The organism is Nonomuraea sp. NPDC049646 (assembly GCF_044465525.1).
GTDB lineage: Bacteria > Actinomycetota > Actinomycetes > Streptosporangiales > Streptosporangiaceae > Nonomuraea.
Genome location: NZ_JBITLU010000009.1, coordinates 55,839 through 222,050 on the forward strand (window position 1 = coordinate 55,839; position 166,212 = coordinate 222,050).

General features: G+C 71.4%; 158 protein-coding genes, 4 tRNA genes, 1 other RNA gene and 2 pseudogenes (1 of these 165 cut by a window edge). 89 read left to right on the top strand and 76 right to left on the bottom strand.

All coding sequences use genetic code 11. The features are described 5' to 3' along the window. The 6 genes from ACIBQ8_RS26615 to ACIBQ8_RS26640 all read right to left on the bottom strand — a co-directional run. Positions 1–333 carry the 5' portion of an anti-sigma factor family protein gene (locus ACIBQ8_RS26615; RefSeq protein ID WP_397178768.1) on the bottom strand. 540 nt of this gene lie to the left of the window's left edge, so 333 of the gene's 873 nt are visible here — the first part of the coding sequence; it begins with the start codon at positions 331–333; its stop codon lies off the left edge, out of view. Then, positions 323–958, bottom strand: a complete 636-nt coding sequence (gene sigM, locus ACIBQ8_RS26620) for an RNA polymerase sigma factor SigM (RefSeq protein WP_397178767.1) — start codon at positions 956–958, stop codon at positions 323–325. The genes ACIBQ8_RS26615 and sigM overlap by 11 nt, the downstream gene beginning before the upstream one ends. A gap of 16 nt (positions 959–974) precedes the next feature. Further along, complete coding sequence (locus ACIBQ8_RS26625) at positions 975–2,492, bottom strand: protein kinase family protein (RefSeq protein WP_397193250.1); 1,518 nt, start codon at positions 2,490–2,492, stop codon at positions 975–977. A 230-nt stretch (positions 2,493–2,722) separates the two neighbouring features. Further along, the gene (gene murJ / locus ACIBQ8_RS26630) at positions 2,723–4,327 is read right to left on the bottom strand and encodes a murein biosynthesis integral membrane protein MurJ (RefSeq protein WP_397178765.1); all 1,605 of its coding nucleotides are present in this window, start codon (positions 4,325–4,327) and stop codon (positions 2,723–2,725) included. Then, on the bottom strand, positions 4,324–6,426 hold the full coding sequence (locus ACIBQ8_RS26635) for a DUF6049 family protein (RefSeq protein WP_397178764.1): 2,103 nt from the start codon (positions 6,424–6,426) through the stop codon (positions 4,324–4,326). The genes murJ and ACIBQ8_RS26635 overlap by 4 nt, the downstream gene beginning before the upstream one ends. A gap of 44 nt (positions 6,427–6,470) precedes the next feature. Next, positions 6,471–7,025 (bottom strand): YbaK/EbsC family protein, encoded by a 555-nt coding sequence (locus ACIBQ8_RS26640; protein ID WP_397178763.1) that lies wholly within the window; start codon positions 7,023–7,025, stop codon positions 6,471–6,473. 100 nt (positions 7,026–7,125) lie between these two features. Between ACIBQ8_RS26640 and ACIBQ8_RS26645 the strand changes: the two genes are divergently transcribed. Continuing rightward, the gene (locus ACIBQ8_RS26645; protein WP_397178762.1) at positions 7,126–8,550 is read left to right on the top strand and encodes a CCA tRNA nucleotidyltransferase; all 1,425 of its coding nucleotides are present in this window, start codon (positions 7,126–7,128) and stop codon (positions 8,548–8,550) included. On the opposite strand, the gene ACIBQ8_RS26650 is transcribed toward ACIBQ8_RS26645, so the two are convergent. Beyond that, a complete protein-coding gene (locus ACIBQ8_RS26650; RefSeq protein ID WP_397178761.1) occupies positions 8,530–9,819 on the bottom strand; it encodes an MFS transporter in 1,290 nt (429 codons plus the stop codon). The two genes, ACIBQ8_RS26645 and ACIBQ8_RS26650, sit on opposite strands and share 21 nt — an antisense overlap. Before the next feature lie 95 nt (positions 9,820–9,914). On the opposite strand from ACIBQ8_RS26650, the gene idi reads away from it, so the two are divergent. After that, a complete protein-coding gene (gene idi / locus ACIBQ8_RS26655; RefSeq protein ID WP_397178760.1) occupies positions 9,915–10,499 on the top strand; it encodes an isopentenyl-diphosphate Delta-isomerase in 585 nt (194 codons plus the stop codon). Positions 10,500–10,525: 26 nt separating this feature from the next. On the opposite strand, the gene ACIBQ8_RS26660 is transcribed toward idi, so the two are convergent. Both ACIBQ8_RS26660 and ACIBQ8_RS26665 read right to left on the bottom strand, forming a co-directional pair. After that, positions 10,526–11,605 carry an inositol-3-phosphate synthase gene (locus ACIBQ8_RS26660; protein ID WP_397178759.1) on the bottom strand — a complete coding sequence of 360 codons (1,080 nt, stop codon included), beginning with the start codon at positions 11,603–11,605 and terminating at the stop codon, positions 10,526–10,528. A gap of 13 nt (positions 11,606–11,618) precedes the next feature. Continuing rightward, positions 11,619–12,203 (bottom strand): PadR family transcriptional regulator, encoded by a 585-nt coding sequence (locus tag ACIBQ8_RS26665; protein WP_352322949.1) that lies wholly within the window; start codon positions 12,201–12,203, stop codon positions 11,619–11,621. 133 nt (positions 12,204–12,336) lie between these two features. Between ACIBQ8_RS26665 and ACIBQ8_RS26670 the strand changes: the two genes are divergently transcribed. The 4 genes from ACIBQ8_RS26670 (at position 12,337) to ACIBQ8_RS26685 (ending at position 17,803) form a co-directional block, all read left to right on the top strand. Beyond that, on the top strand, positions 12,337–12,723 hold the full coding sequence (locus tag ACIBQ8_RS26670) for a DUF5318 family protein (RefSeq protein WP_352322948.1): 387 nt from the start codon (positions 12,337–12,339) through the stop codon (positions 12,721–12,723). A gap of 351 nt (positions 12,724–13,074) precedes the next feature. Beyond that, on the top strand, positions 13,075–15,429 hold the full coding sequence (locus ACIBQ8_RS26675) for a transglycosylase domain-containing protein (protein WP_397193251.1): 2,355 nt from the start codon (positions 13,075–13,077) through the stop codon (positions 15,427–15,429). After that, positions 15,426–16,742 (top strand): glycosyltransferase family 87 protein, encoded by a 1,317-nt coding sequence (locus tag ACIBQ8_RS26680; RefSeq protein ID WP_397178757.1) that lies wholly within the window; start codon positions 15,426–15,428, stop codon positions 16,740–16,742. Before ACIBQ8_RS26675 ends, ACIBQ8_RS26680 begins: the two co-directional genes overlap by 4 nt. Further along, positions 16,739–17,803, top strand: a complete 1,065-nt coding sequence (locus tag ACIBQ8_RS26685) for a mannosyltransferase family protein (protein ID WP_397193252.1) — start codon at positions 16,739–16,741, stop codon at positions 17,801–17,803. Before ACIBQ8_RS26680 ends, ACIBQ8_RS26685 begins: the two co-directional genes overlap by 4 nt. A gap of 111 nt (positions 17,804–17,914) precedes the next feature. Here ACIBQ8_RS26685 and ACIBQ8_RS26690 read toward each other — a convergent pair whose 3' ends face one another. After that, the gene (locus ACIBQ8_RS26690; protein WP_352362260.1) at positions 17,915–18,658 is read right to left on the bottom strand and encodes a deoxyribonuclease IV; all 744 of its coding nucleotides are present in this window, start codon (positions 18,656–18,658) and stop codon (positions 17,915–17,917) included. Between the two features lie 76 nt (positions 18,659–18,734). On the opposite strand from ACIBQ8_RS26690, the gene ACIBQ8_RS26695 reads away from it, so the two are divergent. Then, on the top strand, positions 18,735–18,914 hold the full coding sequence (locus tag ACIBQ8_RS26695) for a hypothetical protein (RefSeq protein ID WP_357973985.1): 180 nt from the start codon (positions 18,735–18,737) through the stop codon (positions 18,912–18,914). Between the two features lie 58 nt (positions 18,915–18,972). On the opposite strand, the gene ACIBQ8_RS26700 is transcribed toward ACIBQ8_RS26695, so the two are convergent. Continuing rightward, entirely contained in the window at positions 18,973–19,290 is a 318-nt protein-coding gene (locus ACIBQ8_RS26700; protein WP_397178755.1) for a hypothetical protein, read from the bottom strand. 191 nt (positions 19,291–19,481) lie between these two features. Between ACIBQ8_RS26700 and rpsF the strand changes: the two genes are divergently transcribed. From rpsF to ACIBQ8_RS26735, 7 genes are all read left to right on the top strand, one after another. Next, entirely contained in the window at positions 19,482–19,772 is a 291-nt protein-coding gene (rpsF, locus tag ACIBQ8_RS26705) for a 30S ribosomal protein S6 (protein WP_026214314.1), read from the top strand. 149 nt (positions 19,773–19,921) lie between these two features. After that, the gene (locus ACIBQ8_RS26710; protein ID WP_352322941.1) at positions 19,922–20,479 is read left to right on the top strand and encodes a single-stranded DNA-binding protein; all 558 of its coding nucleotides are present in this window, start codon (positions 19,922–19,924) and stop codon (positions 20,477–20,479) included. A gap of 63 nt (positions 20,480–20,542) precedes the next feature. Further along, a complete protein-coding gene (rpsR, locus tag ACIBQ8_RS26715; protein WP_020543048.1) occupies positions 20,543–20,779 on the top strand; it encodes a 30S ribosomal protein S18 in 237 nt (78 codons plus the stop codon). 14 nt (positions 20,780–20,793) lie between these two features. Beyond that, a complete protein-coding gene (gene rplI / locus ACIBQ8_RS26720; RefSeq protein WP_352322940.1) occupies positions 20,794–21,240 on the top strand; it encodes a 50S ribosomal protein L9 in 447 nt (148 codons plus the stop codon). A gap of 295 nt (positions 21,241–21,535) precedes the next feature. Beyond that, entirely contained in the window at positions 21,536–22,414 is an 879-nt protein-coding gene (locus ACIBQ8_RS26725; RefSeq protein WP_397178754.1) for an ABC transporter substrate-binding protein, read from the top strand. A gap of 17 nt (positions 22,415–22,431) precedes the next feature. Then, a complete protein-coding gene (locus ACIBQ8_RS26730; RefSeq protein WP_397193253.1) occupies positions 22,432–23,271 on the top strand; it encodes an amino acid ABC transporter permease in 840 nt (279 codons plus the stop codon). Next, positions 23,268–24,011, top strand: coding sequence for an amino acid ABC transporter ATP-binding protein (locus ACIBQ8_RS26735; protein ID WP_397178752.1), 744 nt, complete (start codon positions 23,268–23,270; stop codon positions 24,009–24,011). Before ACIBQ8_RS26730 ends, ACIBQ8_RS26735 begins: the two co-directional genes overlap by 4 nt. Here the strand turns inward: ACIBQ8_RS26735 and ACIBQ8_RS26740 are convergent. Both ACIBQ8_RS26740 and ACIBQ8_RS26745 read right to left on the bottom strand, forming a co-directional pair. Beyond that, positions 24,008–25,477: an APC family permease gene (locus ACIBQ8_RS26740; RefSeq protein WP_397178751.1), complete on the bottom strand. Its 1,470-nt coding sequence runs from the start codon at positions 25,475–25,477 to the stop codon at positions 24,008–24,010. The genes ACIBQ8_RS26735 and ACIBQ8_RS26740 overlap by 4 nt on opposite strands. Positions 25,478–25,599: 122 nt before the next feature. Further along, on the bottom strand, positions 25,600–26,901 hold the full coding sequence (locus tag ACIBQ8_RS26745; protein WP_397178750.1) for an MATE family efflux transporter: 1,302 nt from the start codon (positions 26,899–26,901) through the stop codon (positions 25,600–25,602). 284 nt (positions 26,902–27,185) lie between these two features. Between ACIBQ8_RS26745 and dnaB the strand changes: the two genes are divergently transcribed. Both dnaB and ACIBQ8_RS26755 read left to right on the top strand, forming a co-directional pair. Then, entirely contained in the window at positions 27,186–30,038 is a 2,853-nt protein-coding gene (gene dnaB / locus ACIBQ8_RS26750; RefSeq protein WP_397178749.1) for a replicative DNA helicase, read from the top strand. A gap of 106 nt (positions 30,039–30,144) precedes the next feature. Further along, on the top strand, positions 30,145–30,600 hold the full coding sequence (locus tag ACIBQ8_RS26755; protein WP_397178748.1) for a universal stress protein: 456 nt from the start codon (positions 30,145–30,147) through the stop codon (positions 30,598–30,600). Here ACIBQ8_RS26755 and soxR read toward each other — a convergent pair. Together soxR and ACIBQ8_RS26765 are read right to left on the bottom strand one after the other, a co-directional pair. Beyond that, on the bottom strand, positions 30,566–31,072 hold the full coding sequence (gene soxR, locus ACIBQ8_RS26760; RefSeq protein ID WP_397178747.1) for a redox-sensitive transcriptional activator SoxR: 507 nt from the start codon (positions 31,070–31,072) through the stop codon (positions 30,566–30,568). The genes ACIBQ8_RS26755 and soxR overlap by 35 nt on opposite strands. A 9-nt stretch (positions 31,073–31,081) precedes the next feature. Next, entirely contained in the window at positions 31,082–31,513 is a 432-nt protein-coding gene (locus tag ACIBQ8_RS26765) for an Lrp/AsnC family transcriptional regulator (RefSeq protein WP_397178746.1), read from the bottom strand. Between the two features lie 56 nt (positions 31,514–31,569). Here ACIBQ8_RS26765 and ACIBQ8_RS26770 point away from each other — a divergent pair, with 56 nt between their 5' ends. Then, complete coding sequence (locus tag ACIBQ8_RS26770; RefSeq protein WP_397193254.1) at positions 31,570–32,481, top strand: SMP-30/gluconolactonase/LRE family protein; 912 nt, start codon at positions 31,570–31,572, stop codon at positions 32,479–32,481. 49 nt (positions 32,482–32,530) lie between these two features. On the opposite strand, the gene ACIBQ8_RS26775 is transcribed toward ACIBQ8_RS26770, so the two are convergent. After that, positions 32,531–33,262, bottom strand: coding sequence for an ABC transporter permease (locus ACIBQ8_RS26775; RefSeq protein ID WP_352318465.1), 732 nt, complete (start codon positions 33,260–33,262; stop codon positions 32,531–32,533). After that, the gene (locus tag ACIBQ8_RS26780) at positions 33,259–34,164 is read right to left on the bottom strand and encodes an ABC transporter ATP-binding protein (RefSeq protein ID WP_397193255.1); all 906 of its coding nucleotides are present in this window, start codon (positions 34,162–34,164) and stop codon (positions 33,259–33,261) included. Before ACIBQ8_RS26780 ends, ACIBQ8_RS26775 begins: the two co-directional genes overlap by 4 nt. 109 nt (positions 34,165–34,273) lie before the next feature. Between ACIBQ8_RS26780 and ACIBQ8_RS26785 the strand changes: the two genes are divergently transcribed. The 3 genes from ACIBQ8_RS26785 (at position 34,274) to dnaN (ending at position 37,580) form a co-directional block, all read left to right on the top strand. Continuing rightward, entirely contained in the window at positions 34,274–35,692 is a 1,419-nt protein-coding gene (locus ACIBQ8_RS26785) for a sensor histidine kinase (RefSeq protein ID WP_397178742.1), read from the top strand. Further along, positions 35,692–36,345, top strand: coding sequence for a LuxR C-terminal-related transcriptional regulator (locus ACIBQ8_RS26790; RefSeq protein ID WP_397193256.1), 654 nt, complete (start codon positions 35,692–35,694; stop codon positions 36,343–36,345). The genes ACIBQ8_RS26785 and ACIBQ8_RS26790 overlap by 1 nt, the downstream gene beginning before the upstream one ends. Before the next feature lie 137 nt (positions 36,346–36,482). Then, complete coding sequence (dnaN, locus tag ACIBQ8_RS26795; RefSeq protein WP_397178740.1) at positions 36,483–37,580, top strand: DNA polymerase III subunit beta; 1,098 nt, start codon at positions 36,483–36,485, stop codon at positions 37,578–37,580. A 96-nt stretch (positions 37,581–37,676) separates the two neighbouring features. Here the strand turns inward: dnaN and ACIBQ8_RS26800 are convergent, their stop codons facing one another. Further along, positions 37,677–38,132 (bottom strand): MarR family winged helix-turn-helix transcriptional regulator, encoded by a 456-nt coding sequence (locus ACIBQ8_RS26800; protein WP_397178739.1) that lies wholly within the window; start codon positions 38,130–38,132, stop codon positions 37,677–37,679. 62 nt (positions 38,133–38,194) lie between these two features. On the opposite strand from ACIBQ8_RS26800, the gene ACIBQ8_RS26805 reads away from it, so the two are divergent. Further along, positions 38,195–38,482 carry an antibiotic biosynthesis monooxygenase gene (locus ACIBQ8_RS26805; protein ID WP_397193257.1) on the top strand — a complete coding sequence of 96 codons (288 nt, stop codon included), beginning with the start codon at positions 38,195–38,197 and terminating at the stop codon, positions 38,480–38,482. Next, positions 38,479–39,321, top strand: coding sequence for an SDR family oxidoreductase (locus tag ACIBQ8_RS26810; protein WP_397193258.1), 843 nt, complete (start codon positions 38,479–38,481; stop codon positions 39,319–39,321). The genes ACIBQ8_RS26805 and ACIBQ8_RS26810 overlap by 4 nt, the downstream gene beginning before the upstream one ends. Before the next feature lie 7 nt (positions 39,322–39,328). Here ACIBQ8_RS26810 and ACIBQ8_RS26815 read toward each other — a convergent pair whose 3' ends face one another. The 6 genes from ACIBQ8_RS26815 to upp form a co-directional block, all read right to left on the bottom strand. Further along, on the bottom strand, positions 39,329–40,003 hold the full coding sequence (locus ACIBQ8_RS26815) for a FadR/GntR family transcriptional regulator (RefSeq protein ID WP_352318450.1): 675 nt from the start codon (positions 40,001–40,003) through the stop codon (positions 39,329–39,331). A gap of 100 nt (positions 40,004–40,103) precedes the next feature. After that, positions 40,104–41,447 carry a helix-turn-helix domain-containing protein gene (locus ACIBQ8_RS26820; protein ID WP_397193259.1) on the bottom strand — a complete coding sequence of 448 codons (1,344 nt, stop codon included), beginning with the start codon at positions 41,445–41,447 and terminating at the stop codon, positions 40,104–40,106. A 96-nt stretch (positions 41,448–41,543) separates the two neighbouring features. Continuing rightward, positions 41,544–42,077 carry a PH domain-containing protein gene (locus ACIBQ8_RS26825; RefSeq protein WP_189647299.1) on the bottom strand — a complete coding sequence of 178 codons (534 nt, stop codon included), beginning with the start codon at positions 42,075–42,077 and terminating at the stop codon, positions 41,544–41,546. After that, positions 42,074–42,232, bottom strand: a complete 159-nt coding sequence (locus ACIBQ8_RS26830; protein ID WP_352318444.1) for a hypothetical protein — start codon at positions 42,230–42,232, stop codon at positions 42,074–42,076. The genes ACIBQ8_RS26825 and ACIBQ8_RS26830 overlap by 4 nt, the downstream gene beginning before the upstream one ends. Positions 42,233–42,338: 106 nt before the next feature. Then, positions 42,339–42,563, bottom strand: coding sequence for a hypothetical protein (locus tag ACIBQ8_RS26835; RefSeq protein ID WP_352318442.1), 225 nt, complete (start codon positions 42,561–42,563; stop codon positions 42,339–42,341). 210 nt (positions 42,564–42,773) lie between these two features. Then, entirely contained in the window at positions 42,774–43,412 is a 639-nt protein-coding gene (gene upp / locus ACIBQ8_RS26840) for a uracil phosphoribosyltransferase (protein ID WP_357973920.1), read from the bottom strand. A 149-nt stretch (positions 43,413–43,561) separates the two neighbouring features. Between upp and ACIBQ8_RS26845 the strand changes: the two genes are divergently transcribed. The 4 genes from ACIBQ8_RS26845 (at position 43,562) to ACIBQ8_RS26860 (ending at position 45,124) form a co-directional block, all read left to right on the top strand. Next, positions 43,562–44,077: a tRNA adenosine deaminase-associated protein gene (locus ACIBQ8_RS26845; RefSeq protein WP_397178735.1), complete on the top strand. Its 516-nt coding sequence runs from the start codon at positions 43,562–43,564 to the stop codon at positions 44,075–44,077. A gap of 18 nt (positions 44,078–44,095) precedes the next feature. Beyond that, a complete protein-coding gene (locus tag ACIBQ8_RS26850) occupies positions 44,096–44,572 on the top strand; it encodes a tRNA adenosine deaminase-associated protein (RefSeq protein ID WP_397178734.1) in 477 nt (158 codons plus the stop codon). Between the two features lie 14 nt (positions 44,573–44,586). Then, entirely contained in the window at positions 44,587–45,024 is a 438-nt protein-coding gene (gene tadA, locus ACIBQ8_RS26855) for a tRNA adenosine(34) deaminase TadA (protein WP_397178811.1), read from the top strand. A gap of 10 nt (positions 45,025–45,034) precedes the next feature. After that, positions 45,035–45,124, top strand: a tRNA-Ser gene (locus ACIBQ8_RS26860). A 38-nt stretch (positions 45,125–45,162) separates the two neighbouring features. Here ACIBQ8_RS26860 and ACIBQ8_RS26865 read toward each other — a convergent pair. The 4 genes from ACIBQ8_RS26865 to ACIBQ8_RS26880 form a co-directional block, all read right to left on the bottom strand. Beyond that, positions 45,163–45,498, bottom strand: coding sequence for a hypothetical protein (locus tag ACIBQ8_RS26865; protein WP_397193260.1), 336 nt, complete (start codon positions 45,496–45,498; stop codon positions 45,163–45,165). Positions 45,499–45,607: 109 nt separating this feature from the next. After that, positions 45,608–45,904 carry a type II toxin-antitoxin system VapB family antitoxin gene (locus ACIBQ8_RS26870; protein WP_352318431.1) on the bottom strand — a complete coding sequence of 99 codons (297 nt, stop codon included), beginning with the start codon at positions 45,902–45,904 and terminating at the stop codon, positions 45,608–45,610. A gap of 45 nt (positions 45,905–45,949) precedes the next feature. Further along, the gene (locus tag ACIBQ8_RS26875; RefSeq protein ID WP_397178732.1) at positions 45,950–46,807 is read right to left on the bottom strand and encodes a neutral zinc metallopeptidase; all 858 of its coding nucleotides are present in this window, start codon (positions 46,805–46,807) and stop codon (positions 45,950–45,952) included. A gap of 53 nt (positions 46,808–46,860) precedes the next feature. Next, positions 46,861–47,832 carry a neutral zinc metallopeptidase gene (locus ACIBQ8_RS26880; protein WP_397193261.1) on the bottom strand — a complete coding sequence of 324 codons (972 nt, stop codon included), beginning with the start codon at positions 47,830–47,832 and terminating at the stop codon, positions 46,861–46,863. A 76-nt stretch (positions 47,833–47,908) separates the two neighbouring features. Here ACIBQ8_RS26880 and ACIBQ8_RS26885 point away from each other — a divergent pair, with 76 nt between their 5' ends. Further along, positions 47,909–48,550, top strand: coding sequence for a LysE family translocator (locus tag ACIBQ8_RS26885; protein WP_397193262.1), 642 nt, complete (start codon positions 47,909–47,911; stop codon positions 48,548–48,550). A gap of 7 nt (positions 48,551–48,557) precedes the next feature. Here the strand turns inward: ACIBQ8_RS26885 and ACIBQ8_RS26890 are convergent, their stop codons facing one another. Together ACIBQ8_RS26890 and ACIBQ8_RS26895 are read right to left on the bottom strand one after the other, a co-directional pair. Then, positions 48,558–49,034: a hypothetical protein gene (locus ACIBQ8_RS26890; protein ID WP_397178729.1), complete on the bottom strand. Its 477-nt coding sequence runs from the start codon at positions 49,032–49,034 to the stop codon at positions 48,558–48,560. Between the two features lie 287 nt (positions 49,035–49,321). Beyond that, positions 49,322–49,409, bottom strand: a tRNA-Ser gene (locus ACIBQ8_RS26895). A gap of 107 nt (positions 49,410–49,516) precedes the next feature. Between ACIBQ8_RS26895 and ffs the strand changes: the two genes are divergently transcribed. Both ffs and ACIBQ8_RS26905 read left to right on the top strand, forming a co-directional pair. Then, positions 49,517–49,612: signal recognition particle sRNA small type (gene ffs, locus ACIBQ8_RS26900), an RNA gene on the top strand. 31 nt (positions 49,613–49,643) lie between these two features. Continuing rightward, complete coding sequence (locus ACIBQ8_RS26905) at positions 49,644–51,977, top strand: DNA polymerase III subunit gamma and tau (RefSeq protein ID WP_397193263.1); 2,334 nt, start codon at positions 49,644–49,646, stop codon at positions 51,975–51,977. Positions 51,978–52,086: 109 nt separating this feature from the next. Here ACIBQ8_RS26905 and ACIBQ8_RS26910 read toward each other — a convergent pair whose 3' ends face one another. After that, positions 52,087–53,343, bottom strand: a complete 1,257-nt coding sequence (locus tag ACIBQ8_RS26910) for a GAF domain-containing protein (protein ID WP_397178727.1) — start codon at positions 53,341–53,343, stop codon at positions 52,087–52,089. A gap of 494 nt (positions 53,344–53,837) precedes the next feature. On the opposite strand from ACIBQ8_RS26910, the gene ACIBQ8_RS26915 reads away from it, so the two are divergent. From ACIBQ8_RS26915 to ACIBQ8_RS26935, 5 genes are all read left to right on the top strand, one after another. Beyond that, the gene (locus tag ACIBQ8_RS26915; RefSeq protein WP_125640519.1) at positions 53,838–54,188 is read left to right on the top strand and encodes a YbaB/EbfC family nucleoid-associated protein; all 351 of its coding nucleotides are present in this window, start codon (positions 53,838–53,840) and stop codon (positions 54,186–54,188) included. A 2-nt stretch (positions 54,189–54,190) separates the two neighbouring features. After that, the gene (gene recR, locus ACIBQ8_RS26920) at positions 54,191–54,790 is read left to right on the top strand and encodes a recombination mediator RecR (RefSeq protein WP_352318415.1); all 600 of its coding nucleotides are present in this window, start codon (positions 54,191–54,193) and stop codon (positions 54,788–54,790) included. Further along, complete coding sequence (locus tag ACIBQ8_RS26925) at positions 54,783–55,313, top strand: DUF5063 domain-containing protein (RefSeq protein WP_352362187.1); 531 nt, start codon at positions 54,783–54,785, stop codon at positions 55,311–55,313. Before recR ends, ACIBQ8_RS26925 begins: the two co-directional genes overlap by 8 nt. Positions 55,314–55,400: 87 nt before the next feature. Beyond that, the gene (locus ACIBQ8_RS26930; protein ID WP_352318411.1) at positions 55,401–56,675 is read left to right on the top strand and encodes an aspartate kinase; all 1,275 of its coding nucleotides are present in this window, start codon (positions 55,401–55,403) and stop codon (positions 56,673–56,675) included. Then, positions 56,672–57,730: an aspartate-semialdehyde dehydrogenase gene (locus ACIBQ8_RS26935; protein ID WP_397178726.1), complete on the top strand. Its 1,059-nt coding sequence runs from the start codon at positions 56,672–56,674 to the stop codon at positions 57,728–57,730. Before ACIBQ8_RS26930 ends, ACIBQ8_RS26935 begins: the two co-directional genes overlap by 4 nt. 145 nt (positions 57,731–57,875) lie before the next feature. On the opposite strand, the gene ACIBQ8_RS26940 is transcribed toward ACIBQ8_RS26935, so the two are convergent. Next, positions 57,876–58,625: a hypothetical protein gene (locus ACIBQ8_RS26940; protein ID WP_397178725.1), complete on the bottom strand. Its 750-nt coding sequence runs from the start codon at positions 58,623–58,625 to the stop codon at positions 57,876–57,878. A 319-nt stretch (positions 58,626–58,944) separates the two neighbouring features. On the opposite strand from ACIBQ8_RS26940, the gene ACIBQ8_RS26945 reads away from it, so the two are divergent. The 4 genes from ACIBQ8_RS26945 (at position 58,945) to ACIBQ8_RS26960 (ending at position 62,478) form a co-directional block, all read left to right on the top strand. Then, positions 58,945–59,613: a TetR family transcriptional regulator gene (locus ACIBQ8_RS26945; RefSeq protein WP_352318405.1), complete on the top strand. Its 669-nt coding sequence runs from the start codon at positions 58,945–58,947 to the stop codon at positions 59,611–59,613. A gap of 66 nt (positions 59,614–59,679) precedes the next feature. Next, on the top strand, positions 59,680–60,645 hold the full coding sequence (locus ACIBQ8_RS26950) for an LLM class F420-dependent oxidoreductase (RefSeq protein ID WP_397193264.1): 966 nt from the start codon (positions 59,680–59,682) through the stop codon (positions 60,643–60,645). Then, a complete protein-coding gene (locus tag ACIBQ8_RS26955) occupies positions 60,645–62,063 on the top strand; it encodes an amidase (protein ID WP_397193265.1) in 1,419 nt (472 codons plus the stop codon). The genes ACIBQ8_RS26950 and ACIBQ8_RS26955 overlap by 1 nt, the downstream gene beginning before the upstream one ends. 64 nt (positions 62,064–62,127) lie before the next feature. After that, positions 62,128–62,478 (top strand): YkvA family protein, encoded by a 351-nt coding sequence (locus ACIBQ8_RS26960; RefSeq protein ID WP_397178722.1) that lies wholly within the window; start codon positions 62,128–62,130, stop codon positions 62,476–62,478. Here the strand turns inward: ACIBQ8_RS26960 and ACIBQ8_RS26965 are convergent. From ACIBQ8_RS26965 to ACIBQ8_RS26980, 4 genes are all read right to left on the bottom strand, one after another. Next, complete coding sequence (locus ACIBQ8_RS26965) at positions 62,475–63,671, bottom strand: amidohydrolase family protein (protein ID WP_352362172.1); 1,197 nt, start codon at positions 63,669–63,671, stop codon at positions 62,475–62,477. The two genes, ACIBQ8_RS26960 and ACIBQ8_RS26965, sit on opposite strands and share 4 nt — an antisense overlap. Positions 63,672–63,829: 158 nt before the next feature. Continuing rightward, complete coding sequence (locus ACIBQ8_RS26970; protein WP_352318395.1) at positions 63,830–64,573, bottom strand: tyrosine-protein phosphatase; 744 nt, start codon at positions 64,571–64,573, stop codon at positions 63,830–63,832. 10 nt (positions 64,574–64,583) lie between these two features. Then, complete coding sequence (locus tag ACIBQ8_RS26975; protein WP_397193266.1) at positions 64,584–65,405, bottom strand: SURF1 family protein; 822 nt, start codon at positions 65,403–65,405, stop codon at positions 64,584–64,586. A 32-nt stretch (positions 65,406–65,437) separates the two neighbouring features. Then, positions 65,438–65,917, bottom strand: a complete 480-nt coding sequence (locus ACIBQ8_RS26980) for a winged helix-turn-helix transcriptional regulator (protein ID WP_397178720.1) — start codon at positions 65,915–65,917, stop codon at positions 65,438–65,440. Positions 65,918–65,975: 58 nt separating this feature from the next. On the opposite strand from ACIBQ8_RS26980, the gene ACIBQ8_RS26985 reads away from it, so the two are divergent. The 3 genes from ACIBQ8_RS26985 to ACIBQ8_RS26995 are packed head-to-tail and all read left to right on the top strand — an operon-like array spanning position 65,976 to position 68,095. Next, on the top strand, positions 65,976–66,488 hold the full coding sequence (locus ACIBQ8_RS26985; protein WP_397193267.1) for a GNAT family N-acetyltransferase: 513 nt from the start codon (positions 65,976–65,978) through the stop codon (positions 66,486–66,488). Continuing rightward, on the top strand, positions 66,485–67,084 hold the full coding sequence (locus tag ACIBQ8_RS26990) for a TetR/AcrR family transcriptional regulator (RefSeq protein WP_397178718.1): 600 nt from the start codon (positions 66,485–66,487) through the stop codon (positions 67,082–67,084). The genes ACIBQ8_RS26985 and ACIBQ8_RS26990 overlap by 4 nt, the downstream gene beginning before the upstream one ends. A gap of 33 nt (positions 67,085–67,117) precedes the next feature. After that, positions 67,118–68,095, top strand: coding sequence for an NAD(P)-dependent oxidoreductase (locus ACIBQ8_RS26995; RefSeq protein WP_397178717.1), 978 nt, complete (start codon positions 67,118–67,120; stop codon positions 68,093–68,095). Here ACIBQ8_RS26995 and ACIBQ8_RS27000 read toward each other — a convergent pair. Next, a complete protein-coding gene (locus ACIBQ8_RS27000; RefSeq protein ID WP_352318383.1) occupies positions 68,067–68,369 on the bottom strand; it encodes a hypothetical protein in 303 nt (100 codons plus the stop codon). The genes ACIBQ8_RS26995 and ACIBQ8_RS27000 overlap by 29 nt on opposite strands. A gap of 124 nt (positions 68,370–68,493) precedes the next feature. Here ACIBQ8_RS27000 and ACIBQ8_RS27005 point away from each other — a divergent pair, with 124 nt between their 5' ends. Further along, positions 68,494–69,906, top strand: a complete 1,413-nt coding sequence (locus ACIBQ8_RS27005; RefSeq protein ID WP_397193268.1) for a methyltransferase — start codon at positions 68,494–68,496, stop codon at positions 69,904–69,906. 255 nt (positions 69,907–70,161) lie between these two features. Here the strand turns inward: ACIBQ8_RS27005 and ACIBQ8_RS27010 are convergent, their stop codons facing one another. From ACIBQ8_RS27010 to ACIBQ8_RS27020, 3 genes are all read right to left on the bottom strand, one after another. After that, entirely contained in the window at positions 70,162–73,167 is a 3,006-nt protein-coding gene (locus ACIBQ8_RS27010; protein WP_397193269.1) for an AfsR/SARP family transcriptional regulator, read from the bottom strand. Between the two features lie 255 nt (positions 73,168–73,422). Continuing rightward, positions 73,423–74,067 (bottom strand): GNAT family protein, encoded by a 645-nt coding sequence (locus ACIBQ8_RS27015; RefSeq protein WP_352318377.1) that lies wholly within the window; start codon positions 74,065–74,067, stop codon positions 73,423–73,425. A gap of 141 nt (positions 74,068–74,208) precedes the next feature. Then, positions 74,209–75,495: a pyridoxal phosphate-dependent aminotransferase gene (locus tag ACIBQ8_RS27020; protein ID WP_397178714.1), complete on the bottom strand. Its 1,287-nt coding sequence runs from the start codon at positions 75,493–75,495 to the stop codon at positions 74,209–74,211. Positions 75,496–75,574: 79 nt separating this feature from the next. Between ACIBQ8_RS27020 and ACIBQ8_RS27025 the strand changes: the two genes are divergently transcribed. From ACIBQ8_RS27025 to ACIBQ8_RS27035, 3 genes are read left to right on the top strand one after another with little or no spacing between them, the layout of a single operon-like run. After that, complete coding sequence (locus ACIBQ8_RS27025) at positions 75,575–76,510, top strand: LysR family transcriptional regulator (RefSeq protein ID WP_397178713.1); 936 nt, start codon at positions 75,575–75,577, stop codon at positions 76,508–76,510. Positions 76,511–76,519: 9 nt separating this feature from the next. Beyond that, complete coding sequence (locus ACIBQ8_RS27030) at positions 76,520–77,191, top strand: ribonuclease HII (protein WP_397178712.1); 672 nt, start codon at positions 76,520–76,522, stop codon at positions 77,189–77,191. 17 nt (positions 77,192–77,208) lie between these two features. Further along, positions 77,209–78,189 carry an LLM class flavin-dependent oxidoreductase gene (locus tag ACIBQ8_RS27035; RefSeq protein WP_397178711.1) on the top strand — a complete coding sequence of 327 codons (981 nt, stop codon included), beginning with the start codon at positions 77,209–77,211 and terminating at the stop codon, positions 78,187–78,189. Between the two features lie 35 nt (positions 78,190–78,224). On the opposite strand, the gene ACIBQ8_RS27040 is transcribed toward ACIBQ8_RS27035, so the two are convergent. The 3 genes from ACIBQ8_RS27040 to ACIBQ8_RS27050 form a co-directional block, all read right to left on the bottom strand. Then, the gene (locus ACIBQ8_RS27040) at positions 78,225–78,611 is read right to left on the bottom strand and encodes an SCO5389 family protein (RefSeq protein WP_397178710.1); all 387 of its coding nucleotides are present in this window, start codon (positions 78,609–78,611) and stop codon (positions 78,225–78,227) included. A 77-nt stretch (positions 78,612–78,688) separates the two neighbouring features. Continuing rightward, positions 78,689–79,618, bottom strand: coding sequence for an ATP-binding protein (locus ACIBQ8_RS27045; RefSeq protein WP_397178709.1), 930 nt, complete (start codon positions 79,616–79,618; stop codon positions 78,689–78,691). 98 nt (positions 79,619–79,716) lie between these two features. Further along, positions 79,717–81,096, bottom strand: a complete 1,380-nt coding sequence (locus ACIBQ8_RS27050; protein ID WP_397178708.1) for an LCP family protein — start codon at positions 81,094–81,096, stop codon at positions 79,717–79,719. Positions 81,097–81,223: 127 nt separating this feature from the next. On the opposite strand from ACIBQ8_RS27050, the gene ACIBQ8_RS27055 reads away from it, so the two are divergent. After that, positions 81,224–81,952, top strand: a complete 729-nt coding sequence (locus tag ACIBQ8_RS27055; RefSeq protein WP_397193270.1) for a class I SAM-dependent methyltransferase — start codon at positions 81,224–81,226, stop codon at positions 81,950–81,952. 41 nt (positions 81,953–81,993) lie between these two features. Then, positions 81,994–83,424, top strand: coding sequence for an MFS transporter (locus ACIBQ8_RS27060; RefSeq protein ID WP_397193271.1), 1,431 nt, complete (start codon positions 81,994–81,996; stop codon positions 83,422–83,424). On the opposite strand, the gene ACIBQ8_RS27065 is transcribed toward ACIBQ8_RS27060, so the two are convergent. The 3 genes from ACIBQ8_RS27065 to ACIBQ8_RS27075 form a co-directional block, all read right to left on the bottom strand. Then, a complete protein-coding gene (locus tag ACIBQ8_RS27065) occupies positions 83,402–83,962 on the bottom strand; it encodes a hypothetical protein (protein WP_397193272.1) in 561 nt (186 codons plus the stop codon). The two genes, ACIBQ8_RS27060 and ACIBQ8_RS27065, sit on opposite strands and share 23 nt — an antisense overlap. Before the next feature lie 48 nt (positions 83,963–84,010). Then, entirely contained in the window at positions 84,011–84,685 is a 675-nt protein-coding gene (locus ACIBQ8_RS27070) for a hypothetical protein (RefSeq protein ID WP_397178704.1), read from the bottom strand. 84 nt (positions 84,686–84,769) lie between these two features. Next, positions 84,770–85,753 carry a polyprenyl synthetase family protein gene (locus ACIBQ8_RS27075; RefSeq protein ID WP_397193273.1) on the bottom strand — a complete coding sequence of 328 codons (984 nt, stop codon included), beginning with the start codon at positions 85,751–85,753 and terminating at the stop codon, positions 84,770–84,772. A 124-nt stretch (positions 85,754–85,877) separates the two neighbouring features. Between ACIBQ8_RS27075 and ACIBQ8_RS27080 the strand changes: the two genes are divergently transcribed. Further along, positions 85,878–86,828: a serine hydrolase domain-containing protein gene (locus ACIBQ8_RS27080; RefSeq protein WP_397193274.1), complete on the top strand. Its 951-nt coding sequence runs from the start codon at positions 85,878–85,880 to the stop codon at positions 86,826–86,828. A gap of 36 nt (positions 86,829–86,864) precedes the next feature. On the opposite strand, the gene ACIBQ8_RS27085 is transcribed toward ACIBQ8_RS27080, so the two are convergent. Next, complete coding sequence (locus ACIBQ8_RS27085) at positions 86,865–87,818, bottom strand: zinc-binding alcohol dehydrogenase family protein (protein ID WP_397193275.1); 954 nt, start codon at positions 87,816–87,818, stop codon at positions 86,865–86,867. An 84-nt stretch (positions 87,819–87,902) separates the two neighbouring features. Between ACIBQ8_RS27085 and ACIBQ8_RS27090 the strand changes: the two genes are divergently transcribed. After that, positions 87,903–88,490 carry a TetR/AcrR family transcriptional regulator gene (locus ACIBQ8_RS27090; RefSeq protein ID WP_397178700.1) on the top strand — a complete coding sequence of 196 codons (588 nt, stop codon included), beginning with the start codon at positions 87,903–87,905 and terminating at the stop codon, positions 88,488–88,490. A gap of 31 nt (positions 88,491–88,521) precedes the next feature. Here ACIBQ8_RS27090 and ACIBQ8_RS27095 read toward each other — a convergent pair whose 3' ends face one another. Further along, positions 88,522–89,391 carry a LysR family transcriptional regulator gene (locus ACIBQ8_RS27095; protein ID WP_397178699.1) on the bottom strand — a complete coding sequence of 290 codons (870 nt, stop codon included), beginning with the start codon at positions 89,389–89,391 and terminating at the stop codon, positions 88,522–88,524. Between the two features lie 71 nt (positions 89,392–89,462). Here ACIBQ8_RS27095 and ACIBQ8_RS27100 point away from each other — a divergent pair, with 71 nt between their 5' ends. From ACIBQ8_RS27100 to ACIBQ8_RS27110, 3 genes are all read left to right on the top strand, one after another. Then, the gene (locus tag ACIBQ8_RS27100) at positions 89,463–90,341 is read left to right on the top strand and encodes a 4-hydroxy-tetrahydrodipicolinate synthase family protein (protein ID WP_397193276.1); all 879 of its coding nucleotides are present in this window, start codon (positions 89,463–89,465) and stop codon (positions 90,339–90,341) included. A 396-nt stretch (positions 90,342–90,737) separates the two neighbouring features. Next, positions 90,738–91,178 carry a MarR family winged helix-turn-helix transcriptional regulator gene (locus ACIBQ8_RS27105; RefSeq protein WP_397193277.1) on the top strand — a complete coding sequence of 147 codons (441 nt, stop codon included), beginning with the start codon at positions 90,738–90,740 and terminating at the stop codon, positions 91,176–91,178. 158 nt (positions 91,179–91,336) lie between these two features. Next, positions 91,337–93,004, top strand: coding sequence for an ABC-F family ATP-binding cassette domain-containing protein (locus ACIBQ8_RS27110; protein WP_397193278.1), 1,668 nt, complete (start codon positions 91,337–91,339; stop codon positions 93,002–93,004). 46 nt (positions 93,005–93,050) lie between these two features. Here ACIBQ8_RS27110 and ACIBQ8_RS27115 read toward each other — a convergent pair whose 3' ends face one another. The 3 genes from ACIBQ8_RS27115 to ACIBQ8_RS27125 are packed head-to-tail and all read right to left on the bottom strand — an operon-like array spanning position 93,051 to position 100,502. Further along, positions 93,051–97,853: a DNA repair ATPase gene (locus ACIBQ8_RS27115; protein ID WP_397193279.1), complete on the bottom strand. Its 4,803-nt coding sequence runs from the start codon at positions 97,851–97,853 to the stop codon at positions 93,051–93,053. Between the two features lies 1 nt (position 97,854). After that, complete coding sequence (locus tag ACIBQ8_RS27120; RefSeq protein ID WP_397193280.1) at positions 97,855–99,951, bottom strand: flotillin family protein; 2,097 nt, start codon at positions 99,949–99,951, stop codon at positions 97,855–97,857. After that, positions 99,951–100,502 carry a hypothetical protein gene (locus ACIBQ8_RS27125; protein ID WP_397193281.1) on the bottom strand — a complete coding sequence of 184 codons (552 nt, stop codon included), beginning with the start codon at positions 100,500–100,502 and terminating at the stop codon, positions 99,951–99,953. The genes ACIBQ8_RS27120 and ACIBQ8_RS27125 overlap by 1 nt, the downstream gene beginning before the upstream one ends. 155 nt (positions 100,503–100,657) lie before the next feature. On the opposite strand from ACIBQ8_RS27125, the gene ACIBQ8_RS27130 reads away from it, so the two are divergent. Beyond that, positions 100,658–101,572: an NADP-dependent oxidoreductase gene (locus ACIBQ8_RS27130; protein ID WP_397193394.1), complete on the top strand. Its 915-nt coding sequence runs from the start codon at positions 100,658–100,660 to the stop codon at positions 101,570–101,572. Positions 101,573–101,606: 34 nt separating this feature from the next. On the opposite strand, the gene ACIBQ8_RS27135 is transcribed toward ACIBQ8_RS27130, so the two are convergent. Then, positions 101,607–102,128 carry a CGNR zinc finger domain-containing protein gene (locus ACIBQ8_RS27135; RefSeq protein WP_397193282.1) on the bottom strand — a complete coding sequence of 174 codons (522 nt, stop codon included), beginning with the start codon at positions 102,126–102,128 and terminating at the stop codon, positions 101,607–101,609. A gap of 95 nt (positions 102,129–102,223) precedes the next feature. Between ACIBQ8_RS27135 and ACIBQ8_RS27140 the strand changes: the two genes are divergently transcribed. Next, on the top strand, positions 102,224–103,084 hold the full coding sequence (locus ACIBQ8_RS27140) for an alpha/beta fold hydrolase (protein WP_397193283.1): 861 nt from the start codon (positions 102,224–102,226) through the stop codon (positions 103,082–103,084). 104 nt (positions 103,085–103,188) lie between these two features. Beyond that, entirely contained in the window at positions 103,189–103,839 is a 651-nt protein-coding gene (locus tag ACIBQ8_RS27145; protein WP_397178690.1) for an HPP family protein, read from the top strand. 3 nt (positions 103,840–103,842) lie between these two features. Here the strand turns inward: ACIBQ8_RS27145 and ACIBQ8_RS27150 are convergent, their stop codons facing one another. From ACIBQ8_RS27150 to ACIBQ8_RS27160, 3 genes are read right to left on the bottom strand one after another with little or no spacing between them, the layout of a single operon-like run. Beyond that, a complete protein-coding gene (locus tag ACIBQ8_RS27150; RefSeq protein ID WP_397193284.1) occupies positions 103,843–104,760 on the bottom strand; it encodes an aminoglycoside phosphotransferase family protein in 918 nt (305 codons plus the stop codon). Positions 104,761–104,794: 34 nt separating this feature from the next. Further along, positions 104,795–105,673, bottom strand: coding sequence for a 1,4-dihydroxy-2-naphthoyl-CoA synthase (locus ACIBQ8_RS27155; protein WP_352318330.1), 879 nt, complete (start codon positions 105,671–105,673; stop codon positions 104,795–104,797). A gap of 10 nt (positions 105,674–105,683) precedes the next feature. Beyond that, entirely contained in the window at positions 105,684–106,196 is a 513-nt protein-coding gene (locus tag ACIBQ8_RS27160) for a PadR family transcriptional regulator (RefSeq protein ID WP_397178688.1), read from the bottom strand. Positions 106,197–106,272: 76 nt separating this feature from the next. On the opposite strand from ACIBQ8_RS27160, the gene ACIBQ8_RS27165 reads away from it, so the two are divergent. Then, the gene (locus ACIBQ8_RS27165) at positions 106,273–106,836 is read left to right on the top strand and encodes a hypothetical protein (protein ID WP_397178687.1); all 564 of its coding nucleotides are present in this window, start codon (positions 106,273–106,275) and stop codon (positions 106,834–106,836) included. Here ACIBQ8_RS27165 and ACIBQ8_RS27170 read toward each other — a convergent pair. Then, positions 106,829–107,161 carry a helix-turn-helix transcriptional regulator gene (locus ACIBQ8_RS27170; RefSeq protein ID WP_090938046.1) on the bottom strand — a complete coding sequence of 111 codons (333 nt, stop codon included), beginning with the start codon at positions 107,159–107,161 and terminating at the stop codon, positions 106,829–106,831. The genes ACIBQ8_RS27165 and ACIBQ8_RS27170 overlap by 8 nt on opposite strands. Positions 107,162–107,247: 86 nt before the next feature. Between ACIBQ8_RS27170 and ACIBQ8_RS27175 the strand changes: the two genes are divergently transcribed. After that, complete coding sequence (locus ACIBQ8_RS27175; protein ID WP_358291422.1) at positions 107,248–107,418, top strand: DUF3073 domain-containing protein; 171 nt, start codon at positions 107,248–107,250, stop codon at positions 107,416–107,418. A 180-nt stretch (positions 107,419–107,598) separates the two neighbouring features. Here the strand turns inward: ACIBQ8_RS27175 and ACIBQ8_RS27180 are convergent, their stop codons facing one another. Next, positions 107,599–108,426, bottom strand: a complete 828-nt coding sequence (locus tag ACIBQ8_RS27180) for an alpha/beta hydrolase (RefSeq protein WP_397193285.1) — start codon at positions 108,424–108,426, stop codon at positions 107,599–107,601. 115 nt (positions 108,427–108,541) lie between these two features. Between ACIBQ8_RS27180 and ACIBQ8_RS27185 the strand changes: the two genes are divergently transcribed. Continuing rightward, positions 108,542–109,108, top strand: a complete 567-nt coding sequence (locus ACIBQ8_RS27185; protein ID WP_397193286.1) for an NADPH-dependent F420 reductase — start codon at positions 108,542–108,544, stop codon at positions 109,106–109,108. Between the two features lie 60 nt (positions 109,109–109,168). Here the strand turns inward: ACIBQ8_RS27185 and ACIBQ8_RS27190 are convergent, their stop codons facing one another. From ACIBQ8_RS27190 to ACIBQ8_RS27200, 3 genes are all read right to left on the bottom strand, one after another. Then, a complete protein-coding gene (locus ACIBQ8_RS27190) occupies positions 109,169–110,578 on the bottom strand; it encodes an LCP family protein (RefSeq protein ID WP_397193287.1) in 1,410 nt (469 codons plus the stop codon). A gap of 143 nt (positions 110,579–110,721) precedes the next feature. Next, positions 110,722–111,381 carry a response regulator gene (locus ACIBQ8_RS27195; RefSeq protein WP_397193288.1) on the bottom strand — a complete coding sequence of 220 codons (660 nt, stop codon included), beginning with the start codon at positions 111,379–111,381 and terminating at the stop codon, positions 110,722–110,724. Then, a complete protein-coding gene (locus tag ACIBQ8_RS27200) occupies positions 111,378–112,508 on the bottom strand; it encodes a sensor histidine kinase (RefSeq protein ID WP_397178682.1) in 1,131 nt (376 codons plus the stop codon). Before ACIBQ8_RS27200 ends, ACIBQ8_RS27195 begins: the two co-directional genes overlap by 4 nt. A gap of 166 nt (positions 112,509–112,674) precedes the next feature. On the opposite strand from ACIBQ8_RS27200, the gene ACIBQ8_RS27205 reads away from it, so the two are divergent. Next, entirely contained in the window at positions 112,675–113,709 is a 1,035-nt protein-coding gene (locus ACIBQ8_RS27205; RefSeq protein ID WP_397193289.1) for a carboxymuconolactone decarboxylase family protein, read from the top strand. A gap of 24 nt (positions 113,710–113,733) precedes the next feature. On the opposite strand, the gene ACIBQ8_RS27210 is transcribed toward ACIBQ8_RS27205, so the two are convergent. Continuing rightward, positions 113,734–114,216, bottom strand: coding sequence for an MSMEG_6728 family protein (locus ACIBQ8_RS27210; RefSeq protein ID WP_397178680.1), 483 nt, complete (start codon positions 114,214–114,216; stop codon positions 113,734–113,736). An 88-nt stretch (positions 114,217–114,304) separates the two neighbouring features. Here ACIBQ8_RS27210 and ACIBQ8_RS27215 point away from each other — a divergent pair, with 88 nt between their 5' ends. Then, positions 114,305–116,584, top strand: coding sequence for a xanthine dehydrogenase family protein molybdopterin-binding subunit (locus ACIBQ8_RS27215; protein WP_397193290.1), 2,280 nt, complete (start codon positions 114,305–114,307; stop codon positions 116,582–116,584). Positions 116,585–116,645: 61 nt separating this feature from the next. Next, entirely contained in the window at positions 116,646–117,329 is a 684-nt protein-coding gene (locus ACIBQ8_RS27220) for a DUF2267 domain-containing protein (RefSeq protein ID WP_397178678.1), read from the top strand. A 42-nt stretch (positions 117,330–117,371) separates the two neighbouring features. Here ACIBQ8_RS27220 and ACIBQ8_RS27225 read toward each other — a convergent pair whose 3' ends face one another. Further along, a complete protein-coding gene (locus ACIBQ8_RS27225) occupies positions 117,372–117,593 on the bottom strand; it encodes a hypothetical protein (RefSeq protein WP_397193291.1) in 222 nt (73 codons plus the stop codon). Between the two features lie 196 nt (positions 117,594–117,789). Between ACIBQ8_RS27225 and ACIBQ8_RS27230 the strand changes: the two genes are divergently transcribed. From ACIBQ8_RS27230 to ACIBQ8_RS27250, 5 genes and pseudogenes are all read left to right on the top strand, one after another. After that, positions 117,790–118,257: an ATP-binding protein gene (locus ACIBQ8_RS27230; RefSeq protein WP_352318303.1), complete on the top strand. Its 468-nt coding sequence runs from the start codon at positions 117,790–117,792 to the stop codon at positions 118,255–118,257. 190 nt (positions 118,258–118,447) lie between these two features. Then, positions 118,448–118,762: pseudogene (locus ACIBQ8_RS27235) on the top strand (BTAD domain-containing putative transcriptional regulator); the annotation flags it as partial. Between the two features lie 178 nt (positions 118,763–118,940). Next, positions 118,941–119,615 (top strand): annotated as a pseudogene (locus ACIBQ8_RS27240) (thiamine pyrophosphate-dependent enzyme); the annotation flags it as partial. A 90-nt stretch (positions 119,616–119,705) separates the two neighbouring features. After that, entirely contained in the window at positions 119,706–122,492 is a 2,787-nt protein-coding gene (locus ACIBQ8_RS27245) for a BTAD domain-containing putative transcriptional regulator (protein ID WP_397193292.1), read from the top strand. A gap of 45 nt (positions 122,493–122,537) precedes the next feature. Beyond that, positions 122,538–123,728, top strand: a complete 1,191-nt coding sequence (locus ACIBQ8_RS27250; protein WP_397193293.1) for an alpha/beta hydrolase — start codon at positions 122,538–122,540, stop codon at positions 123,726–123,728. Between the two features lie 72 nt (positions 123,729–123,800). On the opposite strand, the gene ACIBQ8_RS27255 is transcribed toward ACIBQ8_RS27250, so the two are convergent. After that, the gene (locus tag ACIBQ8_RS27255; RefSeq protein ID WP_397193294.1) at positions 123,801–125,180 is read right to left on the bottom strand and encodes an MFS transporter; all 1,380 of its coding nucleotides are present in this window, start codon (positions 125,178–125,180) and stop codon (positions 123,801–123,803) included. An 85-nt stretch (positions 125,181–125,265) separates the two neighbouring features. On the opposite strand from ACIBQ8_RS27255, the gene ACIBQ8_RS27260 reads away from it, so the two are divergent. The 3 genes from ACIBQ8_RS27260 to ACIBQ8_RS27270 are packed head-to-tail and all read left to right on the top strand — an operon-like array spanning position 125,266 to position 129,546. Next, positions 125,266–126,246, top strand: coding sequence for an Lrp/AsnC family transcriptional regulator (locus ACIBQ8_RS27260; RefSeq protein ID WP_397178673.1), 981 nt, complete (start codon positions 125,266–125,268; stop codon positions 126,244–126,246). Between the two features lie 60 nt (positions 126,247–126,306). Further along, on the top strand, positions 126,307–127,281 hold the full coding sequence (locus ACIBQ8_RS27265) for a zinc-binding dehydrogenase (protein ID WP_397178672.1): 975 nt from the start codon (positions 126,307–126,309) through the stop codon (positions 127,279–127,281). Positions 127,282–127,314: 33 nt separating this feature from the next. Next, on the top strand, positions 127,315–129,546 hold the full coding sequence (locus ACIBQ8_RS27270; RefSeq protein WP_397193295.1) for a polysaccharide lyase 8 family protein: 2,232 nt from the start codon (positions 127,315–127,317) through the stop codon (positions 129,544–129,546). A gap of 4 nt (positions 129,547–129,550) precedes the next feature. Here ACIBQ8_RS27270 and ACIBQ8_RS27275 read toward each other — a convergent pair whose 3' ends face one another. From ACIBQ8_RS27275 to ACIBQ8_RS27300, 6 genes are all read right to left on the bottom strand, one after another. Continuing rightward, positions 129,551–131,677, bottom strand: coding sequence for a peptidase domain-containing ABC transporter (locus ACIBQ8_RS27275; RefSeq protein WP_397193296.1), 2,127 nt, complete (start codon positions 131,675–131,677; stop codon positions 129,551–129,553). A gap of 11 nt (positions 131,678–131,688) precedes the next feature. Then, a complete protein-coding gene (locus tag ACIBQ8_RS27280; RefSeq protein ID WP_397178669.1) occupies positions 131,689–131,931 on the bottom strand; it encodes a hypothetical protein in 243 nt (80 codons plus the stop codon). A 143-nt stretch (positions 131,932–132,074) separates the two neighbouring features. Further along, positions 132,075–132,761 (bottom strand): hypothetical protein, encoded by a 687-nt coding sequence (locus ACIBQ8_RS27285; protein ID WP_397193297.1) that lies wholly within the window; start codon positions 132,759–132,761, stop codon positions 132,075–132,077. Between the two features lie 151 nt (positions 132,762–132,912). Next, entirely contained in the window at positions 132,913–134,115 is a 1,203-nt protein-coding gene (locus ACIBQ8_RS27290) for a cytochrome P450 (protein WP_397193298.1), read from the bottom strand. Between the two features lie 9 nt (positions 134,116–134,124). Then, positions 134,125–134,784, bottom strand: a complete 660-nt coding sequence (locus ACIBQ8_RS27295; RefSeq protein WP_397193299.1) for a TetR/AcrR family transcriptional regulator — start codon at positions 134,782–134,784, stop codon at positions 134,125–134,127. A 79-nt stretch (positions 134,785–134,863) separates the two neighbouring features. Further along, positions 134,864–135,742 carry an NAD(P)H-binding protein gene (locus ACIBQ8_RS27300; protein WP_397193300.1) on the bottom strand — a complete coding sequence of 293 codons (879 nt, stop codon included), beginning with the start codon at positions 135,740–135,742 and terminating at the stop codon, positions 134,864–134,866. A 110-nt stretch (positions 135,743–135,852) separates the two neighbouring features. Between ACIBQ8_RS27300 and ACIBQ8_RS27305 the strand changes: the two genes are divergently transcribed. The 3 genes from ACIBQ8_RS27305 (at position 135,853) to ACIBQ8_RS27315 (ending at position 138,887) form a co-directional block, all read left to right on the top strand. Beyond that, complete coding sequence (locus ACIBQ8_RS27305; protein WP_397193301.1) at positions 135,853–136,740, top strand: LysR family transcriptional regulator; 888 nt, start codon at positions 135,853–135,855, stop codon at positions 136,738–136,740. Between the two features lie 177 nt (positions 136,741–136,917). Beyond that, positions 136,918–138,249 (top strand): sensor histidine kinase, encoded by a 1,332-nt coding sequence (locus tag ACIBQ8_RS27310; RefSeq protein ID WP_397193302.1) that lies wholly within the window; start codon positions 136,918–136,920, stop codon positions 138,247–138,249. After that, positions 138,234–138,887 (top strand): LuxR C-terminal-related transcriptional regulator, encoded by a 654-nt coding sequence (locus tag ACIBQ8_RS27315; RefSeq protein ID WP_397178662.1) that lies wholly within the window; start codon positions 138,234–138,236, stop codon positions 138,885–138,887. The genes ACIBQ8_RS27310 and ACIBQ8_RS27315 overlap by 16 nt, the downstream gene beginning before the upstream one ends. Here the strand turns inward: ACIBQ8_RS27315 and ACIBQ8_RS27320 are convergent. Continuing rightward, complete coding sequence (locus ACIBQ8_RS27320) at positions 138,884–140,326, bottom strand: MDR family MFS transporter (RefSeq protein WP_397193303.1); 1,443 nt, start codon at positions 140,324–140,326, stop codon at positions 138,884–138,886. The genes ACIBQ8_RS27315 and ACIBQ8_RS27320 overlap by 4 nt on opposite strands. 340 nt (positions 140,327–140,666) lie before the next feature. After that, positions 140,667–140,752 (bottom strand) — tRNA-Leu (locus ACIBQ8_RS27325). 320 nt (positions 140,753–141,072) lie between these two features. Here ACIBQ8_RS27325 and ACIBQ8_RS27330 point away from each other — a divergent pair. After that, positions 141,073–141,654 (top strand): hypothetical protein, encoded by a 582-nt coding sequence (locus ACIBQ8_RS27330; protein WP_397178660.1) that lies wholly within the window; start codon positions 141,073–141,075, stop codon positions 141,652–141,654. 251 nt (positions 141,655–141,905) lie between these two features. Further along, positions 141,906–144,020, top strand: coding sequence for a chaplin family protein (locus tag ACIBQ8_RS27335; RefSeq protein ID WP_397193304.1), 2,115 nt, complete (start codon positions 141,906–141,908; stop codon positions 144,018–144,020). A 122-nt stretch (positions 144,021–144,142) separates the two neighbouring features. On the opposite strand, the gene ACIBQ8_RS27340 is transcribed toward ACIBQ8_RS27335, so the two are convergent. After that, positions 144,143–144,310: a DUF5703 family protein gene (locus tag ACIBQ8_RS27340; protein ID WP_379478577.1), complete on the bottom strand. Its 168-nt coding sequence runs from the start codon at positions 144,308–144,310 to the stop codon at positions 144,143–144,145. A gap of 207 nt (positions 144,311–144,517) precedes the next feature. Between ACIBQ8_RS27340 and topA the strand changes: the two genes are divergently transcribed. From topA to ACIBQ8_RS27385, 9 genes are all read left to right on the top strand, one after another. Then, positions 144,518–147,202: a type I DNA topoisomerase gene (gene topA, locus ACIBQ8_RS27345; RefSeq protein WP_397193305.1), complete on the top strand. Its 2,685-nt coding sequence runs from the start codon at positions 144,518–144,520 to the stop codon at positions 147,200–147,202. Positions 147,203–147,215: 13 nt separating this feature from the next. Beyond that, on the top strand, positions 147,216–148,457 hold the full coding sequence (locus tag ACIBQ8_RS27350; protein WP_397178657.1) for a metallophosphoesterase: 1,242 nt from the start codon (positions 147,216–147,218) through the stop codon (positions 148,455–148,457). Between the two features lie 72 nt (positions 148,458–148,529). Further along, on the top strand, positions 148,530–149,102 hold the full coding sequence (locus ACIBQ8_RS27355; RefSeq protein ID WP_397178656.1) for a helix-turn-helix transcriptional regulator: 573 nt from the start codon (positions 148,530–148,532) through the stop codon (positions 149,100–149,102). A gap of 141 nt (positions 149,103–149,243) precedes the next feature. Next, positions 149,244–151,280 carry a dTMP kinase gene (gene tmk / locus ACIBQ8_RS27360; RefSeq protein WP_397193306.1) on the top strand — a complete coding sequence of 679 codons (2,037 nt, stop codon included), beginning with the start codon at positions 149,244–149,246 and terminating at the stop codon, positions 151,278–151,280. 9 nt (positions 151,281–151,289) lie between these two features. Beyond that, complete coding sequence (locus ACIBQ8_RS27365) at positions 151,290–152,468, top strand: DNA polymerase III subunit delta' (protein WP_397178654.1); 1,179 nt, start codon at positions 151,290–151,292, stop codon at positions 152,466–152,468. Between the two features lie 233 nt (positions 152,469–152,701). Beyond that, a complete protein-coding gene (locus tag ACIBQ8_RS27370) occupies positions 152,702–153,175 on the top strand; it encodes a SigE family RNA polymerase sigma factor (protein ID WP_397193307.1) in 474 nt (157 codons plus the stop codon). Next, a complete protein-coding gene (locus tag ACIBQ8_RS27375) occupies positions 153,172–154,218 on the top strand; it encodes a permease-like cell division protein FtsX (RefSeq protein WP_397193308.1) in 1,047 nt (348 codons plus the stop codon). Before ACIBQ8_RS27370 ends, ACIBQ8_RS27375 begins: the two co-directional genes overlap by 4 nt. Positions 154,219–154,338: 120 nt before the next feature. Continuing rightward, positions 154,339–155,196 (top strand): stage 0 sporulation family protein, encoded by an 858-nt coding sequence (locus tag ACIBQ8_RS27380; RefSeq protein ID WP_397178651.1) that lies wholly within the window; start codon positions 154,339–154,341, stop codon positions 155,194–155,196. 592 nt (positions 155,197–155,788) lie between these two features. Further along, complete coding sequence (locus tag ACIBQ8_RS27385; RefSeq protein ID WP_397178474.1) at positions 155,789–156,961, top strand: AI-2E family transporter; 1,173 nt, start codon at positions 155,789–155,791, stop codon at positions 156,959–156,961. A gap of 105 nt (positions 156,962–157,066) precedes the next feature. Here the strand turns inward: ACIBQ8_RS27385 and ACIBQ8_RS27390 are convergent, their stop codons facing one another. Beyond that, positions 157,067–157,360, bottom strand: a complete 294-nt coding sequence (locus ACIBQ8_RS27390) for a hypothetical protein (protein WP_397178475.1) — start codon at positions 157,358–157,360, stop codon at positions 157,067–157,069. Between the two features lie 393 nt (positions 157,361–157,753). Here ACIBQ8_RS27390 and ACIBQ8_RS27395 point away from each other — a divergent pair, with 393 nt between their 5' ends. The 3 genes from ACIBQ8_RS27395 to ACIBQ8_RS27405 all read left to right on the top strand — a co-directional run bounded on the left by ACIBQ8_RS27395 (position 157,754) and on the right by ACIBQ8_RS27405 (position 160,311). Continuing rightward, positions 157,754–157,912: a hypothetical protein gene (locus tag ACIBQ8_RS27395; protein WP_397193309.1), complete on the top strand. Its 159-nt coding sequence runs from the start codon at positions 157,754–157,756 to the stop codon at positions 157,910–157,912. Positions 157,913–158,126: 214 nt separating this feature from the next. After that, the gene (locus ACIBQ8_RS27400) at positions 158,127–158,645 is read left to right on the top strand and encodes a hypothetical protein (protein ID WP_397178477.1); all 519 of its coding nucleotides are present in this window, start codon (positions 158,127–158,129) and stop codon (positions 158,643–158,645) included. A 280-nt stretch (positions 158,646–158,925) separates the two neighbouring features. Then, positions 158,926–160,311: an MFS transporter gene (locus ACIBQ8_RS27405; protein ID WP_397193310.1), complete on the top strand. Its 1,386-nt coding sequence runs from the start codon at positions 158,926–158,928 to the stop codon at positions 160,309–160,311. 23 nt (positions 160,312–160,334) lie between these two features. Here the strand turns inward: ACIBQ8_RS27405 and ACIBQ8_RS27410 are convergent, their stop codons facing one another. Continuing rightward, positions 160,335–162,167, bottom strand: coding sequence for a glycoside hydrolase family 15 protein (locus ACIBQ8_RS27410; RefSeq protein WP_397178479.1), 1,833 nt, complete (start codon positions 162,165–162,167; stop codon positions 160,335–160,337). A 434-nt stretch (positions 162,168–162,601) separates the two neighbouring features. Here ACIBQ8_RS27410 and ACIBQ8_RS27415 point away from each other — a divergent pair, with 434 nt between their 5' ends. Both ACIBQ8_RS27415 and ACIBQ8_RS27420 read left to right on the top strand, forming a co-directional pair. Continuing rightward, positions 162,602–164,020, top strand: coding sequence for an alpha/beta hydrolase (locus ACIBQ8_RS27415; RefSeq protein ID WP_397193311.1), 1,419 nt, complete (start codon positions 162,602–162,604; stop codon positions 164,018–164,020). A 57-nt stretch (positions 164,021–164,077) separates the two neighbouring features. Further along, positions 164,078–164,151: transfer RNA gene (locus ACIBQ8_RS27420), tRNA-Thr, on the top strand. A gap of 73 nt (positions 164,152–164,224) precedes the next feature. Here ACIBQ8_RS27420 and ACIBQ8_RS27425 read toward each other — a convergent pair. Further along, positions 164,225–164,689 carry a hypothetical protein gene (locus tag ACIBQ8_RS27425; RefSeq protein WP_397193312.1) on the bottom strand — a complete coding sequence of 155 codons (465 nt, stop codon included), beginning with the start codon at positions 164,687–164,689 and terminating at the stop codon, positions 164,225–164,227. Positions 164,690–164,892: 203 nt separating this feature from the next. Beyond that, positions 164,893–165,669, bottom strand: coding sequence for a class I SAM-dependent methyltransferase (locus ACIBQ8_RS27430; protein WP_397193313.1), 777 nt, complete (start codon positions 165,667–165,669; stop codon positions 164,893–164,895). A 165-nt stretch (positions 165,670–165,834) separates the two neighbouring features. Here ACIBQ8_RS27430 and ACIBQ8_RS27435 point away from each other — a divergent pair. Then, on the top strand, positions 165,835–166,212 hold a 378-nt coding region (locus tag ACIBQ8_RS27435; RefSeq protein ID WP_397193314.1), incomplete at its 3' end, for a ricin-type beta-trefoil lectin domain protein.

The window sequence follows — 166,212 nt, forward strand, 5'->3', positions numbered from 1 at the left end:
TACCGGCTCGGGCGTCTCCGCCGCCGGCTGCTCCCACGGGGAGTCCCGCATGAGCCTGTCCCAGTCCGGTGCCTCCACGAGGCCGACACCCCCGCGGCGGGACTCCGCCTCGGCGGCCAGCGCCTTGTCGATGCGCATTGCGACGCCCATCGGCATGGCCGGTGTTGGGGTCGCCGCGAGCACCTCGCGAACCGCCGCCAGGTCTGCCAGCAGCTCCCCACAGGGGTCGCAGACCGCGAGATGCTCGCGGACCCGGCGTGCCGTCGCGGCGTCCAAGAGATCCTCTGCCAGCTCGGCGAGGACCTCAAGATCGTAGTGCGTATCACCCGTCACGAAGTTCTGCTCCCTTCGCGGATGAGACGCGGTTGAGGTCCGAACGGTTCCGCAGATGCGAAAGAATTGGGGCAAGTTTCGCGCGCCCCCGTGCGCATCTGCTCTTCACGGTGCCGCTCGGCACCTGTAGCACCTGAGCTGCGTCTTCGACCGAATAGCCCATCATGTCCACGAGCACGAGAGCCGCCCGCTGGTCGGCGGGCAGCAGTTTCAGAGCGGCCGAAACCTCCATCGAGACCTCGCGCTCGACGGTCTGGTCGGGGAGCGGGCTGTCCCGCTCGGCGGCCTCGATCAGTTCGTCGTCGGCCACCGGACGGACGGACTTGCGCCGCATCCGGTCGAGGCAGGCGTTGACGACGATGCGGTGGAGCCAGGTGGTGACGGCCGCCTCGCCTCGGAACGAGGAGGCCTTGCGATATGCGGAGACGAACGCGTCCTGAACGGCGTCCGCCGCCTCGTCAGGGTCACCGAGAGTACGCAGCGCCACCGCCCACATGCGGTCACGGTGCCTTTTGACGATCTCGCTGAACGCGTGTGGATCCCCGTTGATGTGCGCGGTGAGCAGCTCGGCGTCTGTGATCGCCGGCCGCTCCGCTGGTGAGGGTGTCTCGGGTGGGGAGTTCACAAGAGAGATTCCTGATTTATGCCGATCCGGGAGAATGCACCACTACTTCATAGATGGTGCCACGAAACTGGCCTGCATCCGCCGGAACGCGCGTAAACCAGATCAAAACGTACCGACCGCTTGCCGGGTCCCCGGGAGTCAGGGTGGTCTTGCCCGAGGCGCTCTTCTGGGTCGCCACGGTCTTGAGCGAGCCGAGGTCGGGGGAGTCGCCGACCTTCAGCTCGACGCTCGCGCCGTCGGCCTTGGCCAGCGTGGCCACCACGTCGCTGATCTGCATGGACTTGCCCATGTCGAGCAGCAGGCCGACGCCCTTCTTGAGGTTGCCCAGCTCGGCGCTGCCGTAGCTCTGGGTCGTCCAGGCCGTGCCGGGCTTGCCGTCGATGGCCAGCTCGGCGATGTCGGACTTCTCGTCGCCGTCGTCGCCGAGCGGGTCGAAGCCCTTGGCCTTGTCGGGCTTGACGGCCGAGGCCGAGGCCGAGGCCGAGGACTTGCCGGTGGTCGGGCTGACCGACGCCTCCGGGGTGGCGGGGCTGCCGAGGCTGCGGCCGATCGTCCAGGCGCCGACGCCCACGGCGGCGATGACCAGCAGCACCACCAGCGTCATCAGCACCCGGTTGAGCACGCTGCCGCCGCCCTGATTGGGCGGCCGGCGCGGCACGGGAGGCGGCGGCGGCATGGTGCGCTGCTGCCGGTGGGCGATGTCGAGGCCCTCGGTATGCGAGGCGGAGGCGACCGCCGGCGTCGAGGGGTAGGAGATGGCGATCGGCATGGGCCGGGCCACGTCGGCCAGCGCCTCGGCGACCTCGGACGGGCTCGCCAGCGCGCCCTGGCCCTTGCGCGACTCGGGAAGGCAGGCGCGCACGGTGACGGTGTCCAGGTAGTTCGGGACGCCGGCGGTGACCTGCCGCGGCGAGCAGAAGTGCCCGTCGATCATGGGAGCGGCGGGCAGGCCGCCCTCCTCCTCGTCGCCGGGCCAGTGGCCGGTCAGGCCGGCGTACAGCAGCCTGCCCAGGCCCTCGGCGTCGTCGAGGGCGGGCTGGTCGGTGGTCAGCCCGGACAGCGCGGCGTCGACGGCCACGCCGAGCACCTTGACCGTGTTGCCCGTCGTCCAGATCAGGTGGGACGGGCGCAGGCACAGGTGGTAGAGCTTGGCCTCGTGGGCGTGCGCCAGCGCCTCGGCGGCCTCGGCCACCAGACCGGCCGCGCGCTCGGGCTCCAGCGGGCCGGCGGCGAGCAGGTCGGTCAGCGACTCGCCGGTGACCCACTCGCTGACCACGTAGGAGTGCTTGTCGTCCTCGGCGGCGTCGAACACCTGCGTCAGGCGCGGGTCGGTGAGCCGGCTCGCGGCACGGGCGGCGGTGACGACCTCGTGCACGCGCGGGAAGTCGGGGCCGAACGTGTGCACCGCCACCGGGCGGGCGAGGATCTCGTCGATCGCCTTCCACAGGGTCGCGCCGTCGGACTCGCTGACGCGGTCCTCCAGCCGGAAGCGCTCGGCCAGTCGGGTGCCGGGTTCCACGGCCGACGTGCTCACAGGCTCTCTCCGCTAGGCCGATCGGGCGTGCTCATGACTCGACTCACCTGCGTGGTGGTGTCCCACGTAGGCACGCTATGCCGGGTGGATCCGCCCACGCCCCTCCTGCTTCCATTCGCGCGTGTCGGGCACCATGGTAGTGCCGAGTCGATTCCGCCCGCGTTCTTTGCCAACGGGAAACTCGTCAGCCGTCGTGGTCAAGTCCGTCCATATGCCGGATTTCCCAATTACTACCGACCTACGCGTCTGGCGACCATACCAACGAGTGAGTTGACCTCCGCTATGCGCATCCTGTGGGCGACGGCGAGATAGAGCAACAGTCCCAGCCCACCACCCACGGCCAGGACTATCAGCGAGTTGACGAAACCCAGACCACCGAACAGCTGAGTGACCACCCAGACCGTGAGCAGCCCCAGCACGGCGGTGGGCAGCGACGCCAGGTACATCCTGGTCAGCGCCGTGCCGATGGTCCAGCCGCCCAGGCCCTGGACCCGGCGGCTGGCCAGCGTCCAGGCCAGGACCGCGCCCAGCCCGTACGCGACGGCGTAGGCCAGCGCCAGGCCCATCACCGCGTAGCGGGCCGGCAGCAGCACGAAGAAGATCACCATGAGCAGCGCGTTGACCGCGGTCGTGCCGGCCCCCACGAACACCGGCGTACGGGTGTCGCCGAAGCTGTAGAACACCCGCAGCAGGAGCTGGAACACCGCGAACGGCACCAGCGCCAGGCCGTAGACCTGCAACACGTTCCCGATGTAGACGGCGTCGGCGACGCTGTTGGCGCCGTGGCCGTAGATCGGCACGGTGACCGCCGGGCCGAGCACCATCAGCAGCAGCGAGACCGGCACCATGAGCGAGCAGATGAGCCGCACGCTCGACCCGAACTCGCTGCGCACGTCGTCGAGCCGGCCCTCGCCCACCGCCCGGCTCATCCGGGGCAGCATCGCCGTGATCACCGACACGCCGATGATCCCGTACGGAAGCTGGAAGAGCTGGAACGCCAGCGTGTACGGGCTGATGCCGTGACCGGCCACCTCGTTGCCCGCCGAGCTGGCCAGGTTGGTCGTCAGCATGAACCCGAGCTGGGTGACCACCACGTAGCCGATGGTCCAGACCCCGGCCCGGCCCATCTCGCCCAGCCGGGCGTTGCGCACGTCGAAGCGCGGCACGAACGAGAACCCCACCCGCTTGAGCGCGACGATCAGCACCACCGCCTGGGCGACGATGCCCGCCGTGGTGCCGAGGCCGAGCAGCGCGAGGTCGCCGGTGGTGACCGCCTCGATGTCGGACCCGCTGCCGACCACGGCGTAGGCCACGAACACGCAGATGACGACCAGGTTGTTGAGCACGGGGGCCCACATGGGGGCGCCGTAGCGGTCGCGGGTGTTCAGGATGGCGCCCGCGACCGCGCCGATGCCGAAGAAGGCGAGCTGCGGCAGGATGAACCGGGCCAGCATGACCCCGGTCTCGAACTTGATGCTGCCGCGGTCCCAGTCGGTGTAGAGGTCGATGAGCAGCGGCGCGCCCAGCACGGCGAGCACGGCCACCACGACCAGCACGGCGGTGGCCAGCGTCAGCAGGCGCTGCTCGTAGGCCCGGCCGCCGTCGGCGTCGTGCTGCTGCGCCCGGACGATCATCGGCACCACCACGCTGCTCAGCACGCCCAGCAGCAGCAGGTCGAGGATGCTGTACGGGATCGCGTAGGCCGCGTTGTAGGAGTCGCCCAGCGCCGCGGTGCCGATGGCGTAGGCCAGCACCATCGTGCGGGCGAACCCGGTGACCCTGGACACCATCGTGCCCGCCGCCATGATGGCGCTGGCCCGCAGCATGCGGCTCATACGGTCTCACTCTCCCGGGATTTGCCCGCTCGCGCGAGCCGTCGCTCGGACCGGCGGCGCAGGATCCGCGTCACGACGGCGGCGAGCATCACCGTCAGCGCGGCGCCCACGATGACCAGGGCGATGCCGGTGTAGCCGGTGGTGCGGATGGTCAGTCGCTCCGGCTTGCCGTAGGGCAGGCCGTCGATGGTGCGCAGCTGCACGGTGACGGTGGCGTCGCCGCTGGTGCTGGCGTTCATCGTCACCTGCAGCGTGCCGCTCTGGTTGCCGCCGATCAGCAGCGGCTCGATCGGCGGTGGCGGAGAGATGATCTGCAGCCGCTTCAGGTCGTTGGACTTGACGTCGATGTACAGGGTGACGGGCTTGTCCAGCGAGTTCTTCACGCTGATGGGGACCACGCCGTTGCTGCCGGCCAGCGTGCGCGGCGCGTCGGTGATCTGGATCTTGTCGATGCGCTCGTCCACGGCCGCGCCGACGAGCTTGGTCACCACCCGGCCGGCGCGGGTGTTGTTGCGCCAGGCCGACGAGGTCAGCCTGAGCACCGCGGCGTCGAAGGCCGAGGGCGCCTTTGTCCCGGTGACCGAGGCGGTGAGCTGCGCCTGCGTGGCGACCTCCTTGACGGGGGCCAGGTACTTGGCGCTCAGCTCCTCCTTGCGGTCCTGATCGGTGTAGGTGAGCCCGGCCCGCGGCGTGGCCGCCTTGCTCGGCTTGATCGATTCGAGCTTGGTCATCGACAGCCATGGCAGCTTGTTCGCGGTCTGCAGCAGGCTGGTGACCAGCGCGGGGTTGGGATCCCAGCGGCGCGACGGCGCGACGACCAGCGACCGCGGCTCGACCTGCCCGGCCTCGGCGGCGATCATCGCGGTCTCGGCGATGAAGCGCTGCGTGCTGAGCAGGACCGTCGTGGGCGCGGTCGGCTCGAACAGCCGGCTCAGCTCGGCGTCGGCGACCAGCGCCTTGACCGGGCCGGCGACGCTGTCGAGGGTGGCGACGGCGTCGGGCGTGTGGGCGACGGGCGGCTGCGGCGGCAGGTTGGTGGAGTTGAGCAGGACGGTGGTGACCTTGCCGGGGCTGACCGAGAGCAGGTCGAGCGCGTCGGCGTCGAGCACGCCCGCGGGCGGCCAGTTGATCGAGGTCTGCGCGTTGCGGTTGAGCAGCGCCCTGGCGGTCTGGCCGCCGAGCTCGATCGCCCGGCCCGGCTGCGCGTCGAGCCCCTGATGGGCCAGGGCCGTCACGTCGGGGTCGCCGTAGGGGGTGGCGACGACGGGGGAGGAGGCCAGCGCCGTGCTCATGGTGGACAGCCAGGTGCCGGCGGTGTCGTTGGCCGGTTTGCCTTCCGTGCCGTTCTTGGTCTTGACGTGGTAGCCCTTGGTCATCGCCTTCAGGTCGTCGAGCAGCGACGGCTCGACGAACCAGGTGACGCTCTTCGGCGCCGTCTGCGCGATGCGGGCCAGGTCGGCCAGGCGGCCCTTGCCGCTGAGCGACTGGCTCAGCTTGTCGTCGACGAACAGCGTCTCGTCGGAGCCCCGGTGGGGCTGGTCGATGACGGGCAGGGCGACGGCCAGCTTGTTGCGCGGCAGCTTCGGCGTGGTGGGCGGGGCATAGGTGAGGAACGTGCGCTGCGCCGTGATCGGCACTTCGTTCTGGGAGACGTCGACGGCGATCCGGTAGACGCCGAACGCCTGGTAGCCGAGCTGGATCGGGGTCGCCGTGAACGTCCAGGTGGCCTGGCCGCCGACGGCCAGGGCCGGGATGTCCATGGCCGAGGTGCGCGAGACGTTTCCGGGCAGCGTGGCGTTGTTCTGGTCGCTCTGGTACGCCGCCATGGAGGCGCGGTCGTAGAAGCGCTCGCTCGTGTAGCGCAGGCGTACGCGGAGCGGGCCGAGCGCGGTCCCGGTGTCGTTGCGGACCGTGCCGGTGAACTTGATCTCGTCGGTCGGGCTGCTCGTCACCTGTGGCGTGATCGACGTGATGGAGACCGCGAGCGTCTCCCGCGCCGCCTCCACCGTGGCAGCAGAGTTCGGCGCCGCCGCCACCATGGGGGCGAGCGACGCGACGGACATCACGGCGAGCAGCGCGACCTTACGGATCACACGCATGCCAGAGCTGGGGTACGACGGCGCACGCCCGCAATGGTACGGGTTCAGTGCCGCGGCGCGACCGCCTCGCGTGTTCCCCGTGGTCGGGGCGTACGCAGGTCGACCGTCTTGCCGGTGAGGAGATTCAGCAGGTCGAGCGCACGAAGACAGAGCGCGGTGTGCCGTTCGCCGGTGGCGGTGAAGACCGCCAGGTCGTCGGCGACGAGCCGGTCGTCGATGAGCACCGGCAGCGTCTCCGGCAGCAGCAGCGGGCAGACGAGCCCGTCGGTGTAGTCGGTGGCCGAGTTGACCAGGAAGGCCGGCGCCGGCCGCACCTGGCGGGCGCCCAGCAGGCCCCCGACGACGCCGGGCTGGGGCGGGTTCGCCGCGGTGGCGACGACGGCGACGACGACCTCGCTGCCGATCCGGGTGGCGACGTCGAACACGGTGACCACGACGCACCGCCCGGGCTCCGCGGAGACCGTCTCCGGCAGTTCCTCCGCGCAAGTCATGGGGCGCGGAAGGCGTACGATCTCATGATGGACCTGGTGTGCGAGGAGCCAGCGGTGGATCGCGAGGGCGTCCTTCATGAAGTCCTCCTCCGTCTCGCCCTGTTCCATGGCCCCCGACGGTCCCCAGACCGAAGGTAACCCGGACCTGATGTGGCTCGGGGGATATGTTCCGGAATCGAAGGACCGACAGGGTTTGTCCGACTCAACAATGACCGAAAGCCAGCAGCGGGCGATGCACGACCTGTTCCGCAAGATCGCACCGGTGGCCGACGAGCTCGGCCGCCTGTTCGCCGACCACGGCCACGAACTGGCCCTCGTCGGCGGCCCCGTGCGCGACATCCTGCTGGGCCGCGTCGGCAACGACCTCGACCTGACCACCGACGCCAACCCGCACAGGGTGCTCGACGTCGTCAGGGACTGGGCCGACTCCGTGTGGACGATCGGCATCGACTTCGGCACCGTCGGCCTGCGCAAGGGCAACTGGCTGATCGAGATCACCACGTACCGGAGCGAGTCCTACGACCCCAAGTCGCGCAAGCCCGAGGTCGCCTACGGCGAGACGCTGGAGGCCGACCTGGAGCGGCGCGACTTCGCGGTCAACGCGATGGCGGTGCGCCTGCCCGGCCACGAGTTCGTCGACCCCTACGGCGGCCTCGACGACCTGCGCGCCAAGCGGCTGCGCACGCCCGGCACCCCCGAGCGCTCGTTCGCCGACGACCCGCTGCGCATGCTCAGGGCCGCCCGCTTCGCCTCCCAGCTCGGCTTCGGCGTCGACCGGGCCGCCCTGGCGGCGATGACCGCGATGGCCGAGCGCATCGAGATCGTCTCGGCCGAGCGCATCCGCGACGAGCTCGACAAGCTGATCTGCGGCGCCAACCCGCGCGAGGGCCTGCGCCTGCTGGTGGAGACGGGCCTGGCCGCGCACGTGCTGCCCGAGCTGCCCAAGCTGCGCCTGGAGATCGACGAGCACCACCGGCACAAAGACGTCTACGAGCACACGCTGACCGTCCTCGACCAGGCCATCGCCCAGGAGGAGGACGGCAAGCCCGACCGGATCCTGCGCTGGGCCTCGATCATGCACGACATCGGCAAGCCCAAGACCCGGCGCCACGAGGCCGGCGGGCGGGTGTCGTTCCACCACCACGAGGTCGTCGGCGCGCAGATGACCAAGAAGCGCATGGCCGAGCTGAGGTTCCCCAAGGACGTCGTGGCCGACGTCTCCCACCTGGTCGAGCTCCACCTGCGCTTCCACGGCTACGGCACGGGGGAGTGGACCGACAGCGCCGTGCGCCGCTACGTGCGCGACGCCGGCCACCTGCTCAGCCGCCTGCACAAGCTGACCAGGGCCGACTGCACCACCCGCAACAAGCGCAAGGCGGCGGCGCTGTCGCGCACCTACGACCAGCTCGAAGAGCGCATCGCCCGGCTCGCCGAGGAGGAGGAGCTGGCCAAGATCCGGCCCGAGCTCGACGGCAACGAGATCCAGGCCGTGCTCGGCGTGGGCCCCGGGCCCGTGGTGGGGCGGGCGTACAAGTTCCTGCTCGACCTCAGGCTGGACAAGGGCGTGCTCGGCAAGGAGGCGGCCACCCAGGCGCTGCTCGACTGGGCGAGGTCAAACGGCCTGGGAGCGTGACGACGACGTCGTGACCATCCGGTAGGCCAGCGCCGCGAGGGGGTAGCCGACCGTGATGATCACGACGGCCGGGTACGACTTGCCGTTGGGCGGCAGGATCGCGGCCGACAGCGCGGCGGCCAGCACGTACATGCCGTTGAAGAGCATGTCGTAGAGGGAGAAGGCGCGGCCGAGATAGGCGTCCTCGACGTCGCGCTGGACGGTCGTGTCGGCGCAGATCTTGACGCTCTGCCCGGCCACGCCCAGCACGAAGCCGGCCACCGGCAGCCCCCACGTCTGGAACGGCAGGACGAGCGCGCCCGCCAGCACGCCGGCGCAGGACAGCGCGATGACCACCCAGGGGCCGACGCCGAACCGCTCGGTCGCGTACGGGGTGATGATCACCGCGAGGAAGTAGCCGAAGCCGGAGGCGGCCACCACCAGGCCGATCCCGCGCAGGGCGGCGTCGGGGTCGCCGTCGGTGAAGTAGTAGCGGTAGAGGATGATGCCGAGGGCGGTGGCCATGCCGTACAGGAAGCGGTGGGCGGCCATCGCGCCCATGGTCGCCGCCGCCTCGCGGTGGCGCGCCAGGTGCCGGGCGCCGTCGACCAGGCCCACGACCACGTTGCGCAGGGCCTCGCGGGCCTGGGGCTGGTCGGGGTCGAAGGACGGGCCGAGCAGCGCGCGGTCCATCGTGCGGGCGACCAGGGCGCTCAGCCCGAACATCACGCCGGACACGACCAGCAGCAGCCCGATTCCCCGGTCGCTGTCGCCGAACACCTCACGCAGCAGGAACCCGACGCCCGCGCCGACGAACGTGACCACGGTGCCGCAGGTCGGCGTCACCGCGTTGGCCGCCATCAGCCGGTCGGACGGCACCACGTGCGGCAGCGAGGCGCCGAGCGCGGCCAGGAAGAACCGGTTGACCCCGAGCACGCCGAGCGCGGCCGCGTAGAAGACGGGGTCGGGCGCGTCGGAGGCGACCAGCGCCGCCGCGACCAGCAGCAGCCCACCGCGCACGAACGGCGCTATGACCAGGATCTGCCGCCGCGACCACCGGTCGATGAACACCCCGACGAACGGCCCGAGCACGCTGTACGGCAGGAACAGCACGGCCAGGCCGGCGGCCACCGCCAGGGCCGTGGTCTGCTTCTCGGGGCTGAAGAAGGCGAAGTTCGTGACGCCGAACTGGAAGATCCCGTCGGAGAACTGGGAGACCAGCCGCGTGCCGAACAGCCGTCGGAAGTCACGGCCTTGGAGGACGACGCGGAGATCGGCGACGAATGACACCCCGTCAGCCTAGCCCGGCGCACCGCGGCATAGGATGCGCCGGAGGCGGCCGGGCGGGTTACGAACGCGCATGACGATCTCGTACGCTTCAAAGCGTGACCACTGAGGAACACGTTGTGCTGGTCGACCGCGAGGGGCACGCGCTCGGCACCGCGCCCAAGACGTCGGTGCACGGCCGGGAGACCCCGCTCCATCTAGCCTTCTCCAGCTACGTCTTCGACCCCGAAGGCCGCGTGCTGCTCACCAGGCGGGCCGGCCACAAGCTCACCTGGCCCGGCGTCTGGACCAACAGCTGCTGCGGCCACCCGCTGCCGGGCGAGGCGCTCGGCCGGGCGGTCATCCGCAGGCTCTCCTACGAGCTGGGCCTGCACGCCGGCGGCGCCGATCTCATGCTGCCCGGCTTCTCCTACCGCGCCGTCATGGGCAACGGCATCGTCGAGCACGAGCTGTGCCCGGTCTACCGCGTCACGGTCGACGCCCCCGTGGCGCCCAACCCCGACGAGGTGGGCGAGGTGCGCTGGATGCCGTGGAAGGAGTTCGCCGAAGGCGTGCGCAGCGGCCTGCTGGCGATCTCACCGTGGTGCAGGGAACAGGTGCCGCTGCTCAGCGAGCTGGGCGCCGACCCGCTGACCTGGTCTCCCGCCTCCGACGACGAACTGCCCCCCGCCGCGCGCGGCTGAAGCCGCGGCCGCGAGGGGCCCACAGGTCAGCGCTCGACCTCGCCCCTGATGAACTTCTCGACGTACTCGCGGGCCTCGTCGTCGGAGTACTGCTCCGGCGGCGACTTCATGAAGTACGACGACGCCGACAGGATCGGGCCGCCGATGCCCCGGTCAAGAGCGATCTTGGCCGCGCGCACGGCGTCGATGATGATGCCGGCCGAGTTGGGGGAGTCCCAGACCTCCAGCTTGTACTCCAGGTTCAGCGGGGTGTCGCCGAACGAGCGGCCCTCCAGGCGCACGTACGCCCACTTGCGGTCGTCGAGCCACGGCACGTGGTCCGACGGGCCGATGTGCACGTCGGCCTTGCCCATCTCGTGCGGGATCTGCGAGGTGACCGACTGCGTCTTGGAGATCTTCTTCGACTGGAGGCGGCTGCGCTCCAGCATGTTCATGAAGTCCATGTTGCCGCCGAAGTTGAGCTGGTACGTGCGCAGCAGCTCGACGCCGCGGTCCTCGAACAGCTTGGCCAGCACGCGGTGCGTGATGGTGGCGCCGACCTGCGACTTGATGTCGTCGCCGACGATCGGCACGCCGGCCTCGGTGAACTTCTCGGCCCACTCGGGGTCGGAGGCGATGAAGACCGGCAGCGCGTTGACGAACGCCACCTTGGCGTCGATGGCGCACTGCGCGTAGAAGCGGTCGGCCTCCTCCGAGCCCACCGGCAGGTACGACACCAGCACGTCGACCTGGTTCTCGCGCAGCACCTTGACCACGTCGACGGGGGCCTCGTCGGACTCCTCGATGATCTCGCTGTAGAACTCGCCCAGACCGTCGAAGGTGTGACCGCGCATCACGGTCACGCCCGTCGGGGGCACATCGGTGATCTTGATGGTGTTGTTCTCGCTGGCGACGATCGCCTCGGACAGGTCGCGGCCGACCTTCTTGGCGTCCACGTCGAAGGCGGCCACGAACTCGACGTCGCCTACGTGGTAATCACCGAACTTCACGTGCATCAGGCCCGGCACTCGTGCGGCCGGGTCCGCGTCCTTGTAGAAGTGGACACCCTGGACCAGCGAAGACGCGCAGTTGCCGACACCGACAATGGCCACGCGAACCGAACCCATCGCACTCGCTCCCTTACTCATCAGTTGACGTGGTATCTCTCTCGGGCCCTTCCGAGGCCCGCCGCTCCGTGGCGATCAGCTCGTTCAGCCAACGCACCTCGCGTTCGACCGACTCGAGCCCATGGCGCTGCAGCTCCAGCGTGTAGCTGTCGAGCCGCTCCCTGGTACGGGCCAGCGCCGTGCGCACGCTGTCGAGGCGCTCCTCCAGGCGGCTGCGGCGGCCTTCGAGGATGCGCAGGCGCACCTCGGCCTCCGTGTGCCTGAAGAAGGCGAAGTGCACACCGAAGCTCTCGTCCTCCCAGGCTGACGGGCCGGCCTGGGTCAGCAGCTCCTGGAGGCGTTCCTTGCCCTCCGCGGTGAGCTTGTAGACGATCTTCGACCGGCCGCCGACGATCGTGGCGGGAGCGGGCTGCTCCTCCACGATGAGGCCCTGGGCCAGTAGTGATCGCAGACAGGGGTACAGCGATCCATAGGAGAACGCACGGAACATGCCCAACAGGGCGTTGAGCCGTTTGCGCAGCTCATAGCCGTGTAGCGGCTGTTCGTGCAGCGACCCGAGCACGGCTAGCTCCAGAACTCTGCCTTGTCCGCTGGCCACTGGAACCGCCCCCTCTCGCGCCGATGTATCGAGTCGATACATCCAGAGGATACGTCGATTCGCTATAAGGCCGCAATCAAAGGATTTGCCAAGCCGTTGGGATGATTCGGTAAAACGCCGTAGTCTGGCGCTCATGTGGTCACAGCGGAGGGTGGTGGACTACGGCCTCGCCAAGCGGGCAGCGGTCCGTTCCCTGGAGGTGGGCCGTGCCTCGCGCGGAGACCTCTGTGACGCACAGCCGTACCTCCTTCGCGCGGCCCGCGTGTTCGGCGAGCCGACCGAACGTCTCTGCCCGGTGTGCGAGAGGGAGAACGTCACCAACGTGACCTATGTCTTCGGCGATTCGCTGGGACGGCATGCCGGTCAGGCAAAGGCCACGTCAGAGCTTGTCGAAATGGCCCATGATTACGATGAGTTCCGGGTGTACGTCGTCGAGGTCTGCCAAGGTTGTTCCTGGAACCACCTGACGGTCTCGTTCGTCCTCGGCAACGGACCGCCAGACCTCGTCGGCCAACCGTGAACACCGAGGGCGGCGAGTCACCTCACGCCCATACGCCGTTTTTATCCGACGACGATGCGAGGACGTGTGAGTAACAGCATGAATGAGGGGACGGCCCGCCCGGGAAGGCGCCGTCGCTCCAACTCATCCCGTTCTGTGCCCCCAGGTTCTCCTCCCCAAACCGGCGAATCCGATTGGGGTGCGGCGCAGTCGCCGCGTCGTCCTGAAGCCGCTTATGAGCAGACCGGCGCGATGTCCGCGCAGCCGTACAGCGACCCAGCCTCCGGGCCGCAGCCCCAGCGCGGGGCGCCCCAGGGGCGTGAGGAACTGCCGCCGCGCGCCCGCTCCCGGGCGCGGCAGGACACGCGTTCGATGAGCAACCAGGAGACGATGGTCAGCGACGCGCCGCCCAGGCGCTCGCGCCGGGCGAGCGGGCAGGGTGAGCCGCCCGAGCCGCCCGGCCCGCCCGGCCCGCAGGACAGGAAGCGCGGCGGCTGGCGCCGGTTCGTGCCCAGTTGGAAGATCGTCGTGGCCAGCGTGGTCGTGCTGGCGGCCGGCATCTTCGGCATGATCATGGTCGCGTACAACCTCACGCCGGTGCCCGAGGCCACCCAGGCGTCGGCGGTCGCGCAGCAGAGCACGCTCTACTACCGCAACGGCAAGGTCCTCGCCAAGCTCGGCGTGCCCCGGCAGACCGTCACCATCGACAAGATGGCCGACACCGTCAAGGACGCCACGGTCGCCATCGAGAACAAGACGTTCTACGAGGACTCCGGCGTCTCCATCTCGGGCATGGCCCGTTCGGTGTGGATGACCGCGACCGGCCAGCAGCTCCAGGGCGCCTCGACCATCACCCAGCAGATGGCCCGCGGCTACTACGACGGCCTCAGCCAGGAGGTCTCCGTCAAGCGCAAGCTCAAGGAGATCTTCGTCGCGGTCAAGCTCAACCAGACGCTGAGCAAGGAAGACATCCTCGCCCGCTACCTCAACACCGTGAACTTCGGCCTGGCCTACGGCGTCGAGGCCGCCTCGCAGGCGTACTTCGGCAAGAACGTGCACGCCAAGGACCTGACCCCCGAGCAGGGCGCCTACCTGGCCGCGCGCATCCAGCGCCCGAGCTGGGGCCCCGACGACCCCGGGCTGCGCGACCGGTGGAACACGACCATCAAGTACATGGCCGAGCAGTGGCCCCAGAAGTACGGCGACCTGCCGGCGAAGGCGAAGTTCCCCAAGGTCTACAAGGGTGAGATCAAGGAGGTGTACGCGGGCCTGCGCGGCTACATGATCACGCAGGTGCTGGAGGAGCTGAAGCAGCGCAAGCTCACCCCCGACATGGTCAGGAGCGGCGGCTACCAGATCACCTCCACCTTCGACGAGAACCTCATGAAGGCCGCCAAGACGGCCGTCGAGGCCACGACGGCGAACATGTCGAAGGAGTTCCACGCCGGTCTGGCCGCCGTCGACCCGAGGAACGGCCGGGTCCTGGCCTTCTACGGCGGCTCGAACTTCATCACCGACCCGTTCAACGAGCCCTTCGACGCCGAGAAGCAGGCCGCGTCGGCGTTCAAGCCGTACGTGCTGGCCGCCTGGCTGCAGGCCGGTTACTCGCTCAAGAGCTACGTGCCGGGCAACCAGACCGTGCCGAAGGTCATCCCCGGCCAGCAGGACGGCGGCTTCCGCAACAGCCACAACGTCGGCCAGGCCGTCGACGTGGTCAAGGCCACAGCTCAGTCCGTCAACACCGCGTACGTGTCGATGGCGTACAAGCTGCCCAGGAAGCTCGACGACGTCAAGGAGCTCGTGGAGAACGCCGGGTTCGACAAGGGGCGCATGGACCAGGACGTCAAGGACCACCAGTTCCAGTTCGCCATCGGCAGCGCCCTGGTGACGCCGGTCGAGCAGGCCGCCGGGTACTCGATCTTCGCCAACGGCGGCAAGTACACCAAGTACCACGTGGTCCAGGACGTCAAGCTGAACGGCCAGGTCGTCTACCCCGAGCAGCGGACCTCGACCAGGGTCATCGACGCGGAGGTGGCCGCCGACGCGACGACGGCCATGCAGGAGGTGCTGAGGAGCGGCACCGCCGCCGGCCAGGGCCTCGGCAACCGGCCCGCGGCCGGCAAGACCGGCACCAACAACAACGAGAAGGAAGCCTGGTTCGTCGGTTACACGCCGCAGATCTCCGCTGCTGTGGGGTTCTACCGCGAGCAGTGCGTGACCAAGACGGGCAAGACCGTTCAGCCCCGGCACTCGAACTGTCCCGTCGTCCCCAACGAGAAGAAGCCGAGCAAGAAGTACGGCCCGAACAACCCGTACACCAGGGCCGTGGAGTCCCCGCTCGGCTTCGAGGGCGCCGGCCCGCCCACCGCGACCTGGCGGCGGTTCATGCTCGCCGCCCACGAGGGCAAGCCGATCGAGCAGTTCCCGCAGAAGGCCGACATCGGCCTGCCGGAGAACATCGTGGAGCGCCCGGTGCCGACGCCGACGCCCACCGCCACGAACCCGTTCGACGACGGCGGTGACAACCCCTTCGACGACGGCAGCGACCAGAACTGCCTGGTCGCGCCGTGCAACGACGACAGCGGCGACGTCACCGACGACTCGCAGGACACCGGCATCCCCGAGGCCGACGACCACGGCATCCTGAGCGGCGGCGGAGGCGGCAAGGCGCCCGACTCCCGGCCGACGGGAACCTCGCAGATGAGCGCCCGGCACGAGGAGTGGTGACGACGACCGAGGCACGCGTCCCTCTGGCGGCGCGTGCCGTGCCGTACCTGCCCCTGGGGCTGATCGCCGCCCTGGGGGCCGTCCTCGGCTACGTCGTGCGGCTGCCGTGCCGGACCGGCGGATGGAACGACCAGGTCCAGACGTACACGAACTTCTGTTACACCGACATCTACCCGCTGTACTTCGACCGGCAGCTCGCGACCCAGAACCCGTACTTCGCCGACGTGCCGTTCGAAAAGCAGGTCGAGTACCCCGTGGTGCTGGGCGAGGTGATGCAGGCCATCGCCTGGATCTCGCGGAAGCTGGAGCTCGACCAGGTCGCGCAGGCCGTCAGGTTCTACGACCTCACGGTCCTGCTGCTGGGCATCTGCCTGGTGGCCGGCGTCCTGCTGATGGCGGCGGTGGCCGGGCCCACCCGCCGGTGGGACGCGCTGTGGTACGCGATCTCGCCCGCCGTGATCCTGGCCGCGTACATCAACTGGGACCTGGTCGCCGGCGCGTTGTCGATGGGCATGCTGCTGGCCTGGGCGCGCAGGCGGCAGGTGCTCGCGGGCGTGCTGCTCGGGCTGGCCATCGCGACCAAGTTCTACCCGCTGATGTTCCTCGGCGCGCTGTTCCTGCTCACGCTGCGGACCGCGCGCTGGCGGCCGTTCCTGGTGACGCTGGGGTCGGCCGCGGGGGCCTGGCTCGTGGTCAACGTGCCCTTCATGGTCTTCGCCTGGGACGGCTGGCGCCGGTTCTACGTCTTCTCCCAGGAACGCGGGATCGACTGGGGCTCGCCGTGGCTGTTCTTCCAGCGCAAGGGCTGGGGGATCCTGGGCGAGGCCGACGTCAGCACGCTCGGCATGGTGACGCTGGCCGCGCTCTGCCTGGGCATTGCCGTGCTCGCGCTCACCGCGCCGCGCCGGCCCCGGCTGGCGCAGCTCTGCTTCCTCGCCCTGGCCGCGTTCATGATGACGAACAAGGTGTGGTCGCCGCAGTTCGTGCTGTGGCTGGTGCCGTTCGCGGTGCTGGCCAGGCCCCGGTGGAAGCCGCTGGCGTTGTGGCAGTTCGCCGAGGTCTGGTACTTCGCGGCGATCTGGCTCTACCTGCTCGCCCAGGCCCCGCTCAGCAGGGACGACCTGGGCATCGGGGACAACACGTACTTCACCGCCGTCTGGGGACGGGTCATCACCATCGGGATCATGATGGCGTTCGTCGTCCGTGACATCCTGCGTCCGGAACGGGACGTGGTGCGCCAGGACGGCATCGACGACCAGGCGGGCGGGGTGTTCGACGACGCCCCCGACCGGTTCGTGCTGAAGACGAGATGATCACCCGCTCGGCCGCTCGGGACGCGCTGCTGCTGTGGCTCGGATCGCGGGCCGGGCTCCTGCTGTCGACGCTGCTCGGCCTGACCCTGGCCGAGTACGCCGGCAAGTGGCGCCAATGGGATGCCGGCCTGTTCGTCACCATCGCCCAGTACGGGTACGACGGCGAGCCGGGCAAACCGCGCGACGACGGCCTGCCGGCGTTCTTCCCCGGCCTGCCGGTCATGTTGCGGGCGCTGCATCTCGTGGTGCCCAACTGGGCGATCTGCGGGCTGCTGATCTCGCTGGTCGCCGGGGCGGTGGCCATGGTCGCGCTGGCCCGGCTGGCCGAGGTCGAGGGCGCGACCGGCTGGATGGCGGTCCTGGCGCTGCTGCTGTTCCCGATGGCCGTGTTCCTGGCGGCGGGCTACAGCGAGTCGCTGTTCCTGGCCTTCGCGATCCCCGCGTGGCTGGCCGCCCGGCTCGGACGCTGGCCGCAGGCCGTGCTGCTGGCGGCGGGGGCGTCGTGCGTGCGGATCACCGGCCTGTTCCTGGCGGTCGCGCTGGCGGCGGAGTTCGTCAGGAGCAGGGAGTCGTGGCGGCGGGCCGGCTGGCTGGCGGTGCCGTTCCTTCCGCTGGCGGCGTACTCCTTCTACCACTACCGGCGGTCTGGCGACTGGCTGGCGTGGAAGCACGCGCAGGAGGCCGGCTGGGGACGCGACTTCGTCTGGCCCTGGGAGGCGTGGCGCACCACGTGGAACTCGGCCATGGGCGCCGACGACTTCGCGGTGGCCTTCCGCATGGAGATCGCCGGGGCGGTGCTGGCGGTGGGCGTGCTGGTGTGGCTGCTGGCGCTGCGCAGGTGGAGCGAGGCCGTCTACTGCGGGTTGCAGGCGGCGGCGCTGATGACCTCGGCGTACTACCTGTCGATCCCGCGCTCGCTGCTGCTGTGGTTCCCGCTGTGGGTCCTGGTCGCCAAGGTCGCGACCAGGAGGCCGTGGGTGATCGTGCTGTACGCGATGATCTGCGGGCCGCTCATGTACCTGAACGCGGCCCGCTTCCTCACGGGCGCCTGGGCCGGCTGAGGTCTCTATCCCGTTACGGGCGATTGGACGGGCTCAGATCTCTACCCGTTTCTTTGCCTCGGTAATCCAGGGAAGTTATCCACAGGCTGTGTGTTTTCGGTCGGGAGACGTTCAGAGGTTCTTGCGCAGGAACGCGATGTCGTCGGCCTGGCCCTCGCCCGGCGTCTCCACCACGACCGGGGCGCCCGCCGCGCGGCAGACCGCCAGGATCAGCTCCGGGTCGATCTTCCCCTGGCCCAGGTTGGCGTGCCGGTCGGCGCCGGAGTCGAAGTCGTCGCGCGAGTCGTTGCAGTGGACGAGGTCGATGCGGCCGGTGATCGCCTTGACCCGCTCGACCAGGTCGACCAGTTCCTCGCCGCCCGCGTGCGCGTGACAGGTGTCGAGGCAGAAGCCCACGTCGAAGCCGTCGAGCGCGTCCCACAGACGGGCGATGCGCTCCAGCTTGCGGGCCATGGCGTTGCCGCCGCCCGCGGTGTTCTCGATGAGCACGGGGATCGGGCACTCCATGCGCTCGAACACCTTGCGCCAGTTGTCGAAGCCCACCTGCGGGTCGTCGCTCTTGTTGACGTGGCCGCCGTGCACGACCAGGCCCTTGGCGCCGAGCCCCGCGGCCGCCTTGAGGTGCTGTTCGAGCAGCTTGCGGCTGGGGATCCTGATGCGGTTGTTCGTCGTGGCGACGTTGATCAGGTAGGGGGCGTGGATGTAGACGTCGACGCCCTCGACCGGCTTGTCCGGCAGCACCGGCTTGGCGTAGCCCTGCGGGTCGCCGAGGAAGAACTGCACGACCTCCGCCCCGATCCGTTCGGCGTGAGCGGCGGGATCGTCCTGGTCGACGTGAGCTCCGATACGCACCATGTCAAGGAGCTTATCCGTTTGGCGGAACCGCCTCCGGGAAGACGCCCGGCACCCCCTACCCCCGAGGAGAGCGCACATGACACGCTGGCGGCTGCGGGCGCTGATCTTATTGGTCTACGTGATCGTCGGGATCTACGTCGCCTGGATCTACGACTACATCACCCCGGGTCTCCTCCGGGACGTCGCCGAGGCGCTGCTCGCGGTGTTCCTCTGGTTCCTGGTGCTGCTCGGCATCGACCTGCACATCGGCAGGTGAGTCACATATCCCCGACGGCCCCGGCGTCACCGGGGCCGTCGGCCGGGCGCAAGGCCCGTCAAGGATGCGGCAGGAAGCCGCCGTGGGCGATGCCGAGCACGGCCCCCACGAACGAGGCCACCAGGCCGACGATGTTGACCGAACGCTGCGGCGTGGTCACCGAGATGTACTGCGAGTAGAGCCCGGTCCCGAAACCGAGCGTGCCGATCCAGGACGAGATCACGTGGGCGGCGGGGAAGAACGCGGCGACGAACGCCACGAGCCCGCACACCAGTGTCCCGATCGCCAGGCCGTTCTCCACCGGGTGAGAGCGTCCGTCGGTGTTGAGCGTGAGCCTGAACCGCTCCCTCTCCGAGGGATGAAGCACATGTGGCACAGCCGCCACCCCCTTGGTTTCCTACAGGCCTTCCCACCTACTCGTGGCTGGTAACCTGGGCAGCGCTGCGTTGTGATGGGTGACCCATCGCCCCGGGGCGCCGAAATGGGGCGCCGCGGCCTGACGTCAGCGTCCTCCTGTCACGGCAGAGTGTCGTGACCGCAAAAGTCCAGAGGAGGTTGGAGTCCCGCATGCGTCGTTACGAAGTAATGGTCATTCTGGACCCTTCGCTCGATGAGCGCACTGTCGCGCCGTCCCTCGACCAGTTCCTCACCGTGGTCCGCAACGACGGCGGCACCGTGGAGAAGGTCGACGTCTGGGGCCGTCGCCGTCTCGCCTACGACATCGACAAGAAGTCGGAAGGCATCTACGCCGTCATCGACCTGTCCGCGGAGCCCGCGACGGTCAAGGAGCTCGACCGCCAGATGAACCTCAACGAGGGCATCCTGCGCACCAAGGTCCTGCGCCCGGACGTGCACTAGCCATCAGGAAAGCCGCGAAGCGGGCCGTCCCTCCGGGAGGCGGCTCAACGAGCGGGTTTCTTGTTGACGACCACCGGCTTTTTGTCGGAGAGCACCCGTACTCTGAGCCGTAACCCAAGCGAAGGCGTGCAGGAAGGCGAGCGCTAGCCATGGCAGCAGGCGACACCGTAATCACCATCGTCGGCAACCTTGTCGACGACCCGGAGCTGCGCTTCACCCCGACGGGTCAAGCGGTGGCTCGATTCCGCATCGCGTCCACTCCGCGGTTCATGGATCGCCAGACCAACGAGTGGAAGGATGGCGAAAGCCTCTTCCTGACCTGCAACGTGTGGCGGCAGGCGGCGGAGAACGCCGCCGAGAGCCTCCAGCGCGGCATGCGGGTCATCGTGCAGGGGCGGCTCAAGCAACGGTCTTACGAGACCAAGGAAGGCGAGAAGCGCACGGTCTATGAGGTCGAGGTCGACGAGGTCGGCCCGTCCCTGCGCAACGCCACGGCCAAGGTCAACCGCACCACCCGCCAGGGTGGCGGCGGTGGCGGCGGCTTCGGCGGCGGTCCCGCCGACGATCCGTGGGCCTCTGCCTCGCCCGCCCCGCCCCAGGGCGGCGGCTACCAGGGCGGTGGCGGCGGCTTCGGCGGCGGCGGTGGCGGCAACCAGGGCGGCGGCTTCGGCGGCGGCAACGACTTCAGCGACGAACCGCCTTTCTAACATCTGTCCACAAGCCCGAGTCCATTCCCGCCCGAAAAGCGGGGCTCTGAGAGGAGCACCACGATGGCTAAGCCGGCACTGCGCAAGCCCAAGAAGAAGGTTTGCCTGTTCTGCCACGACAAGATCTCATACGTCGACTACAAGGACACGGCGCTGCTGCGGAAGTTCATCTCCGACCGCGGCAAGATCCGTGCGCGCCGGGTGACGGGCAACTGCACCCAGCACCAGCGCGACGTGGCGACCGCGATCAAGAACGCCCGTGAGGTGGCTCTGCTGCCTTACACGAGCACCGCGCGCTAAGGAGGTCTGTCGACATGAAGCTCATCCTCACCAACGAGGTCTCCGGCCTCGGCGCCCCTGGCGACGTCGTCGAGGTCAAGGACGGCTACGGCCGTAACTACCTCATCCCGCGCGGCTACGCCATGCGCTGGACGCGTGGCGCCGAGCGCCAGATCGAGACCATCAAGAAGGCTCGCGACGCTCGCGAGATCCGCGACCTCGGCACCGCCAAGGAGGTCGCCGGCCAGCTCGGCGCCCTGCGCGTGCGGCTGTCCACCCGCGCGGGCGAGTCGGGCCGGCTGTTCGGCTCGATCACCACGGGCGACATCGCCGACGCCGTCAAGGCGGCCGGCGGCCCGATCCTCGACCGCCGTCGCATCGAGATCCGCAACCCGATCAAGAGCGTCGGGTCGCACAAGATCACCGTCAAGCTCCACCCCGAGGTGTCGGCGTCCGTCGACGTCGACGTCGTGGCCGGCTGACGAACGCTGATCAAGCCCCTCTCCGCCAGGAGGGGGGCTTTTTCACGTTCCGGGGCCAGGGTGAACGGCCAGGGTGAACGGGCGGTGTGAACGGGCGGGGTTAGCGGGCGGGGTGAACGGCTGGTGGGCCTGCACCGGTCGTGCCGCCGCGACGTGCGCCGGTCCGGGACCGGCCGCCACGGTGGCGCGTTCCCCCGTGGGACCGGCCGGCCTGGTGACCTGCGCACTTATTTCCTATTGAGGACGCGTAGAATGCCTGCGTTCTTTGTGTGTGTTTCCCCCTGGAGGCTCTGCCATGGCCCGTTCCACGATGCTGCTCGCGATCGGTGTGCTCGCGGTAGGGGCCGTCGCATGTGCCCCGGCAGACCAACCGGCCGCCACGACGACCGGTTCCGCGGCGACCGGCTCAGCGGCGGCCGACGCCTGCGCCAAGGACCAGCTCAAGCTCGTCAACGGCGGCAAGCTGACCGTCGGCACCGACAAGCCGGCCTACGAACCGTGGTTCAAGGACGACGACCCGAGCAACGGCCAGGGGTTCGAGAGCGCGGTGGCGTTCGCGGTGGCCGGTGAGCTCGGCTTCGACCGGACCGAGGTGGAGTGGAGCACGGTCAAGTTCGACTCGGCGTTCGCGCCCGGGGCCAAGCAGTTCGACTTCGACGTCAACCAGGTCTCGATCAACCCCGACCGCGCCAAGGCGGTCGACTTCAGCAAGGGCTACTACACGGTCAAGCAGGCCGTCGTGGCGATCAAGGGCAGCAAGTACGCCGAGGCCAAGACCGTGGCCGAGCTCAAGGACGCCAAGTTCGGCGTCCAGGTGGGCACGACGTCGCTGGCCGGCGTCAACGACGTCGTCAAGCCGTCCGCCGAGCCCAACGTCTACAACGACCAGGTCGACGCCGTGAACGCGCTGAAGAACAAGCAGGTGGACGCGATCGTCGTCGACCTGCCCACCGCGTTCTACGTGACGGCCGCCCAGGTGGAGAACTCCAAGATCGTCGGCCAGTTCAGCTCGACCGGCGGCACGCCGGAGGAGTTCGGCCTGGTCATGGAGAAGGGCAGCGCGCTCAAGCCCTGCGTCGACAAGGCCGTCGACTCGCTGAAGTCGAAGGGTGAGCTGGCCAAGATCGAGCAGGAGTGGCTGGGCTCGGCGGCGGGCGCGCCCGAACTGTCGTGAGCCCGACCGGTAAGCCCGTGAGCGAGCACGTCCCCTCGCAACGGCAGCTTGAGCGCGAGCGCGTCCGCAGGTCGCGGGCGCGCCGCTCGGCCTCGATCGCGACGGCCTCGACGATCGTGTTCATCGTCCTGGTCGCCGTCCTGGCCACGAACTCGCCCGGCTGGCCCCGGGTTCGGGAGTCGTTCTTCTCGCCCGAGTGGTTCGTCGCCGCGTTGCCCAAGGTGCTCGAAGGGTTCCTGCTCAACATCAAGATATTTCTGATCGCCGAGCCGCTGATCCTGATCGTCGGGCTGCTGGTGGCGCTGGCCAGGGGCATCACCGCGCCCGCGTTCTTCCCGATCAGGGCCCTGGCCACGCTCTACACCGACGTCTTCCGCGGCGTGCCGACGCTCCTGGTCATCTTCCTCGTCGGGTTCGGGCTGCCCGCGCTGCGGTTGCAGGGCATCCCGACCGACCTGGCGACGCTGGGCGTGATCGCGCTGACGCTGTCGTACGGCGCGTACGTGGCCGAGGTGTTCCGCTCCGGCATCGAGTCGGTGCATCCGAGCCAGATCGCCGCGGCCCGCTCGCTGGGGCTGAGCCACGTCAAGGCCATGCGGTTCGTGGTTCTTCCGCAGGCCACCCGCCGGGTCGTGCCGCCGCTGCTCAACGACTTCGTCTCGCTGCAGAAGGACACCGCGCTGGTGGCCACCATCGGGCCGCTGGAGGCGCTCAGGCAGGCCCAGATCATCGCCCTCAGCAAGTTCAACTACACCCCCTACCTGGTCGCCTCGCTGGTGTTCATCCTGCTCACGATCCCGATGGCCAGGTTCACCGACCATCTGGCCGCCCGTACGCGCAGGAGGCGTGGCGCATGAGCCTGCTGACCATCGAAGGGGTGTGGAAGAACTTCCACGGCCACAGCGTGCTGCGCGGGATCGACCTTGAGGTGCAGCCGCACGAGGTCGTCAGCCTGATCGGCGCGTCCGGGTCGGGCAAGTCCACGCTCCTGCGCTGCGTGAACCTGCTGGAGACCGTCGACGACGGCGCCATCCACCTCGACGGCCAGGAGATCACCGACCCCCGCGTGGACGTCGACGACGTGCGCAAGCGGCTCGGCATCGTCTTCCAGGCGTTCAACCTGTTCCCGCACATGAGCGTGCTGGACAACATCACGCTCGCGCCCAGGCGGGTGCTCAGGACGTCCAGGGAACAGGCCGAGGAGCAGGCGCACGAGCTGCTGACCAGGTTCGGGCTGGCGGCCAAGGCCGGCGCGTACCCCGACCAGCTCTCGGGCGGGCAGCAGCAGCGGGTGGCGGTCATCAGGGCGCTGGCCATGCAGCCCAGGCTGATGCTGCTGGACGAGGTTACCTCGGCGCTCGACCCGCAACTGGTGGTGGAGGTGCTGGGGATCGTCAGGGAGCTCAAGGAGTCGGGGATGACGATGATCCTCACGACCCACGAGATGGGCTTCTGCCGCGACATCTCCGACACCGTGTGCTTCCTCGACGGCGGGGTGCTGGTGGAGAAGGGCCCGCCGGAGAAGATCTTCGCCTCGCCGGAGCAGCCGCGGACCAGGGAGTTCCTGCGCAGCGTGCTCGAATCCGGACGCCTCTAGCGGCGGTGGCGGCCCCGGGCGGCTTCGGCCGGGGCCTCCCGCGGGCCGGCGAGCAGGCTGTTGCGGCGGCCGTACAGCAGGTAGACCAGCAGCCCGAAGGCCATCCACAGGACGAACCACGCCCAGGTGAGCAGGCGCAGGTTGAGCATCAGCCACAGCGTGGCGACCAGCGACAGCGCGGGCAGCAGCGGCGAGAGCGGCACGCGGAAGCCGCGTTCCAGGTGCGGCATGCGCCGCCGCATCACGATCACGCCCGCCGCCACGAACAGGAACGCGAACAGCGTCCCGATGACGACCAGTTCCTGCATGGTGAGCACCGGGACGAACTCGGCCAGCACGATCGCGACGAACCCGATCACCAGCGTCACCCGCGACGGGGTGTGGTACTTGCGGCTGACCGTGGCCAGGCCGCGCGGGATCAGCCCGTCGCGGGCCATCGAGAACAGCACCCGCGTCTGACCCACGATCAGCACCAGGATCACGGTGGTCAGCCCGAGCACCGCCCCCGCGTCGATGACGTGCACCATCCAGTCCACGCCCGCGGCACGGAACGCGCTGGACAGCGGCGCGTCCCCGCTGATCTTCGTGTACGACACCATGCCCACCATGACCAGTGCGACCGCCAGATAGATGACCGTGGCGATCACCAGGCTCCGGATCATGCCCTTGGGCACGGACTTCGGCGCGTTGACGCTCTCCTCGGCCGAGGTCGCGACGATGTCGAAGCCGATGTAGGCGAACGCGATCGCCGAGGCCGCGGCGAAGACGCCGAACCAGCCGAAGGCCATGCCGTGCCCGGCGAAGAGCTCGATGACGGTCTGCGGGCGGACCGGCAGGGCCTTGGGCTCGACGTAGAAGTCGCCGTAGTTGGCCACGTCGATGTGGGTCACGCCCACGACGATGACCGCCCCGATGGCCAGCAGCTTGGCCGACACCATGACCCACAGCGCCCGGAGCCCCACCCGCGCGCCGAGCGCCACGATGCCCGTGAGCAGCACCAGGATGACCAGGACGAGCACGTCGTCCACGCCCTGCGGCACCCGCACGCCGAAGTCGTCGACCGCCTTGACCGCGATGGACGCCCACGCCCTGGCCACCACCGCGGCGGCGAACTGCAGCTCCAGGATCAGCGCCCAGCCGATGATCCAGGCCCAGACCTCGCCGAAGATGACGTACGTGAAGGTGTAGGCGCTGCCCGACGTCGGCATCGTGGACGACAGCTCGGCGTAGCACAGGCAGGCCAGCAGGCACGCGATACCGGCGATCATGAACGAGAGGATCACGCCGGGACCGGCCATGGTGTGGGCCTGCTCGCCGGCGATGCTGAAGATGCCGGCGCCGATGATCACACCGAGACCGAGAACGACGAGGTCGGCCGGGCGGTAGACCTCGGACAGGCTGTGCCGGGCGCCGGTGCGTAACCCGGTCGCCTCTGACGGTGGCAGTCGTCGAAGAATCGTGGACACGGAACACCCCGCTCAGGGAACTCGCCCACTCTGTCTCACCACTTGGACAACGGCAAGCACAGGACGATTACGGTGAACCGGCGTCCGGGCGGCCGGCGCGGTAACGCGACTGGTCGGATCGGCTACGCGCCGGTCACCAGCCACGCCGTGCCGGCCGCGCGCCGCCCGAGGGTGATCAACCGGGCGATCATCCACACCCCGAGCGCGCACCAGAGCGCGACCACGCCGAACCCGGCGGCCAGGAACGCCGCCGGCAGGTACGCCAGCGTCGTCCACACCCCGGCCCAGGCCAGGTAGCGCTGGTCGCCCGCGCCGATCAGCACGCCGTCGAGCACGAACACCACCCCGCAGATCGGCTGGAACAGCGCGACCGGCCACAACACGGCCAGCAGCTGGGCGGTCACGGCCGGGTCGGCGCCGAACAGGCCGGGCAGCAGCGGCCTGGCCGCCACGACCACCACGCCGAGCGCCAGGCCCGACCACAGGCCCCACTGCATCATCCGCCTGGTCGCGGCCCTGGTGGCGACCGTGTCCCCGGCGCCCAGCGAGCGTCCGGTGATGGCCTGGCCGGCGATCGCGATCGCGTCCAGGGCGAAGGCCATCAGGTTCCACACCTGGCCGGCGATGGCGTACGCGGCCAGTTCGGCCTGGCCCATCCTGGTGGCGACCACCGTGCCCACGATGAGCACGATCCGCAGGCACACCGTACGGATGAGCAGGGCCAGACCGGCCGTGCCGGCCTGCCGGACGCCCGCCAGGTCGGGCATGAGCGGCGTGCCGAGCCGTCGCGCGCCCCGGACCACCACGACCAGGTAGACGGCCGCACCGAGCGTCTGGGCCAGCGTGGTGCCCCAGGCGGACCCGGCGATGCCCCAATGCAGCCCGAGCACGAACCAGGCGTTCAGCGCCGCGTTCAGCGCGAACGAGCCCACGGCCACCACCAGCGGCGTGACGGTGTCCTGAAGGCCGCGCAGCACCCCGGTGCCCGCCAGCACGACCAGCATGCCGGGCGCGCCGAGCAGGCTGATCCGCAGGTACGTCACGGCCAGCGCCGCCTGGTCGGGACCGGCTCCGAACAGGTCCACCATGGCCGGCGCGAGCGGCCAGCCCAGGGCGATGAGCACGGCGCCGATCGCCAGGGCGAGCCAGATGCCGTCCACGCCGTTGCGCATGGCCCGCGCGTGGTTGCCGGCGCCGCTCTGCCGCGCCACGGACGCCGTCGTGCCGTACGCCAGGAAGACGCAGAGGTTCACCAGCGTCGCCAGGACGGCCCCCGCCACGCCCAGCGCGCCCACGGCCGTGGTGCCGAGGCCGTGGCCGACGATGGCGTAGTCGGCGAGCAGGAAGAGCGGCTCGGCGACCAGCGCGCCGAACGCCGGCAGCGCGAGCCGCAGAATCTCCCGGTCCCGGGGTGTAATGGGCATTTGTCCATTATGGCCATTACACGGCGTGTCGGGCCAACTTTCTTTCCTCCACAGTCGGTGGACACTGTTTGCCCAGGTCAGACGTTGATCGGTGCATATCCGAAAGAGTTATCCCCAGGCTCGTCCACAGAGCTTTCACACCCTGAGCGCGATAGTGCACAGCTCACCCACAGCGTTGTCCACAGGCCGCGTTGCCCTCACGCGCCGAACGAGCGAAACTGTCACACCGGTCGGCTACAAGTGGGGGTGGTGCGACCGCCTGCGAGGTTGTTCGAGGGGGCGCGGTGAGCATTGACGAAGAGGGCGGCGGAGGCCCCGGTTTCGAGCGCACCCCGCCGCACAACATCGAGGCCGAGCAGTCGGTGCTCGGCGGCATGCTGCTGTCCAAGGACGCCATCGCCGACGTCGTCGAGATCCTGCGATCCGACGACTTCTACCGTCCCGCCCACCAGATGGTCTACGACGTCATCACCGACCTCTACGGCCGCGGCGAGCCCGCCGACGCCGTCACGGTCTTCGACGAGCTGCAGAAACGCGGCGAGATGGCCCGGGTGGGCGGTGCCGCCTACCTGCACACGCTCACGGCGGTCGTCCCCACGGCCGCCAACGCCGGCTACTACGCCAAGATCGTGCGCGAGCAGGCGATCCTGCGCCGTCTCATCGAGGCCGGCACCCGCATCGTCTCCTTCGGCTACGGCGGCCAGAACGAGGAGGTCGACGACCTCGTCGACCGCGCCCAGGCGGAGATCTACAAGGTCACCGAGCGCCGCACGTCGGAGGACTACGCGCCGCTGGCCGACATCATGCCGGGCGCCCTCGACGAGCTGGAGGCCATCGGCAGCCGCGGCGGCCAGATGGTCGGCGTCCCGACCGGCTTCCAGGACCTCGACCAGCTCACCAACGGCCTCCACCCGGGCCAGATGATCGTCGTGGCCGCCCGCCCGGCCATCGGCAAGGCGCTGGCCCTGGACACCCCGCTGCCCACGCCGACCGGCTGGACGACGATGGGCGAGGTCGAGGTCGGCGACGAGCTGATCGGAGCCGACGGCAGGCCGACCAGGGTGGTCGCGGCGACCGACGTGATGCACGGCAGGCCGTGTTACGAGGTGGAGTTCAGCGACGGCACGGTGATCGTCGCGGACGCCCAGCACCAGTGGCGTACGTCCACGCGCGCCGCCAGGAAGGCGGCCGGCACGCTGCCGTCCCTCCACTGGACGGCGGAGGCGGTCCGGCGGGTCGAAGAGGCCCGCGACGCGGCGTCCGGGCATCCGGACAGGCTGGTGACGCATCGCGAGGCCCTTGAGACCGTGGGGGAGGAGTTCCGCAATGTCCTCCACACCGTCCAGCGTCAGGTGGGCCCCATGGAGAAGGTTCTCACCGCTGTGGGCGGCCCGATCAGGAGCTACTCCTGGCACGCCCCCGCCTATCGGGCGGGCGAGCTCTACAGCGCTCTGCACACGCGGATCACCACGCCGAAGAACGCCGCCACCACCGCGGAGCACCAGCAGGTCGTGACGACGGAGGAGATCGCCGCCACCCTCCGCTGCGCAACCGCCGACCGGCGGCCCAACCACGCAGTGGCGGTGGCCGCGCCGTTCGCGCTGGAGGAGCGGGAGCTTCCGCTGTCCCCGTACGTGCTCGGCGTGTGGCTGGGCGACGGCCACAGCGCGGCCGCGCGGTTCTCGACCATGGACCCGGAGATCATCGAGAACATCGAAGCCGAGGGCGTCCGGGTCACCCGCGTGGGCTCCTCGATCTCCTACCAGCTGACCCTTCCGGAGCCGCCGCCGTCCTGGCGGACATGCGTGGTGTGCGGGGCCGGGTTCGTGCCCAAGACCTCGCAGGTCCGCACCTGTGGTAGGAGCTGCGGAGCGAGGGCCCGTTCGCTCTCCGAGCCGGTGGCCGAGCCCACGTGTCCCGACTGCGGCGGCCGTTCAAGCGGGCTGCGGCGGTGTCAGGCCTGCCATTTCGAACACGGCACCGTCCAGGGCATCCTTCGTACTCTGGGCGTTCTCGGGGACAAGCACATCCCCGCGAGCTACCTGCGGGCCTCCGAGGGGCAGCGACGAGCCCTGCTGGCCGGACTGCTCGACTCTGACGGTTACGTCAGCGCCGCGGGGCAGATCCAGTTCGCCGTCACCAGTAAGAGTCTCGCCGCCGACGTGCACGAGCTGGTGCTGAGCCTCGGCTACAAGGCGACCATGCGTACCAAGCCGGTCAGAGGCAGGTCCGAGGAGAGCTCGACCTGCTACATGATCAATTTCACGACCTCCGACAAGCTCTTCCGGCTGCCGAGGAAGGCGGCCAGGCAGGTGGACGCCACCCATCCCAAGACTCTGGTCCGCTACATCGTCGATGTGCGGAAGATCGACAGCCGTCCGGTGCGCTGCGTCGAGGTCGACAACGCGGATCACATGTACCTGGCCGGCCGGGCCTGCATTCCCACCCACAACAGCACGTTGGGCCTCGACTTCGCCCGTTCTGCGGCGATCAAGCATGGAATGACCACTGTCATCTTCTCGCTGGAGATGTCCCGCAACGAGATCACCATGCGTCTGCTGTCCGCGGAGGCCAGGGTGGCCCTGCACGCCATGCGCTCGGGCATGATGGGCGACGACGACTGGACCCGCCTGGCGCGCCGGATGAGCGAGGTGGCCGAGGCGCCGCTGTTCATCGACGACTCGCCCAACATGTCGATGATGGAGATCCGGGCCAAGTGCCGGCGCCTCAAACAGCGCAACGACCTGCGGTTCGTGGTCATCGACTACCTCCAGCTCATGAGCTCGCCGAAGAAGACCGAGAGCCGCCAGAACGAGGTCTCGGAGATCTCCCGTGCGATCAAGCTGCTGGCCAAGGAGCTGGAGGTGCCGGTCATCGCCATCTCCCAGCTCAACCGAGGTCCGGAGCAGCGCACGGACAAGCGCCCGGCGGTCAGCGACCTTCGCGAATCGGGATCCATCGAACAGGACGCCGACATGGTCATCCTGTTGCATCGTGAGGACGCCTACGAGCGGGAGTCGCCCCGGGCCGGCGAGGCCGACCTGATCGTGGCCAAGCACCGTAACGGCCCCACCGCCACGGTGACCGTGGCCTTCCAGGGTCACTACAGCCGGTTCGTGGACATGGCCCAGCACTGAACCAGCAAAACCCCGATCAAGGTGTGACAAACCAGACAGCACGGAAGGGATGGCGATCGATCATCGGGGCGCTTTACCCGATGACTGAAGCAAAGGGGAGAACGCCATGACCATCCTGATCGCCTACGACGGCTCGGCCGACTCGCGCAGCGCCATCGAGTTCGCCGCCAAGCACCTGGCCGCCCAGCCGGCCGTCGTCGTCACCGTGTGGGAGCCGCTGCTCGTGCAGCTCAGGAAGCACCCGCTGGCGGCGGGGGCGATCTCCCCCGAGACCGAGACCGAGGGGCAGGCCCAGGCCGAGTACTACGCCAAGGAAGGCGCCGAGCTGGCCACCGCCGCCGGTCTGCCCGAGGTGACCTGTCGCGCGGTCGCCGACAACGAGTCGATCTGGAAGACGATCGTCGACGTGGCCGACGAGCTGGACGCCTCGCTCATCGTGACCGGTTCGCGGGGCCTGGCGGGGGTCAGGTCGGTGCTGCTCGGCAGCGTGTCCAACCATGTGCTGCACCATGCCCGCCGGCCGACGCTCATCGTTCCGCCGGTTGCGCAGCCGAAGGGCTGACGCAGCAGACCTTGGGCGGGGACAGCCGGGTGTCCATGCGACGGGCGCCCGGCCCTTCCTCGCCGAGCCGGTCGTGGGGGTTGGCCACCGGGCACCGGTCGAGTGACAGGCAGCCGCAGCCGATGCAGTCGGTCAGGTCGTCGCGCAGCCGCTGAAGCTGTTCGATGCGGTCGTCGAGCTCGCCGCGCCAGGCGGCCGACAGCCTGGCCCAGTCCTCCCGGTTGGGGGTGCGGCCGTCGGGCAGCTCGGACAGCGCGTCCTTGATGGTCGCGAGGGGGATGCCGAGGCGTTGCGAGAGCCGGATGAAGGCGACCCTGCGCAGCGTGTCGCGGTGGTAGCGGCGCTGGTTGCCGGCCGTGCGGCGGCTGGCGATGAGCCCCTTGGTCTCGTAGAAGTGCAGCGCGGAGACGGCCACGCCGCTGCGCTCGGCGAGCTGCCCGACCGTCAGTTCTTTGCTGTTCCAGGCGACCATACCTGAAGTTTACTTGAGGGTCCGTTCGAAGAACGTCTCCAGCACGACGACCGTCTGGGTGCCGGTCACGCCGTCCACCTCGAAGATCTGGCGCAGGACGTCCTGGAGCTCCTTGGTGCTGGACGTGCGCACCTTCAGCAGCAGCGACGCGGGCCCGGCGATGACGTGGGCCTCCTCGACGGCGGGGATCTCCGCCAGCAGGCCGGCGCTGTCGCCCATCCAGCTCGCGCCGTCCACCAGCACGTAGGCGGTCACCGTGCGGCCGAGGGCGTCCTGGTCCACCTCGATCGTGGTGCGCCTGATCACGCCGCGCTCGCGCAGCTTGCGTACGCGTTCGTGCGCGGCCCCGCTGGACAGCCCCACCGCCTTGCCGAGCGCGGCGTACGACTGCGTCGCGTCCTCCAGTAGAAGGCCGATCAATGTCCTGTCGATCTCATCCACAACCGAATGCTATCCGGTGAAATGCGTAGTTGGTCGAATGCCGTATGGTGGCCGCCATGGACACGATCCCCACCGAGTTCGAGGTTCTGGACGAGCGCTTCGCCACGATCGGCGGCGACGACCGGATCGAACGTCTCCACACGGGCACCCGCTGGGCCGAGGGCCCGGTCTACTTCCCGGCCGGCCGCTTCCTGGTCTGGAGCGACATCCCCAACGAGCGCATGCTGCGCTGGGACGAGATGACCGGCGCCGTCGGCCCGTTCCGGCAGCCGTCCGGCTACACCAACGGCAACACCCTCGACCGCGAGGGCCGGTTGATCTCGTGCGAGCAGGGCAACCGCCGCGTCACCCGCACCGAGCCCGACGGCTCGATCACCGTCATCGCCGACTGCTGGCAGGGCAAGCGCCTCAACAGCCCCAACGACGCGGTCGTGCGCTCCGACGGCTCCGTCTGGTTCACCGACCCCCCGTACGGCATCACCAGCAACTACGAGGGCGTCGTGGCCGAGCAGGAGATCGACGGCTGCCACGTCTACCGCGCCGACCCGGTGACCGGCGAGGTGCGCGTGGTGGCCGACGACTTCGTCCGTCCCAACGGCCTGGCCTTCTCCCTCGACGAGAAGCTCCTGTACGTCGCCGACACCAGGGCCAGGCACCTGCGCGTCTTCGAGGTGCGCGAGGACGGCACGCTGTCGGGCGGCCGGGTCTTCGCCGAGGGCACCGAGGCCGACAACTTCGACGGCATGCGCCTCGACGACCGGGGCCGGGTCTGGGCCGCGGCGGGCAAGGCGCTGCTCTGCCACGACCCCGACGGCACCCTGATCGGCCGGCTCAGGCTGCCGGAGTTCACCGCGAACCTGGTGTTCGGCGGGCTGAAGAGGAACCGGCTGTTCATCGCCTCCTCCTCTTCGCTCTACTCGCTGATGACCAACGTCACCGGCGCCCGCCCGGTCTGGGCCCGCCGCTGACGCCGCTGCTCCCACCTGCCTACTCCCAACCGGCCTACTCCCGACCGGCCTACTCCCACCGGAACAGCCGCACGGCCAGGCCCCCGAACACCGCCAGCCCCGCGGCCATCACCACCAGGTGCAGGAGCTGGGGGCTCTGCCCCGCCCAGGTGTCCTTGAGCGCCTGGGCGAACGGCCCGGCCACGGAGAAGTCGCTGACCTTGCGCAGGGCGTCCGGCATCATCTCGCGCGGCAGCCACATGCCGCCGACGAACATGAGCGGGAACATCACCGCCGACCCGATCCCCGAGGCCGCCTTCCCATTGGGCGCCAGCGCCGCGATCACCAGGCCGATGGCCATCAGCGCGGCGGTGCCGAGCAGGAAGACCAGCACGAACCCGAGCCACTGCCTGGGCGCCGACGTCCCGAACGCCGCCATCCCGGCCACGATCAGCACGACCGTGGACACGGCACCGACGGTCAGGTTGATCAGCAGCTGGACGGTCAGCAGCCGTCCGGGATGCACCGGCGTGGTGGACATGCGCCTGAGCACGCCCTGCTCCCGGTAACCGGCCAGCACGGTAGGCAGCACGCTGCAGGCCAGCGTCAGCAGCGCGAGCAGGGTCATCATGGCCGGCATGTGCGCGTCCACCGACCGCAGCCCGGAGGCGTCGGGCTTGGTCATGTCCGGCACGCTGAGCCCCAGCACCAGCAGCAGACCGACCGGCAGCCCGATGGTGAAGATCATGAACGGCCAGTCGCGCAGGTGCAGCTTGGCCTCCACGAGCAGGATCTTCGTCATGACAACTTCCTTCCGGTGAGCGCGAGGAACGCGTCGTCCAGGGTCGCCTGCTCGATGCGCAGGTCGGCGGGGATGATCTGGTGCTGCGCCAGGGCCAGCGTGACCACGTGGGCCAGGTTGCCGGTGCCGGACACCGAGACCTGCCCGCCGTGCCGGACCACCTCGCGCACCTCCGGCAGCGCCAGCAGCACGGCGTCGTCCAGCGGGCCGGAGGGGCGGAACCGTACGTGCTGCTCGGCCCCCACCTGGGCGATCAGCCCCATGGGCGTGTCGGTGGCCACCACCTTGCCCGCGTCGATGAGCGCGAGCCGGTCGCACAGCCGCTCGGCCTCCTCCATGAAGTGGGTGACCAGCACGATCGTCACGCCCGAGTCGCGCACCTGCTCGATCAGCTCCCAGGTGTCCCGGCGGGCCTGCGGGTCGAGGCCGGTGGTCAGCTCGTCGAGCACCGCCACCCGCGGCCGGCCCACCAGCGCCAGCGCGACCGACAGCCGCTGCCGCTGGCCGCCGGAGAGGCTCTTGAAGGCGGCGTCCCGCTTGTGCGCCAGGCCGACGTGTTCGAGCAGTTCCCGCCAGTCGGCCGGGTCGGGGTAGAAGGAGGCGTACAGGTCCATGGCCTCCCACACCTTGATCTTCTCCGGCAGCGCGGCGCTCTGCAGCTGCATGCCGAGCACCTGGCGCAGCTCGTCGCGGTCGCGCCGCGGGTCCAGGCCCGCCACGCGCACGGTGCCGCCGTCCGCCGGGCGCATGCCCGCCACGCACTCCACGGTCGTGGTCTTGCCGGCGCCGTTGGGGCCGAGGATGCCGAAGATCTCGCCCTCGGCGACCTCGAAAGACACGTCGTCCACCGCGAGGTGGTTCGGATACTGCTTGCGCAGGTTCCTCACTTCGATCACCTTCATGGCATCGACGCTAGGAGCTGCGGGTTTTCCCGGGAATCTCGGTAGATGCCGAGCAAGGGTGTATCTAGGTGCAATGTCCCCAGCGGGGATGTTGGCGCAGACTGGGAGCATGCTTCAACGGTTCGGGCAGGTCGCGGTCTTGTTCGCGCTGCTGCTGGTCGAGGTGGCGTTGATCCCCTTGGCCGGCGCCATGATCATGCTGTCGTTCGCGCTGGGGATGGTCTTCTTCTTCCCGTGGCAGGCCAGGCTGGTCAGGCGGGCGGCCGAGCAGCACCGGCGCCTGCTGCGCGCCTGGACCGGCGTCGAGATCGAGGCGCCCTACCTGCCCGAGCCGCCGCCGCCCGTCCCCATGGCCGACGGCCTCTACCGCGTCGACCGCACGCTGTACAAGTCGCCGCGCATGCCGGCCTGGAACGACCGGTTCAAGTGGCTGCTCACCGACCCGGCGACCTGGCGCGACACGCTCTGGCTGACGCTCGACCCGATCGTCAAGATCGGCCTGCTGCCGCTGTTCGTCCTGCTCCCCGCGCGCGGCCTGCGTCTGTACGCCCTCACCGTCCGCCTCCTGCTCGGCGCCACCTCCGCCAGCCGCCTGGCCGTCCAGATCACCCATCTCAAGCAGGTGCGCAACCTCGCCGTCGACTCCCAGGCCGCCGAGATGCGCAGGATCGAACGCGACCTGCACGACGGCACCCAGGCCCGCCTGGTGGCCATCGGCATGACGCTGGGCGCGGTCGAGCAGCTCATCGACGACAACCCGGCCGCCGCCAAGGCCCTGCTGGCCAAGACCAGGGACGCCTCCGCCGAGACCCTGACCGAGCTGCGCACCGTCATCCGCGGCATCCACCCGCCGGTGCTGGCCGAACGCGGCCTGGCCGACGCCGTACGCGCTCTGGCCATGGACAGCCCGCTGCGCGTCAAGGTGGACGTCGAGCTGCCCCACCGCCTGGAACCCCCGGTGGAGGCGGCGGCCTACTTCGCGATCAGCGAACTGCTCGCCAACGCCGCCCGGCACAGCGGCGCCGAGTCGGCGGCCATCGACATCAGCGTCAACGGCGCGGCCCTGCGCGTCACCGTCAGCGACGACGGCATGGGCGGCGCCGACCCGGCCAAGGGCAGCGGCCTGACCGGCATCGAACGCCGCCTGGCCGCCTTCGACGGCGTGCTGGCCCTGCACAGCCCCCCGGGCGGCCCCACCACCGTCACCCTGGACATCCCGCACGTCCTGCCCGACCAGGCCGGCCAGGCGAAGCTGCCGCCCAAGAAGGCCGCCGCGATCGCCGTCCTGTACGGCACGGGCTGGTGCCCGCTGTTCCCCCAGGGTCTCGTCACGGCCGTCTTCAAGGCGTTCCACATCGACGAGCGGAGCTGGTTCCTGGCCCTCTACCTGCCCGAACCGCTGCAGTGGCCGCTGATCGTGACCAACATCGCCCTCGGCACGCTCATGTACATTGCGGCCATGCGCATCCGGCTCCTCCACAACAGAAGCCTCGTACTCGGCAGCGTCGGCGGTCTGGGGCCCTGCTGATGAAGAGGGTGCTCGTCGCCGAAGACCTCTACCTGCTCAGAGACGGCCTGGTCCACCTGCTCCAGGCGCACGGCTTCACGGTCGTGGCCGCCGTCGAGAGCGGGCCGGAGCTGCTGAAGGGCCTGCTGGAGCTGCGTCCCGACGTCTCGGTCGTCGACGTACGGCTGCCGCCCACGCACACCGACGAGGGCCTGCAGGCCGCGCTGGCCGCCCGCGCGCGGATCCCGGGGCTGCCCGTCCTCGTGCTGTCGCAGCACGTCGAGCAGCTCTACGCCCGCGAGCTGCTGGCCGACGGCTCGGGCGGCATCGGCTACCTGCTGAAGGACCGGGTGTTCAACGCTGAGCAGTTCGTCGACGCCGTGCGCAGGGTGGCGGACGGCGGCACCGCGATGGACCCCGAGGTGATCGCCAAGCTGCTGGCCAGCAACGCCAGGAACGAGCCGCTGGCCGCGCTCACGCCCCGCGAGCGCGAGGTGCTGGAGGCCATGGCGGAGGGCCGCTCCAACGCCGCGATCTCCCAGCGGCTCTTCCTCAGCGAGAGCGCCGTCGCCAAGCACACCGCCGGCATCTTCGCCAAGCTCGGCCTGGCCCCCTCCGACGACGACAACCGCCGCGTCCTGGCCGTGCTCGCCTACCTCAACAGCCGCGCCTGACGGCCCCTTCCCGGCCCCACCAGGCCCCACCAGACCCATCGTGCACAGGACGCCCAGCCGTGCCCGGACACAGCCGGAGTTGTCGGTGGGAGCGGCTATTTTCATAGAGGCACGGCGCGACGAAAGGGTGGATCCTCGTGAAGATCCGGGTTAACCGCGATGTACTGGCAGATGCGGTGGCATGGGCCGCCAGAGTCCTGCCCAGCCGCCCGGTGGTGCCCGTGCTCTCCGGGCTGCTGCTGGAGGCGGGCGACGAGCTGAGCCTGTCCGCCTTCGACTACGACGTCTCCGCGCGCGCCCTGGTCGACGCCGACGTGGTCGAGCCCGGGAGCGTGCTCATCCCGGGCCGCCTGCTCGCCGAGATCAGCCGCAGTCTGCCGGCCGAAGACGTCGAGATCGTCACCGAAGGCGCCGAGGCCGTGCTGACCTGCGGAAGCGCCGAGTTCGGGCTGATCACGATGCCGGTCGAGGACTTCCCGGCCCTGCCGGCGATGCCCCCGAGCATCGGCGCGATCGGCGGCGGCGTGTTCGCCTCGGCGGTGAGCCAGGTCGCGCCCGCCGCCAGCCGCGACGACACGCTGCCTATGCTCACCGGCATCCGGGTCGACATCGAGGGCGAGTCCGTGGCGATGGCCTCCACCGACCGCTACCGCATCGCCGCCCGCGACTTCACCTGGCGTCCGGCCGCGCCCGACGTCGCCGTCTCGGCCATGGTGCCGGCGAAGGTGCTGGTCGAGGTGGCCAAGTCGCTGCGCGGCGGCGAGGTGTCGGTCGCGATGGGCGACGGCGTGGCCGGGTTCGAGAGCGTCGGCCGCAGCACCACCGTGCGCCTGCTCGACGAGCAGTTCATCGACTACCGGGCCAGGCTCACCTCCGACTGGTCGATCAGGGCCGACGTCGCGGTGACCCCGTTCGTCAACGCGATCAAGCGGGTGGCCCTGGTGGCAGAGCGCAACACCGCGATCCGGCTGTCGTTCTCCCAGGGCCAGGTGCTGATCCAGGCGGGCGGCGGCGACATCGGGCGCGGCACCGAGGTCGTCCCCTGTGAGCTGCGCGGCGACGACATCCAGATCGCCTTCCAGTCGCAGTTCCTGCTCGACGGCCTGACCGGCATCGAGACCGAGCTGGCCAGGCTCAACATGGAGTCGCCGACCAGGCCCGCCCTCGTCCAGGACGTGCCGGGCGACGCCCAGCCCGCCTTCCGCTACCTGGTCATGTCACTGCGCCTGACCTGAGCGAGCCTGACCTGAGGCGAGCTTGAGCTGAGCGAGCCTGAGCTGAGGCGAGCTTGAGCTGAGCGAGCCTGAGCTGAGGTCGCCCGGCCCGAGCCGTCATCCCGCCGTGCCCGTCTGCCGCTCGGCGACCAGCTTGAAGACCCTCTTGAACTCCGCGTACGCCTGCTCGCCCACGGCCCGCGCGTGCGCGGCCTCCATCTCGGCGATGATCGCGTCCGACTTCGTCATGTGGTCCAGCGCCTTGTCCGTCGGCACGATCAGCTTGGCCCGCCGGTCGGCCGGGTCGGGCTGCCGCTCCACGTAGCCGAGCGCGACCAGCTCGTCCACCAGCGTGCCGATCACCTGCTTGTGCTGCCCCGACTGCGCGGCCAGGTCGGTCGCCCTGCTGCCCTCCTCGTCCAGGTAGGCCAGCACGGCGCCGTGCCGCGGCCGCAGCCCCGGGTGCCCCTGCTCGGCCAGCTTGGCGAACAGGTCGCGCTGCAGGGCGAAGAGCGTGCGCCCCGCCAGCACGCCGAGGTCCGGTTCGTCCTGCTTGCGATGACTCCTGCGCACGGGTGGCCCTCCAATTAGTCACTGATTTTGACTGTCACTGATTCTTACTATATTGTCGTGCCATGACCACGACGGTGGAACTCACCAGATTCAGAGTGTCCCCGGAACGCGCCGGCCAGTTGCTGGCGGCCCGCCCGGGCATGCTCGCCGACTTCGCGGCCGACCGCGCCGGCTTCCTCGGCGCCCGGCTGGTCCGCCTGTCCGACGACGAGTGGCTGGACATCGTCGACTGGCGCTCGGGCGACGACTTCGCCGCCTCCCGTGCCAAGGGCGCGAACCTGCCCGGCATCCAGAAGTTCTTCGACCTGATCGACGAGTTGATCTCCGCAGAAAAGGGGACATTGCGATGACCATCCTGATCACCGGTGCCACCGGCACCGTCTCCGGGGCCGTGCTGAAGTCGCTGGGCGACCTGAGCGACGTGCGCGTCCTGGTGCGCGACGCGGCCAAGGCCCCCGAGGGCGTCGAAGTGGCCGTCGGCGACCTCGACCAGCCCGCCACGCTCGACGCCGCCTTCGAGGGGGTCGACATCCTGTGGCTGCTGACCGCCATGGGCCCCCAGGCGCCCCATGCGAGCATGAACGCCCTCTGGGCGGCCCGGAAGGCGGGGGTGCGGCACGTCGTGCGCATGTCGGCCATCGGAGCCGCCCACGACGCCCCCACGCGCAACGGCCGCCTGCACGCCCTCTCCGACGTCGAGCTGGCCGCCTCGGGCCTCGACTGGACGGTCATCCGCCCGGCCTTCTTCATGCAGAACCTGCTCGGCTCGGTCGCCGGCGACACCCTCTACGGCGGCACGGGCGAGGGCCGGATCGGGCTGATCGACGTCCGCGACATCGGCGACTTCGCCGCCGCGGTGCTGCGCGACCCGGCGCCGCACAAGGGCCGCACCTACACGCTCACGGGCCCGGCCAGCATCTCGCTGGGGGAGGCGGCCACCGCCCTGACCGAGGTCTACGGCACGCCGATCGCCTACCACCCCGTCGCCCCCGACGACGCCTACCGCTCGATGCTCGACGCCGGCATGCGCGAATGGGACGCGGCCGTCACCAGGGAGTACCTCACGGCGTACTCGGCGGGCTGGGGCGACCGTACGACGACCGCCTTCACCGACGTGACCGGGCGTCCGGGCCGCAGCTTCACCGAGTTCGCCAAGGACCATGCGGCCGAGCTGCGCCCCGCCGCCTGAGGTCCGGTCAGGAGTCGGTGAGGGCGATGAGGATGTGCTCCATGCACGCGTGCCCGGCCCGCTCGGCCGCGGTGGCGTCGCCGGCGGCGATGGCGCGGGCGATGGCGTCGTGCGGGATGTAGCTCTTGTTGAACGACGTGCCCGCGGCCGTGATGCTGGCCCGCAGAGCCGCCGAGAAGTCCTCGTAGAGGTCGATGAGCACGAGATTGTGGGTGGCGTGCGCGACCGCCATGTGGAAGGCGAGGTCGGCCTCGACGAAGAAGTCGGGGTCGTCCAGCTCCCAGGCGCGGTCGCGTTCGGCCAGCGCGGCCTCGATGCGGCGGATGTCCTCGTCGGTACGGCGGGTCGCGGCCAGCCGGGCGGACTCGACCTCCAGCGCGCGCCGCACCTCAAGGATCTCCAGCTGCTCGGCCTGGCGCAGCCGGCGCAGCATCGCCCCGGACAGCTCACTGGTCGCCCGGACGTAAGTGCCGTCCCCCTGACGGCACTCCAGCAGCCCGGCGTGCGTCAACGCGCGCACGGCCTCGCGAACGGTGTTGCGTCCCACTCCGAGCTGCTCGGCGAGCACGGTCTCGGTGGGGATCTTGCCGTTCATCTGCCACGACCCTGAGGTGATCTGCTCCTTGAGCTGATCGATCACCTGGTCGACGAGCGAAGCCCGCTGCGCCGTACGCAGACTCACAGTCCGCCTCCTCCGGGGAAACCAATCATCCTATGAGTCAATGACTGGTCGACCCTAATTATTCCAGACTCAAAAGTCCAAATCTGGAGCTCCCGGAGGTTCAGTGCGCGACCGTGGCTTCGACCGTCACCCCTGCCAATGCGGAGCGAACTCCGGCAGCTTCAAGGGCTTTACGATATGCGGCCGTCTGTTGTGCTCTTGCCCCGGCCCTGCCATAGAGGTCACCCAGCTCGCGCCAGCAGCGGGCGGCCTGCCTGTCGGACCCGAACACCGGACGGTCGAGCGAGTCGAGCAGCTCGTGCGCCGTACGGAGCTGCGTCGTGGCACTGCCGTCGAGGTCGAGCGCGACGGTGGCGAGCACCAGGTTCGCCTCGGCCGGCGTGGTGCCAGAACCGTCGTGGGCCAGCCCCAGCGCCGTGGTGGCCAGCTCGGCGGCCCCCGCCTGGTCGCCCGCCCGCAGCCGCACCCGAGCGTGCGCGACCAGGCTCTCGCCGTGCTCGCGGACACTGCCGGGGGAGGACGCGAAGGCCCGCGACGCGGCCGCGGCCAGCCGCTCGGCCTCGTCGAGCGGCGCGGTGACCAGCCTGGACCAGTGCATGGCCGCCCGCGCGAGCTGCAGCGCGAGCCGGGCCTGACGACCGGCCATGATGGCGTCGTCGGCCAGGCGCACGGCCAGCGCGGAGTCCTCGCCGGCGGCGGCGGCGGAGCTCGCCTGCCACAGGGCGTGGATCTCCTCGGAACGGTCCATAACTTCAGGAACGCCGCTGTTGTCCAGCACCCGCTTGACGTACTCGAGCTCGGGGGAGTCGCCCTGACGCTCGCTGCGCGCCTCGACCAGAGCGGTGGCCAGGTCGACCGCGATCTCGCCCTGCGAGATGGACAGCCGCTCGGCCTGCTCCAAGGCGGCCGCGGCCAGGTCACGGGCCCTCAGCCGGTCGCCGGCCCGCTGGTAGCAGCGGCTCAGCGCGATCGTGAGCGGCAGGTCGGCCAGGCGCTCGGGATGCGCGGCGGCCTCCCTGCGCAGCCGTTCGAACGCCTCGACGGCCTGGCCGAGACGCCCCTGGACCTCCAGCGCACGGGCCCGGCCGAAGCGGGCGTGCGCGGTGAGCATGGCGTTCTCCTCGTCGGCCGCCTTCACGATCTCCGTGAAGCGGTCGGCCGCCACCGCGGGGTCGCCGTGCTGAAGCTCCAGCTCGGCATGGCGAAGACCCAGCTCGGTGTCGATGCGCTGCCGCGGTTCGATGCCGTGCAGGAGGAACTCGGTGGTGCATCCCAGCCGCTCGGCGAGGAGGCGGGCCACGACAGGAGTCGGCGTGCGCTTGCCCGACTCGATGAGCGAGACATAACTGTCAGACAGGTCGGGTCCGGCCAACTGGGCCTGGGACATCCGCCTGTTCAGCCGCAGTCCACGGACGCGGTCACCGATGGTTCCCTGACTCGGCATCTCATCTCTCAAGGCGGGGAAGGGTCAACAACACGCAATGATTGCATGAAGTAGCCGAATCTGGTATCCCCGCGTGAAGAATTTGCCACGCTGAGATTAATCGTCGCTCTCGTCCTTGCTGGGGAAAAGCATCTGGCAGACCTCCAGGTAGAGGGTCTCCGGATACGGAATGTACTCGACCGTTGACAGAGCCTGGTCCTGACCAGCGGACTCGAGGATGAACTCGCCGTAACCGAGCATGCGGCCCAGGAGAGATCGCTGGAAGCTCATGTCGGTGACCTTGCCGAGCGGCATCATCGCGACCTTGCGCGTGATCAACCCGGTGGTGAGCAGCATCCGCTTGGACGTCACCACAAAGTAATCGACCGACCACTCCGCGACTTTCCACACGAAGCGCACGAGGAGCAGCAGCCACAGCCACCACACCACGACGAGCGCCGTGCCGCCGGACTCCCCTCCACCGAAGAACTTGCTGAGGAGCCCGGCGATGACCAGGCCGCCGAAGACCTCGGCGACCGGGCGCAGCAGCACGGCGGGATGACGCCGCACCATGATGACCTGTTGTTCGTTGGGGAGGAGGTAGCGGTTGACCGACGACGGAGCAGAGTCCCCGTGGGTCACCAGTCTCATGCGAGGTTGTTCACAAATTGGGCCAGAGAGTCGGCCGCGTTGAACACCGTGTCGAACGCCCCCTTCACCGCGTCTGCGGCATCAGCTGGTCGTGCGAACAGGTAGTACGCCACAAATGCGATACCACCGTATGTGAGGACTTTTTTGACCTGCACTGTCGCCTCCGTGCCACTAACCCACTCCACCCGCCGTATACATTACCCACCCGGTAGCCGGGGTAAAGGTAACTTGGCGGGTTAGTTTTGATCTTGCTTAGCTTGCTCAGCCACGTTCGCTGGCGACCAGCGCCAGGACGTGAAGGTGCTTCCGGGCGATGCGCTCCACAAGGCTCGGATGCGCATAGCCGGTGACCTCCAGCGCGCCGTAGTGCGCTGCTTCCACACAGCGCGTTACGGTGGTGGAGGAATGCACGCCGGCGAACTCGTCGCGCAGCGCGGCCTCGACCTCCGCGTACGGGGTCGGGTCGGCCTCGGTGTGCTCGCTCATGCGCCCTCCTGTGCTGGTCGCATGAGACGGGGCGCCGCTGTTGCCGGTCGCTCGCTCGTTCACGAGGACTCCTCGGCTCCGGGCATGTCGCTCATCGTGCTTCCCCCACGCGCATGCGGAAGTTCCCTTCCTGTCTCTTCGTACCCACCCAACCACAGTATGTAACGAAGTGACGACCCAGCGTAAGGAGAAGGGGAGCCGATGGAAGGGTCAGACCACGCCGTAGAGGCGGTCGCCGGCGTCGCCGAGGCCGGGGACGATGTAGCCGCTCTCGTTGAGCCGCTCGTCGAGGGCGGCGGTGACGACGCGGATGGGCTTGCCGGAGTTGGCGAACACCTTGTCCATGTACGCCAGGCCCTCGGGGGCGGCCAGCAGGCAGATGGCCGTGACGTCGACCGCGCCCCGGTCGAACAGGAACTGCACGGCGGCGGCGAGCGTGCCGCCGGTGGCGAGCATCGGGTCGACGACGAAGCACTGACGCCCGGACAGGTCGTCGGGCAGGCGGGTGGCGTACGTCTCGGCCTGGAGGGTGGACTCGTTGCGGATCATGCCGAGGAAGCCGACCTCGGCGGTGGGCAGCAGCCGGGTCATGCCGTCGAGCATGCCGAGCCCGGCCCGCAGGATGGGCACGACCAGCGGCTGGGGCTTGGCCAGGCGCACGCCGTGGGCGGGGGAGACCGGGGTCTGGACGGTGACGTCGGTGACCCGGACGTCGCGCGTCGCCTCGTACGCCAGCAGCGTCACCAACTCGTCCGCGAGCCTGCGGAAGGTCGGGGAGTCGGTGCGGACATCGCGCAGCGTGGTGAGCTTGTGGGCCACGAGCGGATGGTCGACGACGAGGGTTTCCATAGGGCCCAACGGTATCCGGTGGACGGAGTGGTGGCATCCCGGGCCTTTGGTTTTGATCACAATTTGGTCGGAGAAGCACACGCCGCGTGGCCTGTTCTGGAACGATTGGGGTCTGGTGCGAACCTGTCGTGTCAGAGGCTCGGGTGGGGATGGCGATGACAGACGAAGATGCGCTCGACTTCGCCATAGTGATTTACCGCGAGGACGAGCGGTGGCACGCTGAGCTGCTGCCCGTCACGCTCACGTCCGACCTCCAGGGCCTGATCCAGGCCCTCAGGCAGCAGCCGAGCGAGAGCGGCACCATCGGCCTGGTCGCGGTCGGCGACGAGTTCTTCGTGGCGCTGCGGGTGCTCGGCGACCGCGTCGACGTCTTCCTGTCCGACATCGCCGCCTCCTGGGACTTCCCGCTCGCCCGTGAGGTGCTGCACTATCTCGACGTGCCGGTCCCCGACGAGGAGGAGCTCGACGAGATCCTCCAGGACGAGGAGACCGTGCTGCCGGCGGGAGATCTGTCGATCTTCGCCGATCTCGGATTGGACGAGATGGAGCTGGGCATCCTCTCCGGCGACATCGATCTCCTCCCCGAAGATGTGCTGTCCAGCATCGCCGCGCGGCTCGGCTTCTCCGAGCCGTTCGAGCGTGCCATCGAATCGGTCTTCGGCTGAACCCCCTGGAGTGCGGGCATGGCGTCCAACACCTTCTCTGCGGCTTTTGTCAGGACTTCCGACGGCTGGACCGGCGCAGAGGTCGATCTGCGCGACGCGGAGATCGTCGACGACTTCGGTGACGCCGTCATCGAGACGCTGGGCCTGACGGGCGACGAGCTGGCCCTGCTCTGCGTCGAGGTCGAGGACGAATGGTTCGCCATCGCCCGCTACCGGGGCGAGGACGAGCCCCGGGTGTTCCTGTCGGACGTGCACGCGATCACCTCCAACAGCATGGGCGAGCTGTTCGCCGAGTTCGCCGGAGTGGCCCCCGACAAGGAGGGCAACGGGCTCGGCGTGCGTCCCGCCGGTGACTTCGAGCTGCTCAGCGACCTCGGCGTGAGCTCGGAGGAGCTGCTGGAGCTGAGCATGGAGGAGGGCCTGCTGCCCGCCGACATCCTCTCGGTGATCGCCGAACGGCTGTCGTTCGCCGACGAGCTCGACCGGTTGCGTTGACCCACGAGGAAGCGATGCGCCTGGCCCTGGCCGAGGCCGTCGCGGCCGGCGGCAGGGGCGAGATCCCCGTCGGCGCCGTCGTGCTCGGCCCGCTGGGCGAGGTGCTGGCCGCGGCCGGCAACGACCGCGAGTCCGCCGCCGATCCCACCGCGCACGCCGAGGTGCTGGCGCTCAGGCGGGCCGCCGCGCTGCGCGGGCAGTGGCGGCTGAGCGGCTGCACGCTGGTGGTCACGCTGGAGCCGTGCACGATGTGCGCGGGCGCGTCCGTGCTCGCCCGGGTCGACCGGATCGTGTACGGCGCCGTCGACGCGAAGGCCGGCGCCGTGGGCTCGCTCTGGGACGTCGTACGCGACCGCAGGCTCAACCATCGGCCCGAGGTCGTCATGGGCGTTCTGGCCGAAGAATGCTCCGCCGTCCTCAAGACGTTCTTCGCTACTCGGAGAATCCGGTAAGCTCGTCCGCGGTGGTGTCGCCTAGTGGCCGAGGGCGCACGCCTCGAAAGCGTGTGATGGGGCAACTCATCCGTGGGTTCAAATCCCACCACCACCGCCAGCGGGCCTCCGATGACCTCGGAGGCCCTTTTCTTTGCCTCAGGGCTGCTGGGTGGGCCCGTCGGCCGGCGGGTTCAGGTTGAGCTGGACGTCCGGCGGGCTGTCCTCGACGACCTGCGTCTGGACCGTCTCCCCGCCGCGGGTCTCCGGACGGCCGTCGTCGGTCAGGACGAAGAACAGCGCCCCGCAGGCGCTCAGGAGCAGCAGCGGCAGCCCGATGGCCAGCAGCACGATCAGGTTGCGATTGTCGAGCGGCCCCGGCTCCTCGAAGTACTCCTGCGCCGGCGGCTGCGCGTAGTGGGGCGGCTGCGAGTAGTAGGACGGCGGGCCGTATCCGGGTGGCGGCCACGACCCGTGTGGCGGTGGATACGACACGGCATTCTCCGAATGATGTTGAAAGACGCGGACGTGACACACGGCACGTCGATCAGGTTGGCACATGAAAAAGGGAGCCGCGAATGGCGGCTCCCTTTTCCGGCGCGTTTCAGTTGGGCAGATCCAGGACCCTGGCGTGCAGGATCGACCGTTGGTGCAGGGCCGCGCGCAGGGCCCGGTGGAGGCCGTCCTCCAGATAGAGCTCGCCCTGCCACTGAACCACGTGCGGGAACAGGTCGCCGTAGAAAGTGGAGTCCGCGGCGAGCAGCGAGTGCAGGTCCAGCATGGCCTTCGTGGTGATCAACGAGTCGAGCCGGACCTGCCTGGGAGGGATCTGCGCCCACTCTCGGTTCGTCAGACCGTGTTCGGGATAAGGGCGTCCGTCGCCGACGAGCTTGAAGATCACCCACCCCATTTTAGGAGAGAATTCGACCTGCTGCGTTGTCGAGAGCTATCGGCCCAGCTCAGACTGTTCACAGTCGCCCGGCCGGCCGTTTTGGTAGCCGCGCTGGAAGGCGTTGACGCGTTGCTCGGACGATCCGTGCGTAAACGATTCGGGATCGATTCTGCCGCTCGTGCGTTGCTGGATTCTGTCGTCGCCCACGGCGGCCGCGGCGTCGAGGGCCTCGGCGATTTCCGTCTGGGTGAAGGGCTTTTCGTAGAAGCCGGTGCGGACGGCGTTGTGCGCCCAGACGCCCGCGTAGCAGTCGGCCTGGAGCTCGACGGGGACCGAGCTGCCGGTGTCCGACTGGAGTGCCCCACGCAGGTCCTGGACGTGATGGCCGTACTCGTGGGCGATCACGTACGCCTGGGCGAAGGGGCCGCCCTTGGCGCCGAACTGGCTGTGGAGCTGGTCGAAGAAGCTCAGGTCGAGGTAGACGCGCTGGTCGCTCGGGCAGTAGAACGGCCCGACGGCGGAGCTGGCCGCGCCGCAGCCGGTACGGAGGCTGCCGGAGTACAGGATCGTCTTCGACGTCCGGTAGTCGGGGATCTCCTGCTTCCAGTAGTCCTGGATGCTGTTGACCACGCCGACGACGCGGCACTTCTCCGACTGGTCGGCGTCCTTGCCCGTCTTGCACTCCTCGGCGAGTTTGGCCGGGGGCTGCTTCTGGGCCGGCTCGGCGTCGCCGCCTCCGCCGCCCAGGTTGTTGAACACGAACACCAGCACTAAGGCGATCAGGCCGACGATGCCGCCGCCCCCGAGGACCATGCCGCCGGGGAATCCGCCGCCCGAGAACCCGCCGCCACCGCGACCGCCGACGTCCTCGACCTGCGACGAGTCGAGGTTGACGTCGTCCTTGAAATCCATATCTGACGTCCCTTCTGGGTGCTGCCCGCTAGAGAGCTTCCCCAGGAGGGCGCCTAGATGCCACCCGAGAAGGTGTCACATCTGTCCGGGAGGCCGCTGTCGTACCCGACGCTGAACCACTTCTCGCGTTGCTGCGAGGTGCCGTGGGTGAACGCGTCGGGCGTGACGCGGCCCTGCGAGCGGCGCTGGATGCTGTCGTCGCCGACCGCCGCGGCGGCGTCGAGTGCCTGGTTGATGTCGGCCTGCGAGAACGGCTCGCGGTAGAAGCCCGTCTTGACCGCGTTGTGCGCCCAGACGCCGGCATAGCAGTCGGCCTGCAGCTCCAGGCGCACGGACGCGCTGCCGGCGCCCGGCCTGCTGTTGTTGCCGACCTTGTCCATGGTGCCGAGCAGGTTCTGGACGTGGTGGCCGTACTCGTGGGCGACCACGTACGCCTGGGCGAACGGGCCGCCCTCGGCGCCGAAGTCGCGCTGGAGTGTGTCGAAGAAGGCCAGGTCCAGGTAGACCTTGCGGTCGCGCGGGCAGTAGAACGGGCCCACGGCCGAGTCGGCGGGGCCGCAGCCGGTGTTCACGGCCCGGGAGAACAGCACGGTCTTGGCCGGGGTGTACTGCTGGTCGCGTTCCTTGAACTCCTGCCGCCAGTAGGACTGGATGCTGTTCACCGTGCCGACGATCCGGCAGTCCTCCGACTGGTCGGCGTCGGCGCCCGTACGGCAGCGCTCGGCCAGGTTGCCGCTGGGGGAGAGCTGGCCGGGGGCGCTCGGGTAGCGTCCGCCGCCCTGCTCGCCGCCCTCGTCGCCGCTGAACGGCGTGGGGGCGAGCTTGAACAGGAACAGCCCGGCCACCGCGAGGACCAGCAGCAGGCAGCCGCCGCCCCGGCCGCCGATGGGCAACATGCAGCCGCCGCCCGGCATCCCGCCCCAGCCGCCGCCGCCCCGGCCGGGCTGGGAGCCGGAAGCCCGGACGTCCTCGACCTGTGAGGGGTCGAGTGGCGCGTCGTCGTCGAACTGCATGTCCTGTGTCATCCCCTGTAGTCGGGTGATTACGCAAGGCAATATACGGACCTGTGATTTTCTGCGATTTGTCAGCTAATCTGCCGCTATGACGGGTGGCTTGGTGGGGATCGCGCTGGTGTCCCTGGGCATGGTTCTGACGCCGGGACCGAACATGGTCTATCTGGTCTCCCGCTCGATCAGCCAGGGGCGTCGTGCCGGGCTGATCTCGCTGGTCGGCGTCGCGCTGGGGTTCATGGCGTACCTGACGGCGACGTGCCTCGGGCTGACGGCCGTCTTCGCGTACGTGCCGGTGGCCTACACGGCGCTCAAGCTGGCCGGGGCCGCGTACCTGCTCTGGATGGCCTGGAACGCGGTCAGGCCGGGCGGCGCCTCGGTCTTCCAGCCGCGCGAGCTGGCGGTCGAGAGACCGCGGAAACTGTTCGCCATGGGGCTGCTCACCTGCCTGCTGAACCCCAAGATCGCGATCCTGTACCTGTCGCTGCTGCCGCAGTTCATCGACCCCGCCATGGGACACGTGCTGCTCCAGAGCCTCGCGCTCGGCTCGGTGCAGATCGCGATCGGCACGCTGGTCAACGCGCTGATCGCGATCTCGGCCGGCGGCCTGGCCGCCTTCCTCGCCCGCCGTCCGGTGTGGCTGCGGGTGCAGCGGTACGCGATGGGCACCGTGCTCGGCATCTTCGCCGTACGGATGGTCGCCGACCGTTCCAAGGCGCTCGTACCGGCCTGAACGGGCTCTACTGGCTCACCTGGGCCCTGAAGCGCTCGTGGGCCGCCTGCTTGGAGATCCCCATGGCCTCGCCGATCTCCGCCCAGGAGGCGCCGTTGTCCCGCGCCCCGGCGACGGCCTGGTCGAGCAGCGTCCGCTGCCAGCTCTCCACCTGGGACAGCAGGGTGAGCGCGGCCAGCGGCCGATCGGCCGCGAGCTTGACGACCTGCTCGCACAGCAGGTTCGACCTGGTCACCAGCCAGCCGGGCGGGGCGGCGGCGAGCAGCGGCGGCGTGTGCCTGCTCCACCACCGGTACTCCGCCTCCTTGGCCCCCTCCGGCGTCGCCGGATACCGCCGCCGATCGGTCCATCCGCACGAACAGGCGGCCAGATACCCCACGAACGTCCTGGTGAAGGCGCTGGACGACGAGGCCGGCTCCCCGTCGGGCAGAACGGGAGCGACGAAACCCTCGTGCCCCGGAAGATCGGCAGTGCTCAAGGTCATAACCGTCAAGATATCCTGACGATTCCAGTCCCCGCCACCCTTTCGGGATCTCCTGGCATCTGGAAGGGCGCCTGACGCAGCGCTTCGACGAAGGCGGGCAGACGGTCGCCGAGCCTGGCGGGGGAAAGGCAAGGCGGCGAGCACGTCGCGGTGGGGCTCGCCGGTGCCGTGGAACGAACGGGCGGCGGTCCTTTACGACCCGGACCGTAGACCTGCCGGTCGAGGCGCCAAAAGGCGACACAAAGCCAGAAGGGCCATGCCGTTGACCTGGCATGACCCTTCAGAACTGGCGGAGGATAGGGGATTTGAACCCCTGATAGGTTGCCCTATACACGCTTTCCAAGCGTGCGCCCTCGGCCACTAGGCGAATCCTCCGCCGACGAGCTTACCGGACTTCCGGCACTGCGGTGACCGCGATTTTTCCAGGACATGCTCAACCTCGAACCGTGGAGCGAGCACTGCTGAGGCCGGTTAGACTGTCCAGGGACCCCTCGCGCGGCGTCATCCTGTGAACCTCCCCAGGGCCGGAAGGCAGCAAGGATAAGCGGGCTCTGGCGGGTGTGCGGGGGGTCTCTTCGTTGAGAGCCCCCTCGCAGGCGGGATGGTCGCATGAGCCTTGCGCTTTACCGCAAGTACCGACCCGGGACCTTCGCCGAGGTCAAGGGTCAGGAACACGTCACAGATCCGCTGCGACAGGCGTTGCGTACGGGCCGCATCAACCACGCGTACCTGTTCAGCGGCCCCCGCGGATGTGGCAAGACCTCCAGCGCGCGCATTCTCGCCCGCTCCCTCAACTGCGAGCAGGGCCCGACGCCCGACCCCTGCGGCACCTGCGAGTCGTGTGTGGCGCTCGCCCCGACCGGCCCCGGCCACCTCGACGTCATCGAGATCGACGCGGCTTCCCACGGTGGCGTCGACGACGCCCGTGACCTGCGCGAACGTGCCTTCTTCGCGCCCGTGTCGGCGCGCTACAAGATCTACATCATCGACGAGGCGCACATGGTGACCCGCGAGGGTTTCAACGCGCTGCTCAAGCTCGTCGAGGAGCCTCCGCCGCACCTGAAGTTCATCTTCGCGACGACCGAGCCGGAAAAGGTCATCGGCACCATCAAGTCGCGTACGCACCACTACCCGTTCAGGCTGATGCCGCCGGCGACGCTCAAGGCGCTGATGGAGGAGATCCTCACCTCCGAGAGCGTGCCCTTCGAGCCGCCTGCCCTGCCGCTGGTCGTCCGCGCGGGCGCCGGGTCGGCCCGTGACTCGCTCTCCATCCTCGACCAGCTCCTCGCCGGGGCCGAGGACGACGGCATCACCTACGCCAAGGCCGTCTCCCTGCTCGGCTACACCGACGGCGACCTGCTCGACGAGGTCGTCAACGCGTTCGCCGCGCGCGACGGCGGCCAGGTGTTCCAGGCGGTCAACCGGGTGATCGAGGGCGGCCACGACCCGCGCCGCTTCGCCTCCGACCTGCTGGAGCGCTTCCGCGACCTGGTGATCCTGGCCAACGTGCCCGAGGCGGCGTCCAGCGGGCTGCTCGACCGTCCCGCCGACGAGCTGGAGCGGCTGGTGGGGCAGGCGTCCTCGATGGGGCCGGCCGAGCTCACCCGTGCGGCCGAGATCTTCAACGCGGGGCTCACCGAGATGCGCGGCGCCACCTCGCCGCGGCTGCTGCTCGAACTCATGTGCGCGCGCGTGCTGCTGCCGGGCGCCTCGCAGGGCGAGGCGTCCCTGCTCGCCCGGCTCGAACGTCTGGAGCGCGGCGGCACGGTCGCGCAGATGGCCTCCAGGGCGGGCGCGGTGACGATCCCGCGTCCGGCTGCCCCGGGCGGCGGTCACGACGTGCACGTTCCCGTCGCATCCCCGGCCGTCTCCGTCGGTACGGCGGCGCCGGTCGGCGGCGACGCGGCGGTTCCTGAGCCTGCGACGCCCGCCGGGAGCAACGGTTCCGCCGCCGCTCAGGGGCCCGCGGGCGGAGGGGCCGACGACTGGCCCGAGCCCGTACGTCCCGGCTCGGCCGCGGCTACGGCCTCCGACGCGCCCGCACCCGTCGCCCAGGCGCCCGCCGCTCAGGCGCCCGCGGCAACAGGCCCGGTCGCGGGCGGGGCGGGCGGCATGCAGCAGCAGTGGCCCGCCGTGCTGGCCGCGCTCAAGCAGCGCAGCATCGTGGTCTGGGCCAACGTCAGTACGAACGCCCAGGTCGTGGGCGTCGAAGGCAACCTGGTCACGCTCGGGTTCAGCCAGGTCGGCGCGATGAAGAACTTCACGGGCGGCGGAAAGGACGCCGTCGTGGCGACCGCGCTCGGCGACGTGCTCGGCGGCACCTGGCGGGTCGAGGCGGTGGTCGGCGGCTCTCCGGCGCCCCAGGCCACCCGCGGCCCCGTGCGCCAGCAGCCGCCGTCGGGCGGCCACGGCGCCCCCGTCCCTCAGGCGGCCCCGGTCGCGAGCCAGGCGACGACCAGCCCGCAGGGCGGGGCGGGCGTCCAGGCGACCTCCCAGGGGCGGTCCGGCTCGCACGGCGGCTCCCAGGACGACCAGGGCTCCCAGGACCCGGGCCAACCTCCGGCCGCCGCGTCCGCGCGCCCGACCACCGACGAGTCGTGGCCAGACGCGCCCGACGACCTCAGCCCCGGTTCCCCGCCGAGCCCCGACCCCACCCAGACCGTGACCGCCCGGCAGCCCGCCGCCGCGCCGGTCGGAGCGGGGCTGGCCGCCGCGCGGTCGGCCGCCAAGGCGGCAGCCCAGGCGGGTCCGCGCACCCCGGCGTCGCGCGCGGGGGGCACGGCGGCGTGGCCGAGCGCGATCCCGGGCCGCGACAAGGCCGCCGACGCCGACGACGTCGACCCGCTGAACGACGCGGACGCCGACGTCGACGCCGTCTCCGGCATGGCCCTGCTGCAACGCGAGCTCGGCGCCCAGGTCATCGGCGAGATCGACCACACCTGACCGAAGCCCCCCCTCCGGCCGAAGCCGGGCTGAGGTCAGGGGAAGAGCCGGGCGCCGGCTGGACGGCTGTTGGAGGAAGAGCCGGACACGGGCCGAGGCCGGACGGTTGTCAGGGGAAGAGTCGGGCGCGGGCGGCGGCCGAGCGGGGGTCCGTCGGCGGCAGGGCCGACAGGCGTTCCAGGATCTGGTAGTCGTCGCGGCCGTTGGGCGTCTGGGCGTAGGTCCACAGGTCGTCGGGCGAGCCGTGGCGCAAAAGGCACGCGCGTACCTGGGCTTCGAGCTCCTCGCGTTCGCGCCGGATGTCCGGCGACTCCGAGCGCGGCAGGAGCGGCCCGGGATAGGCGCGGGCCAGCGCGGCGGTGTCGCCCGAGTCGAGAAGCCGGCGAACGCCGAGGAAGTCCGCCTCGACCGGGCAGACCAGCCGGTACGGCTTCGCCGCCAGCACCTCCCCGAGCTGACCGCGCAGCCGGTGGATCTCGGCCCGGATGGTCACGGGGTTTCCGTCGTCGCCGTAGAGGTGGAACGAGAGCTGGTCGGCCGACAGGCCCTGGGGATGCAGCGCGAGCAGGGCCAGGATCTCGGCGTGGCGCAGCGAGAGCGGACGCGGGCGCTCGCCCAGGTCGGCCGTCGGGGTGCCCTCGCCGAGACAGGTCAGCCGCAGGGTGGGCGGCGTCGCGGACGGCGTGTCGCGCAGGAGGTAGCCGTCGCAGAAGGGTTCGAGGAAGGCGACGCTCCCGTCACGAAGGATCATGCGCTGGCCGGACAGGGGGAGGCGGGCGCCGAGCCGGCCCATGGGATCGCCCGAGATGACCCGGCCCGTGGGCGAGAGCAGGATGCCGCCCCGGTTGCGCAGCGACTCGTAGCGGCGGCGCAGGCGTTCGTCGCGCTCGTGCATCCGTACGGCGAGCTGCGACTCGGCGAGCTTGGCGGTCGCGCTGACCAGGGCGACGGTCGCCGGATGCAGGGACCGCGCGATGCCGCTGACGTCGACGCAGCCGATGACGTTGCCCGACTCCGGATCGCTGATCGGCGCCGCGCTGCACGACCAGACGTGCAGCACCCGCATCAGGTGTTCCTCGGAGTAGACGTGCACCGGCCGGCCGGTGGCCAGCGCGGTGCCGATGCCGTTGGTGCCGGCCATGCGCTCGCCCCAGTGATGGCCGTCAGCCAGGCCCACCTGGTCCGCATCGCGCAGGATGCCGCCTTTGCCCTCACGCCAGAGCACTCGTCCGTCACGGTCCGTGACGATCATGACATGCTCGGCCTCGTCTGCCAGGCCGGAGAGCGTCTGGGCGAGCAGGGGCAGCAGCGGCCGCAGCGGATGAGCCTCGCGGATCTCGACGACGTCGGCGGACTCGCAGACCAAAGGGGCGCTGCGGCCATCCGGGTCGATCCCCGCCGCGAGCGAGCGCCGCCACGAGGCCGTGATCAGGGTGCGGGGCGAATCGGGCGAGCTCTGCCCGGTAGCCGCCGCTTCGTGTGCTCCGCGTAGAAGACGGGAGTACGCATCGAGATGGCCGTAACTCATCGGTCACTCCAAGTAGTCAACAACGAGCATCCGTCCTGGCGGCGATATGCGCAAGCCGTTCAGGGGGATTGCGTAGGGTGATTGAATGAACGCAACGTGTGTGCAACGTTGGGCGCACTAGCGTTCCGAAACACGCGTCGGCGTGGTGCGGCCGCTCCGTCCGACGTGATGGCCGGGTCTCGGACACTGGAGGGGGGCCGAGATCCGGCCATGACAAAGGTCCGTGACGAATGCCTGGAGGGAAACATGGGGAGCCCTCCCAGTACATGACGCCGCCCAAACACCGTAGGCTCGTGGCAGTCAAGAACCGGAGCCACGAGGAGCGCACGACGGTGAACCCAGGGGATGTCAACCTGCAGCAGCTGCTGGAGCAGGCTCAGCTCATGCAGCAGCAGCTTGTGAGCGCCCAGCAGGAGCTCAACGACGCGCAGATCGAGGGCTCGTCGGGCGGCGGCATGGTCACTGCCGTCGTCAACGGCTCAGGTGAGCTGCTCGAACTCAAGATCGACCCGAGCGTGATCGACGCGGCCGACCCGCAGGACACCGCCGACACGATCGCCGACCTGGTGATCGCGGCCGTCCGCGACGCGGTGCGCGCCGCCGCCGACCTGCAGCAGGAGAAGCTCGGCCCGCTCGCCCAAGGTCTGGGCGGCGGCGGACTCGGACAGCTGCCAGGGTTCTAGGCATGTACGAAGGGGTCGTCCAGAACCTGATCGACGAGCTCGGCATGCTGCCCGGCGTCGGTCCGAAGAGCGCGCAGCGCATCGCGTTCCACCTGCTGGCGGCCGATCCGGCCGACGTCAGGCGGCTGGCGCACGCGCTGCTCGAAGTCAAGGACAAGGTGCGCTTCTGCCGGGTGTGCGGCAACGTGGCCTCCGAGGAGGAGTGCCGCATCTGCCGTGACCCGCGGCGCGACACGCACGTCATCTGCGTGGTCGAGGAGTCGAAGGACGTCGTGGCGATCGAGAAGACGCGCGAGTACCGCGGCACGTACCACGTGCTCGGCGGCGCGATCAGCCCGATCGACGGCATCGGCCCCGACGACCTGCGCATCCGCGAGCTCATGACGCGCCTGGCCGACGGGCGGGTCACCGAGCTCATCCTCGCCACCGACCCCAACCTCGAAGGCGAGGCGACCGCTACCTACCTCGCCCGGCTGGTCAAGCCGATGGGCATCAAAGTGACACGACTCGCCAGCGGCCTGCCGGTGGGCGGTGACCTCGAGTACGCCGACGAGGTGACCCTGGGCCGTGCTTTCGAAGGACGGAGGCTCCTGGATGTCTGATATGTGGGATGTGCTCGCCGAAGAGATCGCCGCGCACGCGCAGAACTACGTCGACGGCCTGACCAGGGTCGCCGGCGGTGAGGGCGGCGACGCGATCTGGTCGCTGCTCCTGGTGGAGGTCGCGCAGGTGAGCCTGGCCGGCGCCAAGCTCGGCGCCAACCGCGACGTGATCCTGTCGGGCAACTACGAACCGCCGATGAGCGAGGACCCCGACATCGACGGGGTGCGCACGGCGCTGGCCGAGCGGCTGGAGGCGGTCGACGACTACGCCGAGGTGTTCGACCCGTACAAGGACACGTCGGTCACGCCGTACCGGCTGTCGGACGACCTGACCGCGGTGGCCGCCGACCTCATCCACGGGCTGCGTCACTTCCACGCGGGCCGTCCGCACGAGGCGCTGTGGTGGTGGCAGTACTCCTACTTCAACACCTGGGGCAACCACGCGGGCGCGGCGATGCGCGCGCTGCAGGCCCTCGCCGCGCACTCGCGGCTCGACGTGGCGGAGGAAGCCACCACCGTGTGATGATCATCCACATAGTGGTATGAGCCATCAGGCCCATGAGAGGCCCCCAGTAGACTGGCAGTTCACAGTCCAGACCGGGAGACTCTCGTGGCGCTCGTTGTGCAAAAGTACGGTGGTTCGTCCGTCGCCGACGCGTCCTGCATCAAGCGGGTCGCGCAGCGGATCGTCGCGACGAAAAAAACCGGCAACGACGTGGTCGTGATCGTCTCCGCGATGGGCGACACGACGGATGAGCTGCTCGACCTGGCCGAGCAGGTGTCGCCGCTGCCTCCGGGCCGCGAGCTCGACATGTTGCTGACCTCCGGAGAGCGCATCTCGATGGCCCTGCTGGCCATGGCGATCGCCAACCTCGGCCACGAGGCGCGCTCGTTCACCGGCTCGCAGGCCGGCGTGATCACCGACTCCACCCACGGCAAGGCGCGCATCATCGACGTGACGCCGGGCCGCATCCGTGAGGCGCTCGACCAGGGTCACATCGCGATCGTGGCCGGTTTCCAGGGCGTCTCGCAGGACACCAAGGACATCACCACGCTGGGCCGCGGCGGCTCCGACACCACCGCGGTCGCGCTGGCGGCGGCCCTGGAGGCCGACGTCTGCGAGATCTACACCGACGTCGACGGCATCTTCACGGCCGACCCCCGCATCGTGCCCGTCGCCCGCAAGATCCCCAAGATCTCGTACGACGAGATGATGGAGATGGCGGCCTGCGGCGCGAAGATCCTGCATCTGCGCTGCGTCGAGTACGCTCGGCGGTTCGACCTGCCGATCCACGTACGCAGCTCGTTCAGCACCACGGAAGGCACGTGGGTCGTCTCCGACCCTTACACCGAAGGAACCGAGATGGAGCAGCCGATCATCTCCGGCGTCGCGCACGACCGGAGCGAGGCCAAGATCACTGTTGTCGGGGTCCCCGACAAGGTCGGCGAGGCTGCCTCGATCTTCAAAACGCTGGCCGACGCCGAGATCAACATCGACATGATCGTCCAGAACGTGTCGGCCGCGGCCACGGGCCGCACGGACATCTCCTTCACGCTGCCCACGGCCGACAGCCAGGTGGCGCTGACCGCGCTGAAGAAGATCCAGGGCCGCATCGGCTACGAGTCGCTGCTCTTCGACGACCAGATCGGGAAGGTGTCGCTGATCGGCGCGGGCATGCGCTCGCACCCCGGCGTCACGGCGACGTTCTTCGCGGCCCTCGCCGACGCGGGGGTCAACATCGAGATGATCTCCACCTCGGAGATCCGCATCTCGGTGATCGTCGAGCAGGACGGTGTCGACGCGGCCGTGGCGGCCGCCCACCGTGCCTTCGATCTCGACGCCGACCAGGTCGAAGCAGTGGTGTACGGAGGTAGCGGACGATGAGCAGGCCCAATCTCGCCCTGATCGGCGCCACCGGCGCCGTGGGCACCGTCATGCGGGACATCGTGTCCACCCGGGAGGACATCTGGGGCGAGATCCGCCTCGTGGCCTCCCCGCGCTCGGCGGGCAAGGTGCTGAGCGTGCGCGGCGAGGACGTCGTGGTCCAGGCGCTCGCGCCCGAGGTCTTCGACGGCATCGACATCGCCATCTTCGACGTGCCCGACGAGGTGTCGGCCGTGTGGGTGCCGATCGCGGCCGAGCGCGGCGCGATCGCGATCGACAAGTCCGGCACGTTCCGCATGGAGCCCGACGTGCCGCTGGTGGTGCCCGAGGTCAACCCGCTCGACGCGCGCGAGCGGCCCAGGAACATCATCTCGACCCCCAACTGCACCACGCTGTCGATGATGGCGGCCATGGGCGCGCTGCACGCCGAGTACGTGCTCAAGGAGCTCGTCGTCGCCTCCTACCAGGCGGTGTCGGGCGCGGGCGTGGCCGGCTCGGCCCGGCTCTACGACGAGGTCGAGGCCCTGGCCGGCGACCGTTCGATCGGCCAGACGGCCGGCGACGTGCGCAACGTCCTGGCCGACAAGCTGGCCGGGGAGTCGCCGTTCCCGGCGCCGATCGCGTTCAACGTGGTGCCGTGGGCGGGCTCGTACAAGGACGGCGGCTGGGCGTCCGAGGAGCTCAAGCTGCGCAACGAGTCGCGCAAGATCCTCGGCATCCCCGACCTTAAGGTCTCGGCGACCTGCGTCCGCGTGCCGGTGATCACCACCCACTCGCTGGCCGTGCACGCCCGCTTCGAGCGTGAGATCACGGTCGAGGACGCCCACCGCGTGCTCTCGGCGGCGCCGACGGTGGTGCTGATGGACGACCCGGCCAACGGCGTCTTCCCGACGCCGCTCGACGTGGTCGGCAACGACCCGACCTACGTGGGCCGCGTCCGCCAGGCGATCGACTTCCCGAACACGCTCGACCTGTTCGTCTGCGGCGACAACCTGCGCAAGGGCGCCGCGCTCAACGCGGCTGAGATCGCCGAGCTGGTGGCCTCCGAGCTGTAGCCCGGCCGACTCCGTGGGGACGCCGTGCCAGTGTGCGGCGTCCTTCGCGTTTTCCTGGCGAGATCTGTCGCCTTCTCCGAAGAGTCGCGTTTCCCGGCGGTTCGTGGTTGCCCGGCGAGTCACGTTCTCGCGCGGGCGGGGCCTGTCACCGGAAGAGGATGTCCCAGTGGCTGCTCTCGTTGGCGAAGACGGTTCCGGTGGCGGAGCGGTAGAGCGCGGCGCCGTCGCCGCGGACGCCCGTCTTGCGGTGGTGCTTGGTGATGTAGCGGTCGATGCACGCGTTGTGCGTGATGTCGAGCTTGTAGCCGTTTCCGTGGCTGTACTGGCCGGGCGCGTGGCCCGCCTCGGTGCCGCCGGTCACCATGACCGGGCAGCCGCTGTCATGCTTGAGGTCGATGATCCGGGCGATCGTGCCGGCCCTGACGGAGTCGAGCGAGGTGCAGTGGTGCATGTGGCGGCTCGTACAGTGGCCCGACGACTTCGTGCGCAGGCCCGAGCTCTTGAGCCAGCGGGCGGCCAGCGCGTGGGTCATGTGCATGGCGGCCTGCCTGGGCAGCACCCGCGCCAGATCAAGCTGAGATCGCTGCTGCGACCTCTGCGGCCGGCTCCGGGGCGTCATCGCCTCCTCGACGCTCGCGGGCCTCGTGACGGCTTCTGAGCGCTCGGCGCGATCCTGCGCGTCCGGCTGCGCGACGAACGCGTCCTCGGCCTCGGCCCAGGCGTCCTCCGTCTCCTCGGAGTCCTCCTTCGACAGCTGGGACTTGGCGGCCGCGGGGTCCGCCTGGTGCTGCTCGACCTGGTATGTCTCCGCCAGGGCCGCCTCTAGGGCGGCCTGCCGGATGTTCGTCCACGGCCCGTCGATCCCCTCCGGGAACCACAGGGACAGGTCGAGCATCCCCCCGGTCTCGTCAGGACGGTTGAACGGTGTTGGCGCCTGAACCCGCTCTCCACCTGATGGGTGGGAGGCGGCGGAAGCGGCCGACGCCAGCGCGATTATGGTGATCTGAATGCCGAGGAGCGCCACCGCGAAGGTGCGCGCTGTTCCACGTATCCACATGTCGATGCCTTTTCGCGGAAAAGAGCCCTTCCGCCTGAAACGACAATCCCACCATTCCCAGGAGATAACTCATGTCTCATAGTCATCTTTGCCCTGTGGCGGCGATCACCGTGCCACTCCATGACCCACCGCGCTTTCAAGACGTAAAGTGACGAACGTGTCCGAAGCCCGAAACAGAGGATCGGAGAGCACCCGAGAGGTCATCGTCGAGACGGCCTTGCGACTGTTCCGTGAGCGTGGCTTCGACGCGACGACCATGCGCGCCATCGCCGCCGAGGCAGGGGTGTCAGTGGGCAACGCCTACTACTACTTCGAGAGCAAGGAGGCGCTGATCCAGGCCTACTACGACCGTGCGCAGGCCGAGCACGAGCAGGCCTGCCGGGAGTTCCTGGCCACGGAGAGGTCGTTCGCCGCGCGGCTGAGCGGGGTGCTGCGCGAGTGGGTGCGCGTGTCGGAGCCGTACCACGAGTTCGCGGTGAAGTTCTTCAAGCACGCGGCCGAGCCGACGAACCCGCTGAGCCCGTTCAGCGCGCAGTCGTCGCCGGCGCGGGAGGCGTCCATCGGGATCTACCGCGAGGTGGTCGAGGGGTCGAAGGACCGGATGAACGCCGAGTTGCGGGCCGAGCTGCCCGAGCTGCTGTGGCTGCTGTCGATGGGCATGGTGCTGTTCTGGGTGCACGACACCTCGCCGGGGTGCGTGCGGACGTACCGGCTGATCGAGGTCACGGTGCCGCTGGTGGACCGGCTGGTCGGGTTGTCGCATCTGCCCGGATTGCAGGGGATAACGAAGGACTTCATCGCCGCGGTGCACGAATTGCGGGCATAGGGGGCTCCTTCTGGCGACATACCGCTTGGTATGGTCGGCTCACCGTCGCCGAACCGGAGGCCATGAATGACGCCGAACTGGGGCATGACCATCCCCTTCTACGACCGTTCCCTGGCCAGGTCGCAGGAGCTGATCGCGGAGCTGCCGGGCCTCGGCTACACCGACGCCTGGTCGGCCGAGGTCAACGGGAACGACGGGTTCGTCCCCCTGGCGATGGCCACCCAGTGGGCTCCGGGTCTGCGGCTCGGGAGCGCGATCGTCCCGGTCTCCACGCGGGGGCCGGGGCTGCTGGCCATGTCCGCGGCCACCCTGGCCGACCTGGCCCCCGGCCGGTTCGTGCTCGGCATCGGCTCCTCCTCGCCGGCGATCGTCGAGCGGTGGAACGCCGTGGAGTTCGCCAAGCCGTACGCCCGTACCCGCGACACGCTGCGCTTCCTGCGGAGGGCGCTGGCGGGGGAGAAGGTCTCCGAGCGGTACGAGACGTTCGAGATCAAGGGCTTCAAGCTGGAACGGGCGCCGAAGACCGCACCCAAGATCGTGCTGGCCGCCCTGCGGCCCCGGATGCTGCGCCTGGCCGCCGAGGAGGCCGACGGCGCGATCACCAACTGGCTCGCCCCCGAGGACGTGCCCAAGGTGCGCGCCGAGATCGGCCCGGACACCGAGCTGATCGCCCGCCTGTTCGTCTGCGTGAGCGAGGACGCCGGCAAGGTGCGCGAGATGGCCAGGTGGATGCTGGCGAGCTACCTGACCGTGCCCGCCTACGCCGCCTTCCACGACTGGCTCGGCCGGGGCGAGGTGCTGCGTCCCATGCACGAGGCGTGGGCCGCGGGCGACCGCCAGGCCGCGCTCAAGGCCATCCCCGACGAGGTGGTCGACGCCCTCGTCGTGCACGGGGACGCCGCCACCTGCCGGGCCAGGATCCGCCAGTACGTCGACAACGGGCTCGACACGCCGGTGCTCGCGCCCATCCCCGGCGGCGAGGTGCCGATCGAGCAGGCCGTGCGCGACCTGGCCCCGGTCCAGGAGGGCTGATGGACGACGTGCTGCGGCTCGACGCCGTCGGCCAGGCCCAGGCGGTCAGGGACGGGCAGGTGTCGGCCCGCGAGCTGGCCGAGGCCGCCATCGCCGCCGTCGAGGCCCACGACGGCGAGCTCAACGCCGTCGTCCACCGGCGGTTCGAGCGGGCGCTGGCCGAGATCGACGGCCTCCCGGCGGACGCGCCCTTCCGCGGCGTGCCGATCCTGCTGAAGGACCTGGGCTGGCGGCAGGCCGGCGAGCCGTACGCCGCGGGCTCGCGGGTGCTCGACGACCAGGACGCCGCCCAGGACGGCCACGGCGTGGTCCGCCTGCGCCGGGCCGGTTTCGTGCTGCTGGGCCGGACGAACACCCCTGAGTTCGGCAGCACGGTCACGACCGAGCCGCTGGCGTACGGCCCCACCCGCAACCCCTACGACCCGGCGTACTCGGCGGGCGGGTCGAGCGGCGGCTCGGCGGCGGCGGTGGCCGCGGGCATGGTCGCGCTGGCCACGGCGAGCGACGGCGGCGGCTCGATCCGCGTCCCGGCCTCGCTGTGCGGCCTGGTGGGGCTCAAGCCGACGCGCGGCCGGCTGAGCATGGGCCCGTCCGCGGGCGAGGGCTGGAGCGGCTTCTCCTGCCCCGGCTTCGTGAGCAGGACCGTACGCGACACGGCCGCCGCGCTCGACGCGGTCTCCGGCTACGAGCCGGGCGACCCCTACGACGCCCCCGCGCTGCCCGGCCCCCTGACCGCCGAGCTGCACGCCGACCCGGGACGGCTGCGCATCGGCTTCCTGACCGCCCACCCGAGGCCGGACGTGTCCGCCGATCCCGACCTGGCCGAGGCCGTCACCCGGGCGGCGGCGCTGCTGGAGAGCCTCGGTCACGACGTGACGCCCGGCGGCCCGCCGGCGCTCGCCGAGCCGGAGTTCGCCCGGCACTTCGCCGCGATCGTCGCCGACAACCTCGCCGCGCACGTCGTGAGCCTGGGCGCGGCCCGCGGCAGGCCGGTGGAGCTGCACGAGCTCGAACCGCGCAACGCGGCCATGGTCACCGCCGCCCGCGCCAACAGCGCGGCCGACCACATCCTGGCCACCCAGTGGGTGGACGGCTTCCGCCGCCGCATGGCCTCCTGGTGGGCCGAGGGCAACGACCTGCTGCTGATGCCGTCGTCGGGGGCGGCGCCGTTCCGTCTCGGCTGGATCCCGCCCACCGACCTCAGCACCGCGTTCGGCAGGACCGCGCAGGTGGTGGCCTACACCTCGCCGATCAACGCGACCGGACAGCCCGCCGTCTCGCTGCCGCTGCACAGGGACGCGGCGGGCATGCCGGTCGGCGTGCAGCTCGTCGCGGCGGCCGGACGGGAGGATCTGCTGATCCGGGTGGCCGCGCAGATCGAGCAGGTCAGGCCGTTCGAGCACGCCGCCATGCGGTGACGTCAGGAACCCCTCACCCGGCTGACGCGTTATGTCGTGAGAAGCCGGGGGTAGGAGGATCCTCATGATGGCGAAGGCAGCACGGGCAGCGGCGGCGTGGCGGACGTACCGCGAGGTGACCAAGCCTGGCACGCCGGGGATGTTGACCAGGGTGCGGGCGATCCCGCGCATGATCGGCGCGGTCACCCGCGGCCGCTACGACGGCATGGGCAAGGGCAAGCTCGCCCTGATGGCGCTCGGCGTGGTCTACATCCTGTCGCCGGTCGACGTGATCCCCGACTTCCTGGTGCTCATCGGCGTGGCCGACGACTTCGGCGTGTTCCTGTGGCTGATCGCCTCGCTGCTCGGCGAGAGCGGTCGCTACGTCGAGCACGAGCGCAGGATCATCCAGGGCAGGCTGGCGGAGGAGGGTTAGATCTCCTCCATCCGCAGCCAGGCACGCGAGGGCAGCGGGTGCCCGAACAGGCGGGCGGCGTTGCCGTAGGCGACCCTGGCGATGTCGGCGGGCGGCAGCGCGCCGAGGTTGGCGGCCACGGCCTTCTGGGTGTCGGGCCAGGTCGAGTCGGAGTGCGGGTAACCGCTCTCCTGGAGCACATGGTCGAGGCCGACCGCCAGCCGCACGCCGGACAGCGCGTGGTCGTCGAGCGTGCCGAAGAAGAAGTTGCGGCGCAGCACCTCGCTGGGCTTGAGGCCGCCGTCCCAGGCGGCCTCGCCCGCGACCGGGTGGTCGAGCGCGTAGTCGGCGCGCTCGGCCAGCATCGGCAGCCAGCCGACCCCGCCCTCGACGATGAGGATGCGCAGCCCGGGGAAGCGCAGCGGCAGGCCCGACCAGAGCCAGTCGGCGCAGGCGAACATGGCGCTGGTGGGCATCAGCGTGGTGATCGCCTCGATGGGCGTGTCGGGCGAGGGCACGGGCGACCAGGAGGAGTCGCCGGTGTGCAGGGCCACGACCGTGCCGGTCTCCTCGCAGGCGGCGAAGAACGGGTCCCAGTGGCCGGTGTGGATCGACGGCAGCCTGAGCCTGGTCGGGAACTCGGGGAAGACCACGGCCTTGAAGCCGCGGGCGGCGTTGGCCCTGATCTCCTTGGCGGCGATGTCGGGATCGGGCAGCCACGGCAGTTGCAGGCCGATGATCCGCTCGGGGTAGGTGCCCGCCCAGACGTCGATGTGCCAGTCGTTCCACGCCTTGACCAGGGCGAGGCCGAGCTCCTGGTCGCGGGTGCGGGCGAACGGCATGCCCGCCTGGCCGGCCAGCATGCCGGGGAAGCACAGCGCGGCCCAGATGCCGGCGACGTCCATGTCCTGGACGCGGGCCTCGATGTCGTGGCAGCCGGGACGCATCTGCTCGAACCTGACCGGATCCAGGGTCCACTGCTCGCGCGGCAGCCCGGCGCCCACGTCGATGCCCGCGCACGGGTACGTGGCCCCGCCGTAGCGCCAGACCTGGTGGCCGGCGTCCGTCTCCACGACCTTGGGCGCGACGTCGGCGTATTTCTCCGGGAGCCTGTCCTCGAAGAGGTCAGGAGGCTCGATCAGGTGATCGTCGGCGGAGATGATCACATAGTCGCGCCGCCGGGGGTCAGGGTCGGGGAGCAGCGGCGTAGTCACGCAGGTAACCGTACGACGGCGGCATAACGTCGAACAAGCTGCGACGTATCCGTTGGGTATCCATGCATTCGAACCCGGGACCGCCTGGAGGGGGATGGGGGCGATCCCGGGCTTGTGGGGTCCTTGAGGATGCTGCCCCTTGCGGACCCCGGCGGCTTCTACCCGCGGGAGATCGAATCAGTCAGGAGATTTTCGCGAAGTTCGGCGATGGTGGCCCGGTCGACCTGGAGTACGCCGGTGACGTAGCCCTCGACGGAGCCGTGCCGGTCGATCAGGTCGTCCAGGAACAGGCGCATGGCCCGGGCGGGGGCGCGGCCGAACCCCGGCCACAGCGGGGTGTCCGGGTGCCTCGTGCGCTGGTCGGCGATGAAGCGCTCGGTCGCCAGGCCGGTCAGGGCGTAGTCGGCGACGATGTCGTCCTCGGCGACGCCGACGAGCGAGAGGATCAGCGCGGTGAGCAGGCCGGTGCGGTCCTTGCCCACCGCGCAGTGGATGACGACCGGCGCGTTTTCCGCGACGGCGACCGTCTCCACGGCGGCGCGCAGGTTCTCCACGCCGTCCTCGGTCACCTCCAGGTACCGGTCGGCGAGGTAGCGCTCGACGCCGATCTCCTCGGTGAACCGGGCGATGTCCCAGGGGCGGCCCTCGATCGGCAGGTTGCGGTAGCGCAGCCCCTCGGTCTCCGGCACCCGGCCGGCCCGCTCGACCTCGGCGGGATGCCGCAGGTCGATCACGGTGCGCACGCGCAGCGCGTGGAAGGCCCGCAGGTCGTCGCCGGCCAGCCAGCCCAGGGAGTCGGCCCGGTAGAGCCGCTGCCACCGGACGGTGCGCCCGTCCTCGGTGGCATATCCACCTACGTCACGAAAATTGCGGAGATTGGCGAACTCAATGTGGCGGATCACCCTTCACACCTTAATTGGCGGCGGTTTCCGCCTCCTGGGCCGCCACGGACTCACCGGCGGGCTTCCCCGACTTCCGCTCGGCCACCTCGCGCCGGATCAGCAGGACCCAGCCGCCGATCGCGATGCCGATGAACAGCCACCACTGGACCCCGTAGGCCAGGTTGAGGCCGCCGCCGGAGCCGACGTCGGGGGCGGGCACCAGAGCGGGCGCGGCGGCGGCCTGCGGCTGCTGCCCGGTGAGCTCGACATAGCCGCCCACCAGCCGGTACGGCATCCGCTGCCCGATCTTGGCCGCGTCGATCAGCAGCACCTGGCCGTCCGGCAGCCCGGACCGCTCGCGGATGCCGGTGGAGTCTTCGGTCTCGCTCTGACGTAGCCGCCCGGTGACAGTTACCTGTCCGGTGGGCGGGGCGGGGACCTGGGGAGCCGCGTCGGCGCTGGCCGCGGCCGGGATCCAGCCACGGTTGACGATCACGGCGGCGCCCTGGCCGGTGACGAGCGGGGTCAGGACGTAGAAGCCGTTGCGGCCCTCCTGCGGACGGCGGCGTACGAGCAGGCCGTGGGCGGCGTCGTACGTGCCGGACGCGACGACCGTGCGGTAACGGTCGCCCTCGCCGACCTGCCGGCCGGGAGCCGCGAGCCGGTCGAGCGGGACGGCGGCGGCCTCGATGTTGGCCGTCACCCTGTCCTTGTTGTCGGACCGCTCCTCGAAACGCCCGAACTGCCACCTGCCCAGGAACACGAAGGCGGGGATGACCAGCAGCACCACGACGTGGAGCGCCAGCCACCGGGGCGTCAGCAGGAACCGGTACACGCCTTCAAGGTTAGGCACCGGGGCGGGTGCTCCCTCACGCGGCTCGCCCGCTAGACGTCGCGCGCCCCCGGGCCCGGGCCGGGCACCGGCGTGACCTCGCGCGGCCCGGCCACCTCGTGGCCCTCGGCGCAGCGGAAGCGCAGCTCGATGGGGGCGCCGCAGTCGCGGTGGGTGAGCAGCACCGGCGGGCCCTCCTCGTCGGCCAGGTATTTGTCACCCCAATGCATGAGCGCGACGAGCAGCGGATAGAGGTCGCGGCCCTTGTCGGTCAGCCGGTATTCGTCGCGCTGGCGCTGGCCGGGCTCGCGGTAGGGCTCCTTGCGCAGCAGGCCCTCGTCGACCAGCCGGGCCAGGCGCGCGCTGAGCACCTGGCGGGGGGCGCCGGTGACCGCCTGCATGTCGGCGAACCTGCGCACGCCGCTGAACGCCTCGCGCAGCACCAGGAAGGTCCACTTCTCCCCGACGATGTCCAGGGTGCGCTCGATCGAGCAGTTGTCCACCCGGAAGCCCAATCGGAACGGCACGTTCATCTCGGCATTATATCTGAGTTCAATTGACAGACTCAGCTCTGCGGGGCAGGCTGGGTCTATGCACGGAACCCAGATCCGCCCGGTCCGCCCGGACGACGAGGACCGGATCCGACGCTTCCTGGCGGGGTTGTCGCTGCACACCCAGACCCTGCGGTTCTTCACCGGCGTGACCGTCCCGGCCGCCCACCTCGTACGCACCCTGCTGACCCTGGACGAGCGCCGCGACGCGCTCGTCGTCACCGCCGGGGACGAGATCGTCGGGCACGCCATGAGCTACCGGGGCGGCTGCGCCGACGTCGAGGTGGCCGTCGTCGTGGCCGACCACTGGCAGGGGAACGGGCTCGGCCCGCGGCTCGTCGACACCCTGCTGCTCAGGGCCGCCGTGCGGGGGGCGCGCACGGTCGGGATGGACGTGCTGGGCGAGAACCGGCGGGTGCTCAGGCTCGTCCGCAGGCTGTGGCCGGACGCCCGGATGAAGGTCGCGTCGGGGACGGTCGAAGTGACCGCTATGATCGATCTGGCCGGAGTATTTGCGGAACAAGGTTCTGGTAGCACACCATTGACAGTGTGAAGAGTGTCAAGAACGGACGCGACGGCCGCACCCGCATCATCGAGGGCGCCCTCCGCCGCTTCAGCCAGGACGGTGTCTCGGCCACCACGCTGGCCAGTCTGCGCGAGGAGAGCGGTGTAAGCGTCGGCAGCTTCTACCACCACTTCGCCAGCAAAGAGCACGTCTACGGCGTCCTGTACGCCGAGATCCTCGACGCCTACCAGCAGGAGTTCCTCGCCGAGCTGGTCCGGCACGACGACGCCCGCGCCGGCATCGAGGCCGTGGTCGCCTTCCACATGCGCTGGGCCGGCGAGCACCCCGAGCGGGCCAGGATCCTGGTCAGCGAGCGACCGCCGCGCAAGAACGAGCCGGGCGGCGCCGAGGTGGCCGAGGCCAGGCGCGCGTTCTTCCGCCAGGTCTCCGACTGGTGGAAGCCGCACATGAAGAACGGGCAGCTCCAGCCCGTCCACGCCACCATGTGCTACGTCCTGTGGCTCGGGCCGGCGCAGGAGATGTGCCGCCTGTGGTTCGCCGGGGCGCACACCCCGACCGAGGAAGAGATCAAGGGCCTGGGCGAGGCGGCCTGGCAGAGTCTCCGCCAGCGCGGGGAGCAATGATCTGAGTACCGTCTGTGGTGTTATTGTCCAAATGTGAGAAGACCTCGGGCGCTCGTGCTGCCCGACCTGCCGGAGAGCGCGCTCGCCCGTCTGGGCGAGGTCGCCGACGTGGCCGAGGCTCCTCCCCGGCCGAGCGTCGGCTTCACCGACGAGCAGCTCGCCGACCTGGTCATCGAGACCGGCGCGAACGTGCTCATCACCGACGGCGACCAGGTTCGCACCTCGGTGCTCGGACTCCACATCGACATCGTGGCCAGCCTGGGCGCCCCCACGGGGGTCGACCTGCGCCTGGCCGCCGAGCGCGGGGTCACCGTCCTGCACGCCCCGGACCGCGACCCCGAGGCGGTCGCCGAGCTGACGCTCGCGCTGCTGTTCGCGGTCAGCAGGAACATCGTCACCGCCGACCGCGAGGTGCGCAGAGGCCGCGCCCACCGCGGCAGGGTGCCCCCCGCCCAGCGCCACCGCGGCAGGCGGCTCACCGGACGCACGTTCGGCATCGTCGGCCTGGGCCGGGTGGGCCGGGCCATGCGCTGGCGCTGCCAGGGGCTGGGCATGCGGGTGGTCACCTGCGACCCGTTCGTCCCCGAGGCCACGCACAGCCTGCCCGCGCTGCTGGCCGAGGCCGACGTGGTGTCGCTGCACGTGCCGCTGACCCCGGACACGAGGGGCCTGTTCGGCTACAGCGAGTTCGGCGCGATGCGCCAGGGCGCGATCTACCTCAACACCTCGCGCGGCGCCCTGCACGACCTGACCGCCCTGGTGGACGCGCTGCGCCAGGGCCGGGTGGGCGGCGCCGGGCTCGACCACTTCGAGGGCGAATGGCTCGATCCGGCCCACCCGCTGACCAGGCTGCCGAACGTGGTGCTCACGCCCAGGCTCGGCGAGGCCACCGGGGAGAGCCTGGAGGAGCTGGCGGAGGCGCTGGTGGAGGACATCGCGCGGCTGCTGCGGGGCGAGCCGCCCGCGTACGCGTGCGCGCCGGTCAGGCCGGTTGCCGGATCCGCGTCCTGACCTGCCAGCGGGAGCGGTCGAGGGAGATGTCCAGCCGCAGGTCGCCGCGCTGCCTGCGCAGGCCGGGCACGCGCAGCCGGTCGTGCACGTCGAACCTGCCGCGCGAGGGGTAGCCGAACCCCAGCTCGCCGGGCAGCACGCGCAGGTCGTCGCGGTTGCCGCAGCGCGGGCAGGTCCACGAGACCAGGTCCAGGCCCCGGTTGTAGTCGGAGCAGGCGTTGAAGTACTCGTCGGGCCCGAATCGCGACTCGCAGGCCAAGCAGGGGATCAGCATGGGGGCGCGCTCCTCGGTACGGCGTCTTGCACCCCTAGAGATACCGCCACCCACTTGTCCATGGCTTGCAGAACGCTTGGGTGTGTAAGTAACAGTATGAGCACTGTCGGTGGCTGGTGAAAGGATGGTGTCCGTGGAACGACTGCGCCATCACCTCCTCGAAACCGGCTACACGATCGACGGCGTCCGCGACCGGCTCGGCGCCATGGCGGCCTCGGCCCTGGCGCGGGAGGAGCTCGTACCGGCCCTGCGGGCGACCGCCGACGGCGACCCGCTGGGCACCCTGATCAGGCTCTGGTGGCTCGGCGTGCCGGTGCCGGCCAGGTCCGTGCCGGCCGCCGTCCTGGAGTCGGGGCTGGTGTCGGCCGACGGCGACCTGATCAGGGCGACCGTGCACCTCCAGCCGTGGGAGACCGGCGGCTACGTGGTCTCCGACCGCAAGGTCCGGCCCGGCGACCCGGCGCTGCGGGCCGACCACGTCGTGGGGGCCGGGGGCGCCTCGGCCAACCTGGCCCAGCTCGCCAGCCGCCGGCCCGTCACGCGCGCGCTCGACCTCGGCACGGGCTGCGGCGTCCAGGTGCTCCACCTCGACGGGCGGGCCGAGCAGGTGGTGGCCACCGACCTCAACCCGCGCGCCGTGGAGCTGGCCCGGCTGAGCTGGGAGCTGTCCGGCGTGACGGGCGTCGACGCGCGGGTGGGGTCGATGTTCGAGCCGGTCGAGGGCGAGCTGTTCGACCTGGTCGTCAGCAACCCGCCGTTCGTCATCGCCCCCGGGGCCGAGCGCACGCTGACCTACCGCGAGTCCGGCGGCGAGGCCGACGACTTCTGCCGCGACCTGGTCCGGCGCACCCCGCGCCACCTCGCGCCCGGCGGCCAGGCCCACTTCCTGGCCAACTGGCTGCACGTCGAGGGCGAGGACTGGCACGACCGGGTCGGCGGCTGGCTGCGCGAGACCGGCTGCGACGCCTGGGTCGTCCAGCGTGACGTGCAGGACCCGGCCGAATACGTCGAGCTGTGGCTCAAGGACGCGGCCGAGCAGGGCACCAAGGGCTACACCGACCACTACGACCGGTGGCTGGCCTGGTTCGACGAGCGCAAGGTCGAGGGCATCGGCTTCGGCTGGATCACCATGCGCAACTCGGGCACCCTCGACCCGGTCGTGCGCGTGGAGCACCTGCCCCACCAGGTGGCCCTGCCGGTCGGCGACTACGTCGACGACGTGCTCGACTCCATCGCCGCCGCCCACCGCGCCGCCGACCTCGACGCGGCGCTGCTGCGCACGGCAGAAGGGGTGCTGGACGAACGCGTCGGCCTGCCCGGCGCCGAGGACCCGATCCGCATCGTGCTGCGCCAGACGCAGGGGCTGCGGCGCAGCAGGGAGGTCGGCACCGTCGAGGCCGCCCTGGCCGGCGTGTGCGACGGCGAGCTGGCGCTCGGGCCGCTGCTCAACGTGATCGCCGAGCTGGTCGGCGACGGCGAGATCCCCAACGCCGACGCGGTCCGGCCGCTCATCGCCGAGGGTTATTTCCTGCTTTGATTCACCGTTGATCCGACGTTGACCGCGCCGGTGGAGGCTTCTGACCGAGACGCGGGCCTGGGGGGTTCGAAGGCCCGCGTCGAGTCCGGCCGGTCGTCTGTGTGAGGCGGCTAGCCGTCACGCGAAGCATCCGGATGACCGGGCCCCCTGGCGACGCGTGGCGGTCAGGATGACCGGCCGGGCTGCCATCGGCATTGACTAAGGACAGCCTTGATCAACCATGTGTGGATGACACGTCTGGACGACGAGCTGTACTCAGGACTCGACGACGGACCGTTCGACGGCGAAGCCGTCCAGCAGGAGCTTCAGGTCGCCGGCCTCGGGGGCGCCGAGCCTGGTGAAGACGTCGTGGGCCTGCCTGAGGCAGTCGAGGCTCCGCGCGGCGCTGCCCAGTCCGCGTAGCGCCCGGCCGAGGACGGTGAGCGAGAGCGCCTCGCCGTAGGGGTGGCCGATCTCGCGCGAGACCACAAGCGCCTGCTCGGCGTGGCGTACGGCGTCGGGGTAGCGCCCGGCGGCGATGAACGTCTCGGCCAGCCGGGAGCACACGCGCTGCTCCCAGACCCGCTGCTTGCTGGAGCGGAAGAAGGCCAGGCACTCGGCGTGGTGGTGCACCGCCTCGGTGAGCCGGCCGACCCGGCTGAGCACGATGCCCAGGTGGTAGCGGGCGCGGGCGGTGCCGGCGCCGCTGCCGATCTCGGTGAAGATGGCCAGGCCCTTCTCCGCCGCGGCGATGGCGTCGTCGGGGTGGCCGAGGCCCAGGTGGTCGCGGGCCGAGTAGCTGAGCACCAGGGCCTCGCCGGCGGGGACGCCGTTCTCGCGGTAGTAGCGGGAGGCGGCGTCGAACAGGGTGAGGGCCTCGGTGTGGCGGCGCTGCCGGCCGACGACGACGGCCAGCGCGTTGAGCACCTCGCCGGTGACGATCTTCTCGCCGCGGGCGTCGGAGAGCTCGTGCACGCGGCGGAAGTGGGTCTCGGACTCGGAGAGCTGGTTGCCGGCGAACAGCACCCGGCCCAGCACGTACCGGGAGCGCAGCTCGCTCGCCTCGTCGCCGAGGCTCAGGGCGGCGGCGAGCACGGCACGGGTGCCCTGGTCGAACTCGCGGGTGTGGGTGCCGGCCTCCAGCAGCGGCTCCATGGCCACCAGCATGTCGGCGGCGGGCAGCAGCTGCTCGCCGGCGGTGGAGGTGGTCGCGGCCTGGTTGATGGCCGCGAACAGCGAGTCGCCCTCGGAGATCAGCCAGGCCACGGCCTCGTCGACGGTGGTGAAGGTGAGCCCGCTGCCGACCACCGCCAGGTTGTCGGGGATCATGCTGCCCTCGTAGGCCAGCTGGTGGGCGGACCGGGACGAGGTCAGGTAGAAGCCGAGCAGCCGGCGCAGCGCCAGCGTCTTGTCCTCGGGACGCTCGGTCTTGTCCAGGACGCGCCTGGCGAACAGCCGCAGCAGGTCGTGGAAGCGGTAGCGGCCGGGCGCGGTGGCCTCCAGGAGGCTCATGTCGACCAGCGACTCCAGCAGCTCCTCGGCCTCGTACATGTTCATCGCCAGGACGGCCGCGGCGGCCCCGATCGAGATGTCGGGGCCCTTCGGCAGGGACAGCAGGCGGAAGGCGCGGGCCTGGGCGGGTTCGAGCTGGCCGTAGCCGAGCGCGAAGGTGGCCTCGACGCCCAGGCTGCCCACGCGCAGCTCGTCGAGGCGGCGCTGCTCGTCGGCCAGCCTGGGCACCAGCGAGGCGACCGTCCAGGAGGGGCGGGCGGCCAGGCGGGCGGCCACGATCCGGACGGCCAGCGGCAGGAAACCGCAGGCGGCGACCACGTCCATGGCGGCGCCGTGCTCGGCGGCCACCCGCTCGGGCCCGGCGACGGAGGAGAACAGCGAAAGCGCCTCGTCCGGCTCCATGACGTCGAGGTCGATCAGCCGGGCCGCGGGCAGGTCGGCCAGCTTGGCCCGGCTGGTGACGATCGTGGCGCAGCCCGGCGAGCCCGGCAGCAGCGGGCTGACCTGGTCGGCGTCGCGGGCGTTGTCCAGCAGCACGAGGATGCGCCGGTCGGACAGCAGCGAGCGGTAGAGCGCCGATCGTTCGGCCAGGCCGTCGGGGATGACGTCCGGCGGGATGCCGAGCGCGCGCAGGAAGCCGCCGAGCGCCGACTCCGGAGCGGTCACCTCGTCGCTGTGGCCGCGCAGGTCGGCGTAGAGCTGGCCGTCGGGGAACAGGTCGTCGGCCGCGTGCGCCACGTGGACGGCCAGCGTGGTCTTGCCGACGCCGCCGATGCCGCACAACGCCACCACCGGCACGCCCTCGGCCGACGACTGCGCGGACAGCAGGGTGTGGACGCGGACGGCCACCTCCTTGCGCCCGGTGAAGTCGTTGACCGCGGCCGGGAGCTGCGCCGGGCGGGGCAGTTCGAGCGCGGGCGCCTCCTCCTCGGCCGCGGGCTCGCCGGCGGCCTGCTCGGCCGGGTCGGCGGGCGGCGGCACGAGGGTGAGCGCCGGGTCGGCGGCCAGGATGCGCTGGTGGAGCGCGGTCAGCTCGCTGCCGGGCTCGATGCCCAGCTCGTCGATGAGCGCCTCGCGGGTCTCGGTGAACACGTTGAGGGCGTCGCCCTGCCGTCCGCACCGGTAGTAGGCCAGCATGAGCTGGGCGCGCAGCCGTTCGCGCAGGGGGTGCTCGGCGGTGAGCGCGATCAGCTCGGACACGACGGCGGCGTGCCCGCCCAGCTCCAGGTCGAGGTCCATGAGCGTCTCGATGACGCTGACGCGGCGTTCGGCCAGGCGGTCGCGCTGGTGCTCGGCGTACGGGCCGACGGCGCCGGCCAGCGGCTCGCCCTCGAACAGGGTCAGCGCGGACCGCATGCCCTCGGCGGCGGCGGAGAGCCGGCCGGCCTTGCGGGCGGTCTCGGCCTCGGCGATGCCGCGTTCGAAGCGGGTCAGGTCGAGCGCGTCGTCGGGCAGGCGGAGGGCGTAGCCCCGGCCGATGGAGGTCAGCAGCTCGGGACGGGAGCGGGCGGGCCTGTCGGGTTCGAGCACCGTGCGCAGGCGGGAGACGTACGTGCGCAGCGCGCCCAGGGCGCGGGGCGGCGCGTCCTCGCCCCACACGGCGTCGATCATCTCGGCGGGGGTGACCGCGCGGCCCTCCCTCAGGAGCAGCATGCCGAGGATCGAGCGTTGCAGCGGGGTGCCCAGGTCGAGTTCCTGCCCCTCGCGCCACGCGCGGACGGGACCGAGCACGGCGAACCGCAGCCCGCTCTCAACGCTCTGACCAGCCATGCCGTCTGTCTCCCGGGCAATGGAACGATTTGTGTCCAAATGATAGATCCAGTACCGCTTACCACCTAGAACTGGGCTGATCGCCGGAACGAACCGTTGATCCGCCTTTGATCCGGTGTTGACCGTGCCTCCGCATGCTGATGGCAGGCCGTACATGGCGCACCGACACGGGGGCGTGTCATGTAGAGCCGATGGGGACGCAGAAAAATACAGGCCCCGCCCGGAAAAGTATGGGCGGGGCCGTTGCCGATGTTCCTACGCTGCCTCTACCAGTCCGAGCCGCATGGCCAGCCGTTCTCGGACGAGCGGCCATTCGGAGTTCAGGATCGAGTAGAAGGCCGTATCTCGGACCGTGTTGTCGGCGCCTCGGCTATCCGCTCGCCGCACCCCGTCGAAGTGTGCGCCGAGGGCCTCGATGGCGGCCCGGGATCGGACGTTCCTGACATCTGCCTTGAGTGTGATGCGGTGGACGTTCCAGGTCTCGAAGGCGAGTGAGAGCATGAGGAACTTGCTCTCCCGGTTGACGCCGGTGCCCTGGGCGCAGGCGCCCAGCCAGGTGTAACCGATGTCCGCCACGGACGGGATGTCGCCCACCGCACCCCGTGTACCCGGAGGCCAGGGCATGGGGCCCTGCCAATACTCCAGGTGCATGAGACGGGTGGCACCGACCACGCGGTCGGTGTTCAGCCACCGGATGGCGAAGGGCAGCGTGCGGCCCTCCGCCTGCTCAGCCATGGCGGCCTCCACATAGGAGACCATCTCGTCCCGGCCGTCCGGGACGCGAGTGAAGGCGTAAGTGGAGCGGTCTTCACTCGCCGCGGCGACGAGATCGTCGATCACCGCGTGGCTGAGAGGTTCCAGGCGCACGGAGCGCCCGGACAAGGTGACAAGAGCGGGCATGAGCACATGATGAGGCTCGCGCGGCGCGCGCGTAACCAGGCTCTCGAACCCATCTTTCCCGGGTTTCTGAATGTGCGGTGTTTCCGCAGGTCAGAGGGCTGATTTGGTGGATGGTAAACCAGCTCTTGGGGAAAGATTCGCCTAACCGTGACATGGCGCCGGCACCAGCGCCGGGTGACGTTCACCCACGACGCCGTGACGGACCAGAGCGAGCTCCTTCAGGCCCATGGACAGATGGTTCAGATTCGCTGCGATCCACGGCAATTGCAGGGGATCTGTGCTGTTCAGCGCGGTCAGTCGTTCTTCGGGCGAGTCGCCGTAGAGCAGGCTCACCGCCACGCGTACCCGGGCGGCCGACGGGTCGTCGCCGAAGGCGTGTCCGGGAAGGACGCCGATGCCGTGCTCGTCCAGCAGGATGCGGGTGATCTCGGCGGAGCCGCCGAGCCTGAGGTGGCTCAGGTCGGGATAGAGGTAGAAGCCTCCCTGAGGACGCGGCACCGAGGCGCCGATCTCCGTGAACCGCTCGTGGACGGCCCGCGCCACGATGCCGTGCAACCTCCGGCTGCCGGCGACCCGGTCGGTCAGCTCGCGCGGCTCGTCGAAGGCGTAGGACGCGGCCTCCTGGACGGGCGCGGCCGGCGCCGACCAGATCTCGCTGGCCACCGCCAGCAGCCGGGTACGCAGCCCGTGCGCGCCCTCGGGCAGCCGGGCCACGCCGATCCGCCACCCGCCGAGCGCCAGGCTCTTGCTCAGCCCGGTGGTGATGATCGTGCGCTCGGGCGCGAGGTCGGCCGGCGAGGTGTAGCGGGCCGACTCGTCGTGGACCAGGTCGCGGTAGATCTCGTCGGAGATCACGATCAGGTCCAGCTCGCGCGCCACGGCCGCCAGCCGGGCGACGGTCTCCGGCCTGGCCAGCCGGCCGGTCGGGTTGTCGGGCAGCGTGACCAGCAGGGAGCTGACCGTCCTGCCCTCCGACCGGGCCCGGCGGACCGCCGCGACGACCAGGTCGGGGTCCGGCACCCCGCCCTCTCCTGGCGGTGCGGGCACCAGGATGGGACGGGAGCCCACCAGATCGGCCTGCGCGGCGTAGCTGACCCAGCTGGGCATGGGCAGGACGATGTCGCCGCCGATCGCCAGGAGCAGGCCGTACAGCAGCGACTTGCTGCCAGGTCCGCAGACGACCAGCTCGGGGTCGGTCAGGAGCCCCCGTCGTGTCCAGTAGCCCGCTGCCGCGGCCCGGAGCCCGGACGCGCCCGCGACCGGCCCGTAGCCGTTGCGCTCGGAAGCGGCGGCCAGCTTGTCGCGCAGCGCCGGGTGGACGGGCAGACCGGCCTCGCCGAAGGCCAGGTGCAGCACGCGCTCCCCGGCGCGCCGTCTTCGTTCGATGTCTTCGTTCGCCGCCAAGGTGGCGGACAAGGTCACGGTCATGTTTGTCACGTTCCCAGGGTGGTTGTATGAAGGCATCAGTACAAGCGAGGCTTTTTGTGGGTAGGTGTAAGGAAGTCTGATGCTCGAATTCCGGCGTTTGGCGCTGATCTGTGAGTTCGCTCGCCGGGGCAGCATCGCGGCCGCCGCCGAGTCGCTGGGCTACAGCCCGTCGGCCGTCTCCCAGCAGCTCGCGGCGCTCGAACGGGAGACCGGCACGGCGCTGATCGACAGAACCGCGCGCAGCGCGGAGCTGACCGACGCCGGACGCCGGCTCGTCCGGCACGCCGAACGCATCCTGTCAATGGTCGAGGAGGCCGAGTCCGACCTCTCCGCCCATGCGGGCACCCCCTCGGGGCGCGTCGTCGTCACCGCCTTCCCCACAGCGGCCGTGGCATTCGCGCCGGCGCTCGCGCGTTCGCTGCGCCGCCACACCGAGCTGACGCTCCGCCTGGGCCAGAGCAGGTCGGGACGGGGCATGCGGGAGGTCCAGTCGGGCGAGGTGGACATCGCCCTCGTCGACGACTGGTACGGGTCGGTCCGCGAGAGCGAGAGCCTGCGGGTCTTCCCCCTGCTGCGCGACCCCATCGTGCTGGTCGTGCCGCGCAGGCACCGGCTGGCCGACCCCGGAGTGCCGCTCGACCTGCGCGAGCTGCGCGACGAGCCGTGGATGGCCACCCCCGACGGCGAGCCCTCGCGCCTGGCCGTGGACCGGCTGTTCGTGGACGTCGGCGGCACCCGGCCGACGCCCTGGGAGTTCGAGGGGCTAGGGACGATCCTCTCCCTCGTCGCCAAGGGCATCGGCATCGCCGCGGTGCCCGCGCTCGCGCTGGCCGCCGGGGTGCGCGGGCTGGCGGTCAGGGAGTTCCCCGGCAACCCGGTCGGCCGCGACGTGCACGCGGTGGCCCGCAGGTCCAGCGTGCACCGGCCGTCGGTGTCGGTGACGTTGCGGGCGATCCACGTGGCCGCCCGGTACATCGCCGGCGATCTGGAGCCGGTGACCCCGGCCGAGCGGTAGCGTCTGCGCATGGCGCCGACGTACGAGATCGAGCAGCTCCTGCTGTCCATGCCGAGCACCCGCACGGTCGCGGGCGTCGACGAGGTGGGCAGGGGCGCGTGGGCGGGGCCGGTGACGGTCTGCGCCGTCGTGACCGATCTGTCTGAGCCGCCGCCCGGTCTGACCGACTCCAAGCAGGTCTCGGCCGCCAAGCGCGGCCCGCTCGCCGACGAGCTGACCGCGTGGGCGGCCGGCATCGGGTTCGGCGAGGCGAGCCACGCCGAGATCGACGCGCTCGGCATGACCGAGGCGCTGCGCAGGGCCGCCCGCCGGGCGCTCGAAGCCCTGCCGGTGCGCCCCGACGCCGTGATCCTCGACGGCAAGCACGACTACATCGGCGCCCCCTGGCCGGTCCGCCTGGAGATCAGGGGCGACGCGGCCAGCGTCTCGGTCGCGGCGGCCTCGGTCCTGGCCAAGGTACGCCGCGACGCCTACATGGGGACGATCGGGCACGACGAGTACGGCTTCGCGGACAACGCCGGATACCCCTCGCCCGCGCACCAGGACGCCCTGGCCCGCCTCGGCCCCACACCGCACCACCGGCTCTCCTGGTCCTACCTGGACGACCTGCCGCAATGGCGGCATCTGAAGCAGGCCAGGGATCCGCTCGTGGGCGAAGGGCAGGCGGCGCTGTTCGGCTGAGCCGTAGGATCGGGGGAGTGCGGATCGGGATCTTCGTCATCGCGGCCTGCTTTCCCGGCCAGGATCCAGGGCAGGTCCTGCGGAACTCGGTTGAGCTCATCGAGGCCGCCGAGGCGGCCGGGTTCCACGACGCCTGGATCGCCGAGCACCACTTCATGTCCTACGGCGTGTGCCCGTCGGCGGTCACGCTGGCCGCCGTGGCGGCGGGTCGTACCAGCCGGATCGGGCTCGGCACGGCGGTGAGCGTGCTGTCCTCGCACCATCCCGTGGCGCTGGCCGAGCAGGCGGCCATGCTCCACCACCTGTCGGGCGGGCGGTTCACGCCGGGCGTCGGCAGGGGCGGCCCGTGGGTCGACTTGGAGGTGTTCGGCACCGGGCTCGACCGGTTCGAGCGGGGCTTCGCCGAGTCGCTCGACCTGCTGGTCGAGGCCCTGTCGGCGGGGTCGGTGGCGGCCGAGGGGGAGTTCTTCCGGTTCAGGGAGGTCGCCTTGGTGCCGCGGGCCCGGCTGCGGCCCGTGGTGGCGTGCACGTCGGGCTCGACGGTGGCGCTGGCGGCCGAGCGCGGGCTGCCGATGCTGCTCGGCATGCACATCGGCGACCACGACAAGGCCCTGCTGGTCGCCGAGCACGTCGCTCGCGGCGGGAGCCCGGCGGGGCACCTGGCGGCCGGGGTGGCGCACGTGGCCGACTCGACCGAGGCGGCCGTCCGTGAGCTGAGGGAGTCGATGCCCGCGTGGCTGGGCCCCGGGCTGGCCGGTTACGTTCCGGTGGACGGCCGGCCGCGCCCCTCGCGGGACGTCGCCGCCTACGTCGACCTGCTGACGCGCATCCATCCGGTCGGCTCGCCCGCCCACTGCGCCGAGGTGCTGCTGCGCACGGCCGAGAGCACCGGGATCGAGCACGTGATCCTGACCGTGGAGGGCATCGGCGACCACCGGCGGGCCCTGGAGGACGTGCGCCGCCTCGGCGCCGAGGTCCTGCCCCTGTTGGACGACTGACGGGCGAGCCGGGAGGCCCCGGCTCGCCCGTGGGTTCAGCAGTCGACCAGCTCCGGTTTCTGGTTGAGGATCTGGGCCCGCGGGGTGACGAACTCGTCGAGGGCCTTGGTGGCCGCCGGGTCGAAGACGGCGACCCGGTGGCAGTTCTGGAAGGCCAGCCGTACGCCGAAGTGGCGTTCGAGCGCGCCGCGCATCGCGTCGCTCGCCAGACACCGCAGGAGCTGGCCGCGTGCCTCCTCGGACGGCGGTGGCACCTGGTTGTCGGTGAACTCGGCTCCGCTCTGCGCGCGCTCGGCGACCAGCTCGCTGATCAGCGACCACGCGTAGGGGAGTGAGTCGCGGACGCAGGCGACGAACGCGGCGTCGTCCACGTCTCCGGCTCGGGCCTGGTCCAGCAGATCGTTCGGGACGGTCAGCGACATGCTGTCTCCTCTCGAAGGGGATCGAATCTGACGTTATGTGGGAGAAGGGGGCAGCTCCAGAGCCCTGGAGGTGCGTTTTAGGGGCCGTAGACGAAGTCAGGATCGATCTGCTCGGCCAGGTCGGCTCCCGTGCGGGCGTTGGCCCACGCGCGGGCGTTGCGCAGGTGGAACTCCGCGGTCTGGCGGCCGAAGCGCGGCCAGTCCTTCTCCTGCGCGTCGAGGGTCTTGCGCAGGACGGCCAGCGCGTCGGTGTTGGCCGGCTCCAGGTCGTCGAGCGTGAAGTGGCGGCCCTGCTCCATGGCGCGCACCGCCGAGGAGTGCTCCATCCAGGTCAGCAGGTCGTCGCCCACGTGCGCGCGCAGGAACTCCACGTCGGACGGGCCGTGGACCTTGTTGCCGACCACGGCGAGCGCGACGTCGTACTTGGCGGCGTGGTCGCGGTACTGCTGGTAGACGCTCACGCCCTGCCTGGTGGGCTCGGCGACGAGGAAGGTCAGGTCGAACCGGGTGAACAGCCCGGAGGCGAAGGAGTCGGAGCCGGCGGTCATGTCGACCACGACGTATTCGCCCTGGCCGTCGACCAGGTGGTTGAGCAGCAGCTCCACCGCGCCGACCTTCGAGTGGTAGCAGGCCACGCCGAGGTCGTCGTCGTTGAACGGGCCGGTGGCCAGCAGGCGCAGGCCGTGGGGGGTGGTCACGGCGTAGTCGAGCGCGGCCAGGTCGTCGAAGCTCAGCAGGCGCGAGCCGCGGCCCGGCGGGGTGGTCTTGACCATGGTCTCGGCCGAGGCGATGCGCGGGTTGTCGCCGCGCAGCAGGTCTTTGATCTCGGTGAGGTGGGCCCCGAGCGGCTCGGGCTGGGCGTCGAGGCCGAGCACCAGGGCCAGGTGCTGGTTGATGTCGGCGTCCATGACGACCACCGGGTCGCCCTGGGCCGCCACGTGCCGCGCGAACAGCGCCGAGATCGTCGTCTTCCCGCTGCCGCCCTTGCCGACGAATGCCACTCTCACGTGCGCTCCTGAAATGACGATGAAAATCGTTTCCGTTGGGCCCGCGCACCATCATGCCACACTCCGTACTGGAGTGATGGCTGTCGGAAAGGTGAGGGTCAGCCGCAGGCGGCGTCCAGGCTGACCGGGTTCTCCGGGTTCTGGGTCGGGGCGGCGGAGTGGTGCGCGCTGGCCGACCGGTTGGCCGGGCGCTCGTCCAGGGCCTCGGAGACCTTGCGCCTGATCAGGTACCAGTCGGGCGTGACCGTGCTGATCAGCGGCGGGACGAAGCTGAGGCTCCGGATCCTGGTGTCCTTCACCTTGTCCGACAGCTCGATCAGGGCGGGCAGCAGGTCCTGGGGCACGTCGCTGGAGATGGCCCGCTTGGTGGCCGCGGCCAGCTTCTCGAAGCTCTTGAGCACGGTCATCGGATCGGCCTGCTTGGCGACCGCGTTGAGCAGGCACTTCTGGCGGCCCATGCGGACGTAGTCGTCGCTGTCGGTGCGGGAGCGGCCGTACCAGAGGGCTTCCTCGCCGGACAGTTTGCGGGTGCCCGCGGGCAGCAGGCCCTCGCGGTACCTGCCGTACACGATGGGGTCCTTGACGGTGACCCGGACGCCGCCCATCGCGTCGATGATCTCGGCGAAGCCCTTCATGTCGACCATGGCGTAGTAGCTGACCGGGATGCCGAGGATGTCGCTGACGGTGCGCTTGAGCAGCGACGGGCCGCGCTTGCCCCTGCCCACGCCGGGGACCATCTCCGGGTGGTCCTCGGCGTACTGGAAGATCTCGTTGAGCAGGCCGGGGGTGCTGGGGCCGTCGCCGGTGAAGCCGAAGGGGAAGCGGCTCCTGGCCGGGCCGTGCGGGAGCTGGACCCGCTGCAGGTTGCGCGGCAGGCCGAACAGGGTGGTGGCGCCGGTCTCGGTGTCCACGCTGGCCACGGTCATGCTGTCGGTGCGGACGCCGGGCCGGCCGGGGGCGGCGTCCGCGCCGATCAGCAGGAAGTTGACGCGCTCCGCGCCGTTCCACGGGTCCTGGGCGACGACGGGGGCGCTGCTGGTGGTGGTGGCGAAGACGTGGCTGACGACGTCGCGGGACAGGTAGGCCATGCGGGTGGCGTACGCGGTGGGGGCCAGGACGAGGGCGCAGAGGGCGGCCGCGAGCGTGGTGGTCAGGAAACGCCCGGCGGTGTCGGAGGACTCCGGACGGACCAGCAGGAACGACCGGATGATCACGGCGGTCCAGGCGAGCGCGATCCCGACCAGCGCCACGGTGAGCACCGTGAGCCAGCCGGGCTGGACCGCCAGCGACAGCAGGCGGGTGCTGAACGCAGTGAACACCGTCAGGACGCCGGCCAGCATCAGCACGTAGGCCGCCATGAGGGCGATGCCCGTCCGGTGACGGTGGGTGGCCAGGTGCGCCACCCCCCAGAGCGCGGCCGACGCCACCGTCAGCGCGATGCTCGCTCCTAGGCCGAATTCGCGTTTTTTCCCTGTCATGCCTGGTCAAACCCCCAATGCCAGCCCATCCAAGTCACCATAGTTATTGCGTTGCGGGCCAATTGAGGGTGAAGGGGAAGTGTTTGCTCAATTCCCGGTCAAGACCATCTTGAGATATAACGTGAGTGTGAGCACTCGACACGGTAGCTACGGATTCGACGCGCCGTGGGCCCTCGGCGGACTGCTCTTCGGGGCGGTCGTCCTGCTGGCTCTCGCGGCGCTCTCCTTCGTGCTGGACATCCCCGCCGCCGGGATCGCCTTCGCCTTCGGCGGGCTCTACACGCTGGCCAGCGCGGCCAGCTACCTCTACACCACGCGCCGGGGCAAGTTCGCCGTCTGGGCCGAGCTGCTGGCGCCGCTCGAAGGCGGTGAGCGGGTGCTCGACCTCGGCTGCGGACGCGGCGCGGTGCTGCTGGCCGCCGCCGCCCGGCTCACCTCCGGCCGGGCCGCCGGCGTCGACCTGTGGAGCTCGAAGGACCAGTCGGGCAACGCCGCGGCCGTCACCCTGGCCAACGCCGCGGCCGAAGGCGTCGCCGACCGGATCGCCCTGGTCACGGGCGACATGCGTGCCCTGCCGTTCGAGGACGGCGCGTTCGACGTCATCGTGTCGAGCCTGGCGATCCACAACATCCCCTCCGCGCAAGGCCGCGAGCAGGCGGTCAGGGAGGCCCATCGGGTGCTGCGGCCCGGCGGGCTCATGCTGATCGCCGACTTCCGGCACGCGCCCGACTACGAGGACGCCCTGCGCGACCTGGGCGTGATCGACATTCGCCGGCGCGACCTGGGCGCCCGCCTGTGGTACGGCGGCCCCTGGTTCGGCACCACCCTGGTCGAGGCCAGAAAACCTGCCTTGTAGGGAACGTTTGCCGTCCGTTTACCGGGTACCCAGATGCCCTTATGAGCGACGTGGATACCGGCACCGTAACCACCAAGGTGCCCGCACGGCTGGACCGGCTGCCGTGGTCCCGCTGGCACTGGATGATCGTCATCGGCCTCGGCACCGTATGGGTGCTCGACGGGTTGGAGGTCACCATCGTCGGCAACCTGTCCGGGCAGCTCGCCAAGCCCGGCAGCGGCCTGGACATCACCCAGGCGCAGGTCGCCGGCCTCGCCGCGGCCCTCTACGTGGCCGGGGCCTGCGCGGGGGCGCTGTTCTTCGGCTGGCTGACCGACAAGTTCGGCAGGAAGAAGCTGTTCCTGCTGACACTCGTGGTCTACCTCGCGGCGACGCTGATGACCGCCCTGTCCTTCGACGCCTGGTGGTTCTTCCTGTTCCGCTTCATGACCGGCTTCGGCATCGGCGGCGAGTACGCGGCCATCAACTCGGCCATCGACGAGCTGATCCCGAGCCACCACCGGGGACGCATCGACATCATCATCAACGGCAGCTACTGGCTCGGCGCGGCGGGCGGCGCCCTGCTGACCGTGCCGCTGCTGAACGACCTGCCGGTCAACATCGGCTGGCGGGTGGCGTTCGGGCTGGGCGTGGTGCTCGGCCTGGCCATCCTGCTGGTGCGCAGGAACGTCCCGGAGAGCCCGCGCTGGCTGTTCATCCACGGCCGCGACCGCGAGGCCGAGCAGATCGTGGACGACATCGAGCGCCGGATCGGCGGCGACCTGCCCGAGCCGCAGGAGTCGATGACCATCCACCAGCGCAGGTCGATCGGCTTCCTGAAGATCGCGCACACGATGGTCGCGCTCTACCCCAAGCGCACGGTACTCGGGTTGTCGCTCTTCATCGGCCAGGCGTTCCTCTACAACGCGATCACCTTCGGGTACGCCCAGATACTGACCACGTTCTTCAAGATCGACTCGCACACGGGCTACTACTTCGCGATCATCGCGGTCGGCAACTTCCTCGGCCCGCTGCTGCTCGGCAGGCTGTTCGACACCGTCGGCCGGGTCCCCATGATCTCGGCGACCTACATCGGCTCCGGGGTGCTGCTGCTCGGCACCGCCTGGCTGTTCAACCAGGGCGCGCTGACCGCGATGACGCTGACCCTCTGCTGGTCGGTGGTGCTCTTCGTGGCCTCGGCGGGGGCCAGCGCGGCGTACCTGACGGTGAGCGAGATCTTCCCCATGGAGACCAGGGCGATGGCCATCGCGTTCTTCTTCGCCATCGGCACGGCCGCCGGCGGCATCGCCGGCCCGCTCGTGTTCGCCTCGCTGGTCGAGAGCGGCGCGCCGGGCGACACGGCGCTGGCGTTCTCGATCGGCGCGATCGTGATGATCGTCGCGGGGCTGGTCGAGCTGGCCTTCGGGGTCAAGGCCGAGCGCAAGGGCCTGGAGGAGATCGCCGCGCCGCTCACCGCCGCGCGGGCCGCATGACCCGCAGCACCTGGGTGCTGTCGGCCAGGTACAGGTGCGGCACGTCCACGAACACCCGCATCGGCCCGCGGTCCAGCTCCAGGTCGCGGGCCATGGTCGCGTGCACGTCGGCGAGCGGCAGGTAGTTGAGGTAGCTGGTGAAGGCGTTCTGGGAGCGGAAGGTCGCGGTCATGGCGAGCGCGCCGTCCCGGATCCGGAACGCCACGCCGATCAGGCAGGGCACCGCGTCGTACGGCTCGCCGGGGATGGTCAGCGAGATCCACGCGCTCTTGCTGTACGGCTTGACCCGCAGCAGGTCGGCCGCCCAGGCGAGCTGCCCCCTGATCCGGGCGCCGTAGCTGTACTTGAACGGCGGCACGACCACGTCCTCGCTGAACTTCCTGCTGTAGAGGGCCAGCCGGTCCGCGTCGCCGTACCGTGCGATGATCGGGTCGTCGCCCCTCACCTCGGCGATCTCGAACAGCACGGACGGGGCCTCGATCACGAGGCCGCGGTCGTCGTCGGCGAGTGTGCCCGCCGTCCAGACATGTCGCATCATCCACATCCACGCCTCCCCACATGACGCCCATAACGCAGGGCCGGGCATTCAGGTCTCCTGATCCGGGAACTCGTAGGGGTCGCGCGGGGGCCGGCGCCGCCTGGACACGTTGCAGCGCACGTAGTAGACGGCGTAGTGGACCAGCGTGACGAGGAGGATGCCGAAGGTGAGCAGGAGCAGGTTGGGCGCCTGCCCGCACAGGCCGGTGAGGCCCACCGTCAGGTAGGTGGAGTTCGCCAGCGCCAGCGTCGTCACGTTGATCCCGGGCCAGGCCAGCGGCGCGTACGTCTCCGGGAAGCGGGGGTCGATCGGCAGGTTCGGGCTCCAGCCGAGCCGGTCCTTGAGCCTGGAGGCGTACAGCAGGCGGAAGTTGTTGATCGCGCGGGCCGTCCTGGCGTGCGCGCGGACCGCCTCGATCAGCCGCAGGAACGGCAGCACGCTGAGCAGCCCGAACGCCGTGACCAGGGCGAACAGGTACCACGGCACGCGCTGCCACTCCGTGAGGCTCTGCGGGTCCACCACCTTGGCGCTGGTCAGGGCGATGGCCGCCAGGAACGGCCCCGACAACAGGCTCATGGCGAGCCTGGTCATCTTCAGCCGTTCTTCCTTCGCGGCCAGGTGGACCGCGTAGATGCCGGTGAAGTCCACGGCGGCGAGCTGGAGGAAGTGACTGGACTCAAGCCCGTCGTCCCGGATCATCATGCGATGGGGGATCTTTCGCATGTGCGCTCCTGTAGTGCGTGACTCCAGTATTAGCGCGGTTCGCCGGGTTGTGGAGGCGATTTCTACCAATTGTTCCAACAAATCTCAACTGACGCCCGTCAACTGCGACGACACCCCCGCGACGTGGTCGATGTAGGCCGTCGGGAGGCCGTACAGCAGGGCCGCGATCTCCCTGTCGTGGATCACCGGGAGGGCGGCCAGCGCGTCCGCGGCCAGGCCCCGGCAGAACTCCAGCGTGTTGGCCACCAGGTCGCCCGCCCGCAGCCGGCGCAGCGCCTCCTCCACCTGCGCGTCGCTCATGTCGCGACCGAGCAGGTCGCCGAGATCGGTGCCCGACAGCAGCAGCGGCAGGCTGTAGACGCCCTGCCGCAGGTCGTTGCCGGCCGGCTTGCCGAGCTGGGCGCTGGAGGCGGTCAGGTCGAGCAGGTCGTCCAGCACCTGGAAGATCAGCCCGAACTTCTCGCCGTACGCCGCCACGCGTGCCCGGTCCTCGGCCGGGGCCCGCGCGCAGACGGCCGCCACCAGGCAGCCGGCCCGGAACAGCGCGGCGGTCTTGCCGGTGATCGAACGCAGCGCGCTCTCCCTGGTCCTGGCGGGGTTGAACAGGTCGCTCGTCTCCAGGTACTGGCCCTCGGCCAGCTCCACCACGGTGGCCGCGAGCACCTCGGCGACCGGCCTGGACACCGCGGTGATGGCCGCCAGACCCGCCCTGGCCAGCATGAAGTCGCCGATCACCAGGGCCTTGCCCTCGCCCAGCTCGGCGTTGAGCGTACGGGTGCCGCGCCGCTCGGTCGCCCGGTCCATGAGGTCGTCGTGCACGAGCGAGCCGGCGTGGATCAGCTCGACGCACGCGGCGGCCGTGATCACCCGGCGGTCGGGGGCCTTGCCGAGGGCGAGCGAGGTCGCCAGCGTCAGGGCCGGACGTAACCGCTTGCCTCCGGCGCTGACGATCCGCCCGGCGCCCGCGTTGATCCCCGGCAGCGCGGACGAGCCGCTGAGCCGTCTGATCCTGGCCTCGACCCTGCGCAGACCCTGGCTGACGGCGGGGCTGTTCACGAGTTGCTCCATGGGACCAAGCCTGCTCCCGCGCCGCTGTGCCCCTCCTGAGAGACGCTGAGGACGCTCTCAGCCCTTGACCCTGACATCGTGGGAGCGGGTACGACAGGATGTCCCCCGGGCTTAGGAGGACATCATGGGAATGGCGGAGCGGGTCGAGGCGGTCCTGAAGGCCGGCACGGCGCCCAATCTGCACGGGGTCGTGGTCATGCGGGGCGGCGAGGTCGTCGTCGAGCACTACGGCGCGGGCGTCGACGAGCGGATCGGCGAGGACCCCCGGCACGCCGTCTTCGACCGCGACACGCTGCACGACGTGCGGTCGGTCACCAAGAGCGTGGTCGCGCTGCTGTACGGCGTGGCCCTGCGCGACGGGCTGGTGCCGCCGCCGGACGCCAGGCTGGTGGAGCAGTTCCCCGAATATCCGGACCTGGTGGCCGATCCGAGCCGGGCCCACCTCACCGTCGCGCACGCGCTCACCATGACGCTCGGGATCGACTGGAACGAGGACCTGCCGTACACGAGCTCGGCCAACAGCGAGATCGCGATGGAGCTCGCTCCTGACCGGTACCGGTTCGTCCTGGAACGTCCGGTGGTCGAGGAGGCCGGGAAGCGGTGGCTGTACTGCGGTGGCACCGCGGCCCTGCTCGGCGGGCTCATCGCGCGGGGGGCGGGCGAGCCGCTTGAGGAGTACGCCGCCAAGGCGCTGTTCGAGCCGCTCGGGATCACCAGGACCGAGTGGGTCAAGGGGATGGACGGCGTGGCGATGGCCGCGGCCGGGCTGCGGCTGCGGCCCCTCGACCTGGCCGCGCTCGGCCGGCTGGTGCTCGGCGGCGGGCTGGGCATCGTCCCCGAGCAGTGGGTGCGCGAGATGACGCGGCCCCGCGTCGTCATCGACGGCGACTTCCGCTACGGCTATCAGTGGTACGTCAGCACCGGCGACCGGCCGTGGACCGAGGCCATCGGGAACGGCGGTCAGCGGCTGCTCGTAGTGCCCGGTGAGGAGCTGGTCGTCGCGGTGACGGCCGGCGACTACAACGCCGAGCAGGTCAGCGCCACGGCCGTGCTGAACGCCGTCCTCGACCGCTGAGCCGCCCACAAGCTCGGCAGGACGGCCGCTGAGCGCTCACGGGACCAGCAGGACGCGGCCCGTGACCGCGCGCGACTCCAGGAGGCGGTGGGCCTCGGCCGCCTCGGTCAGCGGCAGGGTCTCGTGGGCGACGGCCCGGCTGCGTCCTGAGCCGAGCCGGGCCAGCATCTCGGGATAGTGCGTGCCGAACACCTGGCCGGCCCAGCCGGGGCCGCTGCAACCGACGACGGTCACGCCGCGTTCCATCAGGTCGGCGGCCGTGACGGCGGCGGGCTCGCCGCTCAGCATGCCGTAGAGCAGCATCCGCCCGGCGCCGGGCACGAGCCGGTCGAGCACCCGCCGGGCCGACGCGCCGCCGATCGACTCGAAGGCCACGTCGATGTCCGGCAGCGCGTCCGGCCAGGCGGGGTCGCCGTGGTCCAGGGCCTGGTCGGCGCCCAGGTCGAGGGCCTGCTGCCGCCTGGCCGGCGAGCCCGCGGTGGCGATCACCCGGGCCGCCCCGAACTCCTTGGCGTGCGCGACCACGTAGCCGCCGACCGCGCCGGCGCCCGCCTCGACCAGCACGGTCTCCCCGCCGCCGAGCCGCGCCCGGTGCAGCAGGGCGAGGGCGATCGCGCCGGGCGCGGCCCCGGCCAGCGCCTCCAGGGGCGTCACGTCCTCGGGGACGGGGCAGGTCAGGGCGGCGGGCATGGCCACGTACTCGGCGTAGGCGCCGAGGCCGCCGGTCACCCCCACGCGTACGGTGCCGAGCAGGGCGGCGTCCACGCCCTCGCCGGTCTCGACGACCTCGCCGACCGCCTCCGCGCCGGGCACGACGGGCAGCGGCAGCGGGAACGGCAGCGCGCCCGAGCGGATCTGCGTCTCGGCGTAGCCGACGCCGATCGCCTGCGCGCGGATGAGGACCTGGCCCGCCTCGGGGCGCGGGCGGGGCACGTCCACCGGCCGCAGGGTCCCGGGGCCGCCGGTGGCGTCGAGCTGGATGGCGCGCATGGTTGTTCCCGTCTGTATCTGAACCATTGGTCCAGTTAATATATGGACCGCTGGTCAAGTTTGTCCATGGGCAACAATGACCGGATGGAACGTCAAGAGCGGGCCGACGCCGCGCGCAACAGGCGGGCGATCCTGCGGGCGGCGGAGGAGCTGCTCCGCCGCCACCCGCCCGAGCAGGTCTCCGTCGAGCGGGTGGCGGTGGCCGCCGGCGTGGGCAAGGGGACGGTGTTCCACCGGTTCGGCAGCCGTACGGGGCTGATGCGGGAGCTGATGAGCGAACGGGCCCGCGAGCTGGACAAGGCGGTGGCCGAGGGCCCGCCGCCGCTCGGCCCCGGAGCGCCGCCCGTCGAGCGGCTGGTCGCCTTCCTGGGCGCGGTGGCCGAGCTGGCGGCGCGCAACGGCAACCTGGTGGCGGCGCACGAGCACGCGGTCGCGACCAGCAGGTCCGAGCCCCGCGAGACCAACCCGATCTACACCGGCTGGCACCGGCACGTCACCGCGCTGATCAGCGAGGGCCGCCCCGACGTGGACGCGGACGAGATCGCGCACCTGCTGCTCGGCTGCCTGCACATGGAGCCGATCGCGAGCCGGTTGCGGGCGGGGGACAGCGCCCGGCTCGCCCGCAGCTTCGCCGCCCTCGCCGAGGGCCTGCTCGGCCGGTCCGCCCCTTAGACCTCAGGACCGGCGGGCGCCGGAGGGGCCGTCAGAGGGGAAGGGTGGTGGCGGCGGTGTGGAAGGCGGCGACGGCCGCGCGGACCGCCGGGTGGTCGCCGTAGCCGCGGCGGAAGGCGGCCCGCGTGCGGCGGCTCAGGGGCAGGCGGGTCAGCGGGACGCCGTCCGGCGGGGTGAGCGCCGCCAGCCTGGGCACGAGCGCGACGCCCTGACCCGCGGCGGCGAAGGCGAGCACGGTGTCGAAGTCGTCGATGTGGTGCCGGACGCGGGGCTCGAACCCGGCCGCCTGGCAGGCCCTGATCGCCATGGTGTGGCAGAGCGTGCCCGGCTTGGCCATGATCCACGGGTCGTCGCGGGCGTCGAGGACGCGGGCGCGGTCGGTCAGGTACATCGGCTCGGTGAACAGCGGCTCGGTCTCGATGGAGGCGTCGGTGACCGGGGGCACGAAGTCGTACTCGTGCACGAGGGCGACGTCGAGCTCGCCCGCCCGCAGCGCCGCCGAGACGTCGGCGGGGTCGATCTCGGCCACCATCGGCTCCAGCCCGGGACAGTCCGCGGCCAGCCGGGCGAGCGCGGGCGGCAGGAGCACGCGGGTGGCCGTCGGGTACGCGCCGATCCGCAGGGGCCCCGACGGCCCGCCCCGGGCGGCGGCCAGCGCGGCCGAGGCGCGTTCGAGCTGTTCCAGGACGGCCTGCGCGTGCTCGACCAGCAGCAGCCCGGCCGGGGTGAGCGTGACCGTGCGCCCGGTGCGTTCCAGCAGCGGCACGCCCGCCTCCCGTTCGAGCGCGCTGAGCTGCTGCGAGACCGCCGAGGGGGTGAACGTGACCGCCTCTGCCACGGCGGTGATCGTGCCGCGCCTGGCCAGCTCGCGGAGCAGGTGGAGCTTGCGTGGGTCGAGCATAAGCCCATCTTAAGCTCGAACGAAGAAATCCGAACTGGACCTAACAGGTCTGCGGGCGGCAGGCTCGGAGCATGCTGAGAGGAATCCACGTACCGCTGGTCACGCCGTTCACGTCGTCGGGGGAGGTGGCCGCCGACGCGGTCGACAAGCTCGCCCGGCAGATGCTCGACGAGGGCGCGGCCGGTCTGGTGGCGCTGGGGACGACGGCCGAGGTGGCCGCCCTCGACCCGGGCGAGCGGGCCCTGGTGGTCGAGACCTGCGTACGCGTGTGCGCGGAACGCCGGGCGCTGCTGACCGTCGGCGTGACCGGGAACGACACCCGCACGACCGCCGCGGCGCTGCGCGAGCTGCCCGCCGGGGTGGACGCCGCCCTGGTGACCGTGCCGTACTTCCTGCGGCCCGGCGAGCGCGGCGTGATCGCGCACTTCGAGGCGCTGGCCGAGGCGTCACCCGTGCCGCTGGTGATCTACCACATCCCCTACCGGACCGGGCAGGCCATGGGCGCCGCGGCGCTGAGGGCCATCGGGGAGCACCCGAACATCGCGGGCGTCAAGTACGCCGTCGGCGGCATCGACCAGGACACGGTGGACCTGATGGCGGACCTGCCCGACGGCTTCGAGGTGCTGGGCGGCGACGACGCGTTCGTCTCGCCGCTGCTCGCGCTCGGCGCCACCGGCGGCATCCTGGCCTCGGCGCACGTGCTGACCAGGAGCTTCGTCGAGCTGGCCGACGCCTGGCTGGCCGGCGACGCGGCCACCGCGCGCCCGCTCGGGCACCGGCTGGCCCAGGTCTCCCGCGCGCTCTTCGCCGAGCCCAACCCGACCGTGATCAAGGGCGTCCTGCACGCCAGGGGCCTGATCCCGACGCCGGACGTGCGGCTGCCGCTGCTGCCCGCCTCCGCCGCCGCGGTGTCACAGGCCGACCTGGTGGCGGTACATCCAGGCCAGTGACTCCTGGCTCGCGCTCCGCTTCAGGAACACCGGCAGCATCAGGTCGCGGAAGACCCGGGCGAGCGGGCCCGCGGCGGACGAGGTGGGCCGAGGGGTTCGCGTCGTCCTCGAAGGCCGCCGCCAGGACGGGCCGCCAGTCGGCGGGCACGTCGCCGAGCCGCCTGGGCAGGTTCGCGAACACCACGTGTCGCCCGAGTCGGTCACCGCAGCCGAAGAAGGCCCGCTTGCCGAAGACCATGTCGTAGACGCCCGGCTCACCGCCGAACCCGCCGGTGCCCGGCCATCCCGCAGCCGGTGATCATCGCCTTCATGCTGGTATCGTTTCGTTCGGCCGAACGAAATATATGAGCACGGGTGAATGGGATGTCCAGGAATATTTCGGAGCATCGAAAGAAATTGTCGGACGAACTGGTCGAGGCAGGCCGGGAGAGCAGCAACGCCGCGGTCATGTACCACAGCGCCATGGGCGAGCGGCTGGGCCTGGGGATGACCGAGGAGAAGACGCTCGACCTGCTCCAGCGCCTCGGGCCGCTGACCGCCGGAGAGCTGTCCCGGCACACGGGCCTCGCCCCCGCCTCCGTCAGCGGGCTGATCGACCGGCTGGAGGCCAAATGGCTGGTCCGCAGGGTGCGCGACACCAAAGACCGGCGCCGGGTCATCGTCGAGATCAACTGGGAGCGGCTGGCCGGCTTCGGCGAGCTGTTCGAGCCGTTCGTGGCCGCCATGTCCGGCCTGTACGACCGGTACACCGACGACGAGCTGGCGGTGATCGCCGACTTCCTCCGGCGGTCCACCGCCCTGCAGCGGGAGGCCACCACGTCGCTGCGCACCGAATAAGGGGCTGTACACAATCCCGCTTATGGGCTACGGTGTCCGCCGATATGGGTTACTGCTTCCTGTGATTCTCACGCCCGAGGCGCGCACGCGTTGAGCCGACCGCTCCGCCGCGCCTCGTACCGGTCATATCCGCGTTGAGACCAGGAGGTGGAGCCTCTATGCGTACCGCTGCCCAATTGGCACTGAACGAGATCACCAAGCGTTACGACACCCGCATCGTCCTGGACCGGGTGTCGCTCACCGTCCGGCCCGGCGAGAAGGCCGGGGTGATCGGCGACAACGGATCGGGCAAGTCCACGCTGCTCAGGCTCATGGCGGGCGTCGAGCGTCCGGACAACGGCGAGCTGACCGTGGTCGCGCCCGGCGGCGTGGGGCACCTGCCGCAGTCGCTGGAGCTGCCGCCGCACGCCACCGTGGCCGACGTCGTCGATCTGGCCCTGGCCGAGCTGCGCGAGATCGAGGCGCGCATGCGCGCGCTGGCCGGCGCCGACCTGGACGCCTACGCCGCCGCCGTCGCCGAGTTCGAGGCGCGCGGCGGCTACGAGGCCGACACCCGGGTGGACGTCGCGCTGCACGCCCTGGGCCTGCCCGGCCTGGACCGGGACCGCCTGATCGCGACGATGTCGGGCGGCGAGCGGTCCAGGCTCGCCCTGGCCGCGACGCTGGCCGCCCAGCCCGAGCTGCTGCTGCTCGACGAGCCGACCAACGACCTGGACGACCAGGCCGTCGCCTGGCTCGAACAGCACCTGCGCGAGCACCGCGGCACGGTCGTCGCGATCAGCCACGACCGCGCGTTCCTCGACCGGGTCACCACGGTGATCCTGGAGGTCTCCGACGGGCGGGTGCGCCGCTACGGCGACGGCTACTCGGGCTACCTCGCGGCCAAGGCCGCCGAACGGGCCGCGCACGTGCGGGCCCACGAGGAGTGGCGGTCGGAGCTGGCCCGGCACGCCGGGCTGGTGGCGGCCAACGCGGGGCGGTTGGCGGCCATCCCGCGCGGGATGGTGCAGGCCGGGATGGGCACCGGCGCGTGGCGGGCGCGGTCGCGCACGCACGGGGCCGCCGGGCGCGTCCGGCAGGCGCACGCGCGGCTGCGCTGGCTCGAAGAGCACCCGGTGCCGCCGCCTCCCGTGCCGCTCCGCTTCACCGCCGCCATCACCGCACCGCCACCCGCCGACGTGCTCCCGCCGGATCACCCGCAGGGCGCGGGCGTCCCGGCCGACGTGTTCGGGGCGGGACGGTCCATGGCAGCCGTGCTCGACGGGGTGCGGGTGGCCGGGCGGCTGCGGATCGACGGGCTCGCCGTACGGCGGGGGGAGCGGCTGCTGGTCACCGGGCCGAACGGCGCGGGCAAGACGACGCTCATGCGGGTGCTGGCCGGCGAGCTGCGTCCCGACGAGGGGACCGTGCGCCGGACCGGACGGGCCGGTCTGCTGCGCCAGGAGGAACGGGCGGCCCGGCTGGACCGCACCGTCCTCGCGGCCTTCGCCGAGGGACGGACGGGCAGCCCCGACGAGCACGCCGACCGGCTGCTCGGCCTGGGCCTGTTCCGGCCGGACGACCTGCGGCGGCGGCTGGCCGACCTCTCCTACGGGCAGCGCCGCCGGGTCGAGCTGGCCCGCCTGGTCACCGAACCGGTGGACCTGCTGCTGCTCGACGAGCCGACCAACCACCTGTCGCCGATGCTGGTGGAGCAGCTTGAGGAGGCGCTGGCCCACTACCGGGGCGCGCTGGTGGTCGTCACCCACGACCGCCGCCTGCGCGCCGCCTTCACCGGCACCCACCTGGAGCTCGCCCCCGCCACACCCAGCAGGCAAGCCCCCTGACGGCCGGGCCCGCTCCGCTCAGGGAGCGGGCCGTTGACCGCCGGGTTCAGCGGTCCGACTCCCTGATGGCCGTGCCCACCTCGCTCACCCGGTCGGCGAGGAGGCCCAGGGCGCCCACGGCCCTGGTCATCGGGTCGTCGCCGGACCCGCCGAGCGCCCTGGCCCTGAGGAAGGCCGCCTTGATCTCCGCCCACCGCGCCGCCTGGGCGGAGGTCAGGCGGCCGCGCAGCTCGGCCAGCTTGAGCAGGTTGGCCTCGGCGTCCTGGGTGAGGGTCTGCGCCTCGCCCAGGTAGTGGTCGTCGATCACCGCCTCCAGCTCCTCGTCGTTCATGGCCGGCACGATGCGCTCGGCCAGCTTGTTCATGTTCCGGTACGACCCCTGCAACCGGTACGGCGGCTCGGTCCTGGACGCCTCCGCCTGGGACGCCGACGCGATGTAGGCCGCGTTGTTGGCCAGCACCACCTCCTGCGCCCGCACCAGCTTGCCCAGAACGCCGAGCACCTGCTCCAGCTCGGCCTTGCCGTACGGGTGCCGGAGCTGGTCGGGGCGGACGGCCGGGTCGCCCTTGGCCAGGCGTACCAGGAGCTCGACGTCGGCCCGGTCGCGGCCCGAGAGGGGGGCCAGCACCGGGTTGGAGGTCAGCGCGTTGTCCACGTAGCTCAGGGCGAACAGCTCGTCCCTGCCGGAGAGCACGTCGCCCAGGTTCCACACGTCGGCCCGGTTGGCCAGCATGTCCGGGATGCGGAAGCGCTGCCCGGACTCGGTGTACGGGTTGCCCGCCATGCACACCGCGAAGCGCTTCCCGCGCAGGTCGTACGTGCGGGTCCGGCCGTTCCAGACGCCCTCGATGCGGCGCTGGGCGTCGCACAGCGAGATGAACTTCTGCAGCAGCTCCGGCGAGGTGTGCTGGATGTCGTCCAGGTAGAGCAGGGTGTTGTTGCCGCTCTCCAGCGCGAAGGAGATCTTCTCGACCTCCTGCCTGGCCGTGGCGTCGGGCGCGTCGGCCGGGTCGAGCGAGGTGACGCCGTGGCCGAGCGCCGGGCCGTTCACCTTGACGAAGACCAGGCCGAGGCGGCTGGCGACGTACTCCATCAGCGTGGTCTTGCCGTAGCCGGGCGGTGAGATGAGCAGCAGCAGGCCCATCTGGTCGGTGCGCTTGCCCGCGCCCGCCGCGCCGAGCTGCTTGGCCAGGTTGTCGCCGATCAGCGGCAGGTAGACCTCGTCCAGCAGCCGGTTGCGGACGAACGCGCTCATCACCTTGGGCCGGTACTCCTCCAGGCGCAACCGGCGGCGTTCCTGCTCGATCAGCTCGTTGCGGCGGCGCTGGTAGGCCCGGTAGGCCGGGACCCGGTCCTGCCTGAAGGCGCGCGCCCTGGTCAGCAGCTCGTCGAGCCTGACCCGCAGCCTGCGGTCCCGCACGCGCGGATGCGCGCCGAGCAGCCCCTCGACGATCTCCTCGACGGCGGCGCTGGAATCGTGCCGCGGCAGGTCGCACAGGAGCACGGCGACGGCCTCGGCCACCTCGGGGCCCTGGCGGTAGGCGCCGATCCAGGCGTGGGCGAGCTGCAGGCGCTCGGGCAGGGGGAGCGCGGCCAGCTCCTCCTCGAACTCCCGCGTCCTGGCCGGGCCGAGCGCCTGCCTGAAGGCGTCGAGGAGGTCCCGCGCCGCCTTGCCGGTCACGAAGCCGGACGGCGTCGCGCCCAGCTCCTCGACCAGGTACTCGCCGGCCAGCGCGGCCGTGCCCCGCTCGATGTGCCGGCCGGGGGAGAAGACGGCGATCCGGTCGCCGAGCTCGGCGGCCAGCGCCTCCAGGGCGGGCGTCGGGCCGAAGACCGCGCGGGCGCGGACCAGGGAGGCGGCCCTGGTGGCCAATGTTTTACGTGAAACCTCGTCCGTGCCGAAGGCCCAGAAGAGCTGCGCCGCCGCGCGGGCCTCGGGCGGGTAGCGCAGCAGGCCGGCGCCCTCGCGCAGGCGGACCAGGCTCTCCAGGACGAGGATCGCGTCATGGTCGTGCACGCCGCGCTCATAGCCCTCGTCGTAGCGCTGCTCGGCGGCCTGGCGTACCAGGTCGGCCAGGGGAGCGCCGGGCTCCGCGGCGTCCAGGAGCGAGGCGGCCAGGTGCTCGGCCCGGTACATCTCCGGCGTCTCCGACACCAGCAGCTGCTCCCAGAACGGCCGCGTGTCGGCGAACGACGCCGGCACGGGCGCGCGGTAGTCGGTGCCCGTGATCGCGAAGTGCATCTCGCCGTCGTGCGGGACCAGCGTCAGGTCGATCGGCTGGGTGTTGACGGCGAACAGGTGACGGCCGAGGCGCAGCGTCTCGCCGCCGTCGGTGAACAGGTCCAGCCGGTCCCGCAGGGCGCGGCCGGCCTCCTGCTGGGCCGCCTTGACCCGGCCGTCCAGCTCCTCGGCCCGGACGGCGTCGCCCAGGGAGCGCAGCTCGGCCGCCGCCGTACGGACCCTGCCGACCATCGGATCGGTGGCGAAGTACGTGTTGACCTCGTCCATCGAGCCCAGCGACGCCAGCCGCCTGGTCACGCTGCCCAGGATGCGCCCGGCCGAGGCGAAGACCCGGTCGGCCCGCCGGGCCAGGCCGTCGAGCTGGGTCTGCTTCCTGGCCGAGAACGCCTCGTAGACCTCGTCCCGCTTGCCCGCGAGCTGGGCGGCGAAGTCGTCGAACTCGCCGAACCGCGCCTCCAGGTTCTCCACCTGGAGCATCAGGCGGCCGAGCTGCTCGTCGCACTTGCCCGGCGTGTCGGCCATCGCCAGCGCGCCCGAGACGGCCTGCCCGAACAGGGCGAACTCGGCGGCGAAGGCCGCGCGGCCCTCGGAGCCCAGCAGCTCGCGCCGCCGCCCGTCGAGGACGGCCCGCGCCCGGTTCACCCCGGCCAGCACCTCGGCGATCCGGCCCAGGATCGACGTGCGGACCGTGGCGTCGGCGATCTCCAGCGAGCCGACGACCTCCGTCACCACCTCCAGGCCCTCCGCCTGCTCGGCCAGCCGGTCGGCGACGGGCGCGGCCTCGGCCACGGTCGCGATCGCCGCGGCGTCGGCGGCCAGCCGGTCGACCGCCGCGTGGTAGGCGGTGAACGCCTGCGCGCCCTCCAGGAAGGCGACCGCGCGCCTGCCGGTCGCGGCCAGCTCCGCGGTCACGGCGGCGGACAGCTCGTCCAGGCGGGCGAGGTACAGGTAGCGGACGTCGCGCAGGGTCACCAGGCGGCCCTGCTGCCTGCGCAGCCCGGCCAGCGTGGTGACCCAGGCGTCGGCGGTGGCGGGGGTGTCGGCGGCGGCCTGGCGTACCAGGTGGGCGGTCTCCTCGGCGGCCGCCGCCAGGGTGTCGGCGGCCTGGCGGGTGAGCTGCTCGACGTTCTCGTACTCGTCGAGCACCTGCTCGGCGGTGGCCCGCACGTCGGCGAGCGGCTCGGCGAGCCCGTGCTCGCCGAGCCAGTGGTAGGAGTCGGCGGCGCGGGTGCAGGCGGCGATCAGGGCCTCGAACGTGGCCTCCGACGCCGCCATCTCCTCGACCATGCGGGCCACGGACAGGCAGTCGGAGATGCCGCGCACCAGCTCGGCGTTGCCGATGCGCTCCAGGGGCCCGGTCCCGGCGGGCTGGGCGGCGGCGTAGGTGTCGGACACGTACGGCGTCTGCCACACCTGCATCGGGTGGACCCGGGTCGGCTCTTCGGACAGGGCGCGGAAGACCACCATCGTGCCGTCATCGAACAGGGAGTACCCGTGGCAGACGATGGGGTTGGCCACCTCCTTCCTGATCACGTTGTACGGCAGCAGCAACGAGCGGCCGTCGCCGCGGGCGTGGAAGACGTACAGGACGTCCTCGCCGTTGGGCGAGCGCACGACCCGCTCGAACTCCAGGTCCGTGACGTCCGTGTCGAAGGTCTTGCTGATCCCGGTCGCCAGGTAGTAGCCGCCCGGGAAGATCAGCCCCTGGTCCTCGGGCAGCCGCTGGCAGGACTGGCCGATGCCGTCGAGCCTGGTCACCGCCTTGGTACGGGTGTTGAACACCAGATGCCGCCAGTCCGGCTCCTTGTACGGCCTGATCCGCATGAGGACGAGCGGCCCGACCCTGGCGTACTCGACGTCGGCGTCGGCCAGCGACTGGAGGCGTTCGGTGACCGGCTCGGAGTAGACGCCCGCGCCGGTCTCGGTGTTGTTCTCGACCTTGATGGTCAGGTCGCCGCCGATCGTCTCGACGAAGACCTCGCCCTCGACGGAGATGTGCGGGTGGCGGCCGAGCACGTGGTCGTCGCGGGTGGTCGGCGTCCACTCGAAGTCGTGGGACGGGGGGAAGACGTGGTCCCGCTCCCCCCTGTTATCCAGATATTTAGGGACACCGCCGTTGCTGACCGCCCACCTGAGCACCCGCGTGTCCGCCGGGCCCGTCCTGAAGACCGCCAGCAGCTTGCCCTCGACCCGTCTGAGCTGCTGGAGCCTGGTCTCCTTGTAGTACCGGTACAGCTCGGCGAAGTCCTTCCTGAACGCCGGCTCCTCCAGCGTCTCCAGCTTCCCGGTCTCGAAGGTGAACGCGTCCCCGTCCCTGGTGAAGCGGTGCACGGCGAACACGTCGGCCACGGTCGTCTCGGGCTTGAGCCCGATGAAGACGTTGTAGCCGAACAACATCACCTCGCCCAGCGAGACGATGTCCCTCGGGACGCAGTTGTTCTCGGTCCTGATCCGCTCGGTGCCGAGCAGGCGCAGCTCCGCGCCGCCGAAGACGCGCAGCCGCTGCCCGTTGACCTCCTCCGCCGCCACGGCGAGGGCCTTGGCCTGCGCCTGGAGACGGTTCCGGAGAACCTCGTAGGTCCCGGCCTCCAGCTCGGTGGTGCTCACGTCAGCCCTTCGCCGCCGCCAGCGCGGCCACGGGGGAGTCGGCCACGCCCAGCCGGCGCGCGGTCTCCAGCAGCTCGCCGAGCGCCGACGACTGCGGGCCGCCGTCCTGGATGAGCCGCATGAGCAGGGCCGAGACGGTCAGGTTCTTGATGTCCTCGGTGCGCACCCCGCCGACCACGCTCGCGATGTCCGCCGCCAGGCTGGCCGTCCCGTTGAGGTACGGCGCCGCCAGGGCCCCGGCCACGGTCGAGTGGCCGACGAAGCCGTCCACCGCCTTGCCCGTGGTGATCGAGCCGACCACCTTGTCGAAGAACATCGTGTCGCCGCCGACGATGTCGATGTTGGCCTTGGCCAGGCCCGCCGCCAGCACGCTGGCCTGCGACTCGGCCACCTGGCGGGTGACGTCGATGTGCTTGAGCCTGATCTCCTTGTCGGCCTCCAGGCGCAGGCGGTACTCCTCGTGGCCCCGGCTGGCCTCGTCCAGGGCGGCCATCGCGGCGGCCTTCTGGGTCAGGCCCTCGGCCTCGGCCTTCAGCTTCTCGCCGATCGCGGTGGCGCCGGCCAGCGCCATGGCCTGCTCGCCCTCGGCCTGCGCCTTGAGCCGGTCGCCCTCGATCAGCGCCATGGCCCGCGCGCCCTCGGCCTCGGCCCGCAGCCTCTCGCCCAGGGACAGGGCCTCCGCGCGGCCGACCTTCTCGATGGCGTCCGCGTCGCGCTCCTTGACCTGCACCTGCGCCAGCCCGGCCGCGGCGGACTCGGCCTGCACGCCCTCCGCGAGCCGGATCTTGGCCCGCGCCTCCAGCTCGGCGGCCTGCTGCCGGGCCTCGGCCAGCACCAGCTCCTCGCGGGCCTTGAACTTCGAGGCCGCCTCCGCGGCCTCGGCCGCCTTGATGTCCTTGACCAGGTTCTCCTGCGCCTCGGCCTCGGCCGCGATGATCACCTGCTGGCGGGTGCGCTCGGCCTCCTCGACCACGCGCAGCCGCTTGATGCTCTCCTCCTGCTCGGCCACCGTCTTGTCGACCGCGATGCGCTCCCGGATGACCTCGGCGATCGACCGCTTCTCGGTCTCGACCTCCTTGTCCTTGGCGATGCGCGACAGCTCGGTCTCCCGCTCGCGGGCGATGACCTCCAGCAGGCGGTCCTTCTCGATGCGCTCGCTCTCGATCGCGATCACGCGCTCGCGGTTCTTCTCGGCGACCGCCACCTCGCGGGCCTGGTTCTCGCGCTGCACGCCGATCTGCTCGTCGGTCTTGATGCCCGCCGTCTGCGCGCGCAGCCGCTCCTCGGCCTGCACGCGGGCGATCTCCGCCTCCTCGCGGGCCTTGACGGTCTCGATCTCGCGGCGCTGCTTGAGCTCGGCGTCGGCCTGGCGGCGCTGGAGCTCCAGGATGGCCTCGCGGGCGTCCACGTTCTGGCGGGTGATCTCCTTCTCCTCGGCCCGCTGGAACTCGTTGGTCCGTACGTGCTCCAGGGCGGTCAGTTCGGTGATCTTCCTGATGCCCTGCGCGTCCAGGATGTTGCTGGAGTCGAGCTGGGTGAGCGCGGTCTGCTCCAGGTAGTCGATGGCGGCGTCTTCGAGGCTGTAGCCGTTCAGGTCGGTGCCGATGAGCCGGATGATCTCGTCGCGGAACTCGTCCCGCTTGGTGTAGAGGTCGACGAAGTCGAGCTGCTTGCCGGCCGTCTTCAGCGCCTCGGAGAACTTGGCGCTGAACAGCTCCTGGAGGGTGTTCTCGTCGCTGGCCCGCGCGGTGCCGATGGCCTGGGCGACCTTGATGACGTCCTCGGCGGTCTTGTTCACCCGGACGAAGAACGTGATCTTGATGTCGGCCCTGATGTTGTCCCGGCAGATCAGGCCCTCACGGCCGGTACGCGTGATCTCGATGGTCTTCACCGAGATGTCCATGGTCTCGGCCTTGTGGACGACCGGCAGCACGATGGCGCCGGTGAACGTCACGTCCACCTTGTTGACCTTCGACACGATCAGCGCCTTGCCCTGTTCCACCTTGCGGAAAAGGCGGCCGATGATGACCAGCAGGCCAATCACGATGACCAGGACGACGGCGAGAAATACGCCGAAGCCCGTGGAGATGACGTCCATCAGATCTCGCTTTCGTAGGGCATGACCCAGAAGAATTCGCCGTCTTTGTCGTATTCGAAGATGAGTGCTTTGTCGCCGCGGCCCAGACGGTCCCGCCCGGTCGTCCGGACCTGGACGACGGCCGTCGAGCCGTCCTCGGCGGTGACCTCGGCCTGGCCGAAGCCGGCGGTGGCGGCGCCGGTGCGGATGACGCACGGGCGGCCCACGAGGTCGCCGCGCGAGTGCTGCCCGCCGTCCTGGAACGCCCTGCGCAGCGGCCGGATCAGGGCGCGCGTGGCGAGCCAGCCGCCCGCCGCCGCGGCGAAGGGCACGGCGGCCAGCGCGGCGTCCGGCAGCACCTGGCTGCCGACCAGACTCAGCAGCCACGCGACCGCGACCAGCAGGGAGATGACGATCCCGGCGGGGACGCCCCCGAATCCCAGCCATGGCGCGTCGTGGTCGAGGTCCAGCAGGCCCGCGATGACGGCCAGCCAATAAGCCAGGACCGCCGCGAGAAGGAAAGTGAAAATGACGGTCGGAAAGCCCAGAGCGGCGTGGAAGAACTCGGTCATCAACCCTCGGTTTGCCCCATCCCCCGGTGTGTCCTGACGGACTATATACATATAAAGCGCGACTAAAGCGCAAAGTTCCCGACTTCATATCGAAAGTTAGCCGACTTGACCTCAAGAGCGGTTGAGGTAGCACGCTCGACGACATGACTGACGTGATGAGGGCGGCGGCGTTCGCCGAGCCGGGCGGCCCCGAGGTGCTGAAGGTGATGGAGGTGCCCGCGCCGCAGGCGGGCCCGGGACAGGTGCGCGTCCGCGTGCGGGCGGCCGGCGTGCAGCCGTTCGACGCGGCCGTACGGGCGGGGTGGCTGCCGCCGTACATGGGGGACGTGCCCTGGCCGCGCATCCCGGGCAACGAGTTCGCCGGCGTGGTCGACCAGGTGGGCGACGGGGTCGCCGGGGTGTCGGCCGGGGACGAGGTGCTGGGGTTCTCGCGCCTGTTCGCCTACGCCGAGTACATCGTGGTCCCCGCGGCCGACGTGGCCCCCAAGCCCGCCGGGACGCCCTGGGAGGTGGCCGGCGGGCTGACCTCCGGCGTGCAGACGGCCGAGCTGGCCCTCGACGCCCTGGCGATCGGCGGCGGCGAGACGCTGCTCGTGCACGGCGCGGCCGGGTCCGTGGGCACGGCGGCCGTGCAGATCGCCCGCATGCGCGGCGCCACGGTGATCGGCACCGCCCGCGAGGCCAACCACGACCACCTGCGCGACCTCGGCGCGATCCCGGTCGCCTACGGTGACGGGCTCGCGGACCGGGTCCGGGCGCTCGCCCCCGGCGGCGTGCACGCGGCCCTCGACGGCGCCGGCGGCCACGCCCTGGAGGTCTCGCTCGACCTGGTCGCCGACCATGGGCGCATCGTCACGCTGGTCGAGCACGGCAAGGCGGCCGAGCTGGGGGTCAAGGTCGTCCAGGGCGAGCGCACGGCCGAACGGCTCGGCCGGTACGCCGCCCTGTACGCCGAGGGCCGCTTCGCCTTCCCGGTGCGGCGGACGTACCGGCTGGAGGAGGCCGCCGACGCCCACCGCGAGATCGAGACCGGCCACGGCCGGGGGAAGGTCGTCCTGGTGACCGACTGAGGCCCCCAGCCCCTCGATTACCGGGCGGGCCGGTTCAGACGGCGTTCTTGTGGCGCTGGTTGAACCGGCCCGCCTTGGCGCGGTTGCCGCACACCTCCATCGAGCACCACCTGCGGCTGCCGTTCTTGCTCACGTCGAGGAACCACAGGACGCAGGCCGGGTTCGCGCACTTGCGCAGCCGTTCGGGACGTTCGCGCAGGAGCCGGACGAAGTCGGCGGCCGCCGTCCAGGCCGCCGCCCAGGCCGGGTCGCTCACCACGACGGTCTCGCGCGGCCCGTCGGCGTCCACCCGCGGCCTGGTCGAGCCCTCGGCCAGCACCGCGTTGAGCGCGTCGTGCCCCCGGCCTTCGAGCGAGCCGCGCAGCGCGTCCCGCGTCCGGACGAGCCGGTCGCGCACCCGTTCGAGGCCGTCCTCGCCCGGCAGGCCGTGGTCGCCGAGCCAGGAGCGCACGCCTTCCAGGTCGTCGAACTGGTCGAGCAGGGCGCCCTGGTCCACCCAGACGGTGTCGACCAGGTCGAGCGCCATGGGCTCGTCGCGAAGCGGCCGTATCCTCACTGCCTCTAACCCCTAAAAGCGATTTGACTGGTTATCTGCCGCCATGCTATCACTTAACCGGCAAAACGGATTTAGGCGGTTAATCGGAGGATGGCATGACTGTTCGGTACCGCACCGCTGTGGTGGACGGCCTCGACGTGTTCTACCGGGAGGCCGGTGACCCGTCGGCGCCCACGCTGGTGCTGCTGCACGGGTTCCCGACCTCGTCGATGGCCTACCAGGAGCTGATCGCCGACCTGGCGGACGAGTTCCACCTGATCGCGCCCGACTACCCGGGCTTCGGCCACAGCTCGGCCCCCGCGGCCGACGAATGGGAGTACAGCTTCGACCACCTGGCCGACGTGGTGGACAGCCTCCTCGACACCCTGGGCGTCACCAAGTACGCGCTCTACGTGCACGACTACGGCGCCCCCGTCGGCTTCCGCCTCGCCGTCCGGCACCCGGAGCGCATCACCGGCATCGTCTCCCAGAACGGCAACGCGTACGAGGAGGGCCTGACGCCGTTCTGGGAGCCGCTGCGCAAGGCGTGGGCCGACCCCTCCGAGGAGAACACCTCCGCGCTGCTCGGCCTGCTCACCCCCGAGGCCACCCACTGGCAGTACACGCACGGCGTCCCCGACGCCGCCCTGGTCAACCCCGACAAGGCGGCCCTCGACCAGGCCCGCCTCGACCGGCCCGGCAACCACGCCGTCCAGCTCGCCCTCTTCGTGGACTACGGCCGCAACCCGGGCCTCTACCCGCAGTGGCAGGAGTACCTGCGCACGCACCAGCCGCCGGTGCTGGCCGTGTGGGGGCGGCACGACGAGATCTTCGGCCCCGACGGCGCGCTCGCCTTCGCCCGGGACGCCGAGCGCGCCGAGATCCAGCTCCTCGACGCGGGCCACTTCGCCCTGGAGACCCGCGGCCGGCAGATCGCCGCACTGGTCCGCGACTTCCTCCGCCGCCTCTCCGACTGACAGGCCCCAAGAGCTCGGCTCTCCGCCTTACGGCCACCCAAGAGCCCAGTTTCTCCGCCTTACGGCCCCCGAGGGGCCGCCTCTCCGACTGACGGGAGCTTCCGATGGTCCAGCCCCAGCGCCGCGGGAACGCCACGGCCCGCACCGGCCTGTCCGCCGCGGCGGCCGTCCACGCCCACCGATCCCTGAGCCCCCGCCGCGCGCCCGCCCCCCACGGGCCCGCGGCGGGCCCGGCGGCCGGGCCGCCGCCCTCCCGGAGGCGGGGGTGGGCCGGGACGTCGGGGGCGCCCGCCCGCCCGTCCGGCAGGGCGGTGGCCCTGGCCACCGCGGCGGCGCTGGCCGGGCTGTCCTTACTGGCCCTGCTGGCCGGCCTCACCGGCATGGAGCTGTTCGCGCTGCCGTTCGCCGCGACCGCCGGGATCGTGGCCCTGGCGCCCGCCGCGCCGTTCGCCCAGCCGCGCAGCATCCTGCTCGGCCACCTGAGCGCCGCCGCGCTCGCCCTGGCGCTCACCGCCCTCACCGGCCCGTCGGTGTGGACGGCGGTCGCCGCGGCGGCGCTGTCCACGGCCCCCATGCTGCTGCTGCGGGCCCCTCACCCGCCGGCCGGGGCCACGGCGGCGCTGATCGGGCTCACCGCCCCCGACCCGGTGTACCTGCTCAATCCGGTCCTGGTCGCCGGCGTCGTGGTGATCGCCGCCGGGGTGGCGCTCGGAAAGGCGCTGCCGGGCCACGAATACCCCGCCTACTGGCGGTGACCGTCACTGCCGGTGGCGCATGGCCTCGGCGATCACCAGGGCGGTCTCGTTGATCTCGTGCTCGCCGTCCTCGACGTCCCAGAGGGCGTTCTGCAGGATCCGGCCGAGGGTCCAGCCGGCCGCCCTGGCCGGGTCGAGGCCCAGCCCGTCCACCATGAGGTCGAAGCGCCGCAGCACGGCCTTGAGCGGGTCGCCGGTGGCGACGACGGCGTCCCAGCGGTTGTCCAGGGCCGGCCACAGGTCGAAGCCGGGGTCGCCGGCCAGCGGCTTGGGGTCGATGGCGAGCCACGGCTCCCGCTCGGCGGCCAGCACGTTGTCGTAGTGCAGGTCCCAGTGCAGCAGCCGGTCGCCCGGCTCGGCGACCAGCTCGGCGACCGCGTCGGCGCACCGGCGCAGCCAGAACCTGTCCTGCTCGCGAGGCAGCGCGGCCGTCGCGCGGTCGACGTCGGCCAGCATCTGCGCGGCGATGTCGCCCAGCCGGCGCAGCCCCGGCGGGGCGGGGAAGGCGGTCAACCGGCCCAGCAACCCGGTCAGGATCGTCAGCGCCTCGGTGTCGTCCGGGACGGCCGACAGCGGGCGGCCGGAGTCGAGGCGTTCCAGCAGCAGGGTGCCGGTCTCGGGGTCGTCGTCGAGCAGCAGGACCGAGCCGTTCCCGGCCCACGTGCGCAGGCCGGGCGCCTCGGTGGCGTTCTCGTCGGTGACGGGCTGGAGCTTGAGCGCCGCCTTGGAGCCGTCCTGCCGTACGACGGGCAGCACGAGGGAGACCACGCCGTGCATGGGGCGGCCCTCGTCCAGCCGCAGCTCCCACTCCTCCAGGTAACGCTCGGCGAGCGCGGGCAGGCCGGCCGACCAGGCCCGCCCCCGCTCGCCGTCGATCTTCACATGTGACGCGGTCAACGCCTCGGGGACCATGATTCTCATCGCCCCAGTCTGCCTCCGGCCGGGACGCCCGCGGCTAGAAGTGCCAGGGGAAGGGCGACCAGTCGGGCGCCCGCTTCTCCAGGAAGGAGTCGCGCCCCTCGGCCGCCTCGTCCGTCATGTACGCCAGCCGCGTCGCCTCGCCCGCGAACACCTGCTGCCCGACGAGCCCGTCGTCGATCATGTTGAAGGCGAACTTCAGCATGCGCTGGGCGGTGGGCGACTTGCCGTTGACCTTGCGCGCCCACTCCAGCGCCGTGGCCTCCAGCTCCGCGTGCGGGACGACGGCGTTGACCATGCCCATGCGATGGGCGTCGGCCGCGCTGTAGGTGTCGCCCAGGAAGAAGATCTCGCGGGCGAACTTCTGCCCGACCTGCCGCGCCAGGTAGGCCGAGCCGAAGCCGCCGTCGAAGCTGGCCACGTCGGCGTCGGTCTGCTTGAAGCGGGCGTGCTCGGCGCTGGCCAGGGTGAGGTCGGCCACGACGTGCAGGCTGTGCCCGCCGCCCGCGGCCCAGCCGGGCACCACGCAGATCACGATCTTGGGCATGAAGCGGATCAGGCGCTGCACCTCCAGGATGTGCAGCCGCCCGGTGGCGGGGGTGCCGTCGGCGTACTGGTAGCCGTCTTTGCCCCTGATGCGCTGGTCGCCGCCGGAGCAGAAGGCCCACCCGCCGTCCTTGGGCGAGGGGCCGTTGCCCGTGAGCAGCACGCAGCCGACGTCGGTGGCCTGCCTGGCGTGGTCGAGCGCCCGGTAGAGCTCGTCGACCGTCTGGGGCCTGAAGGCGTTGCGCACCTCGGGCCGGTTGAACGCGACCCGCACCGTGCCCTGGTCGAGGGCCCGGTGGTAGGTGATGTCGGTGAAGTCGAAGCCCTCGACTGCCTGCCACATCTTCGGATCGAACAGCTCGGAGACCATGGGTGCGAGCCTAACGGATCTGCTCCTCGGCCCACTCGGCCCACGCCTTCTGGACGGCGCCGAGCCGCAGGCCGTACTCCAGGGCGAGCCGGCCGTAGACCGACAGGTTGTCCTGGCCGCTCTCGACGAACCCCTTGATGGCCTCCATGTGCTCCAGGTGCTTGCCCACCACCTCGGCCTGGCGGCGCAGGTAGGCGCGGGCCTGCTCGGGGTCGACCTGGCCGAGGAAGAACACCCGCAGCAGCATGTCGCTGCGCCCGACCCGGACCGGCTCGACCTCGGTGATCCAGCGGCGCAGCTCGGCCCGGCCCTCCTCGGTGATCGCGTACTCCTTGCGCCCACGGGGGCCCTCGGCTGCGACGCTCACGAGACCGGCGTCGGCCAGCTTGCCGAGCTCCGAGTAGAGCTGGCTCTGCGTCGCCGGCCAGACGTTGGACAATGAGACGTCGAAGGTCTTCAGCAGGTCGTAGCCGCTGGCCGGCCCCTCGGCGAGCAGACCAAGCACGGCGTGTCTCAAGCTCATATTCCTATATTGACATATCTCGGCAGGAGGTTCTACATTCGACATGTCTACTTAGGAATGTCAAAGGAGTTGCGCGATGCGCGGTCTGCTCGGTTTCCTCCCCTGGGTCGTCTACGCGGTCATCGCCACCGGCGACGAGTGGCGCTGGGGCGCCATCACCGGCCTCGTGATCGCCCTCGCCCTCGTGGTCATCGACCGCCGGTCCGGCCGGGCCTGGGACGAGATCGTGATCGAGACGAGCGCCGCCGCCTTCTTCGCCCTGCTCACGGTGCTCTCCCTGGCGGCCCCGCACTCGCCGCTCACGCCGTACGGGCCCGCGCTGGTCAACGTCTGGCTGGCCGGCACCGCCTGGGGCTCGATGGCCATCGGCAAGCCGTTCACGCTGGGCATCGCGCGCACGATGGCGCCGAAGGAGATCTGGGAGACCCCGGCGTTCCGCCGCGTCAACGTGGTGATCACGACGGTGTGGGCGGTGGCGTTCACGCTCGCCGCCGTCTCGCTGACGTTCGTGCTGGCCGCGGCCCCCCACGCCACCACGGTCGTCATCGCGATCAAGGTGCTCTCGTTCGTCGTCCCCGCCGTCTTCACCGCCCGGTACCCGAAGGTGGTCAGGCGCCGCGCCGAGGCCGCCGCTAAGTGACCTCCGCCCGCAGCTCGGCCAGGAGCTCCCCCTGGTCGGCCAGCATGTCGGTGAGGATGCGGCGGGCGGCCCCGAGCAGGTCTGCCAGCTCGGGAGTGGCCAGGGTGTAGACCACCGTGCTGCCTTCGCGGATTGCGCTCACGATCCCGGCCCTGCGCAGGACCGCCAGCTGCTGTGAGAGGCTCGACGCCTCGATGTCGATCTGGGCCAGCAGGTCCCTGACGGGCAGTGGACCTTCCTGGAGTAGCTCCAACACTCTGATGCGAGCGGGGTGGCCGAGCGTCCTGAAGAAGTCGGCCTTGGCCTGGTGGACCTCCACGTGCATATTGCAAGACTAATCGAGCGCAGTTGCATAATTCTTCAAGTCGTAACGTTGTTGGATAGCATGACAGCGGGGACTAGGGAGTAGCCATGGGCCGAGGAAGAGCCAAGGCGAAGCAGACGAAGGTCGCTCGCCAGCTGAAGTACGCCAACCACAACATCGACTACGACCGGCTGCGCGAGGAGCTGGGCGCGGACACGCCGCGCGAGGAGATGTACACGTCTACGGCGTCCGAGCAGGAGTCCGAGCGCGCGCAATGACGCGCGCCGGCTTCGCGGGGGCGTCCGCGACGTTCTCGGGCCGCCTGGCCTCCGGCGCCTGACCGGTCGCCGCGAGTACCAGGCGGTGTTCCCGTGCCCGCCCGGCGGCGTGCCGCAGGGCGCGGGCCGGGCCGCGGCGGTCCGGCGGGCCGCCGGCCCGTCGCCGCTTCGAGCGGGCCGCTAGCTCGTCGCCGCTTCGATCAGGCGGCGCGCGTCGGCGAGCAGGCGGCCGGTGGCGGCCTGCGACACCGGGTCGGTGTTCTGCTGGAATCCGTGCGTGAGGCCGGGCTCCCTGCGGCACGTGACCGGCACGCCGGCCTCGGCCAGCCGGCGGGCGTACGCCTCGCCCTCGTCCCTGAGGGCGTCGTGCTCGGCGGTGACCACCAGCGTGGCGGGCATCCCGCTCAGGTCGGGCACCAGCAGCGGGCTCAGCCTCGGGTCGGCGCGCCGCGCCGCGTCGGGCGCCCACTGCCGCACGGCCCAGGCGAGGAAGCTCTCGTCGAGGCCGTGACCGGTGCCCTTCTCCCGCACGCTGGGGCAGGAGAGCGTGAGGTCGGTGTTGGGGCAGACCAGGATCTGGGCGGCGGGCAAGGAGCCGCCCGCGTCCCGCAGCTCCAGACAGGCCATCGTGGCCAGGTAACCGCCCGCGCTGTCCCCGGCCACCGCGACCGGACGGGCCTCGCGCAGCACGTCCACGACGTCCTCCACGGCCGCCGGGTACGGGTGCTCGGGGGCCGGCCGATAGTCCACGGCCAGCACCTCCACCTCGCACTCGCGGGCCAGCAGGCGGCAGATCCGGTCGTGGGTGTCCAGGTCGCCGAACACCCACGCGCCGCCGTGCACGTACACCACCAGAGGCCGTCGCTCCAGCGCGGGCCGGTAGTGCCGCAGCGGCAGCCCGCGCGGCCCGGTCAGATCGCTCACCTGCGGCAGCTCGGGCCCCCGCGCACGCAGGTGGGCCCGCTCGGCGCTGCCCCTGCGCAGCTCGTGGACGTCGGGATCGTTCATGGACGACGAGTGTAGGGATCACCGGCGGGCAAAGATCTCGCGGCGCAGGCGCAAAGCCGGGCATGCGGGGAAGGCCGATGGGCAGGTGCCGATCGGCCGACAAGGAGATCCAGACATGCGCGTAGGAATCGTGGGTTCGGGCCGGCTCGGCGCGCCGCTCGGCCGGCTGTTCGCGGCGGCCGGTCACGACGTGCTCTTCAGCGACGCCCGGCCGGCCCTCGCCGAGGAGGCCGCGGCCGCCGCCGAGGGGCAGCCGGGCGTCGGCTCGCCGATCGAGGCGGCGCACTTCGGCGAGGTCGTCGTCATGGCGGTGTGGTGGGAGGCGTTCCCGACCGTGGTCGAGGAGCTGGGCGCGGCGCTGGGCGGCAAGATCGTCATCGACCCCAGCAACCCGATCACCCGGCGCGACGGCGCCGAGGCGGTGGTGGCCGTGCCGGACGGGCTCACCAGCCCGCAGTACCAGCAGCACGTGCTCGGCCGCGAGGTGCGGCTGGTGCGCACGTTCAACACCAAGTACCCCAACGAGCTGCTGGACCTGGGCACGGCCGGGCAGCGGGGCGGCCCGCGGGCCGACATGCCCTACTGGGGCGACGACGAGGCCGCCAAGAAGGCCGTGGTGCCGCTCATCGAGGACGCCGGGTTCACCGCCATCGACGGGGGCGGCCTGGCCGACGCCCTGTGAGCCGGACCGAGCCGCGCGCCGGACCGAGCCGCGCGCCGGGCCGAGCCGCGCCGGGCCGGGTCAGGCCGCGCAGGTGTCGTGTGTGGCGTCGAAGCCCTTGATCGCCTCGGTGTCGTCGGCGCGCAGCGGCTTGAGCCCCTTCCAGTCGTCGCCGATCACCAGCACCAGGTGGTTCGTGCGGGCGCCGGCGACCAGCTTGGGCGTGGCGGCGAGCAGGTCGTTGGTGAGCGTGGGCACCCGGGTCTCGGCGTTGGGGCCGTAGAGCAGCGTGGTCTTCGGCTGCGGCTTCCTGGCCGTGTCGCCGATCTTGCTGATGTGGTAGCCGCGCTGTTCCAGGAAGGCGGCCACCTGCGTGCCGAGGCCGCCGCGGTAGGTGCCGTTGCGCAGCTCGATCTGGATCTTCGACCGCCCCACCTTGGCCTGGCCGCCCTTGACGCCCTGGACGCTCTGGTCCCTGGCGACGATCTGGAACAGCCGGCCGGCCTGCGGCTGCACCCACTCGACCCGGCCCGGCTGGGTGAGCGAGTAGTGCCAGGGGGTGGTGATGAACCGGATCTGCCCGGCGTTGAGGCCCTGGAGGCTGGTGGCCAGGTCCCGCATGACGCCCAGCGACAGGTCGTCGTCGACGGTCACCGACCGGGTGCCGGCGTTGAGGAAGCCGAACAGCTTGGACGGGTCGGTGAGCGTGTCGCCGCTCATCACCTTCTTGAGCATCGAGGCGATGAACATCTGCTGCCGCTGGATGCGCCCGATGTCGGAGCCGTCGCCGAGGCTGTAGCGGGCGCGGACGTAGCCGAGCGCCTGCTCGCCGTTGAGCGTCTGCCGCCCGGCGGGCAGGTGGAGCAGGGCCTTCTTGTCGTTCACCGGCGAGGGCAGGCAGACCTCGACGCCGCCCACGGCGTTGACCATGCTCTTGAAGCCGGTGAAGTCGACCTTCACGAAGTGGTCGATGTGGATGCGGGTGAGCGACTCGATCGTCTTCCAGGTGCAGGCGATGCCCCCGGAGTTGAACGACTCGTTGATCATGCCGAGGTGCGGCTGCTGGCCGGGCAGGCCGCCCGTGGCCCGGCAGGCGGGGAGCTGGACCAGCGAGTCGCGCGGGAAGCTGATCACCATGGCGTTGTCCCGCTTGGACGACACGTGCGCCAGCATGATCGTGTCGGTGCGCTCGCCCGCGATGCGGCGGCCGTACCTGGCGTTCTTGCCGTCGCGCTGGTCGGAGCCCACGATCAGCACGTTCATCGCCGAGGTGGCGACCTTGGGGGGCCGCGTCTCGCCGAGGTCCTCCTTGGTGACCGCCGAGCGCTTGATGTTGCCGCTGAGCTTGGCGGTGACGCCGACGGCCACGCCGGCGACCAGGAGGACGACGGCGACCGCGATCGCGATCACCCAGCGTAGCCAGCGCCGGCGGCGCCTCTTGGGGGCGCCGGGGTCGCTGGAGGGCGGAGCATCGACAAGCCCGCTGCTCACGTGACTCCAGAGGGACGGGGGCCGAGGGGCCACCGCCCCGGGCCAAGAGCCTCGCCGTACAAGTCTCGGCCGTTGAACGTGCCCGAGTGTACTCCGGGCGGGGACGGGTGTGCGGAGCGACCGCGATCCTTGACCGTCAAGCCTCAACGCTCGCGCGGGGTCACCAGGCCGGACTCGTAGGCGAAGACCACGAGCTGGGCGCGGTCGCGGGCGTGCAGCTTGGTCATCGCCCGGCTGACGTGCGTCTTGGCGGTGGTCGGGCTGATCACCATCTGGGCGGCGATCTCGTCGTTGGACATGCCGCGGGCGACCAGGGCGGTCACCTCGCGTTCGCGGTTGGTGAGCACGTCCAGGCCCTGGGGCTCGGGTTCGGGGCGGCGGGCGACGTACTCGCCGATCAGGCGGCGGGTGATGGCGGGGGAGAGCAGGGCGTCGCCGCGGGCGGCCATCCTGACGCCCTGGAGCAGGTCAGCGGGCTCGGTGTCCTTGACCAGGAAGCCGCTCGCGCCGGCGCGCAGGGCCTGGAAGACGTACTCGTCCAGGCCGTAGTTGGTCAGGATCACCACGTGGACCCCGGTCAGGCGGTCGTCGGCGGCGATCCGCCTGGTGGCCTCGATGCCGTCCATGACGGGCATCTGCACGTCCACGAGCGCCACGTCGGGGCGGTGTTCCAGGGCGAGGGCGACCGCCTGCTCCCCGTTGGCGGCCTCGGCGACGACCTCGATGTCGTCCTCGGCCTCCAGCAGGGCGCGGAAGCCGCCGCGGATGAGGGCCTGGTCGTCCACCAGGAGCACGCGGATCACCGGGCCTCCTGCAGCGGCAGCTCGGCGCGTACGGTGAACCCGCCCTCGGGACGCGGCCCGGTCGCCAGCCGCCCGCCGAGCGCCGTGACGCGCTCGCGCATGCCCAGCAGGCCCACGCCGGGGTCGCAGGGGCCGCCGTTCGCGCGGCCGTCGTCGTCCACCTGCACGATCAGCTCCTCCTTGCCGTAGTCGACGCGTACCGAGGCGGTGGCGGGCCCGGCGTGCTTGGAGACGTTGGTCAGCGCCTCCTGGACGATCCGGTAGGCCGCCCGGTCGACCTCGGCCGGCAGGTCGCGGCGGTCGCCGGTGACCGTCACCGTGGCCGGGACGCCGGTCGAGCGGGCCCGTTCGACCAGGTGGGTGAGCCGGTCGAGGCCGCTGGCCGCGGGGGCGTCGTCGTCCTCGCGCAGCACCTCCAGCGTGGCGCGCAGCTCGCGCATGGCCTCGCCGCTGGCCTCCTGGATGGCCAGCAGCGCCGCCGGCACCTCCTCGCCGCGCTTGCGCGCGAGGTGCACGGCCACGCCCGCCTGCACCTTGATGACCGAGATGGTGTGGGTGAGCGAGTCGTGCAGCTCCCTGGCGATGCGCAGCCGCTCCTCGCCCGCCCGGCGCAGCGCCGCCTCCTCGCGGGTCCGCTCGGCCTCGGCGGCCCGCTGTTCGACCTGCGCGAGGTAGGCCTGCCGGTGCCGGGTCACGGTCGCGGTCACCCCGGCCGCCAGGAACCAGCCGAGCAGCAGCGTCGTCTTCTGCACGATCTCCTGCGCGGTCTGCCCGCCGGGGGCGGCCAGGTTGACCGCCAGGGTCCCGCCCAGGAACACCGCGCCGGCCGCCGCCGCGAGCGCCCGGTGGCCCGCCCTGACCGTGGCGAACACGGTCACCATCACGGGGAAGGCGGCCGGCGGGCCGGGCTGCGCGTGCGCGGAGTAGACCAGCATGCACAGCGTGGTGACCAGCAGCGCGGGGACCGGCGCCCGCCGCCAGGCGACGAGCGCGAGCGACCCGGCCAGCACGGCGGCGTAGTCCGCGGGCCCCGCCTCCGGCGTGGCCACCACGGTCGCCGTCAGCAGCGCGGCCACCACCGCCGCGAGCGCCGCGTCCATGACGGCGGGGTGCCATCGCAAGCTCATGCCAAGCACAGTAGAGCCTGATGTGTCGATAATCGTCCTCACCTGGGCGGAATGGGACACTACTCCCGCCGTCGTACGCCGCCCGCCTCTGCGCCCCGCGCCGTAGCCGCGGAAGTCATCCCGGGCAGGACGACTCCGGCCCGTCCCGGGCCCCACCATGGCGGCCATGAACACGACGCCGACGCCCGCGGGCCAGTTCCGCTACGTCACGCCCGTCCGGCCGCAGGACGCCACCGGCCGGGTGGCCCAGGTCTACGCGCGCCTCGCCGACGACTTCGGCATGGCCCGCATGGCGGTCTTCCTGACCTTGTCGCCCGCTCCCGCCGTACTGGCCGGGACGTGGGCGCTGCTGCGGGAGTCGCTGCTGGCCGGGCCGGGCTCCAGGACCGGCAGGGAGGTGGTGGCGCTGGGAGTGTCGCTGGCCAACCGGTGCCCGTTCTGCGTGGCCGCGCACACCACGCTGCTGCACGCCACCGGCGACCACAGGCTGGCCGAGACCGTCGCGGCCGGGGGCGTGCCGGCGGATCCCGGGCACGCCGCGCTGCTGCGGTGGGCCAAGGACCGGCGCGTGCCCGCGCCCTTCCCCGCGGACGAGGCGCCCGCGTACGTCGGCACCGCGCTGACCTTCCACTTCGTCAACCGGATCGCCTCGTCCCTGCTCACGGAGAACCTGCTGCCGGGCAACCTGCAGAAGTCGCGCCTGGTGCGCAGCGTGGGCGGCCGGGCCATGTCCCGGACGGTACGCAGGGAGCTGCCGCCCGGCGCGGGCCTGGACGTGCTGGCCGGCCTGCCCACGTCCCCCGAGCCCGCCTGGGCGGCCGGGACGCCGGTCGGCACGGCGTACGCCACGCTCATGGCCGTCGCGGGGGCGGGCGGTGAGCTGCTCGGCGAGGCGGCGCGGACGGCCGTCACCGAGGCGGTCGCGGCCTGGGACGGCGAGCACCCGCCGATGGGCGACCGGCTGTCGGGCCCGCTGACGGGCGTGCCCGGCGAAGAACGGCCGGCAGCCAGGCTCGCGCTGCTCGCCGCCCTCGCGCCCTACCGGGTCACCGACGCGGACGTCGCCGCCTGGCGCGGCGCCGCGACGACGGACGAGGATCTGGTGCGGCTCGTCGCCTTCGGCGCCGCCACGGCGACGCGGCACGTGGAGGGCGTCCTCACCGGGGCAGGCGTGGGCGCCGGAGGGGGTTCAGGCGGGTAGGCAGGCGTGGGCGCCGGTGGGAGGTCAGGCCGGTAGGCAGGTGGGCGGGCGGCCCGAGGTGGGCCAGACGTATGCGAGGTCGTCGGGCTCGTCGCCGAAGAGGGGGCGGTAGTGGTCGGGGTTCTTGCGCAGGAGGGCGGAGCGGTGGCTGAGGTGGAAGGCGTCGTCGCCGAGCCAGGGCGGCAGCTCGCCGGCCGCCGCCAGCTCGTGCTGGGTGCGGATGACGGGGGTGCCGCAGGCGCGGCCCAGCTCGACGGACATCGTGGCCGCGCAGGTGTCGGCCCGGCCGGTCGAGCACCAGCGGTCGCAGACGTCGAGCCCGTAGCGGACCAGGGCCTCCTCGTAGCCGGCCCACATCTTGACGGCGGGGTGGTGGCGCCAGCCGTAGCCGGGGACGATCAGGGCGCGCAGCACCTGCAGGGCCTCCACGCGCTGCTTGCCCAGCCGCAGCGCATCCAGGACCCCGGCACTGGCCGCGAAATCCGGATACGGAAGAAATGTCTGCATCGATACCCCCGCTGACCTGGTCTTTCTCGCCTGCCGCCCGGCGAGATCGTATATGGACCGCACGCCTCGCGGCGCGCACAATCGGCCCATGGGCTATGTCGGCGCGCGGACGCCTCGCAGGGAAGACGCCAGACTGCTGACCGGAAAGGGGAGATACGTCGGCAACGTACGCCTGCCTGGCATGGCGTACGCGGTGGTGGTGCGCAGCCCCGTCGCGCACGGACGGCTCCTCGGCTGCGACGCCAAGGCGGCCTGGACGGTCGAGGGCGTGCTCGACGTCATCACCCCCGCCGACGCCGCGGGGCTGCTGCTGCCCTGCGTCACCCTGGCCCCCGGCCAGCGGCTCACCTCCTACCGGGTGCTCGACGACACGATCAGGTACGCCGGCCAGCCGCTCGCCGTCGTCGTGGCAGGCACCCCCGCCGCCGCCCGCGACGCCGCGGACCTGCTGGACCTGGAGCTCGACCAGTCGCCCGCGGCCGTCGGCGCGGAACGCGCACTCGACGAGGACGCGCCGCTGCTCTACCCCGAGTGGGGCACGAACCTGGTCACCGACTTCCTGCTCGGCGACGCCGACTGCGCGGAGTTCGCCGAGTCCGCCGAGCACGTCGTCGAGATGACGTTCAGGATGGGCCGGATCTCGCCGCATCCCGTCGAGCCGCGCGGCGTCGTGGCCTCCTACGCCGACGACGAGCTGACCGTGCACCTCTCGTCCCAGGCCCCGCACCACGTCCGCGAGCACCTGGCCGACGCGTTCGGGCTCGCCCACGACCGGGTACGCGTGATCAGCCGGGACGTCGGCGGCGGGTTCGGCGGCAAGGAGCACGTCTACCCCGACGAGGCGCTCGTCTGCCTGGCCGCGATGCGGACGGGCCGCCCGGTGAGCTGGACCGAGTCCCCCGGCGACCGGCTGACGGCGACCCTGCCCGCGCGGGCCGCCGTCCACCGGGCCAGGCTGGCGCTCGACGGCCAGGGCCGGTTCGTCGCCCTGCACGCCGACATCCTCGGCGACCTCGGCGCCCATCCCTCAAACGTGGGCATCTCGCCCTTCGCGGTCTCGGCCACCCTGCTGCCGGGGCCGTACCGGTTCGAGCGGGTCGGCGTACGGGTGCGCGGGGTGGTCACCAACACCACCCCGACCGGCTCCTACCGCGGCTTCGGGCAGCCCGAGTGCACCTGGACCAGGGAGCGCCTGATCGACGAGGCGGCCCGGCGGCTCGGCCTCGACCCGGTCGAGCTGCGGCTGCGCAACATGCTGACGCCGGACGAGCTGCCGTGCACGAGCCGGGTCTACCAGCAGTACGACTCCGGCGACTACCCCCGGGCCCTGCGCACCCTGCGTGACCTGGTCACCCCGGTCACCGGTGTGGACGACGGCCGACGGCGCGGCATCGGCTACTCCTGCCACGTCGAGACCACCGGCCTGGGCCCGTCGATGGAGATGAAGGCGTCGGGCATCCAGGCGGGCGGCTACGAGACGGCGGTGCTGCGGATGGAGCCGGACGCGTCGGTGGTGGTGTCGTCCGGGGTGGTCTCGATCGGGCAGGGCATCGAGACGGCGCTGGCCCAGGTCGCGGCCGACCGGATGGGGGTGCCGATCGAGCGGGTGCGGGTGGTGCTGGGGGACACGGCGGCGACGCCGTACTCGTCGATCGGGTCGATCGCCAGCCGGTCGCTCGCGGTCGGCGGCGGGGCGCTCGTCCAGGCCGCCGCCCGGCTGCGGGACAAGCTGCTGGCCATCGCCGCCCACCGGCTGGAGGCGGCGCCCGGCGACCTGGAGATCGCCGAGGAGTGCGTGCGCGTCAAGGGCGACCCGCGGGCGTCGGTGCCGCTGCGGGAGCTGGCCACGTCCGCATGGCGGGCCTGGGACCTGCCGGAAGGCGTCACGCCGGGCCTGGAGGAGCGGGTCAGCTACGACCCGGCCGCCTACACCTTCGCCTACGGCGCGCACGCCGCCGCCGTCGCGGTGGACCCCGAGACCGGCGCGGTCGAGGTGGAGCGCTACTGGGTGGTCAACGACGCCGGGACGCTGGTCAACCCGTCCGTGGTCGAGGGCCAGATCCGCGGCGGGGTCGCGCAGAGCATCGGCATGGCGCTGACCGAGGAGATCGTCCACACCGAGGAGGGGCAGCCGCTGGCCGAGTACCTGCTGCCGACCACCCGCGAGGTGCCCGACATCGAGATCGTGCTGCTGGAGACCCCCTCACCGCTCACCCCGGGCGGCATGAAGGGGGCGGGCGAGGCGGGCACGATCGGCCCGCCCGCCGCCATCGGCAACGCGGTCGCCGCCGCCATGCCCGAGCTGGCCGGACGCGTCACCGACGTGCCCCTCACCCCCCAGGTCGTGTGGAGGTGTCGGCGGCCCTGACCTGGGCACGAGGAGCCTGAAGGTTCGGATCGGGGGACGAATCATGGAATATCGTGCACTCTTGGCGTCCATCGGCCGCATGACGGGCCTCGGCGCCGGCCCGGCCAGAGCGGCGGCGGAGGCCACGCTGACCACGCTCGCCCGCACGCTCGACGACGACGACCGGCGCGAGCTCATCGACGCCCTGCCGCCCGAGCTGACCGACGACTTCCCCATGGACCATCCGCGCAACGACGGCACCGAGGAGGGTTTCGTCCGGCAGGCGGCGCTGCTCGGCCGCCGTCCGCCCGAGCAGGCCAGGATCAGGGCCCAGGCCGTGCTGGCCGCCGTCGCCGAGCAGGATCCCGAGCTGATCGCCCGGCTGCACATCCCCGAGCAGGTACGCCCCCTGTTCGACCCGCCGGACAGCGGCGGCGGCATCACCGGCCCCAAGGGGCACACCGCCCCGCTCACCGCCGACGAGATCGCCGCGGCCCTGGCCGCCCTGCCGCTGTGGACCGGCGACCGCTCGTCGCTGCGCCGGGAGATCTCCCTGCCGCGGGAGAACCTGCGTGCCGTCCGCCGCGCGCTCGACCGGCTCAAGGCCACCTTCGGCCGGCAGCCCCAGCTCCAGGACACCGCCGACGGCCTGGCCATCGTGGTCAGGACGGCCTCCGTGGGCGCGGTGACGGCCCTCGACGTGGAGCTGGCCAGGCGGGTCGACGACCTCATCGAGGAGGTGGGCGCCGGCATCGGCCGGCCGTAGCCGCGGGCCCGGCCGGTTGCGGGGCCGCGGGTTCGTCCCGTGCTAGCCGCGCGGCCGGTCGGGCGGCTCGCCGGTCAGGTCCTCCAGGTGCTTGCCCGACTGCGACAGGGCCTGCTCCAGCGCCGCCTGCCCGGCGGGCTTGTGTCCCGCCGGCATCTTCCGCGCCGCGCCCGGCCGCTCACCCGGAGGTTCCGCCGGACGCCCGGCCGGGTCGGGGAGCGGTTCGGCGCCGGTCGCGGGGGTGTTCTCGTCAGGACTGCTCATGGCCCTGTCCGTACCCGCTGACCTGGGAAGACATGTCGGGCTGCGAAGAAAGTCGGGATTTCTCGGAAAACGTTCGACCCGGACGGCCCTTCCGTGCGTACAGGTTTGGACAGCCGCATGTCCGACAAATTCGGAGGCAGGTCTCGTGTTGACTGAAACGAGCATTCGTCGCCGCCCTTCCCAGGATGGAGAGGCCATGTCCAGGCTGCGGTCGGCCCGGCGGAGCCGGATGCAGTACGTATGGCCGTTGCGCCCGGACGCCCGGACCGTCGGCCACGCCCGGTCGATCATCCGCGAGGAGCTGTCCGGGCTCGACCTGCACGACGACGTCGTGGACGACGCCGTCCTCATGGTGAGCGAGCTGGTCACCAACGCGTTCATGTACGGCGAGGGCCCCTATGAGCTGCTCCTCCACGTGGACGCCAAGGAGGTCATGTGCGTCGTCGTGGACGCCGGCCCGCCCCTGCCCGCCCCCTCGGTCCCCGACCCGTCCGCCGAGCACGGACGGGGGCTGCGCATCGTCGCCCGGCTCTCCGACGGCTTCTACGGCTGCCATCCCCAGCGTTACCTGACCCACCCCGACCTGGTCGGCAAGGCCACCTGGTTCGCGCTGCCACGCCGCGGCGGGCCGGGCAACGTCGTGCCGATCAGGGCGGGCACGTAAGGGGTTCCAGTCTCCTGCAAGTCGGCCCGACCATACTGTGATCGATCTGGACGAAGCCGATGAGTGGGACAACGTGGAATTCCGAGTTCTGGGGCCGCTGGAGGTCCGCGACGCCGACGGCAACGCGGTCGGTCTCGGCGGCCCCCGTCCGCGGGCCGTGCTGGCCCGGCTGCTGGTCGCGCAGGGAGCCGTGGTCCCCGCCGAGACGCTGATCGACGACCTGTACGGCGACGCCGCCCCGCCCAGCGCCCTGCCCACCCTGCACTCCTACGTCTCCAACCTGCGCCGCGCGATCGAGCCGGACCGCGGGCCGCGCGCCCGCCCCAGGACGCTGATCGCCCGCCCGCCCGGCTACCTGCTGGCCGCCGCCGACGTGGACGCGCTCCGGTTCGCCGAGCTGGTGAAGCGGGCCGAGTTCCGGTCGGCCGAGGAGGCGCTGGCCTGCCTGGAGGAGGCGCTCGGGCTGTGGCGCGGCTCGCCGTACGAGGAGTTCCGGGACGAGCCGTGGGCGATCATCGAGGTGAGCCGCCTGCGCGAGCTGCGCCTGGTCGCGGTCGAGCGGCGGTCGCTGGAGTCGGACATCCTGCGCCAGGCCGGCTCGCTCGCGCCGATGGACGACACCCCGGCGCTGGTGGCCGCGCCACGCCCCCCGGACGTCCCGCACGGGCACGCTGGAGGGCTACCGGCGCACGTACCCGCTGGGCTACGAGACGGTCGAGGGCACACTCGCCCCGCAGTACGTCATGCAGCGGCTGAGCGCCCTGGCCGGGCCGGAGGCCGTCTACACCTCCGGCGTGGGCCAGCACCAGATGTGGGCCGCCCAGTTCATCGCCCACGAGCGGCCGGGCTCGTTCATCAACTCCGGCGGCGCGGGCACGATGGGCTTCGCGATCCCCGCCGCGATGGGGGCCAAGATCGGCTGCCCCGGGCGCACGGTGTGGGCGATCGACGGCGACGGCTGCTTCCAGATGACCAACCAGGAGCTGGCCGTGTGCGCGCTGGAGGGCGTGCCGATCAAGGTGGCCGTGATCAACAACGGCAGCCTCGGCATGGTCCGTCAGTGGCAGACCCTCATGTACGACGGCCGCCACTCCAACACCGACCTGCGCGCCGCCCGCCGCATCCCCGACTTCGTCGCGCTGGCCGAGGCGTACGGCTGCCACGGCCTGCGCTGCGAACGCCCCGAGGAGGTGGACGCGGTCGTCGAGAAGGCCATGGCGATCGACGACCGGCCGGTGGTGGTGGACTTCGTCGTGCACCGGGACGCGATGGTGTGGCCCATGGTGCCCGCCGGCACGAGCAACGACGACATCCGGATCGCCCGGAACCTGGCTCCGAACTGGGGAGATGACGAATAAGTCAAGTCGTAACAAAGCAGCGATCAGTGCTGAACCTCATTTAAGCTTCCTTGACCCGGGGCGGCCCGGGCCGCGGAACCGAGGTGGAAAGTGGCGCTGCGCGTCAAGGTGCTGGGGCCCATCGTGGCCGAGATCGACGGGGTGGAGGTCGCGCTCGGCGGCCCGAGACAGCGCGCAGTGCTGGCCGTGCTGGTCGCGGCGCGCGGGCAGGTGGTCTCTGCCGAACGCGTGCTCGACGCCGCCTGGGACGAGGGCGAGCCCGCCTCGATGCCGACCCTGCACTCCTACATCACCAGGCTGCGCAAGGCCCTCGAACCCGGCCGGACCAGCCGGTCGCCGGGGAACGTGCTGGCCCGCGTCGGCAACGGCTACACGCTGCGCGTCGAGCCCGACGCCGTGGACGCCGAGCGGTTCGCCCGCAAGGTCGCCGAAGGGCAGCTCCTGCTGGAGTCGGGCGACCACGGCTCGGCGCTGGCCGTGCTGAGCGAAGCCGTGGAGCTGTGGGGCGGCCAGCCGTACGGGGAGTTCGCGGGCGCCGCCTTCGCCGTGCCGGAGATCGCGCGGCTCCAAGGGCTGTTCCTGTCGGCGCGGGAGAGCCTGTACGCCGCGCAGCTCGCGCTCGGCCGGCACGCGGCCGTGGTGCCGGAGCTGGAGAAGCTCACCGCCGAGCAGCCCATGAGCGAGCGCGGCTGGGAGCTGCTGGTGCTGGCCCTGTACCGGTCGGGCCGCCAGGGCGACGCGCTGGCCGCGCTGCGCTCAGCCCGCCGCGTGCTGGCCGAGGAGCTGGGCATCGATCCGGGGCCGGGGCTGCGCGAGCTGGAGGCGGCGGTGCTGGCCCAGGACGACGCGCTGCGTCCCGGCGTCGCCGCGCCGCTGCCCGAACGCGGCGGCAACCTGCCCTTCCCCGTGACCGCGCTGGTCGGCCGGGCGGCCGAGGTCGAGCAGGTGGCCGCGCTGCTCGCCGAGCACCGGCTGGTCACCCTCAGCGGGCCGGGCGGCATCGGCAAGACCCGGCTGGCGCTGGAGACCGCGCGGGCCAGGGACGACGCCGACGGGCCGTGGCTGGTCGAGCTGGCCGGGCTGGCCGACCCTTCGCTGGTGGCCGGGGCCATCGCCCAGGTGCTCGGGCTCACCGGGCCGGTCACCGGGCAACGCCTGGCGTACGCGCTGCGCGGCCGGAGCCCGCTGCTGGTGATCGACAACTGCGAGCACCTCGTGGCGGCCGTCCGCGACACGGTGTCGGAGCTGCTGGCCGGGGCGGGCGGCGTACGCGTGCTGGCCACCAGCCGGGAGACGCTGGGCGTGCCGGGCGAGGCCCTGTACGACGTGCCGCCGCTGTCCACGGCGGACGCCCGCGACCTGTTCCTGAGCCGGGCCAGGGCCGCCGCGCCCGGCTGGGAGCCCACGCCCGCGGAGCTGGCCAACGCCGAACGCCTCTGCCTGGGGCTCGACGGGCTGCCCCTGGCGGTCGAGCTGGCCGCCGGGCAGTGCCGCATGTTGTCGGTCGAGCAGATCCTCACCTCGATGGACGACCGGTTCAGCGTGCTCACCGACGGCGCCGGCCCCCGGCGGCACCGCACGCTCGCCCGTACCGTGGAGTGGAGCTACGACCTGCTCGAACCCGCCGAGCGCGAGCTGTTCCACCGGCTCGGCGCGTTCGCCTCCGGCTTCGACCTGGACGCCGCGGCCGCGGTGTGCGGGCGGCCGGTCCTGGGCGGCCTGGGCGCGCTGGTGCGCAAGTCGCTGGTCGCCGTCGAGCCCGGCACCTCCCCGCGCCGCTACCGGCTGCTGGAGACGATCAAGGAGTTCGCCCGCGCCCGGCAGGACCCGGCCGAGCTGGCCGAGGCCCAGGCCGCGCACCGCGCCTGGGTGCTGGCCCGCGCCGAGGCCGCCGACGCCAGGATCCGCGGCGAGGGGGCCGCCGCCGCGATGGAGGTGCTCCTCGCCGACCAGGCCGAGCACCGGGCCGCGTTCACCTCGGCGATGCTGGCCGGCGACGGCGGGTACGCGCTGCGGCTCACCGGCCTGCTGTCGTGGTTCTGGTACCGCAGGGGCCACGTCGCCGAGGGGCTGGCCAGCCTGTCGGCGGCCATGGAGCTCTACCCCGACGCCGAGCCCGGCGTGCGCTCCCAGGCGCTGATCGGCATGGCCGGCCTGCACTACCTGGCCGGCGACTTCGTCGCCGCGAGCCGGCGGGCCAGGGAGGCCGCCGAGATGGCCCGGCTGGCCGACGACCTGGTCGCCGAGGGGCGCGCCCTGACCTACCGCGCGCTGTTCGGCGGCCTGTGCGGGGCGCCGAACGCCCTGGCCGACGCCCGCGCCGCGCTCGACCTGGCCGAGGTGGCCGGCATGGCGTGGCTGCACGCCGAGGCGCTGATGGTGCTCGGCATGCTGCTGGTCTTCGCCCGGGAGACGGGCGAGGCGGCCGGCTGGCTGACCCGGTCGATCGAGGTGGCCACCAGGACCGGACACCGCTTCGTCACCGCCTCCTCGACCTGGCTGCTGATGAAGATCGACCTGCTGGGCGGCCGTACCGACCGGCCGCTGGCGTCCGGGCTGCCGATCCTGCGCATGCTCGACGAGGACAAGGACGTCACGTCCTGGCTGGTCATGGCGCACACGCTGGCCGGGGTGCTCACCGCGGGCGGGCTGCCGCGGGACGGCGCCCGGCTGCTCGGCGCGGTCGAGGCGGTCGGGGCCCGGGTCGGCTTCTCGCCGCCGGAGCTGGACCCGGCCGACGGCGCCGAGCGGGAGCGGCTGATCCGGCACGCGCTGCCCGCCGCCGAGCTGGCCGAGTGCCTGCGCGAGGGCGCCGCCCTGTCACCCGCCCAGGTGCACGCCCTGCTCGACCGGCTGATCCGGAGCCGCGTCCACTGACCTGGGATTCTTGCGCAGGGCCGGCGGGCAGGCTTTGGTACAGGTATGCCCCCAGGTGATCGGCTCGCCGTGCAGACCATCGAGTTCCACGGTGACAAGGTCGCCTTCGGCGAGGCCGGCGTGACGGACGAGGAACGCGCCGCCGCCGGGCGCGAGACGCTCGCCCAGCGCAACCAGGCGCTGCTGCGGGGCAACCGCCGCCGGGCCAGGCGCCGCTACGCCCACGAGCTGCCCGACGGCGTGCACTTCGCCCGCGTGTGGCGGCGGCGCGCCCTGGCCGAGCTGCGGCCCATGCTGACCGGCGGGCCGCTGGCCGTCTGGGGCGAGGACGACGACGCGCTGCACGTGCTCTGGCAGGGGCCCAACGCCCAGCTCGTCGGGGGCGTGCGGTTCCCGATGTGGCCGGTCAAGGGGGCGGCCGACCTGTGGGAGCTGTCCCTGCGCGTACGGCACCTGGACCGGGCCGTGATCGGCGTCACCGCGATCCCTCCCGGCGGCCGGCCGGTGGAGCGGATCTGGCGCGGCTCCCGCGCCGCCCCCGCCCCCGCGACGGCCGCCCGGCTCGCCGGCACGCTCGTCACCCGCGAGATCAGCAGCGTCCACCTGGGCGAGCGCCGCGCGATCACCGTCTACCGGCCGCCCGGCCCGATCCGGCGGATGCCCCTGTGCCTGCTGGCCGACGGGCGGGCCGCCGAGTCGCACGCCCGGGTGCTGGAGCCGGCGATCCTGGCCGGGGCGCTGCCGCCGCTCATCCTGGCCGGTCCGCACGCCGCCGACGCGCCGGGGCCGTACCCGGACGGGCGGGCCAGGGAGTACCTGCCCTACGCCGACCCGCGGCGCTTCGCGGCGCACCTGGCCTTCGTCGTCGGCGAGGTCCTGCCCGGCTTCCCCGAGGCGAGCCACGTCATCAGCGCCGGGTTCTCCGACGGCGCGGCCTTCGCGCTGACCGCCGCCGACTGGTGCCCCGGCAGGATCGCCGCGGCCGTCGCCCTCAGCCCCGACCTGCTGCCGCAGCTCCTCGACACCTCCGTACGGGCGCCGCGCTACCTCGCGGCGGGCACGCTCGAACCGGCCTCGCTCGACTGCGCGCGCTCGCTGGCCGCGCGCCTGGCCGGGGCGGGCGTGGCCCACCGGTGCGCGGCGTGGGTCGGCGGCCACGACGGCTACTGGTGGCGGGTGCACCTGCTGACCGCCCTCACCTGGCTGGCCCGCGAGCCGCCGCCCCGCTCACACTGACCGCGCCGGCCGCCCCGCTCACGCCGGCCGCGCCGGCCGCCCCGCTCACGCTGACCGCGCCGGCCGCCCCGCTCACGCCGGCCGCGCGGGCCGGACGGCGGCCAGCACCAGCAGCCCGGCGAACAGCCCGGTGACCGCGGCGGCCAGGTAGACGGCGTTCAGCGCCGAGGGGAACGCGCCCGGCCCGGTCATGCCGTCCTGGAACAGGATGCCGAACCCGGCGACGCCGAGGGCGTACCCGAGCTGCCTGACGGTGTTGACCGCGCCCGCCGCCATCCCGGCCCGGTGCGGCGGGACGTGCGCCATGGCCGCCGAGCTGAGGGCCGGGATGGCCAGGCCGACGCCGATCCCGGTCACCACCAGGCCCGGCGCGAGCGCCGTCCACGTGGAGTGATCGTCGAGCATGCCCTGCAGGAGCGCGCCCGCGGCGATCAGCAGCAGGCCGCCGCCGAGCGCGGCGCGCGCCGTCAGCCGGGGGAGCAGGCGGGCGGCGGCGACCGAGACGACCAGCGAGGTGCCGGCCATCGGCGTCAGCGCCAGCCCCGCCTGGACCGGCCCGAGCCCCAGCCCGCCGGCCTGCTGCAACCACAGCGAGGTGAAGGCCAGGCAGGCGAACGCGGCCGGCATGAGCAGCCCGGCCCCCGCCATGATCCCGCTGAACGCCCTGTTCGCGAACAGCCGCAGGTCCACCATGGGATGCGCGCTGCGCGACTCCACCAGCACGAACGCGGCGAACGCGACCACCGCCACGGCGAGCGGCGCCAGCGTGCGCGCCGACGTCCAGCCGTTGGGCCCGGCCTCGATCAGCCCGTACGTGAGCGCGCCCGCCGCCAGGGTGAACGTGCCCATCCCGGCCAGGTCCAGCCGGCCGCCGCCCGGCAGGCGGGACTCGCCGACCGTGCGCCAGGTCATCCAGGCGGCGGCCAGGCTGATGGGCAGGTTCACCAGGAAGACGGCCCGCCAGTGCAGGTGCTCGGTGAGCAGCCCGCCGAGCACGGGGGCGAGCGCCGCGGCGGCGCCGTTCACGCCGCCCCACACGCCGAACGCGATGCCGCGCTCCCGGCCGTGGTAGGTGGCGCTGATCAGGGCCAGCGTCGTAGCCATCATGGCGGCGCCGCCCGCCCCCTGGAGCACGCGGGCGGCCAGCAGCAGGCCCCCGGTGGGCGCGAGGCCGCAGGCCAGGGAGGCGAGCGCGAACACGCCGAGTGCGATCAGGTACACCTTGCGCCGCCCGGCGTGGTCGGCCACCGAGCCGGCCGCCAGCAGCAGCGCGGCCAGGGCCAGGGCGTAGCCGTCCAGGAGCCATTGGGCGTCGGTGAAGGACATCCTCAGGTCGGCGGTGATGCCGGGCAGGGCCACCATGACGATGGTCACGTCCACCAGGAGCATGAAGGCGCCCAGGCAGGCGGCGGCCAGCGGCCACCAGCTCGTACGGGTCAATGTCGTGGTCATGGCGGCAAGAATCCGGCCCGGACGGGGGATGACCCCAGCCGCCGAGGCCATTCTGCCGGTTTTCCTCGCTCGATAGCCTGATCTGGTGGAAAACGTCACGCTCGACGAGGTCGACCGCGGGCTGCTGCACGCGTTGCAGGTGGACGGGCGGGCCTCGTTCAGCCGGATCGCCGAGGTGCTGGGGGTGTCCGACCAGCGGGTGGCCCGCCGCTACCGGCGGCTGCGCTCCAGCGGCGCGGTCCGGGTCGTCGGCGTGGTGGACCGGCAGCGGCTCGGCCACCAGTCGTGGGCCATCCGGCTGCGCTGCACGCCCGATGCCGGCGCCTCGATCGCCGAGGCGCTCGGCCGGCGGCCCGACACGTTCTGGGTGCACCTGCTGTCCGGCGGCACCGAGATCTCCTGCGGCGCCATCCAGCGCCTCGACCGGGAACGCGAGCCGCTGCTGCTGACCAAGCTGGCCAGGACCAACCGGGTGCTCGCGGTGTCGGCGCACCGGACCCTGCACATGTTCGTCGGCGGCCGCATCGGCTGGGCCGGGCTCGCCGCGCTCTCCCCCGACCAGGTCGCCCATCTCCGGGCCGGCCGCCCGTACGGTCCCCGCCACACCGGCGAGGACGTGACGCTCGGCCCCGGCGACGACGCGCTGCTGGCCGAGCTGTCCCGCGACGGCCGCACCAGCCACGCCGACCTGGCGGCGGCGACCGGCTGGTCGGAGTCCACGGTCAGGCGGCGGATGGAACAGCTCTGCGCGACCGGCGCCCTGTTCTTCGACATGGACGTGCTGCCCCGGCTCCTCGACTACCGGGTCGAGGCCCAGCTGTGGATGTCGGTGCCGCCCGCCGACCTCGACGCGACCGGCCGGGCGCTGGCCGAGCACCCGGAGATCGCCTTCGCCGGGGCGACCACGGGCCCGACGAACCTGGCGGCCAGCGTGGTGTGCCGCGACGACGCCGCCTTCTACCGCTATCTCACCGACAGCCTGGGCGCGCTGCCCGCCATCCGGCACATCGAGACCGCGCCGATCATCAGGACCATCAAGCGGGCGGGCGCCGGGCTGACGAGTTGACCTCAAGTCGTCTTGAGGTTGCACGCTGGCCGTGGAAGTCGTCCCGGATGAGGAGTGGTCATGAGAGTGGTGCAGGTGACGCGGTTCGGCGGGCCCGAGGTGCTGGAGACGCGGACCGTCCCGGACCCGGTGGCCGGGCCGGGCGAGGTCGTGGTGAAGGTCCGCTTCGCCGAGATCAATTTCATCGAGACGCAGCTCAGGCGGGGGTTCACGCCGGGGCCGCCGCTGCCGGAGCCGCCGTACGTGCCGGGCGGGGGCGTCGGAGGGCTCGTGCTGTCCGTGGGTGATGACGTCGATGCCGGGCTGGTGGGGCGGCGGGTGGTGACCCGTACGCCGGGCTTCGGCGGCGGGAACGCCGAACTGGTCGTGGCCAGGGCCGCCGACCTGATCGAGGTGCCGGACGGGCTCGCGCTGGCCGACGCCACGGCGCTGCTCATCGACGGCAACACGGCCGTGGGCCTGTTCGCGAACGCCGCGATCCGGCCCGGCGAACGGGTGCTCGTCCAGGCCGCCGCCGGCGGGCTCGGCAGCCTGCTCGTGCAGCTCGCGCGCGGGGCCGGTGCGCGGGTGGTCGGGGCGGCGGGCGGCGCGGCCAAGCTGGCGGTGGTCGCCGGGCTCGGCGCGGAGGCCGCCGTCGACTACTCGCGTCCCGGCTGGACCAAGGAGGTCCTCGACGCGACCGGCGGGCATGGCCCCGACGTGGTCTTCGACGGCGTGGGCGGCGAGCTCGGCCGCCAGGCGTTCGAGGTGACCGCGCGCGGCGGGCGGTTCTCCGTGCACGGCGCGTCCAGCGGCGGCGTCACGACCGTCGATCCGGCGGAGGCCGAGCGCCGGGGCGTCACCGTGATCGGCCTGGAGCAACTGGCCGCCCTGGGCCAGGACGGGAACGAGCGGACCGTCCACGCGCTCGCCGAGGCGGCGGCCGGGCGGCTCAGGGCGGTCGTCGGGCGCACCTTCCCGCTGGAGCGGGCGGCCGAGGCGCACGCGGCGATCGAGGCCCGCGCGGTGACCGGCAAGACCCTGCTGGAGGTCTGACCGCCCGCCGGGGCGCCGGGTCATAATCGAGGCGTGCACCGGCCGTCCAGGCGACTCCTCCTCCAGGCGGGCGCGGTCGCCGTGGCCGCCGTGGCGGGGGCGCTGGCCCGGCCCGAGCCCGCCCACACGCCGGACGACTCCTTCGTCAGGCTGCGCCGCCAGTGGCGCGAGGTGACGGCGGGGTCGGGGTTCGACGCGGGCGCGGAGCCGTACCGGACGCGGCTGGCCGAGACGGGGCGGCGGGCGGCCCGGCACCGCGCGGCCATGGCGTTCACGGGCACGTCGCTCTGGGCCGACCAGCCGTTCCCGTCGTTCGCCGCGACGCCGGGACGGCTGCTGGCCATGGCCCGCGCGTACGCGCTGCCGGGGACGGGGCTGACCGGCGACACGACCCTGGCCGCCGCCGTCGCCGCCGGGATCGACCACTACCGCCGCCACGTGTACGCCGCCGGCGCCGACCCGGTGGGCAACTGGTGGCACTGGGAGATCGGCGTGCCGAGGGCGCTGCTCGACGCGGCCGTGCTGGTCGGGCCGCACCTGGGCGAGCGGGTCAGCGCCGCGCTGCGGGACGCGGTCGACCACTTCGTCCCCGAGAGCCGTCTCGGCGACTACAGCGGCACCAGCACCGCCGCCAACCGGGTGGACCTGTGCGTGGTGATGTTGCTGCGTGCCATGCTCAGGGCCGACCCCGGCAAGGCGGCGCTGGCCGTCTCGGCGCTCGCCCCGGTGTTCCGCCTGGTCGCCGAGGGCGACGGTTTCTACCGGGACGGGTCGTTCGTCCAGCACTCGACCGTGCCCTACCAGGGCGCCTACGGAGTGACGCTGCTCACCGGGCTCGCGACCTTGTTCGCGGCGCTGCGCGGCACGCCGTGGGAGATCGTGGACCCGACCGTGTTCGCCATGGTGGAGCGGTCGTTCGCGCCGTTCGTGCACGACGGGTTCTGCATGGACCTGGTGCGCGGCAGGGGGATCGGCAGGAAGCCGTTCGGCGACCACGACAGGGGCCGCGAGCTGGCCGCGGCGATCCTGCTGCTCGGCGAGGTGGCCCCGGCCGCCGACCGGGCCCGCTGGCAGGCAATGGTCAAGGGCTGGGCGGTACGCCAGACGTGCCGGCCCATGCCGGACGAGGCCGACCCCGCCTTCCTCGCCCGCCTGACCGCCGTCCTCGCCGACGACGCCGTGCCGGCCGCGCCGGAGCCCGCCGGCCACCGGCTGTTCCCGATGAGCGCGCGGGCCGTGCACCGAAGGCCGGGCTGGTGCGCCGCGCTCAGCATGGCCTCCGCCACGATCGGCCACTACGAGCACGGCAACGGCGAGAACCTGCGGGGCTGGCACACCGGCTCCGGCATGCTCTACTGGTGGGCCGACGGCCACGCCGACCAGTACTCCGACTCGTTCTGGACGACCGTCGACCCCTACCGGCTGCCCGGCACGACCGTCTCCACCCGGCGGCTGCCCGACGGCGCGGGCCCGGCCTGGGGCGACACCTGCCCGCCCGGCCGCTGGGTCGGCGGCGCCACGGACGGCACGTACGCCGTCGTCGGCCAGCACCTGAACGGTCTCGACAGCACGATGGAGGCGTTCAAGTCGTGGTTCTTCCTCGACGACGCCGTGGTCTGCCTCGGCGCGGGGATCAGCGGCGCGGACGGCGTGCCGGTCGAGACGATCGTGGACAACCGCAGGACCGCCGCCCCCCTGACCGCCGATCTCCGGGCGGGGTGGGCGCACCTCGACGGCCACGGCGGCTACGTGGTGCCGGACGGCCTGCGCACCCTGCGCGAACGGCGCGGCGCCCGCGACTACGTCACGCTCTGGCTCGACCACGGCGTCGACCCGGACCAGGCCGGCTACGTCTACCTGCTCCTGCCGGGCGCGAGCCGCGCGGGCACGGCCGCCAGGGCCGCCGATCCCGGGTGGGCCCGCGTGCTCGCCAACACCGCGCGGCGGCAGGCCGTCCGGGTGGACGCGCTGGGCGTCACCGCGGCCGCCTTCTGGACCGAGGGCGCCGCCGGTCCGCTGGCCGCCTCCGGTCCCTGCGCCGTGCTGGTCAGGGAGCACGCCGCGGGCACGGCCACCGTGACCGTGGCCGACCCCCGGCGCGACCTGGACGGGCTGACCGTGACCTGGGACCGGCCGGTCGCCGGCGTGCTGCGCGGCGACCCACTGCTCGCCGGGGCGGCGACCGGCGACCGGCTGAGGCTCGCCTTCGGGCCGACGGCCGCGCTGGAGGGCGCTTCGGTGACGGTGACCGTCCGGCTGGCGTGACGGGTCAGGACAGCACGGCCTGGGCGGCGACCAGCTCGGCGTACTTGCCGCCCATGGCCGTCAGCTCGTCGTGGGTGCCGCGCTGCACCACCCGGCCCGCGTCGATCACCAGGATCAGGTCGGCGTCCCTGACCGTGCTGAGCCGGTGGGCGATCACGATCCTGGTCTGGACGAGCCGGCTCAGGTTCGCCTCGATGGCCGCCTCCGTGGCGCTGTCGAGGTTGCTGGTGGCCTCGTCCAGCAGCAGCACCTTCGGGCGCGACAGGACGGCGCGGGCCAGGGCGAGCCGCTGCCGCTGCCCGCCCGACAGGCCGCCGCCGTCGGTGAGCATCGTCTCGTACCCCATGGGCATGTCCATGATCTCGTCGTGCAGCGCCGCCAGCCGGGCCGCGGCGACCACCCGCTCCAGCGACGCGCCCGGCTCGTTCAGCGCGATGTTCTCCCTGATCGAGCCGCTGAACAGGGACGGGTCCTGGGTGACCACGCCGAACTGGCGGCGCAGCGTGCGCAGGTTCAGCTCGGCGGCCGGGACGCCGTCGTAACGGATCTCGCCGTGCACCGGCGTGTGCAGCGCCAGCAGCAGCCGGGCCAGCGTGCTCTTGCCCGACCCGGACGCGCCCACCAGGGCGACCTTCTGGCCGGGGCGGATGGAGACGGAGACGTCGCGCACGGTCCAGGGGGCGCGCGGGTCGTGGCGGAAGCTCACCCCGCGCAGCTCGACCGCGCCGCGCAGCCGCAGCACCTCGATGCCGTTGCTCGGCTCCGGCTCCGAGGCCAGGATGTCGGACAGCCGGTCGAAGTGCGCGCCCGCCTGCTGGAGGCTCTGCAGCCCGGTCATCAGCGAGCCGAGCGGGGTCAGCGCGCCGAGCGCGATGGCGTTCAGCGCCACCAGCGCGCCCACCGTGAGCTGCCCGTCGAGCACCCGCCAGGCGCCCAGCCACAGCAGCCCGAGCGGCGCCGTCACCCGGATGGCGGCCAGCGCCGACTCCAGCAGCCCCCTGGTCAGCCCGGCCCGCACGTCCGCGTCGAGCTGCCTGGCGAAGTGGGACGACCACTGGTCCACGGCCCGCTTCTCGGCGCCCGACGCCTTCAGCGTCTCGATGCCGGTGATCGTCTGGATCAGGCTGGTCTGGGACGCCGACAGCGCCGTCAGCTCCTGCCGGGTGAGCGTGGCGATCCGGCTGGTGGTGGCCAGCAGCAGGACCGTCTGCAGCACGGCCAGCCCGGTCAGCGCCAGCCCGAACACCGGGTCCCAGAGGTAGACCAGCACCAGGTAGCCCACGGCCAGCGGGCCGTCCAGCAGCGCCGCCACGACCTGCCCGGTGAGGATGTCGCCGAGCGTCGAGACGCTGCCCGCCCTGGTCACCAGGTCGCCCTTGCCGCGCTGCTGGAAGTACCGGTACGGCAGCGCCACCAGATGGCCGACCAGGCTCTCGGTGAGCTCCTGGTCGGCCCGGGCCCGTACGGCGACCAGCAGGGCCGCCCGCAGGTACCCGATCACCAGCTGGGCCGCCCCCGCGAGCAGCACGCAGACGCCCAGCAGGGGCAGCACGTCCACCGCCCGCCTGGGCACGATGGAGTCCAGGAGGAGCTGGGAGAACATCGGCAGCGCGAGCCCGAGCACCTGCAGCAGCAGCGAGGCCGCGATGAGCTGCGCGAGCAGCCCCCTGCGCCGCCGGAACAGCGTCCGGACGAACTCCCTGCGCCAGGCGCCCGCCGCCGACGTCGTGCCGCGCCGGAACCCCTCGCCCGGCTCGAACACCAGCAGCACGCCGGTGAACCCGGCCCCGAACTCCTCCGGCGTCAGCCTGCGGCGGCCGTGCCCGGGGTCGACGACGTCCACGCGGTCGGGGGACCAGCGCTCGACCACGATGAAGTGGTTGAACTCCCAGTGCGCGACGGCGGGCAGCGGCACGCGGGCCAGGTCCTCGGGGGCCAGGGAGAAGGCGCGGGCCTTCAGGCCGTGGTCGCGGGCGCCGTCCACGACGGCCTTGGCGCTCAGGCCGTCCCTGCCGACCTGGAGGCGCTCGGCGACCTGCTGGAGCGTGGTGCGGTGCCCGTGGTGGCACAGCACCATGGCCAGGCAGGCCGCGCCGCACTCGGTGTCGGTGTTCTGGAGCAGGACGGGCATGCGGCGCAACATCAGGCGACCGCCTCGACCGCGGCCATGGTCAGCAGGAGGCCGGTGGCGAGGAGCGCGGCCACCAGCAGCCACAGCGCGAGGAACGACGGGGTGCTGATCACCGGCGGCATCCGGGTGACCCGCGACATCGCCCGGTGCCGCAGCGCCTCCTCCCGGTAGATGCCCTGCCCTTCCCGCCGGTCCGGCGTCCCGGGCGCCGCGTGGCGCGGGGCCGGGCGCGGCGTGCCGTACGGATCCTTCACGGCCGGCGCCCCCCGCCTGGAACCGTCACCCGCCACCCCCATGGCTCACCCGCCTCTCAGCTCAAGTGCGGCCAGCCTAGGAACGCCTACTTGGAGGCCACTTGGGATCCACTGCTCGACGCAGGGCCCTCACGGCAGTCGGGTCAGCGGAAGAGGAGGTCGCCGAAGTTGGGGTCGGCCGGCTCGCCCGGGTCCCTCTCGGTCGGCGAGGGCAGGGCGGTGGGGACGGGGTCCGAGGGGGTGGCGTCCGGCGTGGCCGTGGGGGACGGCCCGGCCGAGCCCGTCCCGCCCGGCGTGGGCGTCGGCGTGACCGTGACCGGCACGGACGGCGTCGGCGTCGCGGACGAGCCGGCGGACGGCCCGGGTGACGGCGTCGGGCTCGGCGGCCGGGTCGCGGGACGTTCGTGCCGCGGCTCCCCGGCGGCCCGCCCGTCCCGGCGGTCCTTGCGGCCGGGGGCTCTGCCGGCCTCGCCCGGGGCCCGTCCGGCGACCTGGTCGGCCACCGTGCGGTCGGCGATGACCTCGTAGATCACGATGCTGCCCATGCTGACGGTGAACACCAGGGCCGCGGCCCCGCCCACCCTGGCCCACCGCGGCCTCCGCCCGCGCAGGGCGACGGCCGTGCGCCGCTTCACCCTGTCGCCGGTGCGCTTGAGGTAATGCGTGTAGACGTCGGCGATGACGGTGCTGGCCACGCTCATCATCGCGGCGCCGATCACCGTCCCCGCCGTCCCGAGGTAGGAGGCCGCGACCGCGGCGGTGACCGCGGCCAGGGCGCTTCCCACGATCTGCGGCACGCTCAGCTCCAGTCTCCGCTGCTTGCCGCTCATAGCCAGGATCGTCCCCTCTTGTGGTGCGACGAAGGTGAACAAGCCACCTTGGCCCCCACAGGACGGGCCGCCCACGGCGACGCGCGGCACTTTGCCGCGTCCTGGACCCGCGCTTGACGAGGGCGGGAACCGGCCCCCGCGCAGCGGCGGCTCACCGCACGAGCGGCAGCCGGTTCACCCCCGTCATGGTCGGCGTGGGCATGAAGACGACCGGGTCACCGGGATCGGTGCGCAGGACGCCGACCCGGTCGAGCAGGATGTTCAGCGCCACCCGCCCCTCCAGCCGGGCCAGCGGGGCGCCCAGGCAGAAGTGGATGCCCCGGCCGAAGGCGAGATGCGGGTTGGGGTCGCGGCCGGCGTCGAAGACGTCGGGGTGGGGGAACTGCGCCGGGTCCCGGTTGGCCGAGCCGAGCCAGAGCATGACCACCTTGTCGGCCGGGATCGTCACCCCGCCCAGCTCGACCTCGCGGGTGGTCGACCGGCCCAGCGCGGCGAACGGGGTGAACAGCCGCAACGACTCCTCGATCACGGCCGGGACGGTGGAGCGGTCGGCCCGTACCTTGTCCTGCTCGCCGGGGAAGGCGTCCAGGCACACCACCGTGTTGCCGAGCAGCATCGTCGTGGTGATGTGCCCGGCCAGCAGCAGCAGGATCGCGAAGTTGACGACCTGGTCGTCGGGCAGGCGCTCGCCGTCCACCTCGGCCTCGACCAGCTTGGTGAGCAGGTCGGCGCGGGGCCGCGCGCGGCGCTCGGCGGCGTGCCCGGCGAGGTACCGCGTCATCTCCCGCCATGGTTTGAGGGTGTTCGCCACGCTCGCGCTCTGGTCCTCCGCCGGCTCGGCGAGCGAGACCTTGGCGTCGCGCTGGAACAGCCCGTCGGCCCACTGCCTGAACAGGGCCCGGTCGCTGCTCGGCACGCCCAGCAGCTCGGCGATGACGATGACGGGGAGCGGGTAGGCCAGGTCGGACACCAGCTCCAGGCGGTCGCGGCCGTCGGCCGCGTCGAGCAGCTCGTGGGTGAGCTCGGCGATCCGCGGTTCGAGGTCCGCGACGACCTTGCGGGTGAACGCGCTGCTGACCAGCTTGCGCAGCTTGCCGTGGTCCGGCGGGTCGATCTGGGTGATGAACCCCTTCATCGAGAAGTCCTCGCCCTCCGGCAGCAGCCCCTTGGGGACCAGCCGCATGGTGTCGGAGGAGAACGTGCCGGGGTCGGCGAGCACGTCGTGCACTTCCTGGTAGCCGTGAACGTTGTACATCCCGGCGGCGGCGTCGTACTCGACGGACGGGCCCGATCGCGGCCCGTGCAGCCAGAAGTGCTGTTTGGAGATGTTGTACCGTTCGACGATGTCGGACATCGCCTCTCCTTAGTCGTAGATCCACTTTCGGTAGGGCGGGATCAGTTCCTCGAGAATTGCGACGTACTCCGCCGCGGCCGCCGCCAGCACCTCGGCGGACGGCTCCACGGCAGGCTCGAAGGCGTGACGCACGGTGAAGGCGAGCGCGTCCGCCTGCTCCTCGACGCTCAGCTCCGTCCCGACGGTGTCGATGCCGCCGAGCAGGTAGAAACCCGTGGACGCGGCGCTCAGCGTGTACCGGGGGTGTGGCATGTCGGGCCTGAGCAGGCCGTACCGGTCGGCCACCCGCTGGAACCGCTCGGCCGCGAGCAGGTCGTGGCTGCGCAGTGGGTGTTTGGCCAGTTTGCCCAGCAGCTCGATGTCGGTGGTGAACAGCGCCCGCAGCAGCGGCCTGCGGCTCATGGAGACGAAGGCCGCCCGCGAGAACCGATGCGGCAGCACCTGGGCGGGGTCGTGCCGCAACAGCGCCGCGAACTCCTCCACGACCTCGATGGACTCCCGCAGCAGCAGCGCCTCGAACAGCTCGTTCTTGGTCCGCCAGTGCAGGTAGACGGTGCCCTTGCCGACCCCGGCGCGGCCCGCGATGTCGTCGACGGTGACCCTGCGGTAGCCGTGACGCAGGAGCAGCTCGCCCGCGGCGTCGAGGATCCGGTCCGCCCTCTCCGCCATGGGCCACCCCTCGTGACTAGATATGAAATCTGGTCATCAGTCACGCTACGCCGCGCCGGAGCCCCGCACAAGGGACCGCTCAGCCCAGGACGGCCGGCCGCAGTTCCTCCTCGCACCACTGGCGGAAGCCGGTGGGCGTGGTGGCCTGCGGGGTGCGCGGCTCGGCGTTGTCCAGCCCCTGGTTCTTGGCCTCCATCATGTCGGCCATCCCCTGGGCCATCGCCTCCGACCAGCCCTGCTCGGCCAGCCTGGCCCGGAACGCCGCCATCGGCACGTGCCGCAGGCCGACCGGCCGTCCCAGCACCTCGGCCATGATCCGGGCCATGTCCTCGCCCGACAGGTCCTCCGGGCCGAGCACCGGGACGTCGGCCCGCCCGGTCCAGCCGCGGTCGAGCAGCAGCCCGGCGGCCGCCGCCGCGATGTCGCGGGTGGCGCAGGCGGGGGCCTTCAGGTCGCCGTGGATCGGCGAGAAGAACACGCCCTGGTCCCTGATCACCGCCGCCTGGTCGAGCAGATTGTCCATGAACGAGGGCAGCGTCAGGGCCCGGTAGTGCACGCCCGTGGCGGCGATCAGGTCATCCATGGCCAGCGAGGCCGTCACGAGACCGGCGTTCAGCGGCAGGCCGCGGCCCAGGGCCGAGACCCCGACCACCCGGCCCACCCAGCTCCGCACGAACGCCTCGCAGGCCGGGCGGCTGAAGTCCAGGTAGGCGGCGTCGAGGCCGGCGGCCCGCGGATTCGGCGGCACGACCCAGAACACGGCGTCGGCGCCCGCGAACGCCTCCTCGACGACGCGGGCGTCGCCGTGCGAACCCGGCACGACCTCCACCCGCTCCCGCACGGACGCAGGCAGGCGGTCCGGCTCCCGGACGACGACGCGGACCGGCTCGCCCGCGGCCAGGACGAGGTCGAGAACCCGCCGGCCGATCCGGCCGGTGGGCGTGGTGATGACGATCAAGGAGAACTCCAAGGGGAATCGGGAATGTCGATCTGGGGGGCACGGCCAGTCAACCGAGCGCGGCGGCGAACCTGAAGGACCGATCCGATCACCATTGATACCCTGCGGATATGAATGACCTGGAGGTGCGCGAGCTCCGCTACTTCGTGGCCGTGGCCGAGGAACTGCACTTCGGGCGGGCCGCCGAGCGGCTGGGCATGGCGCAGCCCCCGCTGTCCCGGGCGATCCGCGAGCTGGAACGCCGGCTGGGCGTGCGCCTGCTGGAGCGCACCACGCGGCAGGTCACGCTCACCCCGCCGGGCGAGGTCTTCCTGCGCGACGCCAGGGCCGCCCTCGACGCGGTCGCCGCGGCGGCCCGCCGGGTCCGGCACGCGGCCCGTCCCGAGCCGGAGCTCCGGGTGGCGCTCAAGGCCGACTACGACGCCGGGCTGCTGCCGCGGATCCTCGCCGCCTACCGCGACGAGGCGGGCGCGCTCCCGGTCGAGCTGCTGCTGGGCGGGCGCAACGAGCAGGCCCCCGCCCTGCGCGACGGCCGGGCCGACGTCGCGCTGCTGGCCACCCCCTTCGACCACCGCAACCTCGACACCGAGCCGCTGCTGAGCGAGCCCCGCCTGGTCGCGCTGTCGGCCGCCGACCCGCTGGCCGCCCGGCCCGTCCTGACCATGGCCGACCTGGCCGGCCGGCCGCTGCCCGACGGCACCCCCGCCGAGCGGGACGGCGCCGAACCCCTTCCCGGGCACCGGCCGCGCCGCACCGGCCTGGACCTGGCCCAGGTCTGCAACCTGGTGGAACTGGGCAGCGCCGTCTGGTTCGTCCCCGTCTCGGTGGCGCGGCGGCACCCCCGGCCGGGCATCGCCTACCGGGAGGTCGCCGACCTGACGCCGTCCGAGCTGGCCGTGGGGTGGCCGCAGGGGTCGCGCTCGCCGGCCGTGGCCGCGTTCGTCCGCGCCGCCGTCGCCGTCGCGGTGGGTCTGGGCCCACTTCGTACGGGGGCGTAGCGGGATACCGGGGGAGGGGGCTTCGGCCGTATGTTCTCCCAGGTCGGGCGGGAGCGCCCGGGAACCGGAGACGACAGACGTGACAGCCCGCCCACTCGGGACGATCAGAGGGGTGCCCGGACATCGCCGAAAAGGGCAGCCTGGCACAATTGGCGCCGTGCCGAAGGACGCTGGCAGGTGAGACCGCCCGCGAGGGGCGGGCCCCTGCGCTGGGGCGCCGAGATCGTGCTCGGACTCTGCCGCTCGGCCGTCCTGGTCCTGCTGACCTGCCTGATGCCGATCGTCGGCGTCGTCGTCGGCCATTTCGGCGCCGAGCTGGCCTACTCCTGGTCGGCGAACCTGACCGCGCCCCCGTTCGTCGTGGCCCTGGCGCTGCTGGGTGAGACGCTGGTGGTGATCGTGTGGATCGCCGTGGCCCTGTGGGTCGTGCACCCGCTGACCAGCCGCACCTTCAGCCAGGTCGCCCGCCGGCTCGCCGCGCGCTGGCTCGGCCTGCGCATCGAGGTCGCCTACCGCACCCCCTCCCCGGTCACCCGCATGGCCACCGGCCACTGGTGGGACGGCGAGGAGTACCACAAGTCCGAACGGGAGGCCCGCCGCCGCGCCCGGATGAACGCCCGCTTCCACGACCCCCAACTGCACTGGGACGGGCTGTGGTGCCTGCTCGCCGGGCTGACCGTGCTGCCGGTCGCGGCCCTGCCGCTGGTCGGCCTGGCCGGCGGCGGCTACCTGACGCTCGTCCCGGGCTTCCGCGGCCTCGGACTCGCCCTGATCGTCGCCGGGCTGGCCGCCGCGCCGTTCGCCTGGCGCGTCCTCGGCCCCCTGGCCCGCCGCTTCCTCGGCCCGATCCCGGACTCGCGGCTCGGCCGGCGGGTGGCGGAGCTGGAGGCCGTGCGCGCCGACCTCACCCAGACCCAGGCCGCCGAGCTCGAACGCATCGAGCGCGGCCTGCACGACGGGGCCCAGGCGCGGCTGGTCGGCATGGGCATGTCGATGCAGGCCGCCGAACACCTCCTGGAGACCGACCCCGCCGCCGCCCGCGCCATCCTGGCCGACGCCCGCGCCTCGTCGATCGCGGCGCTGGCCGAGCTGCGCTCGCTGGTCCGCGGCATCAACCCGCCGGTGCTCACCGAGCGCGGCCTGGTCGACGCCGTCCGGGCCCTGGCGCTCGACGCGCCCGTCGAGGTCGCCGTACGCAGTTCCGTGCCCGCGCGGCCCGAGCGCCCGGTCGAGTCCGCGGTCTACTTCGCCGTCGCCGAACTGCTGGCGAACGTGGCCAAACACGCCCGCGCCACCCGGGCGACCGTCGAGCTCGACTACGAGCCGCAGGCGCGGACCCTCACCGCGACCGTCGCCGACGACGGCGCCGGCGGGGCGAGCGCGTCCGCCGGCTCCGGGCTCGACGGCGTCAGACGCCGGATGGCCGCCTTCGGCGGACGTCTGGACATCGACAGCCCCCTCGGGGGTCCCACCCGCGTCTCAGTGGCGGTGCCGTGCGAATTGTCATAGCCGAGGATCTCTTCCTGCTCCGCGACGGGCTCGTCCGGCTCGTCCAGGCGTACGGGCACACCGTCGTCGCGGCCGTCGACTCCGGGCCCGCGGCGCTCGAAGCGCTGGTCGGCCACCGTCCCGACGTGGCCATCGTGGACGTGCGGCTGCCGCCGACCTTCTCCGACGAGGGGCTCCAGGCCGCGCTCGCCGCCCGCCGCGAGGTGCCGGGCCTGCCGGTGCTGATCCTCTCCCAGCACGTGGAGCAGCTCTACGCCCGCGAACTGCTGGCCGACGGCCAGGGCGGCGTCGGCTACCAGCTCAAGGACCGCGTGCTCGACGCCGGCCAGTTCATGGACGCCCTCGCCCGCGTCGCCGACGGCGGCACGGCCCTCGACCCGACGGTGGTCGCCAAGCTGCTCGGCCGCCCCGCCCACGCCGACCCCCTCGCCACCCTCACCGAACGCGAACGCTCGGTGCTCGAACTCATGGCCGAGGGCCTGTCGAACGCGGCGATCGCGGCCCGGCTGTTCCTCAGCGAGGGCGCCATCAGCAAGTACACGACCACGATCTTCGCCAAGCTCGGCCTCGCCGCCGACGACGACACCAACCGCCGGGTGCGCGCCGTCCTCACCTACCTGGGCGCCACCGCCCCCTAGTGCTCGACGGCGCGCTCCGCCCTGGCCGGCAGCAGCAGCGCGGTCACCACCACCGCCACCGACAGGACCGCGCCCACCACGAACGCCAGCCGCATGCCGCCGAGGGTCGCCAGGGCCTGCGTGAGGCCCTCGGCCCGCAGGGTGTCGGCCCGCGCGCTCATCACGGTGACCACCAGCGCGGTGCCGATCGCCGCCGCGACCTGCTGGAGCGTGCTCAGGATCGAGCTGCCGTGCGGGTACAGGTGCGGCGGGACCGCACCGAGGCCGAGCGTGAAGACCGGGGTGAAGGTCGCGGCCAGGCTCACCATGAGCAGCGCGTGCAGGCCGAGCAGCTGCCAGTACGGCATCGTCATCGTGACCTGGGTGAACCCGGCCAGCGCGAGCATGATCCCGATCGCGCCGGGGATGACCAGCACCCGGCCGCCGTGGTTGTCGAACACGCGCCCGACGGCCGGGCCGAGCAGCCCCATCGCCAGCCCGCCCGGCATCACCAGCAGCCCCGTCTCCAGCGGGCTGAGCGCCCGGACGTTCTGCAGGTAGAGAGGCAGCAGGATCATCGACCCGAGCATCGCCATGAAGGCCACCGACATCAGCACCAGCGCCACCGTGTACGTGCGGTGGCGCAACGTGCGCAGGTCCATCAGCGGCGCGCCGCGCCTCTGCAGCACGAGCTGGCGCACCACGAAGACGGCGATGGTGACCAGCCCGGCCGCCGTGATCGCGGCGGCGACGCGCACGTCGCCGCCCTCGAACCGGCTCAGCCCGTAGACCAGCCCGCCGAACCCGGCCGCCGCCGTCACCACGCTGAACCAGTCGATGGTGCTGACCTCGGGCTCGCCGGTGTTCCTGAGCTGCCGCAGGCCGCTCCACGTGATCAGCCCGGCGATCGGCAGCACCACCGCGAACAGCAGCCGCCACGACCCGAAGTGCAGGATCACCCCGGAGATCGCCGGACCCATGGCCGGGGCGACGGAGATCGCCAGCGTCACGTTGCCCATCACCCGCCCCCGGTCCCTCTCCGGCACGACCTGCATGAGCGTGGTCATCAGCAGCGGCATCATCACGGCCGTGCCCGACGCCTGGACGATCCGGGCCCCCAGCAGCACCCCGAACACCGGCGCGACCGCGGCCAGCGCCGTGCCCAGCAGGAACAGCCCCATGGCGGTGGTGTACGCCGTGCGGGTGGTGACCCGCTGCAGGAACCAGCCGGTGATCGGGATGACCCCGGCCATGGTCAGCATGAACGCCGTGGAGAGCCACTGGGCGGTCTGCTCGGTGATGTGCATGGCGTCCATCAGCCGGGGGATCGCGTTGATCATGATCGTCTCGTTGAGCACGACCACGAACGTCGCCAGCACCAGCAACCGGATCACGGCGGGCGTACGGCCCGCACCGGCGGACACGCCCTTGGCGGATGATTCGAGCTGTGGGCTGGACACGGTACCTCTATCGGTCTCGGGCCTGACCTCGTCACGGCCGGCCTTGCGGTTGTGGGTCTCGTCAGCAGTCCTCGTCACCCCCATACTGACCACCCCCACCGACGAAACTCATCGCCGTACCCCCGAAGACCGCACCCTCCTTCGCGTCGCCGCCGAGCCCGCGCGCGCGGCCCATCCCTGGCGGAAGCTGAACGCGCTCACGACGGCGCAGCGCATCACCGTCATGGAGAGGGGAGTCTGCGGGCTTGGAGTCCCCGCAACCTGGGCTGGGTTACGTACTGCCCCCAGAAAGCAGAATGTGGAGGCCCGGTTGAACCGGTGCCTCCACATGTGTGCGGTGTGTCCGAGGGGGGACTTGAACCCCCATGCCCATCACTGGGCACTAGCACCTCAAGCTAGCGCGTCTGCCTATTCCGCCACCCGGACTTGGTGCCTGCACGCGGGACCGTCATCTCGCGTCGGCTCCGTAAGGTTAGCAAACTCTGGGGGGTGAGTCATACCAAGTATCGGCACAGGGGAGAGGCGCCGCCTCCAGGACGGCCCCCCGGCGGTCCCGCCGGACCGTCCCGATGACCCTCCCAGGTGTCTTACGTGAAGCGGACCAGCGTGTCCTTGGCCTTTTTCGGGGTCTCTGCTGAAAAGCCCTTGCGGCAACTTTGGGTGCTGCTACGGTTACGGATCGTTGAGGGGTGAGTCCACGGGCCGGTCTCACGACGTGAGGCCGGTTCCGGAAGCTGGGAGGTCACGTGGCACGCACGAAGGTCGGGCAGTCGAGGGCGTCGTCCCTCGCTGCGCGCCGCGTGCCCACGACGCTCCCGGAGCAGGACACGACCGCCGAGCGGGCCGACCGGATGGCGCGGTTCGCGGCCGGTGCCCGCAGGGTTGTCGTGCGGGCAGTCACGATGGGCGCCCTCGTGGCGGCCGGATGGCTGCTCGCCGTCGTGTTCGGAGCCATGTCCGCCGCTCCGGCGGCCGCGGATGCCACCGCGGCCACCACAGGAGCCGCCGACGCGGCCCCCGCTCCCCTTTCGGCCCCCGGCTACCTCTCGGCGTCGGACAACGCCGAGGCGATGGCGGGCCGCACCGTGGACGGTCTCAACAGCCAGCAGGATCCTGGTCTGCCACCACCATCCTCCGCCGGAAAGATCTTGGACACCGATGGACTGGTGCCCAACGGTGGTGGCAGCGGCCCGTTCGGGCCCGGTATGGGGGATGTCGCGAGGTCCGGTGTCGACCCGCGGCTGCAGTACCAGTCCGCCGTCATGGCGCGTGTGCTGCCCCCCGTCGTCCGCACAGCGGCGGACGACCCTTCCTTCTCACCTGACTGATCCCGCCATTCGACACGCCCCGGACGTCCCGTCCGGAGAGCGACGGCGGAGCGTGGTCTGATCCCCTCCGCCGGCGGGTGAGACGTCAGTCAACCTGTTCGCGAATCCGAGGCCACCGTTGTGTGCGACCTCGCACGGCCTCGGCTGCCCGCGAACCGTTTCAGGTATCCCCCCAAGAACCACTAGGAGCATTCACCATGCGTACGTGGGCTAGAGCATCTACTCCTGCGGCCCTTCTGGCGGTCGCGGTCATGTCGTTCGGCAGCGGCGCCGCCTTCGCCGACACCTCGGGCAACTCCTCCGTCGGCGGGGGCAACCAGGTCAACCTGCCGATCAACCTGCCCATCGACATCAGCGGCAACGCCGTCGGCGCGGCCGGCCAGTCGTCCGCCGGGTCCCAGGGCGGCGCCTCGGTCGAGAACGCCGGCCCGAGCGACATCCCCAACCGCACCTCAGGAAACTCCAGCGTGCTGGGCGGCAACCAGGTCAACGCGCCGATCACCGCGCCGCTGAACGCCTGCGGCAACGCGGTCTCCCTGTTCGGCAAGTCCGACGCGGGCTGCCGGGGCGGCGCGACCGTCCACAACAAGGGCAAGGGCGGCGCCGGGGGCAACCAGACCTCGGGCGACTCCAGCCTCATCGGCGGGAACCAGCTCACGGCGCCGATCACGGCTCCGATCAACGCCTGCGGCAACGCGCTGGCCATCTTCGGCGACGCGACCGCGGGCTGCAAGGGCGGCGCCTCCGTGCACAACAGCGGCGTCGGCAACGCGGGCGGCAACCGTACGTCCGGGCGCTCGTCCGCGCTGGGCGGCAACCAGGTGATCGCGCCGGTCAACGGGCCGATCAACATCTGCGGGAACGCGGTGGCGGTGTTCGGGCGGGCGTTCGCGGGCTGCCAGGGCGGCGCCAGCGTCACCAACTCGGGCGGCGGCGGCTGGCTGCACCACATGGCCGCGCCGGGCTCCACGGGCAACGACACCGACGGGCGTTACGGCGCGGGCAGCGGCAACCAGGTGATCGCCCCCGCCAACCTGCCCATCACGGCCTGCGGCAACGCCGTCGGCAACGCGGTGGCCAACTGCCGGGGCGGCGCGACGGTGCTGAACACCCGCGCCGGCTCGGGGGCGGGCGGCAACACGACCTCCGGCCGTTCGGGCGTGCTGAGCGGCAACCAGGTGATCGCGCCGATCACGGCTCCGCTCAACGTCTGCGGCAACGCGGTGGCCGCGTTCGGCAAGGCGTTCGCCGGGTGCCGGGGCGTCGTCTCGGTCAAGAACGGCGGCCGGGGCGCCGGCGGCAACCACACCTCCGGGCAGTCGGGCGTCGGGGCGGGCAACCAGGCCGTGGCTCCGATCACCGCGCCGCTCAACGTCTGCGGCAACGCGGCCGCGGTGCTCGGCGCCTCCACCGCCCACTGCAAGGGCGGCGCGGCCGTCTGGCCGCACAACGGTGTGGGCGGCGGCGGCAACACGACCTCCGGCCGTTCGGGCGTGCTGAGCGGCAACCAGGTGATCGCGCCGATCACGGCCCCGGTCAACGTCTGCGGCAACGCCGTGGCCGTGCTGGGCGACGCCGCGGCGGGCTGCCTGGGCGGCGCGCACGTCGGCAAGCCGGGCTACCCGGGCGGCGGCTACAGCCAGTTCCTGCGCTCCACCGGCCACCAGGCCGCGGCCAAGAGCGGGCTGCTGCCCGCGGTGCCCGCCGTCCCGGCGCTCAACGGCGTCAACGGCACCGGCGGCGTTCCCGGGCTGCCCGACGTCGGCGGCCTGTCGAAGGCGGGCGGCCTGCCGGTCCCCGGCAACGTGACGCAGCAGCTCCAGGGCTCGGGCCTGCCGGTTCCGGGCAACGTGACGCAGCAGCTCCAGGGTTCGGGCCTGCCGGTCGGCGGCGGCCTGTCCTCGCTGCCGCTCGTGGACGACGCGTCCAAGACCCTCGGCCTGCCCGCCCTCCCCGAGCTGCCCGGCCTCCCCGGCCAGGCGCAGGCTCCGGTGCAGGGTCCGGCGCAGGCCAGGCCCGGCGCGGTGGACATGCCGGCCAAGTCCTGGGAGAAGCGGGTGCCCGTCCGGCCCGGCAAGCGTCACATGGCCGACAGGACCGACCACGTGCGCCGGGCGCCGGCGCGTCCCTCGTCGCCGCTCGCCCCGGCCACCGACCTGCTCGCCTCCACCCCGGTCGGCGGCGCCGTGACCTCCGCCACCGGCGGCCTGCCGGTCGGCAACCTGGGCCTGATGAGCGCCGCCCAGCCTGCCGGTCTCACCGGGATGAACTCCAGCTCGCTGCTCGCGCTGCTGCTCGGCTCGATGTTCGCCGCATCGGCCACGCTGTTCGCGACCGCCCGCCGGTTCCGGTTCGGCCGTAAGTAGATATACGGCATAGGTCGGTAACCACAGATACCGCTACCGCTCCACCGCCTGGGAGCGGTAGGCGATAGATGCTTTGCCCGTTCCGGGGGCGCGGCCCGGAGCGGGCAAAGCCATGTCCAGGCTCAGAGGGTGCTGCGGACACGGATGACCTTGCGTCGCAGCCGTACGTGCCGGCTCCCGTCGGGGTGCACCCGCACCCGCGCGAGCTCCCACTGGCCGTACTCTGCGTGTTCGGTCAGCAGTTGACGTGCGGCTTCGCGAGTGAGGTCGCGCGGAATGAAGATATCCATGTAGGAGTAGTCGAGCACAACGATTAGTCTCCAGGGTGAGTCAGGGCGCCATGCCGCTCGATGGGGCTTATTCTGCGTGCTTGTGGGTGGACCCGGAAGCTAGTGGGTAGCCCGGGGGAAGGAAATTTCCGCGAGTCGGGTTACCTTTCAGATCTATGCCGACTCCCGGCAGGGGGATTGCAAGCGAACAGTGAGGTAGGAAGCAGCGTGCCAGCCAAGAACGGCAGCTCCGGCGGAACACGCCTGGTGATCGTCGAGTCGCCCGCCAAGGCGAAGACGATCGAGAAATACCTCGGCGCCGGCTACACGGTCGAGTCCAGCATCGGCCACATCCGTGACCTGCCGGAGCGGGCCGACGACATCCCCGAGGCCTTCAAGAAGGAGTCGTGGGCACGCCTTGGCGTGAACGTCGAGCACGAGTTCGAGCCGCTGTACGTCGTCAACCCCGACAAGAAGGCGCAGGTCAGCAAGCTGCGTCAGCTGTTGAAGGGTGCTGACGAACTCTACCTGGCCACTGACGAGGACCGGGAGGGCGAGGCGATCGCCTGGCACCTGCGCGAGGTGCTCAAGCCGACCGTGCCCGTCCACCGCATGGTGTTCCACGAGATCACGCCGCAGGCCATCCGCGACGCCGTCGCGAACCCGCGCGACCTCAACCTCCGCCTGGTCGACGCCCAGGAGACCCGCCGCATCCTCGACCGGCTCTACGGCTACGAGGTCAGCCCGGTCCTGTGGAAGAAGGTCAAGCCGCGGCTGTCGGCCGGCCGGGTGCAGTCGGTGGCGACGCGGCTGGTGGTGGAGCGCGAGCGGGAGCGCATGGCGTTCACCTCCGCCCACTACTGGGACCTGCAGGCGCTGTTCGACTCGGGCAAGCCCGAGGAGCGGCCGCGTGACTTCACCGCGACGCTGACCTCGGTCGACGGCAGGAGGGTGGCCCAGGGGCGCGACTTCGCCAGCACCGGGCAGCTCAAGACGGCCGACGTGCTGCACCTGTCCGAGGCCGCCGCCGGTGAGCTGGCCGGCCGGCTCCAGGGCACGTCGTTCTCGGTCAGGTCCGTCGAGCGCAAGCCGTACACGCGCAAGCCGTACGCGCCGTTCCGGACGACCACATTGCAGCAGGAGGCCAGCCGGAAGCTGGGCTTCTCCGCCAAGTACACGATGCAGGTCGCCCAGCGGCTGTACGAGCAGGGTTTCATCACCTACATGCGTACCGACAGCATCACGCTGTCGGAGACCGCGATCGCCGCCGCCCGCTCGCAGGCCATCAAGCTCTACGGCGCCGCGTACGTGCCCGACAAGCCGCGCGTCTACACCAGCAAGGTCAAGAGCGCGCAGGAGGCCCACGAGGCGATCCGGCCCTCCGGCGAGGAGTTCCGCACGCCGGGCGAGACCGGGCTGTCCGGCGACATGTTCCGCCTCTACGAGCTGATCTGGCAGCGCACCGTCTCCTCGCAGATGAAGGACGCGGTCGGCGAGTCGATCAGCGTCAAGGTCGGCGGCCGTTCGGCTTCCGGCGAAGACGTCGAGTTCAGCGCCTCGGGCCGGACGATCACCTTCTACGGCTTCCTCAAGGCGTACGTGGAGGGGGCCGACGACCCCTCGACCGACCGCGACGACTCCGAGAAGCGGCTGCCCAACCTGGCCGAGGGCGACGCGCTGGCCGTGTCGCGGCTCGACGTGGCCGCCCACTCCACCAAGCCGCCGGCCCGCTACACCGAGGCCTCGCTGGTCAAGGAGCTGGAGGACCGCGAGATCGGGCGGCCCTCGACGTACGCGTCGATCATCGGCACGATCCTCGACCGCGGTTACGTGTTCAAGAAGGGCACCGCGCTGGTGCCGTCCTTCCTGGCCTTCGCCGTGGTCAACCTGCTTGAGCAGCATTTCGGCAACCTGGTCGACTACGACTTCACGGCCGAGATGGAGAAGGTGCTCGACGACATCGCCAACGACCGCGCCGAGCGGGTGCCGGAGCTGCAGCGGTTCTACTACGGCGCGGGCGACGGCGACGAGGGGCTGAAGGAGATGGTCACCGACCTCGGTGACATCGACGCCAAGGAGATCAGCTCGTTCCCGATCAGGGGGACGGACATCGTCCTGCGGGTCGGGCGTTACGGGCCGTACCTGGACAGAGACGGCGCTCGGGTCAACGTGCCCGAGGACACCACGCCCGACGAGCTGACGGCGGAGAAGGCCGAGGAGCTGTTCTCGCGGCCGACCGGCGACCGCGAGCTGGGGCGCGACCCCGTGAGCGGGCACATGGTCGTGGCCAAGGACGGGCGTTACGGGCCGTACGTGACGGAGATCCTGCCCGAGCCGGCCGAGGACGAGACGCCGAAGAAGCGGACGAAGAAGGCAGACGCCCCCAAGCCCCGCACCAGCTCCCTGTTCAAGACGATGTCGCTGGACACGATCACCCTCGACGACGCGCTCAAGCTGCTGGCCATCCCCCGGGTGGTGGGCGAGCTCGACGGCGAGGAGGTCGTGGCGCACAACGGGAAGTTCGGGCCGTACATCAAGAAGGGCACCGACTCCCGCTCGCTCACCTCGGAAGAGGACCTGCTGACGGTCACGATCGAGCAGGCCAAGGAGCTGTTCGCGCAGCCCAAGCAGCGCGGCCGGCGGGCCGCGGCGGCGGCGCCGCTGCGGGAGCTGGGCGACGATCCGGCGTCGAAGAAGCCGGTCGTGGTCAAGGAGGGGCGTTTCGGCCCTTACGTGACCGACGGCGAGACGAACGCGTCGCTGCGCAAGGGCGACACGGTCGAGGACATCACCATCGAACGGGCCGCCGAGCTGCTGGCCGAGCGCCGCGATCGGGCGCCCGCGCCGAAGAAGACCACCCGGAAGGCCCCGGCGAAGAAGACGACCGCGAAGAAGCCGGCGGCCAAATCGTAAGTAGCATCGACGTGTGATCGTGCTGGTCTTCGTCGCTCTCGTCGTGGTGGCGCACCTCTATCTGTGGCATCGGATGGTGCGCTCCGCGACCCGCCCCGGGCGCGTCCGCAAGGCGCTGACCTGGGGGCTGGTCGGGCTGGTCCTGCTCGTGGTGGCCGCGTTCGCCGGCACGCGGATGGAGCTGGGCAACTGGCTGGCCTGGCCGGGCTACCTCTGGGTGGCGCTGATGTTCTACCTCGTGGTGTTCCTGCTCGTGCTGGAGGTGCCGCGGGCCGTCGCGTCGATGATCATCCGCAGGGGCGAGCGCGGGTCGGTGGCGGTCAAGGAGCCGGTCCCGGTCGCGGCGGTGCCGTCCGCCGCCTCGCCGTCCGAGGTGACCGCTGAGCCCCCCGCTGAGCCCGCTCCCGCGACCGCGCCGCCCATGAGCAGGCGGCTCTTTTTGGGGCGCACCACCGCGGTGGTGGCCGGGGCCGGCGCGCTCGGCACGGTCGGTTACGGCATGACCAGCGCCCTGGGCGACCCGGTGCTGGAACCGGTGCGGGTCCGGTTGCCCAAGCTCGACCCGAGGCTGAACGGCCTGCGCTTCGCCGTGGTGAGCGACATCCACCTGGGCCCGCTCACGGGCGTCGGCCATACCGAGCGCATCGTCAGGATGATCAACGGCCTGCGTCCCGACGTGGTGGCCATCGTCGGCGACCTGGTGGACGGGTCCGTGGCCCAGTTGGGCGCCCTCGCCAAGCCGCTCAAAAGCCTTGAGTCCCGCTACGGGGCATATTTCGTGACCGGTAACCACGAGTACTACACCCAGAACGGCCCCCAGGAATGGATCGAGGAGCTCGACCAGCTCGGCGTTCGCTCGCTGCGTAACGAGCGCGTGGAGATCAGCCACCAGGGCGCCGTGCTCGACCTGGCCGGGGTCAACGACCTCAACGGCGCGGCCGTCGGCGACGGGCCCGACTTCGCCAAGGCGCTCGGCGGACGGACGCCCGGGCGCTCCACCGTGCTGCTCGCGCACCAGCCCGTCCAGGTGGACCAGGCGGCCGGCTACGGCGTCGACCTGCAGCTGTCGGGGCACACGCACGGCGGCCAGATCGCGCCGTTCAACCTGGTGGTGGGCCTGCAGCAGCCCGTCGTGTCGGGCCTGGCCACGGTCGACGGCGTGCAGGTTTACGTCACCAGGGGCGCCGGGTTCTGGGGGCCGCCGGTGCGGGTCGGCGCGCCGCCGGAGATCACTATGCTGGAGCTGCGCTCCTGACTTTGCGCGACGCGGTCGCCACGTGGCGTCATCTTGGCGTAGTATCCGAGCGGATACTCGCAGGAGGTGAGCATGGTTTCCTCCCCCGCCGAAGGGGCGCTGCGCCAGGCGGCTTCGCTCGCGCCCGACGTCGCCTTCTGGGCCCGGCGCGGCGGGCTGCTGTTCAGGCAGGCGCGCCACGCGGCGAGCATGAACCAGAAGGCGCTGGCCAGCAGGAGCGGCACCTCGCGCACCACGCTGTCGGCCTACGAGCACGGCAGGAAGTCGCCCACGCTGGAGACGGCCGGGCGCATCCTCGACGCGGCCGGGTTCCGGCTGGCTCTTGAGCCCAAGGTCGAGTTCGCCGTGAGGTCGGCGGGCGGGCGCAGCTTCCACGTCCCGAGCCGCCTGCGGCGGCTGCCGGTGGCCGCGGCCCTCGGCGTCCTGCGGTTCGGCGGCCGGGTCTACGACCTGGCCGATCGCGACCAGCGCCGGGCGGCCTACTCGGCGCTGCTGAGCGAGGGCGGCCCCGCCGACCTGCTCGACCACGTCGACGGCGCGCTGCTGGTCGAGCTCTGGGGCGAGCTGGCCCTGCCGGCCGCCGTCCGCGCCGCCTGGTCGCCTCTGGTGGAGGAGAACAGGCAAGAGGCCGGAGTAATGAATTGACGATGTTTTCGACGGCCTGTTCCATGCGGGTAACCTGCACGCCGACCCGCGAACGTAATACCCTCAGCCACGGACAAGCGGGTAATTCCGCGTTGTCTGCTGCCTTCCCATGTCCGGCCGACACCTGGATACGCTGAAATCATGACTGCCCCTAGGCGCGCCGCACATGTGCTGGCCCATGCGCCGTTCCGCCGGCTCTGGACGGCCATGTCGGTGTGCAGTCTGGGCGACTGGCTCAACATCCTGGCCCTGACCGCCCTCGCCGGAAACCTCAACCAGGGCGACTACCGCATGCAGTCGCTGGCGGTGGGCGGCGTGTTCATCGCCAAGATGTTGCCCGCCGTGCTGCTCGGGCCGCTGGCCGGGGTGTTCGCCGACCGGTTCGACCGGCGGCTGACCATGTTCACCGCGGACCTGGCCAGGTTCGCGGTCGTGTTGTCGATCCCGGTCATCGGCACCTACCAGTGGGTGATCGTCGCGACCGTCCTGGTCGAGTGCGTCAACCTGTTCTGGGTCCCGGCCAAGGACGCCACGGTGCCCAACCTGGTGCCCAAGGACCAGCTCGAATCCGCCAACCGGCTCAACCTGCTGGTCACCTACGGCAGCGCGCCGATCGCGGCCCTGCTGTTCGCCGCGCTGTCCCTGGCCGGCGACATGGGACGCAGCGTCCTGCCCCTGCTGAACGGCATGGACCCGACAGCTCCTGCGCTGATCGTCAACGCCCTGGCCTACCTGGTGTCGGCCTTCCTGATCTTCACGTTGCGCGGCATCCCCAAGCGCGACGGCGCGATCTCGACGCCCTCGGTGCTCAAGCAGGTCGTCGAGGGCTGGCGCTTCGTGGGCGGCAACCGGCTCGTGCGCGGCCTGATCATCGGCATGCTCGGCGCGTTCGCCGCGGGCGGGGCCGTGGTGGGCGTGGCGAAGATCTACGTGGTGGCCCTCGGCGGCGGCGACGCGGCCTACGGCGTCGTGTTCGGCGCGGTCTTCGTCGGCATGGCGCTGGGCATGTTCGCCGGCCTCAGGCTGCTGCGCGGGCTGTCGCGGCGGCGGCTGTTCGGCCTGGCCATCACCGTGGCCGGAGTGGTGCTCGTGGCCATCGCGCTGATCCACAACCTGCCGATCGTCGTCATGCTGACCGTGCTGCTCGGGGCGTGCGCGGGCATCGCGTGGATCATCGGCTACACCCTGATCGGGCTGGAGGTCGAAGACGCGCTGCGCGGGCGCACGTTCTCGTTCCTGCAGTCCACGGCGCGGGTCACCCTGCTGCTCGTGGTGGCGGTGGCCAACCCGCTGGCGGCGCTCTTCGGCGCCCACGAGTTCGGCCTCGGCGCCGTCGCCTACCGCTTCGACGGCACCAACCTGGTGCTGGTCATCGGCGGCGGGCTCGCGATGGCCGTCGGGATCCTGGCGCTGCGCCACATGGACGACAGGCAGGGCGTCTCGCTGTCGGCCGACCTGCTCGCGGCGGTGCGCGGCGAGCGTTACCCCGCCGAGCCGGCCGAGCACGTGCCGGGGCTGTTCATCGCGTTCGAGGGCGGCGAGGGCTCGGGCAAGACCACCCAGTCGCGGCTGATCGCCATCTGGCTGCGCGACCAGGGCTACGACGTGGTCCAGACGCGGGAGCCCGGCTCCACCAAGATCGGCATGCGGTTGCGGGCCATCCTGCTCGACGCGGCCGAGCGAGGTCTGTCGGCCCGGTCCGAGGCCCTGCTCTACGCGGCCGACCGGGCCGAGCACGTCGAGAAGGTGATCCGCCCGGCGCTCCACCGGGGCTCGCTGGTGATCAGTGACCGCTACGTCGACTCGTCCCTGGCCTACCAGGGCGCCGGCCGGGCGCTCGACCCCGAAGACGTGTCCAGGGTCAACGCGTGGGCGACGGGCGGCCTCGTACCGCATCTGACCGTGCTCATCGACACGCCGCCCGAGGTGGGGCTGACCCGGCTGGGCGGGGCGGCCGACCGTATCGAGTCCGAGCCTCTGGAGTTCCACCAGCGGGTGCGCAAGGAGTTCCGCGCGCTGGCCGCCGCCCACCCCGGCCGCTACCTGGTGGTCGACGGCACGATGCCGCCCGAGGTGCTGACCCGCCAGATCCAGGACCGCATCCGCGAGATCCTGCCCGACCCGGTGCCCCGGGAGTCCGAAGACGCCACGGGCACGATGCCCGCGATCCGCGACTAGCCTTACGCCGTGACAGTTTTCGATGACCTCGTCGGGCAGGACCAGGCGATCTCCGTGCTGTCGCGGGCCGCTGCGGCGGCCGGCGAGGCCGTCAAGGGCGGTCGCGGCGCCGGCATGACGCACGCCTGGCTGTTCACCGGCCCGCCCGGCTCGGGCCGGGAGGAGGCCGCGCGGGCCTTCGCCGCCGCGCTGCTGTGCCCCGACGCCGGTTGCGGCCACTGCGACCAGTGCCACCAGGTGCTCATCGGCTCCCACCCCGACCTGGAGTCCGTACGTCCTGAGGGCCTGTCCTACAGCGTCAAGCAGACCCGCGAGCTCATCCTGCGGGCCGCGGGCGCCCCCACCCAGGGCCGCTGGCGGGTCATCCTGTTCGAGGACGCCGACCGCGCCACGGAGTCGGCGGCCAACGCCCTGCTCAAGGCCATCGAGGAGCCGCCGCCGCGCACGGTCTGGCTGCTGTGCGCGCCCGCTCCCGACGACCTCATGATCACCATCAGGTCGCGCTGCCGCCAGGTCACGCTGACCACGCCGTCCACCGAGGCCGTCGCGCACGTGCTGGCCACCCGCGACAGCGTGCCGTGGGAGACCGCCGCGTTCGCCGCGCGGGCCGCGCAGGGGCACATCAGCAGGGCGCGATCACTGGCCCTCGACGAGGGCGCCCGCCACCGGCGGGAGGCCGTGCTCGGCATCCCGCGCTCGCTGACCGGGGTGGGCGAGTGCGTGTCCGCCGCCGAACGCCTGGTCAAGACGGCCGAGGAAGAGGCCGCGGCGGCCACGGCGGCGCTCAACGAGAACGAGACGGCCGAGCTGCGCAAGATCTACGGCGAGGGCTCCACGGGCAAGGGGCTCAACCGGGGGCTGGTGCGCGGCGGGGCGGGCGCCCTCAAGGAGCTGGAGGACCGGCAGAAGTCCCGGGCCACTCGCATCAAACGGGACTCTCTCGACGCCGCGCTGCTGGAGCTGGTGTCGTTCTACCGCGACGTGCTGGCCATGCAGTTCGGGGCGGGGGTGGAGCTGGCCAACGACGACATCCGGTTCGATCTCGACCAGCTCGCCAGGTCGTCCACGCCGGAGGAGACGCTGCGGCGGATCGACGCGATCATGCGGTGCCGGGAGCGGCTGGGGGCCAACGTCAATCCGCAGATCGCGGTGGAGGCGATGATGTTGTCGCTGCGCGGGGCGGCCTGAGCTGATCCCGGCCGCCGCCTGTGGCGGCTGCGCCGGTTGTTCGAGGCTTCGCCTGCGGTGGCTTTCCTTGGGGGTCCGGCTGCGGTGACCTGCGGTTTCCGCCTTCTCGCTTGTCGGGAGAGCGAAAAGATAGCTGGGTGACCGGAGCAGCAAGTGAGCCCGCCAAGCGTCTCTGTAGCGTGGAAGTCGAACTGCTCTCCCAACAACAGGCCCTGGCGCGGCAACGGGTCGATGTGGCATCGATCTTCGCCGAGCATCATGTGGGCCTCGTGCGGCTCGCCCTGATCATGGTCGGCGATCAGGCCACTGCCGAAGACGTCGTACAGGAGGCGTTCGCACGTACGCACGCCAACCGGGCCCGGCTGCGGGATGCCGACAAGGCGCTGGCCTATGTGCGTTCCGCCGTGCTCAACGGGTGCCGGTCCGTCCTGCGCAGGCGGGCGACGGTGTTCCGGCGGCCGGTGCCCTACGAGCCGCCGGTCTGGTCGGCGGAGAGCGCCGCGCTGCTGGGCGAGGAACGGCGGGAGGTGCTGCTCGCCCTGCGGGAGCTGCCGCGCAGGCAGCGTGAGGCGCTGACCCTGCGCTACTACTTCGACCTGTCCGACCAGGAGGTCGCCGCGACCATGGGCGTCAACGCGAGCACGGCCAGGTCCACGATCGCGCGAGGGCTCGCCGCCCTCGGCCGGGCGCTTGGGGAGGAATCATGAACAGCCCGATGGAAGACCGGCTTCGTGCCGCGCTCGTCGAGGCCGGCGCGACCGTCGACACCGGCGCGCTCAAGCCGTTGCGCACGCCCGAGCGGCGCCGGAGCCGGGTGGATCTCCGGCTGGTGAGCGCGGCCGTGGCGGTGGTGCTCGCGGGGGCGACGACCGCCGTCTGGCTGGGCGTGCGGGGTGACGAGCACGTGGCGACGCTGGCCGGCCCCACCGGCGGTCAGGCCGATGCGCAGGAGTTGACGATCTTCCTCTGTTCGAGGTCGGCCAGCGGGAAGGCGCCGTCCTGTCAGGGGCAGGGCGTCACGATTGAGCAGAAGAAGGCGATCCAGGAGGCGGCGGAGAAGGTCCCCGGCTTCACCTCGGGCCTGTATGTGGACCAGGCCGAAGCCTTCGAGAGCTTTCGGCGCGATTTCGCGCACAACCAGCGGCTGCTCGACGCGGTGACGGTCGACGACCTGCGGGCCTCGTTCCGGGTGCAGCTTGCGCCCGGCACGGATCCGGCGCGGGTGAAGCAGGCACTCAGCCCGCTCCCGGGGGTCGAGGACATCGACCTGGTGCCCTCCGCCGCTTCCCTTCCGTCGTCCGACACCCAGGTCAGCGTCTTCCTCTGCCAGGACGGTTCGGGGCTGCCCGCCTGCGGTGCCGTACGCGCACCGGACGACGACAAGGTCATGAAGGACGGCAAGGGAGCCACGACCAGGCAGAAGAACGAGATCTCCGCACTCCTGCGGGCGTCCAAGCAGGTCAAGTCCATCCGCTTCGAGGACCGGTCGACGGCGTACGAGAACTTCAAACGCAGCTACAAGGACAACGAGGCACTGTTCGCGGCCACCAGGGTGGAGGACATGCCGGAGTCGTACCGGTTGCAGATGAGATCGGAGCGCGACGACTGGGGTCCGCTGCTCAAGGCCCTGAGACGGCAGGGAGGTGTCGCGTCCGTCCTCGACCACCGTTGCGCGGTCGACGCGGCTCTGGCCATGGCCCGCTACCGGGTCTCGCTGCCGAAGGGCCAGGACTGCCGGACGGGCGGCTGAATCAAGATCGGGGCCGGTGCCCCTCACGCTCACCGGGCGGACACACGTAGTGTGGCAACGGAAGGCCCTAACAACCCCCGAGGCCGTCAGGGAGGCGAGCTCTAGCCCATGGGAATGATCATGGCCGTGAGCTTCACACGCTACGGGAGGCTCTACTACCTCGATCCGGGCGGGCACACCTTCAAGGTCGGCGACAAGGTGCTGGTGCCGACCGACTCGGGGCCCGAGGTGGCGGAGTGTGTGTGGGCGCCGCAGTACACGAGCGAGGACATCGACGGTCTGCCCGTGTGCGAGGGGCCGGCGGGCGAGGAACACCTCTCGCGTGACGAGTCCAACAAACGCCGCAGGGCCGAGGCCCGCAGCGTGTCCAAGAAGCTGATCAAACGGCACACGCTGCCGATGAAGGTCGTCGGCATCGACTATCTCGACCAGGACAACGTCTACACCGTCTACTTCTCGGCCCCTCACCGGGTCGACTTCCGGGCCTTGGTCCGCGACCTGGCCCGTAACCTGCGGGCCAGGGTCGAGCTACGGCAGATCGGCCCCAGGGACGAGGCACGGCTGCAGGGCGGCATCGGCCCCTGTGGCCGTGACCTGTGCTGCGCCACGTTCCTGAAGGACTTCGAGCCCGTGTCCGTGCGCATGGCCAAAGACCAGGACCTGCCGGTCAACCCGCTGCGCATCGCGGGGGCTTGCGGGCGGCTCATGTGCTGCCTGAAGTACGAGCACCCGTTGTACGTCGAGAGCCGGTACAGAATGCCTCGCGCGGGCAGCAGGGTGAGCACGCCTCAGGGCGACGGGGTCGTCACCGGGCACAACGTCCCCGCCGACACGGTGACGGTGCGCCTGGACGACGGCGGAAGGCGCTGCGCGTGCCCTTCGGCGTCGGTGTGTTCACCCCGCATCCAGCACGACACGATGTACGGCACCCGGGAGGAATCGCCCGACCACAAGCCTTCCGGCGGGGAGGACGGTTAGACACTCATCCGGCTTCGGTGCAGGTGACGCTCATGGGCGCGCCGGCAACAGGCTCTGACTGCTCTCCCTAAGGTGACGGGGAGGCTGTGGGGGCTACAGCGCGAGGGGGCATGGCTGTCGAGGCTCCATGCGGCCCCTCGTGCACCCCGGGCGTTCTGATGAGGCTTACTGGGGCAAGCGCACGAGCTCACAGCAGCCCCACTCAAGACGCCAACCCGCTGGCGCAGCCGCCCTCGCGGAAGTGCCACTCCCAGCCGCCCGAAGCGTGATCTTCTGACGCCTGTCTGAGCGGGAGCTTGCGGAGCTCGTTCGAAGTGGCGGAGTTAGCCATTCGCCTCGCCGGTGCCCCTGGCTCGCCGCGCGTCCTGGCATGGCCTGGGGGTGCGGGGTGCTGTTCAGCGAGGGGGACAAGCCGGTCAGGTGGTAGATGCGGGGGTGGAGCGGCTGGTCGTCGTACGTTGGGTGCGTCACTTCCGTGTATGGCGCGGATCGGGTCGCAGGCTTCGTGGGGCGAACTTTCAGAGGGTTGATGTTCGTGCGCCTGGGGTGAGGGCCGGGTCATCGGAGGTGAGGTCTAGATCTCTGGAGAGTCATGAAGAATCCGGTGCAGTCGAGCGAGGGCGTGCCCGCAGTGCAGGTGATGCTCTCGCCTGCCAACGTCTGGCGTGCCGGGCTTGCCATGGCGGCCGTCGTCGCGGTGGCGTTCTTCGTCCGGTTCGTGATCACGGACGCGGGTGCGCTGATCGCCATGCTGGTGATGGCGTGGTTCCTCTCGCTGGCCATGGAGCCCGCCGTGCGGCGCATGTCGCGGCACATGCCCCGAGGCAGAGCGACGCTGCTGGTGATGACGCTGTTCATCCTGGCTTTCGTGATCTTCATGCTGCTGTTCGGCAGCATGTTCGTGCAGCAGGTCGCGGTGCTGCTGAAGGCTCTGCCCGACGTCATCGCGGGCGTGGTCGAGTGGGTCAACGCCCGTCTCGGCACCCGTTATGAGATCTCCGACATCCTCAAGTCCATCAAACTCACCCCGCAGCAGGCGGCCGAGTACGCGCAGGGCGCGCTCGGCGGGGTGCTGGGTCTGCTGGGCACGGTGACCGGAACGCTGTTCAACCTGTTCACCCTGGCGCTGCTGACGTTCTACTTCTCGGCCGACGGGCCGAGGCTGCGCCGGTGGCTCGCGCAGCTGCTGCCGGGCCGGCTCCAGCAGGTCTTCATCAGCGTCTGGGACGTCTCCACGATCAAAACGGGTGGATACGTCTCCTCCCGGCTCATCCTGGCCGCCATCAACGGCACGGCGTCGGCCCTGGTGTTCCTGCTGCTGGGCATGCCCTCCTGGCTGGCCCTCGGTGCGTGGACGGGGCTGGTCGCCCAGCTCGTGCCCACCATCGGCACCTACATCTCCATCGCCCTGCCGGTGGTGGTGGGACTGGTCTCGTCGCGTCCCTGGATCGGAGTGGCGGCGCTGGCCTGGGGCATCGTGTACCAGCAGGTGGAGAACCTGACGCTGGAGCCGAAGATCAGCTCGCGGGCGGTGGACATCCATCCCGGGGTGTCCTTCGCCGCAGTGATCGCGGGGGCGTCGCTGTTCGGCGCGATGGGCGCGCTGCTGGCCATCCCCATCGTGGCCATGCTGCTGTCGCTGATCGACACGTTCGCCACTCGTCAGGAGCTGCGGGAGGCCATGGCCGCCGAGTCGGCGCCGCCGAAGGGCGAAGGCGGGGAAGCGTCCTCGAAGGGCGGTTCCGGCTCGCCGCCGCCGAAGTGACGTGGGTCCGTGCGGATGGACGATCGTTCCGGCGGCGGTGCCGGGCGGAGACCGCGCCGGGCCCTCCGGCCGGTGTGCACGTGCGACGGTACGGGCGGTGGCCGGTCAGCCGCGGGGATAGCCGGGGATCTGGCGACGTTGGCTCGCGGTGCCGATCCAGTGGAAGAGGTCCAGCGCGACCGATACGGCGATCCAGAACCAGTCGGCTCCTCGCAGTCCGACGCCGGGCACGTAAAGGATCACGTACATCAGCGTGGTGAACGGCAGGAAGATCAGGCCGAGGAGAGGCCAGATCCACGTGTCGAAGGCGGCGCTGACCAGAGCGGGCCGCGCCACCCAGATGATGAACACGGCAAGTCGCGGAAAGAGGCCCGCGAAGATCGCGAACAGACATCCCATGGCGGCCCACGTCCCTCCATCACGCCTCGCCGGAAGGTAGGCGAAGTGGATGGTCCCCGCAGTCGGGGCTGCTCATCCTCGACGTTGTGCATGGAAAGTCCCTTTTTCTCGGCGCGCTGAGGGTTGTTTTCGTAGAACGCCCAGATTTGTCCGAGGGGAATCTTTGCCATGTCGCGGTGGCCGCCCGATCGGGAACAGGGGATCAGAAGCATGGACGGCGGCTTAGCCGGGCGATGCCGTCCTGTGTGCCGCGATGCGGCTGTTGCGGGTCTTCCACGGAGGACGCTGGACACCGGAAAGCCGGTCACGGACCTGTTCCGGCGGCGGCCCGCACTGCCTTCCGGGGCATCCGCAGCTGCTCGTCGATGCAACCGATCAGGAGGAACAAGCCCAATGAGCCATCTCATCGCGATCTCCTATCCCGCCCTCAGCGCCGCCATCGCCGTCCGTGACCGCCTTGCCGACCTGAAACGGCAGAACCACGGATCGGTGGCGCGTACGGCTGTCCTTCGCGGACGGCGCGGCGGCGACGCGCCCGGTCCCGCCGCGTGAGCCCGACGCACCCGCTCTGCCGTTCGAGCGCACTGCACCTGCTCTGCCGCATGAGCGCGGTGGATTCGCCCCGCCGCGTGGGCGCGGCGCGTCCGCCTCACCGCGTGCGCGCAGCGCGCGTCGCGTGGGCTGGGCGCGGTCGCTTTCGTCGCGAGGGTGAGAGTTGAGCGCCCTTTGTTGAGAGATGGTCAGGTAACCACCGAGAGAGGTCGTCATGGGGAAGGTGCCCGATCCGGCCGACGGTCATCGGTCGCCGGCCGATGGCGCCCACAGGGACTACACCGGTGCGGTCTACGGATCGCTGCTCGCCGCCTCCGTGGTGGCCGGTGCCGCGTCGCTCGGCAGGTTCCCGCGTCTGGAGATGATCGTCTTGCTGCTGGGGACCAGCGCGGTGTTCTGGGCGGCTCATGTCCACGCCCGCCTGTTCGGCGCCCGTACCGTCTTCCAGAGCATGAGCGTGGCCGACATCCGCCGGGCCTGCGCCGAGGAGTGGCCGATCGTCACGGCGGCCGTTCCGCCGGCCGTCGCCGTGGCCGTCGGGCCGCTGCTGGGCCTCGAAGCGCGGGGCACCGCCTGGCTGGCCCTCGGGGTCGCGGTGGCCGGGCAGGTCGGCTGGTCGGCCGCGGCGGCCGTGGGGATCGGCGCCTCCTCCCGCATGGTGCTGGTCACGAGCGTGATCAATCTGCTGCTCGGGCTGGTGATCGTGGTGCTGAAGGCCGCGTTCCACCATTGACCGGACGCCCGCCGGCACGGCCGCCCCGACCGCAGAGGCGGCCGGGCATCCGTGGCGGCGACCACCCGGGAGGCGGCCGGCCATCCGTGGCGACCACCCCGGGGGTGGCCGGCGGGGAGGCGGTTACCACGGAGGCGGCGAACATCGAGGTGGTCATGTGCAGGTGGATGATGTGCCGCGGTGATCTCGTCCTTGAAAGGGCCGGCGCCGGTTCGTACGGCGAAGGCCCCGACCCCGTAGCCACCGATCGACCTCAGCGAGCGCGATGGCAGGGTGGACCATGACCGGACCCGCAGCCCCCGGGAATTCGGCCGCCTTCGCGAAGAGCCCGCTGGCCCCGCTGGCCCTCGCCCAGTTCATCTGTAGCTTCGCCGGCTCGAACATGAACGTGATGATCAACGACATCGGCCGGGACCTGAACACCACGGTCAAGGGCGTGCAGAGCACGATCACGCTGTTCCTGTTGATCATGGCCGTGCTGATGATCCCGTGCAGCAAGCTGACCGATCGCTGGGGTCGCAAGAAGTGTTTCCTCGCGGGCCTCACCCTGTACGGGATAGGCGCTCTGACCAGCGCGATCTCGCCCAGCCTCGCGGTGCTGATCCTCGGCAACTCGGTCCTGGAAGGGGTGGGGACCGCGTTGCTGATCCCGCCCGTCTACATTCTGGCGACGATGGCCTTCGACGATCTGCGGTCGCGGGCCCGCGCCTTCGGCCTGATCAGCGGGCTGGGGGGTGTCGGCGCGGCCGCGGGCCCGCTGATCGGCGGTTTCATCGCGACGGCGATCACCTGGCGTGCCGCGTTCGTCTTCCAGGCAGCGGTGGTCGCGGTGATCGTCTTCCTCAGCCGCCGGATCGCCGACCCGGTGCCGCCGGATCCGAGCCGGCCCTTCGACGCCGCCGGCGCGGTCCTGTCGGCCGTCGGCATGTTCTGCGTGGTGTTCGGGATCCTCCAGGCCGGCAAGAACGCCGTGCTGATGACGGTGTTCCTCGTCGCCGGAGCAGTCTTCCTGATCTGGTTCTTCCTGCACATCCGGGCCCGGGAACGCGCCGGGAAGGAGCCGTTGCTCACGACCAGGCTGTTCCGGAACCGTACGTCCGATCTCGGCCTCGTCACCCAGAACATGCAATGGCTGGTCCTCATGGGGACGTCCTTCGTCGTCGCGGTCTTCCTGCAGAAGGTCCGCGGGTACAACGCCATCCAGACGGGGGTCGTCTTCACCGCGGCGACCGCGGGGATTCTGGTGAGCTCCCTGGCGGCGGAGCGGCTCGCCAGGAAGCACTCCCAGAAGAGCCTGATCTCGGCGGGTTTCGCCATGACCGTGGCCGGGATCGCCGTCCTGCTCGCCCTGGTCGAGGCGTCGTCGCGGGTCGTCGCCTTCGTACCGGGGCTGTTGTTGATCGGGCTGGGCGTGGGCGTGATGCTCACGCCGTCGGTCAACGTCGTGCAGTCCAGCTTTCCCGAGGAGCAGCAGGGCGAGATCTCCGGATTGTCGCGCAGCGTGTCCAATCTCGGCTCGTCGTTCGGAACGGCGATCGCCGGCACGATCCTCATCTCCGGGCTGGCCGAGGGGAACCGCTCCTACGCCCTCGCCATGATCGCGCTTGCGATCTTCGCCCTGGTGGGCCTGGCCGCCGCGATCCGGCTCCCCTCCAACCCCCGGTGAGCTCCGGGGACGTCGTGTGCGGTCTACCGGCCACCCGGTTCGGCACGGTCGAGTTGCTCGTCGAGGGCGATGGCCGCGGCGATGAGCGCCAGATGGGTGAACGCCTGCGGGAAGTTGCCGAGCTGCGCGCCAGACGGGCCGATCTCCTCGGCGAACAGGCCGACGTGGTTGGCGTAGGTGAGCATCTTCTCGAAGGCGTAACGGGCCTGCTGCAGCCGTCCGGCGCGGGCCAGGGCCTCGACGTAGAGGAAGCTGCACAGGTTGAACGTCCCCTCCGAACCGCGCAGGCCGTCGGGGGACGCGGCGGGGTCGTAGCGGTAGACGAGGCTGTCGCTGACCAGCTCCTCGTCGATGGCGTCCAGGGTGCTCAGCCAGGCCGGGTCGCGGGGGGAGATGAACCCGACCCGGGGCATGAGCAGCAGCGAGGCGTCCAGCACGTCGGTGCTGTAGTGCTGGACGAAGGCCTGCCGGTCCGGGCTCCAGCCGCGGTCCATGATCTGGTTGAAGACGGCGTCCCGGACGCTCATCCAGCGCACGAGGTCGGCCGGACGCGAGTGGGTGGTGGCCATCCGGATGCCGCGATCGAAGGCGACCCAGGTCATCAGCCGGCTGTAGGTGAAGTTCTGGCGCCCGCCGCGGGTCTCCCAGATGCCTTCGTCGGGACGGTCCCACGTGTCTGCCAGCCAGTCGAGCAGCCCGGCGAAGGACCGCCAGCCGCGGATGCCGCCGATCTCCTGGGCCTGGGCCAGGGCGTCGGCGACTTCGCCGTAGATGTCGAGCTGGAGTTGATCGGAGGCGGCGTTTCCGGCCCGTACCGGGCGGGACTGCCGGTATCCCTCCAGATGGTCGAGCACTTCCTCGGTCAGATGGGGATCGCCGTCGATCCGGTACATGATCTGCAGCGGCTCGCCGGAGGCGCGGCCGGCGAGGAGCCGCTCGTGCAGCCACGTACGGAACGCCTGGGCCTCCTCGACGAAGCCGAGGCCGATCAGGGCCCGGACGGACAGGGAGGCGTCGCGGACCCAGGTGTAGCGGTAGTCCCAGTTGCGCTCGCCGCCGATCTGCTCCGGCAGCCCCATCGTGGCGGCGGCGATCGGGGCGCCGGTGGGCGCGTACGTGAGGAGCTTGAGAGTGATCGCCGACCGGTTCACCATGTCACGCCAGCGCCCCCGGTACCGGGACGCGCGCAGCCAGCCGTGCCAGAAGGCGCGGCAGGCCTCGAAGCTGTCGCGTATCCCGGCGGCGGTCACGGGCGGCACGGCCTGGTCATCGCCGCTGCAACTGGTCAGGACGATCGCGGCGGTCTGGCCGGCGTGGAGGGTGAAGTCCGCGACGATGTCCTCACCGTCAGGGCGCAGGGCCACAGGGCCGGCGGCCTGCAGGTGGAGGCTTGTGCCGGGGCCCTGGAAGACCGCTGATCCGGCGTCGCCGAGCGCGAGGGTGTGCGGCGCCCGCCCGTAGTCGAAGCGGGGACGGCAGGCGAAGACGAAGGGCAGGCTCCCGCGGACCACCCGCACGAACCGCACCAGGCGGTGCCGGCCGGAAGGGGTGCTGGACGTGTTCGGCTCCATGAAGTCGGCGACCTCGCCGACGCCGCCGGAGGCCATGAAGCGGGTGACGAGGACGGCGGTGTCCGGCAGGTAGAGCTGCCGCACGGCCGCCTCGTCGCTGCCCCCCATGTCGGCGGCCAGCCGGCAGTGGCCTCCGCGCCCGCTGTCGAGGATGGACGCGAAAAGGCTCGGGGAGTCGAACCGGGGCGTGCACCACCAGTCGATGGTGCCGTCGCTGGAGACGAGCGCGGCGGTCTGCAGGTCTCCGATCATGCCGTGGTCTGCGATCTGCGGGTAGCCGTTCATCGATGCCTCCGTTGTTCGCCGGACATACCGGACGACTGCCTCCGGACGGGTCGACCGAACGACCGTCACCGGGGGGACGGAGCAGCCTTTTCAGGCTAACTCCTGGCATCACAGGAAGTCATCCGGGGTGACGCGGTGTGTCCCTCCTGCCGCGATCGCCGGACGGCGTCCAGGGGGTGTGCCCGCGCCGTCGGTGGTTGGCTGGTGTGGTGCGCAACCATTGCTCGTGGGGAGCCCTGCCGACCATGCCGGGTTCGTCTCGGTACGGGTCCGCGGAGAGGCGGGCGTACGAGCCCATGGGCCCGCCGTCCGGCGCCACCGATGGGCCGATGGCGAGCGGGCGGGCGTGGAGAAGCCGGAGACGCCGGAGACGCGGCGGGGGCCGGTGGGCACGGCGGCTGCGCCGCGTCGTGGCCGGGGTCGCGGTGCCGGTGGTGCTTCTCGCCGGTGGGTGTGGCCGTCCTGAGGAGCGGGCGGGGCGGGGGATCGGCTGGTCGGGCTGCGGGGACGGCTTCGAGTGCGGGACGTTGCGGGTGCCGCTCGACCACGACCGTCCCGACGGTGAGTCGCTTGGGCTGGCGGTCGTCCGGCTGCCCGCCACGGGCGACCGGATCGGCTCACTGGTGGTGAACCCGGGCGGTCCGGGGGCGTCCGGGGTCGAGTACGCCAGGGCCGCCCGGCTGGTGGTAGGTGAGAAGGTACGGGAGCGGTTCGACGTCGTCGGGTTCGACCCGCGCGGGGTCGGCCGGTCGGCGCCGGTCGAGTGTCTCGACGACGAAGCTCTCGACGCGTTCGTCGCCATGGACACCACCCCCGACACCCTTGAGGAGCGGGGTGCGCTGGAGGCCGCGGCGCGGCGGTTCGCGGACGGCTGCCGGAAGCGCTCCGGCCGGCTCCTGCCCCACCTGGGCACCATGGACGTGGCCCGCGACCTGGACCTGCTGCGCCAGGCCCTGGGCGACCAGAAGCTGACCTATCTCGGCAAGTCCTACGGCACCTTTCTCGGGGCCGTCTATGCCGACCTGTTCCCCGGCAACGTGCGCGCCCTCGCCCTGGACGGCGCCCTCGACCCGGCCGGCCCGCGGATGCTGGTGAACACCGAGCAGGCCGTGGGGTTCGAGGCGGCACTGCGCGCGTACGTCCAGGACTGCCTGGGCGACCGCGACTGCCCGCTGGCCGGCCGGACGGCCGAGGAGGCGATGGACGAGGTCGGGGCCCTGATCCGCCGTGCCGACACCCGGCCCCTGGCAGGCGGCGGCCGGCTGGTCACCGAGGCGCTGGCGACCCTCGGCGCGCTGACGCCGCTCTACGACCGCGCCTCCTGGCCGGAACTCACCGAGGCGCTACGCCGGGCGCTGCACGGCGACGGCTCACTCCTGCTGCACAACGCCGACCAGCTCGCGGGCCGGCAGGACGACGGCACCTACTCCAACCAGCTCGCGGCCAACCTGGCGGTGAACTGCGTAGACGGACCGTATCCGGCCACGGCTGCGGCCTTCGCGGAGGATGCGGCGGAGGCGTCCAGGAAGGCGCCCCGGTTCGGGCCGTACATCGTGTGGTCGTCCCTGCCGTGCGCGTTCTGGCCGGCTCGGCCCACCTTCTCGCCGCATCGCCTGACCGCCGCCGGAGCCCCTCCGATCCTGGTCGTCGGTACGGAACGGGACCCGGCGACGCCGTACGGGTGGGCTCGGGCGCTGGCCGGTGGCCTGCGGTCCGGCGTCCTGCTCAGCTACGACGGCGACGGGCACACCGCGTACGGGAACGGCTCCCCATGCGTGGACGACGCCGTGGACCGGTATCTCGTGGAGGGGGTGCCGCCGAAGGATGGCGCGATCTGTCCGGGCATCCGGTGATCAGGAGGAGCAAGAACCCTTCGATCTCCTGTAGACTCTTTCAAGCCGTACAGGCACGCCGCCTTAGCTCAGTCGGCCAGAGCACTTCACTCGTAATGAAGGGGTCTGGGGTTCGAATCCCCAAGGCGGCTCCCAGTTCAAAGGCCCTTCCGGATGATCCGGGAGGGCCTTTTGCGTGGGCGTACAGCCGCGGGGAACGGGTCACTACTCGAAGAGGTCCTGGCCCTCGCGGCCCGAGGGGTCCATGCCGAGCAGGTCCTCATGGAGCGATCGGACCGCGCGGCCGGTGAGTTCGCCCGTCGCTGTGGTCTCCATCAGTCGCCGGCCAGGAGAGTTGTCAGGCGCTTCGTCGTCCTGGCCGTGGGCGGTGAGGCGGTACAGCAGGCCGAAGACCGCTTCATAGGCCGAGGCGCGCGCGAGCCGGGCGAGGTCGTCGCGGTCGGCGCCGTTCGAGAGCAGGCGGGTCGCCGCCGGAACGGTCTCCAACGATCCGGGAGCGGCCCAGCCGTCGATCAGTTCGGGCCAGATGCTTCTCAACGCCAGGAAGCGAGCGAGTTGGGGGACGTTCTCCGTGATCTCCGCAAGCGCCCAGCCCTCGGGGTCGTCGGCTCCGAGGGCTGCGAAACGAGCTTGCAACTCGACCACTGCATCGCGGTCCACGCCATCCATCCTGACATCTCACCACAGCGTCATGGAAAGGCCCCGAGGGTGATTCCTGGGGCCTTTCCCCCAGGGGGCGAGGTGGACGGCGACGCCCAGCGACATGGTGATCACCTGAGCCTGCTGCACCACCCGCGGCGCCCCTCCAGCACGGGTGCGCCTGCATGCGCTGCCCGATGCCGAACGTCGATCCCAGGGCGTGTCGATCGGCTCTACGCCCGCTCGGCGAGGATGTGGCTCAGAGCCGCAACGCGTCGATAGGGATCTGTGGCGCCGGCTTGTTCCTCGCAGTCCAGCAGCGCGGCCAGAGCCTGGTCGTCGGGGAGTTCCGCGTCGGCCGGCGCGGTGTCGGTGAACACGCGCACGCCGTACCAGGCGCGTACCTTCAGCCGCCGGTCGGCGAGCGCGGCGGTCAGGGCCTCCAGGCGGTCGGCGCGTGCCGTGACGCCGATGCGGTTGTCGTACGTCAGTTCCCGGAAGGCTCCCTGCGCTGTGGCCCAGTCGCCGAGCAGGCCCGGCCGCATCGCCAAGGCGTCCCCGTTGCGGACCAGCAAAGACGCCATGCCCCCGGGGGCCAACAGCCGCGCCAGATCATCCAGCAACGGCCCGGGGTCGGCGAAGTACATCAGAACGCCATGGCACAGCACGACGTCGAAGCTCTCGGGCCGGAACAAGCTCGCGAGGTCCCGTACGTCGCCCTGGCGGATCCGCACGCGCTCCCGGACGCACTCGGGCTCGTCCGCCAGAGCATGTTGAAGGTCGCCAAGGAGTGCCGCCGAGGAGTCCAGCCCGGTCGCGTCGTGTCCGCGCCGGGCCAGCCGCAGCAACTGGGTTCCCTGGCCGCAGCCCACGTCCAGAACGCGCTGCGGCACCGCATCGGGCAGGTGAGCCGCCAACTGCCGGGCCACCAGCTCCTGGCGGACGATCTGCCGGAGTGTCCCCAGGCGAGCTCGCCACTCCTGCTCGCCGGCCGCGAAGCCAGAAGTCATCGCGCCTCCCTCTGCATGCCACCAGACCCGCGGCGAGCCTATGACGTCGTGGTTCCAGGTCGAATGCCGGGGGAAGGGGAGTGTAAACGGAAGGTGATTGATCGAACACCCTGAGTTGCGACATGGTGCATGAGCCCTGTTCAACGCACCCTCGGAGGGACACTCATGCTGGTTCGTCGCCTTCTGTCTGGAGCCGTCCTCGTCGTCACCGCCAGTGCGGGTCTCGTTCTGCCTGCCGCGGCTGCCGCTCCGAACCCCATGTGCATCGACGTCACCAACGACCGTGGCAACGGGGTCCGGATCTACCAGTGGGAGTGTCAGAGCAACAACAACAATCAGAGGTTCGTGATCGACGGGGGTCAGATCAAGATCAAGGACACTCTGGGGACGTCGCGGCCGATGTGTGTGGATGTCACCAACGATCGCGGTAACGGGGTCCGGATCTATCAGTGGGAGTGTCAGAGCAACAACAACAATCAGAGGTTCGTGATCGACGGGGGTCAGATCAAGATCAAGGACACTCTGGGGACGTCGCGGCCGATC

Excerpts from the sequence above, each read along its gene's own strand:
- murJ (WP_397178765.1), bottom strand. The coding sequence starts at position 4,327 with ATGAGCCGCATGCTGCGGGCCAGCGCCATCATGGCGGCGGGCACGATG.
- ACIBQ8_RS26635 (WP_397178764.1), bottom strand. The coding sequence starts at position 6,426 with ATGCGTGTGATCCGTAAGGTCGCGCTGCTCGCCGTGATGTCCGTCGCG.
- ACIBQ8_RS26640 (WP_397178763.1), bottom strand. The coding sequence starts at position 7,025 with ATGGAACAGGGCGAGACGGAGGAGGACTTCATGAAGGACGCCCTCGCG.
- ACIBQ8_RS26645 (WP_397178762.1), top strand. The coding sequence starts at position 7,126 with ATGACCGAAAGCCAGCAGCGGGCGATGCACGACCTGTTCCGCAAGATC.
- ACIBQ8_RS26660 (WP_397178759.1), bottom strand. The coding sequence starts at position 11,605 with ATGGGTTCGGTTCGCGTGGCCATTGTCGGTGTCGGCAACTGCGCGTCT.
- ACIBQ8_RS26670 (WP_352322948.1), top strand. The coding sequence starts at position 12,337 with ATGTGGTCACAGCGGAGGGTGGTGGACTACGGCCTCGCCAAGCGGGCA.
- ACIBQ8_RS26675 (WP_397193251.1), top strand. The coding sequence starts at position 13,075 with ATGAGCAACCAGGAGACGATGGTCAGCGACGCGCCGCCCAGGCGCTCG.
- ACIBQ8_RS26685 (WP_397193252.1), top strand. The coding sequence starts at position 16,739 with ATGATCACCCGCTCGGCCGCTCGGGACGCGCTGCTGCTGTGGCTCGGA.
- ACIBQ8_RS26690 (WP_352362260.1), bottom strand. The coding sequence starts at position 18,658 with ATGGTGCGTATCGGAGCTCACGTCGACCAGGACGATCCCGCCGCTCAC.
- ACIBQ8_RS26695 (WP_357973985.1), top strand. The coding sequence starts at position 18,735 with ATGACACGCTGGCGGCTGCGGGCGCTGATCTTATTGGTCTACGTGATC.
- rpsF (WP_026214314.1), top strand. The coding sequence starts at position 19,482 with ATGCGTCGTTACGAAGTAATGGTCATTCTGGACCCTTCGCTCGATGAG.
- ACIBQ8_RS26710 (WP_352322941.1), top strand. The coding sequence starts at position 19,922 with ATGGCAGCAGGCGACACCGTAATCACCATCGTCGGCAACCTTGTCGAC.
- rpsR (WP_020543048.1), top strand. The coding sequence starts at position 20,543 with ATGGCTAAGCCGGCACTGCGCAAGCCCAAGAAGAAGGTTTGCCTGTTC.
- rplI (WP_352322940.1), top strand. The coding sequence starts at position 20,794 with ATGAAGCTCATCCTCACCAACGAGGTCTCCGGCCTCGGCGCCCCTGGC.
- ACIBQ8_RS26725 (WP_397178754.1), top strand. The coding sequence starts at position 21,536 with ATGGCCCGTTCCACGATGCTGCTCGCGATCGGTGTGCTCGCGGTAGGG.
- ACIBQ8_RS26735 (WP_397178752.1), top strand. The coding sequence starts at position 23,268 with ATGAGCCTGCTGACCATCGAAGGGGTGTGGAAGAACTTCCACGGCCAC.
- ACIBQ8_RS26745 (WP_397178750.1), bottom strand. The coding sequence starts at position 26,901 with ATGCCCATTACACCCCGGGACCGGGAGATTCTGCGGCTCGCGCTGCCG.
- ACIBQ8_RS26755 (WP_397178748.1), top strand. The coding sequence starts at position 30,145 with ATGACCATCCTGATCGCCTACGACGGCTCGGCCGACTCGCGCAGCGCC.
- soxR (WP_397178747.1), bottom strand. The coding sequence starts at position 31,072 with ATGGTCGCCTGGAACAGCAAAGAACTGACGGTCGGGCAGCTCGCCGAG.
- ACIBQ8_RS26770 (WP_397193254.1), top strand. The coding sequence starts at position 31,570 with ATGGACACGATCCCCACCGAGTTCGAGGTTCTGGACGAGCGCTTCGCC.
- ACIBQ8_RS26775 (WP_352318465.1), bottom strand. The coding sequence starts at position 33,262 with ATGACGAAGATCCTGCTCGTGGAGGCCAAGCTGCACCTGCGCGACTGG.
- ACIBQ8_RS26780 (WP_397193255.1), bottom strand. The coding sequence starts at position 34,164 with ATGAAGGTGATCGAAGTGAGGAACCTGCGCAAGCAGTATCCGAACCAC.
- ACIBQ8_RS26785 (WP_397178742.1), top strand. The coding sequence starts at position 34,274 with ATGCTTCAACGGTTCGGGCAGGTCGCGGTCTTGTTCGCGCTGCTGCTG.
- ACIBQ8_RS26790 (WP_397193256.1), top strand. The coding sequence starts at position 35,692 with ATGAAGAGGGTGCTCGTCGCCGAAGACCTCTACCTGCTCAGAGACGGC.
- ACIBQ8_RS26805 (WP_397193257.1), top strand. The coding sequence starts at position 38,195 with ATGACCACGACGGTGGAACTCACCAGATTCAGAGTGTCCCCGGAACGC.
- ACIBQ8_RS26810 (WP_397193258.1), top strand. The coding sequence starts at position 38,479 with ATGACCATCCTGATCACCGGTGCCACCGGCACCGTCTCCGGGGCCGTG.
- ACIBQ8_RS26820 (WP_397193259.1), bottom strand. The coding sequence starts at position 41,447 with ATGCCGAGTCAGGGAACCATCGGTGACCGCGTCCGTGGACTGCGGCTG.
- ACIBQ8_RS26825 (WP_189647299.1), bottom strand. The coding sequence starts at position 42,077 with ATGAGACTGGTGACCCACGGGGACTCTGCTCCGTCGTCGGTCAACCGC.
- ACIBQ8_RS26835 (WP_352318442.1), bottom strand. The coding sequence starts at position 42,563 with ATGAGCGAGCACACCGAGGCCGACCCGACCCCGTACGCGGAGGTCGAG.
- upp (WP_357973920.1), bottom strand. The coding sequence starts at position 43,412 with ATGGAAACCCTCGTCGTCGACCATCCGCTCGTGGCCCACAAGCTCACC.
- ACIBQ8_RS26845 (WP_397178735.1), top strand. The coding sequence starts at position 43,562 with ATGGCGATGACAGACGAAGATGCGCTCGACTTCGCCATAGTGATTTAC.
- ACIBQ8_RS26850 (WP_397178734.1), top strand. The coding sequence starts at position 44,096 with ATGGCGTCCAACACCTTCTCTGCGGCTTTTGTCAGGACTTCCGACGGC.
- tadA (WP_397178811.1), top strand. The coding sequence starts at position 44,587 with ATGCGCCTGGCCCTGGCCGAGGCCGTCGCGGCCGGCGGCAGGGGCGAG.
- ACIBQ8_RS26875 (WP_397178732.1), bottom strand. The coding sequence starts at position 46,807 with ATGGATTTCAAGGACGACGTCAACCTCGACTCGTCGCAGGTCGAGGAC.
- ACIBQ8_RS26880 (WP_397193261.1), bottom strand. The coding sequence starts at position 47,832 with ATGACACAGGACATGCAGTTCGACGACGACGCGCCACTCGACCCCTCA.
- ACIBQ8_RS26885 (WP_397193262.1), top strand. The coding sequence starts at position 47,909 with ATGACGGGTGGCTTGGTGGGGATCGCGCTGGTGTCCCTGGGCATGGTT.
- ACIBQ8_RS26890 (WP_397178729.1), bottom strand. The coding sequence starts at position 49,034 with ATGACCTTGAGCACTGCCGATCTTCCGGGGCACGAGGGTTTCGTCGCT.
- ACIBQ8_RS26905 (WP_397193263.1), top strand. The coding sequence starts at position 49,644 with ATGAGCCTTGCGCTTTACCGCAAGTACCGACCCGGGACCTTCGCCGAG.
- recR (WP_352318415.1), top strand. The coding sequence starts at position 54,191 with ATGTACGAAGGGGTCGTCCAGAACCTGATCGACGAGCTCGGCATGCTG.
- ACIBQ8_RS26925 (WP_352362187.1), top strand. The coding sequence starts at position 54,783 with ATGTCTGATATGTGGGATGTGCTCGCCGAAGAGATCGCCGCGCACGCG.
- ACIBQ8_RS26935 (WP_397178726.1), top strand. The coding sequence starts at position 56,672 with ATGAGCAGGCCCAATCTCGCCCTGATCGGCGCCACCGGCGCCGTGGGC.
- ACIBQ8_RS26940 (WP_397178725.1), bottom strand. The coding sequence starts at position 58,625 with ATGCTCGACCTGTCCCTGTGGTTCCCGGAGGGGATCGACGGGCCGTGG.
- ACIBQ8_RS26950 (WP_397193264.1), top strand. The coding sequence starts at position 59,680 with ATGACGCCGAACTGGGGCATGACCATCCCCTTCTACGACCGTTCCCTG.
- ACIBQ8_RS26955 (WP_397193265.1), top strand. The coding sequence starts at position 60,645 with ATGGACGACGTGCTGCGGCTCGACGCCGTCGGCCAGGCCCAGGCGGTC.
- ACIBQ8_RS26960 (WP_397178722.1), top strand. The coding sequence starts at position 62,128 with ATGATGGCGAAGGCAGCACGGGCAGCGGCGGCGTGGCGGACGTACCGC.
- ACIBQ8_RS26980 (WP_397178720.1), bottom strand. The coding sequence starts at position 65,917 with ATGAACGTGCCGTTCCGATTGGGCTTCCGGGTGGACAACTGCTCGATC.
- ACIBQ8_RS26985 (WP_397193267.1), top strand. The coding sequence starts at position 65,976 with ATGCACGGAACCCAGATCCGCCCGGTCCGCCCGGACGACGAGGACCGG.
- ACIBQ8_RS27000 (WP_352318383.1), bottom strand. The coding sequence starts at position 68,369 with ATGCTGATCCCCTGCTTGGCCTGCGAGTCGCGATTCGGGCCCGACGAG.
- ACIBQ8_RS27005 (WP_397193268.1), top strand. The coding sequence starts at position 68,494 with ATGGTGTCCGTGGAACGACTGCGCCATCACCTCCTCGAAACCGGCTAC.
- ACIBQ8_RS27010 (WP_397193269.1), bottom strand. The coding sequence starts at position 73,167 with ATGGCTGGTCAGAGCGTTGAGAGCGGGCTGCGGTTCGCCGTGCTCGGT.
- ACIBQ8_RS27015 (WP_352318377.1), bottom strand. The coding sequence starts at position 74,067 with ATGCCCGCTCTTGTCACCTTGTCCGGGCGCTCCGTGCGCCTGGAACCT.
- ACIBQ8_RS27020 (WP_397178714.1), bottom strand. The coding sequence starts at position 75,495 with ATGACCGTGACCTTGTCCGCCACCTTGGCGGCGAACGAAGACATCGAA.
- ACIBQ8_RS27025 (WP_397178713.1), top strand. The coding sequence starts at position 75,575 with ATGCTCGAATTCCGGCGTTTGGCGCTGATCTGTGAGTTCGCTCGCCGG.
- ACIBQ8_RS27030 (WP_397178712.1), top strand. The coding sequence starts at position 76,520 with ATGGCGCCGACGTACGAGATCGAGCAGCTCCTGCTGTCCATGCCGAGC.
- ACIBQ8_RS27040 (WP_397178710.1), bottom strand. The coding sequence starts at position 78,611 with ATGTCGCTGACCGTCCCGAACGATCTGCTGGACCAGGCCCGAGCCGGA.
- ACIBQ8_RS27050 (WP_397178708.1), bottom strand. The coding sequence starts at position 81,096 with ATGACAGGGAAAAAACGCGAATTCGGCCTAGGAGCGAGCATCGCGCTG.
- ACIBQ8_RS27060 (WP_397193271.1), top strand. The coding sequence starts at position 81,994 with ATGAGCGACGTGGATACCGGCACCGTAACCACCAAGGTGCCCGCACGG.
- ACIBQ8_RS27065 (WP_397193272.1), bottom strand. The coding sequence starts at position 83,962 with ATGATGCGACATGTCTGGACGGCGGGCACACTCGCCGACGACGACCGC.
- ACIBQ8_RS27070 (WP_397178704.1), bottom strand. The coding sequence starts at position 84,685 with ATGCGAAAGATCCCCCATCGCATGATGATCCGGGACGACGGGCTTGAG.
- ACIBQ8_RS27075 (WP_397193273.1), bottom strand. The coding sequence starts at position 85,753 with ATGGAGCAACTCGTGAACAGCCCCGCCGTCAGCCAGGGTCTGCGCAGG.
- ACIBQ8_RS27080 (WP_397193274.1), top strand. The coding sequence starts at position 85,878 with ATGGGAATGGCGGAGCGGGTCGAGGCGGTCCTGAAGGCCGGCACGGCG.
- ACIBQ8_RS27085 (WP_397193275.1), bottom strand. The coding sequence starts at position 87,818 with ATGCGCGCCATCCAGCTCGACGCCACCGGCGGCCCCGGGACCCTGCGG.
- ACIBQ8_RS27090 (WP_397178700.1), top strand. The coding sequence starts at position 87,903 with ATGGAACGTCAAGAGCGGGCCGACGCCGCGCGCAACAGGCGGGCGATC.
- ACIBQ8_RS27095 (WP_397178699.1), bottom strand. The coding sequence starts at position 89,391 with ATGCTCGACCCACGCAAGCTCCACCTGCTCCGCGAGCTGGCCAGGCGC.
- ACIBQ8_RS27100 (WP_397193276.1), top strand. The coding sequence starts at position 89,463 with ATGCTGAGAGGAATCCACGTACCGCTGGTCACGCCGTTCACGTCGTCG.
- ACIBQ8_RS27110 (WP_397193278.1), top strand. The coding sequence starts at position 91,337 with ATGCGTACCGCTGCCCAATTGGCACTGAACGAGATCACCAAGCGTTAC.
- ACIBQ8_RS27120 (WP_397193280.1), bottom strand. The coding sequence starts at position 99,951 with ATGGACGTCATCTCCACGGGCTTCGGCGTATTTCTCGCCGTCGTCCTG.
- ACIBQ8_RS27125 (WP_397193281.1), bottom strand. The coding sequence starts at position 100,502 with ATGACCGAGTTCTTCCACGCCGCTCTGGGCTTTCCGACCGTCATTTTC.
- ACIBQ8_RS27130 (WP_397193394.1), top strand. The coding sequence starts at position 100,658 with ATGAGGGCGGCGGCGTTCGCCGAGCCGGGCGGCCCCGAGGTGCTGAAG.
- ACIBQ8_RS27140 (WP_397193283.1), top strand. The coding sequence starts at position 102,224 with ATGACTGTTCGGTACCGCACCGCTGTGGTGGACGGCCTCGACGTGTTC.
- ACIBQ8_RS27145 (WP_397178690.1), top strand. The coding sequence starts at position 103,189 with ATGGTCCAGCCCCAGCGCCGCGGGAACGCCACGGCCCGCACCGGCCTG.
- ACIBQ8_RS27150 (WP_397193284.1), bottom strand. The coding sequence starts at position 104,760 with ATGAGAATCATGGTCCCCGAGGCGTTGACCGCGTCACATGTGAAGATC.
- ACIBQ8_RS27155 (WP_352318330.1), bottom strand. The coding sequence starts at position 105,673 with ATGGTCTCCGAGCTGTTCGATCCGAAGATGTGGCAGGCAGTCGAGGGC.
- ACIBQ8_RS27160 (WP_397178688.1), bottom strand. The coding sequence starts at position 106,196 with ATGAGCTTGAGACACGCCGTGCTTGGTCTGCTCGCCGAGGGGCCGGCC.
- ACIBQ8_RS27165 (WP_397178687.1), top strand. The coding sequence starts at position 106,273 with ATGCGCGGTCTGCTCGGTTTCCTCCCCTGGGTCGTCTACGCGGTCATC.
- ACIBQ8_RS27170 (WP_090938046.1), bottom strand. The coding sequence starts at position 107,161 with ATGCACGTGGAGGTCCACCAGGCCAAGGCCGACTTCTTCAGGACGCTC.
- ACIBQ8_RS27175 (WP_358291422.1), top strand. The coding sequence starts at position 107,248 with ATGGGCCGAGGAAGAGCCAAGGCGAAGCAGACGAAGGTCGCTCGCCAG.
- ACIBQ8_RS27180 (WP_397193285.1), bottom strand. The coding sequence starts at position 108,426 with ATGAACGATCCCGACGTCCACGAGCTGCGCAGGGGCAGCGCCGAGCGG.
- ACIBQ8_RS27185 (WP_397193286.1), top strand. The coding sequence starts at position 108,542 with ATGCGCGTAGGAATCGTGGGTTCGGGCCGGCTCGGCGCGCCGCTCGGC.
- ACIBQ8_RS27200 (WP_397178682.1), bottom strand. The coding sequence starts at position 112,508 with ATGAGCTTGCGATGGCACCCCGCCGTCATGGACGCGGCGCTCGCGGCG.
- ACIBQ8_RS27205 (WP_397193289.1), top strand. The coding sequence starts at position 112,675 with ATGAACACGACGCCGACGCCCGCGGGCCAGTTCCGCTACGTCACGCCC.
- ACIBQ8_RS27210 (WP_397178680.1), bottom strand. The coding sequence starts at position 114,216 with ATGCAGACATTTCTTCCGTATCCGGATTTCGCGGCCAGTGCCGGGGTC.
- ACIBQ8_RS27215 (WP_397193290.1), top strand. The coding sequence starts at position 114,305 with ATGGGCTATGTCGGCGCGCGGACGCCTCGCAGGGAAGACGCCAGACTG.
- ACIBQ8_RS27225 (WP_397193291.1), bottom strand. The coding sequence starts at position 117,593 with ATGAGCAGTCCTGACGAGAACACCCCCGCGACCGGCGCCGAACCGCTC.
- ACIBQ8_RS27230 (WP_352318303.1), top strand. The coding sequence starts at position 117,790 with ATGTCCAGGCTGCGGTCGGCCCGGCGGAGCCGGATGCAGTACGTATGG.
- ACIBQ8_RS27250 (WP_397193293.1), top strand. The coding sequence starts at position 122,538 with ATGCCCCCAGGTGATCGGCTCGCCGTGCAGACCATCGAGTTCCACGGT.
- ACIBQ8_RS27255 (WP_397193294.1), bottom strand. The coding sequence starts at position 125,180 with ATGACCACGACATTGACCCGTACGAGCTGGTGGCCGCTGGCCGCCGCC.
- ACIBQ8_RS27265 (WP_397178672.1), top strand. The coding sequence starts at position 126,307 with ATGAGAGTGGTGCAGGTGACGCGGTTCGGCGGGCCCGAGGTGCTGGAG.
- ACIBQ8_RS27275 (WP_397193296.1), bottom strand. The coding sequence starts at position 131,677 with ATGCCCGTCCTGCTCCAGAACACCGACACCGAGTGCGGCGCGGCCTGC.
- ACIBQ8_RS27285 (WP_397193297.1), bottom strand. The coding sequence starts at position 132,761 with ATGAGCGGCAAGCAGCGGAGACTGGAGCTGAGCGTGCCGCAGATCGTG.
- ACIBQ8_RS27290 (WP_397193298.1), bottom strand. The coding sequence starts at position 134,115 with ATGTCCGACATCGTCGAACGGTACAACATCTCCAAACAGCACTTCTGG.
- ACIBQ8_RS27295 (WP_397193299.1), bottom strand. The coding sequence starts at position 134,784 with ATGGCGGAGAGGGCGGACCGGATCCTCGACGCCGCGGGCGAGCTGCTC.
- ACIBQ8_RS27305 (WP_397193301.1), top strand. The coding sequence starts at position 135,853 with ATGAATGACCTGGAGGTGCGCGAGCTCCGCTACTTCGTGGCCGTGGCC.
- ACIBQ8_RS27335 (WP_397193304.1), top strand. The coding sequence starts at position 141,906 with ATGTCGTTCGGCAGCGGCGCCGCCTTCGCCGACACCTCGGGCAACTCC.
- ACIBQ8_RS27340 (WP_379478577.1), bottom strand. The coding sequence starts at position 144,310 with ATGGATATCTTCATTCCGCGCGACCTCACTCGCGAAGCCGCACGTCAA.
- ACIBQ8_RS27355 (WP_397178656.1), top strand. The coding sequence starts at position 148,530 with ATGGTTTCCTCCCCCGCCGAAGGGGCGCTGCGCCAGGCGGCTTCGCTC.
- tmk (WP_397193306.1), top strand. The coding sequence starts at position 149,244 with ATGACTGCCCCTAGGCGCGCCGCACATGTGCTGGCCCATGCGCCGTTC.
- ACIBQ8_RS27375 (WP_397193308.1), top strand. The coding sequence starts at position 153,172 with ATGAACAGCCCGATGGAAGACCGGCTTCGTGCCGCGCTCGTCGAGGCC.
- ACIBQ8_RS27380 (WP_397178651.1), top strand. The coding sequence starts at position 154,339 with ATGGCCGTGAGCTTCACACGCTACGGGAGGCTCTACTACCTCGATCCG.
- ACIBQ8_RS27385 (WP_397178474.1), top strand. The coding sequence starts at position 155,789 with ATGAAGAATCCGGTGCAGTCGAGCGAGGGCGTGCCCGCAGTGCAGGTG.
- ACIBQ8_RS27390 (WP_397178475.1), bottom strand. The coding sequence starts at position 157,360 with ATGGGATGTCTGTTCGCGATCTTCGCGGGCCTCTTTCCGCGACTTGCC.
- ACIBQ8_RS27395 (WP_397193309.1), top strand. The coding sequence starts at position 157,754 with ATGAGCCATCTCATCGCGATCTCCTATCCCGCCCTCAGCGCCGCCATC.
- ACIBQ8_RS27400 (WP_397178477.1), top strand. The coding sequence starts at position 158,127 with ATGGGGAAGGTGCCCGATCCGGCCGACGGTCATCGGTCGCCGGCCGAT.
- ACIBQ8_RS27405 (WP_397193310.1), top strand. The coding sequence starts at position 158,926 with ATGACCGGACCCGCAGCCCCCGGGAATTCGGCCGCCTTCGCGAAGAGC.
- ACIBQ8_RS27410 (WP_397178479.1), bottom strand. The coding sequence starts at position 162,167 with ATGAACGGCTACCCGCAGATCGCAGACCACGGCATGATCGGAGACCTG.
- ACIBQ8_RS27425 (WP_397193312.1), bottom strand. The coding sequence starts at position 164,689 with ATGGATGGCGTGGACCGCGATGCAGTGGTCGAGTTGCAAGCTCGTTTC.
- ACIBQ8_RS27430 (WP_397193313.1), bottom strand. The coding sequence starts at position 165,669 with ATGACTTCTGGCTTCGCGGCCGGCGAGCAGGAGTGGCGAGCTCGCCTG.